This is a genomic window from Vibrio sp. Vb1980, assembly GCF_033338615.1.
Lineage (GTDB): Bacteria > Pseudomonadota > Gammaproteobacteria > Enterobacterales > Vibrionaceae > Vibrio > Vibrio alginolyticus.
The window spans coordinates 288,357-519,042 of the sequence record NZ_JAWOSZ010000002.1 but is presented as its reverse complement, the minus strand read 5'-3'; the positions used below and the strand labels follow the sequence as shown (position 1 = coordinate 519,042).

Below are 230,686 nucleotides of genomic sequence, written 5' to 3'. Positions count from 1 at the left end.
GCGACGATGATACTGCAAACAAGACCAATAACGTTGATTTAAGCCGCATCTTATATCCTTATGTCTATCTTTCTCTGAGCGAATTCTCTTTCGCACGTAATATAGGTTTTAACCAATAATTCAGTACTGTTTTTTCTCCTGTAAGAATGTCTACCACAACCTGCATTCCCGGGATGATCGTAAACTTATCATCAACCTTGAAAGTAACGTTGGCACGGTAGTAGGCATTGCCCTCTTCATTTTGAAGTGCATCGGCGCTTACGTAGGTCACTTCTCCTTCTAGGCCTCCGTAAATGACAAAGTCATAGGCAGACAACTTTACCGTTGCCGGCAGGCCAGGCCTTATAAAGGCGATATTCTGAGGAGAAATTCTCGCTTCAACGATTAACGTGCTATTACGAGGGACTATTTCTAAAATAGGCTCACCCGGCTTAACCACACCTCCGATGGTTCTGACAAAAACATCTTTGATGGTTCCATCGACCGGAGAAAGTAACTGCGTTCGATTCAACTGATCCGCAATCGCCTGACGACTTTCATTGAGCTGCGCTAGTTGCGTCACAACTTCATTGAGCTGCCCTTGTGCCTCTGCCCTAAAAGCAAGCGCAGTACCACGATAATCTGCGATGGATTCAGAATACACAGCCCTTTGCTTTTGGGCAGCAGCTTGTGAACTCGCGATGTCTCCTTTGAGCTTTATAACGTCTCTATTCAGTTTTAATAATTCCACTTCAGCCACCGCGCCACTAGAAACCACCTCTCTCAACATATCTCGCTCTTTCGAGACAATAACCAGACTGCTTTTTAGTGTTTGAATGGTATTCAAGGTATCTAGATAAGCTTGCGATTGTTGCTCAATTCGCAATTTAGCCTCCTCCAGCTCAGACTCCAGTTGGCTCAACCGCTCAAGATAGTTTGCTTTGGCATTCAGATAGGCAGAGTGGCCGGTCATCGAAATATCAAATGTCTGAGGCTCGATACTCACTTGTTGTTTCCAATCCAGTTGGAGGCTATTCACTTTTACCGTTTCTAATTCAATTTGAAGCCTCTGCTTTCTGGCGAGCAAAGATTCAACTTGTTCAGAGGTCTCCGAATAGGTCGACTTAAACCTTGTATCATCCAGAATAGCGATGGTTTGCCCCTTAGTGACGCTTTCACCAGGCATGACAAGTAACTCCTTTAGAATGCCTCCCTCTAAGCTCTGAATCGTCTGAACAGACAAAGTAGGAACAACCTTTCCTTCGCCGACAACCACTTCGTCTAACCTCGCCCACGAGGCCCAAATAATCACACTTAGCACTAACGCGGCAGACAACCAAATCAACGTTCTCGAACGGTTTGCTAAATGAGCATTACTCCAACGAACTGTGCTCATCATTGACCTCCTTCGCGTACAATTGATACTGCGCGTACTCTGTTCGTTTTCGCGTTAGACTGTTGTTTAGCAAAAATTTCTTGGGGCGCTCCTTCCCTCAAAATTGTGCCTTTATCAAGCACAACAATTCGATCACAAAGCGATAATAAGGAATGTTTATGAGAGCTAATAATCATCGTCGTCGAGTGCGGCAACGATTTAAGAGCATTAAACAATGCATTCTCAGCTGGCTGGTCTAAGGAACTGGTTGGCTCGTCTAAAATTAATGCTGCAGGGTTTCGATAAAAAGCTCTTGAAATCGCTACAGCTTGCCTTTGCCCCCCCGACAAATAACGCCCTCCTTCTCCGACTTGCGTTTCTAGACCATGAGGAAGGCGACTCATGTACTGGTTCAAACCCGATAATTCTATCGCACGGCGTAATCGTTCTTGATCAATAACATGATGTCCTAATACTATGTTTTCCATAATGCTGCCGTATATAAGATGCGAATCTTGGCCAACCCAACCCGTTTTCTCTCTTATCAATTCGGCGGACCAAAGCTGACTGTCAATGTCATCAAAATAAACGCTACCCTGTAAGGCACTGAGTTGATTGGTAATAATAGAAAGGAGTGTAGACTTTCCTGCTCCTGCACTACCAATAACGCCAACGCGTTCGCCTTGCTTGATAGTAAGATTAATATCTCTCAAACATGGCATATCAACATCTGGGTATTGGAAGCTCACGTTTTCTAAACGTATATTCCCTGTAAATTCGGCAGACGTAATGACCTGACTGCGTTGCGCCTCCTGAGGTAAAGACATGATAGAATTTAAGCCTTCAACCGCTGTTTTTGTCTGTTGATAGCGAAGTAACAGCATAGCTAACTGGTTAATCGCCCCTGCAGCACGACCGCTAAGCATGACAATAGCAATGAGCCCCCCCATGCTGAGCAATCCCTCAGAAATTCTGTACACGCCTGTTACAAGTAACATTACGGTAATTATCTGCTGGCTAGATTGAATGGAGTAAGCAACGATATTCGAATAGTTTCGTGATTGATTTTGCCAATCAGAAAGCATTGATACCGTTTGCTCCCAACGCTTTTGTGCTTCTCCCGTAGCGTTATTTTGCTTAATCTCTTTTAAAGAGGACAATGAATCAAACAAGTGAGCTTGTCGCTTCATGGATAGTGCAGCACTTTCCGTATGTGATTGTTCTATTTTTGCTTTTACCGCAAAGCCAAGGATCAGCAGGGTAAACATGACGGCAATAGGTATGAACATCATTGCCCCACCTAGCCAACCTATTAAGACTAAAAATAACAACGTAAATGGGAGATCAACTAAGGTCACAAGAGATGCAGAAGTAAAAAAATCGCGAACACTATCAAAATCTTGTAGTTGTCGAGCGAATGCACCGACTGATGCAGGACGGTGTTCAAGTTTCATCCCCATAACTTTAGAAAAAAGTATCGAAGAAAGCTTGTTATCGATGTACTTACCCGCGGTATCAGTGACAACTCCCCTTGCTTTACGCAATAGCCAATCAAAAATAATGATGACGGAGACACCAGTGACCAAAACCCATAATGTACTGAAAGCTTGATTAGGCACTACACGATCGTAAACGTTCATAGTGAAAAGCGGAATAACTAGCGCTAGCGTATTGATAAGGAAAGAGGCAATCAAAAGATCTCGATACCACGGAGACATTTCTTTCACTACGGCGAAAAGCCAATGTTCATTATAATCCGCTTGAATAGAACTTATCCGTTTGTCCAGCTCTGGACGCATAGAAACTTGCCATGCTTGAGGCTGGAATTGATTATGCAGCTCCTCGCTCGTGACGTATTGCGTTTCACCTTGATCTTCACTAAATAACGTGACTTGATAATCGCTGTTATGTCGCTCAGATATAATAGCGGGTTGTAACGTCTTCCTATTGATTACCACCAATGGAAAGCTCAACATTGCGGTGGATTTTAAATCGATTAATGTGAGTTCAAGATCGGCTCGCTCAGTGGCTCTGATGAATAAGTCACTATCCAATCTACCCTCAACAAGAGGTAATCCAGAAAGCACCTTTTTTGTATGGTGTCTAACCTCAAAATAACGCATCAACCAAGCTAACGATTGCCCCCAAGGATCGTTAGTCAGCTCACTTGATGAGGATGAGTGATGCTTCATGACATACCACCTACTAGCAAGTTGTTGTCATCAATCATCTTCTGTAAGACATTTTCTTCGGCTACGCCAGTCGAGTCACCTTTGTAAAGCTGATCGAGAGTGACGCCCTGCATAAGAATCTGTTGTTTTGTCCCCGTCTCTTCTGGTTTTATGTGAAGCGTTACGCCATCATCATTCTCTGTTAAATCGAGCTTATTATCGACTTCTGTTATCGAGGTAGCGGTGATTATCGGGGCGATGTCAATTGTGTCATTATCATCACCAATAACGGATATTTGGAAATCGTTGATCACATCGTACGAGGGCTTTAACTCGTTACCGAGCCCTGAACTGTCAAACTGGAATACATCGCTGCCACTTCCTCCAATAAGCAAATCATTAGCATCTGTCGCAAGTAATGTTTGGCCCCCTTCTTCCACTAAGGTAACATTGACTGTCTGAACAGCACCTTCTGCGACTGTAGCACCCAGTGTTGCAATCGGTTTTATCGACAACGTAAAATCACTTGCACCGCTAAACCCGCCAACGATGGAAAGATCAGCGACATCCTCTTGATCAACAGTATAAATGCCGTTCAATCTTTCACCATGACTCAACTCTAGATCTGTTGGTAATCCGCGAATCTCCACACTTCCAAACTCTTCGGGTGCAGGATTGACTAAATTCATGCTCAACCCCAAAGGAATACTCCCAGACGCTTCAGACACAATAGACTGATAATCGGCCGTTAGTGTTGGCTCATCAGCTTCAGGGGTAACAACAATGGTTAGATCGGTAGTTTGCACATCTCCAAAATCGGTTTCGAGTGTCTCTGACACTATCGCTTGATCAAACGTTCTAACATTGAGAGCAACATCCATCGTTCCAAATGCATCCTTCGGAATGAACTCCAAACCTGACACTTCATTTGCTCGCACTAATACCGTCGCCACGGCATTGCCCGTGTCATCGAAGGTAAAGGATGAGAATTGAGTTCCAATACGAATCCTACCTAAGCCTTCCAATGCAGAGGGTTCAGAGCTTGCTTTGATCAACATCGACACTTCTATATATTCGTTGCTATTTGTTTCAAAACCGCTCGCTAAAAAGTCAATCGAAATGGAATCACCTTCATCTCCAGTGAACGTGTTAGAGGTTGTATTCAACGATACATCATCGCCAATCGGTTTTACGCCGACGTTGAACTGAGAAGTGGTATAGTTATAGTCGTTTGATCCAGACTCTTGGGTAATAGCTTGCAGTGTTAATGAAATATCCCCACTAAAATCTAGTGGCGGTAGAAAGTAAACCTTATCAAGTTGTGCTTGAGTTAGCTGCCACTCCTTGCTCTCACCATCCGTTGAACCGTTATCAGGGAGTAATTCGAACGTCCCATTATTGTCCCAAACCAACACGGCTCCGTCTGGCACTCCTGTCATGACCAAAGACATCGACTCAGAACCATCTTGATCGATTAATGATGCAGATAAGTTTCCTAAATAAATATAATTATCTTCATTACCAACTACGTCTTCTGTTTCCAGAACCGCTTTATCAACCACTGGGGCAATGGTAACGGTAACTTCTGTTGATTTAGTTTGAGTATCTTTCGCACTGTCAGTACTTAAACAACTTCCCGTGACTTCATCAGTAATGTTTGCGTCAACGGAAATAACAAGCTCTCCACTGTAGTTTTCAGGTGGGATTAACTGAATTTCGTTTAGACGCGTAACATCTGTCACTACCCATGTTCCATCACCGTTGTCAATGAGTAGGCTCGGGTCCACGGCAGTAAACCGCGCATTCTCGTCAGACACCGATAAAGAAACCCAATTGACACTTTCAAGGCCAGTCGCTGCGTCACCTTCTCCAGTAATGGACTGCATTGGCCCTTCACTATCGCCCAATACAAGAGCAAGATTCAGGTTGGTTATAGTATCTTCTTGAACCGTAACTTGGCTTGGTGCTATCGCGATATCATCGACAACAGGAGAGATTTGTACCGTAATGGTCTGAGAGGTTGTTTTCGAGTCACCATCGCATGGGGCCGTTTCTGTCACTTCTAAATTGAAAGTAATGCAACCAGCAAAGTCCTCATCCACGCCAGTAAGCGTCAAGGAAGACAATCCAGCGCTAGAAATTGAATAACCCAACAGATTGCCCGCATTATCATAAGCAGGTATCACACCTTCGCCAGTAAGCTCGACTCCTTCAGGTAAAGAATCTGCGGCGACAAAGAAGGAAACTAAGTTACCATCACTACTCGCTACATCAGGGTTTAAAAACGCCCCAATTGAGACATCTTCACCTTCTTTACCTACAATATCCCCACTTTGAACGCTTCCTGGTTCACCAGGATCAGCACACTGGTCTCCATCTCCTTCATGGCCAGTAATTTGAATTTGGAACTGACCTGTGATGTATTGAGCATCCGTTCCATCTCGAACATACGCTAACACATTCACATCAAGTATCTCTGTATTAGATGGGCTATAAATCGATGCGCTAGCAAGCAAATCTTGAGCGGTTTCCAACACGCTATCACTTGTGATTCCTTCCATTGGAATCAGCCAGTTCCCATCGGCATCTTGAGAAGCACCATTCGGATGAGTAACAATGAGGTCTTGACCCTGCGGTATCTGTAAAACGATGTAATCGAGATACTCTGAACCATCAATATCCGCTTCTGTAAATGTAATGCCTCCACTCACGTCGACAGCAGACCCATCCGTACTTGTGAATACTTCAGTCGCGCCTTCTAAACGTGTTTTGTCAATATCTTCATTACCAATATCCACTTTGCCAGAAACCACGACGCTCAAAGAGCCATTGATTGCCTTTACATCAGTCTCCATCGTCGGAGACGTGTCTGTCACTTCGTACTGAACTTCCAGGCTAAATGTCCCACTTAGGTCTTCATTAGCTTTTACAGTGATTCGTCCACTGTTTAACAACTCAGATAATGTTGCCGAGCTACCATCAAGTAGTTCATTGAGTTCTAACGGTAAGTTACTTTCCTCTACTGCATTACCATCAAAGTAAAGCGTTAAGCCACCTGGAATGGATACAATGGTGTATCCTGTCAAGGACTCACTAGAATCTATATCTTGATTAACGACAGGCTCAAGATTTAGTGTGATGAAATTGTCCTCAATACCATTGCTTTGTAATTCTTGACCGTCAGTTTGATCAACAATAGGTGAGATTTCCATTTCCACTTTAAGAGGGGTTTCAGCAGAATCACCATCCGGCTCTGTTGAAACGACGATAACATCCATGCTCAGTGTTCCACTAAAATCTTGCTCTGTTTTGAGGTAAGTGTTTTCAAGAACAGCATTCGAGACCTGATAAACTGGCCCCGTTATTGGGTCCACGTAAGCAATTGGAAGAACAATAGGGTCACCATTTACATCTGTCAGTTGTGTTCCCAAAGGGATGTTCTGAAGCAAAATATTAATTTCTTCTGATAGATCGTCGTCTGATGTCTGGATGATAAAATCCAGTTGTATCAGGTTATCTTCGTCTAACGTAGAGAGATTACTAATTACTTTAGTCGCTTGATCATATTGCCAATTCCCCTGTCCACCATCTAGGACAATTGGTTCATCGACCACGCCTTTTAGCTTAATGTCAATGGTTGCAGATTGGCTCTCGGCGGTTTCATTAAGAGGTGCTAAGCCATCAATAGTCGACTCTATTGAAATGGCGGTTACTTGAAGGGATAGAGATTCAGTAAATGAGCTGATATCCGATTTTGGTTGAAGTAACGCCTCTGAATTGGCTAGAGCATTGGAGGTCACTAGGTAGGTATTAATACCGATAAGCGTAATCCCAGCTCCGACAGGCAATGTCCAACCATCTTGAACTTCTATGCGATAAGACAGAGACTCCGAGCCATCTGTGTCAGTGAGCCGCCCTAGGATGTACTCTTTTAAGTCAATCGCTTGGTCTTCAAGCCCCTGAATGTTTTTAACGGTCAGCGTAGGCACATCGGCATCTGGAGATATATCGATAACAACTTGCTCAGTGATCTCCGCTGTTTTATCTTGCTCATCGGCAAACACACTACCCGACTCAGTCGTTACTGCCGTCACATCAAAAGTAAATCTTCCGGCTAAGTTTTCGTTAGATGTGATTTCAATTTGATCTAACTCGGATTGGCTATACGCTTTCCCTTCCTCAATAGCACTTCCGTTAAGTGTTAATATAAGTCCATCTGGAATATTCGAAATTTGGTAGTGGAGCGTTTCAGAACCGTCTTGGTCAAACTTTTCAGCAACAATATTGAGTGAAAGTGATTCAGCGGAATCTTCAACACTTTGATAAGAAAAGTCCGAATCATTAGACCACTCTGGCAAATCTGCAACCGGTAAAACGTTAACATTTAACGTGTTATTGCCTTGTAATACAAAACCATCTGGTTCGACATCAGATACGATTAATGCAGACACTGCTAACGAAACTTTGATAGTGTTGCCCGACAGGTTTAGTGCTGGTTGATAAGTGAGATCACCATTTGGAACAGTGAATATACCCACCCCCATTAGCTCTGTACCAGAAAGACTAATAAATCCGTCATTATCATCATCTTCAAGGCGCGCTCCGTCTAAAAACAGAGCCCCTCCTTGTAGAGATTCAACAGAGATCCTTATCGCTTCAACACGCTCATTATTCTCCATATCCCCAGGAGAAACTCTAATCGGTAACGCGACTGGCGTAGGGTCTCCACTATTATTCGCGCCATTATCTTCTAACGTATCTACATTAACGGTTCGAATAAAGCCCCTAGCATCATCAAGAATTAATTGAGCTTCACTGCTTGCTTGGTCACCGTCTGCATCCGTCACAGTTATCGTTAGATCATCAAGCAAACCACCTACAGGCGTATTAACAATAAGCTCGGTAGTTAGCGTAAATGTCCCATCTTGAGAAATAGTCAGCGTTCCATATTTTAAGTTACCATCACTACTATTGATTAAATCGATGGTCCAAGCATCATTGCTAAATACCGAACTCGCCGTATCGTATGTTTCACCTGCATAGGTCAAACTTGAAATCAACGTGCCATCTGAACTGATTAAGTCGGCATTATTGCTAAACCAGTTTCCCGAAAACTCATCCCCCTCGGTAAGTTCAATTTCTATTGGTGAGCTTGTGTCTTCAGGGATATCATCCACTACACTAACGGTATATGTCTCAGCTTCAGACTGGTCGCCATCCTTATCAACGGCATAAATTGAAAAACTGAGTTCTAATGTGTTCTCGTCCGCTGGAACACCGTCAGGTTCATCGTGTTCAAGTGCACGGTATAGATCAAACTCGACAGTCCCATCGGTATTAAATCTAATTCTAAAGACGTCTTGCTCGCTTTCATCTCTTGCATATAACCAACCATTCGAGTCCGGTGAATCAAGCGAAACCAGGCTACCACTACTTGTTTTATAGCCGAGCGCATTGAACATATCGATATTCACGCTCACACTGGCGATAGAGTCTGAACCTTGTAATAGCGTAATGGATGGTGACGAGCCCTCGATGCCAGAATCAAGCGAATCATCATTCAGCCCGCTTTCATTGACTGTGATTCCCTCTGTAATTACTAGTTCCGGAAACAAGCCATCATAGACCTGTATGTTGGACTCCGTAGAGATCTCGCTTCCATCAGAATCTCTCGCCACGATGGGCATAGAGATCGACAATTGCGTCCCATCACCTAAAACATGGTCAAGCGAGTGATAAAGCTCTACAGTTACATTAACGGTAGACGTATCATTTGATGGCAAAGAGAAGTCACTAGGTAACGTGACCCTAAATATAACGTCTCCAGTGTCAGAAATTGCGTCAAAGCTTCCATCATTGTTATCGTACCAAGTGACAGCCTCTCCGTTATAAGTAACAGCATCACCAAGTGTAGTTTTGACAGTATCTCCATCATTTATGTCAACACCCAGATACACAATCGGATCGAATGACGACGTAACTATCACATCCGTATTCGCTATGGCTGAAACCCCATCAGGAGCAATGTTTGTATCGACAGGTGTTTCGGTTAACTCGACATTGCCACTATTGATTAACGCTTGTCCATTGTCGTTATCTATCACATTAATGTCTAAAACGACCGACGTGTTATCTTGGTCTGAGTCCATTGCAGTAACAACGAGAGGTACGTTTGGATCAGTATTTTCTTGTTGGTCGAGAGCCTGAAAAAGCTCAAAGGAGTAGGTAATGTCGCTATTTGCATCAATAGGTAATGAAGCACTGAGGGTAGCTTGAAAGATGGGAATCTGAGTTTGCCCATCTTCGTCAAGAATATAACCATCAAGTGTTTTGCCATCCGCAGAGACTTGATAAAGCACAACTTGTTCACCACTCGTCAACAAGGGTTGTTCAGAGACGATGAACGACAAAGATTCGAGGTAATCACTGCCAACCTCAACTTGAAAATTCCCTGAGCTCAACACACTTCCATTTGCGAGATCAGATTCTTTTACTTCTACCCCATTCAAATTATTTAAAGTTGGGTCTGCGCCATCCTTTAGAACATAGTCAATTTCATTCTCTACAAGCGGTGTGGCATCTATATCTACGCCACCAATGGTCAACGGGAAAGTGACCGTATCACTGCTATTGAATTGATCGATAGGGTGCTCAAGAGTAAGCGAAATTGAAGCTAATACATCGTTACCCGACTCAACGCCACTCAACGTTAACGTAAATACAGTGACACCATTCGCAAATGCTGTAATTTGCTTTCCACTGGAACTTAACGTGTAGCTAAGCTCATTATCAGAGACTGAGCTTGTAAGCCCTAATGCTTCTAACTTAGTAATAGATGACCCACCGAAATACAAACTACTCGGATCCGGGTTGTCAGATCCCGCGACAATATTGACAGTTCCTTCAGAGTTCAATATCGGGCCATCCAAAGGGACTTCTGTTACGTCTATAGTCGCATTGCCTACGTAACCTGCTTGTCCATCACTAATATCAATCGTCGCGTTAGCCAAGCCATAGTCTTGGGAGTCATCTGCAGCTAAATAGCTGAAAGAAACACTTTGCTCGACCGAATGATCTAGGTTTCGACCTGCATCAAACTGCCAAGAGCCATCAGAAAATACGGTTAATTCGCCTTTTTCTAAACTAAAACTTACGGATCCCCCCTCTAGAATTGACTTCTGCTCCCCGCCAGCCTCTACAAATTTCACATAAAGTGTTCCATCAAGATCAATATCATTTTCAAGTAGATTGCCCGTAATTGTTTGATCTTCTAAGACTGAGTATGTGTCATCTCTAATCACCGGATCAGAGTCATAAATAGTAATCGTTAACGGTGCCACAACCGTCTCTTGTGTACCGTCAGCATCACTTTGAATGCTTTCAACCAATACGTTAGTCACCAGCTCATCTTGACCTACACCATGATCAATCGCTTCATAAAAAGTAATTTGAACCGTACCATCATCATTGACTTCTGCTGAGAAAACTAATCGGTCGTCAGTCGATGTTCCTTGTAAGCTCAACCCATCTTCTGCAACAACAACGTTAATAGATTGACCGACCGATGTAAGCGCACTCAAACTTGGCTGCTCTGCATGCAGTGCTGGCACACCATTTTCTATGTTGATGGCTGCCGAGCTGCTTTGCTCACCAAAAAATCCAACGATGTTTTCAGAAAATACCGTTGAACCGGGTAGCACTATTGTTGGCATGGTATCGACCGCATGGTTGCCGGCGGTATCCAACACTTCAGCTTCAATGGTCCACGTGCTGTTTAGATTGAGAGTGTTTACGTCAATTCCAGTTACTGTCCACGAACCTGATGCATCAACAAGGCCAGTAAAATTCAGCGTGCTGTCTCCGTCACTTACCCGAATCGTCACTGCCAGACCTTGCTCTACACCATTGGTTGTCCCTCTCATTTCCGTGACTATACCCTCACGGAAATCATCAATGGCAAGACCACCGCTAATATAAAAATCCGTATCTATATCAATGGTGGGAGCTGTGGCATCTATGGTCGTAGCCTCATCCATTGCTTTCGCTTGGTTGCCCGCTACATCATTCACGGAGGCAGATACGGTTAACGCCCCATCGGCTAACGTGGATAAGTTCGCCCCTTCGACTTGCCACATACCATCAACGACAACGGCATTGAACGAGAGCATCACCCCTGAGCTGTCTTGAACCGTGACAGAAACCGTCTGACCATTTTCAACATCACTGACTTGCCCTGACAAAGTGACAGATTGGCGCTCTTCAATGTTTAAATAGCCGTCTCCGCCATCGTCAACGTCCACCGTCACACTTGCAAGCGTATCTTTGATGATGGTGTTTTCACTGGTTGCAGGGTTGCCCGCTATATCTATACTCTCAGCAACAACTGTGAGCGTACCTTCAGACAATCCAGAAAGGTCAACGTCGTCCAGAGACCAACTTCCACCAGTCACCACCGTTTCTAAGTTTATGACCGCTCCTAACGAGTCGGTTACCGTAACTTGGATACGCTGGCCATCTTCAATGTTTTCAATCGTCCCTTCGAGGCGAGTAGTCGCGATTTCGTACTGATTTAAATACTCATCCCCTCCACCATCAAAATTGACGTTCACCGTTGCAAGCGTATCTTTAATGGTCGTATCGACGGCGTTCAGGTTATTGCCATAAATGTCAGAAACCACAGAAGTCACCGTAAGCGGCCCTTCAGCAAGAGAAGACAGATCAACGCCTGATAGGGTATAAGCCTCATTCTCTACGGTCGTTGTAAGAGTAATGGAATTATTGAGGCTGTCGGTAATGGTGATAGTAACAAGCCACTCATCGCTTATCTTGAGTGCGTCACCTTGAATCGTGACACTAGGAACTTCAAACTGGTTTTCGTATCCATCACCGCCATCAAGAATATCTACTGTTAAAGAGGCATCATCGTTCAAACCTTCAATTGCCTCTAAGGTAATATCCAATGTTACGGAGGTGGTGTCACCGTCTGAATCTGTTGCATTAACTAACAATGGTATATCCAGGATTTGATCTTTTGACAGATCGAAAGAGCGATATAATTCAAAGGAATACTCTATTTCACTAGTCGACTCTAAAGGTAATGTGGATAATAGTTTCGATTGAAAAATATTTACTTCCACCCCACCTTCTAAGATATAGCCAGTAATTGTCGTACCGTCATCAGACAGACGGTAAAGCAACTCACTTTCACTACTCACTAATGTGGGCTGGTTTAATTCGCTAAATCGAAGAGAGTCAACATAATCACTCCCGATATCGAGTTGAAGGCTCCCAGTCTTAAAGATTGTCCCACTTTCTAGATTAATCTCCTCCATTGCAACAACAGTCAAGTTGCTCAACGTAGGATCAACACCATCTTTCAACACGAAATCAATTTCATTCTCTACAAGCGGTGTGGAGTCTAGATCTGTCCCTCCAATGGTCAACGGGAAAGTGACCGTATCACTACTATTGAATTGATCGATAGGATGATCAAGAGTAAGCGAAATTGAAGCTAGTACATCGTTACCCGACTCAATGCCACTCAATGTTAACGTAAATACAGTGACACCATTGGCAAATGCTGTGATTTGCTTCCCACTGGAACTTAACGTGTAGCTAAGCTCAGTATTAGAGACTGAGCTTGTAAGCCCTAATGCCTCTAACTTAGTAATGGATGCCTCACCAAAATACAAACTAGTCGGATCAGGGTTATCAGAGCCAGCAATCACATTAACACTGCCTTCGGTGGTTAATAATGCCGCTCCCAGAGGTACTTCTGCTGTTTTTATAGTAGCGCTACCTACATAACCCGCTTGGCCATCTATAATGTCGATGGTCGCGGTTGCTACACCGTAATCTTTTGAATCATCGGCTGCGAGATAATCAAAAACGAGACTTTGCTCAACCGTGTGATCTAAGTTGCGACTGGCATTCAACTGCCAAGAGCCATCTGAAAATACGGTTAATTCACCCTTCTCTAGACTAAAACTTACTGAGCCACCATCAGGGACAGACTGGATCTCTCCTCCGGCTCTGACATATCGAATGTACAAGTCACCATCAATATCAATGTCATTCTCCAGTACATTGCCAGAAATGACTTGGCCTTCGGTTACACTATATGACTCATTTTCGATCACTGGATCGGCATCAAGGATGGCGATTTCTAGGGGGGCCACAACCGTTTCTTGTGTACCGTCAGCATCACTTTGAGTGCTTCCAACCAATACGTTAGTCACTAGCTCATCTTGACCTACACCATGATCAATCGCTTCATAAAAAGTAATTTGAACCGTACCATCATCATTGACTTCTGCTGAGAAAACTAATCGGTCGTCAGTCGATGTTCCTTGTAAGCTCAACCCATCTTCTGCAACAACAACGTTAATAGATTGACCGACCGATGTAAGCGCACTCAAACTTGGCTGCTCTGCATGCAGTGCTGGCACACCATTTTCTATGTTGATGGCTGCCGAGCTGCTTTGCTCACCAAAAAATCCAACGATGTTTTCAGAAAATACCGTTGAACCGGGTAGCACTATTGTTGGCATGGTATCGACCGCATGGTTGCCGGCGGTATCCAACACTTCAGCTTCAATGGTCCACGTGCTGTTTAGATTGAGAGTGTTTACGTCAATTCCAGTTACTGTCCACGAACCTGATGCATCAACAAGGCCAGTAAAATTCAGCGTGCTGTCTCCGTCACTTACCCGAATCGTCACTGCCAGACCTTGCTCTACACCATTGGTTGTCCCTCTCATTTCCGTGACTATACCCTCACGGAAATCATCAATGGCAAGACCACCGCTAATATAAAAATCCGTATCTATATCAATGGTGGGAGCTGTGGCATCTATGGTCGTAGCCTCATCCATTGCTTTCGCTTGGTTGCCCGCTACATCATTCACGGAGGCAGATACGGTTAACGCCCCATCGGCTAACGTGGATAAGTTCGCCCCTTCGACTTGCCACATACCATCAACGACAACGGCATTGAACGAGAGCATCACCCCTGAGCTGTCTTGAACCGTGACAGAAACCGTCTGACCATTTTCAACATCACTGACTTGCCCTGACAAAGTGACAGATTGGCGCTCTTCAATGTTTAAATAGCCGTCTCCGCCATCGTCAACGTCCACCGTCACACTTGCAAGCGTATCTTTGATGATGGTGTTTTCACTGGTTGCAGGGTTGCCCGCTATATCTATACTCTCAGCAACAACTGTGAGCGTACCTTCAGACAATCCAGAAAGGTCAACGTCGTCCAGAGACCAACTTCCACCAGTCACCACCGTTTCTAAGTTTATGACCGCTCCTAACGAGTCGGTTACCGTAACTTGGATACGCTGGCCATCTTCAATGTTTTCAATCGTCCCTTCGAGGCGAGTAGTCGCGATTTCGTACTGATTTAAATACTCATCCCCTCCACCATCAAAATTGACGTTCACCGTTGCAAGCGTATCTTTAATGGTCGTATCGACGGCGTTCAGGTTATTGCCATAAATGTCAGAAACCACAGAAGTCACCGTAAGCGGCCCTTCAGCAAGAGAAGACAGATCAACGCCTGATAGGGTATAAGCCTCATTCTCTACGGTCGTTGTAAGAGTAATGGAATTATTGAGGCTGTCGGTAATGGTGATAGTAACAAGCCACTCATCGCTTATCTTGAGTGCGTCACCTTGAATCGTGACACTAGGAACTTCAAACTGGTTTTCGTATCCATCGCCGCCATCAAGAATATCCACCGTTAATATAGCATCGGGATTCAACCGCTCAGGAGCCTGAGTCTCAGAAGTTGGGTTTTCTCTTTCTTGCACTGCTGGCCTAGTAACATAGCCATTAGAAACGAGTTGCTCAGGTAAAACAGCGCGAATATAGGCAACAAAACTTAACCCACCAGAAGACTCACTAAAATCTCGAACGCTCTGATTAAAAGTGGATTCAATACCGTTTTGAGAAGCAATTAAAAGATCATTCGAACTCGATTCATCCTCACTTGTTGTATCTTCATTAAATGCAATATCGAGAATGTCAGTATTAAGAACAACCACCTCTACTTCTGGAACTAATTGTTCGTTAGGCAACATTTGGATCCAAGAACCGTCACTTAAAACCGCCCAAAGAACATTACCGATTTGAATGTAGAGTATTGGCTGCATAATTCGCCCCATATGAAACAACGAACTTTAAGTATGGTCGACGAATGTGACTGTTCAAATGAAACTAGAAAAAACATGGCCCTAAATGGCTCTAATGAGATATTGAACCAAAAACATACCTCATGTATGCGAGAAAGAGCCATTGGGGTAAACTACTTCTGGCGTAACCCATCCACTGGAAATTGATTGAAATTCCCCTTGCTACAATCGGGCTTATATCCAAATGGAGCAGGGAAAGGAATCGTATCGCAGCTTGTTGCAACGGAAGATTCAAACTTTACTCTCTTTCCTATCATGATAGGAAATAACCATGTGGCATTATTTCTTAAATCAAACTCCTCTTTAGGGTCATCAATCAAATTGTATATTTCAGGGATCTGTAATGGGCGCCCTTTCTCCGGCATGATATCTTGATCAATAAAGTGCATCTTGTAATTTTCCCACTTATAAGCGTAGGTTTCAGATCCATTGTTAACGATGAAACCATCTCGATTAGACTTTTCACTATCTCCCTTTAAAAAGGCCCACTGATCAATACTATCTATTGTTCTATCGCTTGGTAATTTGTATCCACCGACATGAGAAAGTGAGGCAAATAGATCCACAACATGGATAATTTCATCACTCACTCTGCCCGGTTTGATGTGGTTAGGCCAAGAGGCAATAAATGGTGTTCGGAGAGAGCCTTCAAGAGCCGTAAAGTACGCACCACGCCATGGTCCGCTAGAGCCTTGGTATGGCATATGCCACTCTGGACCGTTGTCAGAAAACCAAATCACTAGTGTATTGTCTTTAATTCCTGCTTTTTCTATTGCACCAATAACTTGCCCAGCTCGAAAATCTATCTCAGCTAACACATCTGAGTAATTTCCTTTGCCTGTTTTACCAATAAAATCAGGATGAGGTAGCGTCGGTAAATGTGGTTGAGTAAAAGTAATTACAGAGAAAAATGGCTTATTCTCTTTCACATTTCGATTTATAAAATCTGTGGCATGTTCAACTAGCTCACTGTCAATCGTTCTACGTGAGTCCAAATTATATTCTTTGACCCCTTTAGGATCCTGCCCTGCTCTAGCTGAAAGGATTTGAGGTTTAGGTAATATAGCTTTATAACCGGGTTGAGAGCTATATTCTGACTCATCCGTCGTATTTGCAATGCCATACCATTCATCAAAGCCTTGATCCGTTGGAAAGCGCCCTTTTTGGTCTCCCAAATGCCATTTCCCGTAAAGGCTCGTGTTATATCCTTGTTCCTTAAACTTCTCTGCAATGGTTATCTCCCAGTTCACCATACCGTAAGGCACTCCCCAAACAACCTTATCTGTCCCAGATCTAAGCGCTCGCCTCCCCGTCATGAATGAGGAGCGAGTTGGCGTGCATTGCGGTTCCACATTAAAATTAGTAAGGCGTACACCTTCTCTAGCAAGTTGATCTAAGTTTTTAGTTTCAACACCTCTGGTACTCCCATAGGAACTTAGTTCCCCCCACCCAAGGTTATCAACCAACATTACCACGACATTTGGTGTCTCTTCCGCAACCACTTCTAACGGGATACATAGAAACAGGATAGTTGCTAGTTTATTTTTCATAGTGTCGCCTTTCATTGAAATTCAATCCTGTAAGTGCGTCTTATCACACTTAAAACACACTAAAGTCTAGTCCATGTTAGTTAACATTTTTGAAAAACAGGGATTACTTGGAAGCAACAAAAAACCTCTACTATATTCAACTGACTACATTGTCTCATTTGGTGTCATCTCACTCGACTTCGCCATGATGAACACAATTAGTAACGTTATATAACGATAATGGATTCATTTATCGCGGAGGATTTTCATGCGAAACTCGATTAAAAAGGTAATGGCATTGGTCGGTACATTAGCTGCGTCCACAGCCTTTGCTGCCGATAAGCCCAACATCCTTGTGTTCTGGGGTGACGATGTAGGTGTATACAACATTAGTGCATATCACAATGGTATGATGGGAGGGAAGACTCCTAACATTGATAAAATCGCCAATGAAGGTGCCATTTTCACAGACGCTTACGCACAACAGAGTTGTACTGCCGGACGAGCCTCATTTATTCTGGGTCAACATCCGTTTCGTACCGGTCTATTGACTATTGGTATGCCCGGCGCAAAAGAGGGTATTCAATCGAAAGATCCTACTATCGCAGAGTTACTTAAAAATCACGGCTATGTGTCTGGTCAGTTTGGTAAAAACCACCTTGGTGATCAAGATGAGCACCTACCAACTAACCATGGGTTTGATGAGTTCTTTGGTAACCTATACCATTTAAACGCGGAAGAAGAGCCTGAGTCTGAGTTTTATCCAAAAGATCCAGAGTTTCGTAAAAAATTCGGACCTCGAGGCGTGTTGAAGGCGACTGCGGATGGCAAAATCGAGGACACAGGTCCCCTTACTCGTAAGCGTATGGAAAACGTAGACCGAGAGTTCATGGATGCTAGCTTGGCCTTTATGGAAAAAGCAGTAAAAGAAGACAAACCATTCTTTATTTGGCATAACTCAACCCGTATGCACGTCTGGACACATTTGAGTGAAGAATATCAAGGGAAGTCAGGTTACGGCTTATACGCCGATGGCATGATGGACCTAGATGATCAAGTAGGTGTCATGCTTGATAAACTTGAAGAGCTAGGCGTAGCAGATAACACCATTGTTGTTTTTAGTACTGATAATGGCGCTGAGAAATTTACCTGGCCAGATGGTGGTACTACACCGTTCAAGGGCGAAAAAGGTACGACTTGGGAAGGCGGATTCCGCGTTCCGATGATGGTACGCTGGCCTGGAAACATTAAACCAGGAACGGTTATCAACGATATCTTTTCACAAGAAGACTGGATGCCAACTCTACTCGCAGCTGTGGGCGAACCTGATGTGAAAGAAAAACTATTGAAGGGTCATAAAGCAGCGGGCAAAACCTTTAAAGCACATTTAGATGGCTACAACCAACTTGATCTGCTGACTGGTAAAGCTGATGAAGGCGCACGCAAAGAAATCTTTTACTTCGATGCTGGTGGTAATTTAAACGCCGTTCGTTATAAAGACTGGAAGATCCACTTCAGTATTATGGAGGGTGCCATTAATGAGGCATACCGCAAAACACCTAGTTGGCCTTTGATTGTAAACCTTCGTATGGATCCATTTGAGGTCGGTCCAGATGCAGCACTTTACGTCAGACATTTTTACGCTGATCAAATGTGGATGTTCGTTCCTGCTCAAGCTATCGTGCGTAAGTTCCTAGAGACATTTAAGGAGTTCCCTGCAACGAAAGGTAGCTCGTTAAGTATTGAAAAAGTGGTAGAAACAATGACACAGCAACCTAGAAACTAGACCCTAGGTATCGAAGCTATTGTGGAATTAACTAAGGCCTCAATTGTGAGGCCTTTTATTTCGTTGCAATTGTTTGGTTGCAGCAAGTTATGGTCAAACAAAGATTATCATTTAGTGCTCTCTTTAAACACTTGATTCCAATCTTGTTTCATATCGACAAATAGCCAACCTTGCTCTTCACCTACTTTAAACGATTTATCTAACTTACCAACATGCGAATCTTTATCATACGCCCATTCACGCTTGTCATCCGTGTGATGGATAATCGCAGAAAATCTTGGACCTGAACCTGCTTTCGTCCACTCTAACATCTGTAAATCACCATCAGAATTACCAAACGCCATTACCGGACGTTTGCCAATGAAGTTTTGAATCGTCACAGGCTTTACTGCTTTGTCATTGACAAAGTCTATTTCCGGCATGCGTTGGATGGTAGGTTTTCCATCAACACTTTGATATTCCGCCTTTAACGTCGTTCCCACGATGTTTTGCGTTGGAATGCCGTATACTTCCGGCGCCCAAACGCGCATAAATTCAATTCCGCCTCCAGAAACGATGTAGGTCTGATAGTCGTTCGCTCTTAAATAGTCGAGCAGTTCGAGCATAGGTTGATAGACCATTTCAGTGTATGGTCTACCCGTTGTTGGATGGACAGCCGTTTTCAACCATTCCTTAACTTCTTGATGAAACTGTTCAGTAGACATTCCAGAATGGGTTGCCATAACAAGCTTCATTACACCTTCGAGTCCTTGTTTACCAATCCCCTCCATGTCACCTTTTAATGCGGAAGCAAAGGGTTCGGTTGTCTTCCAATCAGGATGCTCAGAGGCCATTTCTTTTACTCTATCGATCGCAAAAAACAACTGTAGATAAACAGGCTTTTCTGCCCAAAGTGTTCCATCATTATCAAACGTCGCGATTCGTTGGCTTTCAGGAACATAGGAATCCGAACCTTGGGTCGTTGTTTTCGTAACAAACGCCATAATAGCTTGCTTAGCGTCAGTGTTGTTCCATGACGGAAGTGGATCTTGCATATCAGCAGCAACAGCGTAACTAGACAGAGCAAAACCTGTTGCTAAGACAATCGTCTTTAACTTTATAGCCATCTTAATTCCTTATATTGAGGTGCTAGGTGCGAATCCAATCAAAAGTATAGTTCAATTGAAACAGGCGCATATTGAACTGAAATATGCAACGGCCACCAAAAAGTGACAATGTCACCAATCTAGTCCACTATTTTATTAAAATAGAAACATGGAATTTAACGATTAGAGTTTAAATTCATTGGCTTCAACTGATGTAGGGGCACTTTTACGTCCCTTTTTCTGATTGAGCTCTTCAATAACATAGTCGGGAGCGACCTTCGTTAGCTCTGTTAAACAGTCATCCGTTTTAGGGTTGCCGTATCTAACATAGATGTCACACACGGCATACAATTGTTCTGGAGCACCGGATATCAAATACGCTTGCTCAAAAGCGTTGACAGACTTCTTCAAGTCTAACTCTTCTTGCAGAACACCATTTAAGTACCAAAAGTAACTGTTCGTCTTTGCCATCGTCGCAGCTTTGTCTATTTCAAACGCCGCTTCTTTCTTTTTGTCTAATCTAACCAAAGCGAGAGATTTAGAATAATGCAGCGAGGCATCTTCTGAATTTAGCTTGATACCCTCGTCAAGCACGTTGATAGCTTTTTGGTCTAACTGTTGCGCTCGGAAGTTGTCTGCGTAGCTTAACCAAACTTGAGGGTTGTTTGGCTCAAGCTTAGTTAACTCTGGGTATATCAGCGCCGCTTTATCCCAATCACGATGCCAACGGTAAACGTCTGCAAGTAATAACTTGGAAACATTATCGTTCTTACTGGACAAGTGTGCTGTCAGCTCTGAAACAGGCCCTTCAAGTGACTGCTGTTGCTCTGAACTCAAATTGGCGTAATCTCGAACGAGGTTAATCGCTGCTGTAATTCGCACCATGGCGGCGTCATCACTCAATAATGGTGAAATCAAACGCCAACGGTGCTCAATCATATATGGTTGTGCTCCCACGATCGCAGCTTCGCGAATACCTGCATCTTCATCCTGCAACCCACGCGCAACTGCAACCAATGCATTTTGGCTTGGATAGTTGGCTAACTCACGTAAAGCATCAATACGTTTTTCTGAAGACAACTTTTTATTTTGCGCATCATAAGACAGCTTTTCGACTCGTTGCGCCGGTGTCATTTGAGCTTCTTGTGGAGTGACAACCGTTGTCGGCGATACCTGGTCTGGGTCTAGCAATGTTGTTTCTTGTGCCACTGCTGTTTGACTCGCAGCAATGCCGATCGAGATCACGAGTAATGATTTAGAGAGCAGCTTAATTTTTTGCATTCAATAACCTATATTCTTTCATTTCCGGGCCTGTAGCAGGCGTAGTGACTATCTTAAAACTTCGTTTCAAACACAGTCTGTGTTTGAGTAGCTTGCTGGTGTAGAATCTGGTCACTGTATTTACCGTGAACCACTGGGTTACCTGTCGCTCGTAAGATGTACGCCATCGACTGATCAACATGGGTAAAAAACTTCTTCCAACCCGCGCAGAGATAATTAAGACCAGGCTCACCTTGCCTAGTACGGATAAAACGGTTTTTGGGACATTCTCCAAAACATGCAAATTGATAATCACATTGAAGGCACTGTTGGGGCAGCGTACGACTTTTAGCAAACCCAAATTTCTGCTGCTCAGAGCTATAAGCGAGCGTATCGAGCTTTTCGTGATGAATGTTTCCAACCTTATATTCTGGGTACACGTAATGATCACACGCAAACACATCACCATTAGGCTCCATTGCTAAGCCTTTCCCGCAGATTTCACCTAACGTACACAGTGGGTTTTTTCTGCCCATCCAGGTTTCGATGCTGGCTTCAAAGTACTGAACAAACACGTTGCCGATATCGTGTAAAACCCATTCATTGAAAATCGCGATCAGAAAATTTCCCCATGCTTCATCCGCAACGCAAAAAGGCTCAACAACGGCATCTTTATGACCTGGGATCAGCCGTTTATCTCCTTGCTTTAGTTGCTCGTTTGGCTCCCAAGTTTGAGGGGCGGTTGTTCTGAATGTTTTCTGCTCAACTATTGGAATAAACTGCATTTGAGGGGAGCGTACTTCATCTCGCAAGAATCGGTACACTTCAAGTGGGTTACGGCTGGTCAAGTTGTTAACACAAGTGAGCGTAGCAAACTTTACTTCGTGCTTATGTAATAGTTCAACCGCATTCATAACTTGCCGGAATGTGCCTCTACCAGCTCGGTTTGTTCGATAAGCGTTGTGCATCATTTCTGGGCCATCAATGCTTAAACCGACGAGAAAGTTGTTCGCCTTTAAAAACTCACACCATTCATCGTTAAGCAGTGTGCCATTAGTCTGGAGATCATTGGAGATCGTAATACCATCGGGACGGTATTTATTCTGTAGCTCAACAATTGTCTTGAAATAATCCAAACCTAGCATTGTCGGCTCACCACCCTGCCAAGAGAAAATGATTTCAGGTGTATTCTGTCCCGCTATATATTGACGGATATAGGTCTCTAGCGTTTCCTCATCCATGACTGGTGAGCAGCCTGGCTTGTACTCAAGTAAATCTTGTTTGCTTAGGTAATAACAATAGGTGCAATCGATATTGCACACTGCACCGATAGGTTTCGCCATGACATGTAATCGCTTGGATGCTTTCCCATTGAACTGCGGACCTTGAGTTATGTGCATTCATCACCTTCTTAGTTGCTAGCCTGTGCCCAACGACGTTAAGACTAATCATTAAGTTAATCGCCTAGTGTGATGATAATGTTCAATTATTCGTGGCGCTTGTTATAGTGTGTATAACTGTTTTTCATAGACTTGCCTGATAAAATTCTTTGATCATAAATGTTGATGGAGCTCCCCTATGAAGCATTCCAAAAGTAATACTCTTTACCTTGGTGCCGCTATTTCGATTTCGCTAATTATGACTGGATGTGCAACAACACAACCTAGCCCTCTTGCTCAAAAAATCGATCAAGATATGGTTCTTATTGAAGGCGGACAATTTACGATGGGCTCGGATAATCCATCAGCAAATAAATCCGAGCGCCCGGCCCGCACCGTTCGCGTGGAAGATTTCTATTTGGCAAAATTTGAGGTAACCCAAGAGTTATTCGAATCGGTTACAGGATCTTCTCTGAGCTATTTTAGAAACCCAAATACGCCCGTAAATAACATTAGCTGGCAACAAGCCAATTATTTTATAAAGAAATTGAATGAAAAAACGGGAGAGCACTATCGTTTACCCACCGAAGCAGAATGGGAGTTTGCAGCGAAAGGGGGGAATCTAAGTCAAGGATTCACTTACGCGGGGTCTGATGATATTAACGACGTTGCCTGGTATGCCAGTAACTCAAACAATAAAGCACACAAGGTAGGTCAGAAAAAACCGAATGAGCTTGGCTTATACGATATGACGGGTAATGTTGGTGAGTTTGTTATTGATGCCTTTGATGAAGGCTATTACAAATCGGCACCAAGTGATAATCCGGTAAACGCAAAAGATGAAAAAGAAAGCCTTGCACACAAGTCTGTACGAGGTGGTAGCTTTGCCTATGATGCTGACGAATCCGAAAACTATCGTCGCGATTTTGCTAGCCAGTCAGTCATCATGTCCGACATGGGGCTGAGATTAGCGAAAGACGCTGATTAAACTAAGTAAGAAAAAAAGTGGAGCGATAAAAGCTCCACTTTTGGTAATTAGCTCCTATTGACCCCAACAATAGAGGCTTTAAGCTGATCAATAGCTTGTTTAGGTGCATAGTGACTAAGCTCTTGTATGCACCTATCGAAAGCAAAAGCGACAGCACCTTTTTTATGATTTCTCGCTAGAACCTCGCATTGAGCAAACAAGTGTTGTGGATTGCCACCGACTTCAAATGCTGTATGCAACGCTTTACTTGCTTCTAGAACATCGCTTTTTTCTAAAGCTAGACCGTACACGTACCAATAATGCGCATTAGTTTCACCAACTTCTGCGGCGCGTCTAAGTAGCTTTTTCGCATCATCGGCTTTGCCTTGACGTAACAAAGAAAGACCTGCGCTGTATGGTAATGTGCTGGATTTAGGTTGAGCTTTCATCCCTTGTTGTAGCACCGTGATCGCAGCTTCTTCTTTACCTAGGTGGCGATACAAATCTGCTAGGTTAACGTAGCTATTTTCGAAATAGGGTTCGATGCTGATCGCTTGTTTATACAGCTCGGCCGCTTTGTCGATTTCACCTAAGCTGCGGTACACATTCGCCAAATTGGTTCTTCCGAAACCACGATCGGCATTAAACTCTTGAATTTCCATGTACTCTTCTAAAGGCGATTTAATGATATCTTTTTGTAAAGGGGTCATTTGTGCGTAGTTCGCTACCAGCACCGAGGCAGCTTCCGCTCTCACTGAAAGCACCGGGTCACCAAGCAATGGCTCTAGAATCCGCCACCGATCATGAAATTCATAACCAGACGAGCCTGAAATTGCCCCTAATCGAACCATTTCATTCTCATTCTTAACGGCCCTAGCCAAAGATACTGTTGTATTTTGGTCAGTATTGCCCCCCATTCTCTCTAGGGCTGAAGCACGAATAATGTCTTTTAACGACGAATCCTGAGCAGAGTATGCCAACGCATTTGCTGCTCCTTGATGACCAATTGAATCCGCATAAAATGCGACAGCAAAATGTTGCTGATTACGATACTTCGAATTCGGGTACCATTCTGCTATCTGTTCATCGGCCCATTGATTGCTTTTATCTTCATGGCATGACATGCAAACATTGGGCGTTCCAATATGTTTGCTCAAATCCGGTCGTGGAATATGCCAACTGTGGTCTCTACGAGGATCGACTTGCATGTAAGTCGTTTCTGGCATGTGACAAGTCGTACATTGCGATGCTTCAGATCCAGCCTTATGAAAGGTATGCTTTTCAGGTGTATATTCCGATGCAATATGGCATTGCGAACATACTGCCTCTTCTGGGATCGTTAACTCTGCCGTGTGTGGATCATGACAATTAGTGCACGTGACCCCCTTCTCCGCCATTTCAGATTGAAGAAACGAACCATAAACATAATCTTCGTCGTAAATCTGTCCATCATGATAGTAGAGTTCAGGTGTTATAAGACTTAAGCGATATTTATCAAAAAAGGAACCTTTAACATGATCACCTGTTTCATTTAACTGGGTTCGGCGACTATGGCATTGAGCGCATGTTTGCACTTGATTGGTTGCTTCAATTGATTTCGGCTGTAACGTACTATGGCCTTCCTCAAACACCCAATCCGACACTGCTTTAGACAAATTTCGATCAAAGCCATAATGGCTGTCATGCTCAAAAGAAGTGCCAGCATTTTTGTATTTCTTGGCCAGTTCTATGTGCTGACTAGCGGGACCATGGCATGCTTCGCATCCCACATTAATCTCTGACCATGAGCTGTTGTAAGTGTTTTTGTCAGCGTCGTAATTCTTCTTTAGGTTCGTTGAATGGCAATCAGCACACATGAAGTTCCAATTTTGCCCGGTATTGGTCCAATAGAATTCATCCGTTGTTGTCGTTTCTGGATAAAGATGAAACCAACGCTGTCCCCCTTCAACTTTAGCTCTTGTGTCCCAAGCAAAAGGAATAAGCTGCACGCGGCCATCTTCAAACTCGACCATGTACTGCTGTAATGGCTCCCAGCCAAATGTATAGCTGATCTTATAGTCATGCCATTGCCCGTCAGCACCTTGAATGTTGACCCAATATTCATCGCCTTTTCTAAAAAAGCGATTAGGCATTCCTTTGTGCATTACAACATGGTTATCAAAATCACCACGCACAGAAGTTGTACTTGCATGCTTCATGGCCATATCGTGATGTGACCCTTTCCAGGCCGCTACCTCGTTTTGGTGGCACTCTGCACAAGCTTGTGTGCCAGCATATTCTGGATTTAAGCCTGAGGGAATATTTGGTTTCTCTGTCAATAACTCTTGAGAAAAAGCCATAAAACTGAAGACAAGGTTAACTAGAAATAAAATGCAACACCGCTCTGCCCACTGACTCATAGATACCCTTATATTTATAATGTACAACGTAAGTCAATATAGACAATAAATCACTGGTTATACAAATAATTACAAGCAATACATAACAACGAGAGCATTGCTTTGGGCCGTAAAACAAGCGAGCATCCTATTGTTTTTCACTTCCACCCCCTCTTCTACTACTCATTTAAATAAGGCTCTTCAGTGATCTAAGTCTACTTTACGAATCTCTATAAACTAACAAAACAATCCTATTTATTCTTAATTAACAAATGGTTACAACCTAGCAATAACTTATAGTTATATCGAGTATAAGAGGATTTTTCTATATACATCATTAACTTATGCAGCAACTAAGCATAAGGCTCACTTGTGCTTATCTTTACTCTCAACAATCTGGAGTTTTTATGGCAAATCAATTGAGCAAAATCGCTGTAGGCGCAGGACTGTTAGCGGCGTCCAGTGCTGCTATGGCAGCCGACAAACCGAATATTCTGGCAATTTTTGGTGACGATATCGGCTACTGGAATATCAGCGCATACAACCAAGGTATGATGAGTTACAAAACGCCAAACATCGACCGTATCGCGAATGAAGGTGCGTTGTTCACAGATCACTACGGACAACAGTCTTGTACTGCTGGTCGCGCTGCCTTTATTACGGGTGAAGAGCCATTTCGTACGGGTTTGTTAACAATTGGTATGCCAGGCTCTGACCACGGCATACCTGATTGGGCGCCAACCATTGCAGACCTGTTAAAAGAACAAGGTTACATGACGGGTCAATTTGGTAAAAACCACTTAGGTGACCAAGATAAGCACTTACCGACAAAACACGGCTTTGACGAATTCTTCGGTAACTTATATCACCTAAACGCAGAAGAAGAGCCTGAAACTTATTACTACCCTAAAGACCCAGAGTTTCGTAAAAACTATGGCCCTCGTGGTGTCATTAAGTCTTATGCCGACGGTAAGATTGAAGACACTGGCCCGATGACACGAAAACGTATGGAGCACGCAGATGAAGAGTTCCTAGAGAGCTCTTTGGCATTTATGGAAAAAGCAGTTAAAGCGGATAAACCCTTCTTTATTTGGCATAACGCCACTCGTATGCACGTTTGGACTCGCTTGCAGGAAAAATACCAAGGTAAATCAGGTGTAAGCATTTATGCCGATGGTATGCTGGAACATGATGATCATGTAGGTGTTTTACTCGACAAGCTGGATGAGCTAGGTGTTGCAGACAACACTATCGTTATCTACTCAACGGACAACGGCGCAGAAACCATGACTTGGCCAGATGGTGGCGCAACACCATTCCATGGTGAAAAAGGTACAACTTGGGAAGGCGGTATGCGTGTTCCTCAACTGGTTCGTTGGCCAGGCGTAATTAAGCCAGGAACCAAGATCAATGAAATGATGGCACACCAAGACTGGTTGCCTACATTATTGGCAGCTGCTGGCGTACCTGATGTAAAAGAAAAACTGGCAGAAGGCTACAAAGCAAATGGCAAAGAATGGCGTGTGCATTTAGATGGTTACAACTTCATGCCATACTTTGAAGGTAAGGAAGAAAAAGGCCCTCGTGAGTCGCTGCTTTACTTTACGTCTAATGGTGAATTAAACGCTGTCCGCTGGAATGACTGGAAACTTCACTTTGCAACGCTTGAAGGGAACCTAAGTAACGCAGTTCGTTTTGCTCCGAACTGGCCTAAAATCATCCACCTACGTGCTGACCCATTCGAAAAAGGCCCAAGCGAATCACAAATGTACTTGCGTTGGATGGCTGACAACATGTGGCTATTTGTACCTGTACAAGACGTTGTGGGAGAGTTCTTTAAAACACTTCCAGAATACCCAATGCAACGTGGCACAGCGATGAACCCTGCTTCACTAAACTACGACTCTCTAAAAATGCAAGAGAAGCTGCAACAACTAGACAAAGTTGAACAAGAAATCAGCAAGTTTAAGTAAACTAAGTTAACGTCAGTTAATCAGTAACATAAGCCAGCAGACCATTCTGCTGGCTTATGTGTATCGCCACATAGGAACTTACTTAAATCGCCTGTTTAGCCTATACAAAGTGGGCATTATGAGTACAAACTGAAAAGTAAATTACCACCTTCTAAAGAAGGTGGCTTTGTGTGAGCCCCCTAAAAGGGGGCCTTTGTTTAGTCCAGCGCCAATTGCTGCTGCTCTACTCGCTCTTGCTTCTCTTGATGTCTTACATATCGGCGTATTATTTCTTCATTGATTCCAACACTATCGACAAAATAGCCTCTTTGCCAAAAGTGATTACCCCAAAGCCTGTTCTTCCTAAGGTGAGGAAACTTGCTAAATAGCTTTAAGGCTATTTTGCCTTTCAATACCCCCATCAACTTGGATATCGAAAGCTTTGGTGGGACCTTTACAACTAAATGTACGTGGTCAACTTGTACGTTTAGCTCTACGACTTCACATCCAAGTTGATTACAGTAAACATAAATACATCGATAAACTTCTTTACCTATATTGTTCTTCAAGATCCTAAATCGATACTTTGGCGTCCACACTATATGGTATTGACAACGCCAAAATACGTGGGAAGCTTGATTGTATCTACTCATGTTATTTGTCCTCTTTGACTTCTGGAAAAATCAAAGACGCATTTAGCATGAGTAGTTTTACAGGCAAAGCCGAAACGGATGATAACCACCTACTGAAGTAGGTGGTTTAGGGCTGAAAACAAAAAAAGGAGAGCTAACCTGCTCTCCTTTGTATTTTAACCGTGGATAAACTAAGCCACATTAACCGATTTAGCTAAACTGCTACTTTGGAAAAACTCATCATGCAATGCGCAAATCGCGTGCTGGTATTCCTTATCACCGACAACAAATTGAACATTTACATTTCTCAATGATGAGTGCAGTGCAACTGGCGTAACGCCATTATTCATCAATGCAAGCACACCTTTCGCCAACGTCTTATTGGTATCAATTTGAGAACCGATGGCTGAGATAAGCGCGACCATACGGCCTTTAATCGAGGCATTCGGATAACGTTTCTCGGCTTTATACAATACTTTGTTTAAGCTATCAGTACTGCCACCTAGATAGTAAGTAATAGAGTTAGCGTTCATCTCTTTACCAACCAAACTTACACGAGCATCGGAGATGATTTCCATCAATTCGTAACTAACGTTATCGGCTTTTCCTACCATTGCTTGGTCAAACAAATGCAGTGCAAATACTTTCTCTTTACCTGCGATGATCTCGACTTTGTCTTCTTCTGGGCGGTAGCTTGAAGAGATCAAAGTACCTTCGTGTTCAGGTTCGAATGTATTTTTAATCTGTAGCTCAATACCACTTTCACGTAAACCCGCAGCGGCATTTGGGTGAATCGCTTCCATGCCAAGGTTAGCAAGTTGGTCTGCTACGTCATAGTTTGTACTACCAATTGGTAATACTTTTTCAGGGCCAACAACGCGTGGGTCTGCTGAGCTCAAGTGGTACTCTTTGTGAATTACTGCTAAATCCGCTTTTGTTATTGCTGCAATTCGGCTAAATGTCATCTCACTATAACCTCGGTCATAAGTATGCATTAGGCCCTCTTTACAGTAAGCATAACCTGTCACGATTGGCAGTTCTTTTGATACATCGATATCAGCAAACGCGTCACTGATCGACTCATCAAGGCTTCTTGGCGCTTGATTATCCCAACCAGACAGGTCAACGAACTTAGCGTTAATACCCATATTTTTTAGTTTTAGTGCTGTGTTGTAAGCACTATGTGCCTCACCGATAGACGAGAGAAACTCTCGAATTTGAGGCAAGTACTGGCGCAACGAAAATTGACCGTACTGACAGGTTTCTAAAATATTCGCGATACAGTTTTTCGCTTCAGCAATGCGGGAGCGAATGAATTTATCCGCACGGATACGATTCATTGGGTCCGCAAAAATATTTTCATTGGTCAGCAACATACGGCTTTCAACGTACGCTAACGCTTCTTCCCATTTGTCGTCACGTTTCGCGATAAGCTGATAAACGCCTGGTTTACTGGTTTTTTTACACTCGAGCAGCGCATCGGTCATACCACCGTATGCAGATACGACAAAAATACGATTGTATGGCGTTTTGGGACGAAGAATAATATTGTCGAGAACAGCATCAAATGCTGTCATTGATGTACCGCCGATTTTTTCTACGGTAAATGTCATGATAAGCCTTTTTTGATTGGTAACTTTAAAAAGAAAAAAGAAGAGATAGTAAAGTGTGGGGTGGCAAAGCACCCCACCATCATCTTTTAGTCAACGAGAGGATAAACACCGTTTTCATCGTGCACTTCAGCGCCAGTAATCGGTGGGTTAAACACACACGCCATTACCATTTCTTTATTCTTATAAGCTCTCAAGTAGTGCTCATCGTGTTTATCAAGGATGTATAATGTACCTGGTTTGATTGGGTACGTTTCTCCACCTACAACTTCAATCTCACCTTCACCACTCATACAAAACACCGATTCAAGGTGGTTTTGATAGTGAATATGAGTTTCTGTATCTTCATAAATCGTTGTGATGTGGAAAGAGAAACCCATGTTGTCGTCTTTCAACAACATGCGGACACTTTCCCAGTTATCCGAAACAACACGTCGTTCGCTGTTGCGGCATTCATCTAGAGTTCTGACGATCATAATTAAAATCCTTATTAAGATGCTTGTTTGAAATGTTTCGCAGCGATAGTCTCTACTGCATTTTCAAAGATGCTTAGTCCTTGATCTAGCTCTGATTCGCTGATGGTTAGTGGACAGAAGAACTTCACAACTTCATCGTCTGGACCCGCTGTCTCTATCACCATTCCATTCTCGAAACAGTTTTTCGCAATTTCAGATGCCATATCACCATTGATACATTCAATACCAACCATCATGCCGCGGCCTTTTTTCTGCACAAACATTTGTGGAAAGCGACGAACACAACGGTCAATAACAGCACTTACCTTGTCTGAACACTGCTTGATGTGTGTTTCAAAATCATCGTTTGCCCAGTAAATTTCTAGTGCTTTTGCAGCAGTAATAAAGGCGTGATTATTGCCACGGAACGTACCGTTATGCTCGCCTGGCTTCCACTGGTCAAGCTCAGGCTTAAGTAATACGACAGCCATCGGCAAACCGTAACCACCGATCGACTTCGATAGCGTCACGATATCCGGTTGGATACCAGACGGCTCGAAACTAAAGAAAGTACCGGTACGTCCGCAACCTGCTTGAATGTCATCGACAATCACAAGAATGTCATTGGCTTTACAGATTTTGCTCAAACGTTGTAACCACTCGTTTGAAGCAGCATTTAAACCACCTTCACCCTGCACAGTTTCAAGAAGTACAGCGGCTGGTTTATCCATACCTGCAGAGTTATCATTTAGCATGGTTTCGAACAGCGCGAGACCATCTACGCCAGCGTAACCTTCAAATGGAATACGAGTGACGTTACTTAGACTAGAACCGTTACCTTGTCTGTGATGCTGGTTACCCGTTGCAGCCAGTGCGCCAGCAGTACAACCATGGAAACCGTTAGTAAACGCAACGACGCTGTCGCGGCCTTTTACTTTTTTAGCCAGCTTCAATGCCGCCTCAACAGCGTTAGTACCTGTTGGGCCCGTAAACTGAACCTTGTAATCCAAGTTTCTTGGTTTAAGGATGTAAGTATCCAACGCTTCCAGAAACGATGCTTTCGCTTCTGAGTGCATATCCAAACCGTGAGTAATACCGTCCATTTCAATGTACTCAAGCAACGCTTGTTTTAGTACTGGATTGTTATGGCCGTAATTTAGAGATCCCGCTCCAGCAAGGAAGTCTAAGTATCGTTCACCTTGTTCTGTTTCTAGCCAGCAGCCTTTCGCTTTACGAAAAACGACCGGGAAATTGTTTGAATATGAGCGTACGTTGGATTCCTGCTTTTTGAAAATATCCATGATGAGACCGTTTTTAATTCCTATTGTTTGAGGATTATTTGAGAGGAATGCGATACAAATATTCTGTATCGTGTTTGCCTTTAAAGTGGGCTTCTTCATCCAAAAATGTGCTTACTTGGCCAGAATTGCCGTTCATCGCATCTAACTTTTTGAACAGTGCCCAAGAGGCTTTATTATCTTCCGTGATGGTAGTTTCTACCGATTTAACACCGCCTAATTCCTCTCGGGTGAGAAGTTCTTTCAACATGCGGAATGCTAAACCATGACCTCTAAAGCGAGGTGAGACTGCAACTTGCCAGACAAATAAAACGTCTTGCTCGTCTGGTTTCTGATAACCGGAAATGAAACCTGCGATTTCGCCTTTTTGCTCAACCAAAATACTGGTTTTGCTGAAATGCGTAGACTGTAGGAAATTGCAATAAGATGAGTTCATGTCCAATGGAGGACAGTCTGCAATCAAGCTGTAAATGTCGTCACCATCAGAGATTTTAGGCTCACGAAAAATCCATTTTTTACTTGAGTCTTCTCCAATCTCTGGATAAAGGACCCAAGGTGCTGATGTGATCATGTGAAAATACATATCCTTTGAGGTCTAATTAAATTTCCTTTTTATTATGGGCATCCCTCGCGACTAAAAATCAAATAATCCGCCTTTTTATCGGTATTTTTGTTATCTAGATCACAAAAATAAACCTATTAACCAAAAGTTAAAATAGTTTGAGGTCTAATTTATTAAATAGTCACCCAAATACACAGTACAAAAAATAACCAGAATAAGACCGTTTTCCATGCTGTTCATTTCTCAGAGAAAAATAAAAAAAAAAAAAAAAGCGGCATGCTTTCGCATACCGCTTTTATCAATAATTTAACTGCTGATACTAGTTATTTTGATTTCTTAGAAACCGCCTTTGGACGAGGTTCATCCATCAAACCTTTTATCAAAGATACCGTTGCAACAAGCAAAACAATAGTAAATGGTAAACCAGTCGTCACCGCCATTGCTTGAGCAGCAGCTAGACCACCACCCAACATCAATGCAATCGCAACCAAACCTTCAAACGTACACCAGAACACGCGTTGTGGCGTTGGTGCATCGACCTTACCGCCCGCAGCAATAGTATCAATAACCAGTGATCCTGAGTCAGAAGAGGTAATGAAGAACACCACGACTAAGATAATGCCGACAAAAGATGTTATCTCAGCCAATGGCATAACATCTAACATGGCAAAAAGTTTTAAAGGTAGTTCTGCGTTAAACACCGCCTCGTAGCCATCATTAACGTATTGGCTAATTGCGTTACCGCCAAAAGCCGTCATCCATAACACACAAACTGAAGATGGGATAAGAATAACGCAAATAATAAACTCACGAACCGAACGACCGCGAGACACACGTGCGATGAACATACCCACAAATGGTGACCAAGAAATCCACCACGCCCAGTAAAACGCCGTCCAGCCTTGAGAGTAATTCACATCCTCTCGTCCAAATGGCATAGATAAGGCAGGGATATTAGCTACATAGGAAACGATGTTCTCGAAGAAACCAGTTAAAATCGCAATCGTCGGGCCAACAACAATAACAAATAGCAATAGCAGCGCTGCAAGACCCATGTTGATTTCAGATAAGATTTTCACGCCCTTATCGAGTCCAGCCACAACAGAGATTAAAGCGAGCGCAGTAATACCAATAATCAATATAACCTGCGTGGTATTGGTCATTGGGACATCAAACAGGAAGTTCAAACCCGTTGCGGCTTGAGACGCACCGTAGCCTAACGATGTTGCTAAACCAAAAACCGTCGCTACAACTGCAAGAATATCGATAATATGACCAGTCCAACCCCATACACGCTCACCAAACAAAGGGTAAAAAATTGAGCGCATGGTGAGTGGCAAACCTTTGTTAAATGAAAAGATAGCCAGCCCAAGAGCCAAGAGCGCGTATATTGACCACGGATGAAGTGCCCAGTGGTAAATCGTCGCAGCCATCCCTAATGCCGAAGCTGCAGTTGCATCGCCCTCTGCACCACCTAGCGGTGCCCAGTCAGTACGTACACCATTCTCAACGCTCACGCCACCAATCGCAGAACTAAAATGGGACATCGGTTCTGATACACCGAAGAATACGAGACCAATGCCCATACCCGCAGCAAATAGCATTGCCAACCATCCAGCATAGGAGTAATCCGGTGTTGCTTCAGTACCACCGATTCGTACACGGCCTAATGGTGTGAAGATCAATCCGACACAGACAATGACAAAAATATTACCTGAAGCGAGAAAAAACCAGTCTAAATTGTGCAACAAACCCGCTCGTAGGTCTGCAAAAAACGGCTCTACCTGTTCTCGGAATAATAGTGTTATCACAACAAACATGACGATTGCTAAGCCAGAAATTGCAAAAACACGGTTATGAATATCAAGGCCAAATGGGCCTACCTTTAGCGCAACGTTATCCTGACCAATTTGATAGTCAGTATCTATTGCGTTTACTTTTCCATCGGGGCGTTGAATGCCACCGTTATTATCGGTGCTCACGGATAATCTCCTTAAAAATACGTGACCAAGTTTAAATTACTTTCGTCGGAGTTCGAGTAATGAAACGTCTTCATCACTACCAAGCACATGTTCATAAAACATTGTTCTTATAAGCGGTTACTCAATCCGCCATCATAATCTTAAAGCCCCCTATCTCTCATTGCATTTTATTGTTTTCACCATAAATAACGCCTATTGCCAAACCGAAGATATTGGCATGTTTCGATTAAAGTGATACTGCAGTTGTGCTTGAAACAGCTCCGCAGTTGCTAACGCATCCGTCAGGGCATGGTGAGGTTGATAAGCAGGGAGGCCATATCTTTCACGAGCGTGCCCTAATCGTACAGAACCGGGTTTCTTGCCTTTCAACTTATTGATAAAACCTCTGCATTCACGGCGCTGTATCGCATACTCAATATCTAACGTATCAACAACAGGAAACTGTATCCCCTCTCCGATGCTATTTAGCAAGGCGTTATTAAAGAACTGCCTTTCAATGTTCTTATAGTGAACGAGAACCACTTTGCCTGACAACGCATCCAATATTTCACCCAAGATCTGAGACAGCTGCGGCGCGTTTTTAACCTCAGAGTCAGTGATACCGTGAATAATGACAGACTCGTGGTTTAACTCTCTGTTTGGGTTAACGACCCAATGAGCAGAGCCATTACATTGAACACGATCAATAGTAAACGGCACAAGTCCGATCGTGAGAATGACATCCTCTTCCGAGTTCAATCCTGTTGTCTCAAAGTCTACCGAGACAAATGGCACTTGTTCAATTGGTGTTTCCCCATTAACCATTGGTGTCGAATAATAGCGTTTGAGCCTCTGGTCTTTCGCTTCTTTAGCGAGTTGTTTGAACAACATTGACCACTCTGGCGTCTGGGATGTATCCAACAACGGCTGTTCTTTTTCTACTTTTTTTGAGAACCACATTATTTGCTACTTCTCTGGTATCGAAACTTAATGAAGTTCTGAGCGTTACTTAGAATTTGAAATGCTGCTTTTAAGTTTCGACGTTCAAATTCAGACATGTTCTCCGGCTCAATATTGTTGTCTGGCTCTTCTCCATTTTCTATATCAAGGGCTTGGTGACGAATTCGAACCATGTAGATTAGCTCCATCGCATCCCTTAAATCCAAACCTCGACCTTTCGGTAAAATGCCAGCATCATTAATGTCATCTAAACGGTCGAAAGAGTTTTGCGATCGCGAACCGATTGCCAGAGAATGCACCCGTATTAAATCGGCCAACGGAGCCGTCCCCCTTCGCTTCAAGTTAATCGAGTTGCGATGACGACCATCTTTCTCCATCACAAAGTCTTTGAAAAAGCCCAGTGGAGGCGTCCTACGTATTGCGTTATACGCCATACAAGCAAGAAAGCGGTTATTTCTTTTCGCTCGTCTCACAATAAAGCTGCTTAATTGCTCCGCCCATTTCACTCGCCCATGCACACCGAGGAGATCAAAAAAGATATTACTATTTAACAATCTCTCAGGGGTTGGATTGTCTATCCAGTTTCCAAAGCATTCTTCCCATTCTGCACGAGTTTTTCGCCATTCTGGGTTGGTAGCCATAATGTCTCCAGTACAATAAGCATAGCCGCATGCCGCTAAACCATCACAAACAAATTTAGCAAACTTTTCAAAGTACTCTCCGTGAATCTCAACGTCATAACTGTTATCGAGAATAAGCGCGTTATCTTGATCCGTTACAATTAGCTGCTCATCCCTCGCCATTGAACCCATTGCGACTAAACAATAAGGAATGGGCGCTGGGCCGAACTCTTGCTCAGCTAATTCAGCGAGGCGTTGTTTGAAACTACTGCCTATAACCGACATGGCTCGACCAATCATGTGCGCGTTGGCATCTTCATTGACCATTCTTACGAAACAGTCTTTTACTTGTTCAGAAACCTGCTTGAGATCCTCGACACTGGTTTGCTGAAAAATAGAGCTCACTAGCAATAGGCTGTTCTGAGATTCGTAACGAACGATGTCCGTCATGCCAATAATTCCTATCGGCTTTTTATCTTTTAAAATTGGTAAATGATGCACGTTGTAACGCAACATGGTTAACATGGCCTCAAACACATAGGCGTTATAATCCAATGAAACCACGTCATAACTCATGACCTCACTCACTGGAATATTGGTATCAATACCTTGAGCTAGTACGCGAATGCAAAGATCGCGATCAGTCAATATTCCAAGCAGCTGTTCATCATCTTCTTCTGTGAGCTCCTCTGTCGGGCGAATAATGAGCAGAGAGGTGACATTTTCCTCTGCCATTAGTATCGCAGCTTCCTGAATTGAAGCCGTTGCCTCCAGAGTTACTGGATCTCTTGCTAAGATTTTACGTGCCTTAGCGGTGGTAAAGTCATTGCTTTCGGAGCGGCTAGATATTGCGCTTCGCAAACGCGCGCTATCTTCCAGTTCCATGTAGTCCGCAAAGTTTTCAAACTCATCACAAAGTTCATTGAAGATGTTTTCCGGAATACAGTAAACGAGAGTGTCTTCTATCGCTTTGGCTGGCATACGTACGCGGTTGTTCATCAACAACCCCATCTGACCAAACAGTCCACCAGCATCAATCCTGTTGTAAAGTTCACCTTTACGTCGATAAATCTCTACCGCCCCACTTCTCACCATATACAAGTCGCGGATCGTATCTCCGAAGTTAAGAATTTTTGTTCCTTGCCGAAAGTATGCAACCTCGGCATTGAGAGCAATTTTTCTAAGCTGCTCTTCAGGTAGGTCATCAAAAGGTGGGTACTGGCTAATGAAATTGAGCACTTCTAACTGTTCGGCTTCCATTTTTTATTCCATACGTTGCCTAAACTACAGCGATAAATATCACCCTGAGTGAAATCAAGCAATAAATAAATCTAAGGATAACAGTACCTAACCGATTTCACAGGACCAAGCCTTAACCAAAAATTAGAGCTCTAACCTTTTTATATGTAGAGTTCTAAGCTATCACAGCTTATATCTATGCAAGCGAGTTGAGTTGAAATGTACAAAAAAATTCAAAATAAATTCAACCCTACGTCAGGGTAACGTTATGGCGGATAAAAACACATCACAAGCAATTGTTTTAAATATAAAAAATAAGAATTAAACATACCTTGCTCAACGAATTCTCTATGCACGGCAGAACTAGTTAACCAACCCCCTTTCGTTGAAAGTTGAACTAAAATTAATTAGAGTACAAATCGTTAAACAGTTATAAACACACGAAAAAGGACAGATAACATGGATCCCATACTGGAAGTTAAGGGACTGTATAAAGTGTTTGGAGAAGACCCAGATAGAGCCTTCTCGCTTATCGACAAAGGCGTCGATAAAGACGGTATTTTTGAACAGACAGGTTTAACAGTCGGCGTAAACGATGTATCTCTCACCATAAATGAAGGGGAAATTTTCGTAATCATGGGCCTTTCTGGCTCCGGGAAATCCACCCTTGTTCGACTTCTTAACCGGCTCATTGAGCCGACTAAAGGTAGTGTTTATCTCAAAGGAAGAGATATCGCCCACATCTCCGAGAATGAACTTCGAGAAGTTCGTCGTAATAATATCTCAATGGTGTTTCAAAGTTTCGCACTCATGCCACACATGACGGTGATTGAAAATGCCGCCTTTGGTTTAGAACTTGCCGGCATCGATGTTAATGAGCGTCAGAAAAGTGCCCTTTCCGCCTTAGAAAGAGTGGGTTTAGACCCTTATGCAGAATCTTTCCCTGACGAATTATCCGGTGGTATGAAACAGCGCGTTGGTTTAGCGAGAGCGTTAGCCTGTGATCCTGACATCCTATTAATGGACGAGGCGTTTTCCGCTTTAGACCCATTGATCCGTTCTGAGATGCAAGATGAGCTTATTCGTCTACAGAACGATGACAAACGCACAATTGTCTTCATTTCTCATGATTTGGATGAAGCAATGCGCATTGGCGACCGTATCGCCATCATGCAAAACGGTGAGGTTGTTCAGGTTGGTACACCTGATGAAATATTACACAGTCCAGCAAATGATTATGTCGAAGCGTTTTTCCGCGGCGTAAACATCGCAAGTGTCTTGACAGCAAAAGATATCGCGCGCAAGAAGCCAGCGGCTGTTTTTAAGAAATCGGAAAATGACGGTCCAGGCTCTGCGATGCAGATTCTGATGGATCACGACCGTGATTACGGTATTGTCGTCGATAAATCTAGCCGATATTCCGGCATCGTATCTCTTGATTCACTACGTTTGGCTCATAAAGAAAACCGTTCGTTAGCCAGTGCTCAATTACCGGATGAAGTTACTCTTCAGCCTGATCAGTCAATTAATGACATTTTGGGTCTGGTTGCTGGTGTTCCTTATGCCGTGCCTGTCGTAGATGAGAAAGCAACTTACTTTGGTGTCGTGACTAAATCACGTCTTCTACAAACACTAGATAAGGATTAACACGATGTCTTCAGAGCAAACTAACAATGATCCCTGGTCAAATACTGCTCCTGCGCAAGATGATCCTTGGTCGCAAGGTACAGAGGCCGCGCCAAGTAATGATTGGCTCAACTCAGAAACTGTAGAGCAAGCACCATTCGATATTATGAACCCATTCCAAGATGCGGTTTTACCCCTCGATAGCTGGGTAGAGTCCGGTTTGAACTGGCTGGTGGAACATGGTCGACCTGTTTTCCAAGCAATACGAGTTCCAATCGACTTTATTCTAACGTCGTTTGAAACTGCTTTGGTGTCTACACCTGCGCCTATAATGGTACTCATTTTATTTTTGCTAGCGTGGCAGTTTTCCAATGTAAAACTTGGTTTTTCTACTCTTGTATCCCTTGTTTTCATCGGCCTAATTGGTGCGTGGTCACAAGCGATGACAACGCTAGCACTGGTGTTAACCGCCGTTTTCTTCTGTTTGCTTATAGGGCTACCAATGGGGATATGGTTGGCAAGGAGCCAAACCGCTGCCAAATTTGTTAGGCCAATATTAGATGCAATGCAAACGACTCCCGCGTTCGTTTACCTTGTGCCAATTGTTATGTTGTTTGGTATTGGTAACGTTCCTGGCGTAGTAGTAACGATCATTTTCGCCCTGCCTCCCGTTGTGCGCCTGACTATTTTGGGTATTCAGCAAGTACCTGAAGAGCTTATCGAAGCTGGCCACTCTTTCGGGGCAAACAAAAAACAGATGCTTTATCGCATCCAGTTACCGTTGGCGTTACCAACCATCATGGCAGGTGTAAACCAAACCTTAATGCTGTCACTTTCTATGGTAGTGATTGCTTCAATGATTGCTGTTGGCGGCTTAGGCCAAATGGTACTTCGTGGTATTGGCCGACTTGATATGGGTCTTGCTGCCGTTGGTGGCTTAGGCATCGTTATTCTTGCGATTTTGTTAGACCGTATCACCCAGGTGTTAGGGGTTAATGCGGGCAACACTAAACTTCGCTGGTATCACACAGGTCCTGTTTCATACCTATTAAAACTGAAAACAAAGACGAACCAAGACGATCTAAAACTTAGGAGAAACATCAATGAATAATTCATGGAAGAAAGCGCTCTCTGTTGGAGCTCTAAGTACTATCGCATTTTCAACTTATGGTGTGGCAAGTGAACTACCGGGTGAAGGTGTCACTGTTCAGCCTGTTCAATCAACCGTTGCAGAAGAAACATTTCAAACGTTGATCGTAAACCGCGCACTTGAAGAGCTTGGTTACGATGTTAAACCGACCAAAGAAGTGGACTACAACGTAGGCTACACCTCTATTGCTAAAGGTGATGCTACTTTCTTAGCGGTTGGTTGGTTCCCTCTTCACGCCGATAAGTACACGATGTCTGGCGGTGATGATAAGTTCTTCCGTAAAGGCCAATACGTAAGTGGTGCTGCGCAAGGTTATTTGATCGATAAGAAAACCGCGGAAAAATATAACATCACGAACATTGGTCAGTTAAAAGATCCAAAATTGGCGAAGCTATTCGATGCAAACGGCGATGGCAAAGCGGACTTAACTGGCTGCAACCCAGGTTGGGGTTGTGAAATGGTTGTTGAACATCAGTTGGATGCTTTCAAACTTCGTGACACAGTAACACACAACCAAGGTAACTACGCGGCGATTATCGCTGATACAATCTCACGTTACAAAAAAGGCGATCCGATTCTTTACTACACTTGGACACCGTACTGGGTAAGTGGCGTTTTAGTTCCAGGGAAAGATGTTGTGTGGTTAGAAGTGCCATTCTCTTCACTTCCTGGTGAGCGTAAGGACATTGATACGACACTAGAGAACGGTAAGAACTACGGCTTCGAGATGAACTCTATGCGCATCGTTGCTAATAAAGAGTTTACAGAAAACAACCCTGCTGCTGCAAAGCTGTTTGAAATCATCAAACTAAATATCAATGATGTTAGTGCTCAGAATATGATGATGAGCCAAGGTAAGAACAGCTCAGCGGACATCGAGTCTCATGTAAATGGCTGGATCAAAGCGAACCAGAAAAAGTTCGACGCATGGGTCGAAGAAGCGAAGAAAGCCGCAATGTAATCATGCCTTTATCAACCTCTAGAGCCAGTTGGTGTTATCAACTGGCTCTTTTTTTACACAAACGCCCCTCCCCCTTACATAGACATACCAACACTTACACTACTCGACCATAAACCCACATTATAATTCACGTTTATTTCACGCTTGCTTTGCTAAAAACAACACAACATAACAATTAAACTATTCGAATAAATATGAAAAACTTATCAAGGAGCTCTGTGTGGGGGCCTTTGCAGCCAATTGCTGCCTTTTCTTTGTTTTCGCTTCTATTTCTGTCTATCTCAAGAGTTTTGCTAGCTTTTTGGCAGATTGACCGTATTGACTCTCTAAACGACTTAATTTACATCCTAGGTCAAGGTTTGCGCGTAGATATTGCAACGCTTTGCTGGTTATTTATTCTTCCAGCACTGTTTTCAACCTTCATGCCATTAACCGGTAAGATGGGAGAGTGTTGGAAGCGAATATTACGCATATGGATGGTTTTAGGGCTTTGGGTGCTTGTATACATGGAGCTCGCAACAGCGCCATTCATTCAGGAATACGACCTACGTCCAAACCGCCTGTTTGTGGAATACTTAATCTACCCAAAAGAAGTCTTGAGTATGCTCTGGACTGGCTACAAATTAGAACTGTTTATTGGTGCGTTAGGTACAGTTTTAACCATCACTTTAGGTTGGAAGTGGAGTAAGAAACTGACCGATAAGGCGCAGCAGGTCAACTGGAAATGGCGACCACTATTGGCACTTTTCGTTGTTCTTTTTGGGGTTGCAGGTGCTCGCTCATCTTTAGGTCACCGCCCGCTAAATCCTGCTATGGTCGCCTTTTCTAACGATCCACTGCTTAACGACTTAGCACTGAACTCATCTTACTCATTGTTGTTTGCGGTTAATAGCATGAAGTCAGAAAAGAGTGCTGAGCAGTTCTACGGAAAAATGGACACTCAAAAGATGTTGGAATTAGTTCGCACTTCATCAACAAAGTCCGACTTCACCCCTTCATTACTCCCAACCATGAACAGTAACCCCGCGACTTACCAGGGTAAACATAAAAACTTAGTGATTTTGCTACAAGAAAGCTTAGGCGCCCAATTTGTCGGTGATTTGGGCGGTTTGCCTCTAACACCAAACCTTGATGAACTCATGAAGGAAGGTTGGCAGTTCACACAAATGTACGCCACTGGTACTCGTTCTGTTCGTGGAATTGAAGCCGTAACCACGGGCTTTCCTCCATCTCCCTCTCGCGCTGTAGTGAAGCTGAGTAAAAGCCAAACGGGTTTCTTTACTATCGCGGACTTACTGAAAGCTCAAGGCTATCACACGCAATTTATTTACGGCGGTGAAGCCAACTTTGACAACATGAAAACTTTCTTCTTTGGTAACGGTTTTGATCAAATAGTAGAAGAAGACGATTATAACAACCCAAGCTTTGTTGGCTCTTGGGGTGTTAGTGATGAAGATCTATATAACAAAGCAAACGAAGAGTTTGAACGCCTTTCAAAAAGCGACAAACCTTTTTTTAGCTTAGTTTTTACGTCAAGTAATCATAGCCCTTATGAGTATCCAAAAGGCAAAATTGAGCCATACGATTCAGAATATATGACGCGTAACAACGCCGTTAAATATTCCGATTACGCTTTGGGCACTTTCTTTGAAAAGGCGAAAAAGTCATCTTATTGGGATGATACCATTTTCATTGTAATTGCAGATCATGATGCACGTGTTTCTGGCGCTAACCTTGTTCCAGTTAAGCACTTTCACATTCCAGCATTGATCCTTGGTAAAGGCATTCAACCACGTAAAGATGACCGCATAGCAAACAACATAGACATGCCGCCTACACTGTTATCTCTGATTGGGGTAGATGCTAAAACACCGATGATTGGTCGTGATTTAACGAAGCCACTGGCTCGCGAAGATGAACGCGCAATGATGCAATACGACAAAAACTTTGGTTATTTAACGCGCGACAATCTCGTTGTGCTTTCCCCTGGTGAAAAGATATCGACCCTGGCGTACGACTTTAAAGACCAAACCATGAAGCCGCTAGAGGTGGACGAATCTATTATCGAGCGTGCAAAAGCAAACGCATTATTTGCATCTAAAGCGTATCAAAACAACTGGTATTCTTCCAAACACACTCATTAATACCAATGATTCCGCTGATAAAAAGGAGCTAAACGGCTCCTTTTTCTTATTCTGTCACTTACCTTCGAGAATGTTCTACTGACAACTCCTGTCGTTCCTTTCCGTTAGATTGCCCCTACTATTTCTAATTGATTAAGGAACAAACCATGCTGACTATCAATTCATTCGTTCTCTACGTTGAGGACATCCACATAAGCCAAGTTTTTTATTCGAAACTGTTCGAACGCAAAGTCACGCAGTTGTCTCCAACCTTCGCCGCTATTCCACTGACCGAAGGCTTAACGTTGACACTCAAGCAAAGAGATAATCTTTCACCCTACAGCGGAATTAGAGGTGGTGGCACCGAGTTGTCTTTATCGGTGCCCAATAGTCATATGCTAGAGCGCATTTACAAGCGCTGGAAAGACCTAGGTGTTGAGTTTGTTCAACCACCAGCGACATCAGTGTATGGGTTAAATTTTATGGCTATCGATCCAGATAAGCATCGCATTCGTGTTTTCATAAATGAATAAAAATGCGTTAAAAATGCTTTTTACCCATTCCCAATGTGACTTCAATAAATTAGACTCAAGGAAACATCAAAAGCGGCGTAGTAATAAGAAGGAATGCCCATGAGCTCAAGTATGATCCTTAGCGAATCCCTAATCGAGAGCGGAAGAGATATCCCCCTCAAAGAACTGCTTTATGCAAAGCGCGTGCTGGATAACTACATGGCAGTAGCCAAAGAAAGTAGCCCGCTTGAGCTATTAACTGAGATGAAATCGGCAGCAAAGCAAGTAGAATACTTTACAACGACGAGTAACCCGTGTGAGGCTCGTAATGTCATCAGTCAGATGATTGATAAAATCGACACCGCGGAATCTTTTGATTCGTTCAAAGCATTAGCAGGTAAGCCATCTCAAGCACTCAATGAACTAATTGAAGATCGAGCTCAGCTGATTAAACACGAACGAGAGCTCCTGCTCGCCTCAGGCTATGACGCCTCACGAATCTAATATACGAGCAGCCTTAAAGTCATAGCTAACAACGAAAAAGGAGCTCTTAAAGAGCTCCTTTTGCTTTTCAAAAATCGGATACAAAAGACTTAAAGGCCGATATCTTCCGTTATTGCTTTGATTTGTTTGAGGTCCATTTTATAGACTTCAATCATTTGATCGACCTGACTTAGTCGTGAATTAGCTTCGTCATGTTTATCACACGCGTCCGACTTCACGTCCCAAGATTTGCCTTCTAAAAATACGTCACACTCTTTCTTGAGTTTCTCAATCTTAGGTAATAATTTCGACCGTTCTTTCTCGAGAGACTCTAATTCTTGCGAAATTTTTAGCTCTTTCTGGAATACTTCGCGGGACCGCTCAAACATAGTCGCTTGCATATCCGCTTGACGACTCAACTTCTCATTTTCTGACTTCGTCGTGTTGATCTTATCTGCCTGCTGCTTCAATTGAGACTCTAGTGACAAGTTAACCTTCTCGACCTCAGTCAATTGCTTTTGCAACTTCTTAAGTGCTTTCTGATGAGCTTCATCTTTCGCGGCGAGTAACTCACTAACTTGGTTTTGTATCTCTTGGTCAAGCGCCTCTTCACGCACTTTTACTTGAGATGCCAACTGGGTTTTATCTTGCGTTAGTGCTTGATACTTTTCTTCTAATACGTGGTAAGTCGATTCCCACTTGTTCGCAGTGACAACCGATCCAACAAGGCCACCAAATGCCAAGCCTAACACCGCAGCGATTGCGATATAGATATGCGTACGTTTGTCACGCTCTTCAATGACAACTACGTCGTCTTGCTCTTCCATTTTGTTCTGAGAACTCACCGTATACTACTCCAAGGACTCTTTTACTTTGCTAGCGGATCAATTCCGCAAACATAATTGATGCTGTATAAATCAGAAATGCGCCAATTAATGTTATAACGGTCGCTTTTTGGACTTTTTCATTGGTTCGATAACGAAACAGCACAAATGCTACTGCAATCAACACCGCAATGGCTAATAATCTGGTCATACCGCCTCCTTGTCCACTCATGAAAAACTGCCTAGGTCCGTAGACTGTTTCACAAAGATTCATTGTAACCCATTTATACGTACCATAAGGTCAACTTAGCGTAGATTTTAAAATAAGTGCTCCGATTTTAATCAATTTTGTGTCCTTAATTGAATAACTTATGTCGTAACGGTCGAAACACATTTATCGTTCTGAAGTGTTTTTGGGTTCCATTCCCTAACCCAATAAATTTTATTTATGCCGTGACTCGCACAAAAAGATTGGCAAACATACCTTCATGAAAATTGATGAGGTTATTTCATTGAAAATAAATTGACATAGGGTGTTGAAATGGACCAAAAACATGATAGAGTTCACACGTTAATGATGACCAGCATCATTAACTAACCTTTACTCATTTAATTGAGTAATTGTTCCGATGAAGACTGCAGGAGAGTGGTTATTAATCAAATTTTAACATTTGATTAGCATAACTCGCCGAAGAATTAACTATTTCAGGTGCTACCTAGGTAGCGGGGACTGTAGTTGGAGGAACCTCTGGAGAGAACCGTTAAATCGGTCGCCGAAGGAGCAAGTCTTGCACTCACGCAAGGTGAAACTCTCAGGCAAAAGGACAGAGGAGTGGAAAGTTACAACCTAACTATTTTGCTTGGCCTTCCCGCCTACAACCAATAGCTTAGTTCTTTTAGAGATCGTTGATCTCGTCCTTTCCCTCTTCTCCTTATTAGTTGTTTTATTAAGGGGAAATCATGAACAACCTACAATCTTTACTACAAACCATCGATAATTTTGTCTGGGGTCCACCGCTGCTTATTTTGCTAGTAGGTACAGGGGTTTACTTCACTTTTAGCCTTGGCTTGATCCAGTTTAAACACCTCCCAACAGCGCTAGCGATGGTATTCAGTAAAGATAAGTCATCTAATACTCAAGGTGACGTTTCTAGCTTTGCAGCTCTTTGTACTGCGCTCTCAGCAACAATTGGTACTGGTAACATTGTTGGTGTTGCCACAGCAATCAAACTCGGTGGACCAGGCGCTCTATTCTGGATGTGGCTCGCAGCCCTTTTCGGAATGGCGACTAAATACGCCGAATGTTTGTTGGCGGTTAAGTACCGAAGAGTCGATGATAAAGGCCAAATGATTGGTGGCCCAATGTATTACTTGCAATACGGTGTTGGCTCAAAAGCTCTCGCGATCATGTTTGCAGTGTTTGCTTTGGGTGTTGCTTGTTTTGGTATCGGTACGTTTCCACAAGTAAACGCGATTCTGGATGCAAGTGAGATATCTCTTGGTGTTAACCGTGAGCTATCTGCCTTTGTACTAACTCTTTTGGTTGCTTTCGTAACTTTGGGTGGCATCAAATCCATTGCTAACGTTGCAGGAAAAGTGGTTCCTACCATGGCTGTATTTTATGTGTTGGCGTGTTTAAGCGTGATCATCATGAATGCAGACCAATTGTTCAATGCCGTTGAATTAGTGCTGGTTTCAGCCTTTACATCAACAGCAGCGACTGGTGGTTTTCTAGGTGCAAGCATCATGTTGGCAATCCAATCAGGTATCGCTCGCGGTGTGTTCTCAAATGAATCTGGTTTGGGTAGCGCGCCTATGGCAGCAGCAGCAGCGAAGACAGACTCTTGTGTTAAACAAGGCCTAATTTCAATGACGGGTACCTTTTTCGATACCATCATTATTTGTACCATGACAGGCCTTGCTCTAATCCTGACCGGTGCATGGCAAAGTGACCTTGCAGGTGCCGCGATGACGACTCATGCTTTTGCGGTGGGTTTAAATGCAGATACATTTGGCCCTATGCTCGTCTCAATCGGTTTGATGTTCTTCGCTTTTACCACCATTCTTGGTTGGAACTACTACGGTGAGCGTTGCGTTGTGTTCCTGTTCGGAACTAAAGCTGTGCTTCCATACAAACTGATTTTCGTCGGCTTGGTGGCATCTGGTGCATTCCTTCACCTCGATATGATTTGGCTACTGGCTGATATCGTAAACGGTCTGATGGCAATTCCTAACCTAATTGGTTTGATCGCACTGCGTCACGTCGTACTGGCAGAAACCAAACTGTTCTTTAGCTCAACATCGCAATCAGGTGAAGTTGAAGCAGTGAAAGCTTAGTGAAACGGCAGGTTTGCGGTCACAAACTACCAGTCACAGAGAGCAAAACACATTAGAAATGGTAAAAACACATAGCCCGCTATTATTTAGCGGGCTTTATTTATCTTCGGTTAAATGGTTAATCTCTCAACCATTGATGCTCAACGTTTTCTCCACGTTCTTCAAAAAACTTCGCATTTTTTTGCTTGAATTGATCCGCTTTCAACTCTGATAGCGGCCAGTCTAAAAATGCTTCTGTTACAAACGAGTCGCCGACACCAACCTCAATCGATTCCAGATGTTTCCCGATGTAGCGATAAAAGTAGCCTTGCCCAAACGCATCGCACACCATAGGTACATGCCTAACACGTTGATGATTGACAGAGACCGAAGCCCAAGTTGTCGTTTTAGGTTCACAGGTTTGCTCTTTTACAACGTCAACCTCAAATTTATTGTCCATAGTTGTCGAAACAAAAACGACAATAGCGTCATGCAAATACACACGCCTGAGCAATAACTGTTTAGTGTCTTGAGTTCGCGTTTGTTGTATTCCATTAGCAAAAGGCTCGAAGTAGCCCCAGTGCCAAGACCAGATCATGCCGCGTTGCGCAAACTGTACTTGTGGCCACGTATGCCAAGCAACAGCGGCACCTATCCCCACAATAAATACAGCGAGTAGTATCAACAATCGATAAATATTACGCATTAAACGGGTTTTTCAATTAATAACTTCACACCAAGTGCGACTAATACTGCGCCCGTCGCGCCTTCCATCCACTTCATAAAGCTTGCATTCTTTAGTAGATTTTTAGCCGAGTTAAGCGCGCCAGCTAAACCACACTGCCAAACCATCGCAATAGCAAAGTGTACAGATGCCATCATCATTGATTGAAGCAAGGGTGAACCTTCTGGATTCACAAACTGTGGCAAGAAAGCCAAATAGAAGACCGCCGTTTTCGGGTTCAAGACGTTAGAAAGAAAGCCCTCTCTAAAAGAGCGCTTACCATTAAACACTTCGTGAATCTGCTCGGTCACGGTCAATCCATCTTTCGACGACATTAGCGCTTTTAAACTGCTCAAACCAAGCCAGATAAGATAAGCTGCGCCAATCATTTTTACGATTTGGAACAACTCTGCTGATTGCGCAAGAATCGCCGAGATACCAACCGCAGAAAAAAAAGCATGTACGAATAAGCCAAAGCAAATCCCTAGACTGGTTGTACATCCATCTTTTAGGCCCGATCGGCTAGTGTTACGGATAACAAGTGCAGTATCTAAACCTGGCGTTAACGTTAAAATCGTAATGGCAATAATAAATGCCTCGAAATTCAAAATATCCATATTATCGTGATAATTAATTGTCAATCCTTCATCAATACCGCCAATCCACAAGATTCGCAAGCTTCTTTTTTAAGAGAGCTATACAACTGGGTGAGTTTATGGACAATGGGTTGGAGTTAATTGTTAATTATTAGTAAATTAACGCAGGTTGCTTAGTGCAACACCATATGAAGGACCCGTTATCGGGTGTTTAGGGAAAGAACAAAAGAATAAGAGTAGTCACATGAACGCATTTACAAAACTCGTTGAACATTCCAAAAAAGTGGCAAATTTTGAGCATCTATCAGCCATCATAGATTGGGATCAAGCGGCGGTCATGCCACCTGGTGGCGCTGAAGCACGCTCGAATGCCACGGCAGAGCTCGATGTACATATCCATTCTTTAATGACTCAACCGCACTTGGGAGAGCTTTTCGCTCAGGCAGAAGAAGAGACGCTGTCTACAAAAGAAAAATCTATCCTAAGAGAAATGAAGCGTGGGTGGCAGCAAGCTAACTTACTACCAGAATCATTAGTTCAAGCTCAATCTCTTGCTGGCTCCAAATGTGAACATGCATGGCGTACGCAACGTGGAGAAAATGACTGGGCTGGTTTTGAAAAGAACTGGGCTGAAGTCGTAAAGCTATCGCAGGAAGAAGCGCAAATTAGAGCCGAAGCAAATGGCACGACTCCTTATGATGCCATGCTCGATGTTTATGAACCTGGCACAACGTCTGCGTCGTTAGACATTCTTTTTGCTGACGTGAAAACCTGGCTTCCTACTTTGATCGATGAAGCGCTTGAAAAACAACAATCAGACAACATCTTATTGCCAACTGCACACTACCCTGCGGAAAAGCAAAAAGCGCTCGGTTTGGAAGTCATGAAGCTACTTCAATTCGATTTTGAACACGGTCGACTTGATGAGAGTACCCACCCATTTTGTGGCGGTGTACCGACAGATGTGCGTATTACGACACGTTATAATGAAAACGAGTTTGTCCAATCATTGATGGGGATTGTCCACGAAACTGGCCATGCTCGATACGAGCAAGGGCTACCAAAAGATTTATCAGGAACACCCGCGGGAGAAGCTCGCTCTATGGGTATTCATGAATCACAATCACTCTTCTTTGAAATGCAAATAGGACGAAGCAGCGCGTTTATCGATCACCTCGCTCGACTGGCTTCTAACCATTTTTCTGGTAGTGAATTCGAAAAAGACAATTTAGCCAAAATTTACACTCGCGTAGAAAAAGGCTTTATTCGCGTAGATGCTGACGAACTAACATATCCTGCTCACGTTATCCTTCGATATGAAATTGAGCGAGATCTCATGAACGGCGTCATCAAACATACAGATGTACCAGAACTCTGGAACGAAAAGATGAAAGCGTACTTGGGGCTATCAACCGAAGGAAACTTCAAAAATGGCTGTATGCAAGATATCCATTGGACAGACGGAAGTTTTGGCTATTTCCCGTCCTACACGCTCGGTGCGATGTACGCTGCACAATTTATGGCAGCAATGAAACAAACCGTCGATGTAGATGCGGTTATTCGTTCTGGCGACTTAGCTCCGATATTCAATTGGCTCTCGGAAAACATCTGGAGTAAAGGTAGCTTATTCACCACTGATGAGTTGGTAAAACAAGCCACGGGTGAAACACTGAATGCTAAACACTTTCAAGCTCACCTAAAAGATCGCTACTTATAAAGCGAAAAGAATAGAAAGTAAAAGCCCAAGGTTCGTATGTTCCTTGGGCTTTTTGTAGGCTCTCTATGTGTTATGCCAAGCTAGGGATGAGCCTAGGCTTGTACAAACAGTCCTCACCCTCTGGTCTAGTTTTAAACCGACGATGAAGCCACATATACTGGCTCGGACTTGCCATGATTGATGTTTCAACTATTTGATTCACGAATGCGGCGGCACGTTGATGATCCTCTTTCGGGAAACCTTCGACGGGCGCACTAATGGTTAGGGTATAGTGTCCGTCTTTTCCTCTTACCATCGTAAAAGGCACAATGGCGCAATCTGTAGAATCAACCAACAAACTTGTACCTGTCGTAGTACAAGCATTTTTAACGGCAAATAACGGTGCAAATGTCGAGCGTCGGTTACCATAATCATGGTCCGGTGCATACCAAACCCGCTCACCCGTTTTAAGTGCTTCAAGCATGGCTTTGACGTTTTTACGATCAATCAGTGTACGATTAGAGCGAGAGCGTCCCTTATACTGAAAATAATCAAAGCACGGATTATTGTTTGGGCGATAAACACCGGTTCCAGACTTTTTAATGCCAAAAGCTCGAGCACCTAACTCTAGATTCATTGAGTGTACGGCCAACATTAATGCACCTTTGCCTGACTTCTCTAAAGCCTCTAGATGCTCCATGCCTTTTATCGTGACGTGTTTGTTTACCCGTTTATCTGACCAAAACCATGCCATCGCGGTCTCAAAAAGTGCGATGCCAGTATTGTCGATGTTGTCTTTTAGAATTGCTTCGCGTTGGCATTCTTCCATATGAGGGAAGCAAAGCTCAAGATTGCGTCTGATAGTAACTTGACGTTTTCTCATGATTCGCATAGCTAAACGACCAATGTTGCGTCCCAAAGCTAGTTGAACTTTAAAAGGAAGGAGGCTAAGTAAGTACATCACGCTAATGATAATTAACGTTCCCCAGTAACGAGGCAAAAGAAATTCGGCCTTGAATGCAGGCTTTTTGTATTTGTTCATGTAAGTATTGTCAGATGTGCCCATCTATAAGTGATAAAAACAATGATAATGGACTGCACTTTTATCATTGATAACGCTAATAACATAAATTAAAGCGCGCGGATTCTATGGTTCTTCGACACACTACACAATAAGAACTTTGCAGAAATATGTAGGGAATGAAAAAGCAGTAAAGATGAGTCGCCACGTTAACATCTATCGGAGTGATTTATCTACTGCCCTTTCCTAAAGTTTGAAGAAACATAACTTTGTATTTTCAATGCGCTAAATAATGCCTGTTTTTCAATCACATAATGCGACCGTGATGAATACAACAATAAGACGTCATATCAATACTCGCCATTAGCGATTGAATTTGTACTAAAAAGCCGCAGCAATTTCTCGCTGCGGCTTCTTATTCACTTAACAAGTAGAGTGGCGTTATTCGTGCCCTACTGTTTTGGATAATAAATTTACGATCAACACACCAGCGATGATAAACCCAATACCAACTAGGGCTGGTAAGTCTAGACGCTGTCCGTAAACAAAGTAACCAACCGTCGCAACCAAAACGATCCCAGCACCACTCCATATGGCATAAACAACCCCGACAGGCATTGTTTGCACTGTGACGGAAAGCAAGAAGAAAGCGATGCCGTAACCAATCAAAACGACTGTGCTCGGCATTACTTTCGTAAATTGCTCTGTTTTGGGAATATAAGAAGTGGCAATCACTTCACATACAATCGCTATCGACAGCGCCAACATTGGTGGCATAGAGACAAGCATTTTGAACATAAGGCATTAACGCTCAACAGAAATGTAACCGACAACATGTCCGGATAATTAGGCCGCGCATTATACCCAACTCATCTCACGATGGAATACCACTAACGATGTTTACACACCATCACTTTCGCTTACTTTTTGATGACCAGGTGAAAGGCTGACGTTTTGGTGCTGACGAGAAATTTCAAAGTAGATATGCATATCAATCGGCTCAGGTGTATTGAGTAGCATCTTACCTACTTCACGTTGGAAATGACCATAATTACCTAGCTCATCCGTTAGTTCTAGGAGCTCGTAAGAGGCTTCATCGGCAAACATTCCATACGCATACTGATAATGACTGATATCCTTGCTCTTATCATAACCCAGCTTTTGAAGAGCTTGATCAATCTCTTCCGGCGTATAAATGTCTTTATCACCAAACGAATGCAGTAGCACGCAAGGAACTTCTTGAGCTATGCTCTGAATCTTTGTCTTTCTCTTGAAAATACCGAACATAATGTCCTCCACTGACGATGTTTCCAAATATGCACATTAATGCAAAATGGTGAGCTGATTGTTTTTAGTATGGCTCATTAATTTGAGACTTCCTTAATACGAAGTCACCTTCACATATTAACGTGATCGCATAATTACCAGCAAATAGTACACACTGCGTTTCAAACCTATCTCATCAGAAACTCTGCTTTAGTCACAATTGTGTGACAACCCCGAGTACGGTTTACCATAATGTAAAGAGTAGATTGAAAAGTCGGATTTCGTATCGACATCTAAACTTAATTAAGTTAGCTTTAGAAGTATAGACGTCTAGATTGACTATACTTAGGGAGAGAAAGTCGTGCCAATTAGAATTCCAGATCAATTACCAGCTACCGATGTATTAAGGACAGAAAACATCTTCGTGATGAGTGAAACGCGTGCAGCGAGTCAGGAAATACGTCCTTTAAGAGTACTGATCCTTAATCTGATGCCAAAAAAAATAGAGACTGAAACTCAGTTTCTGCGTCTACTCTCAAACAGCCCACTACAGGTTAACGTCGAATTACTGCGCATTGATAACCGCCCGAGTAAAAATACGCCAACTGAACATTTAGACACGTTTTATCGCCAATTTGAAATGGTGCGAGATAAAAACTTCGATGGCATGATCATTACTGGGGCTCCATTAGGTTTGGTGCAATTTGAAGATGTCATTTATTGGGATCATCTCAAAACCATCATGGAGTGGGCAAAAGATCATGTGACATCCACTCTTTATGTTTGCTGGGCTGCGCAAGCAGGGTTAAAGCTACTCTACGATCTACCTAAAAAAACGCGTAAAGAAAAACTTTCAGGCGTGTATCATCATCAAATCCATCATCAATTTCACCCTATCTTACGCGGATTTGATGACACGTTTTTGGCTCCTCACTCGCGTTACGCAGATTTTTCGCCTCACTTTCTAGAAGAGCATACTGACTTAGACATTTTAGCGACATCGGATGTCGCAGGTGTGTACTTGGCCACCACAAAAGACAAACGCAATGTCTTTGTCACAGGACACCCTGAGTATGATTCTCACACCTTACATAATGAATATATCCGAGATTTAAGCGAAGGTATGGAGCCCGCTATTCCTGTCAACTATTACCCAAACAACAACCCAGATAACCCACCAATTGCAAGCTGGAGAAGCCATGGACACCTCCTCTTTTTAAACTGGCTGAACTACTGTGTTTATCAGCAAACACCGTACGACCTCGATCACTTCAGTGAAGATGCTTTCACTAAAGACGATTAGCTTCAAAATAAGCAAACAAAGCACTCATCATTACCGAAATGTAATATGTGAACCAAGCCGCCATATGGCGGCTTTTTCATAACAGTTTGCAAACCTGATCGCATAGTGTTTTTTCCTCAATAGGCTTTTGCTAAGTAATTCATATCATGCAGAAAGATTCAGGGATGTAGGGATAAAGAATGAAAACAGCAAAGCTCGGTGCACTAATATTATTGTCTCAGTTTGCACTCGTGGGTTGCGTGACGGTGAAAGAAGATGGAAGCCCTGTCGTTAAAGCCGATCCTGTGGCAATGGCAGAATCACGTATCGCACTTGGCTTAGGTTATTTAGACGGCGGTAACATGATTCGCGCGCACGATAACTTACAACAAGCCTTAAACCACGCACCTCAATACTATCGCGCGCAATTATCTATGGCTCACTACTACGAAACGGTTGGTGAAGATATTAAAGCCGAACAGATGTATAAACGCTCTCTACGCCAACACACTAAAAACGGAAATGTGCTCAATAACTACGGTACTTTTCTTTGCAAGCGAGGTGACTTCGAAAAAGCCGATCAGATGTTTAATCGAGCCATTGAGCAGCCTTATTACTACCTTATTCCAGCGAGCTATGAGAATGCAGCTTTTTGTGCGCTAAAATCACAAGATAAAGACAAAGCGAGATACTACTTTACTAGAGCTATCGATCATGATCCCCATAGACCAAAATCGATTTTGCAACTCGCTAAAATAGAAATTGATAGCGGTGATTATACTGAAGCTAGAATTCGATTAATGAGATTCAATCAAATGTATGGCGTGAAGAAGCCCTCTTTGCAACTCATGATTCAACTTGAACGTGCAGCAGGCAATGAAGCTCTCGAGAAAAAGTATCAAAAACAATTGGAAAAATTTTCTTAGTACAAAATAGCGATACATAAGGCGCATTAGCTCACAGCCAATACAGCGCTTGACCAAGAATCCAGTGAATTCAGACTCACGGTGATACATTCATTCTGTACATAAACGTCAAATTCGGTACTATTTGAACGGAATAAGTGACCAAGTCACATTATAAAAAGTGCGCACACAACGAAATTTGTACATCATACTGTTTTTAAGATTGATTTCGGCACATTGATAAATACTAAATATTACTGACATGCACCAGAAGGAAGTTGAAGCCGGATGAAACCTGCCTGCACTCTGTTATTACTCACTTTGCTGAGTTCACCTTTTGTCGTCAGTGCACAAGAAAATATTGAGAAAACATTCACATTTGGCATTGTGTCCAATAAAGCCCAAAGCAAAATCAAAAAAGCGACGCCCCTTACTCAGTATGTAACTGAAAATATGGCTGAATATGGTTACGCAAAAGGGGCGGTAAAGGTATTTAAAAATTATCGTCAGCTCGCGGTTGCGCTTGAAAATGGCACCGTTCAAATTGCAACGGCGACCCCCTTTAATGCGATGACCTTAGAAAAGCAGTCTAATAGCCAAGTCCTTGCTATACGATGGAAAAAAGGCCTGCAAAAATATCATACGGTGTTCTTTACTAATAAAGAGAGTGGCATTGAGTCACTTTCTGACCTGCGCGGAAAAACGCTTGTTTTCGAAAAGCGCACGTCTACCAGCAGCTATTACCTACCTGCGATTACATTGCTGAATCACGGAGAAAAACTGCAATACCTTCCCTCTCCTGATGACAAACCGGCCAAAGACAGCATTGGTTATTTATTCCTTGATGAGCAACTCGCTCAGTCAAATGAAATCAACCTATCTGTATGGGTATATAAACAGAGAGTTGCAGCAGGAGCATTCAGTAACTTCAACTGGAACAATCCCAAAGATTTGCCAGAGAACATGAAAGACAAACTAGCGATTTTTTCTCGTTCTGTTGAAATACCCAGGGATTTGATTCTCGCTTCTCCAAGCATGAGCCTAGAGCAACAGCGTAAAATCACGTCCATACTGCTTGATATGGATACAACTCACGAAGGCTCTCTCGCACTTAAAAAGTTTCAGAACACCAAAAAATTCAGCGCACTTACTCCAGAAATGCGAGCCTCCTTAAGTACAGTGCGCAAGTCAGTTCACTTGTTACCGAAGGTGGATTGATGTTTCAAAAGCTCTCACTCGAAACCAAATACATTTGCTCGACAATGTTCGTTGTCTTGTTTGTTGTGGTGATAAATCTTGCGTTATACATGCACGGTTACGATGCGTATTCAAATAGCTTAACTCAACAAATCACGAACAACTCTCAAGAAAAAACCGAATCTTACGTTAAGCAAAAAGGGTTGGTTTATGCAGAGCTATTATCAAAACAGCTTTTTGATCCACTCTATACAGACAATATCAGTCAAGCGTATGAGCAAATTAAGGCAACATTGAGCCAGCCAGATGTCTCGAAAATACATGTTGTTGACAATGAAGGGCTAATCTTTCACGACGGTACTACTCAGCTAAGGATGTTTGCCCAACCTCATTACCGCTCTCCTTTTATTTTGAAAGCAATAGAAGAATCCAGAACTCTCGTTTCCTTTTCCAAGCATCAGTTGGAGATCGCAGCGCCGATTCAGCAATCAAACATTACTCTTGGGGCGGTATATCTTGAGCTTAACTTGATACATCTACTGGAAGAGAAAGAACAGAACATTGAACAAGTCCAAGCGATTACCTCAAACGATAAACAGAAGATGTTTAACTTGCTGCTAACGATCAGTGGGATATCCGTTCTATTCGGTAGCATCATCGCTTATGCTTTGGGGCGGTCGTTAACTAAGCCACTCAAGCAACTAAAAGATCAATTTTCAGAGTCAAATACCCAAGCGCTGCCAGTCACCGACATACAAAGCAAAGATGAAGTGGGAGAACTTATTTCGGCGTACAACAAAATGTCAAACAAAGTGAACCGATACACCAGCCGAGTTGAGTTCATGGCATACCACGATATTCTGACTTCCCTGCCAAACCGAGAAAAGTTACTCATTGATATTCAAACGCAAATAACTGACCACAAATCTCCCTCACTTGCGGTTGTGTTTATTGACTTGGATGACTTTAAGCACATTAACGATAACTACGGACATAACATTGGGGATAAATTGCTAGGCCATCTTGCTTCAGAGCTTCAAGGCCGTTTGCCGAGTTATTTTAAGCCGCTTTACCGCCTTTCTACCATCGTAAGTCGAGTAGGTGCGGACGAATTTGTACTGGCCTTTCCGTGCTCGGACAATCATGAAGCTAGAGAAAAAGCGCACGCTATTCATCGCCAACTACTCTCTCCCTTTAGTTTGGAAGAGAACGATATTCAAATTACGGCAAGCCTCGGAGTTGCTGTGTATCCAGAATTTGGTTCAAACGCTGAGTCTCTTTTACAGCTTTCTTCTCTTGCGGCGCAGGAATCCAAAAGACGCGGTAAAGACATTATGACGATATACGATTCCACGTTTGATGAAACGATTAAACAACGTTTATACATAGAACGAGAACTGCGTCGTTCAGTACGTGATTTGTCTCAATTCGAGCTGTGGTATCAACCACAATTTGATCTAAAAACCTATCGCCTAATTGGGGTCGAAGCATTGGTTAGGTCGAATCATCCCGAGAAAGGTTATATCAGTCCAGAATCGTTTATCCCGATCGCAGAACAAAGTGATTTAATATTGGAGCTTGGAGAACATATCATTGAGACGGCAGTTGCTCAGCGGGCAATGTGGGCAGAACATTTCGGTACTGATTTTCACATCGCATTAAACTTGTCCCCAAGACAAATCTATCGCCAAGATTTAAGTCAATTATTTTCTAAGTATTTACAACGACATGATGTCGCCCCTCAAACCATTCATGTTGAAGTGACAGAGTCACTTTTTATTGATGATACAGAGAAAGCTCAATATGTGCTTAAAAAACTACAAAGTATCGGAGTGGAAGTTTGGCTAGATGACTTTGGCACAGGATATTCTGCCCTTGCCTACCTGCAACATATGGCTTTTGACGGGCTCAAGATTGATCGTTCATTTATCGCTCAAATCCGAAAAAGCGATCAAGACGATTCATTAGTTCGCGCGATTGTATCCATGGCTCACAACCTAAGAATGAAAGTAGTAGCCGAAGGCGTAGAAACTCAAACTCAACTCACACGAATGGAGTCTCTCCACTGTGACGTCGTACAAGGTTTTTTCTTAGGTAGACCTGTACCTGCCGAGGAATTGATTGCATTTGAATACCAACGAGGGAGTGGCGCTCAAAGCGTCAATCACTTTGCTTAGAACGCCGTTTTGTTAACTATTGCCGCTTAGCGCGTTAGTACTCGTAATGCAATATCGGTCACACTTCCCCCACCCATTAATATGAATTTTCTCTTAAAATCTAACATCTGAGATAAATAAACTACACTTTTCATATCAACTTCTTGGATATGGAAATGCGCGTGGTAGGAATCTTTTCTTGGAACAACCTGTCGGTAAAACAAAAGCTATTTGGGTTGGTTTTGCTGCCAATTTTATTGTTGCTTGTCCTCGCGGGTAAACATGTACAAAGCCTTTCTATCCAGGCTCAGGAACTACAAAAAGCACAGTTATTCTCTGTCTACATCGACCGCGTATCTTCGCTTTATCACCTACCGAATAACCCTGATGTAATAGATAAGCAACTAAAAACTCAGCAGATATCTCAATTGTTACGCGACACCGCTGCACCAGTATTCGGTGAAAACGCTGAGATACTAAACCAGTTGATAAGCTTTGAGGAAGCAACCCTCTCGATGCTCTCTTCGCAAAATCAAGAAGAAAAGTTAGATGCAGCAGAGTGGCGCGCTGATACGTTCAAAGAAATCCTCATGAGCTTAGACAAAGTCTATTTTAGAAATGTGAGTTATGAAACAAACACTCACCTTTCTTCTTTGATGCAACTTGAATGGTTGATGTTTTGGTCCACTGAAGAGCATAGATTAAGCGAATATTTGATTCGATCTTCAGAGGAAAATAACGAGTATGACCTCACAACACAGGCTTCTATCCAATCTTTAATCCAGAACCAACAACTATTTCTAGAGCGTTTTGTGACGCTAAATGCCAATCAACAACAAGTAGATCTGCTCATTGAGACGTTTACGGGTGAAGTCTTTATCAAAAGCCAAGAGTTTCGTGCTTATTTATTGCAACCAGCTCAACTCAAATCATTAACCCCGGATGAGATTGATGCGGGGTTATCTGCACTCAACAAACGCTTATCGTTATTACAAAGTGTTGACGACAAAATGGAACAACAGCTGAGTGATGATATATCAAAGACAATCAACACGACGACACAGCGCCGCTTTACCTTTATCGCAATGATGAGCCTTTTAACGCTGTTGGTCGTAAGTTTAACGCTAAGATTGGTGCGAAAAGTTACTGGAAACTTGAATCTAGTCCTCAAATTTCTCAGTAACGAAAGCAATGAACAAAGTAACACTGAAAATTCACCTCTTGCTCAACTAATAAAGGGTAAAGACGAGCTGAGTAAGTTTGCTCGAGAGGTAAAAAAGCTTAGTGATGAGCGGATGTTGTCCAGACTAAAGCTCACACAAGCTAAAGAAGATGCAGAACAAGCAAAAGATGATGCAATTAAGGCGAGTAAAGCCAAAAGTAGCTTTTTGGCCAACATGTCCCACGAGATCCGCACGCCGCTAAATGGCGTTATTGGCATCTCTGAAGTGTTATCCGATACTTCCCTGACTGCCACACAACGCGATTACGTCGACACGATTGAAACCTCCTCCCAACTGCTTTTGAGTTTAATTAATGACGTTCTAGACTTCTCAAAAATTGAATCTGGGATGTTGCTCATTAGCCCACATTCAACTTGTGTTCGAGAGTCTATCTATGACATTGCTTCTATCATTTCACCGAAAGCAAAGGAAAAAGGCATCGATGTGCAAGTCAACATTAGCCGTAACACGCCTTACCACGTAATGTTGGATGACCATCGTATACGCCAAGTTGTCATGAACTTCATGTCTAACGCGGTAAAATTTACCGAACAAGGCAGTGTAGAGCTATCGGTCATCACCCGCGAAATTAAAAATGGTGAAGCGGTCATCGAGTTTTCCGTTAAAGATTCTGGGATTGGTATTGATGCCCAGCAGCAAAAGAAAATATTTGCTCCATTTGCCCAAGAGGATAACTCTACTACCCGACAATTTGGGGGAACTGGACTTGGGCTTGCCATTAGCACGCAATTAGTTGAGCTAATGGGTGGAGAAATTCAACTTGAATCCGAGAAAGGTAAAGGCAGTCGCTTCTTCTTTGAACTAACTGCTCCTGTTGTGACGCAAGAGTTTAACGCTTATCACGCTCTGAATCACAACGATATATGGATTGTATGCAGCAGTACTCAACTAGAACAAAAACTGCGTAACGAGTTAAGTTTTTTCAACATCAATATAACGCAGTCAGTAGATACCTTAAGTGCGTTGCCAACGTGGATTGATAACGAGCGCGTTATCGTTATTCATGTAGAAGCATCACCAAATGCAGCGGCGATGCATATCGATGAGATAGAAAGCCTTTGTAAACGAAACATTCGTGTCTGCCTCATCAAGCACCTTCATAGCCCACAATTCGACTTTAGAAACAGTATCAGCGCCTTGGTCACTCAGCCACTACTAGGGCAGCGCTTAATTAAAGCACTTGAAAGTTGTGCGGCAAATTTCTCGCACGCACAACAAGAGAGCACTTCAGCGCAACATGTTAAATCTCTGCCGAAAATTTTGGTCGTTGATGACAATACGGTCAATCAAAAAATCGCGGGGCTACACGTCACAAAAGCTGGCTTCGACTTTGATGTCGCAGTAAACGGACAAGAAGCGGTTGAGAAATTTCAACAGAATCAGTACAGCCTAATTTTAATGGACTGCATGATGCCCGTAATGGATGGATTTGAAGCCACCCAAATAATTCGTCAAATAGAAGTAAAAGAAAAACGCGCTTTCAGAATTCCGATTATTGCTCTAACGGCAAGTGTGGTCGATGACGATATACAAAAATGCTTTGACGTTGGAATGGATGACTATGTGCCCAAACCGTTTAAAGCAGGGTTGCTTAAAGAGAAGTTAGATAAGGCAATTGGGTTACGTGTTTCCAACACGACGCATGCTGAACCACACCAAGAGAACACTACTCCCGATACAACTCATGAACTACCTGCAAGTTCTAAGCAACCAGAAGCAACGGTAACGCCTATTCGCTCCGAACGTATCTTGCTTGTCGAAGATAATAGAGTAAACCAGAAAGTGGCTTCTCTATTGCTATCTAAAGCAGGTTATCAATTCGAAGTCGCTGAAAACGGGCAAATTGCAGTCGAAATGTTCCAAAAAGATGGAAAGTTTGATGTTATTTTGATGGATTGCATGATGCCCATAATGGATGGGTTCGAAGCTTCTAGGCAAATTAGAGCTTATGAAGCGAGTAAAGGATTAGCTAAGACGCCCATTATCGCATTAACAGCAAGCGTCGTTGATGATGATATTCAACGCTGCTTTGATTCAGGAATGGATGCCTACGTACCAAAGCCTGTGCGCAAAGAAAAACTGTTGTATCAAATTGAACAAGCAATGTAGGTGGATTCTATGAGTAGAAATCATTCTCGCGTTGCTTTTCCTTTGCGTTACATAAAACGCTATCTGTTTATTCTGATTGCCCTTCTTTCATTAAATTGCCAAGCTCTCGCTGCAGAGAGCTACGCCGTTTTCTCATTTAATGACGAATTCTCTCCGCTCGCTGTCAATAAAGCGCGAAAGTTGTACAGAGGGAAGACGCAACTTTTACAAGGCCAGCGAATTGAACTCTCTGACTGGCCTGTGACATCAACAGAAAGAGCTGAGTTCTATCGTTATCTTCTCAACAAAAATTTAGCGCAAATGAACGCGCATTGGGCAAGCTTGTCTTTTTCAGGTAAAGCTAGACCGCCAAAAGTGATTGCACGCTCCAGCATTGATGACCTCATAGCATGGATGCAAGAGAAGCCGAATAGAATTGGTTATGCCCCAACATCGAGCGTCCCAAGTAATGCTCATGTTTTATGTGTGGTTAGCTCGGAGAATTGATATGAAAAAATATTTAACCATGTTATCGCTGAGTATCGCGACCTTTCCGAGCTCAGCCACGATTGAGCTAACAGAACAACTTTCTTTAAGTGGTTTTGGCTCTACGTCGTGGGCAAAATCCGATAACCCAACTACGGTACTAGTTAACCGCTTTATTGGCGATGAATCTTGTTTCGATTGCGATACCACTTTCGGCATGCAGCTCGATTATTTTCACAAGGCATTTCGGGCATCCGCACAAGTCGTAAAGCGCCCGCAAGACCATTGGAGCTCGCCTCAGCTCGAGTGGGCGTATTTGGCTTATACCTATAAAAACATAGAAATACGAGGAGGACGCTTAAGACTGCCACTGTTTTTGATGTCTGAGTACAACTATGTCGGCCACGCTTTTACCCAAGCCCGCCCACCGAATGAGGTATATGACAGCATTCTAGGTATCACGGCTTATAACGGCCTATCTGCACGCTGGATTCATGACCTCAATGAGCAAGTCGTACTTACCGCCATGCCGTTTGTCGGGTTTAAAGACAATAGTGACGTAACCATCAATGAACGTACTGAATTGGAAATTGAGTCAAACAACACTGCAGGGATGAACTTAACGCTAAGCGGAGAGAGTTATCGTTGGAATTTTTCCTACCTCCACGGCGATTATGATCAAACAACGACGCTCTCTAACATTGAGCAATCCACTCCCGGTGGCGGAACCACAATCATTGACCGTCTAGTTGAAACAGAAAAAAACAACACGATCGATCTGTTTTCTCTAGGGTTAAGATACGAGCTCGATAACATTGTGATTATGGCAGAAGGACAGACCAGCAATCTTTCCTCATCTTGGTACGCGACAACAAGTTATAATGTAAACAAGCTAACTCCTTATATTGTTTACGGTCAGCAGTTTAATAGTCGGGATAAAAAAAGTGGAGACAGTTTCTTACTCGGATTGAGATACGACCTAGATTACAACGTTTCCCTAAACGCAGAATGGCAAAGGTTCAACGCCTACAATAATAGCTCTGGCGCGTTTTCATCAGCCCCAAAGGATGACAGTGCGAGCCTTTATACGCTAATGCTCAACTTCGTTTTTTAATGTTTCTTACAGTACCAATTTCCACAACGCTAGGGGCTGTTGCATTAAGAAGGCTTTTTGCAACACGTAACTAAACGCTAAACGACTGGAAGGGGTAAAATCGAACAGTTCAGATAGGTAAGTGGCAATCCAAACACAGACAAAGGTTACTCTATTTCGGTTTGTTTTGATTGTCTTTTAACCGCTTTTCTTTGCGTCGCAGTGCCCGGAAAAACTTTGACTCTTCGTGGTACCAACCAAGGACACTAATTGGAAAGCCCACGAGCATCATAATAAAAACATCCGCAGGGAGTTGTTCCCAAATGTCGCTTAAAGAATGCAGCTCTCCAAAAATGAACAAACCGATGACTTTACCAAGCAGTAATGCACAACAAATCATAAAGAAGGACTTTAATATATAGTGCCATTTGCCTTTTTTACGCTCTTCTCTCCAATAAGCATATTTATATTGTCGGTCGTACATTCATCCCCCTAAAGTAAACTTGCCGTAAGTTTAAGTATCTCGATAGCGTAAAGTGCGTTGGCACCTCTTTAATCATAGTGCGTATCTAAAGTGAATGCTTGTCGTGGCAATAAGAAGGAGAGGTATTCTGTAGTAAGAGCTACATAATCTCTGAACGTTATATGTCTTGTGTCATTCGGATGATGCCTGATTTTGCTTATCGCTAGTGTTTTCTGAACACCCAAATCGGGCCGATGAGTAGAAACTGTAAATCCTCAAAAAACGACGGTTTTTTACCTTCAATCTTGTGACCGATAAATTGCAATATCCACAATACACCAAACAAGAGCATAGAAATATGCAGAACGGGCAACATCAATACCTCTAGAGACCAAATAAGGCCAATGCACGCTAATGTGTAGCCGATCATCATCATGAATACGCTCAGAGACAAACGAAAATAGAAAACCCAAGTGGGGATCACCGCTACCCAAACCCAATTAAGTTCGAAGCCTAATAATGAAATCTGGGGAATCGACCAAATAAGTCCAACCACAGAAAGGTAAATACCTGGAACTGCGATTGTGTGAATCTTTTGGTTGATAGGGTTTTGGTGACTCTCCCCGTATTCTTTTAGCCATTCAGATAATGCTCGCATATCATTCCCCTTTTCCACCTTCTTATTCTTATATAGCCCGAGGATGAAAAAGGTGCGAATTTTTCCGTAAAGGCTACGAGCAACGAGCGACAAAACAACAGAGGCCAGTGCGTTGCCGATTACTCACCAAGCAACGCTCGTTGTGCTTTCGGCAGCTTGGCAACGACAAGAGCATAAGAGCGTTCACACAAATCTTGAATCAACCCATCCTCGACATCACCGTTAAAATAAACCGTTATCCAATGACGCTTATTTAAGTGATAACCCGGGATAATGTCCGTAAACTGCGACGTTAAGACTTCTCCATCTTCTGGTTTTACTTTTACGCTGACATACTCCCGACCTTTTCTCTCTGCAATGATGGCAAACATCTTGCCTTTGATTTTGTAAACAAGCGCTTCAGGCCCAAATGGGAAATCGCTTTCTGCACACATGAAGGTACTTAAGTATTGTTCTAGTTCTTTGCTTTTCATATCCCCTGCCTCCTTCTGCGTTCTCATTCAAATTGTGGCAATAGCAATTTTAACGCCTGGTTAACCTGCTCTTTTTCATTGCCTTCTAAACCATGCAATAACGATTGCTGAACGTCTACATGCTCCAAAATTAGCTTGTCAATTAAGGTTAAGCCTTGCTCTGTTAGTTCAACGGTGACGCTACGTCGGTCTTCTTTGCTATGGGTTCTGGTAATAAACCCTTTCTTCTCTAGTTTATCTAAGCGATTAGTCATCGCACCCGAAGTGAGCATCATCGACTCTATTAACGCTGAGGGAGTAAGACAATATGGTGAACCAGCTCGACGCAGTGTCGCTAACACATCAAATTCACCCATTTTCAGGTCGTACTTCTTATGTAGCTCGGCGACCCTAGATTCCATGTGTTTTGCAATTCGCATTAGTCGACCCATTATTGCCATCGGTTCAGTGTCGAGGTCTGGCTTCTCCCTAGCCCACTGCTCTACCACTCTATCAATTGCATCCATTATTTCTCTCCAAACATCATATATTTTTTATTTTAACATAAAGATACTTTACAAAAAGCCACCTTGCCGATATCGTTACATTTAATTATCTCTACATAAAGATATTTAACATGAACATTTTACTTGCGATGATTCCTGCCTTTTTTTGGGGGACGACTTACGCTGTTACTCAGTTTACTCTACCGGACTGGCCTCCCGTTTTACTTGGCGCTCTAAGGGCACTGCCTGCGGGTCTTTTGTTGCTGGCAATAAAGCCCTCGTTTCCAAAAAGAAGTGAGTGGAAAGTGCTGCTTGTTTTAGGAACCATCAACATCGCTTGCTTCTTTGGTCTCATTTTTGTCATGGCGTTGACGCTTCCTTCTGCCATCTCTGGTGTTGGTATGGTTTCGGTCCCCGTTTTTGCGATGCTGTTTGGTTGGGCGGTCTACAAACGTCAGCCTAGTGGCATTCAAGCTATAAGCGGCGCAACTTTGATTGCTTTAGCTTGGTTCTTATTTGATCCTAGCTCTATTTCTCTCGAACCCGTGGGCTTACTTGCGATGATCTCCGCCATTATGTGCATCGTGATAGGAAGTAGCGTAACAAAGTCACTAGGTACAAAAATGCACTGGTGGACAGTGCTAACATGGCAGCTCATTTTGGGTGGCGTGATTATGTCTATCGCAACAAGTGTGCTGGCGATAAACAATCCAGAGCCATATGTTACGGTCGTTCAGGACGTATCCATGACGAATATTCTAGGGTTACTGTGGGTAATTATTCTGAACACCGCATTAGGGTATGGCATGTATGTATGGTTATTACAGCGGATGTCGGTCGTAGATTTTACCTTTGGCGGTATTGCAAACCCAGTCGCAGGCATTGTTTCGGGCCTACTGCTATTGGGGGAAACGTTCACTCCTCTGCAATACAGCTTAATGCTAGGAATGATCGTAATGTCATTACTACCTCAGCTCATTACGTCAATCAAAACGAAAAGAGCCGCACTCTCCTCCTAAGTAACGTTAATTCCTAACACTCTAGAAGTAATGAGAGTGTTAGGAATCCTCAAGTGTAACCCCATCAGCAGAAATCAGCGCTAACCTAGGCAACTGACACCTTTAAAACGGTACGTTTTGACATTATGGCTGTTAAGCGCTTGCAAGGTTAGTCAGGGGCTCTGGTTTAGCGTAAACATAACCTTGAATAAGGTAAATCGCATGCTGAGCCAGATATTCGACTTGAGCCTGGCTCTCTACACCTTCTGCAATCATCTCACATTCCGCTTTGTTCGCTGCAGACACAATTGAGTCCAGCACTTTCAATTTTTGGTCGTCAGATCCTATTGGATCAATGAACATCTTATCCACTTTTACACACCGGATGCCCAAATCTTGTAGGTAAGAAAAGCCACCATATCCGGTACCAAAATCGTCAATTTTGAACTTGTAGCCTTTATTCGTTAAATACAAAATCTCTTTTTTCGCGGCCTCAGTGTCTTTTACTGGTATTCTCTCGGTCAATTCAAAATGAATTCTATTAGAGATTGGCCAATTTAACTCCGACAGTAACTTCGTTAATACACCTGACTCTAAATGGGAGGAAACAATATTGATGCTGACCCACGTATGCTCGGGTAAGTCACTTAAGTCTTGTATGATTTTACGAATAAGCTGATTGGTCATCGGGATAATCAGGCCACTTTCTTCTGCAGCACCAATAAACATATTTGGTGGCACCATTCCATCACGCCGCGACCATCGAATCAGAGCTTCATATCCTACTGTCTTACCATCGCGACTATCGACAATCGCCTGGTAGTAAGGAATAAATTCTGCATTACTAATCCCATTTTCAATTAGACCTGTAATGGATTTTCTCAAGCTTTTACCTGATATGTATGAAAATGCAGTCACAAGACCAGCCAGCACACTTACAAGACCGCCCCACAAAAGTACTCTTTCCTGAGCATAATGTTTAAGTTTTTCACCGCTGTATATCTTTATGAGCATGTTGGCTTGAGAATCTCCTGAAAAGAAAAACTCTTTTGATAGTGCGTTTTCTTCTCCTGCAATATTCGCTTTGCCACGGCTTATCGTTAAATCACCAAATATTGGTTCATCATACTTAAACTCTACAAATAGGCAGTCTTTGCAAGGCGTTTTTATTACCTCGTTAACCCAACTGTTATCAAGTACCCAGAAGACTTCAACGTGTTCATTATCATAAATGACCATCCACTCTATTTGGTCATTCTGTTGCGGCAAAACAAGTGATGCGAAAAAGTTCTCATCCATCTGAAATCGTTCACTACTAGATGGGCGAGACACTTCACTACCAACCGTGGAACACGTTTTTCCGCCTTCTGTGGTCATCGCAATAAAACGAATGTAACGGTTATAAAAACGTGGGTCGCGTAAAGTTCTTACATCACTATCACTACAAGTAAAATCTAACTGAGCAATCTGCTTCACTATTGCTCCGTCCAAATAGGCAGACCTTTGATTTAAATAATCTACGTAAGCATCTATTTTCGACGCTTTTACCGAGTTGACGTAAAAGTTGGTTATCGAATGAAAGGCCACTACAAATATGGCGATGGGAACTAAGCCGAGTAAAATGGCATACCTTGTATTCTTTGTTATCAAAGTTCGTCCTGCTAATCTGACAAGCAACCTAAGTGGGATATGAATACTATCTCATTTTTATAGTCCAAAAAGTGAGGAATGACGCTCAATAAAATTATAGACTCAAGTGGCTTTCAGATGTCGGGATTTAGAATGCGAGCACCAAACCACATTCGAGGAGAACAAAGTAGCGACTAAGTGGAAAGTAAGAACGAGCCCAATTGTTAAGTCATCCGTAATAAAAGTGACGACTTGGAGCTTGAGCAATACTTTTTAGATAGGCAGCAGATACGCTAAAAAACAAAAAGGAAACGATTGATGCCAACCGCTTCCTTGATTTGTTATTGCTATTTAAAAGCGCGTGAATTACGCCACTTCAAGAATCACTTTTTCCAACTTATCTAAGCCTTCGTTCAGTACGTCAGATTCGATGGTCAGTGGAGGTAACAGACGAATCACGTTCGCTTTTACTCCACAAGAAAGCAGGATAAGGCCGTTTTCTTGCGCTTTAGAAATCACCGATTTGGTCATCTCTTGTAGCGGCTTACCTGATTCTGGGTCAGTAAATTCAATCGCCATCATCGCACCCGTAGTACGGATTTCACCAATAGCAGGCACAGATTGTTGCAGTTTGGTCATACGTGCATTGACCACTTCACCGATGCCCATCGCTTTAGCACACAAATCTTCTTCTTCGATGATTTTCAGCACTTCAAGACCAGCAACACAACCGAGTGGCGAGCCTGCATAAGTACCACCTAAACCACCAGGCAGTGCGGAGTCCATTACATCCGCTTTACCAACAACAGCTGAGATTGGGAAACCACCAGCAATGCCTTTCGCCATTGTCATTAGATCGGGTTCAATGCCTAGGTGCTCCGTCGCAAACATTTTACCGGTACGGGCAAAACCCGTTTGGATCTCATCCGCAATCAGCATGATACCGTGCTTGTCACACAGCTGACGCAAGCCTTGTGCAAACGCTTCAGGCGCTTTGTAGAAGCCGCCCTCACCTTGTACTGGCTCGAAGATGATCGCCGCAACACGTGATGGTTCAATATCACAAGCAAATAGATCGTCGATCGCTTGTAAGCTTTGCTCAACGCTGATGCCGTGAAACGCATTTGGGTAAGGCGCGTGGTAGATTTCGTTCGGGAAAGGACCAAAGCCCGCTTTGTACGGCGCAACTTTACCAGTTAACCCCATCGTCATGTTTGTGCGACCGTGAAAGCCGCCTTTAAACGCTATCACGCCGCTACGGCCTGTATGAGCGCGTGCCACTTTTACGGCATTTTCGACCGCCTCGGCGCCAGTGGTTAGAAAGATCGCTTTCTTCTTAGTCTCACCTGGTACAAGTTCTGTCAGCTTTTCAGCCAGCTCTACGAATGACGCGTATGGCGTAACCATCGCACACGTGTGTGAGAAATTGTCCAGCTGAGCTTTTACCGCTTCGCTAATGCGCTTGTGAGAATGCCCGGTGTTAGTTACCGCGATACCCGCTGCAAAGTCTATGTATTTGTTGCCTTCGATATCCCATACGTAAGCGTTTTCTGCTTTCTCTACGTAAAGTGGGTACAGTGCGCCCATGCCTTGAGCGATAACTTGGCTTCTTCTTTCGTGCAGTTGTTGGTTTGTCATTGTTTTGTCCTTAATTAGTTGCCGCCAAAGCAGAGATATTTCACGTCCATATATTCATCGATACCTTGTTTTGCTCCTTCGCGTCCGATGCCGGACTGCTTAACACCGCCGAAAGGAGCGACTTCAGTAGACATCATGCCTTCGTTAATGCCAACCATGCCGTATTCGAGCGCTTCTGCGATTTTCCAAACACGGTGGATGTTTTGGCTGTAGAAGTACGACGCAAGACCGTAAATGGTGTCGTTCGCCATTTCGACTAGTTGTTCGTCGCTGTCAAAACGAATCACTGGCGCGACAGGGCCAAAGATTTCCTCGGAAACAATCTTCATGTCGTGAGTAACGTCTTTGAGAACCACTGGCTGCATAAATAAACCATCGAGCTTTTTAAGTTCTGAAACCGGCTTCGCGCCTTGCTCGATAGCACCATCGATCAACGCTTGAATGCCTTGCTTCGCTAACTCGCTGATCACTGGACCAATGTTGACCCCCTCTTCCAATCCGTTACCAACTTTGAGCTGCTGAACCGCAGCGTCAAACTTAGCAACGAATTCGTCATACACTTTGCTGTGCACGTAGAAACGGTTAGCACAGACACATGTTTGACCAGCATTACGGAATTTAGAAGCGATTGCACCTGTCACGGCTGCATCGATATCAGCGTCATCAAACACAATAAACGGTGCATTACCACCCAGTTCCATTGATGTGCGTTTAATGTCCCCCGCACTTTGCTGCATCAGCACACTACCAACTTGGGTAGAGCCAGTGAAAGACAACTTACGAATCAACGGATGCGAAGTGAAAATAGCGCCTACCTGACGTGAATTTTCACCCAGAACCACTTGCAGCACATCGCGAGGGATACCCGCTTGATAGGCAAGCTCTGCGACCGCAAACGCAGACAGCGGCGTAGATTCAGATGGTTTTACGACAAAGCTACAACCGGCCGCTAAAGCTGGCCCTGCTTTGCGCGTGATCATCGCAATTGGGAAGTTCCAAGGCGTAATCGCACAGGCGACACCAATTGGCTGTTTGATGGTCACCAAACGCTTGTCCGCACTTGGCGCAGGAATCGTCTCACCGTAGGTACGTTTCGCTTCTTCAGCAAACCATTCGATAAAGCTCGCACCGTAAAGCACTTCACCTTGAGCTTCCGCTAGCGGCTTACCTTGCTCTAACGTCATCAAACGGCCAAGGTCGGCTTTGTTTTCTAACAGAAGTTGGAACCAACGATTGAGCATGCCAGCGCGCGTTTTTGCTGGCAGTGCCGCCCACTCTTTCTGCGCCACACTGGCACGTTCAATGCCATTTAAAATGTCGTTTTCGGTTGAGACTGGTGCGTACCCGAGGAGTTCTCCGGTCGCCGGATTAGTCACTGCAATGCCCTGTTGTGGATTCGCTACCATAAACGAAACAAGGCTTTGGTTTTGTATCTGTTGCATGGTCATTCCTTTTGACAACTCATCATCGCCGCTAAGCCAGCGGCGAGTTTATGTTTAAGCAGGGATCTGCTGCGTAATGCAGTGGATGTTCCCTCCGCCGAGTAGAACCTCTCTCGACGGTATCGCGATGATTTGGTATTCCGGCATCGCGTTTTGCAAAATATCGATCGCCATAGCGTCGATCTCTTCGTCCAGCATCGGCAAGAACACATGCTCGTTGACGATAAGAAAGTTGGCATAAGAGGCACTTAGGCGTTCGCCAGCTTGTCGACTCATTCCTGAACTGGCGTCAATGCCATTGGCTTCACGCTCGCTGTAATGCAACGGACCCGGTAATGGCAAACGGACAATTTCAATCTCGCGCCCTCTCGCATCGTGCTGAGATTTCAGTACTTGTTCCGCTTGACGAGATAACGCGTATTGCGGATCGCTTGGGTCATCGGTCCAACTTAGTACCACTTTACCCGGGGCGATAACGTGCATCAGGTTGTCGATATGGCCGTCTGTTTCGTCATTGAATAAACCATTTGGCAACCAAATGACTTTTTCGATACCGAGGTACGCCTTTAACTGCTCTTCGATTTGCGCTTTGCTCAACTGCGGATTACGTCCTGGGCTGAGTAAGCACTCCTCTGTGGTGTAAAGGGTGCCTTCACCATCGGTGTGAATCGCCCCACCTTCAAGTACAAACGGTGCGCGGTAATAATCAATACCGATGATGTCGCACACCGAGCCAGCGACAAGATCGTCCTGCTGCCAGTTGTCGTAAAGCCCGTTGTATTCACCGCCCCACGCGTTGAATTGCCAACTAATCCCACGGCGCTCGCCCGCTCGGTTAACAAGCACGGTCGGCCCGATGTCTCGCATCCACGCATCGTTAAATGGGATTTCCACCAAACGTACATCTGAGTGAAGCATTTGACGCGCTCGGTCAAAGTTGTGCGAGCACACCGCCACACACACTTTGGTCACTTCCGCGATTAAGTTCGCGATTCTGGCGAAGGTTTCTTGCGCGGGTAATGCGTCATCACGCCAATTGTCTTTCCTTTCTGGCCACGCTAGCCAAACTTCACTAACCGGCTGAAACTCAGCCGGAAAATAGAAGCCATCCTGCGCTGGTGTTGTCGATAACTTCATTTTAACGCCTCTTTAAACAGCTAGTTTGCCAACGCTGGTGTAAAGGTCTGGACGACGGTCGCGGAACAAGCCCCACGCGTGACGCGCTTTCGCTGTCGTAGCGAGGTCGATTTCTGCGTAAATGATGGTTTCACCTTCACGCGGTGCTTCGGCAATTTTTGCACCAGTGTGGTCAGTGATAAAAGAAGAGCCGTAGAACGTCGTCTCGATACCATCATCGACTTCAGTGCCCACTCGGTTTGACGCAATCACTGGAACGAGGTTTGCTGCCGAGTGACCTTGCATTGTACGTTGCCAGTGGTCACGTGAATCCAGTGTCGAATCTTGAGGCTCAGAACCGATTGCAGTTGGGTAAAAAATCGCTTCCGCGCCGTGCAGAGCCAAGCTGCGTGCAAGCTCTGGAAACCATTGGTCCCAGCAAATGCCAGCACCGAACTTACCGAACTTGGTTTGCCACACTTTGAAACCGGTATCGCCAGGGCTAAAGTAGTATTTCTCGCTGTAGCCCGGGCCGTCAGGAATGTGTGACTTGCGGTAGTTATCTAATACCGTGCCATCGGCATCTATCATCACTAGCGAGTTAAAAAACGTGTTGCCCGCTTTTTCAAAGTAGCTGACTGGAATAACCACGCCGAGCTCTTTAGCCAACGCACTCATCTCTTTAATAAGACGACAATTCTCCGTTTCTTCTGCAAGCTCGAAATACTTTGCTTCCTGTTTTTTGCAGAAGTAAGGCGCAGCGAACAGCTCTTGCGGAAGAATCACGTTCGCACCGTTTTGTGCTGCTTCACGAATCGCCTTTTTTGCTTTGGCTAAGTTATCTTCCAGATCCCAGCTTTTCGTCAGTTGAAGGGCTGCAAATTTCACTACTTTGCTCATTTGATATTCCTTATCTCTTAAATCGCCAGTTTGTCACGTAGGTTGTAGTAAGCCGCGCCCATTGCCGTAAACGGAATTTGGAAGTGGCGGCCCCCCGGGAAGGAGTAATGTTTCAGTGCAGCAAACGCGTCAAAGCGTTCTGCGTGTCCGGTCAGAGCTTCGGCCAGCAACTTACCTGCTAGGTGAGTACACGTTACACCGTGACCGCTGTAGCCTTGTAGGTAGTAAATGTTGTCTGCAAACGAGCCAAATTGCGGCATGCGTGAGTAAGTCAGCAAGAAGTTACCTGTCCAGGTGTAATCAATCTTGATGCCTTTCAATTGTGGGAAGACTTTTTCCATCTTCGGACGGATCAGTGCTTCGATGTTTTCTGGGTCACGTGCTCCGTAAACCACACCACCTCCGAACAACAAACGCTTGTCGGCGGTTAAGCGGAAGTAGTCAAGCAAGTAATTACAGTCCTCAACGCAGTAGTCACTAGTCAGCACTTGTTTTAGCTGCTCATCACTCAAAGGCTGAGTCGCCACCACTTGTGTGCCACACGGAATCGCTTTGTTGCTGATGTTTGGTGCCAAACCACCAAGGTAGGCGTTACCTGCCAGTACCACGTACTTGCTCTTCACGCTGCCTTTCGCCGTTTTCACTACTGGGTTAATACCTTTATCAATCGACACGACCGCCGACTGCTCAAAGATTTGACCACCTAGAGACGTAAACGCAGCAGCTTCACCCAATGCCAGTTTAAGCGGGTGAATGTGACCACCGCGCATATCCAGTAAGCCGCCAGTGTATACTTTAGTGCCTACCGCTTGTTCTACCTCTCCTGCGTCAAGCAGAGTCAGTTGGTCGTTGCCGTAACGCTCCCAGTTCTTCTTATGTTCTTCTAGCCCTTTGAGTTGTTTACTGTTCAGTGCCGTGAACAAGCCGCCTTGCTTGTAATCACAGTTGATGTCGTATTTGTCGATCAGGCCACGGATGATATCGCCGCCTTCAAAAATCATATCGCACAGAGCTTTGGCTTGGTTTTGGTCGTAACGGCTTTCAATCACGTCAACATCTCGGCTGTAGCTGTTAACGATTTGGCCACCGTTACGACCAGTTGCTCCAAAGCCCACTTTTGCGCTTTCTAGCACAACGACTTTAAAACCTTTTTCTGCAAGGTGTAGTGCAGAAGAAAGACCAGAAAATCCCGCACCGACTACACACACATCGCACTCGATGTCGTTTTGCAACTGTGGGTATTCCGGCATGTTTGGCACAGAGTGCGCGTAGAACGAATCCGTATGCTTGTTCATAGAACTATTCCTTTATTTATCGTAATCGTCAGCAGGCTTAAGGATGGAGGCGAATCCAAGTGGTTTTGGTTTCGGTGAATTTTTCAATCGCGTGGAGAGACTTGTCTCGACCATTTCCGCTCATTTTGAATCCGCCAAATGGGACCGTCATATCACCTTCGTTGTAGTTGTTGACCCAAACCGAGCCGGCTTGCAGTCGTTTTGCTACGCGATGAACGCGGTTGATATTGCTGCTCCAAAGTGCAGCACCTAAGCCGTACTTCGAATCGTTAGCGATCTCAATTGCTTGCGCTTCGTCTTTGAATGGAATGACACACAGCACCGGACCAAAAATTTCCTCCTGAGCGACACGCATCTTGTTGTCGACGTTGTCTAAAATGGTTGGGGAAACAAATGCACCTTGCCCATCGACATCGCCGCCACAACGTACGTTTGCACCTTCTGATTCACCTAACGAGATGTATTCCAACACTTTTGATTTATGATCTTGATCGATAAGCGCTCCCATGGATGAACTTGGGTCCATTGGGTCTTTTGGCGTGAACGCTTTCGACGCTTGAATAACTTTTTCTAAGAACTGATCTTTGATGCTTTCGTGAACAAGCAGGCGGGTTGCCGCGACGCACACCTCACCTTGGTTGTAGAAACACCCTGCGGCGGTTTCTGCTGCTGCGCGATCTAAATCATCACAATCTTCAAACACGATGTTCGCGTTCTTGCCGCCCGCTTCTGCAAACACGCGCTTTAGGTTGCTCTCACCCGATCTGACCATCAGTTGGCCTGCAATACGCGTCGAGCCTGTGAAGGCGATGCAGTCTACGTCTTGGTGTTTCGCCAGCGCGTCGCCAGCTTCATGACCAAAACCCGTAACGACTTGGAAAACGCCTGTTGGTAAGCCCGCTTGAGAAGCAAGTTGACCTAGAAATATCGCGGTGAGAGAAGATTTTTCTGACGGTTTTAGAATCACGCTGTTACCAGCGGCTAAAGCAGGACCAAGCTTCCAGCACGCAAGCCAAAGGGGGAAGTTCCACGGTACAACCGCAGCAACCACACCAATTGGTTGATGAGAAATAAAAGCGTGTACATCTTTTTCGGTTGGTGCAACTTCGCCGTATACTTTGTCGATTGCTTCTGCGTACCAGCGTAATGCACTCGCCGCGCCAGGAATATCGGTAGAGAAGCTGTGAGAGATAGGCTTACCGGTATCAAGCGTTTCTAGCAGAGCCAATTCTTCTTGGTTTTGATCAATCAAGTCAGCAAACTGTTTAAGCACTGCTTTGCGATGAGCTGGGCTGCTCTCGCTCCACTGACCGGATTGAAATGCTTGGCGAGCGTATGAAACCGCGAGATCAACATCTTCATTTTGGCAACGGGCGATTTCGGTGAATATCTCATCTGTTGCTGGGTTAACTACCGGGATGGTTTGCCCTGTTAAAGCGGCACTGTATTCACCGTTAATGTACGCCCTGTTTTCGATGTTTAGATTGTTTTTTAGTTCAATCCATTGCTCTTGGGTTTTCATACGCTCTCCTTGTGATCACACAAGGCAAGCCCCCACTAAAATGTGGTTGGCGTATGCGCACTTATCATTCGACAAGCCTTGTCTGTGTGATTTGTAAATCGATGGGGCTTCGTCGTATCAATAATGTACGACTCGCCCGCTGTTATGACATGAGATTGTCCTTTATATTCCAGAGTGATTTCACCCTCTAATACGGTGCCAATCTCTTCGCCTTCGTGTTTGATTTCTGCTGCACCAGTGGTTCCATAAGGTGCATATTCCTCGATCAAGAATCCGATGACTTGATCTTTGTCGCCATTCGTTACCAGTTTCATGGACACCGTCTCGCTCCCGATTTCCACAAGATCTGACGGTTTGATGACTACTTTCACTTCATCGTTCGAAGGTTGTTCAAAAGTGAAAAACTCTGATAACGATAAAGAAAATACATTAACGATTTTTTGTAGTGAGCTGACCGACGGGCTCACTTTGCCATTTTCAATGGATGAGATTGCACTGTGGGTAATACCAGCGCGCTCGGCTAGTTCCCTTTGTGACAATCCATGTTTTTTTCGTAACTGAACAATATTTTTACCAATCTCTTGATTGTCCATTCATACAGCTCCAAACGTTTAACGAGAGGTAGCCATCATAAATTCATTGAACAAAATTTGAGAGAAATGATTGGTTTTTGCTTCCCATTCTGGGTGCCACTGCACGCCAACGAAAAATTTTTGATTAGGAAGACTAAATGCTTCTACCAAGCCATCCGGGGCTTTAGCTTCTACTTGTAATAGAGGAGCAAGCTGATCGACGCCTTGGTTGTGTAGTGTGTTCACTTCAAAGAAGGTGGTATTTTCCCAATGATTTTGCACCAGCCATTGTTCAAATAAGCTCTGCTTTTGAACTAGCACAGCGTGTGCTGGCGCGTATTTTTGTTCGAAATCTTCAACAGGCGCTTCACGATGGTCATTGAAGCCGGAGTCATGAACGGCTGGGTTTAACGAGCCACCGAGTGCGACATTCATCTCTTGAAAGCCGCGGCAAATACCAAGGCACGGAATGTTTTGGTCAACCGCATGACGAATTAACGTGAATGAGAGCTCATCACGAGCTTCATCTTTGTAGCTCTCTTCGTGCGTTGCATTGTATCGATGTGGCGCAACGTTAGAGTGGCTGCCAGGAAAAAGAAAACCATCACATATGTCTAGGATGGTGGTTACGTCATCGCCCGACATGTCGGGAGCCAACATAATCGGTAGTCCTCCAAAATCCTTTATGGCGCGAAGGTAAAAGTCGTTGACCGCTTGTATCTGATAGCCACCCAACTCTTTAGCGCAGCTAACCACACCAATGATGGGTTTGTGTGTATCTGCCATGATATGTCCGTGTTCAATTTATTTAACACAAACCCTACAAACCATGTACAAAATTATCAACACAGATGACCATTATTATCGTCACAACGTGATCTGAAGCACTTTTTAGGCTTCAAAACTGAATATTTATGCTCATTATATTGAACAAAACAAAATCAACTGTTACAAAATAGTTAACAGAAAGACATAAAAACCAGCCGTTAAACATCAAAAACACAGTGTAAGTACATGTTTAAATTAAAAATAACCTAAAAAACAAACAACTCGCTCAGAGTGCTGTAATTTATTTGTTAATTTGGTTATTTCTAATTTCTACTCGTCAGGCTATTTGGAGAAGAAAATGGAATCGTATCTACAGGAAGTACAAAATTTTAAACAAAAATGGCCCGATATTGAATTTATCGATCTCATCTTTACCGATATAAATGCCACCCCAAGAGGAAAACGCATCCCGATAGATGCTCTAGAAAAACTGAATAAAGGTGTTGCCCTCCCCCTTTCGACCATCACCCTAGATACCAAAGGTAACGTCGTTGAAACGGCCGGGTTGGGAGAAGATCTCGGAGAGCCAGATAATCTCTGCTATCCAATCAGCGGCACCTTAATGCCGACGGCAAAAGAACAAGTTGGTCAGCTACTGCTTAGTATGATGGATGAAACCGGGCAGCACCCTAACCCACTGTTCATCCGAAACATTCTCGCTTCTATATTGCAAACACTGCATGCTAAAGACCAATATCCTTGTGTCGCGCTCGAGCTGGAGTTCTATTTAATAGACAAAACCCGCGGCGAAAATGGCGAACCATTAACGGCAATTAACCCCACGAAAAAAACTCGAGAAAAAGATACCGAGGTTTACGACCTTGATGGACTAGATGACTACGCTGATTTCTTGGCCGACCTTAATCGAATTGCATTAGAACAAGGTTTAAACACTTCCGGAGCCCTATCTGAATCGGCACCAGGGCAGTTCGAAATCAACTTCAACCATTCTAAAGATGTACTTCGAGCATGTGATGAAATCATCATCGCAAAACGCTTGATTCGCCAGGTCGCTCATCAGCACGGATTTGACGCCACATTTATGGCGAAACCTTTTAGTGAGCAAGCGGGTAATGGCATGCACATTCATCTCAGCTTGGTTGATACAGATGGTAACAACCACTTTAGCCAATCAGACGGTCAAGCGAGCGCCTTCTTCTATCAAACCATGGCAGCGATGCTGTCACAAACATCCGATGCCATGGCCCTAATCTGTCCTAACGTTAACTCTTACCGTCGCTTTGTTCCTGGCGCTTACGTCCCGACCAAAGCCGATTGGGGAGAAAACCACCGCGGTGTTGCGTTGCGTGTGCCTATCAGCGATAGCAAAAATCGCCGTATAGAGCATCGTATAGCAGGCGCTGACGTTAACCCATACATTCTCGCTGCAGTAGTACTTTCCGCAGTATTAGCGAGTGAAAGCTACACCAAAGATCAATGTCCACCGACTCTCAGTGATGATGCAATTGAGTTACCTCTGCGTATGTCAGAAGCTCTAGAGCGACTGGAGCACAGTGAGCTAGCTCAATACATCTCAAGAGATTTTATCGATTTGTATCTAGCTTGCAAACAGAGTGAACTCGCAGAATTTGAGCGAGCGATTACTCCATTGGAAATCGACTGGATGTTGCACTCGGCATAAACAAAGGAAATGAACTTTATGACTACGCAGACCAAGGCGCTGGATGCGCCTCTTAAAATCAACTCTCAACACATTATTGTTTCTTTAATCTCGGTTGCGACGTTTGTCTTTTTTACCACAATCGGTTTGAACCATGAGGAAGGCGAAGCCTACGGATGGATGAGTCTTTTACCAACGGCGTTGGTATTGGTCTTTGCGCTGACAACACACCGAACAGTGGAAGCCCTCTTTAGCGGCGCTATTGCCGGTGTTCTTCTGCTTAACCCAACTGAAGCGGTAGAACAGATTGTTGATATTTCCATGAGTGTAATGATGGATGAAACTATTGCTTGGATCATCCTCGTTTGTGGTTTGATGGGCGGCCTAATTGCTATTTTGGAGAAAGGCGGCAGTATCTTAAGCTTCTCCGACATGCTAGTCACGAAAGTAAAAAGCCGTAAGCAATCGATGCTGATGACCTTTGCTTTAGGTATTCTGATCTTTATCGACGATTATTTGAATGCGATTGCAATTTCTTCCTCAATGAAAAAAGTTACGGACGGCTACCAAATCTCGCGTGAAAAGCTCTCATATCTTGTGGATTCAACCGCCGCACCTATCTGTATCCTCGTACCGATTTCCACTTGGGCAATTTTCTTCAGTTCGTTGCTAGAAGCAAACGGAGTAGCAGAAGCGGGAGATGGTATCAAAGCATACATTGAAGCTATTCCATACATGGCTTACGGCTGGGTAACGCTGGTGATTGTTTTGCTGGTTGCAATGGAAAAGATCCCAGATCTAGGTGCGATGAAAAAGGCAGAAAAGCGTGCGAAGAATGGTCAAGTTCGTCCAGACGGTGCAACAGATGTCGACTTTGGTCCCGATGTATCTGCACATACCAACCCAACCATGGGCCTTGTCAACTTCTTGTTACCAATGATCGTACTTGTTGCCGCAAGTTGGTATTTTGGTATCGATCTACTTGCTGGTGTTTTCGTCGCGTTAATCTTTACTATTAGCTTTTACGGCGCACAAAAACTGATCTCGATGAACGACATGTTCGAAGCTGTTTATGATGGCATTAAAGTTATGCTACTGCCGCTTGCGACCGTTATTGGTGGTTTCATGTTGAAATCGGTCAACGACTCATTGGGCGTCACGCAGTATGTCATTGAGACCGTCAGCCCTTACCTGTCAGCGTCTTACTTCCCTGCGATTATCTTTATGATTACGGGCGCGTTGGTATTTGCAACGGCATCGTCTTGGGGAACGTTTGCAGTAGCGATGCCAATTGTTCTACCTTTGGGCGAACAGCTTGGTGTGCCTCTACACTTAACCGTTGCAGCGCTGCTTTCAGCATCAGCGGCAGGGAGCCACTCTTGTTTCTTTAGTGACTCAACCGTGTTATCTGCACAAGGTTCAGGCTGTACAGCAATGCAACACGCAACCACACAGTTTCCTTATGCGTTGATTGGTATTGTTGCAACCGCGATTTTCTTCTTCATCATCGGTTAGCCCCTTTATCTAATTGCAAAACCCTGCTCAAAAATAGCGGGGTTTTGTTCTATCAAGTCAAATGATCCTCTTAAAACTACTTTACGCCCGTTCAGTATAAAAATACTCAAAGATATACAACTGCACTCAATAAGGGTTTGGTAAACCTAATATTTTTGGTTTACGCTTAGCGAAGCGTTTATTGTGCAGCAAGGCAGCTTTTGAGTAACTAAAATGCCGCCTTAATACAGTGTTAACGGTTGGAGAGACATGAAAAAGTTAGCCCATGAGATATGGATATTTGATGGAGATCCCGTCCAATTTTTAGGACTCCCATACACCACTCGTATGACTATTGTTAGGCTTTCTGATGGTGGCCTTTGGATTCATAGTCCAATTAAGTTATCAAATTCGATTAGAGAGCAAATCAACAATCTAGGCCAAGTGAAATACTTAATCGCTCCTAATCATTTACACCACTTGTTCTTATCTGAATGGGTATTTGCCTATCCTAGCGCAGAAGTTTATGGCACAGATGAAGTCATTAAGAAGTGCCGTGATATACACTTTCACGCTTCACTTAACCAAGGCGGTAATGCTTGGAACTCTGAGGTTGAACAAGAACTATTTTCTGGCTCTCCATTAATGGAAGAGTGTGTGTTTTATCATCGACTTTCAAAGACCTTAATTGTTACTGACCTCGTCGAGAATTTTTCTGGCCAGGACTTTAACTACTGGCAGCGGTTTGTGGCTAAAGGGGCCGGTATTCTTGCTCCGAATGGAAAAATGCCTTTGGATTGGCGCCTAAGTTTTATGTTTAGCAAACAAGAGGCTCGAAAACACTTAAATAAATTGCTGTCTTGGAAACCTAATATATTGGTTATGGCTCACGGTGAAATCGTCCTTGATAATGCAGACGAGTTCTTACAGCGCTCTTTTAAGTGGCTAGTATGAGACAACATTGAAAACTCACACAACAGAATAGACAAGAAGCTATTTTAAAACATTAGGCCCTTTTAGCTTAGTCTTAGGGACGAATTTACAGCACTACACGTTATGTTTAACGATAAGCTCCCCTATTCCTCTTAATTGAGCATTATGCAGCAATTTAAAATTCCGTTAGAATTGCACTTCAAAAACTTCAATGCGAAGAATTCTGGACATTGATACGGACATAAGTTCAAGAGTTAACATAACGCAATAGCAATCTCTTACTAATTATTTTGCATCGAGACATTGGCATACTCCCGAAACAAACCCTTCTACTCTAAAGGTTTTGTTAATAACAGTTGCCATGCTTGTTAGTTATTCTCGTTGAACTCAGTATCTTGAAGTTGTTTGAATATATAAATTTAAAAAAAAGAGACATAAGATGCACAAAAAACTCATCATTCTAAGCTTGCCTATTCTATTAGCTGCATGTGCGGCACCAAAGTATACGGTAGAAACAATCTCGAAAGAAAATCAGAGCAAGGAAATCACCATCGTAAAAGACAACGCCACGCGAGATGTTTTCTTAGATTCGATGCAAGACTGGTGTTTGGATACCGCCCATAAATGCACAGTCGTAAGCGACGGCACGCCTCCTGTTAGCTCTGAGCTAACACTTACTTACGTATCACGCTGGAGCTGGGATTTTAGAACATTTATCGCTGATGCTCAGATCAAAGCCTACAAAAATAACGAAAAAGTAGGACAAGTTGAATTTAAAGCACCAAACAGCGCGAATCCAGATAAATGGGGTAAAGACAACAAACGAATCATTTCGATGATGGATCTGTTATTCGGTAAACAAACCGTGAGTGAGGCTCAATCCAAGATTAAGCTGGGCGAAATGTAATGAGCCGAACAATTGCCCATTTAACAAGCATCATATATTTGTAGAGAAAGATAGGAATGTTTAAGTGACTGAAGTCAAAACCATTGGGCTTTTCTTTATAACCGCCATTGCAGAAATATTAGGCTGCTACTTACCTTATCTCTGGTTAAAGGAAGATAAGTCAGTTTGGCTTTTGGTACCAGCAGCGCTATGCCTTGCTATGTTTGCTTGGCTTCTATCTTTACATCCTACCGCAACTGGCAGAGTTTATGCCGCTTACGGTGGTGTCTATATTTTTGTCGCAATTCTATGGTTGTGGTGTATCGACGGCGTTCGACCAACGCTCTGGGACATAGTGGGGGTTTCTGTCGCTATGCTTGGCATGTCAATCATCATGTTTTCACCCAGAGCATCCTAAACGTAACCGAGGGAAACCCTTACGCTTAGTATTTTGGCTATGTGCTAGATTTATTGATTAATAACATTATGACGTAATTGCTACATAGCCAAAGTACGCTTGGGCTTCACCCCAAGACAGCGCTATTTATAGGAGATACTAATGAACCATGCAGTGAAGGCAAGATTTGATGAGTATCCAAAACATGTGCGTATTCGGATAGAAGAGCTACGAAATATCGTCTTAACTATCGCTTCTGAATTAAAACTGGGGGAAGTTGAAGAATCTCTAAAATGGGGAGAGCCAAGCTACAGTGTGAAAACAGGTAGCCCGGTAAGGATGGATTGGAAACAGAAAACGCCTAGTCGTTATTATCTGTTCTTTAATTGCCAAACTAAGCTCGTCGACACATTCCGCGAACTGTATAGTGACTCACTTGAGTTTCAGGGTAATCGAGCAATAATTCTATCTTTATCAGCACCTTTGCCAGAAGCTTCAATCAAGACCTGTTTAGAATTAGCATTAACCTATCAAAAGCGAAAGAACTTACCTCTTTTAGGTATGTAAGATCGCTTAATAAAACTATTTACGGCCGATTAACCATATTCAACTACTCTACCTTTGTATCCTTTTTAATGCTTCCGCAGTAAAGTTTTAGATTAAGTGGTCACGTTAATAGCGCCGTAACCAAACTAGTAATATCGAAATAAAGAAGAGTTTATGAAATCAAAAATCTTGTTCTTACTTATGCTTGGAGCTCATTTCAATGCTTTTTCAGCGACGAACTATCAAGTCAATGTGGTAGTAACAGAGCCTCAATCAACATTCATTTTTCCGACTTTTGAAATATCCTCTAAAGGAAAAAGCAAAACCAGTTTTGTCGACGGCTGCACGTACTTAGGGACCCTTTCAGAACCGAGCAAAAATAGTATACAGCTTGAAGCTACCATGTCATGCAACCAAGATGGCTCTACGTCAAGGATGGAAATGCCGGTATTTGTGCTCAACTCCGAGGGTCAAAGCGCGAGTTATGATCTTGTAGAAAACGGGATCGTGATGTGGAAATATTCTGTAGAAGTTAAGCCGTCACTTAAAAAGTGATATATCAGAAATACTAAAGTAACAATCAGCACTATTAACCGCCGTTTAAGTGTAATAGGTATATTCTTTACGACTTAATGACGTTACTTGTTGCCGCAAGTCTCCAACTCATGTACAAAGCAGCCCTAATTTTAATAGGAGCTAAGTGGCATGAATTTAATTGTACGTCAGGTAACTTTAGGTGATGCTGAAGGCATTACAAACGTCCTCAACCCCATCATTATTGAAGGTTTATACACTGTATTAGATACGCCTTTCACACCTGAAGAAGAAAAAGAGTTCATTACTCATTTCCCAGAACGGGGCGTGTTTACAGTCGCTTTATCCGAAAATAGCTCACAAGTCATAGGTTTCCAAAATATCGAGCCATTTGCACAATATACAAAAGCTTTTGACCATGTTGGCATAATTGGTACGTTTGTTAGTGACGGTGCTCGTGGCCAAGGTGTGTCTAAACAGCTTTTCAAATCGACATTCGAAGTAGCCAAACAAAAGGGTTACGAAAAACTATTTGCGTACGTTCGCGGCGATAATGAGCGAGCGTTATCAGCCTATCTCAAACAAGGCTTCGAAATCGTAGGGACCGCGAAGAAGCATGCAAAAGTTCGTGGGAAATACGTAGACGAAGTCCTCATTGAGAAGTTTTTGTAGGTGTTAAGTCGCTAAACACTAAGCACGCATATAAGAACATTTGAACCAAGACTCAATTTCCGTCGTAGAAATCTCTTTTCTAAAATAGGTTATTTGAAATGAAACTGACCTCGGAAACTGAGTCAAGAATAATAGAAATGGCATGGGAAGACCGCACCCCATTTGAGGCTATCGAATTTCAATTTGGTTTGAATGAATCCGACGTGATTCAGTTTATGCGTAGCCGGCTCAAATCAAGTAGCTTTAAATTGTGGCGTAAAAGGGTTTCGGGGCGCAATACAAAACACAACAAGCTACGAAACTCAGACATCATTAGAGGTTATTGCCCAACTCAATATAAGCCGCGATAGCGAACTGCACTTGGCATAAATTTTTATTACGAATCGCAACATTTATCGCCCTACCTTTGAACCAACTTCATGATTGGAGGGGAATAGTCACCACTTAATTCAACCTAGGTGTTTCAGGGCGATAATAAATTCAATGGGAGTCATCTTAACGTCCTCAGTCGCCATCAAACTAATGATTCCACAGAAAAGATTGATACAAAACGCCCACTAAAAGTAACTCAGATTAAGGCGTCATTTAATCCGTGTATCAATCTCTTTTACCTTCTGTTTAGGCACTAGAATCACTAACCTTCTATTTTATCTTTGAAGGCACAGATAAAAAGCTGCATGATTAAAAAGGAAAAATAGCGGATAACGGTTTAACAAGCACTCGGAGCTTGGAGGCAATTTTGAACAAATTACTTATGATGTTTGCGTTGGTTTCTTTACCTTGCTTGGCTTCTGATGATGTTGAAGATCCCTGCAAAGTAAAAGGCGGGGGCGTTATGGCTGGTTATCAGTGTGTAGAAAAGAAGATGGAATCTGCAGATAAAGAGCTTAACGAAAGTTACAAGGAAGCAATCGCTAGAATAGGTGAGGAAGAAAAAGCACTAAGGAAAACATGGTCTCAGACCGAACTGGTAGAGCCATTTCGAAAGGCCCAAAGAGCTTGGCTAAAATACAGAGACGCCGAATGTGAATTTACGGGCCTGTCTTCCACACCCTCACCCTGGCAAGGTGTCCAGATTGAAGAGTGTAAGTTAAGAATGACGTTAGAACGCGTCGAGTACTTCAATGGAGTATACGTAGGCTAAACGGATTACATCTAACAAAGCACTTCAATAAGATTCGCAACTCTTGGCAATTTCAGTTTAAATGTACTCGGTGTTTAAGATGCAAACGTTCAGGTTGAGTGGTCGCTCCGCTTACTACTTAACCCTGCGTTGTGCGTAAAGCTAATATGGGTGTGAAATAATTATGGAAAAAGACGATTTAGTTGGGCTAGTAGTTAAGTATTTCGAGAAAATAGATGCCGGTGATCCTAGCTATCTGGATCTATTCTCAGAGGATGTTGATTTTTTCTTTCCTAAATTTGGGCAAGCGAAAGGAAAGAGTGCCTTAGTGGAGTTTGGCAATAGGATTGGTAGCTCGTTGATTAGTATCTGGCACGACATAGACGGCTTTCAAATAACGACTGCTGGAAACAAGGTCATTGTTGAAGGACAGGAAGGCGGCGTAATGAGTGATGGTACCTCTTGGCCGGACAACAAAGTTTCCACAGGGCGTTTTTGTAGTGTATTTGAGTTTGAAGGAAAAATGATAAGTCGTATGTTTGTGTACGTAGACCCTGACTTCCCGAGTCGAGATTTTGAGAGAATTTCCGTGCTGTCAGGCGAGAGCAACGTGCGACAAACTGTTCAAGCCTGAATACTACCGCTACCGCATAGCATCTTTGTTATGCGGTAGTATTCGTAGTTAAGGTGTGTTAAGGGCTTTGATATCGCTTTACTCACACCTTATCAGTGCGTTAGCTATATTCCCTTACTGATAGAAATGCTACTTTCTTCAATCGTCCTGTATTATGATAATGAAAAAGATTGCACTAATTTTAAAATTAAAATGAACCAAAAATTTTTTCTAAAACTACTCCCTGTCCCTTTTCTTCTAACCGGTTGCCAGTCTACGCAAAGCCAGCTTCAGCCTATACCTGAAAACGTATTATCAAACCTATCGACTCAATGGGCAGTGGTAGAGGCCTGTTTTCACTCCGATGCTTATAGCTTAGAGCAATCCGTAAACTATCGAGAGGCCATTAACTATTCTTTTTCTACTTGGCTAGTCGATCAGTCCGATATCGATCAGTCTGTAAATGAAGCTCGTGTAGCGTTATCAGAATATCAGTCTCAGAATGATGGTTTAGGAACAACATGTAAGGATTGGCACCTACCCTTAGAATCTGGATTGCGAGAAGTTAACAATCACAAGAATCAAGTGGCGATAAACCAGCAGCGAGCACATGAAATACATAAAGCAAACGCTTCTAAACCTGTGACCTATTCAACACCAGCATCTACTTCGACTAGTAATGTTGTTCACTGTTACAAATTGGAAGACGTTAGCTTGGATAAGAACATTCAAACGTTTAATGGAATGATATGCCCTATAGGCTGGCTTAAATATTATGGCTATTAATGCATTTGATTAATAAAGCCCTTAAGAATGAACTCAAAGTTTAATTTTTAGTTCAAGGTTGGGTTTCGTGTTTACAATGTTATGTTTCCAGTTGGATTACCGTATTCGAATAGATTGACGAAGTTAATCAATATATGTGTATTGATGCTTACTTTTTATCGAGTTATCTTTGTTTGATAGCCATTAAAACGAGTAAGGAAACAAAGTGACTGTGTTAACAAAAGGCATACACCACGTAGGTTTAACCGTATCTAACCTAGAAGCAAGCGCGAAGTTTTTCACTGAACAATTAGGTTGGAGTGAAGTAAAAAGAAATCCAGACTACCCGGCAATATTTGTGAGTGATGGGCATATCATGCTTACACTATGGGCGGCTAAGGCTGATGCCGCCACTCCATTTGACAGAAAAACGAATATTGGTTTGCATCACTTAGCTTTACTGGTAGAGACTGAGAAGCAACTCTATGAGTTGCGTGATCAATTTATGGCGTCGGGAATCGAAATTGAGTTTGGTCCCGAGCTTGTTAAAACAGGACCCGCAAAACATTTAATGTGTTACGACCCAAGTGGTATTAGGGTTGAGTTTTTCTGGGCGGGCTCATAAAACAAACATAACAAAGTTTTATAATAGGGATTTGGTACACATGGCATTGTTAGTTTGCACCGCCTTTGGTGTTTAAGGTGCTCAGCAGAAGCTTGTGTATTGAATGCCCTCCCCTCCTACTACACATTTTGCGACTTACGAGTAAGTCCAAAAGGATAAATGTTATGTATAAAATCGGCGTTGTTTTATTTGATGATTTCACGGATGTCGATTTCTTTCTTATGTATGACTTGCTAGGTCGCACAACCGACAGTTGGACAGTAAGTATACTTGGAACTAAATCTGAACATCATTCCCACCTCGGTATGAAAGTTAAAACAGACGGACACCTTTCTGAGGTGACGAATCAAGATGTCGTTCTTATTACAAGCGGCAAACGGGGTATTCCAGCCGCTTTAAAAGATGCTGAATTTATGTCAGCGTTGAATCTTGATCCAAATAGGCAGCTAATAGGTTCGATTTGTGCGGGATCATTCATCCTCCATGAACTCGGTTTACTAAAAGGCAAGCGATTAACAACAAACCCAGATGCAAAGGCTGTTCTACAAAGTATGGGAGGAGATGTTCAGGATCTGCCTCTCGTGATAGACGGTAATGTAGCGACGGCCGGTGGCTGTCTTTCACTGATGTATCTAATTGGTTGGTTAACAGAGCGGCTATTTGACTCAAACAAACGAAAAGCTATACAAAATCAATTGATACCTGCTGGGCAATTAGAGCTGTTTGAAGAACTCATTGCCACAACTATTCAATCAGCAGAGTTAGCAAGCTCGGATAACAAGGCGTTAAGTAATCATTCATAACATGTGGTGTTTTACATTACGTTCGTTTTAGTGTTTAGGGTAAGTCACACATCAGTCTTGTGTGACTTACCCTTGAAGATAACGCCACTTGGGAAATTAACTTACAGGGAGTAAATCAATTGGTAAAAATGTACGGTTCTGAAGAGACAAGAGCGTTTTGCTGTAATTGTAAAGAAGTAACGCTACATCGGTACGAAAGCTTCTCTAAAGCGCAGGAAAAGACCGAGAAAAAAGCTAAAGGTTTCTTCTCTGGTCTATTTGCAGCAATAATTAGCTCATTAATGGAAGGCGAAGCGACTGGTGACTACAAATGTACAATATGCGGCACTAATCTTCACACGCCAGATAATTTAGATTAGTAGTCAGTGTCTCTAAAGCCACAGCAAGTGGCACGCAACATAATTTATAGACGGCTCTAGTGGGTTTGAAGCGTATGCACCTTATGCTTTGCATTTAGGGTCTTGAGGTTGTGTTGCGGATCAGGTAGTGCACTTTTATCTCTGACAAGGGGCTAACGCAGAGCAAAAACAAGGGACAAGAAAAGAAGTAGTTTTACTTGAGTATCAATGAATTACAGACAAAAAAAAGCCCACCAAAAGGTGGGCTTTTCTAAAATTTGGTGGGTCCGGGCGAACTCGAATCGCCGACCCCTACCATGTCAAGGTAGTACTCTAACCAACTGAGCTACGGACCCAAATTTTTACGTTCCTAACCATTCAATTCAGAATGGTGCGTCCGAGTGGACTCGAACCACCGACCCCCGCCATGTCAAGGCGATACTCTAACCAGCTGAGCTACGGACGCATTTCTCTGGAACGACGAGGATATTAGCTATAAGCGAACGACGGTGCAAGCACAAATTTGCCAACTTTGAACCGTTTGGCGAAAATGTAAACTCAACACGCGTTTTCAGATGATTTTATCGACAAGGACTGAGCCCGTAGGGTTTAAAAGTGTGATCTATATAACTTTTATTATCTCACTTAATTGTCGTAAGGCACTTCACTGAGCATCCAAATCTGTAAGGTTTGCGATACATTGGGGCAAGTACCAAACAAAATCTGATATTTAGGTTTAAATGGATCGCCGATATAGGTTGTACGGATCAACTCTCCTGTTTTGACATCCACTTGAGTGCTCACCCTGCCTTTGAAGTTTTGAAATATGACAAACTGCTCACTGTGGTAAACCATTTGCTCTCGGTAAAACAAGAAATGATCTTGGGGTGTCTCTGTCAATTCACACTCCAGTGGTTTCAAATTAGGTATCGCACTAACATTCGATGCGATGAACAACGCCGATAAAATCCATCCGTATCGCATATGGCTGCCCTATTCTGCCCTCTTTTTCAAAGTATGGGCCCTGCCTTGATGACTGATACAAAAAAGGCTTTGATCATCTCTAATCAAAGCCCCTTGTTTCTGCTGGTTAATTGTCGTGTTTAGTCGTCCGCCTCAAACACAACGTTATAATTTTCGGTGTATGTACAATTCGGCTGACGGCTACAAGTAAAGAAACGTCTCCCTTTGAACTCACCTTGGCTTGCGGTTTTAATGATCATCGGACTGCCGCATTTTTTACAAAAACGCACTTCTTTATCGGGCTCAATCAAATCAATGTGTGCCGCAAGCAAACGACGTAATCGCCCAACTTGATAACTGTGCTTTATCGAGGCGCCAATTAAAGGCAGGTTGGCCGTCTTACAAACATGAATCAATAACTTTTGTCTTTCTATCTTACCCTTGTTTAGCTCCTGCCCATTATCCAATTCAACGATAACGCGCGGCTCTAGTGTCCTTGGGTCACAAATAACGTAATCAAAATAGCTTCGAGATATACGATTGTTCGCGACAAAAAACTGCTTCTTATTTTTGATTTCTTTTGGCGTAACCAAACTGGACATGTTTACTTTCGCGAATACTACGGCATGCTCCCCGACCGCCGTTCTTAACGCATTATAGAACGCACCCTCTTGACCTCTGAGCAGAGGGCCTTTCGAGCGATAAGGATAATCACGCGTGTCATCGTGCTTAATCACGTACTTTTGAATAACAAAGAAGAATAAAACCAGAAGAACAACAATGATAAAAATGTTGGTCATAAATAAAGTGCATCCAAAACAACTCGTTGCTCAAAGCGTAAATGGAAATGTTATGCAGAGCAACAAAACCTCGCAATTTTGAGGCGCCACGACGATAGCGAGAAACAGAAAATTTTGCTCACCAATAAAAACGAGCCAATCACACACTTGGATTGGCTCGTTTAAATTTTGTTAATACATTATGTATGCTAAGAATCAACTATTAGCGTCTGGCTGATTCTCTGGCATCGCATCAATAAAAGCTGGTAGTTGATTGCATGACTGCACAACAGCGTTAATGGTTGGATAAAGAGAGGTATCTACACCAAAGCGTTGTGCGTTATAAAATTGTGGTACCAGACAAATATCGACAATAGATGGCGAGCTTGTCAGGCTAAACTTGCAATCACCATTTAGTTTACGATGCTTCTGAAGTTTCTCTTCTAATGCTGTAAAACCTTTGTGGATCCAGTGATGAATCCAAGCGACTTTGCGCTCTGGCTCGCAAGCTAACTCCCCCTCTAAATACTGTAGAACTCTTAAGTTATTCAGGGGATGAATCTCCATTGCAATATCCTGAGCCAAAGCTAGCGCTTGGTATCGAAGCGGCGTTTGCTCGGGGATCACAGTGACATCCGGGTAGTGTTCTTCTAAGTATTGAATGATCGCCAGTGACTGGGTTAACTGAACCTCCCCATCCACCAGCAAAGGAACCAGTTCAGAAGCGTTTAACTCATGGTACTCGTCACTGTGTTGTTCGCCACCATTGCGCACCAAGTGTACCGATTTTGAATCATACGATAACTCTTTAAGATTCAAGCAAATACGCACACGATACGCCGCCGATGATCGCCAGTATCCGTATAAAATCATGCTATCGCTCATATCGTCTCCCAACCAGCATTGTTAGTGCTTGAGATATTGGCTAACTTGTTGGTCAATCGAGCCGAATATGTTGTTGCCATCCGCATCGAACATTTCCAATCTGATTGAATCTCCAAACGACATGAAGTTAGTCGACGGCTTACCATCACGAATGGTTTCAATCATGCGAACTTCCGCGATACATGAATAACCAACACCACCCTCCTCAATCGAAGTGCCATGTTCGGTGCCTTGCTTATTAGATACCGTGCCAGAACCTATAATTGCCCCAGCAGATAGCGGGCGCGTTTTAGTCGCATGAACAATTAAGTCTGCAAAATCAAACGTCATATCGATACCCGCATTTGGGCGACCAAACGGCTTGTGGTTGTAGGTCGAGACCAATGGTAAATGCACTTTGTTTTCGTACCACGCTTCGCCGAGTTCGTCAGGTGTTACTGCCACAGGAGAAAACGCAGAAGAAGGTTTAGATTGGAAAAAACCAAACCCTTTAGCTAATTCTGCGGGAATTAGCCCACGCAGTGAGACATCATTCACCAGCATGATCAAACGAATCGACTCCTGAGCCTCTGCAACACTCGCGCCCATTGGTACGTCACCAGTTACCACAGCCACTTCACCTTCGAAATCAATACCCCATTCATCACTCGCAAACTCGATGTTGTCACAAGGACCAATAAAGGCATCAGAGCCTCCTTGGTACATCAACGGATCCGTCCAAAAACTCTCTGGCATTTCAGCGCCGCGAGCTTTTCGAACCAACTCAACGTGGTTTACGTAAGCACTGCCATCAGCCCACTGATAAGCGCGAGGAAGCGGCGACTCGCAGTAGTGCGCTTCAAACTCTTCATACCCTGCAACCGTGCCATTGTTCAGTGCAACGTATAGCTCTTCCAGTTGTGGTGCTAGCGTATCCCAGTTATCAAGCGCCACCTGCATCGTCGGAGCTAAGTTCATGGGGTGGAAAATTTCTGTCGCAGGTACGCAGCGCGTTAAGTCTTTGCTCACGACCATCAACAAACCGTCACGAGTGCCATTTTTCTTGGTTGCTAATTTCATCCTTGCCTCTTACTTCTCTTGCCAGCTATAGACGTATTCTTTGTTTTCTACTTTTTCCAGCTCATCCGCAAACTGAAGTGCGTGACGCGTATCGATCATGACCGCAACTTCGTCGGTAAAAGTCTTCTTGTGCTCTCGCCCTGCTTTGAATGCTTTCGGGTGAGGACCATGCGTAAATCCTGCTGGATGGAATGTCACCATGCCTGCTTCAATGTTGTCACGGCTGAAGAAATCACCTGCATGGTAGAACAAGACTTCGTCATAATCGTCATTGTTGTGGTAGAACGGTACTTTGAGCGCTCCAGGATCACTTTCAATTGGACGAGGAACGAAGGTACACACCACAAATCCTGCTCCTACAAATGTAGTATGTGCAGAAGGCGGTAAATGGTAACGATGTGACATAAGTGGACGAATATCACGCCAGTTCACTTTTACTACCGCCAAATCACCATGCCAGCCAATCGCATCCAGCGGGTTGAATGGGTAAGTGATAACACTGACTTTATCGTGGCGTTTCACCTGAACCTGTGTTTGATTCTCAGAATATTGAGCACGGAACTGATCGTTGATCGACGGCGTTTCTAAAACCGCCGGATCAAACACCGCGTGGTTTCCAACCATGCCTTTTTCGGGCAATGTATAAGCCGCATCGGTGTTTTCAATCATCAGAATGAACATCGGCTCGCTTGGTTCTAAACGCCAGCTCGTTGAGCGCGGGATCATGACATAATCCCCTTCGCTCACTTTCAAATGACCATAATCACAGTAGAGATCTGCCGTACCTTGGTGGATGAATAGCAGTTCGTCGCCATCTGCATTTCTCACCAAGAAGTCCATTTTTTCATCCATACGCCAAACACGAACTTTACAATTCGCGTTGTGTAATAGATGCGGGACTGCCCAAGGGGTAATATGGCTGGCTTTTTCGACTAGATTAAAATCAAACGCTCGTGGACGTAGCTCGCCCTCCCACTCAGACCACCCCGTTGGGGCATGTTGATGATGAAAATGTGTTGCGGGGCCGAAGAAGCCACTTCGACCTGCCTCACGTTCATAAATTGCCTCTTCCGGGAAGTCAGCATGTGCTTGTTTAGAGTACACTCCCTCCCGGTGAGGGAATGTGATCCATTTATGCATCGCTCAATACTCCTCGGCGAATTTGGTCTTCTTCTATCGATTCAAACAACGCTTTGAAGTTACCCTCGCCAAAGCCTTCATTGCCTTTACGTTGGATGATTTCGAAGAACACAGGGCCGATAACGGTTTGAGTAAAGATCTGTAGCAAGATGCCATCTTTCGTTGGTGCACCATCAATAAGAATCTGCAAATCACGAAGCTTGCTTACATCTTCACCGTGGCCTTCAACACGCTGATCGACTTTCTCGTAATAAGTATCTGGCGTTGGCATAAAGTCCATGCCTCGCTCACGCAAGGTTTTGACCGTTTCGTAGATGTCGTCAGTGGTCAATGCGATGTGTTGAATACCTTCGCCATTGTATTCACGGATAAACTCTTCAATCTGTGATTTATCATCTGACGACTCATTGATAGGAATTCGGATTTTGCCGCAAGGTGCGGTCATCGCACGGCTGACAAGACCAGTCAACTTACCTTCGATATCGAAATAACGAATTTCGCGGAAGTTACCAATGCGCTCATAGAAACCAGACCAGACATCCATGTTGCCTTGCTTAACGTTGTGCGTTAAGTGGTCGATTTCGTAAAGACCAACATTCGCTTTTGATAAACGTTCATCAGCATCATCATAAAAACGAAAATCGACATCATAAATACTCTGCTTTCCATAACGGTCGACAAAATAAAGCAAGCTTTCACCGATGCCATAAATAGCAGGAATGCTTAGCTCCATCGGCCCAATTTCCGTTTTATATTCTTTACCGCCTTTCTCTAACGCATGCGCCAGAGCAACGGTGGCGTCTTTCACACGAAATGCCATGCCACAAACCGACGGACCGTGAACTTTGGCGAATCCCTCAGCTTGGCTATGCGGCTGCGCATTCACAATAAAGCTAATGTCACCTTGTCGATATAACCACGCTTCTTTTGAGCGATGCTTTGCAATCTCCGCAAAACCTAACGATATAAACAGATCTTTAAGCTGTTGAATGCCTTTGTTGTCAGCAGCAGTATATTCAACAAACTCAAATCCGTCTGTTCCTAGTGGGTTATATGCATCAACCATGACTTTCTCCTTGTCTCAGTAGCTTTTGTTTGGACTTATTTTTCTAACTTGGCGCAGGTCTTGAGAAATTGGAATACGTGGGGAGAAATCTTTATCTTGGCGATTTTTACGCATAATTGTAAAATATATGTTACATACAGAGAACGCATCGAACCCACTTTCGTAAACATCAAACAAACTGCTTATTTTCAATATATTAGATTGATATTTTCGGCTTTACGCCACCACACAAAATGTAAACAAGTTGTTACTTTGGCATTTTATCTTGGCAACGTAGCTCAAAAAGCAAAAGGGGATGGAAAGTCTATTGCACCCTATCTCTATCCGATTTATTCATTTGATCCTGCAAAACATCAAAAGTAATGTTTCGTGACGCTTCATACAGTTCGAAAGGCTCATTGGTCAGAATCGTGTCATGGATACCCCTTTATTGATTCACCTCAGTTTTATTCAAAAGTAACTGTGCCATAAGTGGTGCTCTGTTCCCTATCGAGCCGAGCCACAAGGCTTCACGCTCGATCAGAAAAAGAGACATCTAATGACACACATCAATCAAGAACGCTTAGTTGAACACTTTTGCCAACTAGTACGTATCGACAGCGAATCAAAAAACGAAAAACAAATTGCAGAAACACTGGCAGAACAGCTAGGCGAGCTAGGCTTTACCGTACGCAAACTTCCAGTACCTGAGCACATTTCTAACGGTTTTAACGTGTACGCCCGTTTAGACGGCAAAAAAGACGGCTCTATTCTAATGAGCTGTCATATGGATACGGTCACTCCAGGTATTGGCATTGAGCCAATCATCGAAGACGGCGTTATCCGTTCAAAAGGCAATACGATTCTTGGTGGCGATGATAAATCTGGTATTGCTGCCATCATGGAAGCCGTTCGTTGTATTCAAGCGGAAAACCGTGAGCACAAAACGTTAGAACTTGCTTTCACCGTGTATGAAGAAGGCGGTTTATTCGGTTCACAATACTTCGATATGTCACACGTCACTTCAACGGAAGCAATCGTGTTAGATACGGGTGGCCCTATTGGCACCATTGTGACCGCAGCCCCAGGCCAGCAAAAGATCATGGCAAAAATCAAAGGTCGACCAGCACACGCAGGGCTTGCGCCAGAAGAAGGCATCAGTGCGATCATGGTGGCGGCTGATGCTATCAACCAAATGAAGCTACTTCGCATCGACGAAGAAACGACAGCCAACATCGGTGTAGTGAATGGCGGTCAGGCCACAAACATTGTTATGCCTGAATTAAAAATCGTGGCAGAAGCCCGCTCCCTGAATGGCGATAAACTAGATGCTCAGGTCAATCATATGATCTCAACATTAGAGTCTGTCTGTGAAAAACACGGTGCAGAAGTCGAAATTGAATCTAGCCGAGCCTACGACGCTTTTGTTATTGAAGAAAACCACCCACACGTAAACGCTATAAAAGCAGCGTTTTCAGAGTTGGGAATTGACGCCTTCACAAAAGGCACTGGCGGCGGTAGCGATGCCAACAACTTTAACAAGAAAGGTCTCACAACGGTCAACCTTTCAACTGGCATGGCAAAAGTACACACGACAGAAGAGTTTATCGCGGTAAGTGATATGGTCAAAATCACTGAGTTCGTGAAACATTTCCTAGTCAGTTAACGTCGTGCCTTTTGAAGAGCAGACTGACTATCTTCCCCTTCTAGCCTGTGCTTGAAGGGGATTTTAATTTGTATCGAAGCAAAATTACTTCCCGTCATGCCAACTTGATATCAGATCTTCAAAGAAATTCCCCTAGCTCACTTTTTGAGACCAGACAGCTCAACACCTGACACCCTGTTACAGTAATGTTAAAACTCGATTGTGTAGACAATTTATACAATATACATTTTTGGCATCTTTCAGGATGAAAAGAGTGAGACAAGGATGAAATTACCTAAGTTGCTTTTATTAGCGTCGATGATGAGTCCAATACTGGCAACATCAAGCTATGCCGCACCGTATCCCGCAGGTGTGACCCTCGATGAGATACAAGAAATTACGCTAAACAATGGAGCTGAAGTTACTTCTATTGACCCAGCCAAGCAAGCCGCAGAGCCCGCTTTTAATCTCGGTCGAGACCTGTTTGAAGGTCTGGTCATTCAAGATAAGCAAGGTAAAACCATTCCTGGTGTTGCTGAGTCTTGGTCAGTCAATGACAACAATACGGTTTATACCTTCCACTTACGTGATGCAAAATGGTCAAATGGCGAAACGGTCACTGCACAAGATTTTGTCTACAGCTGGCAACGCTTACTGAATCCAAGCACTGCTTCACCCTACGCTTGGTTTGCGGCCATTCCAAATATCGAAAACTCGCAAGCGATTATGAAGGGCGAAGCCGAACCCGAGTCCTTGGGCGTGAAGGCGCTGGATGAAAAAACATTCCAGGTAACACTCGAAGAGCCTATTCCCTTCTTTACGAAACTATTAAGTCATCCAGTGCTTGCCCCCGTTCACAAAGCGACCGTTGAAAAACATGGCAACCGTTGGACCCAGCCTGAGCATATCGTTACAAATGGTGCGTTTACTGTCTCTGAATGGAAAGTTAACGAAAAACTGGTGATGGTTAAAAACCCACATTACTGGGACGCAAGCAATGTAGTGCTGGAAAAAGTCACCTGGCTACCAATTGGTGATGCAAACGTAGTGCTAAACCGCTACCTAGCCGGTGAGATAGACCAAGCGGTTTCCATTCCTGCCGCTCAGAAGAAAAAGTTAATTCAACAACGCCCACAAGAAGTGGCAAGCACCAGTGCGTCTCTTGGCTCCACATTCTATTACCTCAACACTCAACAAGGACCAACAAAAGACGTGCGGGTCCGTAAAGCCCTCTCATATGCCATTGACCGTCAACTGTTAACGAGTGCTATCTTGAGAAACGGTGGGGTTCCAATGTATACCCTTGTGCCACCTCAAACAGATGGTTTTAAATCTCACACTCCTGAGTTCGCAACTTGGAACCGTCATAAACGTATCGAAAAAGCGCAGCAATTACTGTCAGAAGCTGGATACGATAAAAGCAATCCGCTTAAGTTGACGTTTACCGTACCAACTTTCTCGATGGACGTAAAAATGGCAACCACCATGGCAGGCATGTGGAAAAGCCGATTGGGTGCGCAAGTCACGATAAAACAGCTAGAACCGAAAGTGTTCTACGCACTTAAAGAGCCGACCGACATTACTCGCGGCGGCTGGACGGCCGACTACAATGAAGCCTCTACGTGGTTAGATATCTTTGTTTCTAGTGGCGAGTACAACGATTCTCGTTATAACAACCCGCAATACGACGAGTTAATGGCTCGATCAAAGACCATGAGCAACCCATCAGAACTGTATCTACAAGCAGAAAGCATGCTGATTGAAGACATGGCCATTATTCCTATTTATCGTCCGGGTAACGATCAATACCTCATCAAGCCTTATGTGGGCGGCTACGAACTGACAAACCCTGAGTCGTCGTACTACCGCAAGAATGTCTATGTGAAAGCCCACTAAAAGCATGTTTTCGGTCTGAGTCGGCAAGTTCAATGTTTACTTGTCGTTCCTCATATCTCTCGGTGGAGAAGGCAACCTGAGCTCAGGCCATTTTTTTATTCATAACCGTTCGAAGTGATTTCGGACGACCAAAGGATGATGGATCATGATTTGGTACATTGTTAAGCGATTAGCTATCGCTATCCCCACGCTTCTATTCATCGCACTCGTATCATTTTGGCTGATGCACATTGCACCAGGGGGGCCATTTGATATGGAACGGCCTATGCCAGAGGTGGTACGTGCGAATATCGAAGCAAAATTCCATTTGGACCAGCCCTTCCTTACTCAGTTTTGGATTTACATTGGTAATTTCATACAAGGAGATCTCGGTCCGAGCTTCGTTTATCAAGACTTCAGTGTTACACAGCTCGTCGCACAATCATGGCCAGTTTCAGCAGTATTAGGCGTACTCTCCTTTTGCATTTCCGTTCCACTTGGCATGTTGCTTGGCACCATTGCGGCATTGAACCGAAATAGCCGCCTAGATTACGGCCTGATGACACTTTCGATGACTGGAGTTGTGGTTCCGGCTTTCGTGCTTGCTCCAGTTTTAGTCATGATCTTCGCTATTCAGCTCGGCTGGTTCCCTGCTGGTGGTTGGGAAGGAGGAAAGCTGGCTTTTCTTGTTCTTCCCGTGCTCAGCCTGGCGATTGGCTCCATTGCGAGTATTGCACGCGTCATGCGTGGCGCAATGATTGAAACGCTCAACCAACCATACATTCGAACGGCAAAAGCCAAAGGTTTGTCCACAACCTACATTTTATTCCATCACGCTTTGCGACCATCCCTGATTCCCGTCGTTGCGATGCTCGGCCCTGCGTTTGTGTCTGTCGTGACAGGCTCGGTAATTATCGACATTTTCTTTGGTACAGGTGGCATGGGACAACACTTTGTGTCTGGGGCTCTCAACCGCGACTACGGCCTAGTAATGGGCATTACTCTGATTGTCGCTTCACTCACTATCTTCTTTAACCTTGTGGTCGACTTGCTATATACGATTATCGACCCTCGTATACGCGTTTAGGAGTCCGGCATGTTAACGATCAAAAAACTGGATACACAAGCTCTTCAAGATCAAGTCGTCGACAATATTGAAGCCGTCGAAGGTCGCAGTCTTTGGCAGGATGCATGGACTCGATTTCGTAAAAACAGAGCCGCGATGACATCAGTGTATGTTTTGGCGTTCATTACCTTATGCATCACCTTCGGCCCCTCTCTTGCCGCTTTTGGCCATGATGAAATTGACTGGGAAGTGCTCATCGATCCATACGAGCTAGGGAAACCTTCACTGAGCAGTGGCCATTACTTTGGTACCGATGATCTCGGGCAAGATGTCTTCGCTCGCACGATGCAAGGTGGCAGGCTCTCTATTTTGGTAGGTTTTGTTGGCGCCTTAGTCGCCGTTGTTATTGGTACGATTTGGGGAAGTATTTCCGGCTATCTTGGCGGCGTTGTCGATAGCGTAATGATGCGCATTATTGAGGTGCTCGATTCGGTGCCATTTATGTTTATGGTTATCCTGTTTGTTACCCTTTTTGGCAACAACATCTACCTGATTTTTATCGTGATCGGAATGGTATCTTGGCTGGGCATTGCCCGTGTTGTACGTGGTGTCACCTTCGGTCTAAAAAAGCGAGAGTTCATCGAAGCCGCACACTCTATTGGGGTTTCTAAATTGACAATTGTCCGACGCCATGTTCTGCCTAATGTGCTTGGGATCGTGATGGTTTATTCCTCCTTAATGGTACCAGGATTCATTATGTTCGAATCGTTTTTGAGCTTCTTAGGGCTTGGTGTTCAACCACCAGACACGAGCTGGGGAATCCTAATTTCCGAAGGCGCAAAAACGATTGACGTTGCATTGTGGATGCTGCTTTTTCCCTCTCTGTTTTTAGTTGCCACCCTCTTTTGTTTTAACTTCATCGGCGATGGCTTGCGTGATGCTCTTGACCCGAAAGACCGATAAGGACAAACCCATGCTATCTATTGAAAACATGAACGTGCGCTTCGATACGCCAGATGGGCAAGTGCAAGCGGTCAGTAATCTCTCCTACTCGATTAAAGCGGGCGAAACTCTTGGGATTGTTGGGGAATCAGGTTCGGGAAAAAGCCAGTCTGTTTTCGCATTAATGGGGTTAACCGCGGATAACGGCGCCGTGTCTGGAAGCGCAATGTTCCACGGTGATGATTTACTCGCGATGTCTAAAAAGCAGCTCAACCGCATCCGTGCAGAGAAAATCGGAATGATCTTTCAAGATCCGATGACGTCACTCAACCCATTTATGAAAATTGGCAAACAGCTTTGTGAAGTTCTCATGATTCATAAAGGAATGAGCCGAAAACAAGCAAAAATGGAGTCGATTCACATGTTGGATGCGGTGCGTATTCCCTCTCCCGAAACTAGGATGAATCAATACCCTCACGAATTATCTGGCGGAATGCGTCAGCGAATCATGATAGCGATGGCCTTGTTGTGTAAGCCCGAGTTGTTAATTGCAGACGAACCAACCACCGCGTTAGATGTAACCGTTCAAGCTCAAATTTTGACGCTATTACGAGACTTACAACAAGAGTTCAATACGGCTATTTTACTGATCACTCACGATATGGGCGTCGTCGCCGAGATGTGTGATCGCGTATTGGTCATGTATGGTGGTCAAAAAATGGAGCAATCAGATACCGAGACATTGTTCGCTCAACCTGCGCACCCCTACACTCAAGGCCTGCTAAAGGCGATTCCTTCCATCACTGAAGATATGCCGCGTTTACCAACCATCCCAGGTAACCCACCAAGTGCGTTGATTAACCATCAAGGGTGTCCGTTTAAAGAGCGGTGCGAGCATCGAGAGACGCGTTGCCAATACGAAACCCCACGGTTTTCTCCATTAAACACGAGCCAGTCCATTGCCTGTCACGTTAAAGCACCCAGTGTTATCACTCCCATTCAAATAAAAGCTTAAGGAGGCGTTATGAATAAAAAAGAAGTCCTCATGTCTGCTCGTGATTTAAACGTCCACTTTCCTGTTTCACGTCATCTTATTCCAAGTCGACGTAAAATCGTGAAAGCGGTCAATGGTATCGACTTAGATGTTTACCGAGGTGAGACACTTGGCATTGTGGGGGAATCAGGCTGCGGAAAATCAACACTTGCTCGCGCCTTACTTCGCTTAATTGAACCTACACATGGCGAGTTGACTTGGAAAGGTCAAGACATGCTCGGGTTTAGTAAAAAAGAGCTTTCCTCTCGACGCAGAGAATTTCAGATGGTGTTTCAAGACCCATCCGCTTGTTTGAATCCGAGGTTAACCATCTCAGAATGCATCGCCGAACCACTGCTCACCCACGAGCCAAAGCTTAAACGGGCAGAGGTAGAAAAGCGTGTCATCGCTATGATGGATAAAGTGGGTCTCTTGGCGAGCCAGCGAAACCGCTATCCACATGAATTTTCCGGAGGTCAATGCCAGCGTGTGGGCATTGCCAGAGCATTAATTCTCAATCCAGATTTGGTCGTGTGTGATGAACCCGTTAGTGCACTAGATGTCTCCATACAAGCTCAGGTCATCAATCTTCTAGATGATCTTAAACAAGAAATGGGGTTAACACTGGTGATGATTGCGCATGACTTAAGCGTGGTGCGCCATATCAGCGACCGCGTTATGGTGATGTATCTTGGTAAACCTATGGAAGTAGGACGTTACGATCAAGTATTTGATGATGCTCAACACCCCTACACCAAAGCACTGTTATCTGCTGTCCCGATAGCTAATCCGCAATTAGCACGTGACCGTGAAATACAACTATTGCCCGGCGATCTTCCTTCTCCACTTAACCCACCGAGCGGTTGCGTTTTTCGTACTCGATGCCCAGAAGCAACAGAAGTATGCGGGCAACAGAACCCAATAAAAACAGGCTCGGAGCAGCATCATATCTATTGCTCAAATATGACTTTAGGAACCATTTAATGAACAATACTAACTCAGTAAACCAACGCCTTACGTTATTGCGTGAGGCAATGTCCTTTCACAACGTGTCTGCATATATCGTGACCAACAATGACCCACATAACAGTGAATACTCAGCGGATCATTGGTTAGCGCGAAGCTGGATTTCAGGTTTTACCGGCTCAGCAGGCGATGTCGTCATTACCCAACAAGGTGGTGGCCTGTGGACTGATGGTCGTTACTATATTCAAGCTGAAGAACAGTTACACGGCACAGGACTTGAACTGTTTAAAGCCAAACAACCAGAAACGCCGACAGTTGCCAAATGGCTGGCTACCACGCTACCAGAAAACAGTATTATCGCGGTTGACGGGCGCGCCATCAGTTACGCTTTTTATCAAGGCCTCAAACAAACCTTTGAAGCGAAAAACATTAAGATCATTCTCGACCTGGATTTACTCACACCGATTTGGCTTGAAAGACCACCTCGCCCAAGTGCACCCGTATTCGAGCACCCCACCGCTTTTGCTGGCGTTGACACTGAAAATAAGTTAGCGAGAATCCGTTCTTGGTTAACCGAGAACCAAGTAGATAGCTTATTAGTGTCAACGCTAGATGATGTCATGTGGACAATGAATATTCGAGGTGGTGATACGAATTACTGCCCAGTTTCTGAAGCCTATCTAGTCGTAGAGCAATCACTTGCGACACTGTTTATTGATAAAGCCAAACTGCCTCAAGACGTTGAAAGAGCGCTGACCGATCAGAGTGTACACATTCGCCATTACAACTACGTAAGTCAGTATTTGAATCAGCAATGTGAGGGATTATCGCTCGCTTTTAACCCGACCCACACAGACAGCTTATTGGTGAGTTCGATTGAAGGGAATGTGAATCTAAAGCCAATGGCTTGCCCTGTAACGGCAATGAAGGCCATAAAAAATGCGACCGAGCTAACTAGCCTAGAACAGGCATTAACAGATGATGGTGTGGCAATCGTAAGGTTTATGAACTGGCTCGAAGAGCAAGTTCCAAGCGGACTCGTTACAGAATTGTCTGCTGAGGCACAACTGAATCACTATCGCCGTCAAACCCGACATTATGTGAGTGACAGTTTCCGCACTATCGCAGGCTTCGCAGCTCACGGGGCAAAAATGCATTATGCCGCCGATGAAGAAAGCAATGCGGCAGTCAATGAAAGCAACTTCTTTCTCGTCGATTCTGGTGGCCAATACCTTGGCGGGACAACAGACATCACCCGTACTTTCCACTTCGGGTCACCGACCATTAAGCAGCGCAAAGATTATACCTTGGTGCTCAAAGCGGTCATCCGACTGACTCAGACTCGATTCATGAAAGGCTCTACGGGTGCCAATCTTGATATCATGGCGCGTGGCGTCTTATGGCAACATGGTATTGATTACAATTGCGGCACTGGACACGGCGTGGGCATTTGCTTGAATGTTCACGAAGGCCCACAAAATTTCTCGCAAAGCCACCACGAGGTTGAACTAAAACCGGGTATGGTCATTACTAATGAGCCAGGCGTTTATCGCGAAGGTGAGTACGGGGTAAGAATAGAGAACATTCTTAAAGTTGTAGAAGTAGAACAAAATGAGTTCGGCACGTTTTACGGTTTTGAGACCATCACTCTTGCTCCAATTGCGACCAACGCCCTTGATTTATCAATGCTAGATCAAGCAGAGCTAGACTGGCTCAATCATTACCATTCACGAGTCTATCAAGCACTTAGCCCTTTTCTTGATACGCAAGATAAAAACTGGCTTCAAAGCACAACCCAACTTATTGAGAAATAGGATATCAGCAAGCTTTATAACGTTTTCATTTTCATCTCAAACTCCTTGTTTGCCAGCCTTCGGGCTGGTTTTTTTATAGAGATAACGGCGTGAAAAACAAAAACGCCCCGCAATGTTAGCGAGGCGATCAATTAAATTAAAATGATGCAGTTAAAATGCCCTACTGACGACACTTCTGAGCATCAAAATCAACGACGATGGCGGCATTCTCAAAGTCACCAGAGACTTTAACGTAGCCCCAGTAGTTACTCTGATTTGACAACGTAATACACTCTCCATTACCAATATTATCTGACCACCCGTGAAGATTAGCACCATCCGGCCAACCAGAGTTACTGTATTCAAGCTTTAGGTTGCCCATACCGTTCCCCGTCGTTATCGCCAGATTTGAGCTCTCATTCACCGCTGGCACGCTCAGCCAAATGGTTTGTTGATTTGCCAAGCAAACAGGCTCTCCTGCTGTTAGGCGCCCACCGCTTACTTTACTTTGCACCGCGCAGTCTTGTGGCAATGTGTCATTACCGCCCAACGTTGAGATAACAACACTATGAGTGGCGGTTGCCGTCAAGCCTTCACTGTCTGTCACACTTAGACTGACCGAATACTCCCCTTCACTCCCATATTGGTGCGTCGGCTTGGTTTGTGTACTTGTCGAGCCATCACCGAAGTCCCATAAGACGCTGACGATCTTCCCGTTTGGGTCTGTACTGTTTTCACTGCTAAATGTAATGCTTTCACCGACTTTCCCCTTGTTGTTTGCGGTTATGACTGCATTAGGTGCACCATTTGAGACAAGGGCTTGCTGCCACTGCTCAAACTCACTTTGATATAAATTCGCCCATTGGGTGATCGTTGCTTTGTAATTGCTCCAATTCCCTTGGCGTGTTTCCACCAGCATTTGGTTTACGTCATCTTTATGATTTTCAAACATAAAACGTACAGCTAAGTACCCCCAACGATAAATTCGATCGACATCAAACCCATCATAAGTAGTCTCGAAAATCTCACTTAAGGTATATGTCGAGCCGTCTAAAATCGTCTCAAGTGCTGCTTGGTTGTCATTTTCTTGAGCGACATACTCTGCAATGCCTTCACTCCACCACACTATTTTTTCAGTTGGATGACTAAACCCTCCATAGAGATCAAATCGACCATCTAAGTAATGCACGTATTCGTGCTCTAAGTTCCAGACAAAGTGATCCGCGTTCGCATAAGAGGCTTCATAAGCAATAAAGTTGGGAATATTCCCCGGCTGGGAAGGATCGCCTTCCAAGTACATACCGCCATTGTCAGTACTAATATCGAAAATTGGCCCTGCGTACTTACCATAATCGGTGCTTGAATCGAAGATATTGACTTGGAGCTGAGTATTGTGGTCATCTTTTACTGGCTGTTCACCAGTTTCTAATGACTGATGAAAGTAACCCTCTTCGTAACCCATTTTAGAACATGCGGCCGCGTGTTGCTCTTGCGTCATATTCTGAGACAAAATTCGGATTGTCGAGCTACAAGTATAAGTTTGCGATAGCACCAAGCCTTTTAGCTCAGTTTCGAAATTACAAATTCCGAACTCACTACAATCTGCGTAATATGAGGCGGTGTCCGCCGCCGCAAGCCAAACCGCGTCACCCCGACCATACATTTCATACTGTTCAAAGATTCGACTCAGCTGACTCTTCACAACAGAACTCGCGTTACCCGTATACTTGGTCAGACGCCCGAGCTCTCGCCCCGCATTCGCGGCCATAAACTCATCTTCAGCACCGATTGATGACGCCCTTAGAGCGAAATCGCCTAAAGCTTTGGCAAGGGCTGTTTGGTTACCAATTACTTGCACAAATTGCTCGTTCCACTGCCCACCAAACAAAATAGTGAAAACACCATTAACCGCATTGCGCATATACCAGTGCTGGGCGTATTGATCATTCCAACGAGTAAGCCACTGGGTCACTTGTGGTAAGTACGCGTGCTGCAAGCCCGCACTATCCATAGTGATGATGACTTCACTAAGCACTTTGCCGTGACGATCGCTGTTCTCGTAGAAGTTTGCGTTGTTAACAAACGCATCCACTGATTCTTTCACCGCTGGAGTAACCCATTCAATAAATGAGATGTTGTTATTGTAAAACTCGGCGTAATAACCCGCGCGCAAGTATAAGAACAACGTTTCTAGTTCATCGCTCCCGCCACCTGTATACCCCTCCGCCAATGTCGTAGTACGCTTCGCAATGTTGTACATATGATCGGAACTAAATACCGACTCTTGAATCCGACTTTCAGCAGAGAATAGCTGGTTCACACACGTCGCGCCCTGACTTAAAATTTCGCCGATCAATTGGTTGCTGCTTTCGGTAACCAATGCTTCCAAATCACAAGCAGTGCTCGACTCATCAAGGCTTTCAAGTGACTGTACTCGAGTTGCCTTGGAGGGCTGAATAGGGAGAGTTGCGGTTGGTTGGTATTCAACTTGATTGGATTCAACACCGTGTGTATGAGCCGAATGTGCATGTTGCTCTGTAACTTGAGAAACTGGCTCGCTTAACGCAAATACGCCAGTGCTGGTTAATGTTGTCGCAATCGCGACACTCAAAGTCTTCAGTTCCATCTAATTTCTTCTATATTGAGTTTTCCTTAGATGCATTACGTCTTTTGCATCGCCACTGCCCTTATTACTGCAAGAGCATCTCCATATAATCTACTCGCAAGACAAGATGAAACATTTTGTTAACAACTAAACGTAGCGGTGTCAGTTTTTGGTACTAGAAGGAACACGGAGTGAGCTTCTAAAATTCGTATTTGTTAAAAAATAGAGATGAGCTAGAGAAGAAACGTGTAGTTAAACGGGTATACCCAGCACGTTAAATGGCTAGGTATACTCCAAAGCGGGTCGGTAAAAATTCGCGAATCAAAGCCCCTTCAGAAGGAATCGGGCAATGGGGGAATACTTTGTAGGTTCTAGGCTGCTTTGTGGTCGAAGAGTGCGGTAATTTGCTCTTTTAACGCGTGCAAAAATTCGGTATTTGGTGTGTTTTCAAGGTACATTTCATACTCTTTAGAGTTATAAAAGTACTCATGTGCAGATGCGTTAAGGATCTTACTAAAAGATAGTGTTTCCAACTCGTCTTCAAGGGAACGACTGCTCAGTTCACCATATCCTAAACCGCTATCCTCAGCGAATTGGGACTCAATGTTGCTGACATATAAAGCACAATCCTTAATACAGAACTCGACATTACTTATACGTTGCTCGATGTCTTTGAGCTGATCACTGTTCCATTTAGACTTCTCTTGCTCAAGCTTATCAATAAGCCCACTTTCACGAAGCCTTGAATTGTTATCTTTAATTCTTAGTAGCTCATCAAGCACTTTATTAAACTCAGTTTCAGCTCTAAGTCTTAAGATTTCCAAATCCTTGGAGAACAGCTTTGCTTTAAGTTCACTCGCTTGGTACAAGCCAGAGATAGCAGCATTTCTTTTAACTCCAAACATAAAAACCCACCCAAAAGATACTTATTAAAAAGTAGCACACAAAAAGCCAGATAGAAGACGCAAGGTTTTCGTCATTAGGCTACATTCTACGAACGACACTCGATTGTAGCGCAATAAACAGAATTTTCATCACCATGAAACACATACTATTTGAATGAAAATCACACAGTTACTTTGATAAAAGTATTTATTTCAGAAAGAGTAAGACGTAAGTATGTGATGATGTATATTGACGCTTCAAAACAAAAACGCCCACACTCTACTACCCAAGTCAAACACTAATGTCAGAAACTGGACAAATCACTCACTATTTACAGTAATAAGAAGTCACTGTTTCATTGAAAATCAAAGTGTCAACATAAAGATGGGAAGTAACCGAATCATAGACGGCATCGCTGATGAAACGTTAGAATGCCACTACTTTAATAATCTTCCATAATATTTATGACCGACGCTGATATTGAGCTACAACACCTTTGGTTAGAAGTGCAAGCCGAACGCTGGCAAAACCTGCCACGCTTTTTATTCAGTTACTACTGCTACAAGCACAACCTTGTCAGTAAAACCAACAAAGTTTGCTGGGAGACGGCACGTGCAAGACTGCCCGCTTCAACATCAATAAAAGAGCGAAAAAAGGCGGTGGTTGAACCGTTAGTCCCTGAGGAAGCCGTGGTTGGGTTATTGAAAGCCATCAGCAAAGATGGGGAAATGACATTTGACGTGATGGGAACCACACTTGATACGTTTTTGCATTATGTTGTGATTAGCAAGGAAGAAAAAGCGCGACTTAAATCAAACATGCCAGCTAGTTGGTATCAGCAATCAAACAAGTCGCCTTTGGCACGTTTCGAGCAAGCTGGCATTAAGCTACCAGAGTGATATGTCAGTCATCGCTGAAGATACACAAAAAAGACAAGCGCCTACAATGAGGCGCATTTGGTCAAAAATTGAGGTGCCCCTAAACAAAAGTGCAAAGTGACCAACAAAGAAAAAGTTTGGTTACTCTTGAATGCCTCGAATGCGTACATTACGTCTACGCAAAACTTCTAATGTCACGAGCAAACACACCGACATAAAAATCAACAACGTAGCGACCGCCAATATGGTCGGACTAATTTGCTCTCGAATTCCTGACCACATCTGCCTCGGAACGGTTTTTTGTTCTGCCCCAGTCAGGAATAACGCCACCACAACCTCGTCGAACGAAGTGCCAAAAGCAAACAAGCCGCCAGATATCATCCCTGGACGAATCAGAGGAAAGGTAATGTGTCTGAAAGTATAAACAGGGTTTGCTCCTAAGCTAGCCGCCGCTTTTACCAAGCTATGGTCAAAGCCGCTTAACGTCGCAGTAACGGTAATGACGACAAAAGGCGTACCTAAAGCAGCGTGTGCCAAAATGACGCCTAGATAAGTTTGTGACAAGCCAAGGCGCGTGTAGAAAAAGTACATCGCAGCAGCAGAGATAATGACTGGTACGATCATGGGTGAGATCAACAGCGCCATAATCGTATTGCGAAAAGGCAAATTACTACTGGCTAAACCCAACGCCGCCAGAGTTCCTAGCCCTGTTGCAACGAGTGTCGCCACAAAAGCAATAAACGTGCTGTTTTTCAGCGCCAACAGCCACTGTTCACTAGTAAACATTTCTTGATACCAGCGAGTAGAATACGCTTCCGAATCAAGGTTTAACATCCCCTCGGTAAAAGTAAAGTAAGGCGTTGCATTAAACGATAACGGGATGATGGTCAGAATTGGAGCGATTAAAAAGAACAGCACCACCCCACAAAAAGCTAAGTAACCTGCGTAAGCAACTCGCTCTACTTTTGATGCATAGTTTGGTAATGCCATGGTTATCCCCCTACCTTAAGGTTGTTAATGCCAACCACACGGTTGAACATATAAAACAGAACCAGTACAACGAACAAAAGCAGTCCACCCAATGCGCCAGCCATCCCCCAGTTCAGTGATGTCTGCATATGATAGGCAATCATATTGGAGATCATCTGTCCGCTTCTTCCACCAACCAAAGCGGGCGTAATGTAGAAACCAATAGAAAGAATGAAAGTAAGCAAAGCCCCCGCACCTATCCCCGGTAACGTAAGCGGCATATAAACTTTGATGAACGCAATGAAAGGCGTCGCGCCTAGAGAACGAGCGGCACGGAAATAAGTTGGGCTAATTCCTTTCATTACGCTATACAGAGGCAGGATCATAAACGGCAACAGAATGTGAACCATAGACACCACCGTTCCGAAGGTATTGTGAATCATCTGAATTCGCTCAGAAGTAAAACCCGACCAAATAAGGAGATCATTAATGACCCCTTGGTTTTGCAGCAGAACAATCCAAGACGTGGTTCTGACTAACAATGATGTCCAAAATGGCAGCAGCACAATAATTAAAAGTAAGTTCGCGCGCTTATCAGGTAAATTGGCAAGCAGGTAAGCAACGGGGTACGCCATCACCAAACAAATTAAGGTGATTGAAATAGACATCCAAAAAGTTTTAAAGAAAAGGTCGACGTATATTTGGCGTTTTTCTGGTTGGGGCTCAATGTCTCCAAACTCATTCACTTGCAAGTCTAGCGCTGCAAGATAGTGACTGAATGTTAATGCGCCACTAAGATTCTTAAACGCCGCCCAATATTTAGGATTAGTCCATCGCTTATCCAGCTTAGCCAACTGTGTCACCGAGCTCGGCAGCGACGTCAAACGAGACAACTTTCTGCCGGTTTTCATGAGTAAACTACGCATACCAGACTCTTCAATATTCATCCGGTTGGCTATTTTCGGCAGCTCTTTGCTTTGATAAAGCGCAAGTACTTCAACAGAGAATGCCTCAATGACTTCTTGATGAGGCTGACCTTGATAATCCCAACTTTCTAAGGCTTGAATAGTTTGTGGTAGTGACAGGGATATTTCTCGGTTATCCACGCTTCTAAAAAGCATGTCGAGGATAGGAAAAGCAAACGTAAGCAGAATAAAACACACCAATGGCGTTGTGAGCATAATGGAGCGAAGCTTTTTTCGGCGCTCCGCCTTTTGCAGCTGCGCTTTCAGATTGGTTTCTTGCTCATGAACTTGGCGTTCGATCTCCAATACAGAATCTAATGCGGTTAGCTCTCGACTCATGCTGCTACCTCGCTACTTTGAGTTTGTGTCCCATCAAGAGCATGGCAATCGTCACTTTGCCAACCAATACGACAAATGGAGCCAGGCGTTAACTGCAAGTGTTTACGATTATCGTTAGGTACTTTAACGATGAAGTGGCCAACGCTCTCTACTTCGACGACCAAACGATAATGATCACCGTGATAAATCAATTCTCGTAGGACGCCTGAGACTTGGTTCTCACAAGACGCTTTCTCTGGTTGAATAACAATCTTTTCTGGTCGAATGGAAAGCGTTGTTCTCTGCCCTTGCTCAGAGACTCTGACAGGTTTCGCAGTAAATAGCTCTTTCCCAACGAGCACTTGGCAATACTTTCCGTTCCACTCTTTGACTAAACCTAAGAGTTGGTTGTTTTCTCCAATAAACTGCGCAACAAACGTATTACTCGGAGATTCATAAAGCTCGGTTGGTGTCGCGAGTTGTTGCACTTCGCCGTGATTAAAAACCGCAATACGGTCGGACATAGTGAGAGCTTCGTCTTGATCGTGCGTCACATACAAAATGGTAATGCCAAGCTTTTCATGCAAATGTTTAATTTCCATCTGCATTTGCTCGCGCAGCTGCTTATCTAATGCGCCTAGTGGTTCATCCATCAACACGAGTTTAGGCTCAAACACTAATGCTCGCGCTAACGCGACACGCTGTTGTTGACCACCTGATAACTGCTTTGGGTATCGAGTCGCAACATGCTCAAGCTCGACCATTTCTAATACACTCTGAACTTTGCTTTGAATCGTGTCACTGTCGAGTTTTCGCACCTTTAAAGGAAACGCAAGATTCTCAGCAATGGTCATATGTGGGAACAACGCATAGTTTTGAAACACCATACCAATATCGCGCTTGTGCGGCGCGAGATGATTGACAGGAACGCCATCAATATAAATGTCTCCACCGGTCGCAGTTTCAAAGCCTGCTAGCATCATCAAGCAAGTGGTCTTGCCCGATCCTGACGGCCCCAACATAGTAACGAACTCTCCAGGAGCAATATCTAAGTTGAAGTCTTTCACCACCAAATTCGTGCCATCGTAGGTTTTCTTAACGTGTTGAAAGCTGACATAGTCCTTGTTTTCCGTGCTCATGACTTCCCTCTTCTCATTTTTTGAATATTACGAATGAGTAGAGCGTCAGATAACGCTCTACTAAACAGCACAATTACAGATTGTATTTGGATAGGTCTAAGCGGGTTTCTAACGCATGTTCAACCATTTGAATGACTTGTTGACGCTCTTCACCTTGTAAGAGTTGGCGTGGCGCACGAACTTGTTCAGAGCCACGTCCGCAGACTTGCTCGGCCAATTTTATGCACTGAACCAGCGTAGGAATGGTGTCTAAACGCAGTAGGGGTAAGAACCAACGGTAGATCTCTAACGCTTCAGCATAACGACCTTGGCTTGCCAGTTTATAAATCGCAACGGACTCTTCTGGGAATGCGTTGGTTAAACCAGAAATCCAGCCGGTCGCACCTAGCATCAATGATTCAAGAGCGATGTCATCAACACCACTGAACACGGTAAAGCGGTCATCAAATTTATTGTAAAGCTCGGTGATACGACGAGTATCAGTGGTCGACTCTTTGATAGCTACAATACTTTCAAACTCAGCCAGTTTCGCCATGATGTCGAGGTTTACATCGACACCATAAGCAACCGGGTTGTTGTAAATCATGATTGGCATTTCTGGCGTTGCTTCTGCTATCGTGCGGTAATATTCGAACGTTTCGCTCTCAGACGTGCGGTAAACCATGGCAGGCATCACCATACAACCATCGATACCAATTTTGTACGCATCCTGCATGTAATCAACAGCTGCTGTGGTAATAGACTCTGCTGTACCAGCAATCAAAGGCACACGGCCATTTACGACTTCTTTTGCCGCTTGCAAGACCTGGCGTTTCTCCTCCGGGTACAACGCACAGTTCTCACCGACAGTACCCAAGCAGATAATGCCATTCACACCATCTTTAATTTGGTTATCTATAACAGTTTGCGTTGCGTCTAAGTCGATTGACTGATCTTGACGAAATTGCGTACTGACCGCCGGATAAACACCTTTCCAATCAATTTTCATGAACTACTTTCCTTATATGTATATTGTATGCAATTTAAATGAACGAGCAAAAATGCTCAGGCATGGCTATCTATGCCATTTTCTAACAACACCGCCTTTACAGCGGCCAAATCAGCCAAAGCACTGCCAACTGATTTGTATAAAGTAATGACCTCATCGTTTTGACGTCCTGAGATTTGTTGGGCGCAAAGCTGCGGTAATTCCCCTTTGATATCGTCTGACGTGAATACGCCCTCTTGAATTGGAATGAGAAGATCGCCCGCTTCGGCTAATACATTAATACGGCTATCAACATACACCTGTGCTCGTTGCACTGCTTTAGAGTCGCATTCACGCTTGTCCAAGTCATGATTACCGACCAAATCAATATGGGTGCCCGGCTGCACGTCTGCGCCATTAAACAAAGGCTCTGCTGATGCAGTAATACAGCTGATGATGTCAACGTGTTTGATAACGTGGTCCACTTTTTCTACGACTGAAACGCGAAACCGACGCTCATCAGGAAGCGACTGATACTCTGAAGATGACACAATGTCATCTACCGTCGCCTCGGCTTTATCTGAGTTACGCCCCCAAATATAAACCTGCTTAAGTGGGCGAACCGCAGCGTATGCCCACGCAAAATAAGGCGCAAGATTGCCCGTTCCGCAGATCAACAGACGATCAGCATCAGGACGCGCCAAATAGTCCGCTGCCAACGCAGAAGCTGCGGCGGTGCGCCAAAACGTTAAAACTTTACCGTCCACGAGTGCGAGCGGCTCACCATCGTTTCGTCTAAAAACAAGCAGCTTAGATGCAAGCGTATCTTTGCCTTGCTCAGGGTTATGCGGGAAATACGTAAAGGCTTTCACCGCAATCAACTCCTGGTTCCAAGCTGGAAGTAGCGCAAACGCCTCGTATTCTCCCTCTTCTAAGGGCATGACTCGGCGTTGAGGTACTGTTGCTGGCCGCGAGTACATTTCACGCATCGTTTCAATAAGAGACTTCATTGTTAAACATTGCGCGACTTGCTGTGCTTCGATGACTTTCATCATTTCTCCGAAAACATAAATACAGTTGAGGAAAGTACGGAACCTCGCTTATGGATGAAAACTCGACCCCATACACAAATTAACGCCTAGTTAAGCAGCCAGGTATTGAACTCTTCATTGAGTTCATCCGCGTAGTCTGACCACCATTCATCGTTAATCAGGAAGGCGGTTTGGAAGTTTTGAGGTGCGGTAGGAAGGTTCGCTAAAATGTCTGGGTTCACCTCCGCCGAAGACGACTTACGCGTAGGCCCATAGGCAACGTACTTAGCTTGATCAGCTAATGGTTTTGTTCCTGAAGAAAAAGCAATGAAGTCCAATGCAAGCTTTGTGTTCTCACTCCCTTTAGGTATCGCCCATCCATTCATGTAACCCATTTGACGGTCCCATATAATCCGAAATGGTTGACCTTCATCCTTACGGGCATTGTGGATTCGGCCGTTAAACGCCGAGGCGATCACCACTTCTTTGTCTGCAAGCATTTGAGGTGGCTGGGCACCTGTTGTCCACCACAGCACTTCTGATTTGATCGTATCCAACTTAGCAAAAGCACGCTCACGCCCCGCTTCGGTTTCGAGCAGGCTGTAGACCTCTTCTGGCTTTACACCATCAGCCAATAGTGCCCACTCAAGATTACCCTGAGGCTGTTTTTGCAATGCACGTCGACCTGGAAAAGTTTTTAGGTCAAAGAGATCGGTCAACTTGCTAGGCAAAGCCTTACCTTTAAACGCGTCTTCGTTCACCGCTAATACAGTGGACACTACGATGGTATTGATTGCGCACTCGTGAATCGCACCATCAATAAAATCCTCTTGTGCTGGTGTTCCATCTGCGCCCGGAGGCAAAATACTTGGGTTCACTGGTTCTAGTAACCCTTCGGCGCAACCACGAACAATGTCTGGCTTGTCGAGAGAAACCAAATCCCAGCGCACGTTGTTCGCTTCCACCTGTGCTTTAATTTCGGCTAATCCGCCGCTGAAATCCTCGGATACGATCTCGACACCTGTTTTTTTAATGAAAGGCTTGTGATATGCCTCCACTTGGCTCTTGGTGAATGCACCACCCCAAGACACGACCGTCAATTTGTCTTCAGCATAAGCAGAGGTCCCCAACAGCATTCCTGAAATCAACAGCGCCAATGGTGCTTTGGTCATTCGTGACATGTTTTACTCCTTTTGGTTGTTTTTCTGGAGGCATCCGAGTACGGCTGTTGGACACCATTTTTGTTAAAATTAAGTTAACATTAGCATTTAATATATTTTATACAATATTTAATATTAAATTTTTTCAGGCGAATCGTTGTAATGAAAAAGGTGAAAGATCAATCGATGTCGGCTTTCCTTCGATAAGCTCTAAAAGGAGATCTGCCGTAATCGCCGCTTGAGTTAATCCAAGGTGTTGGTGGCCAAATGCCAGTAATACATTTCCATCCCAAATGCTATCAATAACCGGTAACGAGTCGACTGTTGAAGGCCGATTCCCCATCCACTTTTCTCCTTGCTTGAGTGGATGTAACCTCGATTCAAACATCTCATCACCTAACTGAAAAAGCATTTCTGAACGTTTCATATTGGGTGGTGACTCTACATCGGCATACTCAACAGTGCCTGCCAAGCGTAGCCCGCCAGACATCGGAGTCATGATGAATTTTCTATCGGCAGAGCTAATAGGAAATGGCAATACATCACGCTTGTCATCCACCATTAGGTGATAACCACGCTCGGCTTGAATAGGCACTTTGACTCCGGTTAGCTGCCGTATCAAAGGCTTAGAATGTACACCAGCGGCAACAATGATTCGGTCAAATGAATACGTTTGAGACTCAACCAGCACCTCGCCATTTTTCGCCAACGCAGATACACCTTTTTGTAAAACCATACCGCCAAGAACTTCAAAAGCTTCACTTAGCTCAACACAGAGCTGATAAGGGTCTAGCGTATGACCTGTATCGGGAAAAAAGACGCCGACAAAAACCTTATGGCTGAGATCAGGTATCCTCTCTCGAATCGCCTCTTGTGTCCAAACTTGATACGCCACACCGTTTTTAGCCAGTGAGTTAAGCGTACTTTGGTAGTCTTTAAACAGTTTCTCGTTTTCAAAAGTGAGCAATGAACCATTCATTTTTATTAGATGCGCTTTTCCGATTGAATCAAGCATGCCACGCCAACTTGCCACTGACCGCTCGTTAAGAGTTTTAATCGCGTTTTTTGCCTGCTCCGCGGCTGATGGCTTTGTTTGTAATAGAAAACGAATCATCCACCCGATAGTGCTTGGAATATCTTGCCAACGGATCGAAACCGGACTTTTGGGATCTAGCAGCATTTTAGGTAATTGTGAAAGCAGCGCTGGCGTTGCAAGAGGGAAGATTTGCTCAGTCGCGATATGGCCTGCATTTCCCTTAGAGCATCCATTCCCCACGCCATTGGGATCAAAAATCGTGACTTGATAACCTTGCTGCTGCAACTTCAATCCAATTGATAAGCCGATAATCCCCGCACCTATCACGGCGATCCTTTCCTTTTTGGTTTCATCCTTGACCAACATAAATATGCTCCGAGTCACACTTGAAAACGTAGATTGTATACAATATATTTTACATTACGTTAACATCACCATTGTTTAATTCAACCATTTTTTCAGCAAGGAGCGAAAAATGAGACAAGGAACTTTTTTCTGTATTGATGCCCACACCTGCGGCAACCCAGTTAGGCTGGTCGCAGGCGGTGTGCCTCCACTCGAAGGCAATACCATGAGCGAAAAGCGCCAATACTTTCTTGAGCATTATGATTGGATTCGTCAGGCACTCATGTTTGAGCCTCGCGGACACTCAATGATGTCGGGGTCAGTTGTCTTGCCTCCTTGCAGCGATAACGCAGACGCTTCAATTCTGTTTATTGAAACCAGTGGCTGCTTACCAATGTGTGGCCACGGCACCATTGGAACCGTCACTACCGCTATCGAGAATCGCCTTATCACTCCCAAAAAAGAAGGCCGTTTGATACTTGATGTCCCAGCAGGACAAATCGAAGTGCACTACCAAACAAAAGGTGACAAGGTCACGTCGGTGAAGATATTTAACGTACCAGCTTACCTTGCCCACCAAGACGTAACCGTGAACATAGAGGGCTTAGGTGAGCTCACTGTCGATGTTGCTTATGGCGGAAACTATTACGTAATCGTCGATCCTCAAGAAAACTACGCCGGACTTGAACACTACTCTCCAGATGAAATTTTGATGCTTTCTCCAAAAGTTCGCGAAGCGGTATCTCGAGCGGTTGAGTGCGTACATCCAGAAGATCCGACAGTGTGCGGTGTTTCTCACGTGCTATGGACCGGAGAGCCCACTCAAGAAAACGCCACCGCTCGAAATGCTGTGTTTTACGGCGACAAAGCGTTGGATCGCTCGCCATGTGGTACGGGTACTAGTGCACGCATGGCGCAATGGCATGCAAGAGGCAAACTCAATCAAGGAGAAGACTTTGTTCACGAAAGTATCATCGGCAGCCTATTTCAAGGACGTATAGAAGGCATTACCGAAGTGAATGGCAAAGCCGCTATTTTGCCAAGTATTGAAGGATGGGCACAAGTATACGGTCACAACACAATATGGGTAGACGATGAAGATCCATATGCGTACGGATTTGAAGTGAAGTAATAAGGATAGTAAGGAAGAATGATGAACCCACAAGAACCAACCACTTTTTACGCAGTCAACGCCTTTACTGGTGAGCCTCTACCTATTGCGTTTCCGGTACATGGAGAGCAAGAAGTTAATCAAGCCGCCTCAGCCGCCCAAAGCGTTGCGCGTGAGTTTCGCCAACTAAGCAATGCAAAGCGAGCGAGCTTACTTTGCTCTATCGCCTCGGAATTGGAAGTGAAGAGTGAAGAAATCGTTGCTCGTGCTCATTTAGAAACAGCCCTTACCGAAGCACGTTTAAGCGGTGAAATAGGACGTACCGCGAGCCAATTAAGACTATTTGCCGAGGTTGTGAGATCGGGTAATCACCATAAAGCAATTTTCGATACGCCAAACCCAAACCGTCAACCAATGCCAAAACCAGATATTCGCCGTCAACAAATCGCAATTGGCCCTGTCGCCGTGTTTGGTGCGTCTAATTTTCCGCTCGCATTTTCTACGGCAGGTGGTGATACGGCTTCGGCACTGGCAGCTGGCTGTCCTGTGATTGTAAAAGGCCATACCGCCCACCCTGGCACCAGTCAACTTGTTGCAGAGTGTATTGAGGCTGCACTTGAGAAAGAGTGCTTACCGCAAGCCATCTTCACGCTATTGCAAGGCAACAAACGCGCACTTGGCCAAGCACTCGTTACCCATCCAAAAATTAAAGGGGTTGGGTTTACAGGTTCCGTCGGTGGTGGCCGTGCGCTGTTCAATCTAGCTCAGCAAAGACCAGAGCCAATCCCCTTCTATGGTGAACTAGGGGCGATTAATCCAACATTTATTCTCCCTTCAGCCATACGAGCAAACGCCTCATTGGCTGAAGAGTTTGTGGCTTCTATGACTTTGGGCTGTGGACAATTTTGTACAAAACCAGGCGTTGTATTTGTCTTGAATAGCCCAGAAACGCAAGCCTTTATCGAAATCGCTCAAGGGTTAATTCGACAACAATCAACGGCCACTTTGCTAACGCAAGGAATCCGAGAAACGTATGAATCCGAAGTGGATAAGCGAGCTTCCGAAACAGGCATTAACGTAACTCGTTCTGAACAAGCAGAAGTGACCAATGTCGCACCAGCACTGTTCGTGACGGACAGTAAAAACTGGCGTAAAAACCCGCAATGGGAAGAAGAAATATTCGGTCCTCAATCGTTGATCGTAATCTGTGAAGATTTCGATGACATGTTGAAACTGAGTGATTCACTGACTGGCTCGCTCACCGCAACCCTTCACGCTACCGCTGAAGACGAAGAACAAGCCAAGCAACTGCTTCCAAGTTTGGAAGAAATCGCCGGACGCCTTGTATTCAACGGTTGGCCAACTGGCGTCGAGGTTGGTTACGCTATGGTTCATGGTGGACCATATCCGGCTTCAACCAATTCTGCCTCAACATCTGTCGGGGCAGAGGCTATTCATCGTTGGTTGCGTCCCGTCGCTTATCAAGCTTTACCAGAATCTTTATTGCCGGATTCATTAAAAGCGTCGAACCCACTGGGTATTCAACGCGCCATAGATGGCAGTGTGTCCCAATAAAATCACCAAATGGCTCAAAAAGGCATCAACTGATGCCTTTTATTTCACTCTACTTCTCAAAACCTTCTTTCCTAGTTGGTTTGTGCCAGAAAAACAATAAACTACTAAAGTAAAATGGATTGGATACAATATTAATTTTACGGGAGACTTCAATGTCACAGAAACCTGTTTTTAAAACGCGTACTCAGCTCGTTGAGGAAGCAATTCGAACTCAGATCTTGAAGGGCGAATTAAAAACTGGTCAACCTTTACGTCAAGATGCGTTAGCAAAAGAGTTTAATGTTAGCCGAATTCCTGTGCGTGAAGCGTTAGTTCAATTGGAAGCACAAGGACTCGTTAGCTTTGAACCTCACAAAGGTGCGACGGTCACTGAGCTATCTCCAGAGAAAATCAATGAGCTATTTGAACTGCGCGCTGTCGTGGAATGCCACATTTTAGAGCGTGCGATTCAAAATATGACAGACGCTGACCTTGAACGCGCGCGCGAAGTTCGCGAACGTTTCGAGTCAGTAGTGAACAGTGGCGACGAAGTAGAAGAATGGAGCAACTACAACTACGAGTTCCACAAAGCCCTATATGCGCCAGCCAACATGCCTGAAACTATGGACGTCATTTACAACCTGAACACAAAGTGTGACCGATACATACGCATGCAGCTATTGTTTACTACAGGCATTAAAAAGGCAGAAGAAGAGCACTTAAACTTGTTTGAAATGTGCCAAAATCGCGATATCGAAGGCGCTAAGTATCTACTGAAAAAGCACATTCTAGAAGCAGGCACAGCGATTCGAAACCTGCTGCTTGAAAGGCAAAATATCAACCAGTAAATGGAATAACGAATAAGGTGATATTCAAGGATGAATGTTGGACCAAAGTTTTTACTTGCAGCGCTACGACAAAAGATTAAAGAAGAAGGGCTTTGCTACAATTCCTTGTCAGAGAAAAGTGGCATCCCTTTATCTAGTATTAAACGCCACCTACATAATCCAGCTTTAGGTTTGGATAAAGTACTTATTTATCTGAACTACCTGAATACCGATCTCGTCGAACTCGCAACCTTAGCCAACGAGCTTCAGCACCAAAACGAGCAAATGCTAACAGATGAAGAGAGCGCCCTTTTCGTTGAGCATCCTTATTTACTTGATTTTATTTATATGCTGACTTCTCGTGATATTAAACCGCAAGAGATAGCCCAAACTTACGGACTTTCTGATACAAGCTTACGATTCTATTTGCGTATCGCGGAAATTCTAGGATATGTCGAAAACTTCGGAGACGGCTTGTTTTACCGTTCTGGTCGTCGATTTATTATGGAAGAAGGTACGGCATTAGACACCTTATTCAAAGAGCGATTTCAACAAGATTCGCTTTCTCATGATATCAACCCAGGCGTATGTATAGGTCGCATTAGGCTCACCGAAGAGCAGAAAGTGCAAATAGAGGACGAGCTTTGTAATAAATTAGCGAAACTTAACGCAGTTAACACTTCCAACAATGAAGGTGAACTAACAAATATATTAATGCGCTGCACTCCCGGTGCTCAGATATTTTTCGCTGATGATTTACCTAACATTGACGGAAGCTTATTAAAGCACGTCGCTCAACTCACTAAATTAAGTTAAAGCATCAGATAAATAAATCAAACACCCCCGAGATAACATCATATATCCCTACCAAACTATTGATTCAAAGCGTTTCCTGAATCTAATTCTGATTTTTTATTTAGCAAGCGTCGCTTAGTCAACTAAGAACTTGTCTTAATTTCACACTTATTAATTGTCTTGTTAGCTCTTTTGAAATAGACAGAAAACTTAAGTAATGACTAATTTAGCTTAAGTATAAAAGACAACTTTTTTACGTTATTTACCTCACACTATTTAACTATAAATTTGCAGACGAACAAATTAAATTAATACATTCACCTAGCTAATAAAAACAAAAGCAAAACACATAATTATAATTCTATTATTTATAAGGACATAGAAAAGTGAAATTTAAGTATTCTTTAGCAACGGCAGTCACTCTCGCATTATTACAAGGCTGTGGCGGTGGTGGCGGTGATAGCTCATCACCTACTCCGTCCACTAGCAGTGCAAACGGTCCAACGTGGAAAGTTCATGATTTTAGCCAACCGTCGAAAACGTTTATCAACCAATGTGAAACGCCCCGCGTCGGACTGGACCCATATGACAACTATGCCGCCTATCCAGATAAATTGGGCTCTGCATTACACGAAAAACTCTTTTTAAGAGCTTTTACTAACGAAACGTATCTATGGTATGACGAGGTTCCTGATAATAATCCAGCAAACTACAAAACTGTTACTGATTACTTCAATACGCTGGTCACCTCTGCTACTACCGCGACGGGTAAACCAAAAGATCGCTTCCATTTTACCGTCCCTTATGAGGATGATATGAAATCATCGCAATCCGGTTTAGTTGCTGGATTTGGTTTTAACTGGGCATTCCTACGTGGCGTACAACCTCGAGACGTTCGTATTTCCTACACTGAAGAAGCCTCGCCAGCTGATAGAAGCGGCATTGCTCGTGGTGATAAGCTTCTGAAAATCAATAATATTGATGTGGTTAACACCGGTAGTCAGTCCGACATTGATTTTATTAATAAAACGCTCTTTAACCCTGACATCAATCAAGATTACACCTTCACATTTGAGAGTGTTGGCGGTCTAGAGAAAACCGTGACGCTTACCGCCTCTGATGTCATGACCTCTCCAGTTAAAAATGCCAAAGTGATTACACAAAATGGTATGCGGATCGGCTATCTGCAATACAACTCCTTTGAACCAAGCGCTCAAGCCCCGCTTATTGAGGCGTTCAGTACGCTCTCAGCAGAGAATGTTGACGAGATCGTCGTTGATTTACGTTACAACGGCGGTGGCTTAGTCCTTCAGTCCTCGCAAGTAGGCTACATGCTAAGCGGTGCTGGTCAGAACCGAGTCTTCAGTGAGTTGATTCATAATGACAAAGTGATGCGTACCATTAAAGATGGGGATAACATCTATCGCTTTACGAATCTAGCAATAGACTGGGCAGCACAGAAATATTCGGACCAAGTGCTTCCGACACTGAACAAAAAGCGCGTATATGTACTGACTTCAGGAGGCACGGCTTCCTCAAGTGAACTGTTGATCAACGCTTTGCGCGGCATTGATGTGGAGGTTATCCAAATAGGCTCAACAACCACAGGTAAACCGTATGGGTTCTCACCAGAACAAAACTGCGGCACTATGTACTACACTATTCAGTTCAAGTCGGCGAACGAGAAAAAATTTGGCGACTTCGCTGATGGTTTTATTCCTACTCCAAAGAGCCAAATCAATACCGAGTTAGGCTTAAACAACAGAGTGGAAGGTTGCTGGGTCAATGACGACCTAACAAAACCATTAGGCGATCCGTCTGAAGGTATGCTTTCTGCGGCACTAAACTACATGGAAACTGGAACCTGTCCGCCAGTCTCCTCTTCAAGTTTCAACGCCATGCCGCGTAACATTTCATCTCCGGAGTTAAGCGATCTTCGCTCTCCGCTACGAACAGAGGCAATTCATGTTGAGATCAACTAACTTTTTACGAATACTGATTCGGGTTGCGCTTTTCTTAGGCACTTCGATTTCTTTGATAGGATGCCAAGCTATGTCACAAGAACCCGTTGAAGCATTGAGTAAAAAGAACTCTCCGGAAACAGTCATAGAGATTCAAAACGCGATCGCAGAAATCCAAGGGACACCAGCACCTAGAATCGCAAATAACGTATTTGAATCCTCACCGCATGTGTTGATTGAAAAAGGACGAGTAAAAGGGAAAAACAATCAACTGTTGGATGGCAGCTATACGGATCTTCCAGACCAATATACGTTGCAGATCAGAGGTGAAACCTGTGGCTTGTACTATGCCAAAACAGATACTTTTGTCTCTCTCAGTTCACTAGATTGTGAGCCCATCATTAAGTTTTAGATCTCCCAAAATAGAAGCCCGCTGATATCAGCGGGCTTTCTACTTTATTGTTCAGTGTGAAACGGTCAACGTTACTTTAGTTCAATCCATGCTTTGCGCTGTTGCTTATCCATGTATGACCAAGCTACAAAGCGGCTCACTTTCTGCCCTTGACTCATTTCAACCACACGAATGGCCTTCACACCCAATTTTTCAAGCTGCTTGCGCATCGGGCGAACGTTGTCTTTTTTGGATATAAGTGTCGTAAACCACAAGACCTGTGCGGCAAAAGCTTGGCTTTCATTCGCCATTTTTCGGATAAACGCCGCTTCTCCGCCTTCACACCACAATTCAGCGTTTTGACCGCCAAAATTCAACGCAGGTTTACTTGTCTTTACTTGTGCGGTTTGAGGTTTTAGCCCTTTCTTACGCTGGTTTGCTTTTAGATTATCGATTTTACGCTGGCTGCCCATAGCGGCATCTTCCGCCGAACGGTGGAATGGCGGATTACATGTCGTCACATCATAACGATCATTCGGTTGAATGATACCTCGATAAATATTGGCATCATTGTATTGCTGTATCAGTGCAATTTTTCCCGTCAAAACACGATTGTGCTCTACGATCGTTTGAGCCGATTGGATGGATTTTGGATCGACATCGCTGCCCGTATAGTGCCAACCGTATTTTGTTACACCAACAATCGGATAAATACAGTTTGCTCCCACGCCGATGTCCAACGCTTTCACTTTTTGGTGCGCGTACTGACCTTTTACTTCACTATCAAGTAGTTCTGCCACTCGGTGAATGTAATCAGCGCGGCCCGGAATCGGTGGGCAAAGGTAGGTGTCGGGAATGTCCCAGAACTCGACACCATAATACGCAGCAAGCAATGCTTTATTGAGCATTTTAACCGCGTTAGGATCAGAGAAGTTTATGGAATCTTCCCCTTTCGGATTTTTGATAACGAATGGCTTTAACTGTGGTTCACTTTCCACGAGTTTTTTAAAATCGTAACGACCTCGATGAACATTACGCTCATGCAAACCATTCTTCGCTATTTTTATGAACTCGACTTCGCTCTTTCCTGCAGGCTGAGGGGATTTGCGCGCAACTTTGTCTTTAACACGCTGCGGCTTGTCTTTATTCGCGTCTTTCTTCTGACCCGCCATTGAAGCCTTTGGCTTTGCTTGCTTCGCGTTGTGATTATTGTTCTTCATTCAAATTCGCTTTTAAATCGAGGTAAATCATAAACAAACGAGCATCAAATTCGAGTTGGTGATACTCAGGCTCCATATAGCAACATAACTGATAGAACGCCTTGTCGTGGTTTTTCTCACGAGTATGTGCCAACTCATGTACCACCAGCATTCTTAATAGTGGCTCGGGCGCATCTTTAAATACATTGGCAATGCGAATCTCGTTTTTCGACTTCAGCTTACCGCCATGGTTTCTACTGATTACACTGTGCAAACCAAGCGCGTTGTTTACCGCGTGAATTTTCTTATCGTAGACAACTTTACTGATTGGCGCGGCTTTCTTCATGTAGCGGTTTTTGATTGCCATGGCGTACTCATAGAGCGCCCTTTCGCTTTTGATTTGGTGCCTATCGGGATAGCGCTTTTCGAACCAAGGAACAAACTTGCCACTCGTTATCAATGAGCTCACCTGCTCTACAATGTTTTGTGGGTAGCCTTGAATGTATCGAAGTGACGGATGCATAGAATTAACGTCTGTTATGACAAAATAAAGGCGCTCAATATACCTGAGATAAAGGACAGTTTCACCTTAGCTTTCGCCTTTCATTTATTGTGAAAGGCCGTTAAACTTCGCCTCCCAATGATAATGGAGAGAAACTCAATGAAACGTGTCGTTCTTTACGTCAAAGACAAATGCCCTCACTGCAAAGATGCTCAACGTTATCTGGATTCGAAAAATATTAACTATCGTTTGTGCAATGCTAAGATGCAACGCGGTCGCAAAGAACTTGATGCGCTTGGTGCTCGTTCAGTGCCAGTTTTAAAAATTGGTGATCGGGTAATGATTGGCTGGAACCCAAAGAACTTCGAGAAGATGTACAAAGGCGACTAGTGCTCGGACGATGAACTTGCGCTGCGTTTAAACGTAGCGCTTGATAAAGTCGATAAACGTTCGATCTGCTATTGATAAGTACCCCTGCTTGCGCCAAGCAAGTGCCAGATCCAGCGTCACTGGTGGTTCAAACGGTAAGCCAACAACGCCCGACTCATGTTGAGTCACCAATTCCAGTAACGCGGTAATCGCAAACTCTTGTTTTACAATACTCAAAATCAAAGGCAGTAAGTTGGTCTCGAATGATGACTTCATGGTAAACCCATGCTCCTCACTCACCTGATCCAAAAATTCACGGTGAAAATAGCCATGCTGAAACATAACCAAATCGTGTTCAAAGAACTCATCAAAAGTAAGAGCGTGTCGCTGGGCTAACTCATGCTCATGTGAAACAACTGCGACCATTTGGCTAGTAAACAAATGGTCAGTTTCTAGGTCATCAGGCACGTTATCACAACTGATCACACCGATATCGAGTTGACCATTGAGCAGCATACGACGAATCGATTGAGTCCCAGCTTCGACCAAGGTCAATTTTAACTCCGGGAACTGGCTTTTAAACGCCATCACAATTCGTGGAAAGAAATAACTGCCCATCATTGATGGCGTCCCGAGCCTTACTTCGCCTTTCGCTAAGCCTTTCAACTCATCAATCGCGAGCTGCGCGTCGTGCAACTGTTGAATCACCCGCTTGGCATGTATAAGTAGCGTTTCGCCCTCTTTCGTTAAGCTGATTTTTTTATCATCACGGCGAAATAGGGTAACGCCCAAAGACTGCTCAAACTTTTTGATAGAAATGCTTAATGCGGGCTGGGCAATATGCAGGGCTTTCGCCGCATGGGTAATATTTCCATGTTCAGCGACCGCCAGAAAATGTTTAAGTTGTTTCGATTCCATTAGATCATAAATATATGGTGTCCATATTTTTAATATATTTTTTTAATTTATAACGAACTGATAGATTGATCACAGTCTCTCCATTTGCTCACATTAGGCAGGATTCATGGTCAGTTTTGGCACACCGGAATACAAACGCATTACGCTCTCGCTAGCGCTTGGTTCCTTCTTGGTTTTTTCAAATTTATACCTACTACAGCCAATGCTGCCCACTTTTGCCCAAATTTTCACGATCTCAGAAACGCAAGTGAACTGGTTATTTGCGGCCTCAACACTCGCTCTCTCTTTTAGCCTCGTTCCGATGGCTGTGTTGTCAGAATCAGTGGGACGAAAGCCAGTCATGATGGCTGGTCTGTTTTCGATTCCTACCCTTTCCGCTTTGATGCTGTTTGGTGACTCATTTCTGTTTTTGGTGGTATGTCGAGCACTGATCGGTGTCGCGCTCGCAGCTTTTGCTGCGGTCGCCGTGGCTTACATGGCAGAAGAGCTCGACAAGCACGCTTTCTCGATGGCAATTGGAACGTACATTGCGGCTAACTCATTAGGCGGTATTGCAGGGCGTATTAGCGGCGGCTTATTGGCGGACAATTTCAGTGTTGATGTCGCCATTGAAGTTATGATGGTGTTCACTCTTCTTGGTGTCATTGGCGTTCACTATTTATTACCAACACAGCGCAACTTCACCCCGTCATCAAGCAGCTTGCGCCATCAAAATCGTGCGCTTATTGGTCATTTTAAAAACCAACGCGTGTGGTTCGCGATGCTGATAGGAGGACTCAACTTTGCTTTGTTCGTCAACCTTTACTCCGTCATGGGTTTCCGTCTGGTGAGTGAACCTCACAATGTGCCCGTCGGGTTGGCCTCACTGATCTTTATTTGTTACTTGGGAGGGACTTTCTCCTCTCGTTGCGCAGGCCACTGGAGTAAACGTTATTCATCAATCCTCGGTATGTTCTTAGGCGCGATAGTAAGCATGACGGGGATGTGGATTGCGGCGGTTGAAAGCTTGACTGCAATGCTATTTGGGTTGTTGCTGATAAGTTTTGGTGCCTTCTTTACTCATACCCTCGCCTACGGTTGGGTCGGTCAGAACGCCACTCGCGCCAAAGCCACCGCGACAGCGCTCTACTTAGTACACTACTACGTAGGCGGTAGCTTAGGAGGATTCTTACTTCTTTATTGTTGGCAGCATGATGGTTGGTCGAGTGTTCTTATGGGGGGAAGCGCCGTCTACCTAGCGATGTTTGCTGCGATTGCTTATTTGAAACACATTGCCGAAAGAAAGCACACTGACCAAACACCTGACGCTGCGAGTTTAAAGAGTAGCTAAGGTACGCTCACTTGCGTAATACCTCTCTGGTTACTTGGATAACCAACTCTGCTATGCTTGCGCTACTTTAATAAAAAACCAGAAAGTCGTATGTCAACGCGTTCAACACAAAACACAGATATCGAAGCGATCACTCAACAGGTCGATCAATGGCTCAACGATGTAGTAATCGGTCTCAACCTTTGTCCGTTTGCTGCCAAGCCGCAACGTAATAAACAAATCAAAATCTTTGTTAGTGAAGCGACTCAAGAAGAAACGCTTCTTGAAGATATTTTATTGCAACTGATTGAGCTGAGTAACACAGAGCCCGAACAACTTGAGACCACGTTGGTTGTGGTTCCCAACATGCTACAAGATTTCTGGGACTACAACTTTTGCATAGATTGGGTTGAAGGATTAATTAAGCAGCAAAACTGGGAAGGTATTTTCCAAGTAGCGACTTTCCATCCTGATTACTGTTTTGGCGGCGCAAAGCCTGAAGACGACGAAAACCTGACCAATCGTTCTCCTTACCCGATCTTCCATTTGATTCGCGAAGAGAGTATGGAAAAGGTACTAAAACACTATCCTGATCCTGAATCCATTCCCGATACAAACATCGCTCGTGTTTCCTCCCTCTCAGAGGAAGAACGTAAAAAGCTGTTCCCTTACCTATTTCGTTAAGCACCACCATTCCCAAAGGCAGATTTATCACCAGTTAGATGCAATGCCCTTGGGGTTCAAAGTGCGGTTTGGTATCATTGCCGCTTCAATCGATTCAATGGAAATTAGAATGCAACTGTCAAAGCTAACCCAAGAGATTTTTGATCACTTATACCGTGATATCACCGAGTTCCGTAGTACGTTCGACTTACCAGTCGCAGACGCTGCAAGCCTTGATACGCAAGCAGACACACTACACACCTCTTTGGCGATCGAAGAGCTAACAGAGCTAGCAGAAGCAGATTGTAAAACTGAGCAAGCAGATGCCATCGTAGACAGCGTGTATGTATTAATGGGCCGTCTCGTTCATCTTGGCCACAGCAAAGTAGAAGACAACCTAGCGATCAGCTACTTAATTGATCTTCTATTAAACGTTGCAGTAAACCGTGGTATTGAATTTATTCCTTGCTGGGATGAAGTGCACTCAAGCAACATGAGCAAAGTATGCCGTAACGAGCAAGAGTACTCAGAAACAGAAGCATTCTACGCAGAACAAGGCATCAAGTTGATGGCGGTGCAGAAAGGTGAATACATCATCGCGAAATGCGCCGAAGATTTCGTATCGGAAGGTAAAACCATTCGTAAAGGCAAAGTACTCAAATCTGTTTACTACCGCCCAGCAGATCTAAAACCGCTAACTCAGTAAGCGTTGAGTTTGGCTTTCTCGATTAAAAAAACGACCTCAAGTAGGTCGTTTTTTTATTGTCCCTAAATACTAATCAAAGATTAAATAAGGTTGCTCATCTACGATGACCTTTTTGACTTGAGTATTGAACACTTCCCCGAGAGCTTCTTCCGTTAGCACAGTATCGGCACTTCCTGATGAGTGCAGCACACCGTTGTTAAGCAGCAATACTTTATCTGCGTGCTTTAATGTGCGATTGAGATCGTGATTAGCAACCAATACTCCAATTCCCTGCGCCGCCATAGCGTTAATCAATTGATAGAGCAGACCCTCTTGCGCAATATCTAACGGTGCTGCTGGCTCATCCAAAATTAAAAACTGCGAAAAAGGATTAATGGTACGCCACACCTGCAAACATACACCTGCTAATCGGACACGCTGCCACTCACCACCGGATAATGTTTGAATACTGCGATGAAGCTTATCTTGCAGTTGTACCAGCTCCACCACCATATTGACGGCATCACGCACTTTGATATCCGCAATCTCAGCACCACTTGGCAGAGATAAAGCGAGATACTGAAACACATCAACATTAAACGCTGGGCGCGATTGCTGACACAAATAACCTCGAACATGAGCTTGCTCTGACAACGGTAAAGTAAGCAAGTTTTTGTTGCCAACGTACACTTCACCACTCATACCGTCTCGGTGACTTAACGTACCAGAAATCGCAGCCAATAAAGTACTCTTACCGGAACCATTAGGCCCAACGATATGTACGATTTCGCCAGCTTTGCATTCAAAAGAAAGAGGCAATAATCGACTACCAACCGACATATGTTTAACGTGCATCATGACTCTTCACCAGCATCCAGATGAAAATAGGTGCGCCAATCGATGTTGTCATGACACCTAAAGGTAACTCTGCGGAGTCCAATAACAGTCTTGCGCCGATGTCAGCAAATACAAGCAACGCAGCACCAGATATTGCAGAAAGTGGCAATAAATAACGGTTTTCCGTACCAAAAGCCAAACGCAACAAGTGCGGCACCACCAAACCAACAAAACTGATGATGCCACCCAAAGCGACTGAACTACCCACCAAAACAGAAATGGCGAGGATTAATTTCCAACGCATTTGATGCACATCGACACCCAATTGGGTCGCATGAATCTCACCCAGCATCAATTTATCAAGCGACTTGCCTTTACAACATAACCAGATAAGCACCGGTAACATCACCAAAGTAACGGTATGTTGATACCAACTTGCACCGCCAATACTGCCCATTAACCAATACATCAGTTGGCGTAAACTGAGATCATCACTAAAGTAAAATGCCCACGTCACAATCGCGCTCGATAAAATACCCAATGCGACCCCAACCAAAAGCAATCGAGCCGTCGTCAGGTGCATTGCCCTTGCTATCGCCACCAAAACAAACGTGAATACCATCGAGCCAGCAATCGCTGCCAACATAAAAACAATCGGGGTAGGAAGAACAGGTGACGCGAACATGATTAAGACCATTGCTAAGCTTGCGCCACCAGAGATACCAAGCACGCCAGGTTCAGCCAACACGTTCCCAAGCAACACTTGTAACGTCGCGCCAGATACCGCTAACGCAGCACCAATAATTGCCGCAGACACTAACCTCGGTAAACGCAAGTCCACCAATAACTTCTGTTCAAATGCAGATAAGGATTGAAAAGGAGAAAGAAAAATTTCTCCGACCATCAAGTGAATGGCAGAGAGTACAGCGAGCACGATCGACATAACCATCAGGTTACGTTGCCAGCGTCGCTCCTTGTTCAGGATAAGTTGTTGAAAATCCATAGCAGCCGATACAAACAAACGAGGCTTAACCTTACAGTTAAGCCTCGGTAAATTGCAATTAACTTCTCAAAGCAATGTTGGATTAATCGTAAACCAACTCACCCTCTTCAAAACGGGTTTTCACTTCACAAACCATCAGAGCTGCGCGTTGACCTATTGCGACGTGGCGATTCGGGAAGACAATCGCTTCGTTTTCATTCTTCGCCATTAATGGTTTGTCGCCATCATGACCAAACACTTCGCCGTGAACAAATGAGGTGAAGTTTTCAACATTGTCGTCGAACATAAAGTCAAAGTCTTCGTTCAAACGAACGATTGTGCGACTTACGCGATACTTAATGCATGGTTTTGGTAGGTGTTCTGGCTTCGTTTCCGCAATCAAATTACGTAAAGACAAATCAAACGCGGTCAGTTTATCGAGGTCATTTTCACCAATACGAGCCACGCGTCCAAGCTCCATCGTGAGAGCCTGCGCACCAAAGTTCTCGGCACTGTACCAGCTAAACGTACTCGATGGTGAGTTTGACAGGAGCACTGCTTCAATGTGTGCACTGTCCAAGAAATCGATCAATGCCTTGCTGCGCACAGGATGACGAGTCTTAGGACTTACTGCAAACGTATAGTGCTTCGAGCCTCTAATCGCGCAGTGTAAATCAAGGTGCCAGCGTGTTGTCGGGTCGGTATCCTGATAAAAATCTCGAACAAGCAGCTTAAGCGTATCGGCGATAACAAGCTCTTTTGTCTGTTTGTGTTCTTTTTCGTCAAACAGACGGTTGAGGTTTTCTTCGAGGAATCGCGTGTGCGCCAGAGTGGATTCTGGGTGAGCGATAATGAACAGACAACGGGTATCGACCGTCTGGAACCCAGATTCTATGTCTTGAATAATGGAATCCACCAGCTCCATCGGTGCGGTTTCATCTCCGTGAACCCCACAAGAGATGATGATGTTCTTCGTATCCTGAGTATAATTCGCAGGGATTACTTCTAATACACCACGCTGATAGAGTTTAAGTTTTACACCGTTAGAAAGCACCTGCTCCGCTGGTGCAACATCAATATGAACATCTAACGTGTCAGTTAAAAACGATTGGCGAAAGAGAGACTTCGTCATGCGTTACTCCTTAATAGCACGGCGGATATGTTAATAAATTGTACAAAGGATTTTTGTTGCTGCGATCTCACTTATGAGTAGAAATCACTATTTCCCTCGAAAATCCGATGCCTTTTCGCGCCAGGCACTCAAATCAAGCATTGAGGCGTTTAATTTTCAAACAATTACAAAGTGTTAGGGCTGTGAACTTTACCACAGCCCTGATTAAGATCATTATGATTTGATCAAATTTTTGTAGCTATAAAGCAGATTATGCATCAACACTGCGAAAAACTTAGCCGCGCTGTGCGAGCAAACGCTCAAACTCATCGACTTTTTCACGCACTAGCTCAACACTCTGCTGCCAAAACGTTGGCTGGGTTAAATCCATCGACAGGTGCTTTTCGACGACATCTTCCGCCATCATGCAGCCTGTATCGCGCAGCAAATTGATGTAATCGGTGTAAAACGCTTCGCCTTTGGTTTCTCGCTGTGCATAGATACCCTTGCTAAACAAGAAACCAAATAGGTATGGGTAGTTATAAAAGCTCACGCTATCAATAGAAAAGTGCAGCTTGCTTGCCCAGAAGTACGGATCCGGTTCGCTCATTACGTCGCCATACCATTCTTTCCAAGTTTCTGACATCAACTCACAGAATTCATCTGCGGTTAACTCTCCATCCTGGCGGCGTTCATAAAACGATTTTTCAAACTCGTAGCGAACCGGAATGTTGATCATTAAAGCTAGCGCAGATGACAACTCTTCCCACAACATCTCGAGCTTTTCATCAACGCTCTCAGCTTTCGAAATCAAATGATCACGAACGATGTTTTCTGCAAAGATAGAGGCGGTTTCTGCTAACGTCATTGGGTAGTAAGTTTGGCAAAGTGGCAAATCACGAATAACCCAGTTATGGAACGCATGGCCAAGTTCATGTGCCAGAGTCATAAGGTCTGAACGGCTGCCACTCCAAGTCATAAACACAAGTGGTGTTCGCGTTGCTGGCAGTTTGGTGCAGTATGCGCCAAGACGCTTGTTAGCATTTGGCGCGGCATCAATCCAACCATTTTGTACCATCAAACGGACAAATTCCGACATCTCAGAGTTTACTGTTTCAAATGCTTCACAAATAACCTCAATCGCTTCATCAAAGTCGTAGACCTTCGCTTCACCGCTCAAGGCGGGCATAGCTGCCAGATGATTCCAAGGTTTCATCTCATCCAGACCATGTACTTGCGCCATCAATAAACCCGCTTTCTGACCAATAGCTCGACTGTCTTTGGCTACGGTCATCATCGCATTTAAAGTTTCAGCTTGGATTCGGCTACCATGCAAACTCGGCTCTAGGAAGTGAACTTCACGCTTCGTAGAACGCTTTTTGTTTTCAGTTAAGCGCCATCCTGCTAATGCATTCAAAATCGCAGCGAATGATTCTTGGTGCGTTTGCATTGCATCTTGTACGCCTCGCCACGCGGCTTCTTGACGCTCGAATTCAGAACCATAAAGAATGCTTGCCGCTTGAGAAAACCCAAGCTCTTCACTATTACCATCTGTGTACTCAAGCTTCACTTTCAATGAGCCAGTCAGGTTATCGTATAGGTTACCCCAAGCCGATTTGCCATCCACACTCATCGCAGCCAGTAACTGTTCTTCTGCGTTGCTAAGGCGAGTATCCGCCAACTTTCTAGAATTCAAGATAGAAAAAGCTTGCCCACTGATATCAGGATTCTCATGGTCTAACACGCGCAAGATAAACTCTTCGTCGGCATACGTTAGTGTCAAATCAAAGGGACTGAACGCTTGGGAAAGCTCCGAAAAGATGCGGGTCATTTTACCAAGTAACGATTTCGCTTCGGCGTTTGTTGCATCAACAGAAGCATAACAACTCGCAAAATTTGCAACTGTACCCGCTAAACGACTCGCGGCTTCATTGGTTAAAATCGCATTTTGCATGATCTCTACGTTGCCACAATCTGCTGATTGTTTATTCAAAAGATCAATACATTGTTCCACAAGAGCAATATCGTCTTGAATTCGTGGGTCAGAAAGGTCGTTATAAACGATGGACAAATCCCAACTCGGCGTTGTCATTTCTATATTTCCTTTTTATGTAACTGAGTCAATTTTCGCTTCCTGCACCTAGCAGATGGGCTTCCACTGACATCTTCCGTGACTATGCCCGTAAGCAATATCGTTCTGGGCATTTTAATATTTATAAATTAACGAGTTAAAAGAGGTACGCCAATCGAACGCACCGAGGCGTAAATTTGCTCATCTATGGTAATTGTTACATGCGTGACAGAAGCGTTTCCTATCGACAACGTCGAATACCACTTTGGGTTACGCCAATCTAACTCCAATACATGAGCAAGAATCATACGAATGACGCCACCATGCGTGACGATAAGGAGATTGTCATTGATATCGTTGATGATTTGAGACCAAACGCGACATATGCGCTCAGAAAATGTGCTTAAGCTCTCAGCATTCGGCAACGTATGTTGTGCTGGCGATTGCCAAAAAGCATCTAGCTTTTTCCACTGCTCAGTGAGCAGATCAAAAGGCATACCATCAAAATCACCAAATGCCATCTCTTGTAAAGATTCATCCGTCATTACTGGTAATAATTGCTGTTCAGCAATGATGTTTGCCAGTTCTTGACAGCGTGAAAGTGGAGAAGAAATTATTCCACCCACACCTCGTCCACTCTCAGCCCAAGCCCGAGCAATACTCTCTTGATCAGCAGGCGTAACTTTTACATCTGTTTGGCCATGGAGTCCTGGTGGAGCGTCTACTTTTCCATGACGCACAAGATAGATATTGAGTGTTTTCATTTTGTTCCATCCTACTCTTTAAGAACCAACGGCAAACCAGCAGCAACCAAGGTAACGCGATGGCAAACACTGGCTAGTTTTTGATTCATCCGTCCTGCATTATCCACAAAATAACGACTAACCGCCCCCAAAGGTACAATGCCCATTCCAACCTCGTTAGAGACGAATATTAACGTCGCATCTGAGCCACGCACCACCTGTATAAGCTTTTCAATTTCTGCTTCTAGCTTCTCATTGGAACATTCATCACCTAACTCAAATATCCAATTGTTGAGCCACAAGGTTAAACAATCGACCAATACAACATCGGTGGTAGAGAAATTTGTCAGTAACTCAGATAAATGAAGGGGGCATTCATGCTCTTGCCACTCGCCCCCGCGTTGCTTTTGATGATGCGCTATTCGCTCTCGCATTTCTTGGTCAAATGGCAGCGCGGTTGCAACATAGTGTAATGATCGATGAGAAGCGATCGATAATTGCTTAGCTGTTTTTTCTGCCAAATGCGACTTCCCAGAGCGCGCGCCACCGAGTATCAATTGCTTCATGAGGAGTGATACAACCCAATCATAGTGAGATAAATAAGCAGTTCCGACAACTGTTGCGCTGCGCCAAGGCAATCCCCCGTAAAGCCGCCAATTCTCTTGGTTAACCAACGTTTGAACATCAAACGAAATACCACGAGAACAAGCGATATCAAGATCGCATCCGCGATACCAAGCACAAGCAATGTTACGCCACCAGTAAACAACAAAATGGAGACTTCTAGAGAAGACTGGCGACTTGCTAGCGGTTTACTTTTCGACGTATCACTGTCACTAACATAAGGCATGTCATAAATAAGCGTCGCAGCTAGTGCTCGGCTTACGGTGTAAGCGACGACAATGACCAACCAAAAGTGCGGCAAGTTAGCCAGTTCACTCCAAAAAACATACTTAGCCAATAACGCCATAATGAGAGTGGCGGCACCATAAGTGCCAATACGACTGTCTTTCATAATAGAGAGGCGTCGCTCTACGGTCATGCCACCGCCAATGCCATCCGCCATATCGGTCAAGCCGTCTTCGTGAAAAGCCCCAGTTAACAATAAGCTAAACACCATCGTTAATACTATGGCAACCGACTCTGGGAAAAAAATTGAGGTGAGCGAGAATACCAAAGCGCAAAGTGCTCCAAGCACGAGACCAACTAACGCGAAGTAACGGCCTGCCTGATTCATGCGTTCTTCACTGTAAGGCAACGCTTGGGGCACGGGTAAGCGGCTAAAAAAACTGGTAGCTAATAGAAATAACTCCCACTGGTATCTTAACGATGACGGCATGACTTTCTCAGAATTATCAGGGACTGACACTAAACTGTAACTCCTGCACTCTCAAAGCTCGCCATTTTGTTGTAAAACTGGGCAGCAGCTTTTAACAAGGGTAAGGCAAGAGCGGCTCCTGTTCCCTCCCCTAGCCGTAAACCAAGGTCGAGCAGAGGTTCTGCTTTAAGATGTTCCAATACAAATTTATGTCCATTTTCTTCAGAGCGATGGGCAAACAACATGTATTCACGCGTTTCTTCGTCTAACAACGTCGCAATATAAGCCGCTACCGATACGATAAAACCATCCACTAAAACTGGAGTTTTAAGCCGCTTGGCTTCTAAAAAAGCGCCCACCATTTGTACGATTTCAAAGCCCCCAACCTGTGCGAGAATCGCTTTGGTATCAAGACCTCGACATCGGTTTACCCCCTGTGCTACCAGTTTATATTTGCGGCTCAACTGCTGTTGATTGATTCCGGTGCCAACGCCAACACAATAATCAATATCTAATGCGCTCAGCGCCGATAACAGTGCTGAGGCCGAACTGGTATTACCGATGCCCATCTCGCCGAACATCAAGAGGTTTGAACCATGCAAAATGGTATGCTCAGCAATCTTCGCACCATATTCTAAACCTAACGCCACTTGTTCTGGGGACATCGCTGATTGTTTAGAAAAATTAGCCGTACCGTTACCCAACCGTTGTTCAACCAAGTTGGGATGGGATTTAAATTCTGGAACCAGCACATCGATAGGAGCCAACATGCCGCAATCTATTACTTTGAGTTGAATGCCATTAATGTCGCAAAAACAGTTGATGGCTGCGCCGCCAGCGAGAAAGTTAGCCACCATTTGCTGAGTGACTTCGCTTGGCGCAATGCTCACGCCCTCCTCTGCAACGCCGTGATCTCCAGCAAATACCAGCATGCTTGGTTTGCAGATAGCGATGGAATCAACTGGCTGAGGTTTATCCTGGCTTTGAATAAGAGCTAACTGCAGTGCCACCTTTTCCAATAAGCCTAAAGAACCGACGGGTTTGGTTTTGTTATCTATGCGTGCTTGTATCTCCGCAGCAAAAGAGTCATCCATTTTTTACGTTCCTTTGATGTTGCCTGGGTGAGAGGTGTTCTGTTGTTCAAGAGGTCTTGTTCAGCGACAGTTTTTGCGCGCCCACTATTGTATACACTTGCATCCAATTGGGGCAGCGCTAATCAAGTTTATCTCAGGATAGTCTGCCGAGTTCGCAGAGCGTCTCACCTTTCTTGCACGAGATTATAAGTAACTCGTTGAAATCCGCTACAATAGCTTAGACTATGTTCCCATATAGGAGAAAAGATATGGATAACAACACCTGCGCAATCATCGCCGGTGCAACTGGCTTAGTAGGCTCTAAAGTCATTGCAAACCTCATAAATCAATCAGGTGTTGGAACATTATATTATCTTTCTCGCCGCCCACTCGATGGCGTCCTGGATGTGGACAATAAGCTTATTCCTCTCATTGATGCAGACCTTTCTATCCACCAATGGGATGAGAACCAACCAACACCAACCATCGGCTTTATCTGTTTAGGCACGACCCTTAAGCAAGCTGGTAGTAAGGATAATTTGCGTAGAGTAGATGTTGATCTGGTGTGTAAAGTCGCCCAACAGATGAAAACAATCGGAGTCAAACGCCTTGCGGTTGTTTCTAGCCTCGGTGCAAATAGTAAATCGCCATCCCATTACTTAGCTTGTAAAGGACAAATGGAACAACGAATCGAAGCTATGGATTTTGAGGAAATCGTATTTGTTCGCCCAGGCCCGCTTGTTGGTCAACGTCAAAACCCAAGAATGGACGAGAAGTTAGTACAAACTCTGTTTAAGGTAATTCGCCCACTTATGCTTGGCAAATTGTCCAACTTTTTACCTATTCGAGCAGAAGATGTCGCTAAAGCGATGATTTATCAACTTTTCAGTTATCAAGAAGACTCGGTGGTTTACTTACAAAGGAAAGAAATGCGTGACTTACTGCATCACTACGAATAACCATTTTGTACAATTAACGTGCTAATTCACACTCTCACGCGACTTAGATCTCGTTTTTATATTCATTTTAGATCTAGCTAATACCCGTTTGTCATTTTTAAAGTTATATCACGAGCGTTATCTTACGCTCCATAAATAAATCCGTATAAAACCCCGTATAAAAAACAACCGCCACTTAGGTTGGTTGATAAGGTCAAATTATGAATTTTGCAGTGATAGCCTCTCTAGCCGTCTTTGTTGGAATATTGTTCTTTCTATTTAATCAGCAACAAAAGAAACACACTCTTTCACGTCTCGTTTTGATCGGTCTTGTTACCGGTTCTCTTTTTGGTCTTGCTTTGCAACTCATTCACGGTGAAGGCAACAGCGCGATTGCTCAAACACTTGAATGGGTAGGCATTGTAGGCAGTGGCTACGTTGGTCTACTGAAAATGGTCATCATGCCACTAGTATTGGTATCGATGATCTCTGCAGTTGTTAAATTGGAGAAAGGTGGCTCTTTAGGTAAAATTTCTGGCCTGACCATCTCTGTTCTTCTAGTAACGACTGCAATTGCTGCACTTATCGGTATCTTGGTGACAACGACATTTGGCCTTTCAGCAGAAGGGTTAACTGAAGGTGCGCGTGAAACCGCTCGTATCGCCGTTTTAGAAAGCCGTGCCGGTACAGTAAGTGACCTAACTATTCCTCAAATGCTAGTTAGTTTCATTCCAACCAACCCATTTGCTGATCTAACAGGTGCTCGCTCGACATCGATTATCGCTGTAGTGATTTTCGGCGTGTTAACTGGTATCGCCGCTCGTAAAGTGATGATGGAAAAAGCAGAGTTGGAATCACCGATTCGTACTTTCGTAGAAGCTGCTCAATCTATCGTTATGCGATTAGTGAAGATGATCATGGCGCTAACGCCATACGGCATCGCAGCACTGATGGCAAAAGTGGTAGCGACATCAAGCGCAGGCGACATCCTAAACCTACTTGGCTTTATTGTGGCGTCTTATGTTGCTATCGCACTGATGTTTGTTGTTCATGGCGTATTAGTCTCTTTTGTCGGCGTTAGCCCTGCGGAATACTTTAAGAAAATCTGGCCTGTACTGACCTTCGCGTTTACATCTCGTAGCTCAGCAGCAACAATTCCACTAAACGTAGAAGCGCAAATCACCAAGCTTAACGTACCACCAGCGATTGCAAACCTATCAGCATCGTTTGGTGCCACTATCGGCCAAAACGGCTGTGCGGGTATCTATCCTGCAATGCTTGCAGTGATGGTAGCTCCGACAATGGGCATCAACCCACTTGATCTGCACTTTATCCTGTCATTGATTGCGATTATCACCATCAGCTCATTTGGTATTGCAGGTGTCGGCGGCGGTGCGACGTTTGCAGCCTTGATTGTTCTTCCTGCAATGGGCTTACCTGTGACCATCGCGGCACTGCTTATCTCTATTGAACCACTGATTGACATGGCACGTACCGCACTAAACGTTTCAGGTTCAATGACTGCGGGTACAATTGCTAGCCGAGTGCTGAAGTCACCAGAAAGTGAAGCAACATTGGAAGAAACACGAGCATAGAACTCAAATTCCTTCCAAAGCGATAAAACGTAAAATATCAAGCCGATGGTTCGCCATCGGCTTTTTTCATTTTCAAAAATTCAACTTGCATCTTTCGTTGCTAGTCAAGGCGTTGAATGGTCTAATACTGTCATCGGTTTTGTAAACGGTAAGCAGAATGCACCAAGATAATCAGCCCACTTTTTTCTTCTTTGATTATGAGACATGGGGAACCAACCCCGCGAAAGATCGCCCAAGCCAGTTTGCTGGTGTTCGTACAGATGAAAACTTTAATATCATCGGCGAGCCTTTAGTCATGTACTGTCAACCACCGGCTGATTATCTTCCGTCTCCTGAAGCTGCACTTATTACTGGTATTACTCCGCAAAAAACGGCTCAAGAAGGCCTTTCTGAGCCAGAGTTTATCGCTAAGATTCACGCTGAACTCGCGAGACCAAATACCACCAGTTTAGGCTACAACAGCATTCGCTTTGATGACGAAGTGACCCGTTATACTTGTTATCGCAACTTTATCGATCCATACGCATGGAGTTGGCAAAACGGTAACTCACGTTGGGATTTACTCGATGTACTACGCGCGTGCCATGCCCTTCGCCCAGAAGGCGTAGAATGGCCAGAAAACGAAGATGGCTTCACTAGCTTTAAATTAGAACATTTGTCCGTGGCTAACGGCATAGAACATAGTAACGCGCACGATGCCATGGCAGATGTGGTTGCGACTATCGAAATGGCAAAGAAAGTAAAAGCAGCGCAACCAAAATTGTTTGATTACTTTTTTTCTATGCGCCAAAAGCGCAAGCTCAATGATTTAGTCGACATCGTCAACATGACACCGTTGATGCACGTTTCAGGCATGCTAGGGCGCGAATGCCAGTACACTAGCTGGATTGTGCCTGTTGCTTGGCATCCAACCAATAATAACGCCGTTATCACCATCGATTTAGCGAAAGACCCTCAACCTATTCTTGAGCTATCCGCAGAAGAGCTGCACGAAAGACTCTACACGAAGCGCGAAGATCTTGGTGAATTGCTACCAGTGCCAGTTAAACTAGTTCATTTGAACAAATGCCCTATTCTCGCCCCTGCAAAAACGTTAACGGCTGAAAATGCAGAGTCTATTGGCATTGATCGCCAACAATGTCTCGCCAATCTCGCTTTGTTGCGCCAACATCCTGAAATTAGAGAAAAGCTGATTAGCCTCTTTTCAGTCGAGCGCAAATTCGATAAAAGTGATGACGTCGATACACAACTTTACGACGGGTTCTTTTCTCCAGCCGATCGCGCAGCTATGGATATCATTCGCGAAACCGATCCGAATAATCTTGCTGCATTAGACATTGAATTTGATGACAAGCGCATTAAACCTCTATTGTTCCGCTATCGTGCGCGTAACTTCCCAGGCACATTAGACGAGCAAGAACAAAGACGCTGGGCACTACACTGTCGAGAAGTGTTTGAAAGCCAAATTGAAGAGTACATGCTGAATTTAGAAAACTTAGTTCACGAACATGAAAGTGACGAAAAGAAGATTGCGATATTAAAATCCGTGTACCGTTATGTAGAGAGCTTAGCTTCCTAACTCCTCCTAATACAAGCGCACCTTATGGTGTGCTTGTTGTTTATATACTGTCAAAATGATTAAAGAACGATTCTTACAACTGATCCAACTGCTCATTTCAATCTTCCTCATCATGGGAGCACTTGGCATCGGAATTACCATTCAAAAGTTCACTGGCGTTTCCGTTCCAGGAAGTGTCATCGGTATGCTCGTACTGTTTTTCTCCATGACTCTTGGGCTTGTAAAAGTCGACTGGGTCAAACCGGGCGCCACACTATTTATCCGCTATATGATCTTATTGTTCGTTCCTATTAGCGTCGGATTAATGCAGCATTTCGATATGCTACTCGCTAATGCCCTCCCTATCATTGCTAGCGCAGTTGGAGGCTCACTCATTGTACTAGTCAGCCTCGCTTGGCTGCTGGACTACTTGCTAAAGGAGAAGCACTGATATGTGGTTAGTTGTTACCATTGCGGTTTTTCTTGTCGCGCGCCAAATTGCAATCAAAGTGAATAATCCTCTAGCAAATCCTTTGCTGATCAGTATTGCAGTGCTCATTCCTTTGCTTACTTACTTAAATGTACCGTTTGAAACGTATTATGCGGATAACGAAGGGATCAGTTTTTTACTTCAACCAGCTGTAGTTGCTCTGGCTTACCCGTTATATGAACAACTACCACAGATTAAAGCAAACTGGCGAATCATCACTTTTGCTTGCACAGTAGGCAGTGTGATGTCGATGATGACAACCACCTTGATCGCAGTCGCTTTCAAAGCAGATATCAGTTTAATCGCAAGTCTAGTGGGTAAATCCGTCACTACGCCAATAGCAATGGAAATTTCGAGTCACCTCGGTGGTGAAGCTGCCGTTGCGGCGATCTTGGTTCTGATTGTTGGTTTATTGGGCGCGATTTTGGCATACCCAATTTACAACTTAATTGGAATTAAACACCCGATTGCACGTGGTCTGACAATGGGTACAGTCTCTCATGCCTTAGGCACCGCTACTTGTGCAGAGAAACAGCCCATAGATGCCGCGTTCTCATCACTCGCATTGGTTTTATGTGGGATCATAACTTCTATTTTGGCTCCAAGTTTTTTTGCTTTGGCGGTCTGGCTATATCAATAGTTAAGCGCTCTCGGTCTGCCCTCCTTCCGGCAGGCCGTAGCCTTTCCGTTTCTTACTTATCCCTTTTCAAAACCCTATCTTATCTATCAAACTCACCCAGTAATATCGTGAAGGGACTTGACTGAGATATACATTCATAGCATTAGCATTCTAGCTGCTACCACTCGCTCTAGATTACGTAAGTATAAAGTAGCATAGCGGTAAAAGTCGCGTTGGTAACATACTCCTGCTCCTTGGTCATATGAATATATACTGATATGGTTAATTGTGAGACGGAGATAACGCTTCACACCTGTGCAATCGAATACATGTGTGAGCTCACTCTAATTATGTAACAGAATTATCAATTGCATTATTTATCGTGATCTAACGCACGGAACATTTCTATCTTTCACATAGAATAACTGTCCATGCAATAACAAGGATTCAACATGAAAAGTCGCATTGAACAGGCGCTAGCAGGCGCTCCAGAAGCACTTTCCAAACAACTTGCTCCTATCATCCAAGCTGATGATTTTGATGCTACGCTTTCAGTTCAACAATTTGAGCAGTTGCTTTCAGCTACCGGTCTATCAGACAAAGAGCTTCGTGTTGCGCTACTTCCTTTTGCCGCAGCGTACTCCTATGCTCCCCTTTCTGACTTTTATGTCGGCGCTATCGTTCGTGGTCTTTCAGGTCGCCTTTACTTCGGTGCCAACATGGAATTCTTTGGTGTACAGTTGGGTCAAACGGTTCACGCAGAGCAGTCTGCGATTAGCCATGCTTGGATGAAAGGCGAACGTGGTGTTAAGGATATCACTATCAACTTCAGCCCATGTGGTCACTGCCGCCAGTTCATGAATGAGTTATCTACCGCAAACGAGCTTAAAATCCAGCTCCCAGAACGCGAAGAAAAGTCACTTCATGAATACCTGCCTGAAGCCTTTGGACCAAACGATCTCGGTATCGAGTCCGGCTTAATGGCAGAAGTTAAACACCAATTCTCATGTGATGATGAAGACGCACTCATCCAAAGTGCAGTTGAAGCGATGAACATGAGCCACTCTCCATACACCAACAACTTGAGTGGTTTAGCATTAGAGATGACTAGCGGCCGTGTATTCCAAGGCGCTTATGCAGAAAATGCAGCGTTTAATCCTAGCTTGCCACCGCTACAAGTTGCGCTAATCCAAGTTTTACTTGCGGGTGAAACCTTTGACAGCATCAAAACCGCTGCATTGGTAGAAAACTCTGAAGGTAAGATCAGTCACTTAGCCGATACGCAATCAACGTTGGAAGCGTTGAATCCAGATATTCCGCTTAGTTTTGTCAACGTATAAACGACAAATTCAACAAAAAGCTCTACAACATGTAGAGCTTTTTTATTACCTAAAAACCAAAAGCAAACGTTTGCTTTGTCATAAAACTTCAGTATGATCTCCTGCAATTTCTGTCTCATCACTCTATTTTGTAAGGGAACACTATGTTTGGCACTGCAACTAGCGCAAATGCTACCCGTGTATTACTTTTAGGCTCTGGCGAACTCGGTAAAGAAGTCGCCATTGAATGCCAGAGACTTGGTTTAGAAGTGATTGCTTGTGATCGCTATGCCAATGCTCCAGCGATGCAAGTCGCTCACCGTAGTTATGTTATCGACATGTTAGATGGGAACGCCTTAGAAGAAGTTATTACGAAGGAACAACCTACTTACGTCGTACCAGAAATTGAAGCCATCGAAACCGGCAAACTGGTAGAGCTTGAAGAAAAAGGACTGAATGTTGTTCCAACCGCTAAGGCAACCAGGCTAACAATGAATCGTGAAGGTATCCGACGTTTGGCAGCAGAAGAACTGGAATTGACGACTTCACCTTATCGTTTTGCAGATAACTTTGAAGACTTCAAAGCCGCGGTTGAGCATGTGGGTATTCCGTGCGTGGTGAAGCCTGTGATGAGCTCTTCAGGTAAAGGGCAAAGTGTTATCAAGACCGAAGACGACGTTACAAAAGCATGGGATTACGCTCAGGAAGGCGGGCGTACGGGTGCAGGTCGCGTTATCGTGGAAGGTTTTATCGACTTCGATTACGAAATCACTTTATTGACCATCAGAGCCGTTGACGGTGTGCATTTCTGTGCTCCAATTGGTCATCGTCAGGAAGATGGCGACTACCGCGAATCATGGCAACCGCAAACTATGTCAGAAAACGCAGTAAAAGCAGCTGAATACACGGCTGAGAAAGTGGTAAACGCGCTCGGTGGCTACGGCATCTTTGGTGTAGAGCTATTTGTTAAAGGCGATAAAGTCATTTTCAATGAGGTCTCTCCTCGCCCTCACGATACGGGTATGGTTACAATGATTTCACAGGAAATGTCTGAGTTTGCTCTCCACGTGCGCGCGTTTACCGGAATGCCAATTAATAATATTGTGCAATATGGCCCATCTGCGTCTGCTGTTATTCTTGGACAAGGGACTTCCACAAACATTCGCTTTGAAAACCTAAGCAAAGCTTTAGCTCAACCTCAAACACAAATTCGTCTATTCGGTAAGCCAGAAATCGATGGTCGCCGCCGTTTAGGTGTTGTCCTTACGCGACGAAAAACCACCGAAGAAGCCGTTCAAGATGCTGTTGAAAGTGCTTCAAAAGTGAATATCATTTATTAAATACGAACCACTCATACAAAAATAGCGCAGCTCAAATTGCTGCGCTATTTCGTGTTCCAAACCGAAGAGAGCCTATTCACTCTCGATTAAGTACACTTCTTCAGAGAAGCGACTTAAGCCTTTTTTCGCAATTTTAGGATGATTCTCGTCAGCTTCATCTACGTTCAAACAAGTAACTTTGTAACCTGAAAATAACTGCTCAATCTCTTCGACCGGCACGCTAAATGGAGGCCCCGCCATCTCTTCTTGAGGATAGTTGAGTGTAACAAGCAAAATACGACCGCCTGGGTTCAAAAGTTGCTTGAGACGCTCTACATACTCCTCTCGCATATCTTGCGGTAAAGCAACCAACGCGGCGCGATCATAAATGATATCGGCTTGAGATACTGGTGCAGTGAAAAAGTCCCCAGTATAAATAGAGAGCTCATCAAATTGATAAAGCTCGTGCATGCCATTAATAGGCGTTACCGTTGGCGTGTAAAAATGTTCAGCAAAAAAGGCACGCACAGCAATATGGCTTAGCTCAACGCCTTCAACCGAATCATGCTTCATCGCTAGCCAAATCAAGTCTTCTGACTTTCCACATAAAGGAACTAACACTTTATCTTCACGCTTTGGATTAGTGTGTTTCCAATATACTGGTAATAGCGGGTTTACATCTTCCAAGTGAAATCCGATCTGATTGCTGGCCCATTTGTTATGCCAAAATTCTTGGTCTCTCATTTTACTTTCTACTTGTCGGCTGTTTTCATTTTGAGAGGTAAGACTAACGTTTTTTTTCAATTTGTCTATGCCGTTCATCTTTGGTTAATACTGCGGTGATAGGATGTAATCGGTCTCATAGGAGACGCGCCTTTATCTGATAATCAGAATAAAGAAAAGAGAAATGGTGATCTAACGCACGATTCTACTTCAAGATAAAACTGAAACCTTGGAATCTTTCGTAATGGCCCCATTTATAAGTTAGTACCTGATTTGCCGAACTTAGCGACCTTTATGTTCCCTATTTTCTAAGTACAAGCAAGTTAAGGAGAGTGAATGAGCTTATTTCTTCGTACTACAGCATTGATGCTTTTGGTACTTAGCCGTGCACCGGCATTTGCCGCACTTCCAATTACCCCTGCGCCTAATGGCGAACAAAATCGTTCAACCAGCCAAAACGAAGTTTGTTCGAAACTTTTTAAACACAGCCTTAGCGGTTTATATGGCATTCAGTCAATCGACACCACACCAACTCAGCCATATTCTGACTTCGACATTCTTTACAGCAAAGCTCACCAAGCGCAATTTGAACTTGAAACTATCTGTAAAAGTACCGCACTTCTTAATGACGCTCAGCCATACTTCGCAGGCGTGAAATCCAAACAACGAGCAGAAGAAAAGATAGCTTTAGAATTAGGTGGGAAAGTTGAACGTATTACTGACCTAGCACGTGCAACGATTGTAGCTGAAGACGTCGCGAGCTTAGTCTCCATTTATGAAACTTTAGAGCGTGAAACAACTATTGTGAAAGTAAAAAATCGATTCAAAAAACCTGGCCCTTCAGGATATAGAGACTTGAACTTGCTCGTTCGTTTACCAAAAACAAACCTAGTAGCCGAAGTTCAACTGCACTTGAAAGCAATCGCAGATGTAAAAAGCGGTCCCGAACACGACCTATACGAAAAAATCCAGAAACTAGAACGTCAAGCGATGTTGGAAAAACGTGAGCTAAGCGAAATAGAGCTTGCCTCTATTCGCAACATGCGTACACAGTCTAAGAACTTGTACCAACAAGCATGGCAACCATACTTAACAACGCATCTAGAAGCGGCGTAACCGATATCATTAAGCGTCTCTCATAAACAGAAAAACCACCGCATTGCGGTGGTTTTCATTTGTATGCACACGAATTTTACGCAAAAAAAAGACCACGCCTTAGCGTGATCCATTTATTCGGCTTACTGTACTTTCTTCAGGTTTTCTACACGAGCTTTTAACTTCTGACCCGGGCGAAAAGTCACTACACGTCGAGCAGTAATTGGAATATCTTCACCAGTTTTCGGGTTACGACCAGGTCGTTCATTCTTGTCACGAAGATCAAAGTTACCAAAACCTGACAGTTTTACCTGTTCGCCACTTTCCAGTGCCTTACGAATCTCTTCAAAGAACACTTCCACCGTTTCCTTGGCGTCCCGCTTACTAAATCCTAATTTATCAAACAGGTTTTCTGCCAGTTCGGCTTTTGTGAGCGCCATAAAACTTTCCTCAAAGCTATGTTAAACAATGCTACGTTAGTGTAGCGCCAGAGCAGTTTTACCCTACCAATTCAACAACATATCGGGGTTACATCAGGAAGTGTATGACAAGCTTATGATTTTCGCCAACTTTTTTCTTGGCGAACAAAAGGAATAGCACTACGTAAATTATTGTTAAACGCCAGAAATTTGATATTTTTGTTTTTGTTTCATCTTTATCAGGAAAAACATCCAGATTATAAAACTAAAAGTAGTTTAAATATCAACATTAAACACTATTTAATAAAAATATCAGATATTGGTTATTTAACAGACACTTGACATAGAACTTGTCGTAAATTCAGTGATTTGTATGTAACTCGATACGTAACAATTAGATTAAAAGGTATGACCACCTGTACTTTGCAACTGTGCTTAGAAAGCTTGATTAAACCCACGCTTCTCGCTGTTTAACGATGACGCCATATATAAAGATTGATAATGTGGAAGTTCGTGTATTTCCTCATTAGCTTCTTACACTGCTTCTAGGCGACCATGATTAATCAAATCATAAATATTCTTTTCCCTGTTTTTGCTCTTGTCGGAGTTGGCTATTTGGTCGGTCGTTACATCAAGCCTGACTTTCGCCCAATAAACCGCATTAATATTGAGGTATTTACGCCAGCACTGGTATTTTCGTCACTCGTTAGCATGCCGCTCGATTCAAATCAGGGGCCGCTTCTTTTGGCGGCAATTGTCGCGGTTTTAATTCCCGCACTACTCATGATCCCGGTATGTCGATGGACGTCACTCTCGTTTAAAACCTGGGCGCCACCACATATGTTTCGCAATAGCGGAAATCTAGCTATTCCTTTGTTTACCTATACGTTTGGAGAAATTGCGCTGTCGTCAGCAGTGCTTTTATTTGTCGTGTCAGCATGCTTGCATATCAGCTTAGGCGTAATGCTGCTTAGTCATGGCAACCCTTTTAAGCAAATAGTCAAGATGCCAATCTTTTTAGCAGCGTCGTTGGCTCTGTTTCTCAACGTGTCAAATGTGGGTGCATGGGCGCCTTTATACGAAGCCACGGCTCTACTTGGGCAAGCGGCCGTACCCGTGATGCTTTTATCTCTGGGGGCACAAATGTGTCATTTAAGGTTGGACGGTTTAAAGATTGGTGTGTTGTGTACCGTGCAGTCACTGGCAACTGGTGCTGTCGCTTTTGCACTTATTTATTGGTTAATTCCCCTTCCAACGATGCAATTGCAAATGATGGTGCTCTTCACAATGCTGCCGCCAGCCGTCATGAATTACCTATTTGCGGAAAGGCTGAATATAGAACCCATGAAAGTGGCGTCAATGGTACTATTTGGCAACTTTTTCAGCATTCTTACGCTACCTCTTCTGCTTAGCTATACCCTCTCACTCGCTGCCTAACCGCCAACAAGCTATCGTTAGCGTGTATTAGCTGAAAAACAATACGTTCCTAATCTCGGGTAAGGGCCATCCCTAGTTTGGTCTAGTATTTTAAAGTAATGAGGGATGGTGCGAGCAGTAAGGAACTTGAACAACGATAAGGTAATCCTAAAAATAAAAAACCCTGCCAAACTGGCAGGGTTTTCATTTCTTAAGAAGATACGTTACGCGAGATTAGTCACGCAGAGACGCACCAAACTTCTCAGAAACGTGAGCAACGATAGCGTCAACCGCACCAGCGATATCTGCATCTTCAAGCGTACGCTCAAGTGACTGTAGAGTCAGAGCGATTGCTAGGCTCTTCTTACCATCTTCAACGCCTTTACCTACGTAAACGTCGAACAGTTTCGCATCTTTAAGGAACTCGCCACCTTGCTCTAGACAAGCGTTAACAATGTCACCAGATGCAACAGCTTCATCCACTACTACCGCGATATCACGACGGTTTGAAGGGAATTTAGAAAGTGCTACCGCTTCTGGGATCACTTTGCTGTTAATTGCAGACCATTCGATTTCGAATACGATAGTACGACCATTTAGACCGAACTTACGCTCAAGCTCAGGGTGAACGGTACCGATCACGCCCACTTCTTTGCCATCTACGATGATTGCCGCAGATTGACCTGGGTGAAGTGCTGGGTTAGCTTTTTTGCTTTCAGGTGACAGTGCAGCGAAAGAGTACGCTTTTTCGTTCGCAGATAGCTCTAGAATCGCTTCTAGATCGCCCTTAAGGTCGAAGAAATCAACCGTGTTAGTTTCGATATCCCAATGTTCTTCACCGCGAGTACCAGCAATAACACCTGCAAGCATAGGCTCTTGGCGCATGCCGTTTTCTGCAGTTTCACATGGGATGAAACGTAGGCCGTATTCGAATAGACGAACGCGTGGCTGTTGACGCTTCTGGTTGTGAACAACCGTGTTCAGCAGACCTTGGATAAGACCAAGACGCATTGCTGACATGTCTGCAGAAATTGGGTTTGGAAGCACTAGAGGCTCAACACCAGGTACAACTAGCTTTTGTTGCTCAGGCTCAACGAAGCTGTATGTAATTGCTTCGTGGTAACCACGGTCAACAAGAAGATCACGAACGCGTTTCAGTGGAAGATCCGCTTCAACGTGGTTGTGCATCTTAAGTGCTGCTGCTGGGTGTTGGTTAGGAATGTTGTCATAACCGTAGATACGGCCAACTTCTTCAATCAGGTCTTGCTCGATAGCGATATCGAAACGCCATGTTGGCGCTACTGCCATCCAACCTTCTTCTGAAGCTTCAACAGTCAAACCTAGACGCTCTAGGATTTCTACTACGTCGCTATCTGCAATGTGGTGACCTAGCAGGTTGTCTAGCTTAGTACGACGTAGAGCAACTTTGTTTGGCTTAGGTAGGTCTGCTTCAGACTCTACTGCAACAACAGGTGCTACTTCACCGCCACAAATTTCAACAAGAAGCTGTGTTGCACGCTCCATTGCGCTCACTTGTAGTGCGTAATCCACACCACGCTCGAAACGCATTGAAGAGTCAGTGTGCAGACCGTAGCTGCGTGCGCGACCACGGATGTGGTCAGGTGCAAAGAATGCACACTCTAGTAGAACGTCTTTCGTCTCAGTTGTTACACCAGACTCTTCACCACCAAAGATACCTGCGATTGCAAGTGCTTTGTTGTGATCAGCAACTACTAGTGTATCTGCGTTTAGTTCTGCTTCGTTGCCGTCAAGAAGCGTTAGCTTCTCACCTTGCTCTGCCATACGAACTACGATGCCACCTTCGATCTTCGCTAGATCGAATGCGTGCATTGGTTGGCCTTGCTCTAGAAGAACGTAGTTAGTGATGTCTACTACAGGGTCGATAGAGCGAATACCACAACGACGCAGTTTCTCTTGCATCCATAGTGGCGTTTCAGCTTGAACGTTTACGTTCTTAATAACACGACCTAGGTAACGAGGACACGCAGCTGGCGCTTTCACTTCGATAGACACTTTATCGTCGATTGAAGGGGCAACTGCTTCTACTGATGGCTCAGTCACGTCAGCACGGTTTAGTACGCCAACTTCACGAGCTAGACCACGAATGCTGAAACAGTCAGCGCGGTTTGCTGTTAGATCTACGTCTACTGTTACGTCGTCTAGACCTAGGAATTCACGGAAATCAGTACCGATTACAGCGTCTTCTGCTAGTTCCATGATGCCGTCTGACTCAACGTCGATACCTAGTTCAGTGAACGAACAAAGCATGCCGTGAGATGGCTGGCCACGTAGTTTCGCTTTTTTGATTTTGAAATCACCTGGAAGAACAGCACCAACTGTTGCTACTGCTACTTTCAGACCTTGGCGACAGTTAGGTGCGCCACAAACAATGTCTAGAAGCTCTTCTTCACCCACGTCAACTTTAGTTACGCGCAGTTTGTCTGCATCTGGGTGTTGACCACATTCAACAACGTGACCGACTTTAACGCCAGTAAAAGAACCTGCAACAGGAAGAACGTCGTCTACCTCTAGACCGGCCATTGTAATTTGGTGAGTTAGCTCGTCAGTAGTAACCGCAGGGTTTACCCACTCACGAAGCCATGATTCGCTGAATTTCATGTTGATGAACCCTCTGGATTACTTGAACTGTTTTAGGAAACGAAGATCGTTCTCGAAGAACGCACGTAGGTCGTTCACGCCGTAACGAAGCATTGTTAGACGCTCAACACCCATACCGAATGCGAAACCAGAGTATTTTTCAGGATCGATACCTACGCTACGTAGCACGTTCGGGTGAACCATACCGCAGCCTAGTACTTCTAACCATTTACCGTTTTTGCCTTTCACGTCTACTTCAGCTGAAGGCTCAGTGAATGGGAAGTAAGATGGACGGAAACGTACTTCTACTTCTTCTTCGAAGAAGTTACATAGGAAATCGTGCAGGATGCCTTTCAGCTGAGCAAAGTTTACGTTCTCATCAACCAGCATGCCTTCCACTTGGTGGAACATTGGCGTGTGCGTTTGGTCGTAGTCGTTACGGTATACACGGCCTGGTGCGATGAAACGGAATGGTGGTTTACCATTTTCCATCGTACGGATCTGTACGCCTGACGTATGAGTACGAAGCATCAAGTCTGGGTTGAAGAAGAAAGTATCGTGGTCAGTACGCGCTGGGTGATCAGCTGCGATGTTTAGCGCATCGAAGTTGTGGAATGCATCTTCGATCTCTGGTCCAGCCTCGGTGTTAAAACCAAGTTCGCCAAAGAACTTCTCAATACGCTCTACAGTACGAGTTACTGGGTGTAAACCACCGTTTTCAATACGACGACCTGGTAGTGTTACGTCGATTGTTTCTGCTGCTAGTTTTGCTTCAAGCTCAGCACGTTGTAGTGCATCTTTACGAGCTGCGATAGCTTGCTGAACTACGCCTTTCGCTTTATTGATCTCTTGACCAGCTTCACGGCGTTCTTCTGGTGGTAGTTTGCCTAGGCTTTGAAGTTGAGCAGTTAGCTCACCTTTTTTACCCAGATACTGAACACGCACTTCATCAAGTGCGACTAGCGATTCGGCAGCTTCAATTGCAGTGCTCGCGCTAGCAATGATCTCTTCTAGATGTTGCATCGTTTCCTCATCTACCTGTAGGTAGTGTCCATAAGGGAGTGATTGGTTTTTTGATAGCTGTACATAGTAGCCAAACCGGGCACCAATGCCAAATTGAATTACGAAAAGAAGAGGTTATTGAATAAAAAGAGCACAAAAACGTCAAAAATGTCATCTTTAGTTAATCTGCCGTTTAGTTGTGCCCTTTTGTTTTAGAAATAGTATTGAATAGATAGCTCGATAAAATCGTCATCTCTAGCGAAGTAGAGCAAATCATTTGGTGTTTCATTTTTAAACAACCAAGCATCAATTTGCCACTTAACGTGATTCGATATTCGGCTCGATGCTTCTAACTTAGCATTGTAAACATTAGCGTTATCTAAATCCTTCGTGATTCCCATCAATACTTCCGTTCCGTCCTCATCATTGAGCGCCCAACGAATACCTGCAAACACATCATTTTGACCGATAGTTTGTGCGTTGTTCCCACGACTGTCATAGAGGTACTCACCAATAACTCCCACATCCCAAACCGTGTCAAATGCACCGACGAAGGTATACTCAAAACCCGTCACAAGACCGACATGATTATCAGCGCTATCTCGATAAACACTTTCTAGTTTCCATAACCAATCGCCAACAATTCCTTGCACATCCAGACCGACATGACTCATCAGAGCGTAGTAAGGCTTTAATTCTCCGTACTCTAAACGAAAGTAAGGATCCCGGTTTGTTCCATATAAATAGCTTAGGCCTACGTCCCAATCGCCAAGCATTTTCGAATATCGAAAAGCCACATCTACGTGCTTCTCTTCTCTGCTTGATTCATAGATAGCATCATCAGAGACAACGGGTTCGGTTCGCAAGCGGCCTTCTGTACCCGCAAACGTTCGTTCCCTAAAGTAAGGTAACAACATTGCGTGGACGGTGCCCCAGTCTTTGAAAGAGGTAAAATGTAACATCGGCTGACCGAGTTTATCTTCACCATCGACGGCTTCAATGGCATCTGTTTGGTTTACTACATCAACTAAATGGGCTGATTCAGTCACTCCCCAAAAGACCTTACTAATCCCAACTCGAAGCTCATAATCATCCCAATAAGTCAGATAAAGTGCCTCTCGTATGTCGCCATGACTTCGCTCATCGTCTAGACCATCCAGACGATAGAAAGGTGTGAAAGTAAAGTTTGCATCACCATTTTGCATCTCCCAGTAAAATTCTGGCTGCAAAACCAATGACGTTTGCGCTTTGCTCTGACCCTGAGAGCCCGTTTTAAAAAACTGACGATGCTCAATATTGACTTGTCCTGCGAGCTCGACGGCAGTCAGAGGCATCGAGTAAAAAAAGGCTGCTGCACTAAGCAACAACCCAGCATTTAATCGCTTCATTTTTCCTCCACTACCTCACTCGCTTCAACACATTCTTATGAAAGTCATTGTCTTGTAATCCAGTGTTAAAACGCATTTCGCTAGTCGTTAGCTCAGTACTTTTTCCTGTTTGATGGTTTGTCATCGCCATAGTGTGCGCTCGCCAATATTGGTTGAGATATTGCTTGTAATCGGAAAAAGAAAGCGTTTTTAACAAAGAGCCTTTGCGGTCGTAAAACTCAACTTTAAGTGGACGATAATGCGCTTTATCTAACCACACCGTTTGCTTGGTATAACCTGAGTTCTTATCGGTCGGAATTTGCTCTACAACGAAAGCATCTTGCCCGTTTATGCTGTCATCTTTTAGGTAGTTGAAACGGTATTTTTCAATCTCAAAGGAACTGAGATCCTCATACGCGAATTCACTGCCCATAAAAGGACCTGATTTGTTACGCGAGGAAATACGTTTCACACGTTTCAGTGCAGGAAGGTAAAGCCATTGGTCATCGGCACCCACCGTATGAGAATGGTTGAGAAACGCGGTGCCTTTTACATCTCTCGGTTCATCAAATATCGTGAGCCCTTTGTCACCATCGTCATCAACTTCGAGTGATTGTAAGCGCATTAAACGTGTGCTGCTTTCTCCTTGCGCGTTTCGCAGAATCATTTGCATCGTAGCAACAGAATCCCCCCACCCTTCATCACGGGCTTTGCGCTCTTGGGCAATTTCTAGTCCTTTGGCTTCATCCGCCAACACCGCATGACTCATAATAAGCGAGACAGAAAGTACTGATACTTTTACGGCATTTTTTACTAAATTCATGTTCAATCCTTTTATTTCGTTATGACTGAGTAACAGTCTTGGTTTGAGAGTCAATTGATTTAAGCTTATTTCGGCGCTCCACCTCGTCGTAAACGCCTTTGTCAAACAACATCAGTAGAGTCGGTAGGAAGATGAAATCCACAACAAGGGCAATAAAGATGACAATGGCACTCAGCTGTCCCATATCGGCATTTAAACGGAAGCTCGACATCGCCAGAACAGAGAAACCAGCAACAAGCACGACCGTCGTAATCCAGAGTGCGCGCCCCACGGTACGAAAGGCGTAGCGAACCGCTTGCTCCGCACTGTGGCCATCTTTACGAGCGTGTTGATATTTAGAAAGAAAGTGAACGGCGTCATCGACAACAACACCAAGCGTTAATGTCACAACGACAGACAATCCCAAGTTAATCTCGCCAGAAACCAGCGCCCAAATACCAAAACCAATAAGCGCAGGAGCAATATTCGGGACAAGACTAATTAAGCCAAGCTTGAACGAACGCAAGGCAAAGATCAGTAATGCAGAGATTAAGACAAGAGTAATGGGCAAGGTTGACAGCATGCTGACCATATTCGTTTCACCAATATGCGCAAACATCAGTGAAGGACTAGACGCAACAACATCATATTGAGGCGCGTTTTCGTTAAACCATTGGTAAATGCGATTTTCCAAATCAACAAGCTCGACGCTGCCCAAGTTCTCCACGGTGAGAACCATCTTGATCGACGACTTATCTACATTGATTTGGTTGTTCAAATCTAAACCATACGGTAGTGACATTTCATAAAGCAGCAGATATTGAGCCGCTAATTCTCTGTCTTGAGGGAGCGAGTAATAAGCCTGATCATCTCCATGCATGTTCTTGTTTAGGCGCTTATAAACATCGCTCAAGGTCGCAACATGGTCCGTTTCTGGCTGCAACCTTAGCCAGTCAGTAAATTTACCCACGGAATTGAGAAAATTAGGATCGGCAATGCCCTGCGATTCGTTGGTTTTTATCGCGATACTGATGTTCGCCATGCCACTGATTCGCTCTTCCATAAAATCAGCCGCTCGGCGAAATTCATTGCTATGGCCAAAGTACTCGACGGATTCATCATTGACTTTGTTCAGTGGAATCAAGCTCGCACTCGCGACAATAACAAGCACCGACAACGGCAATAAAGCATGTCGCTTTGACACCACGAAATCTCCTAAATGATCCATAAAGTGCTTTCTTTCATCAGAAGTATCCGACTTCACCGTAACCGGAAGGATATTAAGCAAGGCGGGAAGTAACGTGATGGAAAGGAAACAAGCAACCATGACGCCAAGGGCTGATAGGTTGCCGAAATCTCTCAGGATTGGAGAATCCGACATATTCATCATTAAAAAGCCGATCGCGGTGGTAATGGAGGTAATCAAGATAGGCATGAAATTGAGCGCAATACTTCGCTCAATAGAGTGGGCTTTACTAAAGCCGTTTTGCATAGACTGACGCATTGTCGCGATGATGTGTACACAGTCTGCGACGGCAAGCGTCATCACCAAGGTAGGCACATTAACAGTCGCCGTGCTTAAGAACATACCAGCCCATCCTGACAAGCCCATTGTAACCATAACCGAGCCGATAATAACGATGAGCGTCGCGATGACGCTAAGCAATGAGCGCAACATGATGGTCAGAAACACCAATATCACTAGTAACATAGTAGGCACTAATGTTGCGCTATCATCTTGGGCTGCGGTCATAAACGCGTAGTTCATTGCAATAATACCAGCCTTGTGGAATTCGGTGTCTGGGTACACTTGCTGATAACGCTCAATCATTCCGTTTATGTAAGCAACCACCTCTTGTACTTCAGCAGTTTTATCTATTTCAGGGAGTTGGACCGTAATGTTTACGACCGTGACATCTCCTTTTTCAGAAATCAGTGAACTTTTCAAAACCGGCTCACTCAACGCAATACTTTTGACTTTCTCTATTCGTTGAGGTGTCAATTCATATTCGCTATACAGTAAGTCTTCGACAAGAAGATCATCTTCAAACGCTTCGGTATGCTGGTAGTTGGCGAGGGAATCAACGCGGGTGGAGTATGGAACTTGCCACGCCTCGTCAGTGATCTGCTGAATAAGAGATAATGTGCTAGGAGTAAAAACAGTGCCGCTCTTTGGCGCTATAACCAAAGCAAGACTGTCAGAATTTGCAAAGGTGGTTTGAATTTCATCAAACGCAAGTAACTGCTCATTTGTTCCATCAAAGAAGATGTCGTAATCTCCTCTAAAGTAAAGATTTTTTCCTCCAATGGTTGCTATGACAATCAATAAAACGGTAGCAAGCATCACCAATACACTGTAATTCGTTGGTAGCTTACCCCACCCTGAACGGGCGTATTGTTGAACGTTGTGATGTGGCATCACACTCTCCTTTTGTGACGTTTCGTCAAATTTAAAAACTAAAAAAACAGCAAATGCTGTAAATAACCAGACAAACTCGACATGCAAACTTTAGATCGAATGAATTTGGCTACATAAGTCAGTTTTTAGTAACTTCCTATGCTTCTCGTGATCATTGGCTGAACGCCAACCTTCGAGATTTAATGACGATTCGTCACAATAGTGCGATAAAAAAGCCAACCATAACGTCAGATTGGCCTTTCCAGTTTATTAGCGATTCACTGACTCTAAATAAGCAAGCTCTTCACTAAATAACTCCTGCTCCACTCGACGCCAGGTTTTACGGTAGTCCCATTCTGTAGATAAAGGCGACCAACCTAAACCATCAAGTAACATATTCGCGTTGTGCAGTACTGAGAATGGGTCTTGAATTCGCTGAATACATCGACTGTTCGATGCATTTTGCGCCAAAGCGTTTGAACCGAATGCAATAGACCAGTTGGCGAATACAATAGCATCAGAACCAATTGCGGGAGAAAACTTAAGATCACCACATTCTACCGCATTGTTCACCAGCGCATCAGCACCATCTATTACTTGTTCTTCCAAGTTATTCAGTTCATTCACACGTTTAGGCGAAGCCTTCTCTAGAACCCAAGGCGTCTTTGCAACAATCGCACAAGTTGATAGTACTGGCTCCATACGAGCGTAAATACGATAACCTACATGCATCGCAATGATTTTTTCTCTGGTATTGCCATTAAATTTGGCGGTACGTTCGAAAAATATTGCTTCGCTTTTCAGCGAATGAATACAAAGCGCAAGAATCACATCTTCTTTGCTGCAAAAATGATTGTAGATCGTCCCTTTAGAATAAGGGCTTGACGCTGTAAGCTTGTCCATCGTTAAGTTGGCAAAGCCTTGCTCTTGAACTAAAGACTTAGCCAATTGAATAAGCTCTATCTCACGATCAGCAATCGCCTGTTGCTTTTTTGTTAGCCCTGAAGACACACGACATCCGTCTTGCTTGCTATATTTTTTACAGCGAAAGTTAAACATAATCCTTTGATCCGTATACCAACACACTCCCAATAATTGTAACACGATTCTTTAATACAGGAACGCAACTAAAGTTGACGAACCGTCATAAATGACACTTCGTCATAATAGATCAAAAAACAAACATTTCAAGTATGAATTTATAATTAGAAGATAAATAGCTACCAATTATGCATACCCAAGTAGCTACAGGATGCTTGGTTCAACGAGAATGGTTTCTTTGTAGAGGAAGCGAGAGAGGCTTTGGGAGGAACAACGAAGGAAGTCAGCATGTTAAAAATAACGAAAGTAGATGCTGAACAGGTATTATTCGAAATAAGCCCAACACACTTTAAGTCTGAATTAAGAGCAAACACCGCTGAATGCCCTACTTACAAAGTATTTGCTGTCTTAGGCTTTTTCTTTTGCAACGCCCTTTCAGAAACTCTCTTCAAAAAAGGCTCAAAATCTATATAGATAGGCTTGGCTTATCACCTGCAGCTGCGATGGCATAACGAATATCATCAATAAATCGCCCCTCTGTCTCAATAATGCCGTCAGAGAATGTGACTGGCTGATGTGGCCCAGCAAGTAGAACAATATTAGTAAAATCAGAGACATTAAAGTTCTCTGCTACAACATTTTTGGAATGAAAATCAATGACGGTCTTTGCAACTTGATCTTCCAGTAACAAAAGCTGTTCTTCAGTAATTTTCATACGCGCCAAAGCAACGCGAACACACTTATCGTGGGTAGTCGTCTGCTCTTTTATGATTTCGGTATATTTGTCGTTGAGCTTGGAGTTCTCTGCATAGCTATAATATAAAGGTCCGTGCAGCGTTATATTTTTATCTTCATCAACGTAAACGAGATCCAACAACTCTAATGCTTTTAAGTAATCAGACATGCTCTGCTCAGACAAGTCATACTTTTTCTTTAAAATAGAATAACCATCTTTACCTCGTAGCATTCTCAATTCACGATAAAAGTCGTAAAGGTGAGGGAATTGAAAGAATACCTCATCCTGCGTACGACTAAAGTAATCCTCGTCTTCACCTTGCAATTGATTTGCGAGCTTTTGTAGTTCATCTAACGTGCAATCAACCGCTCTACAATATTCCAGCAACTTATCTAAAGCGAGATTCGTGCTTGTAAGATGTCTCTTAAAGGTAGATAGTGGCATACCCATTTTCTCAGATAGCTCTCGATATGTTAGCCCTTTTGTTTTAATCGCTTGGCGTAATGCGGCTAGCAAGTATTCGGGAGTCAGATCTCTCATCTACAATTCCTTTTGGCAATGTTACAGCTGTATAGTATTTGTAACAATTTAGAACCGCTTGGCAAGGTATAAGTTCATATTTTTATAAGAAAAACATGAATTAATATACTGAAAGGAGAATTCATACAACAAATGAAAAATTCAATATGAATTCAATTTCATTATAGGTATAAAATAATATGCAAAATAAAAGTAAAGCAATCACTCTAAATTATCATGATTAATTTTAATAGTAACGTAAAGTTGAGAATATAAATCTATTCGCTCTGCAAAAATCTAGAATAATTAACCTAAAAGGAACAGAACGGTAAATGCATAATAATTCACCGCTCTCTATTAGCATTTTTGCAATGCTATTCAAGTAGACTAGTCCGCTAGTTTCACTGCAGTACCAAATGCCAAAATTTCCGAAGAACCATCTACGATTGAGCTTGTGGTAAATCGAATCCCTACAATTGCATCGGCACCTTTAGATTCAGCGTCCGCCACCATGCGCTGTATAGCAATATCACGCGCGTCGGTCATCATTTCCGTGTAACCACGAATTTCGCCGCCAACAATGCTCTTGATACCCGCCATGAGGTCACGGCCAATATGCTTTGATTGAACAACATTACCAGTTACAACCCCTCTGATTTCAGAGATCTGCTTGCCAGGAATGCTTTCGGTCGTTGTGTAGATCATTTTTAATCCCTTATAAACGTAAAAATTTATACCCAAGCTACCTTATAACTAACATAAGATGCTAACCAATAAATTGAGAAGACTGATAAACAATACTCTAAATAGCCAAGCTAAAAGTCATTTGGGTATAAATTTTAGCAATAAAAAAGGAGAGCTAATGCTCTCCTTCTCTTAATCCTAAACTGCTAATTAAAGAGCAGCTTTCGCTTTTTCAACTAGAACTGCAAATGCAGCTTTGTCGAATACTGCGATGTCCGCAAGGATCTTACGGTCGATCTCGATAGATGCTTTCTTAAGACCGTTGATGAAACGGCTGTAAGATAGACCATTTTGACGAGATGCCGCATTGATACGTGCAATCCATAGTTGACGGAATTGACGTTTCTTAGCGCGACGGTCACGGTAAGCGTATTGACCAGCTTTAGTAACTGCTTGGAAAGCTACGCGGTAAACACGTGAACGCGCACCGTAGTAACCTTTAGCTTGTTTTAGAACTTTCTTATGACGTGCACGAGCTTGTACACCACGTTTTACGCGAGGCATTATGCTTCTCCTAAACTAAACGATTGATAACTAAAAAGAATTAAGCGTATGGCAACATACGGATTACTGCAGCCACTTCACATTTTGGAAGGATTGCATTTGGACGTAGTTGACGCTTGTTCTTAGTAGTACGCTTAGTCAGGATGTGACGTTTTGTAGCGTGCTTGTACTTAATACCACCAGCAGTTTTCTTAAAACGCTTAGCAGCACCTTTGTTGGTTTTCATCTTAGGCATGATGAATAACTCCGCATTGAGTAGGTTTAATAAACAACGTAATTAGGGCGAACAAAACCCAGCCATATACCTTTATATAAAGGAAAGCGGCTAGGTTTTAATTACTTGATGAGCCGTTAATTACTTCTTTTTAGGGGCTAGCACCATGATCATCTGGCGACCTTCAATCTTCTTAGGGAAAGATTCAACTACAGCAATTTCTGCAGTATCTTCCTTAAGACGATTTAGAACGTCAACACCGATGTCTTGGTGTGCCATCTCTCGGCCACGGAAGCGAATTGTTACTTTCACTTTGTTGCCTTCTTCAAGGAAACGCGTCAGGTTGCGTAGTTTTACCTGATAGTCTCCAATATCAGTTCCAGGACGGAATTTTACTTCCTTGATCTGGACCTGCTTTTGCTTCTTCTTCTGCTCTTTAGCAGTTTTGCTCTTCTCGAAGAGGAACTTACCATAGTCCATCACACGACAAACAGGTGGCTCGGCGTTAGGACTGATCTCAACGAGATCCATACCAGCTTCTTCAGCAGCTGCAATGGCTTCTTGAATCGATACAACACCAACTGATTCACCGTCAGCGCCTGTTAGTCGAACTTCACGAATACCACGAATTTCACCGTTGATACGGTGCGGGTTTTGTTTTACCGGCTGTTGGCCACGTCTTCCGCCTTTAATAGCTTATTCCTCCAGATTGAGCTTACGGCTAGAGATCTCGTCTTGGATGTATGCAATAAAATCATCCACTTTAAATTTACCAAGATCTTTACCTTTACGAGTACGCACTGCAATTTCGCCAGCTTCCATTTCTTGGTCACCAACAACAAGCATATACGGTACACGCTTCAAAGTATGTTCGCGGATTTTAAAGCCAATCTTCTCATTTCTCAAGTCCGCTTTAGCTCTAATTCCACTTTTTTGTAGTTTTTGTACTATTTCTTGAACATAACCTGACTGTTTATCAGTAATGTTCATAAGAACTGCTTGTTCTGGCGCCAACCAAGTTGGGAAGAAACCAGCATATTCTTCGATAAGGATACCGATGAAGCGCTCTAGTGAACCTAGAATCGCACGGTGAATCATTACCGGTACAAGACGTTCATTGTTTTCACCTACATAAGTTGCACCTAAGCGACCTGGTAGGTTGAAGTCTAGCTGGACAGTACCACACTGCCACGCACGGTCTAGACAATCGTATAGTGTGAATTCAATCTTAGGACCGTAGAACGCACCCTCGCCTTCTTGAATTTCGTATGGGATATCCATCGATTCAAGAGACTGCTTCAATGCTTCTTCAGATTGATCCCAGATTTCATCTGAACCTACACGTTTCTCTGGACGAGTAGACAGTTTCACTACGATGTTGTCGAAACCAAATGTTTGGTACGTATCGTACACCATCTTGATACAGTTTGTTACTTCTTCTTGGATTTGGCTCTCAGTACAGAAAATGTGAGCGTCATCCTGAGTAAAGCCACGTACACGCATAATACCGTGTAGTGCACCAGATGGTTCGTTACGGTGACATGAGCCAAACTCAGCCATACGTAGCGGTAGGTCGCGGTACGATTTTAGACCTTGGTTGAAGATCTGTACGTGACCTGGACAGTTCATTGGCTTAATTGCGTATTCACGGTTCTCAGAAGAAGTTGTGAACATTGCATCAGCGTATTTATCCCAGTGACCTGAGCGTTCCCAAAGAACACGGTCCATCATAAGTGGACCTTTCACTTCTTGGTAACCGTACTCATCTAGCTTAGCGCGGATGAATACTTCTAGATCACGGAAGATAGACCAACCATTGTGATGCCAGAACACCATACCCGGTGCTTCTTGCTGCATGTGGAATAGGTCTAGTTGCTTACCAATCTTACGGTGATCACGCTTCGCCGCTTCTTCTAGGCGAGTTAGGTGCGCTTTCAGTGCTTTCTTGTCGTGGAAAGCCGTACCGTAGATACGTTGAAGCATTTTGTTGTCGCTGTTACCACGCCAGTAAGCACCTGCAACATTCAGCAAAGTGAAGTGTTGACAGAAGCTCATATTAGGAACGTGAGGACCACGACACATGTCGATGTATTCTTCATGGTGGTAAAGGCCTGGACGATCATCGCGAGATACGTTTTCGTCTAGGATTTCAACTTTGTATGGTTCGCCACGTGATTCAAACGTATCACGCGCTTCCTGCCAGCTTACTTTTTTCTTAACCACTTCGTACTTGGTTTTCGCTAGCTCTTTCATACGCTTTTCAATCTTTTCAAGATCTTCTTGCGTTAGAGATTCGTCTAGGTCGATATCGTAGTAGAAGCCATTGTCGATGGTTGGACCGATCGCCATTTTAGCTTGAGGATAAAGCTGCTTAAGAGCGTGACCAAGAAGGTGAGCACAAGAGTGACGAACGATTTCTAGACCGTCTACTTCATCTTTAACTGTGATGATTTCAAGGCTTGCGTCTTCTTCAATTAGATCACACGCATCAACGCGGTTACCGTTTACACGACCAGCGATAGTTGCTTTTGCAAGACCAGGACCGATCGATTGCGCAACTTCCATAGTAGAAACTGGGTTGTCAAATTGACGCTGACTGCCGTCAGGAAGAGTAATAATAGGCATGCTATGTCCTTTACAGTGGTGTTGCACACCAAGCAACACATGTTATTCAAATTAGAAGCTATTTGTTGAAAATAGTTGAGAGTCAATAAAGGCCTCTCGGTAACACGAATACCGGACCGTTATCGAAAATGGGATTGTACCTAGCTCACATTTAGAATGCAAAGCGCGATTTTGTTTTGTCATAAGAACTTAACCGCAGACCCGTCACGACAATCTGATCATGCTTTTTAAGAGACCGCATAACTTGTAAACGGAATTGCCCCCCAATGAACTTACACAACAAATTACAATATCGCCTATTACGTTTGAACCGATACAAAGCTTAACACGCTTGGCGAGAGCTCAACGTGCGATTTAGGTATATAGTTGTTTTATAGAGTAGTTTGTATGTAGGTATTCATCATGGTCTATTTCAAATCGCGCTTTATGGTACTTCTAAGCACCTCGATATGTTCTTTGCAAGCCTTCGCATCAAATGACTTATATGGCCCGCTGCGTTCTTACGCACAATCCCCAATGCAAGTGGTTAGTCACACCAACATACTGCGTTCAGGGCATAGTCTGCCCTATGGTTTTGTCGAAGCCTATGGTTCAGGAACCGTGGCAAGTGTTTGGGCTCATACTGATGAATACGCACTGGATTATTACCACAATCAAATCGAATTAGGCAGCAAATGGCAAGTCAGCAACCGTTGGCAGTTGGAGCTCAACTATCGATGGGTCTTTGCCGCTGACAACCATTTAGATGGACTGACGAAAAGCTTCCATAAACTTTTCGGTATCGGACAAAATGGGCGGGATAAAGTAGACAGAGATCGTTTTTACATTTCAATGCCGCAATATGATGTGCTTGAAGATGATTTCGAAGGACAAACACTGGCCAATAACCTATCTACTTACTTACAGTATCAAGTGTTCCAAAATGAACATCACGGCCTATCGATTGGCGGCAGTTTGTATTTTAACGATGTGGCTCACGGCACTTTTCAAGGTAGCAGTTTCGAGCAAGGCTTCCAATTAAACTACAGCTACTTAAGTGATGCTCATGCATTTTATTCGATGATTGGCATGACTTTTCGCTCGGATGACCGTGCCTTGCTCGATCTGCCCTATCGACATAATACGATTGCCATTGCGGGTGGGTACCGTTATGCCTTAGAAGATAACCATCACCTGATGTTGGAATATCATTGGTATCAAGGGTCAACAGAAGGACCCACAGAGTTTGCTGATGCCTCTAATGAACTGGTATTGGGCTATCGATATCTAATGGAAAATTCAGCGCTTGAGTTTTTAGCCGTAGAGAACGCAAGAAACATGGATAACAGTACCGATATCGCTTTCACAATAGGATATCGGTACATATTTTCATCAAGGTGATGAGAGCTATAGATTTAGCGTTGGTGCAACTGCGGCTGCGACTTGAGCATCGGTTGCATTGATCGGCAACGTAAACGAGCGATATTGGTCACCAGCCAAGCTGAGCGAACGGTCAATCTCTGCCAAACAATGCATGACCTGCCCTTCCAGAATAAAAGAGAGCTCAATTTCTTTTGATGAGATAAAGCCGCTGTTACGGAACTCTAGCTCTTGATAAATACCAGAGCGAGAGGCAAACGAGCCACCGCGCAAAAAGCCTTTTTCAACATCGGCTTTAACCATAGTGAAGCCAGCTTGCTCGATCGCTTGAATAACCCGAGATGCTACTGGTAGTGGTTTCACTTCAATATAATCACGGTCACGCGGATCAATTGCAAAATCAATATCTAACGTCGTCTCGACCCAAACATGACATTGATTCTTAAGTGCGCTAACCGCAGTAATTGGCGTTTCATCATGCAATTTTAGCTCAAACGGAACCTGCTTTTCTTCATTAGGTCGAATCACAAAAGGGTCAACTGCTTTCAATTGATCAATAGTGAAGGTTTGGTAACTTACGCTATCATCCACTTCGACTTTCATTTCCGTGTTCAATTTAATCGTAATAGCATCAATTTGTTGTTCGACGTCTCCGCCTTTGATATGAACATGCCCTTTCAGCGTCGCTCCTTGAAACACGCTCATTTCGTCCAAAATGGTATCTACTTTTGCAGAGCCGATCCCCAGTGATGCTTTCAATTTTTTAAACATACTTTTCCTTTTTTAGCGATTTTTCTTCTAATAATCGTTTGTTTACACAATTGTTTTCTGCTGTGCAAGCAATAGACCACAAGAAAATGTTTGAATTCAATCATCAATCCAAATAATGCTCAGCAGCAAGAGTCATTCAGCTCTGCAATAGGATTGCTCGGTCACTAAGCGGTACATTCGTCGAGAAATGTTTGCAATTTGTACCTAAATTAAGCAGTATTTGTATAGTCAAATAAAGGGAGATCATTATGTCTGCACCACTCTACATTCAAATTAAACAATTTATCCTGGATAAAATTGATGCTGGAGAGTGGGTAGTTGGTCATCGCATCGCCACCGAGATTGAGCTTACCGAGCAATTTGGTGTCAGTAGAATGACAGTGAACAAAGCAATTCGGGATTTAGTTAATGAGGGCCGATTACAACGTCGCCCACGCTTAGGCACGTTCGTGTGTGATCCTGGTGAAAAGTCAGAATCTCCCCTGCTAGACATTCGAAACATTGCCGAAGAAGTCAGCGATAGAGGGCGAAAGTATGGCAGTAAAGTGCTCAAACAGATTGCCATAAAAGCAGATGACAACATTGCGACAAAACTCGGCGTTATGCTAGGCACGACAGTGTTTTACAGTGAAATTATTCACTATGAAGACCAAACGCCGATTCAATTGGAGCTCCGCTGGGTGAATAGCCAATATGCCCCGAGTTATTTAAATCAAGACTTCACACAAATCACTCCAAATCAATACCTGTCAGATAATTGCCCACTCAGCGCGATAGAACATACTGTAGAGGCAATTGTGCCTGAAAGCCGTATTAAGCAAGACTTAAAAATGCAAGCCAATGAACCTTGCCTTCTCTTGAATCGCAGAACGTGGAGCCAAGATAAGTTAGTCAGTACCGCCCTACTTTATCACCCTGGTAACAAATATAAGCTGAGCTCAAAAGTGCTCATTTAAGGACAAGATTTGTCCTCTAGATCTACGTTTCGATCACATTTTAGCAACATCAATCTTGTCAGTGTTCTTATTTTGCTCTATTTATTTGTATATACATTTAATGATACAAATAAACACAGGGACACAAACATGGATTTGCTGATTGAAAACGCACGTCTAGTTACCATGCAATCGGGAGAGTGCGGATACCTTCCAACGCCTCCAGCGCGCATTGGTATTCAATCTGGAAAAATCGTTGCGATCAGTACTTGTGCCATTGGTGAAGACGCACCGCAAACCGAGTCTCTGCTGTCTGCCCAACATTACGCTCAGAGTATCGACCTTCAAGGCAAGTTAGTTCTGCCAGGTTTGATCGACTGCCACACTCATCTTATTTACGCGGGCAATCGTGCCAACGAATTTGAAATGCGCTTAAACGGCGTGCCATATCAAGAAATTTCCAAACAAGGCGGTGGGATACTTTCAACGGTGCATGCGACGCGTTCAGCAACCGAAGCGCAATTAGTTGAGTTAGCGTTGCCACGTTTAGACGGGCTACTCGCGAGCGGCGTCACTTCTGTCGAAGTGAAATCAGGCTACGGATTGACACTGAATGATGAAATAAAAATGCTCCGTGCAGCCAAAATGCTTGAACAAGAGCGCAAAGTTAAAATCACCACTACACTTCTCGCCGCTCACGCCATTCCGCCAGAGTTCCAAGGTCGTGCAGATGATTATATTGAGCACATTTGTCAGGACATAATCCCTGTTGTCGCAAAGGAAGAATTAGCTACGAGTGTCGATGTTTTTTGTGAATCGATTGGTTTCAATCTTGAACAAACAGAAAAAGTGTTTGTAGCTGCAAAACGCCACGGCTTAAAGGTTAAAGGGCATACTGAGCAACTTTCTAATCTCGGTGGTACAGCCCTCACTGCACAATACAACGGTCTGTCAGCGGATCACATCGAGTTTTTAGATGAGCAAGGTGTTAAAGCACTTGCTCGATCAAACACCGTCGCCACTCTATTGCCTGGCGCTTTTTATTTTCTAAGAGAAACTCAGTTACCACCGATTGAGTTGTTGAGAGAGCATAACGTGCCGATGGCAATTGCTACGGACGTCAACCCAGGTACATCACCATTTTCTGATCTCACACTCATGCTGAATATGGCGTGCACGCTATTTCGCCTTACACCGCAAGAAGCTCTGCGTGGTGTAACGCAACATGCAGCCAAAGCTCTGGGTTATCAAAACTTACGTGGCGAAATCAAAGTAGGGTTTGATGCGGACTTCTCTATCTGGGATATCGAAAGCCCTGCGGATTTAAGCTATCAAGTCGGAGCAAAACGTCTGGTAGGTCGTATAGTAAATGGTGAATACATTTCACACGGAGGCCAATAATATGTCTCAATTCGACCTACACTCTCCCCTATTTCATTGGCAAGGCCGTCATGATGCCGAGGACGGCAAGCTTGGTCAGCGAATTCATCACGTTGTTCAACGCCAAAAAGCAGATGAGTTGAGTGCCGTTGCGCATGGCGTCTCATTACTCGGTTTTGCTACCGACGCTGGCGTTGCGAGAAACAAAGGACGCATTGGCGCGAAAAAAGCGCCAGACTTAATCCGACGAGCACTCGCTAATTTAGCATGGCACCAAGACGCCCCACTATATGACTTAGGTACTGTGGTGTGTGAAGACGACTTACTGGAAGAGAGCCAAGCTCTATGTGCAGCAACCATTTCAAGCGCACTGCCCCATACGCCAGTCATCGTGCTAGGTGGTGGGCATGAGATTGCGTGGGCCTCGTTTTCCGGCTTAGCGGAATATTTTAAAGCGCACCATCCAGAGAAGAAGCCTAAAATCGGCATTATTAATTTCGATGCGCATTTCGATTTGCGCGCATTTGAGAGCAACCTCACCGACATAAGACCAAGCTCTGGCACCCCCTTCAACCAAATTCATCATTTTTGCCAACGCAACGATTGGGACTTTCATTACGCTTGTATTGGTGTAAGCCGCAGTAGCAACACTAAAGCGCTATTTGAAAAAGCAGATGCGTTAAATGTTTGGTATGTAGAGGACAATCAGCTCTGCTACCTAAACCACAGTTATCACTTAACTCAGCTTCAGCATTTTATTGACGACTGTGACTACCTCTATTTGACCATTGATCTGGATGTATTTCCTGCCGCAACCGCACCTGGAGTCAGCGCACCAGCAGCTCGGGGAGTGAGTTACGACACTATTGCACCCTTTTTAGATCGAATTCTTCATTACAAAAATAAGTTAATGCTGGCTGATATCGCCGAATACAACCCAAATTATGACGTCGATAGTCAAACAGCACGATTAGCTGCCCGTTTGTGTTGGGATATCGCCAACGCAATGGCGGAAAAACAGCACAAACCATAATGCATCCCAGATGCCACTGATTATTACGACCAAGCAAGTACTTGGTCATCACGAGAAACTAAAGGAGTCTGAAATGACACAGCGCCAGGGACAAGATCCACGACTTGATACAAGCAGAACAATTCGTGCACCTCACGGAGATAAACTGCGCGCAAAATCTTGGCTAACCGAAGCCCCTCTTCGTATGCTGATGAACAACCTTGATCCTGATGTTGCAGAACATCCACATTCACTGGTTGTATATGGCGGCATTGGCCGAGCAGCGCGAAACTGGGAATGTTACGACAAGATTGTTGAAGTACTTGAAAGACTCGAAGATGACCAAACGCTTTTAGTTCAATCAGGCAAGCCTGTTGGTGTTTTCCCTACTCATAAAAATGCTCCACGCGTGCTTATCGCAAACTCAAACCTTGTTCCGCATTGGGCAAACTGGGAACACTTCAACGAGCTCGATAAACAAGGCTTGATGATGTACGGCCAAATGACCGCTGGCAGCTGGATATACATTGGCTCGCAAGGTATCGTACAAGGCACATACGAAACGTTCGTATCTGTTGCAAAAAAACACTTTGACGGTGAAGCAAAGGGCCGTTGGATTCTAACAGGTGGTCTTGGTGGCATGGGTGGTGCTCAACCTCTCGCTGGTACAATGGCGGGCTTCTCCATGATTGCAGTAGAGTGTGATGAATCACGTATCGATTACCGCCTACGTACAGGCTATGTCGATAAGAAAGCGACTTCTTTAGATGAAGCGCTAGCTATCATTAAAGAGTCAGACACACCAGTATCGGTTGGTCTACTAGGTAATGCAGCAGACGTTTTCTCTGAGCTGGTAGAACGTAATATCACGCCTGATGTCGTAACAGACCAAACGTCTGCACACGACCCGCTCAATGGCTATTTACCACAAGGCTGGAGCATGTCTCACGCAGCAGAAATGCGTTTGCAAGATGAAGCAATGGTCGTAAAAGCAGCGAAAAAATCCATGGCTGTGCAAGTTCAAGCGATGTTAGAGCTGCAAAATCGCGGCGCCGCAACACTCGACTACGGTAACAACATCCGCCAGATGGCCTTGGAAGAAGGCGTAGAAAACGCATTCGATTTTCCTGGCTTCGTTCCAGCCTACATTCGTCCTCTATTCTGTGAAGGTATCGGTCCTTTCCGTTGGGCTGCTCTCTCTGGCGATCCTGAGGACATTTATAAAACCGACCAAAAAGTAAAAGAGCTAATTCCAGATAATCCGCACTTACATAACTGGCTAGATATGGCTCGCGAACGCATCCAGTTCCAAGGTTTACCTGCGCGTATTTGCTGGGTTGGTCTTAAAGATCGTGAGCGTCTTGGTCAAGCATTCAACGAAATGGTGAAAAATGGCGAACTTAAAGCGCCCGTTGTCATTGGTCGAGATCACTTAGATTCTGGCTCTGTAGCAAGCCCGAACCGTGAAACCGAAGGTATGATGGACGGTTCTGACGCCGTATCAGACTGGCCATTATTAAACGCGCTACTCAACACGGCGGGCGGCGCAACTTGGGTTTCACTACACCACGGTGGTGGCGTAGGTATGGGCTTCTCGCAACACTCAGGTATGGTTATCTGCTGTGACGGCAGTGAAGATGCCTCACAACGTATTGCCCGCGTGCTGCATAACGACCCAGCAACAGGCGTGATGCGTCATGCTGATGCGGGATACGATATCGCTAAACAATGTGCAGCAGAGCAAGGGCTAGATTTGCCAATGCTCAACGAAGAACTGAAGAAGCTCAAGTAAGGATGAAAGAGATGTTAAATTTAACGCTAAAGCCAGGTCATATTAGCTTAAACGAACTACGCCAAGTGAGCCGTTCACCAGTCAACCTTACTTTGGATCCTGAAGCCATTCCGGCCATTGAAGAAAGCACACAGGTCGTAGACCGAGTCATCGCGGAAGATAGAACGGTTTACGGAATTAACACTGGTTTTGGGCTATTGGCTAACACACGAATAGCACCAGAAGATTTAGAAACACTGCAACGCAGTATCGTTCTTTCTCATGCGGCAGGTATCGGTGAGTTTATGTCAGATGAAACGGTTCGTCTGATGATGGTATTAAAAATCAATAGTCTGTCTCGTGGCTTTTCTGGGATTCGCCTAAAAGTCATTAATATGCTGACCGACCTAGTCAACGCACAAGTTTACCCTTGCGTACCTAAAAAGGGCTCTGTTGGCGCATCAGGTGACTTAGCTCCTCTAGCCCATATGAGCACTGTATTACTGGGAGAAGGACAAGCTCGCCACAACGGTAAAATCATTTCCGGGCAAGAAGCATTAAAAATCGCAGGTCTAGAGCCTATCACTCTGGCGCCAAAAGAAGGCTTAGCGCTACTAAATGGGACTCAGGCATCCACAGCGTTCGCATTGGAAGGCCTGTTTATCGCGGAAGACCTTTTCGCGTCAGCAACCGTTTGTGGTGCAATGTCTGTTGAAGCCGCTCTCGGCAGCCGACGTCCATTCGATCCGCGCATTCACCGTGTACGTGGTCATCGCAGCCAAATGGACGCAGCACTCGCATACCGTCATTTGTTAGACACATCGAGTGAAATAGGTGATTCGCACACTAACTGTGAAAAAGTACAAGACCCGTATTCTTTGCGCTGTCAGCCTCAAGTGATGGGCGCGTGTTTACAGCAAATCCGCAATGCGGCGGAAGTATTACAAGTAGAAGCGAACTCCGTATCAGATAATCCGTTGGTGTTTGCTGAAGATGGTGACATCATCTCTGGCGGTAACTTCCATGCGGAGCCTGTTGCAATGGCAGCCGACAACCTAGCACTTGCGATTGCCGAGATCGGCAGCTTGTCTGAACGTCGTATGGCATTACTTATCGATAGCGCGCTATCAAAACTGCCACCTTTCTTAGTCGACAATGGTGGTGTGAACTCTGGTTTCATGATTGCTCAGGTTACCTCTGCTGCGTTAGCAAGTGAAAACAAAACACTCGCTCACCCAGCGTCAGTAGACAGCTTGCCAACATCTGCAAACCAAGAAGATCACGTGTCAATGGCAACATTCGCGGCTCGCAGATTGAAAGAAATGGGCGAAAACACTCGCGGTATTCTGGCTGTCGAATACCTCTCAGCAGCACAAGGCCTAGACTTTAGAGCGCCAAACAAGTCCTCTGAGCGTATTGAGATTGCGAAACAAATGTTGCGTGAAAAAGTATCGTTCTACGATAAAGATCGCTACTTTGCGCCGGACATTGAACAGGCAAACACTCTGCTTAAGCTGGCTATCCACAACACGCTCATGCCAGAGAGCTTGTTACCAAGTATTCAATAATTAAGCATAACTGGCATTTCATCGAATAAACAGATGATGACTTGAAGGCTCTACGTTCTGCGTGGAGCCTTTTTACATACGATTAAACATGTTGATGGCACTGTTTATGAACGCCTGTCTACTTTGATGGCTATACTTTAAAAGATAGGCGAGCGAAAAGGTCGTTGTTTATTGTTTTCACAAATAAAAGCGTTGCTAAAGTATGCGTTTTTAACGGTTTATCCGCCGAAATAGTGTCTTATTGTTAGGATACGGTGAAGTTTTCACTGGATGGACCATTGCTACGCAGATATTCGCATATAATCCCACACAGTTTTGGTTACTACGTAAAAATTATGTTTCTAACACCTTATTTTTCAAACACTAATCACCAGTTTCAGTTCACTCGCGAACAAGCAAGCCACTTTGCAAAACGTGTCGCAGGTGACTACAACCCAATTCATGATGAAGACAACAAACGCTTTTGTGTCCCTGGGGATTTACTTTTCGCAGTGCTCCTTAGTAAAGAAGGCGTTAGCCAAAAGATGCGTTTTAACTTCTCTGGCATGGTAAACGATGGTGTAGCACTTCATATTGAAAATAAGTGTGACAAAGAAAGCGCTGTTGTTGACGAGGCAGGTAAAGAATACTTACACATGTCCCGTGAAGGTGAAACTAACCACGATCCGGCATTTATTGAGCATGTAGTGACAAATTACGTGCAATTTTCTGGTATGAACTTCCCTCACATCATGGTTCCTCTTATGGAAGAGAAGCAAATGATGATCAACTGCCAGCGTCCATTAGTTATTTATGAAAGCATGGAAGTCGAATTTTCACGCTTAGACCTTACGCATCCAGAGGTGGATTTCACTGGCGCAACATTCGACGTAGAAGGAAAACGAGGTGTAGTCACCTTAAACTTTGCGTTTAAAGAAGACGGTGAAGTCGTTGGTAAAGGTATTAAGCGCATGGTTGCAAGTGGCTTGAAGCCATATGACCAAGAAGCGGTTGATGACCTTGTACGCCGCTTTAATGAACGTAAGGATGCATTCCTAGCAAAGTTCGTTAAGGCAGCCTAGTAGACTGCCCTATCAGAAGCGCACAAAAAACGTGTTTACTAAAAGAAAGCCCAACGTCGACCGTTGGGCTTTCTTTTTATGTCTCATCCAAACAAAACTAAACGCAATGCTTAGAGCCAACGACGAACATGGTTTTTATAATCCACATACTCTTCACCAAACAATCGCTCTAAAACGCGTTCCTCAGGCTTGATTTGAAACCGATTCATATAACTGACAAATATCACGCCACAAAGCACCACACTCAAGTGCTGCCACCACAAACCAGTTGCTATGATTAGAAGCAATAATGCCATGTACATAGGGTTGCGTGAAAAGGCAAACACACCAGTTCTTACAACAGAAGATGCCGCTTCAGGTTTTACTGGGTTCACTGTGGTTTTTACTTTGCGAAATTCATACACGCCAGCAATGCCCATGTAGCCAGACAACAAAGTTAATACACCTACTACAAATTCAACAAAGGGTACTCGAATGTTCATGCTCGGCGTCAAAACTTTAAGTCCGTACATCAAAAGTATGACTAGCAAAAACACCACAACAGGTGGGACTTTGAGTTCAAGTTTTCTCAAGATTCATATCCTTTGAAAGGGTCTAAATACGGTTTCTAAAAAGCCCAGTAAAACTGGGCTTGATCTAGTCCGATTACAACAAAGTTAACAATGCCTGAACGGGATGCTTGGGCTTCGTTCCTTCAAAGCGTTTCACTTGGCTGCGGCAAGAATAGCCTGTAATCAAACATCTCTCGTTATCCAACTTATCTAAGCTCGGCTTCCAGCTTAAATTGTAAATGTCTTTCGACATCGACAACTTATCAACCTCATGACCAAACGTACCCGCCATACCACAACAACCAACAGGTACCGTATTCAAAACTGCACCAAAGTGAGCAAAAATAGCGCCCCACTCTTTTTCCGCATTTGGCATTTTGGTTTTCTCAGTACAGTGCGCAAACAGATACCAAGGTTCCTGCGCCTTATGCTCTCCGCTTTCAAACGCTTCTAATCTTGGGTAAAGCCATTCGTGGGCCGTCAGTACATCGAAATCACCTCGCTTACTGCCAAGCACTTCAGCGTATTCATCTCGATAACACAGCACCAATGCAGGGTCGACACCAACTAATGGGATATCCAAATCCGCTACCATCGCCAAGAACTTCGCTGTGTCGGCTGCTGTGCCCTTAAACTGACGTAAAAACCCTTTAATGTGTTGTGCTTTACCATTCGGCTTAAACGGCAGAAGTACCGGATGCATACCCAGCTTTTTCAATAACTTAACGAAGTCTTCAACGACATCAGCGTCGTAGTAGCTAGTGAATGGGTCTTGAACAATTAAAACATGCTTGCTCTTTTCAGACGAAGACAAACCACTGAGCGCTTGCAGATCATAAGGCGTTGTCAGCGACTCTACTCGTTGTTTCAAGGTGGGTACTGATAACAACGGCGCATCGACATACCCGACCGTAGATGCCGTTAAACTTTTCACCCACGACTGCTTCAAAACACCATTTACGACACCTGGCGCTTTTGCCATCATCGGCAGCATAGTCTCAATGTTGGCAACCAGATAGTCTTTTGCAGGACGTTGATAACGAGAGTGATAGATGTTTAAAAAGCGTGAGCGAAAGCTCGGAACATCGACTTTAATCGGACACTGACTCGCACACGCTTTACACGCCAAACAACCATTCATCGCTTCATACACTTCGTGAGAGAAGTCATACTCGTGACGACGATTGATAGAATGACGTACGCGGTCAATCATGGTTTTGATTGATGTTTTGTTTTCTAGTGTTTGCTTTTCTAAGTCAAGGATATCAATGCCTTGCTCTGTGAGCTGACGCAACCACTCGCGAACCAAACCCGCACGACCTTTCGGTGAATGACGACGATCGGCTGTTACTTTCATCGATGGACACATTGGCGAGCTAGTATCGTAGTTAAAACACAAACCGTTACCGTTACATTCCATCGCTTGTTTAAAGCTGTCACGTACTTGAACGTCAATCTGACGGTCATAGTAACCACGTTTGGTATCGGTAACTTTTACTAACTCTGCATCACTATCAAGCGGCGTACAGATTTTGCCCGGGTTCATTTTGTTGTGTGGATCGAATGCCGCCTTCACACGTCTCAGCTCAGTAAACAACTCATCACCGAAAAACTCAGGGCCATATTCTGAACGGAAACCTTTGCCGTGTTCACCCCACATCAAACCGCCGTATTTCGCCACCAGCTTAACCACTTCATCAGAAACTTCGTGCATCAATGCTTCTTGGTGCGGGTCACACAAATCCAACGCAGGACGTACGTGAAGCACCCCGGCATCGACGTGACCAAACATGCCGTAATTCAGAGACTTGCTGTCTAACAGCTCTCGAAACTCTACAATGAAGTCCGCCAGATTTTCTGGTGGCACACAGGTATCTTCAGCAAATGCGACCGGTTTAGCGCGGCCTTTTGCTGCGCCTAACAAACCCACCGCTTTTTTACGCATGTTGTAAATACGCCCGATACTCGCTACATCGTTACAGACTTGGTAACCGATGATGCCCGCTTCTTCTGTTTCCAGCATGGTATCGAGCTTGGCGGTCAGCGATGCAACCTGCGCTGCAACTTCTTCTTCGTCCTGACCTGCATATTCCACCATATTGATGCCAAGCATCTCTTTATTTGGAACATCGGTAAGCAAATCACTCACGGTGTGCCAGACGATATCTTGCTTCGCGAGATTAAGCACTTTCGAGTCAACGGTTTCTACAGACAGCGCTTTCGCTTCGACCATCAACGGTGCATTACGCAGTGCAGAATCAAAGCTGTTGTATTTAACGTTAACCAAAGTACGCGCTTTCGGAATTGGCGTCAGGTTAAGCTTCGCTTCGGTAATGAATGCCAATGAACCTTCAGCGCCGCACAGTACTCGTGTGATATCGAAACGGTCACCTTCTTCATTCAAGGCATTTTTTAAATCGTAGCCCGTTAAAAAGCGGTTAAGAGGAGGAAACTTATCTACGATCTGCTGGCGTTTTTCACGACATACGGATTCCGTTACACGTAGCGCCTTGGCAGCAAACTCGTCTTCTTTTGGGTAGCCGTTGGACAGGTCTGATTCTAAAACTGAGCCATCAGCAAACACCGCTTGTAGCGACAAAACATGATCGGATGTTTTTCCGTATTTCAGAGAACCTTGACCAGAAGCATCGGTGTTGACCATGCCGCCAATCGTTGCACGGTTACTGGTAGATAAGTCTGGAGAGAAGAAGTAGCCATAAGGGCGAACTGCGTCATTTAACTGGTCTTTCACTACACCAGTTTGTACACGAACCCAGCCTTCTTTCTCATTAATCTCAAGCACTTTGTTCATGTGGCGAGACATATCCACCACAATACCTTTGGTTAGCGACTGACCATTGGTCCCCGTGCCGCCACCACGAGGTGAAAAGGTAATTCGTTCGTACTTTTCTTTATTGCTCAGTTTCCCGAGGAGAGAAACATCTTCTGTCGTTTTGGGATGAACGACAGACTGAGGAAGTTGCTGGTAAACACTGTTGTCAGTGGCAACCGCTAGTCGACTTGAATATTGGCTTTCGATATCACCAGTGAATCCGGCGTGCTCAAGCTCTTTCAGAAAACTAAGAACAAGAGGATCGACATCAGTTTGCGAGTGTAATCTTGGTAACATTTGCTTCCTGCCCCTACGACGCTGATCCGATCAGCTGCGGGTTGTGTAATTATTTGCTCACTTCTCATACAAATTGGCGCTAAGCGAAAAAAACACCACAAAAGAGTTAGTGAAGTAATATTCTTTGAATTTCGTCACTTTACAACATTTAAAAAGACGAGCAAATCAGAATCTCGATACAATAATTAAACTTATGCTTTATTTTTTCACGCTTGATGCCTTACATTGGGGAACGAATCGCGTTTCTAGATGAGTTTTCAGAATGAAAAAAAATAAAATTGTGACCACTGAAGATATCCTTCTCAAACTTTGCCAGTCTGTTTCTGGCGTACTTACTTCGGCGACATCTTCTCAAGTAAATTATTCAGCAATGGTGCAAAAAATCCACAAGACTAGCCTCAAACCAGATTTTGGCTGTTTTGTTCTGTTTGATGGCGGATTTACCGGGCTAGTTGTGATTAATTTTACGGCAAAAGCCGCACTGGAGATCTACACCAACTACATGCGTAATATGGGCATGCCAGAAGAAGAACTGGCAATATCTCATACTTCTGACGAGGTAGGCGATGTTCTGGGTGAACTCATGAATCAACTGGTCGGAGACTTCACTAATAAAATTCGTAAAGACCTGCAAACGAACATCACACAAAACCAACCAAAAATGCTGGCGCTGAATAAGCAAGTTATCTTACAAGTTGATACCAACCTTGACCGCCCTCAAGCGCGCAGAGTGACGTTCTCCACCGAAAACAACAATATTTTCTATCTCGAGCTAGCAATGGATAAAACTGAGTTCATCCAACTGGAAGAGTTTGAAGTTGCTGAAGACGAAAACCCAGACGACATTTTAGAGGCAACACGTAAACAGTTGGCTGAGAAAGAATCTAAATCGTCGGGATCAAACGATGATGCCGATGACTTGCTCAACCAGCTCGGGTTGTAATTCTAACGAATCTTAATGAAGAATAGCTTCTTAGACACAAGTACGACTTCATACTGATTACGACGAACTAAAACGCCAGCCTCGCTTAATGCGAGGCTTCTTTTTATGTGCAGAAATTATCTTCAGTCCCACCTTGTATTTCGTTTTTATGTCAAAAAAGGTAATATGTCTGACTTCATAAATTTTCTGCTTTCGTTACTGGTTGTCGATGGATAAACAAAAAGCTCTGAAAAAAATCGCCAAGTGCTTAGAACTGGGCAATTCCGCTAATGTTAATGAGGCTGCCAATGCTATCAAAATGGCACATCGCCTCATGCTTAAATATGGTCTCGATAAAGACGATATTGAGTTCATCAGAATGGGAAAAACACAATCTTCTCATCTGCTACCAGCGAACATCAGTTCTACCATATTGCGAGTGATTCGCGGCATTAACACAAAATTCGGTGTCGAAGCAGTATTGTTGAATCACAAAGGGCTCAAACGTGTCGAATTTATCGGTGAAGCAGATCGCGCTATTTTTGCTGCATTTGCTTTCGATATTGTTTATCGCGAGATGAACGAAAGTACCGGACAATTCCGAAACAGCTTTGCTGGCACCGGCACCTCTTCTCAGGAAGTGACTCGCCGTGTGAACTCATTTGTATCTGGCTGGGTGGAAGGCGCGATTGAAAAATTGCCAATTATTTCTCCAGATGAAGAGTCGGCCAATAAAATTAATGACTATATTGATAAAGAATTCCAAAACATTGACCGCGAAACGTTCAAGAAGCAATTGAAAGAAGCGATGAAAAACCTAACTGAAGACTACGAAGTGGGCTTAAAGAAAGGTAGAAAGGTTTCAGTTAACCGTGGAGTGGGCGGCGAACAAGCACGCAAAATGTTGGGCGATTCATCGAAATAGCCAGAATAGTAAAGGATTCACATAAGCAGCAATGACTTCGATGTCTATCGGGCTTACTTTGAGAGCTTTGGCAGTATTGATAGGAATTTTCTTACAGAAACTCTTATCAATCTTACTTTCTCATAACAAATATTAATGCTTGTTTATTCATAATTCGCATCCCATTATGAGGCATGGTTTCGCCTCAGTTTTATACGGAGATTTTCCCTTGAAAAAGATGCCTATTGCACTAGCACTAGCTCTAGTGCTAGCTCTTACTGGCTGTCAAGCCACTCAACGCCAAAATGCAACAACGGGTGAATACGAAACTAACTCCACCACGCAAGGCGCGCTTATTGGTGCGATCGCTGGCGCAGCAATCGGCCTAGCAACGGGTGATGATGCTAAAGAACGTCGTCAGCATGCACTCATTGGTGCAGCCGCAGGCGGAGCGACTGGCGCTGGCGTTGGTTACTACTTTGACCAACAAGAAGCGGAATTACGTCGCGCTTTGCTAAACTCTGGCGTACAAGTTCAGCGTGTTGGTGAAAATCAGCTTTTACTGCGTATGGAAAACGGTATCGGCTTCTCTTCAAGCTCTTACCAGCTTGATGCTAGTATCCATAATACTCTACGCGGTGTTGCTCGCATCCTAGTTGAGTACCCAGATACCAGTCTCGTTATTGACGGTTACACGGATAGCACAGGTAGTGAGTCATACAACCAAACGTTGTCAGAGCGCCGTGCAGAGTCCGTACGTCAATTCCTAGTATCTCAAAACGTTGCACCTGGTCGTGCAATTGCACGCGGCTACGGCGAACGTAACCCAATTTGCTCAAACCAAACTTCTGAAGGTCGTGCGTGCAACCGTCGTGTTGAAATCCAGATCTTGCCACTGAAGTAATTTGGTTGCACCATAACGGTAATAATAAAAAATTACCGGAGCAGGCCTAACCATTATCGTTAGGCCTGACATATTGATGTCTGTCAAAACGTCTGCCCTACTCTGCTTATTTAGCCTCAGCTTTTCTGGTTACTCGCTTGCCTCTCAAGCTCCAAATGACCCCATCGAACAATACGAGTACGCACAACAATTATTGGCATCAAACGAAGCTGAAGCCTCACCAGAAACGCGCTACTGGCTAGAGCAATCCGCCAACCAAGGTTACCTCCCTGCACAAAAACAGCTCGCGAACGACTTTGCTAAAGGGATCAATGGTGAAAAAAATGAAACACAAGCGTTATATTGGCTAACCTCTATCGCACTCAATGACCCAACCGATCGTGGCTTTCTTCTCGCCGATTTTATTCAGCGCAATCCAGATAAGGTCACAACTTCTCAATTGACTGAAGCCTTGTATCAAATGGCTTCTCAGCATAATCCAGCAGCAGAACAAGCTTATAATCAACTATTAGAGCAGCGCTTCAACCAACTGCGAGCTAAACAAGTCTCGCAAATAAAGTCGCTCGATAAAAAGGCTGAGCAAGCACAGGAAGAGAAAAGCACAGTTGCAAACCCCAAAGTAGAACACTCGCAGTTTTTATGGCTGATCTGGCTAGCGGCGATACTCATCATCAGCGGCTTAAGTTTTCTCGTAATCAAGAAACTTAAGCAGAATAGAAAAGCGCTTGAAGCCAAAGAGGAAAGCCAAAATCAACGAATGGCGAAAAAAATAAAAGAGCTAGAGTTTACGAACAAGCAACTGAAACGCCAGCTAGAGAAAGTATTCAAAGAATTTAAGAAATCCAAAACCCAGGCAGAGAACCATAAGCTAAGCGTCGCGTGTGCTATGTTTGGCTACACACCACAACACATCCCTGATTTACAAGCAATCAAGCTACGCTATAGACAGCTATCAAAGCTTTATCATCCTGACACAAGAGGCAGTGAAGAAGAAATGAAGCGACTCAATCATGCCTTTAAGCTCGTCTCACAAAATGTTACAAAACAGTAAAAATAGGTCAGGATACTTTGGCTAGCATGCTTTTAGACCTATATAATCAAGCGCCGCAATCGATCTCCCTCTCAAACAAATTAACAGACATTTAACTTAAGTCGCGCTTTTATGCCATAATGCCCGGCGCAAAATAACACCTAACGACTCAAATTAATCTAGGTGGGGAGAAAATCAATGTTCACTGAAGAAGGCACCTGTGATTGGTGTAAAAAACCTAGCCTTGTAACTCGTCACGATTATTTAGATGGCAAGCACCACTACTCATGTAAAGCTTGCTACGATATGGCGAAAATCGACGTGCGCCTATTTAACCTAGGCGAATTACAAATGCGCGAACGCTTGCAACAAGCGAGCTAAGCAAGACGGAATCAACGGAACTGATTTTCAAAGGCGCCTTTTAAGGCGCTTTTTTGATCGGCCAAGCCCTATTTCCAATCTCTATCTCGTATTCCCTCCTATCTTACATAGCACGTCGCATCGGTTATCAGCCCTCTCCCACTGTATACAAACCATTGTCCGTGAAAAACACCTGTATATACAGTAGTAAACCCCTGTATGTCTCTCGTCCAACTTTCTACTCACCTCACATTTTTAAATTGATGTTAGACATATCAGAAATGAAAAATAAACAAATAAATTCAATTACTTAAAATAAAATCCTTTTATTTCCTTCTCAAAAAACCGCAAATAACTTTTGAGAAACTTGTTGATCAGGTCGCCAAAACAAACTACTGTATAGGCATACAGCATGTATAAAGGAACAGTAAGATGCAGTTACAAAGTCAATCTCATACATACTCTCGCTACAACGTATTGGCACAAGCAACTAAGCCCATGGCCGTTTCGGATCAGCTTCTATCTAAGCTGGCTGTTTTATCGCAGCAGAAACAATGGATTTTGTTTACAGCAGACTGCCCTCGTCCAGACTTTGAACAACTCACTGCTTCTAATATTTGCTGTAAAAACATCATTCAGATGAAGCCGTCTCAACAGCTTTCTGAAGTGGAAATCGTGATTAAAGCTATTCAGTCTGGTAACGCTAGCGCTGTCGTCGCATCGAACAAGATTGCCCTAATGAATCAATCAATGCTTCGCGATATTGCTCAACGTTATCAGTGTGAAGTCTTTTTCGTCGAAGGCAGAGTTAATAAGTACCACTAACAAGATCGACGTTATCCATCCTGCATCTCGCCTCCTTTTTAAGGGGGCATTTTTTTGTATTAAAGAAAACAGGCAAACGTTTGCTTTTTCTCTGGCGAGTTAAAATAGTTCTGGTATGATGCCCACATTCGATTTATTCAGCGCCCACATTTTGCTGAATATCTTCTCTTTCTGACGTTTGATTAAGATGATAGGAATGTCGCAATGAGCCTTGCTAATCAAGTACTTGCCGTCAATGACGACCTGCCAATTCGCACCCATAAACCCGTTCATAGTGGAAAAGTTCGTTCAGTTTACTGGTTAACTGATGAAGACAGCGCCCGACTGATCAAAGAAAAAGGATACAATGTCGCGCCAGATGCGCCTTTGGCTATCATGGTGATTAGCGACCGAATCTCTGCGTTCGATTGTATTTGGCATGCTGAAGGTGGTCTTAATGGTGTCCCGGGTAAAGGGGCTGCGCTTAATGCGATTTCTAATCACTGGTTCAAACTGTTCAAAGAAAATGGCTTAGCAGATAGCCATATTCTAGACATTCCTCACCCTTTTGTTTGGATTGTACAAAAAGCCAAACCGGTAAAAATCGAAGCCATCTGCCGCAAATACATCACGGGTTCGATGTGGCGCGCTTACGCAAATGGCGAGCGCGAGTTTTGTGGAATCCAACTTCCTGAAGGGTTAGAAAAAGACAAAGCACTGCCAGAGTTGCTAATGACCCCATCCACAAAAGGCATTCTAAAAGGCATTCCCGGTGTGCCAGAAGCGGATGACGTTAATATTACTCGTCAAGATATCGTAGACAACTACGAAGCATTTAACTTCTCAAGTGCGGACGATATCGCACTCTACGAAAAACTGCTGAAAGAAGGCTTTAACGTTATCAGCCAAGCATTAGAAGCAATTGACCAAATCTTTGTCGATACCAAATTCGAATTTGGTTATGTTCATGATGCTGCTGGCAATGAAAAGCTGATTTACATGGATGAAGTGGGTACACCAGACTCGTCTCGTATATGGGATGCTAAAGAGTACCAAGCAGGTCACATCGTAGAGAACTCAAAAGAAGGTTTCCGCCAGTTCCTACTTAACCACTTCCCTGACCCAGATATCTTGCTAAACAAAGAACGTATGCCTGAGCGCGAAGCTCTCGCTCGTGATAATGCTTTGCCCGTCGAATCTTTGATGGCGATTTCGAGCACTTACATTGGTATTGCCGAGAAGATTACAGGCAAGCCGATTCATTTGAGTGAGAATCCGAAAGCGGAAATCATCGAGGTTCTGAGCAAAGAATACGGATTGATTGACTAGCACTGTCGCTAGATTAGCTAAACGCTTTCCAATAAAAAGTCCGCAATAGCCTGCGGACTTTTTTCGTATTAGGCTCATTTTAGCCGATATTTAACGTAGTACCATCAGTTGTGGAGGCTGACTTGGTCGTCACCTGATATGTTTTGTCTTTAATCGTTGATACGAAATACCAGGTCGACTCTGCCTTGTCGGGCGTAAAAGTAACGCGCATAAAGCCACGCTGTTTGATGTCTGCCCACTGTAATTCTGACACTAAGTGCGGCAGCGTGTATTCCATTTGAGCGATCGCGACAGGGTCTAACGCGAGGTAGGCCTCTAACCCAGGGGAACTCACAGAGCTAGTCGCAAACTCTACCCCGATAGGATGCTTAGATACGTCTTTAAGCTCACTTGCCCATGCATTGTGCGTATCTCCTGCCAAACAGACAAAGTTACCACTGCTGGCTTTGGCCAGTTGATAAACGTTCTCTCGCTCAACGTAGTAACCATCCCATGCATCTAGGTTATATGGCAAAGCAATGGTATCTAAACTTGGGTCAGAGAGATAACCCGTAATCGCAGAGTTTACCGCTAATAACGCCTCTGTTTTTTGTTCTTCAGTGGCAGTAAACAATTGAAACATCGCGGTCATAACCGAACTTGGCAACTCCATACGAGACATTAACACTTGTTGCCCTAGCACATTCCAAGTTGCGTCGTGCGTACTGAACGCATCCATCAGCCAAGCGAGTTGGTCACCGCCTAACAGCTCTCGGTCTTGACTGCGCGACTGAGCAACTAAACCGCCAATAGCTTCCATCGTTGGTGAGCTGAGCGAGAAATAATCCAACGGTTTATCACGCCCCACAAGTCGCGTGTCGAGCATCATCAAATTGACTAAACTTCCAAACGAAAACTGACGGTAAATCAGCATGTTTGAGAAAGTGTTTTCACGAACGGGCAACCATTCTGTCCACGCGGCAGCCGCAGCTGCACGACGATCATTAAAGCTGCCTTCCTCTTCTTGATGGTTTTCCGCACCATTTTTCCAACTATCATTTGCAAGCTCATGGTCATCCCAGACTGCAATCATTGGTAGGCTCGCATGTAACGCTTGCAGATCAGCATCTTGGCGATATTGCGCATACCGTTTTCGGTAATCATCTAAGGTAATGCATTCAGTGCCTTTGCTTGGCTCTCGCACTAGTGCCTCAGCATCTTCACTAGCGTAGCCACCAGCCCCATACTCATAAATGTAATCACCGAGATGAAGTACCACATCAAACGGTTCTTGCTCATGTTGATTTAAGATCTCTCGATACACATGGAAATAACCAGCAGGATAGTTTGCACAAGAAACAACGGCCATGGATGCCTTTTCTACACCACCCTCTGGTAATGTTTGAGTTTGCCCGACTTCGCTAGTGACATCTCCAACCATGAATCGATAGTAATAGTGAGAATTTGCGTTGAGGTTTTGAACATCAACTTTTACCGTAAAATCTCGGCTCGTATCTGTAGCGAAAGTGCCACTTTGTACGATATCAGTAAAATTTTCATTAGAAGAAACTTGCCAGCTTACATCTGCGTAGCTTGCTGAGGTCGTAACTCGAGTCCAAATGATTACTTGTGTTTGAGTAGGATCTCCACTCGCCACCCCGTGCTCAAAGGTAACCGCAACAGATTCACTAGCATCGCTACCACAACCCACCAGCCCGGTAACAATCGCCGTTGAAGAGGCAGCTTTCATAAAGTCTCGACGAGACAAAGACATATTGACTTCCTTTCTTATTGTGTTTGTTTTTATGCCCAAATGACGTGGTGACTCAATCATCCTTGTGTGCCAATAAGGGACGTTAATTCGAACTTACAGTACCAACCACTTAGTCGGTAATTTGTCCTAAAAACACAAAGTTAGAAGCTAGTTATGACAATTGCATTTCCAAACGTTACATTTTTGTTAATTTAAGTGCAAATACTCTATATTCATCACACTTCCAAGACCTGTGACAAAAACCTCAAAATAAAAAAGCGACCTACTTTGAGGTCGCTTTTCATTGCACTATTGTTAAGTAGTACATCGATGAAGTGGAAATACTCAGCCTAAAACTTGATGTTAAGAACATCTTGTTCTGACGTATCCACCTTCAACTGACTGCGAGATTCTATGTACTCGATTTGCTGAACATCGAGCGAATATGGCATAACGACTCGCAATTCATTGATCCCTTCATGTTTAGCTAACTGGGTTAAGCGGACCAAATTGGATTCATCACTTTTACGAGAAGACATCGATTTTAATGCGGCATCCCACAACCGATCTTCAGGCTTGCTCAATTCCGCAATGTTCTGTTTCCACATCAAACCGAAAATAGGCGCGATGGTGGCAAATGCCTCTAAGAAGGTCCATTTTTTACTACCTGTCGCCCCTAAAAAGCTAGTGTAGTCGAATTCAATGCACGTCTTTCCTTGTTGATCCATTCTATGCCCCCGACACTCGAAAATGAGATATACCAAATATCGTTCAACTGTTTTGATATAGCAATGGGATATAAAACATTCGTCTTTTATGCCCTAATTTACATACAAAAGGAAATATTAAAACCAGCTTTGTAACAACTGATGTACAGCTTCGCCATATATAAGCATTCAATTGATTAATATTTCAATTAAGAAACTAAAAACAACACGTAAGTAACGATATCAATATGAAATCATTATAGATTCACCAAGAAAATATCAATTCTTGTCACAACGTCATCCCCCGACCTACTTTACATCAATCACTCGACTGGCCTTTTTATACTGTATCTTCCAACCAGCCCAACGTGGCAGCTCCCAACGCTTCGGGTCTCCCTTACGGTTTCCCTCTCGATAAACGACCTGTACCAGCTTACGAGACGCGTAATACTCGACATCTAGTTGGAGTTCTGGCAGCGAAAGTTCTAAAGGGTACTGCTCCGTGAAATCGTCGTATTCCCATTCTGGAACACCGTTAAATTTTAAGTCTTCTGGTTCAAACAACGCCATATCATCGGTGTTTTCAACGCCTAATGTTTCCAACTGATCCTTTAACCAGCTAGAAAATGTCAAGGAGGCCAAGTCGTTAACCTCTTCTCCTTCGGCATTAAGGCCCAATGCGTTGTAGAGTTTCCAGTGTTGGATTTGCTGTTTTCTTTGAGAAGCAAAACCTGGTAACAGTGTCTCGTCTTCTATCATTTCGACAATAGACTGAACAGCAACATCACCTTTTAACGCTTGATGTTCAGTACAGATTGTTCGCCCGGCGTAGACCAGGTGCATTGTTGCTCTTGGGGTCTCCTCTTCATAATTCGTCTCACCTTGTTGCCACTCCCCAAATTCAAGTTCGCGTAATAATGTCAGCGGGATAGGCATCATAACCGATGCGAGGTTCAGTGTTTGCTTAACGCCTCGTCCTGGCACGCTATGGCTATCTAGCACGATTGCCGCTTCTTCTTTGTCAGGAAAGCGGCTGTTACGCCCAACCAGCATCTCGACTACGCCATTTCCTAGAGCATCCCTTCGACGAGCTCGTCGGACAAACACAAGCTCAGGGTGCAATGAGGCGATGGAGAAAAAGAGCGCTTCACGTTTATATCGAGAGGCAACGTCAAGTTCCGGTAATTCAAATACTTCTCGCATTTGTTTCGCTAAACCTTGTGCCTCTTCGAGTGCGCTGGCATCAATGACAATGCCCGGAAGTCGCTCCCCTCGAACCAAACGGATAAGCAAAGAGGCATCACACCCGTATGGTTCCTCTTGAGACAGAAGCTCAGCGACTTCACCACTTTGTCGCTGATAGAGCTGCGCAGTCACAGATAAGGCGGCAGCCAAATCAATCATTGCTTCCTTCTCTGGCTTCGCTTGAATTCTGGTAACGAGATCGGCAAACAGTGCATCAATAGGTAGTGGGTATACTTTTCTACCGTGCTGCGTGACATTGCCATCCTCATCAATCGCTTCCATAGATAACAACGTCGAATGAGATGCCTCTAGCGACTTTGGGGGAATTGAGTCGAGAAAATCGAGTGTTGAGAGACGGTACCCACAACAAGCCGCTGCCAGCATGGGCTCGACGAGCTCTTCTCTGTGTAATTCTGGAGGTGTCACCAACTCTAAAGGCGCGTGCTCACCATATAGACGAATACAAGCCCCTTCGGTAACGCGACCTGCTCGCCCCATTCGCTGCGCGGCACTGGCCTTAGAAATGTTGGTTAATGTCAGTGCTGTACGTCCATTTCGTTGTACAGTTCTGCGCTCTAAACCACTATCGATTACCACACGGATATTAGGAATGGTCAGAGAGGTTTCCGCGACGTTGGTTGCCAATACGACTTTCCGTTGCTTTTGTACCGTCAGCGCACGATGTCGTTCTTCATCACTGACCGAGGCATGAAGTTTAACCACCATGACATCACTGCTGCTTTGTAGGATCTGCGCGCATTGGGCGATCTCTTTACGTCCTGGGAGAAAAACAAGAATATCGCCATCTTCATCTTCCAGTGCTTCTTTTACCGCTCCGACAACTTCCTGTTCATATCCCTTTTTGTTCGGTAAATAGCGGCTGTCTGTAGAACGATGTGTCACCGTGACTGGAAAGCAACGTCCCTCCGAACGCAGACGCTTAGCATTCAGGTAACGAGCAAGCTTTTCGCCTTCTAAGGTAGCGGAAGTGACGATCAATCGATGTTGATTTTCTTGCTTCAAAATGGCGGTTAATAGATCAATATCCCAGCGTCGCTCGTGAAATTCGTCCACTATCACGATATCAAAGTCTGCTAGCTTGTTTTCCGAAAACCAACGCAGTGCAACCCCCGGAGTGACAAATACAACTTCGGTTTTTTCATCAAAATAGGCATGAAGCTTGATCGCGTAACCGACTTTGCGACCTATTGGCTCTCCAGATTGCTCCGCAAGAAATTCAGCCAGCGAGGTACAAGCAATTCGACGTGGTTCAATAACCAGAACGCGTCCGTGTTTTGCCGCCCACATGGGCAAGCGGGTAGATTTACCCGACCCGGTTTCGGCTTCCACCACAAGATGGTTAAGGCTTACATGATGGTCAAACTCGGCTTGCAGGCTGTCGATAGGTAGTTGAAACATAGAAATTGGATTTGATTTGATGATGCAAAACATTATACCCAAGTAAAAAAATCCTGCTTTAGGTATCTCTAAACAACCAATATTGCCGATATTTTCGTCGGTATCTGAATTTTTTTGCGACATTACATTGATGTGCATCAACGCATGTTTACAACTAAATAGTGAACCCGTTAAAATTTGGTGCGCATCCTTCAACCCTACATAAGGCACCCAATGAACAACGATAAACGCCCACTATATATTCCATATGCGGGTCCGGCTCTTTTAGCAACCCCTCTTTTGAACAAAGGCAGTGCATTCTCTGCTGAAGAACGTAGTTCATTCAACTTAGAAGGTCTGCTTCCAGAGTCGACCGAAACTATCCAAGAGCAGGTGGAACGTGCCTACCAGCAATACAAAAGTTTCGAAAGCGATATGGATAAACACATTTATCTGCGTAATATCCAAGACACCAACGAAACATTGTATTACCGCCTAGTGCAAAATCACATTTCTGAGATGATGCCTATCATCTACACGCCGACTGTTGGCGCAGCATGTGAAAACTTCTCTAACATTTACCGTCGTGGTCGTGGTCTGTTCATTTCATACCCGAACCGTGACCGTATTGACGACTTGCTGAACAACGCAGCAAACCACAACGTTAAAGTGATTGTTGTGACAGATGGCGAACGTATCCTTGGCTTGGGTGACCAAGGTATCGGCGGCATGGGTATTCCTATCGGTAAACTGTCACTATATACCGCGTGTGGCGGTATCAGCCCTGCTTATACGCTACCAATCGTGCTTGATGTGGGTACCAATAACCCGCAACGCTTAGCTGATCCGATGTACATGGGTTGGCGTCATCCTCGTATTACGGGTGCAGAATACGATGCATTTGTAGAAGAGTTTATCCAAGCGGTACAGCGCCGTTGGCCTGATGCTTTGATCCAGTTCGAAGACTTTGCTCAGAAAAATGCGATGCCTCTTCTAGAGCGTTACAAAGACCGCGTGTGTTGTTTCAATGATGATATTCAGGGTACCGCTGCTGTTACTGTTGGCTCTCTACTTGCAGCTTGTAAAGCAGCAGGAACTCAGCTTTCTAAACAACGTATTACCTTCCTAGGCGCAGGGTCTGCTGGTTGTGGTATCGCAGAAGCGATCATCGCACAAATGGTATCGGAAGGAATTTCTGACGAGCAAGCTCGCTCACAAGTTTACATGGTTGACCGTTGGGGTCTGTTACAAGAAGGCATGCCTAACCTTCTTGATTTCCAACAACGCTTGGTGCAAAAGCATACCAATACGAAAGAGTGGGAAAATGAAGGAAATGGCTTCTCACTACTCGATGTAATGCGTAACGCCAAGCCAACGGTACTAATTGGTGTTTCTGGTGCTCCTGGCCTATTTAGCCAAGAAGTCATCGAAGAAATGCATAAACACTGTAAGCGTCCGATTGTCTTCCCACTGTCGAACCCAACAAGCCGCGTGGAAGCGACACCGAACGACATCATTCGTTGGACAAATGGTGAAGCACTGGTTGCAACAGGTAGCCCATTTGAGCCAGTGGTTCATGAAGGTCGCACTTACCCTATTGCACAATGTAACAACAGCTACATCTTCCCAGGCATTGGCCTTGGTGTACTTGCTGTCAATGCAAAACGTGTCACTGACGAGATGCTAATGGAATCAAGTCGCGCGCTAGCAACATGTTCTCCTCTAGCAATCAATGGTCGTGGTGCACTACTTCCACCACTGGAAGAGATCCACTTAGTGTCGAAAAAAATCGCATTTGCCGTTGGTAAAAAGGCAATTGAACAAGGTGTCGCATTAGAAATTACTGATGAAGCATTGAACGTGGCAATTGAACAGTCGTTCTGGCAACCTGTTTACCGCCGCTACAAACGCACTGCGTTCTAAGCTTGAGACAATTCGTTTAATAATTAGCCCCTACCATGTAGGGGCTTTTATTTTTTTATCATCCTAACCAGATTTTGGCATAAATGGGCTTCTCTCTTTTTGTTTCTATCAGATATGATGAGAACTACATTTTTAGTTAAGGATATAAAACGTTTTGTTGTTTTCTCGCATAAGATCAAAGTGGAAGCTGAAATTTTCCTGGAAGCGATTTGCTTTGATTTTGTCGATCTCTGCACTTAGTCTGCTTGTTTCTGTTATAGCCATCGACCGGTGGGTGGTTTTACAAGCCAAAGAGAGCATTTTCACTGAATACGAGCAAATCCCTCAACATGAGGTTGCCGTAGTTCTTGGTACCAGTAAATACATCGGAAAGATCCTCAACACTTACTACACTCATCGCATTAATGCGGCGATTGAGCTTTACAACCAAGGCAAAGTAAAACAGTTTTTATTGAGTGGTGATAACGCCCACCGTTCATACAACGAACCGTGGACAATGAAACGCGACTTACTTAAAGCAGGCGTGCCTGAAGAAGTGATTCACCTTGATTATGCTGGCTTTCGTACCTTAGATTCGATTGTACGAGCAAAAAAAATTTTTGCTTCGGAGCGATTTCTGATTGTGACTCAGCGCTTTCACTGTGAACGCGCACTGTTCATCGCTGATGCTTACAGCATTGATGCACAGTGTCTCGCGGTAGCAGGGCCGACGGCCAATAAGCAAAAAACATCGATGCGTGTTCGAGAACTGCTAGCCCGTGTGAAAGCGTTTTTAGACCTGTACATTATCAATACGCAGCCTAAGTTTCTTGGCCCTCAAGAACCTATCGTCGCAGTAAAAGAGCCAAATAAAGCAGCTAACGAGCCTCTTCAAGTCCCCGTCGAATAGAGGAATAACGTGGCTCACAAGCCTAGTAACATTTCTATAAAACAAATGGGTAGTTTTCTACCCATTTCCAATTCTCAACATCACACTTTCTAATTTGCTCTACGATTCAGGCAAAACTCTTTTTCGCATTCAAAGTAACATTTCATCAATAAATAACTACAAGTCAGTTACTTTGCCATAAAAAAACCGACAAAAGGCAATGCAAAAGGAGCACTACCCATGACCGCACTCGCTGTGACATTGAAGAATTGGTTCTTCACTCGCAACAGCATGATTTTGAACGCGAATATCCTATTGTTCATTATCTTGTTTAATACCTTACCCTTTGAACCACAAGTAGTAACCGGCCTGAGCATCTTAGTTTTTGTTGCTATTCTGTGGCTAACCGAAGCGATTCACGTCAGCATTACTGCGCTGCTCATACCACTACTTGCGGTATTTTTGGGTGTGTTCAACACTCAAGCCGCACTGAATAACTTTTCCAACTCCATCATTTTTCTATTTTTGGGTGGTTTTGCACTAGCTGCGGCTCTACATAAACAAAAGTTAGATCAAGCGATTGCAGATAAAGTACTATTGCTGGCAAGAGGAAAAATGTCTGTCGCTGTATTCATGCTATTTGGTGTGAGTGCTGGCCTGTCAATGTGGATTTCAAACACCGCCACCGCCGCGATGATGTTACCGCTTGTGCTGGGTGTGATGACAAAGCTAGACGCCAAGAAAAACCACAACACCTTTTTGTTTGTTCTACTCGGTATCGCTTACAGTGCTTCAATTGGTGGTATTGCAACACTGGTTGGTAGCCCACCAAACGCAATTGCAGCCGCTGAAGTTGGCCTAAGCTTCACTGAATGGATGAAGTTTGGTGTACCTATTTCCCTAGTATTAATGCCAATCGCTATCCTCGTATTGTACACGATGACTAAGCCTGACCTTAGCCACAAGTTTGACCTTGACCATCAACCAGTCGAATGGACAAACGGCAAAATGATTACGTTGGCGATTTTCTTACTGACCGTAACTTTGTGGATATTCAGTAAGCCTATTAACGCTATGCTGGGTGGCTTCGCGAAGTTCGATACTCTTGTAGCTATTGGCGCCATCCTTCTACTTGGTGCTTCTCGCGCCGTCGAGTGGAAAGATATTGAGAAAACAACCGACTGGGGTGTGTTAATCCTATTTGGTGGTGGTATCTGTCTGAGTAACGTCCTAAAAGCAACCGGAACAAGCGTATTTTTGGCTCATAGCTTGTCAGGCTTCCTTGAGCAAGCCGGTATTCTCTTAACGATTCTTGCAGTGGTTGCTTTTGTTGTCTTCTTGACTGAGTTTGCGAGTAACACCGCCAGTGCTGCGCTACTTGTCCCTGTATTTGCGACCATTGCAGAAGCCTTAGGCATGTCTCCGGTTATTCTTTCTGCACTGATTGCCGTCGCTGCATCTTGTGCATTTATGTTACCAGTTGCAACACCTCCAAACGCGATTGTGTTCGGTACGGGTCATATCAAGCAAAAAGAAATGATGCGAATTGGTTTCGTATTAAACATTGCGTGTATTGCTGCACTAACGCTTTTCGCTTGGTTGTTCTGGTAAAAATAGCAAGTTCGATTAGCACTACACTGCTGCTCACGGTAATCGTATCGATAACCCAAACTTCCCCCCTAAGTGGTGTTCAGCAGTTTCCCTCTTGGTGGCCAGTTGGCCACCTTTTTTCTTTCCTTTCAGTGAACGGCTATCAGGCTTGCTTCTTTTCGCAAGCAAGTAAACCATAATGAGCTTCCACTCGGTTGCGGCCATTGCGCTTCGCCTGATACAACACTTCGTCAGCTCTCGCCATGGTTTCTGAGACGCGTTCATTCTGCATTTGGGCAACGCCAATACTGCAAGTTAATGAATCACCGTGCACCCACAAATGATCCTCCACATTTTTGCGAATCATTTCTGCCTTCTCTAACGCTTGTTCAATATTGGTATCAGGGCAAAATACGACAAACTCTTCGCCGCCCCAACGAACGAGTCGATCGTCTGAGTAAATAGAAGTCGCTACCACCATGACAAATTCGCGCAATATGTCATCCCCCATTTGGTGCCCAAATTTGTCGTTCACCTTTTTAAACTTATCCAAGTCCAAATAGAGAATACTGAAGGTGTTATGCCCCCAGCGAACCTGACGAGATTGTTGTTCCAGCCAGTGTTGCACAGCATATCGGTTCATCGCGCCCGTCAAAGCATCTCGATGCGCTAACTCTGCAAACTCATAGTTTTGAGCTCGCAAAGTATCATTCACCTTTTCCAAATGACGGTGACGCTTTTGCGCTTTTTCATAAGCCACTCTATTTTTTCGCAACTCATGCAGTGAAAAAGCCAGTCCAAGCGCCATCCAAGAGAGTAATAATGCATACAACAATGTTTCTTGCGCAAGGTAAGCGCCTTCAAACTCAATTTTATCAATCACAATTCTATGTTTACCAAGTGCCGCACCAGACCCAGTTGCAATATCAATACGTGTGATGTTTGAAAATTCAGGTGCAGAGTGCTCAATCGCGACTCCGTTATCTGCTAACCACCAGGTCATCACCTGAAGATTTTTAATCGGAATTTCGACAATATCGCTCGAACCCGACGGAGAAAACTGCATGCCATTATATTTAATGGTGTACTCGTCGTCCGGCTTGGAATACTCAGAATTATAATTGCGAAGATACAAACGTAGGTCGTGGCTAGGGTTAGCCCCTATTCCTGCCTCTTCATATCGCACCTTCAATCGAATCGTATGGTAGTTGGAAAGGTCAATACCCTGTGTTGGCGTTGCTGAATCGGTATAAACCGAGATTCCGCAGTAAGGCCAAGCATACGAGCTCTGCTTTAGTTCACAGCTAAGAACTAGGCTTTGCCGATCGTATGTGATATCAGCCTCACTCACACCTCCTTCACTGGCATCTTTAGTTGCATAGATATTGAAATGCTCAGGTGTAATGGTCAGCTTTCGCGTATCGCCAAGCACACTATAAAGGGCAACCAAACTGATAGTGCAAATAGAAAGAGCAAAGATAAAGTTATGGATCCACTTCATGGGCAAGTGACCTGCTGAGATTATATGCAATACGTGAGGTTCAATAATTTCAAAAAATGAAATCAAGGTGATTTATCAAGAAATAAAATCACTTTCTCATTCAATTCTTAGTTTCGACACATAGTAACGGATTTTGAACCGTTATCACGTTTTAAAATTTCTAAAAAGTGCAGCTCAACTTCTATTTGCGAAGCATTTCACAGCCATAATTTTTAGAAAATAAAACACGATGCATAATAATTTAGTGCAAGACATTTACTTTAAAGCTCCTGTCAACCCTGCATCTCTTCTCCACTTCAGTATATACTGTGCAAAAACACAATAATGAGTAATGTCATGTCATTAATTGCAACTGGCACGCTAAACAAAATGCGTGCTTCTCTGGACGGTGCCGTCAACTACCGTCTTCCTGTCGGTGAGGAAGAAATCGACTTAACTCCGTTTCTGGGTAAAACGCTCACACTGACTCACACTGGCAATATTTTTTGTTGCTCATGTGGAAAGAAAACGAAAAAGAGTTATTCGCAAGGCCACTGTTTTGTATGCATGAAAAAGCTAGCAAGCTGCGACATGTGTATCATGAAGCCAGAGACCTGCCACTACGATCAAGGGACTTGTCGCGAACCACAATGGGGTGAAGAGAATTGCATGGTGGATCACTTTGTCTACCTGTCCAACACATCCAGCTTAAAAGTTGGTATTACTCGTCATACTCAAATCCCGACTCGTTGGATTGACCAAGGCGCGACTCAGGGCTTGCCAATTTTTAAAGTAAAAACTCGCCATATCTCCGGTTTAATTGAAGTTGAACTGGCGAAACATATCGCAGACAAGACCAATTGGCGCACACTGCTTAAAGGTGACGGTGAACCTATGGCATTGCAGGACCGTTTTGCTGAGCTATTGCCTTTAGTCGAAGAGAAAATTGCCGAGATAAAACAGCAATTCGGCGAAGATGCCATTGAAGTATTAAACGAAAGCATTACCGACCTTAGCTACCCGGTACAACAGCACCCAACGAAGATCACTTCGCATAACTTCGATAAAAACCCGGTTGTTACTGGCACTTTGCAAGGCATCAAAGGTCAATACCTCATCTTTGATACTGGCGTTATTAATGTAAGAAAATTCACTTCCTATGAAGTTGAAGTTAGTGAGTAATCGCTTGTAAAACGCGTTGATTCAAATAAAAACGAAAAAAGCTCGAGTTTGACTCGAGCTTTTGTTTTTCTATTAGGAAGAAATCGTTAGTTATGCGTCAAGGATGCTTTCTAGCACATCGAATAACATATCGACTTCTTCTATTGTGTTGTAATGCATACAACCAATTCGCACTACACCACCCGATTCTTCTAAACCAAGTTGACGAACTAAGCCCAACGCATAAAAGTGACCATTCCATACACAAATGTTATGTTCACCCAGTGTTTTCGCGATGAATTCTGGAGAATATCGGTCAAACGTTAGCGCAAAAGTTGGCGTGCGGAGTTGGCTATCTTCCTTTGCGATACCGAATAGATTGACACCATCTAATGCATTCAAACGCTGTAAGAAACGCTCACTCAAGCGCTGCTCATGTTGTTCATACAGTTGGTAACTTTGCTCCAACCGTTGGCGAAGAGGTAAACCGACTTCACCAAATTGAGCCAGATACTCAACCGCAGAAACGACACCAGCAAGACCTTCAAAACTTTGCGTTCCTGTTTCAAATCGACCTGGACCTATATTAGTGGCAGGCTCGACTTTGTAAGGGCGAATACTGTGGAGCCACTGATCGGCTATGTAAGCAATACCAACGTGCGGTCCGAAAAACTTGTAAGCTGAGCAAGCTAAAAAGTCACAACCTAACGCTTGAACATCAACCAAATGATGAGGCGCATAATGGACGGCATCCACATAAACTTGTGCCCCAACATTGTGCGCCATGCTGACTACTTGCTGTACATCCACAATAGAGCCCGTCGTGTTCGATGCATAAGTCACAGCGACAAGGCGCGTTTTATCAGAAAGAAGGCGGCTTAAATGCTCCATATCCAGCGTACAATCTTCTTCGTTGATACGAACTTGATGAACCGTAACGCCTTTATCTTCTGCCGCTTGCTGCCAGCTGGATACATTTGAATAGTGATCCAAAGCGGAAACAATGATCTCATCTCCTACTTGCCAATCTCGACTAATCGCGCGACTAAGCTGAAAGGTTAGTGAGGTCATATTGGCACCGAAGACAATATTGCCAGATGAAGGGGCATTAAGTAGAGCCTGAGCCGACTCACGCGCATTTTGCATTACGTCAACGGTCACTTGGCTAGAAAAATAATGCCCGCCTAAGTTAGCGTTGAAACGACCTAAATACCCTACCATGCTGTCTAGTACTAATTGAGGCACTTGTGAGCCACCTGGACCATCAAAAAACGTCACGGGCTTGTCGTTGTGGTATTGAGCCAACGCCGGAAATTGCTCTCTGATCTGATTAAGATTGAAGTTCATTACGCTTATCCGTAGCCGTGAGTACAAATACATCCATATGGCCCGCTTCGTCATCAATAACAGAGCGGATTGGGCACGCGTTATGCCACAGCTTGCTATCAGCCAAGATTGCGACCTCTCCGGTTTCTAGCACTTTACGGAAAAATGGGGCTTGGTTATGGCTGCTGTACAGCATGATGTCGCCACCGATGATGTTATGGCGTCCCACACCAACCATTGCAATGTGATCAAAACCGTCTTGGTGCACACCTTCAGGTGCTACTTGGGTTTCTTCTTCCAGTGCCCTGATACGGATTTGGTGAATTTCTATTTCTTGACCGTTTGGCAGATGATTCGCATTGACAAACAATTCACACATTTCTCGAAATCCATCGCTGGTAAGAATATCCTTCTCAATTGGCTCGAATTGTCTTACAACATCACCTTGAAATCGGTTGATATCAGAGGATTGAACAAAGCTATTTTTATTTAAGTCGATGACTTTGCCGTTATCAAAACCAACCACAGAATAACGTCGTAGTCGATACTGACCATCTGCATGTTCGGTACGAGGCAGTTCTTCAAACGATGGGGAAAGCTGCTCAATTGCTGCCATGCTGAGCTGTGTTAAATGTAGAGTATTCTCACGTGAATGTAACATCATTTGCTCCTTTAATGAGGCACATTAATTAACATTTAATTTACACACTAGGTTACGCAAATATTCTGCAATTACCAGCTTTTAACGTTGATAGCTTCAACAAAACGACAAAAACAACATAACAAACCAAATTAAACCACAAAAACAGAGTCATGTTTCAGTTTTACGCTTTGACAATATTTGAAACTAGACTTCTCTACTACGAATAGAATTTTATGCTAGAAGTCAACGTTCTCTATCAATATTTAGTGGGTTCTAATCTATAACCAATTATTCGATCACAATCGTTGTTTATGCTTTTAAAGCACTAAGAATTTCCATACAATCGAGGGAAATGTTACGCCCTTTTTGGAGCCATAATGAGCGACGTAAAACACTGTAAATTATTAATTCTTGGTTCTGGTCCTGCAGGATACACAGCTGCCGTCTACGCAGCGCGTGCAAACTTAAACCCTGTGCTTGTGACGGGAATGCAACAAGGTGGTCAGCTAACCACCACAACTGAAGTTGAAAACTGGCCAGGCGATGCTGAGGGACTGACAGGTCCAGCATTGATGGATCGCATGAAAGAACACGCCGAGCGTTTCGAAACTGAAATCGTATTTGATCACATCAATGAAGTAGAGCTATCACAACGCCCATTTCGTTTAAAAGGCGACTCAGGTGAGTACACTTGTGATGCCTTAATCATATCTACCGGCGCATCAGCAAAATACCTTGGCCTTGAGTCTGAAGAAGCATTTAAAGGTCGCGGCGTTTCTGCTTGTGCAACCTGTGACGGTTTCTTCTACCGTAATCAGAAAGTTGCAGTTGTGGGCGGTGGTAACACGGCTGTTGAAGAAGCGCTATACCTTTCTAACATTGCGTCAGAAGTTCACCTGATCCACCGCCGCGATTCATTCCGCGCAGAGAAGATCCTTGTGAAACGTCTGATGGATAAAGTTGAAAGCGGTAATATCGTTCTTCATACCGATCGCACTCTCGATGAAGTACTGGGAGACGATATGGGCGTAACGGGCGTCCGCATTAAAGACGTGAACAGCGGTGCGACAGAAGATATCGATGTAATGGGTGCATTCATCGCAATTGGCCACCAGCCAAACACACAAATCTTTGAAGGCCAAGTAGACATGAAAGATGGCTACATCATCGTTCAATCAGGTCTTGAAGGCAACGCAACACAAACTAGTATCGAAGGTGTATTTGCAGCTGGCGACGTAATGGACCACAACTACCGTCAAGCGATCACCTCTGCAGGTACAGGTTGTATGGCTGCATTAGATGCTGAACGTTTCTTAGACTCACTTGGTGACAAATAACTTTTCACATTTGTGTCATATCCTTAAAGCCCAGCGGTATTCCCGCTGGGTTTTCTTTTGTATACTACCGCCTCATTAAAACAATTATCATTAAGCCTTCACGATGGATAAGAAAAAGCAAAGCAGCTTGAATAAGTGGCTGAAGCAACAAAGTAAGTTAGCCAAGCGCTGGCTTATGATTGCGATAGGCCTAGGCGTACTTTCAAGCGTGTTTTTATTGGCTCAAGCAGCCCTGCTCGCCTCCATTCTGCACCAGTTAATCATTGACCAAGTCGACAAAGCCGACCTCATTTGGCATTTTGTTGGGCTCGGTGGCACGGTTATCGGTCGAGCTGCTTGTACCTGGGGTCGAGAGCTTGCCGGTTACCGTTGCGGGGAGCAAATTCGAGTTTATATTCGCCAACTCATTTTAGATAAAGTTCATAAACTTGGGCCAGCTTACATCAAAGGCAAACCTGCTGGCAGTTGGGCAACGCTCATCTTAGAGCAGGTAGAAGATATGCAAGATTTCTTCTCACGCTACTTGCCTCAAATGTCATTATCGGTACTAGTGCCTTTCATCATTTTGGTTGTCGTATTCCCAGTAAACTGGGCAGCAGGCTTGATCTTCCTGGTCACTGCACCACTAGTGCCTATTTTCATGGCACTGGTTGGGATGAAAGCCGCAGAAGCAAACCGTAAAAACTTTAAAGCAATGCAGCGTTTGTCGGGTCACTTTTATGACCGCTTGCAAGCAATGACGACCATTCGCTTATTCGATAGAACAAAATCTGAAACTGAAACTCTTAAGGGTGCTTCGGAAGTCTTTCGTACTCGTACCATGGACGTTCTGAAAATCGCGTTTCTGTCTTCTGCGGTGTTAGAGTTTTTCACTTCTATTTCTATCGCAATTACCGCTGTCTACTTTGGCTTTAGTTATATCGGGGAGCTCGATTTCGGCTACTACGGCGCAGGTGTTACGCTCTTTGCTGGTTTGTTCATTCTGATTCTTGCTCCAGAGTTTTATCAGCCATTACGTGATTTGGGCACGTTCTATCATGCGAAACAGCAAGCGGTTGGCGCAGCAGAAAGCATTGTCGAGTTTCTGGATTTGGAAGTCGATCAAATCAAAGATGGTACCCAAGCGTTAGATAAAAACAGCCCTATCCATATTGAAGCGGACCAGTTAACCATTTTTAGTCCGGAAGGTAAGCAGCTCGCAGGTCCCCTATCCTTCTCTCTTGAAGCCAACAAAAGTACAGCGTTGGTTGGACCAAGTGGCGCAGGTAAAACAAGTTTGGTAAACACAATCCTCGGTTTCATGCCTTATCAAGGTAGCTTAAAAATTAATGGCTGCGAATTGTCGCAACTGGATCTAGCCACATGGCGAGAGGCAGTAAGCTGGATTGGTCAAAACCCGATGCTATTACACGGTAGCATTCGAGATAACATCACACTAGGTAAGCAAAATATTCAGGATGCAGACGTACATTCTGTGTTGAATGACTCTCACGCTGCTGAATTTGTTGAAATGCATGGGTTGGATTATCCGATATCTGATCGTTCTGGTGGTTTATCTGTCGGCCAAGCGCAGCGTTTAGCACTGGCTCGCGCCATGCTACAAAATGGTCGTTTTTGGTTATTAGATGAACCAACCGCAAGCTTAGATGCTCGCAGTGAAAAACTCGTGATGGAAGGCATTAACAAGTATGCGCATGCCACAACGAATTTGATGATTACTCACCAACTTGCGCCTTTACAAAACGTATCGCAAATTCTTGTTATGCAGGACGGCCAGATTGTTCAACGTGGTGATTACGCCACACTGTCGACAGAAGATGGCTTATTTAAAGACATGTTGGAAGCGAACCTCGCACAACGTGAAACAGACAAGGGGAACTTAGATGCGTGATTTACTCCCTTATCTAAAACTCTATAAAAAACACTGGTTTGGTCTTTCGCTAGGTATGCTACTGGCATTTCTGACCTTAGCGGCGTCTATTGGCTTATTAACGCTATCAGGTTGGTTTATTTCAGCCGCAGCGGTGGCAGGCTTGACGGTTGCTCGTGAGACCTTCAACTACATGTTACCAGGTGCCGGGGTACGCGGCGCTGCAATGGCTCGAACCGCAGGTCGATGGGGAGAACGTGTCGTTAGCCACAATGCAACGTTCAAGCTGCTTACCGATCTACGCATCTTCTTCTTTAAGAAACTTGCACCACTGATTCCGGGTCGTGTTTCTACGATGCGTGATGCCGATCTGCTCAACCGCTTAGTAGCGGACGTAGATGCGATGGATCACGTTTACCTTCGACTTATCAGCCCTGTCGTGATTGGTGTTTTTGGCATATTGAGTTTAACGGCTGTCCTGGCGTTCTTTGATTGGCATCTCGCCCTACTGCTTGGCTCGATTCTTACCGTCATGTTGTTTGTATGGCCAGTACTGTTCTATAAACTGGGTAAAAACAATGGCGAGAATCTCACTCATCATAAAGCGCAATTGCGAGTGGCGACACTGGACTGGCTTCAAGGCTACAGTGAACTGAGTATCTTTGGAGCAGAAGAACGTTATCGTAATCTCATTCTAGAGAAGCAGAAGCAGTTGCTGTCTAACCAATTTGTGAACGCGAATTTAACGGGCATGGCTTCAGGCCTGCTTATGCTGGTGAACGGCATTACACTGGTTGTGATGCTTTGGTTTGCTGCAGACGGCGTAGGTGGTCGTGCTCCTGATCCTTGGATTGCGCTGTTCGCGTTTGCAACCATGGCTAGCTTTGAGATTCTGATGCCTATCGCGGGCGCATTCCAGTATCTCGGTCAAACGTTGACTTCTGCTCGTCGTTTAAATGAAGTAATTTTGGCTGAACCTGACGTCGTCTTCCCTGAGCAGTCGAAACATAAAGACACAACGTTAGACATTGAATTCGACAACATAGATTTTACTTACCCTGACGGTCAGCAAAAGGTGCTGAAAGACTTGTCACTCTCACTACCGTTGGGCACTAAAACTGCAATTGTAGGTCAAACAGGTTCAGGTAAATCAACACTGATTCAGCTTCTTTGCCGCTACTGGGATGTTAACCAAGGTGAAGTTCGAATCGGTGGTACAAAACTGCAAGATTGGAGCGAGTCGGACCTGCGAGCAGCAATGACTGTGGTCAGTCAACGCGTAGATGTACTAAACGGGACACTACGTGACAACTTACTCATGGCCGCTCCGGATGCAAGTGATGAGCAACTGTCTACTATTTTACAAAAAGTCGAACTTGGCGGACTTCTTGAAGAGCCGGGGTTAGACGCTTGGTTAGGCGACGGCGGTCGTCAGTTATCTGGTGGTGAGAAACGTCGAATCGGTATTGCTCGAGCATTGCTACGTGATGCCCCAATCCTACTCTTAGATGAACCGACTGAAGGCCTCGATAAGCGTACGGAACAAAAAGTGATGGCGCTTTTCAATGAACACTTTGCTAATAAGACAGTAGTATTCATTACACACCGACTGATAGAGCTAGAAAGTATGGATAGCATCTGTTTGATGGAACAAGGTGAGATCATCGAACAAGGCGACCATCCAACGCTACTCGCTCAAAAAGGTCGTTACTACCAGCTATTACAATCTCTATAATTCGATTTTCAGTGACGAGAAGGGCTCATCAAACGATGAGCCCTTTTGTTATTCCTGTATTATTAGTTACCTAATTAAGCACGTATACAGTGCTGATTTACCGACCAGATTTTTTGAGATAAGCCGCCATTTCATCTTCCGGAACCATGCCCCCACCTGTTGCCCAAACAAGATGTGTTGCGTTTTTGAGTTTTTCTTCGTCAAATTTCATTCGAGACTGATAAGCATGGTTATTCGAGACGTGCACTGCCCCAATCATACCGGCTAATGCAGAAGGCTCTAGATTAATACCTTCCAGTTCACTTAACTCACCCAAGTGGTGATACATACGAGCGTCATCAATGGTGTAAAAACCATCAAGTAGCCTTTCCATCGCTCTTCCGACAAATCCCGAGGCACGCCCGACTGCCAAACCATCAGCGGCGGTGATGTTATCGATACCCAAATCTTGTACCGAAATATCGTCATGCAAGCCTGTATGTACGCCCAACAGCATGCACGGTGAGTGCGTTGGCTCTGCGAAAATACAGTGGACATGCTCGCCAAATGCTACCTTCAAGCCAAATGCCACCCCACCAGGCCCGCCGCCAACACCACAAGGAAGATAAACAAACAATGGATGATGCTCATCAACCACGATTCCCAAGTCATCAAATTGCTGCTTAAGACGCTCACCCGCAACAGAGTAACCTAGAAACAGCGTCCGTGAGTTTTCATCATCGATAAAGAAACAGTTGGGATCTTTTTCTGCCTCTTTACGACCTTGCGCGACAGCAATACCATAATCTTCCTGGTGCTCTACGACATTAACACCATGTGACCGGAGCTTATTTTTCTTCCATTCCCGCGCATCCGCAGACATGTGGACTGAAACTGAAAAACCCAACTTCGCACTCATGATGCCGATGGACATACCAAGATTGCCGGTTGAGCCAACCGCAATACTGTACGGCTTAAAAAACTGCCGAAACTCATTGCTGAACAATTTGCTGTAATCATCGCTTTCACAGAGCAAGCCGGCTTCAAACGCCAACTTTTCTGCATGAGTGAGCACTTCATAAATACCACCTCTCGCTTTGATCGAACCAGAAATTGGCAAATGACTGTCTTTTTTGAGCATTAAACGGCCCAATATTGGCGTGTCGTATTGCTGCTCCAAACGCACTTTCATATTGGGAATATCCACCACTGCGGACTCAATAACGCCACGCGACGTTTCCGTTTCGGGAAACGCTTTCATCAAATAAGGCGCAAATCGTGTTAGCCGTTCACTCGCCGCTTGAATATCTTTTTCATCTAACCCGACATGAGGTAAGCCTTCCTCCAAGGAAGTGATATGGGGGTTGAACCAACAAACCTCTTCAAGATCAATAAGTGCAGCCAAGAGTGGGAACTGCTTAGTCAGCGCTTCAATATTTGCCTTGGTCATTTTACCTTCCTGGAATGATGTGAGTTGAGATAAACAAAAGCGCCGCAATAGCGACGCTTTGGAGAACAACTATCAGTTTGAGCTTACGCGTAGTTTTTCTCAAACTCTTGCATGAAGTCTACTAACGCTTGAACACCTTCTAGCGGCATTGCGTTATAAATGGATGCTCGCATACCACCAACTGCTCGGTGACCTTTTAGCGCTTTCAGCCCTTTAGAGTCTGCTAGCTCAAGGAAGGTTGCATCCAGTTCAGGCTTAGCAAGTTGAAATGGCACGTTCATCAAAGAACGGTTTGCTGAGTGCACGCCATTACGGTAGAAATCAGACTGATCGATGTAATCATACAGTAGCGCGGCTTTAGCGCGGTTCACTTGCTCAATTGCTTTTACTCCACCCTGTGCCTTCAGCCATTTGAAAACAAGACCAGACAAGTACCATGCAAATGTTGGTGGCGTGTTGAACATTGATTCTTTTTCTGCCAAAACAGTGTAATCCAAAATACTTGGTAGTACCTGCTTCGCCATACCTAATAAATCATCGCGCACGATAGCAATAGCAATGCCGGAAGGACCAATATTTTTCTGAGCGCCCGCGTAAATCACACCGTATTTAGACACATCGATTTCACGAGAAAGAATTGTCGAAGACATGTCAGCAACAATCGGTTTGTCGGTGATAGGAAGATCGTTAATCTCAATACCATCAATGGTCTCATTTGGACAGAAGTGAACGTAAGCCGCTTCTGGAGCAATTTTCCATTCACTTGCAGGTAGAACCGCGACTTTCCCGTTGATTTCTGTTTTTGCATCAAACACGTCTGGTTCGCAGTATTTTTTCGCTTCAGCTACGGCGCTTTCAGCCCAATAACCACCATCGATGTAAGTTGCCATATCGGCATCACCAAGTAAGTTTAGAGGAACAGCAGAAAACTGAGCACGAGCACCACCTTGGCAGAACAGCACTTTATAGTTGTCCGGAATATTCAGAAGATCACGTAAATCCTGCTCGGCTTCTTCTGCAACTTTGATGAACTCTTTGCTTCGGTGGCTGATTTCCATGACCGAAGTACCAAGGCCTTGCCAATCGATTAGTTCCTGTTGTGCTTGCTGCATAACTGCTTTAGGCAGACCTGCTGGTCCTGCACTGAAGTTAAATACGTTGTCCGTATTTTGTTCCATGATGCTCATTGCTCCTGCTATGTAAATATTACGAAATTAATATCACGTTTTTGCAGTGATAAAAACAAGAAAAGAGGTCTTACGACCTCTTTTTAAAGACTAAGCGTTGAATTGGAACAAATTCGCAACAACACGAATTACTGTTGCTGCATCAAAGCAGGCATAAGTAGAGCCACCAATGGGAACTCATGCCCATTTTCGAACTTCAATTTGCCTTCACCAATTTCTGCTTTTAATTGATAACCGCCCTCTACTTTTTCGATCAACTCCATAATAAGGAGCTCATCAATCCCTTCTTGAATAAATGGGTAATGCGTTACTAATTCATCAGAGAAGTAAGTGCTAAGTTCACCAGTAGTGGCCGTCACCAACTTCATTGGATCTTGAGTAATATGCTTAGTACCTTCAGGGATGGATAGTTGCCACTCGTTGTGGAACTTGCCGTCACCGAACGCGAGTGAAAGCTCGTTCACGGATAAATCAAAACCTTTGCTAAACAGCGTATCGACATGCGGCAATAAATTCGCAATTTCCTGCTCATCTAACATAGGAGAGCTTTGATAGATAGACATAATTTGATCAAAAGACTGGCTATCCACATCTGCAATTGAGAAATCCAACTTAAAGTTATCGACATCCGTCCCATCAGTTAAACGTAGTTTCTTAGCATCTAGGTTTAATTGACTGTTCAGCTTATCACCAGACTCACTCATCGTAGTGTTACCACGGTAGCTCGCATTTTCAATCAAAAAGACAGGCGTCAAGTTCGCATCAACCACATCCAGCTTCTCTAGAGAGAAAGACTGCTCGCCTAACCAGTAGCCTTTTGCTTGCTTTCCTTTACCTTGCCCTGTCAATGCATTCAGATGAAGCTCTTCACCGTTTTCAAAATCCACTTGAACAGAAGGAACGGAAACTTGGTAATTGAGATCACCCAATACCGTCACATCACCTGTTACTTTTGCAGGGCTTGTAGAAACAGAAACACCTTGCGCTTCGTTACGATAATGCCAACTGTCTAGGTCGAGGATAAATGCTGTATTGCCATTTAGTTGAGTCTGGCTATGCATCGTGAGAGGCAAAAAGTCATTGTCCACCAATTTTGAATCTGCTGTTAGGCTTGTTAGACCGTGGCTAACATCACTGGTTACGTCAAACGTCGTTGGCATACCATCACGCTCTAACTGCGTTTTAAGCTCAGGATCAACAACTGAATAACGAGTCAGCACGACTGAAGACAAATAGCCACGCTGATACTCGACCACTTCGCCTTTAATCATTTCATCATTCATATTGGTAATACCATCTTCAATGATGGACTGACCAATTTGTCCGACAGCCAATGGCCAACACAGTGCTAATGAGATAGCACCACCAATGGCGCCGATTTTTTTAAGATTTTGCATAACGTCACTTATTAGATATTTTCGGTCAGTCTACCCCAAACCACCTGTGGAGAAAACATTGAGACAAATCAGACTATTGATGCTTATTCTAGTCCATTAATCAGGAATCATACTTGGCTCCCACTCATCATGTCCTTTTATTGTTAAAGTTTGCGTGGCGAAGTTTTAACCGGAGCTAAAACATCTGTGAATCGTTATGCTGTGTTGTGTCTCGACAACAACCCAATCAGTGCTGAACAGTTTCGATTGGAGCTGTCTGCCTTCTCAAGTAAGTTTGATATATTTTCTGTCGAATCGATAGAAGAGGCTCAAAGCGCTTTAGAGTATCTAGAAGAAAGAGAACAGACTGTTGCTTTAGTTATAGCGAGCCATCACGCTCATTTTAACGGCGTGGATTTTCTTATTGGTTTAGACCGGATGCCACATACCGAGCAAGCAAGAAAAATTCTTATTAGCTGCTCGTCTGATATAGAGGCAATTCTCACTGCCGTTAATGAGGGCAGGCTCGACCACTGCCTCACTAAACCTTTGCCAGATCACGTCTTATTTAACACAGTGCAAAAAGAGCTGACCCAATTTATATTGCGAAACGGTAAAGAAGACCTGCTAAGTTACAGTCAGATATTGGATCATCACAGCTTGTTGCGAGCGCACATCAATAACCAGATGAGCCATTATCAAGCCGGATTCTTACACGACTACCACTCGATGTCTGATGCCGAGTTAGCCGAGCAAGTGATCTCCGCTCTCCAGCAATTTTTTAAAGATAATGACGAAACAAGAGCGTGCCGTACATACTCACCTGAACACTTATTAACCGTGGAAGGCGAGCCAAATTGCTTTTTGTGGTTTATCACCGAAGGTGAAGTGGCTCTGTACAAGCGCGATGAGCAAGGCATGCAGCGAGAGGTTGTACGCCATAACAAAGGGAATATTGTCGGAGGCATGTCGTTTGTTACTGGGGAATGTTCTTTCTCGACAGCTCTAACACTAACCAAAACAGAAGTTATCAAACTCGATCGCAACGTATTCAATAAAGTGATGCAAAGCGACTCAAACTTACTGCCTCTTTTTACAAACTTGCTTTTACGCCACTTCAACCGCCGATTGCAAAGAAGCATCAACACCAAACTGCAACTTCAAAAAACGCTCGAATCTTTAGAATCAGCCCACCAGCAGCTCATTGAAAGAGAAAAAATGGCGATGCTTGGTCAATTGGTTGCGGGAGTGGCCCACGAACTAAACAATCCAGTAGCCGCGATATTGAGGGGCGTAGAGAATTTAACGCATACGCTAGAACGATTACTTAACGATGCGCCAAGTTCCGATATACAAACCAAAGGCATTGAATTACTGAGCAAAGCGCAAACCTCAAAACCCGCTTCAACCGCCGAGCTCAGATCACGCGTAAAAGCGCTTAGCCATACTCTTCCAGACCGAGCGTTGGCAAAGAAAGTGGTGAGCCTTGGTTTAGAATCCGATCACGAGCTACTTACCCAACTAACGAGAAAGCAGCAAACGTCTTATCATGCTCTCAATACACTAGAGCAATACCACAAAGCAGGTTCTACACTTCGCTCAATTAATGTCTGTGCAGCACGAATTGCTGATATGGTAAAAAGCCTGAAAGGATATGCTCGGTCAGATGATGAGACCCTGCACTATGCCGATATTCATGAGGGCATTGAAGACACCTTGGTGATTTTCGAGAACAAATTAAAAATGCACCAAGTTTCAACCGACTATGCAAACTTGCCTTCCATCCTTTGTCAACCGATCGCACTCCAACAGGTGTGGACGAACTTGGTCTCTAACGCCATTGACGCATTTCCAGAGAAAGGTGTGTTAAACATACAAACACGCCTTGTAGAAAAAGAGCACACACATTATGCCGTTATCTCATTTGAAGATAATGGATGTGGCATTCCTGAATCGCAAAGAGACGCCATTTTCGAGCTGAACTTCACCACAAAAAAAGAAGGTAATTTTGGCTTAGGCATCGGGCTGTCCATCTGCCAGCAAATCGTAACAGCACACAGAGGGTGGATTGACGTCGAATCAGAGATCGGCCAGTTCACACGAATGACCGTCTGGTTACCAGTCATCGAAGAAGGAGATGAAACATGACCAAGTATCTAATTTTATGTGTCGATGACGAACGAGAAGTCTTGGATAGCGTGCTCCAAGATCTTGCTCCCTTCGAGGAGAACTTTGTCGTCGAAGGAGCGGAATCGGTGACTGAAGCTCGGCAAGTGATTGAGGAGATGGCGGAAGAAGAAGTTCAGCTTGCGCTCATTTTATGTGACCACATTATGCCGGAACAAACTGGGATCAGCTTCTTAATCGAACTCAGTCAAAATGGTGACACAAAAGCAGCGCGCAAAGTTTTACTCACAGGACAAGCTGGTTTGGAAGACACCGTAGAAGCCGTAAATAACGCGAGTCTCGATTATTACATTGCCAAACCTTGGAAAGGTGAAGCATTGAGAAAAGCAATCGTGTCTCAGCTTACCGCGTTTGTGATTGAGAATGATGATAACCTGCTATCCTGGACTCAAATCCTTGATTCTGAGGCAATCCTCAACGCCATGGCAGAAAGAAGAGCAAGCTTTGGCGAGTAATAAAGTGTTTGGTTCTAACTTGAACTCAACGATGCTCATTGCACCACCTAACCTCGCATAGTCGAATGAGGTTAGAAAAACATCGTTACTTGTCCGAGTGAAATTCTCGGACACTACGTATATGGCGTAGTTTTTGCTTAAACCAAGGAACTATTAAGTTAATTGACAAAACATCGACACATTTTTGTTGGTCGTGGACCTTCCTTTTTATTATGATGTCGGACAAATCAGATTACGGTTCAAGTGGTTGCTTGAATCCATGGAAATAATGAACAAGGTTTATCGTTAGTTATGCGTAAAACACTATTAGCCGCTGCCTTACTAGTGGCATCAAGCCATGCCCTAGCTGCAAACGATCGCAATGCGCCAGCAACTATGAGCAACTTTAGCTACGACTATTTCGAAGCACGTATTGGCGCAAGTCCTGTGACATTTGGTGCTGGATTCAGCAAATCAATTCACCCGAACGCGCATGTTATTGCTCGTATTGACTCTGAGTTTGAAAGTGATTTTGACTCAGCTGCAGGCTTTGGCTTCCATTCTCCGCTAAACAACTGGGCAGATCTTACTGGTGAAATGCTAATGCGCGTTGTGCAACCTTCGAATGAGAGCAGCACAGATGTTGGTATGGAGCTTAACTTAGGTGTTCGCCAATGGTTGGGCCCTCAATTAGAAGTAGGCGGCAAAGTCGGCTACGTTTCTATCGATAACGATGACGATTGGACTGGCTCTGCCTACGCTCGATTCCACTCAACAGAGCTTTTCTCTTTGGGTGCTGAAGCACGTATCAACGATTTTTACGGTGATCAGGTAATGTTCACTACGCGTTTTAAGTTTTAAGATTTGTGCTATAAGAAAAGAGCAAATTAAAAAAACAAAAACCGAGGTCTCTGCCTCGGTTTTTTTGTCTAATTTAATGACTAACTCAATGAAGTGGTAAAAAACTTCAACGTCCTTTTTCCGCTTTTCACACTTGCCTTTACGACCCGCTAACTCCATCGAAACGAGTCAATCATTGTGCGATCAGCTTCGCTTAGTCACACAGTGCCAATAACTGTTTTTTACGCGGCTCTTGGATCAGTTTCCAATGTACGCCATCAGTTGCACCAGCAAATTTCCACAGTAGCTTTACATCAACATCATTACCGTAAGCCGTTTTAACTTTGTTGAAGACTTTTACAGGTCCAAGTTCTAAAAAGGTTTCTACGTCATCAACACCGGCTTTCTTGACCATACGTTCAAGGGTTAGTTGCATGTTGGGTAAGTCTCTTAAGCGTCTACTGGCAGAGGACTTTTGATATTTCCGTTCCTTAATTGAGTATTCAATTGATTTCTGTACCAGTTCATCAAGCCCTACATATCCGGATTCGAATAAATCGGTTACATCATAATAATTTACGGTTGCCGTCGTCTGTTTTTTGACGTGCTTATACTTCTCACAGCTCAGTTGAGTAAACACTTCATCTAGCCCATTACCACCACGTAAGTAGCAGCAATCATTGCTGACAAGCGCAAACATAGCATCATCGGTGAATAAACCAATACCACCGAACATAGAACGTTTTTGGTACTCACTGAAGGTGCGTACATATTTAAAAAAAGCTTGGTCTGTCATGTCCATTGACCTCTTTAATCTGAATAAATTACCCCGATTAGCGATGTCACCAGATAAACAGCAGCTTATAGCGAATTATAAATGTCGATTTGTTGGCGATATTTTTGTGAGTTGTGCTCACCAACTTGCTTAATCATACTTAACGTTGAAAAATAAGTTAGGACATAGGTCACATATAAAAAAGTATAAATTCTGCATACGTGATTAGTTTCACACTTATTGTTTGTGTGGTGATATTTTTTTGACGCATAGCATGCCTAAAACACGCCATCATTATGATCTCGCTGGCAATTACGGGCACATAATACGCATTTAATTGATAAAGAATACGCTGTAAGGGTACACTGTACGAAAGATCTCAAGTACAGCGTCACAATGGAACATTTATCATTTTTTTGGCTGCCAAATAATAAAGATAAGCTTATAAACGCACTGGAATCCGAGTTTGCTCAGCTGGTAGAACAGTCCATCTCCACGGGTAAGATTTCGTTACCTCCTATTCCTGATGTCGTGCTTAAAATTCAGCAGTTATGTGTCGAAGAACACACCACGATTGCCGATGTTGCTAACTGTTTATTGGAAGATCCCGGATTAGCAGCGGTCGTTTTACGAGTCGCTAACTCTGTGATTTTCAATCGCAGAAATATCACCTGCAACGACTTAACTACAGCGGTATCTCGTCTCGGAATACTTCGTGTACGTGATATTGTTACCGCACAAGCGATCGAGCAACTTAAACACTCAGTTAATCTCACTAAAGAATGCAATGCCATCTTGGTGAAGAGTGCGGCGATATCTCGTGAGCTCGGTGCCGTCATGGTGATGTTGGTTCAATCGTTTCGTAGCCACGAGCCAGGCACTTATGGTCATCTAGAGCAAGAAAAGGCGTTATTGGTCGGTCTATTAGCCGATATAGGATTATTTTGTCTAATTAATGAGTACCACTTGTACTTAGATAGGGGCAATTACTTAGACCCAGATATTGCATTGCAGATCTTCCAAACACGTTGTTCTGCCACAAGTAAACTGGTGCTTGAGCGTTGGGGGTTTGACAACGACTTCAGAGAAGTATCCTCAAACGAAAAATACGAATTAACGCGACCAGAAGTGAGTTATCTCGACATCGCTAGAATTGCGCATCATTTATTGATGTTCCGCAATCACGATGAACGCATTGACGAACACGAAGTTGAATTCAACTTAACTGGTGCAGAAGTCTTGTATGAACTTAGTAACATGAGTGATACTGACTTCAATGATCAAATCCGTGCTGTACTCAATGCTAGCGGTTTGTAATTTATCGCTTTCTGATAATATCTTATCCGTGATAAAACGATTCGCTCAAGGCTGAGCTGTGTGTGGTGAAATGTCTTTAATTTCAACCGATAGATAATTTGATTTATGCGTGTTGATGTTATCTCAAAAAGGAATCATTGAGCTTTATGTTTTCAGGGATGCTATTTATTTTCGCTCCGCTTGTGGTGGGGTATCTAATTCCTATATCTCGATCTTCGTTATTGGAGAAGATCAATCAGTCAACGTCCTACCTTATTTACGTCATTTTGTCGTTGATGGGTCTTAGTTTGGCGGCGCTCGATAATTTAAGCAGCAACTTACAAAGTATTCTCCTCTATGCGAGTACGTTTTTTTTGTGTCTAAGTGCCTGCAACCTGTTGGCTCTGCCTATTATTGATAAAATTATTCCACTCCAGACCAATCAGAATCAAAAGAAGCTACCGTTATCTTCGATGGCTTTAGAGTCTGTTAAGCTTATCGTGGTCGTTGGCGGAGGGTTAGTGGTTGGCCTGCTGTTACCCATTGATTTGAGTTGGGTAGATACAGCAAGCGAATGGATACTCTTTCTACTTCTATTTTTTATTGGTATTCAGCTGCGCAATAGTGGGCTTACTCTGCGTCAAATCCTATTAAATAAACAAGGAATGGCCATTGCAGCCGTGGTCATCGCAACATGTATGCTTGGTGGCGTTCTTGCAGCGGTGCTTTTGGATCTTCCTCTTTATCAAGCACTCGCAATGGCTTCAGGTTTTGGCTGGTATTCACTCGCAGGTATTTTAATGGGTGACGCTTTTGGTCCGGTATTTGGTGGCGCGTCGTTCTTGATTGAATTGATGAGAGAGCTAGTCGCACTGGTTGCCATTCCTCTCTTTATTCGTAGCTATCCGTGCACCGCAATTGGTTATGCCGGTGCAACAGCAATGGACTTCACCCTACCCGTTATTCAAACCACCGGTGGTGTGCGTTGTGTTCCTGTTGCTATCGTTAGCGGCTTTATTTTGAGTTTATTGGTACCAGTTATGATGCTTTTCTTTGTATCACTTGCTAGCTAGATCTCAGGTTTTCGCTTTAACATCCATTACAATACGGCAAAAATTTAAATACCCAGTTAACGTCAAAGTGGTCAATATTTTTTGGCAAGCCCCCTCTTTCTTTTCGTCATTCAGCTCAACGATTTGTCACGACCAAATAGAAAGAAGGGAGAAACATCAACTGATGTGCATTGCGTTAATAAAGGGATAACAACCAGAAGGAAGAAGAATGAAACGCTTTGTCGTTGCAGCGCTCCTCGCTACAAGCTCAACTTTTACGCTTGCCGCAGATCAACAATGTCTTGCTAGCAAATACGATGGCTACGTCGATGCCTCACTACAGTGGTATCAAGATCTTGTTGATTTGACGGTTACCCAATATCCAGATCTGAAAGAAGTTAGCCAATGGTTCTTGGATGGACGTAAACATCACTTTGAATTAAACCGCGAAGCGGTTCACTACTTTCTAGAGAACGACCCTAGCCGCGTTGCGACGGAACAGCCAATCGAAGCATGGTTAAAACTAGAGCAACATGACGTTAAGCAGTTAGCGACCCGAAGCGATAAGTTAGGTGAAGTTGCAAAACAGACATTTAGCGACCGTCAATCAACTAATCATCCAAAAAACTACGAGCTTCGTTCAGCATTCGCTGATCTGCTTAGTCATCCCCAACAAATTGATACCGCACTTAATAAGTACAATCAGTCAATAGAAAAGATTGAAAAGCAGAAATGTGACTAAGATTGCTCGCATTAGTCGTTGATTAGCATTCGATAACATCAGAGTGTTTTAACGTACTCAATCTAGAATTTTTTAATGTGAATATCGTCACCTTCACCTAAAATTTTCATTTCTACAACTTGGGTTTCAACAATTAAAACGGGACTTTGCGCCCGTTTTAGTTTAGATTGTGCCGCTCGCATTACCAAAATAACTACAAAGATTCTTTGCTATGGTTAAGGAACAAAAAACCGCTGATGTTAGCTTTGAGAGCTTGCTAAAGATCTTCACTGTCCCAGAAGGTCCGGACTCAACGTTAACTAAAATTGACGAGAGCCTCTCGCGAAATCTAAATCAATTTCTTCGTGAACACATCGTGGCAGAAGAAAAGCCTTTACGCGAAATCGAAAAAGACTTTTCTTCTGCTCAGATTCCTGAGCAGCCAGAGTTCGTGTCAGATCATACAGAGCACTTACTCGACACTTTGGTGTCGCACTCAGTTCACACATCTTCACCAAGCTTCATTGGTCATATGACATCGGCACTGCCTTATTTCTTGATGCCACTGTCAAAGATCATGATCGCCTTAAACCAAAACCTGGTAAAAATAGAGACTTCCAAAGCCTTTACGCCACTTGAGCGTCAAGTTTTGGGTATGCTGCATCGCTTGATATATGGTCAGAATGATACTTTTTACAATCAGTGGATGCACAGTGCAAACCACTCATTAGGCGCATTTTGTTCCGGCGGCACCATTGCCAATATCACTGCGCTTTGGGTAGCACGTAACAAAGCGTTAAGAGCCAATGGCTCATTTAAAGGCGTGGAAAAGGAAGGCCTTTTTAAAGCCATGAAGCACTATGGCTATGATGGCTTAGCGGTGCTAGTGTCTGAGCGTGGTCACTACTCCCTTAAGAAAGCAGCCGATGTATTAGGGCTAGGCCAAGAGGGCTTGGTTGCGGTTAAAACCGATGCCAACAACCGTATTATTGTCGACGACCTTAAAGCGAAAATTGTTGAGCTCGAAAAACAAAACATCAAACCTATTGCTGTTATTGGTGTGGCTGGCACAACAGAGACAGGTAATGTTGATCCATTGCCTGAAATCGCTGAAGTCTGCCAAGCCCACGGCTGTCACTTCCATGTGGATGCCGCATGGGGTGGCGCAACACTTATGTCTAACCATCACCGTCATCTTCTTAAAGGTGTGGAAATGGCAGACTCAGTAACTATTGATGCACACAAGCAGCTCTATATCCCGATGGGCGCTGGTATGGTTCTGTTCAAAGACCCTGACGCAATGAAATCCATAGAGCATCACGCTCAATATATATTGCGCAAAGGTTCAAAAGACCTAGGCAGCCATACACTAGAAGGCTCACGTTCGGGCATGGCGATGTTGGTCTACGCCGCAATGCACATCATAAGTCGCCCAGGTTACGAGCTTCTGATTGACCAAAGCATTGAAAAAGCTCGATACTTTGCGGATTTAATCAAACAGCAAGATGATTTCGAGTTAGTTTCTGAACCAGAGCTTTGTCTGCTCACATACCGTTATTTGCCGCCATTCATCCGTGAAGCATTAGCACAAGCAGAAGGCTCACAAAAAGAACAACTGAATGAGCTGATCAATGAGTTAACACAGTTTATTCAAAAGCGTCAGCGCGAAACGGGCAAATCGTTCGTTTCACGTACAAGACTGAACCCAGACCAATGGCAACGCATGAATACGATAGTGTTTCGAGTGGTTTTGGCAAATCCACTGACCACAAAAGAAATTTTGAGCTCAGTGCTTGATGAACAACGCGAAATCGCCAAGCAAGCACCAAATTTGATGAAAAGAATTCAACAGCTGGTTGTTGATATTCAATCGTCTTAACGGCCAGATCGAGTTACATCAATTTGAAATTTTTTTTCGTTTTGATGTAACTCAAACATCATTATCGTGCGACTAGCGCAACAAAACTTCGTTTACACATCCAATTCTGTAGTTTTTACAACATTTTGTTTGAGGCCTGTCAAATTCTCACTAAATAGTACCCGTTATTGGTTTAGACTGATTGAAGATCAGGTTTATACTGATTCTATGGCGCTGGTTGTTTTCGTTAACGCCCCACTCTACTCCGGAATCTTCGTGTTTCCTTTCGTTAGCAGAGCCAGCGAGTTGTTCTCTATACCCTCGTGAACACTATGAATACATTAGAAAAAATTCAAAAAAACCTGGAGAATTTCAGTAAGTCAGAGCGCAAAGTTGCGGAAGTAATTATGGCGTCTCCACAAACTGCAATTCATTCAAGCATTGCAACGCTGGCTAAAATGGCCGACGTTAGTGAGCCCACTGTAAACCGCTTCTGTCGTCGTCTGGACACCAAGGGCTTTCCAGATTTTAAGCTTCACTTGGCACAGAGCCTAGCCAACGGCACCCCTTACGTTAACCGTAATGTGGAAGAAGACGATGGCCCAGACGCGTACACCCATAAGATTTTCGAATCGACGATGGCGTGTTTAGATGTCGCGAAAAATAGCCTAGATCCAATGCAAGTGAACCGTGCGGTCGATTTGCTAACGCAAGCGAAGCGCATTTCATTCTTTGGCCTTGGTGCATCATCTTCTGTTGCCCGAGACGCACAAAACAAGTTTATTCGCTTTAATATTCCAATTACTTGTTTTGAAGATATTGTTATGCAGCGCATGAGTTGTATCAACTGCAGTGATAATGATGTTGTGGTTCTTATTTCTCATACCGGTCGAACAAAGAGTCAGGTAGAAATAGCGAACCTTGCTCGTGAAAATGGCGCAACGGTTATTGCGATTACAGCGAAGGATTCTCCTCTAGAAAAGGCAAGCTCGCTGGCCATCACGCTCGATATTCCAGAAGATACCGACGTTTACATGCCAATGGCAAGCCGAGTTGTACAAATGACAGTGATTGATGTGCTAGCAACTGGCTTCACTCTTCGCCGTGGTACAGGTTTCCGTGAGAACCTAAAACGCGTAAAAGATGCGTTGAAAGACAGTCGCTATGACAAATTAAGCCAGTACTAAGCACTAAAGCTTAGTCAATACTTTATCTAGGGGAGCTCAAGGCTCCCCTTTTGTTTTAATGCTGCTAAGGGAGCAATCACCCTAAGTCGTTGACACTCGATAAGTCCGTTCTTGATTCCAGTACTTCAACAGAACTGACATGTTGTGCACTCTCAGCTGCGCACTCTCCACTACAATCACAGACTTGCTGCAATATGTAAATCAAACGTTCCTGATTCAGGGGTAAAGGATTCCCTTTGATTGCCATTGACTTAAGCGCATCGTTCGCCACTTGCTCAAAAGAGGTTTGGCATACTCCAAATTGAGCCAGTAGCGGTAACGCTAACTTATCTAGCACCATATTGACCCAAAGAATTCCATCGTGTTCGTTAGCGTTTACTCGCTCGGTGACTAATTGGGCCAGCTTGCGATAACGACTTATCACATCATTCCTACCCGCGAGTTTAGCGGCGTTAATGTTCTCCTGCATCACGTGCGGAGCTAAGCGAGCCGTAATAACGCTATGGGGGGCGTCTAACTTGCCTCCTAACGCCGATGCTAACCCATGAGCGGCACCTAATTTGGCATTAGTAATCGCCATACCACCAAGCAATGCAGCGAACGATAAATCAGAGCGCGCCTTATGATTATCTTGCTTACAAGCGGCAATCACTGAACGGCTTAAACGACGTAGCCCCTCTTCGCAGACCATATCAGTAAGAGGGTTTGGCTCACCACACACATACGCTTCCATTAAATGAGTGAACGCATCCATTGCGCCACGTCCAGATGTGTATTGGTCGGTCCCGTAAGTAAGTGTCGGGTCTACAATGGCAACGTCTGCGAGCATATCAGGGCTTCGAAGACTCACTTTCACTTTATCTTGTCCAGATTTCAGCACAGCATTTCTGGTCACTTCTGAACCGGTGCTTGCTGTCGTAGGAATTGCAATAAAATGAAGAGGCTTTGCTTTTAAAGGGACGCTTCTTCCTACCACTTCTACGTAATCGTAAACATTGCCTTGATTGGGAATAATGGCAGCTAAGGCTTTGCCCATATCGATGACGCTGCCACCACCTATCGCAACCACCATATCAGGTTGGAATTTTCTACCTAGCACTGCGGTCTCTTCTACCATCGTGATGTATGGTTCACCAACGATAGCTACGTGCTGGTAACGCATATTTTGAGCTTTAAGATATTGGATAATGGGGGCGGCTCGTTGGGTATCCTGCCCAGTGACCAGCAAAACACTGTAGCCAAATTGGTTAATAACGGATAATGAAGATTGAAGTGCACCTTCACCAAATATAATCCTTGTTGCAGTCATAAACTGAAACATACACACCCTCCCAAAAGAATATACCCAAATAACCTCTCGCCCTCTGATTTAACACTTATGTTAGAGTTGAAGTTATTTGCGTATAGCCAAAATAGATTGCTATTTTTTTAAACAAAAAAAATTGACCAATTCCACCTTGCCATCATTAACCCTTTAGAATGTATGTTTTTTATGCGTCACTTCACATACTTCAGAGCCGTAAAATAAGAACACGCGTTTAGTTTTTATTCGATAGATTTCACCTATAGAACCAAGAGATAATTGCCGCTTTATTTCCGTATCTGGATCGGGCATAGTTACTCCAACAAAAGAAAGCGCACTCAGCCGCTATGTTTTGTACGCTTTCAAAAAAGAATAGATTTAGGAGAAATAAGATTATGTTCGTTGTTATCTTTGGTCGCCCTGCATGTCCTTTCTGTGTTCGTGCAAAAGAGCACGCAGAAACGCTAAAAGCAAAACGTGATGACTTCAACTACCGTTACGTTGATATTCACGCTGAAGGTATTTCTAAAGCAGATCTTGAGAAAACAGTTGGTAAACCAGTTGAAACCGTTCCTCAGATCTTTATCGACCAAGAGCACATCGGTGGCTGCGACGAGTTCGAAGCATACGCGAAAGAGCACCTAGGTCTATTTGACGAGTAATAAAGACTGTTTTCAGAAAAGCCGCTTCATGCGGCTTTTTTATTATTTTTCAGCTGGTTATTACGTTAAGTCAACTAATGGTAAAACCTAAAAAAATTCACTTATCTTTTTGCTATATTTAGTTACAATTCACAGTTCTTAATCTTTTTTGGCACACACTCTACCGAGCCACACAGTGAACATAGACGTCGTATACCTTCTCGAGCAAAACCCTATCCTTCTAATCTTCGTCGTATTAGCCATTGGCCTTGCCATCGGAAAAATTCGATTTGGCAAATTACAATTAGGCAACTCTATTGGCGTTCTTATTACCTCTTTGGTAATGGGCCACCTTGGTTTCTCATTTAATGCAGAAGCTTTAACCATTGGCTTTATGCTGTTTATCTACTGCGTTGGCATTGAAGCTGGACCAAACTTTTTTGGTATATTCTTCAGAGATGGTAAGCATTATTTTATTTTAAGCATGACTGTTCTCGTGTCTGCGGTCAGCTTAACGTATGGCTTGAGTCACTATTTCGGCCTCGATTTTGGCTTATCCGCCGGTATGATGGCAGGCGCATTGACCGCAACGCCAGTACTGGTTGGTGCACAAGATGCTCTTAACTCTGGCCTTGCGACTATACCGCGGAATATGGAATTTTCTCTGGTATTAGAAAATCTATCCGTAGGCTACGCGATGGCTTATCTGGTCGGCTTAATTAGCATGATCATGTTTGCTAAATTGTTGCCAAAACTGCAAAAACAAAACCTTTCTGATTCCGCGCAGCAAATCGCACAAGAGCGTGGCCTTGGAAATTCAAGCCAGAGAAAAGTGTATTTACCCATTATTCGAGCTTACCGAGTGGGCCCAGAGCTAATTGACTGGACTGATGGTAAAAACTTGCGAGAACTGGGTATTTATCGTCAAACTGGCTGTTACATTGAACGAATCCGTCGCAATGGTATTCTCGCCCACCCAGATGGTGATGCTATCTTGCAAGAGGGAGATGAAATTGCACTGGTTGGCTTCCCTGACAGCCATGCTCGCTTAGACCCTAGCTTCCGTAATGGTAAAGAAGTATTCGACCGTAACTTGCTTGATTTGCGCATCGTTGAAGAAGAAATCGTCGTAAAAAGTGACGCTATCGCTGGTAAGCGTTTATCGGATTTGAATTTGTCTGAGTTTGGCTGTTTCTTAAACCGCGTAGTTCGCGCTCAGATTGAAATGCCTATGGACTTAGACATTGTGCTCGCTAAAGGGGACGTCCTTCAAGTGAGCGGCGAGAAAAGCCGAGTACATGGACTGGCGGAAAAAATCGGTTTCATCTCGATCCACAGTCAAATGGCCGATTTGCTCGCTTTTTGTAGCTTCTTTATTTTGGGTATTCTGTTTGGCCTCATCACAATGACGTTCGGTCAGGTGTCTTTCAGTTTGGGTAATGCGGTGGGTCTTCTGTTGTCCGGTATTACGCTTGGTTTCTTACGAGCAAATCACCCTACTTTCGGTTATGTCCCACAAGGGGCGCTGAATATGGTCAAAGATCTAGGGTTAATGTTCTTTATGGTGGGAATTGGTCTAAGTGCAGGTGGAAAGATGTTCGAGCACCTAACGCAAGTAGGACCAAAAGTCATTGGTTTGGCATTTATTGTCAGTGTTGTGCCTGTAGTTCTGGCTTACTTAGTTGGCGCACACGTACTCAAGATGAACCGTGCCCTGCTCTTCGGTGCCATTATTGGCGCCCGTACTTGCGCTCCAGCTATGGATGTCGTTAACGACTACGCTAAGTCCACCATCCCAGCCCTTGGTTATGCGGGTACCTATGCGATTGCGAATATTTTAATGACGCTAGCTGGTACGATACTGATAATACTAAGTTAATACTCACTTTGGCTATGAAATACAAAAAGGCGCTCAATGAGCGCCTTTTGTTTATTGGTTATCTAGTCTGTGATTAGATTTGAATGAAGTCTGCTTCAACTGCTGGATTCACATCCGCTTCGTAATCTACGCCTTCAACGCCGAAACCAAATAGTTTCAAGAACTCTTCTTTGTACTCAACGTAGTCAGTCAGCTCTTTTAGGTTCTCAGTCGTAATTTGAGGCCATAGCTCACGACAGTGCTGCTGAATGTCGTCACGAAGTTCCCAGTCATCCAGACGTAGGCGGTTCATCTCATCAACTTCTGCCGCGCTACCGTCTTCTTTGTATAAACGTTGGCTGAACATACGGTAGATTTGTTCCATACAGCCTTCGTGTACACCTTCTTCGCGCATTTTCTTGAATACCATTGCGATGTACAGTGGCATAACAGGAATTGCAGAACTCGCCTGAGTTACAACAGATTTAAGTACCGCAACATTGGCACTGCCGCCTGTTGCTGCTAACTTGTCGTTTAGCGCTTTCGCTGCACGGTCTAGGTCCATTTTTGCTTTACCTAGTGCACCATCCCAATAAATTGGCCAAGTTAGCTCAGTACCAATGTAGCTGTACGCGACGGTCTTACAACCTTCAGCAAGAACACCAGCATCAGACAACGCATTGATCCAAAGTTCCCAATCTTCACCGCCCATTACCGTGACAGTGTCTTTGATTTCTTCTTCTGTTGCAGGCTCAACGCTAGCTTCGATGATCACATCTTTGTTGGTATCAACAGCCGTTGATGTGTAAGTTTCACCGATAGGTTTAAGAGATGAACGAACTAATTCACCAGTTTCTGGCATTTTACGTACTGGAGATGCCAGTGAGTAAACCACCATATCGATTTGACCTAAGTCTTCTTTGATCAGCTCGATAGTTTTCTGTTTCGCTTCATTTGAGAAAGCGTCGCCGTTTAAGCTTTTTGCGTACAGACCTTCTTCACGCGCTAGCTTTTCAAAAGCAGCTGCATTGTAAAAACCTGCTGTACCTGGTTTCTTCTCAGTACCTTCTTTTTCGAAGAAAACACCGATAGTTGATGCACCGCCACCAAATGCCGCAGCGATACGAGAAGATAGACCGTAGCCACTTGATGCACCAACAACAAGAACACGCTTAGGTGCGTTTTTGATTGGACCTTGCGCTTTGGTGTACGCAATTTGTTCTTTTACGTTAGCTTCACAACCAACAGGGTGCGTTGTAGTACAGATAAATCCACGAATTCTAGGTTTGATGATCATATTCAACTTCCTTTAAAAAACCTTGTTAGGATAAAAGTTTCGTTGGGATTTCGCATCTAATTTCTGTAAAAATGCTCTTAAAAGGCAAGTGGTTGGAGCACTATCCCACCATCCACTCCCCAAGAATACAAAAAAGCACCTCATTGAGGTGCTTTTCTTAACATTAGTTGTCTATTATGCCGCCGGATTCAACTGCGACTTTTTTGGGCTATGAGTTCGCACTTCAGAAAAGTCATGACTAAAGTGGTCAACTTGAATCGCCTTGTAGCGCAATTTATCTGCAGCCATGATTTGATCAATTTCTTGTTCAGTTAACACGCCTGCTTCAAATGCTTGCTGCAAACGATCATGTAGCAGACCTTTACGAGCCACTTTACCATCCTTCGCAGCCTTCATAAGTTTACGCTCCAAAGGTTTAATGTCGTACATTGCAAGGAATGCATTCTCCATTAAGCCTACGCTGTCATCCTCTGATTTTCCGATGTAGCACAGATGCGTGAGGCGATCACGTTGCGCGCCTGGCGTCATCATCGCTTCAGCCAAATTCACACACAGCTCATCACTTGGCTTATTGAAATGATTACCAAGCGGGAACAATAGCCCCTTAAGTACACCGCCAACGTATTTCACAGGGAAGTTGGTGTAAGCCTCATTTAATGACTTAGAAGCGTTATACAAACAGTGTTGAACAGCGTAATGAACGAAGTCTAGATCGCCTTGTTGACGGCCTTCATCTTCATACTTTTTCAAGGCAGCAGATGCCATGTATAGATAGCTTAATCCATCACCCAAACGTGCGGAGATCATTTCTTTACGCTTCAAGTCTCCACCTAAGGTTAACATCGCAAAGTCTGCACTTACTGCAAGTGCACGACTGAGACGAGTAATGTCTTTGTAGTATTGCTGCGTTGGGCCACTCATGTGCGCGTTAACAAATCGAGAACCAGTTAGTGCTGCACCAAATGCACCGAATGTATTACCGAGCGCGTGCTTGATGTGTTTAAAGAGTAAGTTGTCAAATTCTTTCGCACCTTGTTCAGAATCTGGATTCGCCGCAGCTTCCATTTCTTTTAGAACATATGGGTGACATCGAGTCGCACCTTGACCAAAAATCATCAGGTTACGAGTCAGAATATTCGCGCCTTCAACGGTAATAGCAACCGGGATACCAAGGTAATGTTTAGCAAGATAGTTCATTGGGCCATCTTGAATCGCACGACCCGCATGGATATCAAACGAATCATTTAGAATGGTACGCGCGATTTCCGTCATGTGGTACTTGGCAATCGCGGTTACAATCCCAGGTTTTTCTTTCATATCGAGAGAAGTCGTCGTTAGCGTACGCGTCGCTTCTAGTAGGTAAGTAAGACCACCAATGCGCCCCATCGCTTCTGCGACGCCTTCAAACTTACCGATCGACATTCCAAACTGTTTACGCACGTAAGCATAAGCACCTGTTGTACGTGTAGTAAGGTGACCAATCGCAGTGCCAAGCGCTGGGAGAGAGATACCACGCCCCGCAGAAAGACACTCAACCAGCATACGCCAACCTTTACCTGCGTAATCAGCGCCACCGATCAACCAGTCCATAGGGATGAAGACATCTTCACCACGAGTTGGACCATTCATGAACGCAGACCCCAGAGGATCATGGCGCTCGCCTATCTCGACACCTTCATGGTCAGCGGGAATCAACGCACATGTAATGCCAACCTCTTTCTTGTCTCCAAGTAGCCCTTCAGGATCTTGCAGTTTAAATGCTAACCCGAGCACTGTCGCAACTGGCGCAAGCGTGATGTAGCGTTTATTCCAACTAACTCGCACGCCAAGCACTTCTTTGCCTTCATGGGTGCCGTAACAAACCACGCCTTGATCAGGTATGCCACCTGCATCAGAACCCGCTTCAGGGCCAGTTAGGGCGAAACAAGGGATGTCTGTACCATCAGCTAAACGAGGCAACCAGTAATCTTTTTGCTCTTGCGTACCATAGTGCGATAGCAGCTCACCAGGACCAAGAGAGTTTGGTACCATTACCGATACCGCGGTACTGATACTTCGAGTCGCAATACGAGAAACAATGGTTGAGTTCGCCAAAGCGGAAAATTCACGACCACCATATGCTTTCGAGATGATCAAAGAGAAAAATCGCTCTTTACGTAGGTACTCCCATACTTCAGGCGGTAAATCCCTGTCTTCTTTGACAATCTTCTGGTCATCAAGCATTTCTAGCAGGGTTTCAAGCTCATTATCCATAAATGACTGCTCTTCTGCCGTCAGTGTAGGCGTTGGATAATGATGCAATGTTGTGAAGTTTGGCTTGCCTGAGAATAGTTCGGCATCCCACCATACACTACCCGCTTCCATCGCCTCTTTCTCGGTGCTAGACAGAGGTGGCAATACTTTTTTGAACACTTTAAAAGCCGGGTCACTAATCCATTTTCTTCGTAGAGAGCTCATAGTTCAGATCCTTTTGTTCACGTAACCGCTCGGGGTATAATCTTATTATTGGTTTAACTTTCTTATTTGTCTTATGCCAACTGCTTTGCTGACATTCCTGCTGACAAATATGGAATCAGTAAATCGACGACAGATTTCACATCGACTTCCTTTTCAAACTTACTTTCTGCCAGCTCCGAAAGAGCTTGGCTTGAAGCCATCGTAAATACACAGGTTCCTAACGTGAAGTGCAGTCGCCAAAACAACTGTTCTTCACATAGTTCCGGGTTCGCCTTCATTATCGAGAAAGTGAAAAGGTTCAGTACCTCTTCGTATCTGGTGGTAATGAACCAGCGTAGATGACCTTGAACGTCTGTATAACCGCGGCCAATTAACAACATAAATAGCGCAGTACCATTTGGGCGTACATCATTTAATGTACGTAAAGGTAATCGCAATGACTCAAAGACATCGTCCATGTTGTAGCTATCGCGCGTATTTAGCTCAATTAATGAAGTCTTAATGCTCGGCATTAGTGCTTCTAAATACCTATCTAAAACCGCTCTAACCAGCGTTTTTTTATCGCCAAAGTGATAGTTTACCGATGCTAAGTTAACGTTAGCTTTACCTGTTATCGTTCTTAGCGAAGTATCATTAAAGCCATGTTCAGCAAAGAGTCCTTCTGCGACATCGAGTATTTTTTCTTTTGTTGATGTTCTCGGGGCCATTTTAATCACTCGTATTAAACAACTGTTTGAAAATATACTCCCGAAACTTAAGATTAACAAATGATTAACATCACACTTTAACCAATTGGTCTGACCAGACAGTAAAAGGTGTGATCTAATCTTTTGAAATTCAATCGAATACTCCAGTGAAGCTTGTCAGAAGAAAACGATCAAGTTTCTCAGACCAGCGCAATTGAAACGCTAACAATAGCGTTGGCGGCTCGGAGTGAGCGAAGAGAGTATGAAATACATCTTCGGTTCTAGGGGAGATAAAATGAGAAACACAGAAGTTAGTAACTTCGCCAATTTGGTAATCCATCTCGATTTTTCTATTACTTTCGGATGTGTAAGAAGCTAGAAAGCATTAAGTAGAAATTTTTTGAAAAAAAATGGAACTGTTTGGAAAAGTCTCGGTCTGAATATACGTAACAGTTAGGGCATTTGAAGTTTCACTGGCCGTCAAACTTGTTTCCATCTAATTGTTACGTTGCTGCTTTTTTCTTATTAACTCCTATGTTTGTATCCGCCCAGTCAAATTTTCGGCTGGGCTTTTTTTCGCCTATAGATTTACCAAACGCCCCTTTCGATGATTTGCCCCGACTCCATAAGCTAGACCTTAGTTGGTCACAAAAGTAACCACCCTGAAGTAGTTGATGTGCCGATCTGCAGACATAAAAAAGCCTCCCGAATGGGAGGCTTTACTAAACAGTGTGTATCTTACGCTTGCGCTTTCTTAGGCAAAGAAAAGTGCAGTAACGCGTAGCCAAGTAACGCGGCTGTCGTCGAGCCCATTAAGATACCTAGTCGAGCATAGGTATCAAACTCAGGGCTTACATTTCCAAACGCTAAAGAGGAAATGAATATAGACATTGTAAAACCGATACCACACAACACAGAGACCGCAAAGATATGCTTGAAGTTAATGCCTTCCGGTAACTTAGCTACACCCATTTTCACAGCTGCCCAACTAAAAGTGAAGATACCTAGAGGCTTACCAACCAGTAGCCCCAAAGCAATACCTAATGGCAGCATTGAAGTTAGGCCTGACATCGATACGCCTTCTAGCGAAATCCCCGCATTTGCAAATGCGAATAGAGGTAAGATACCAAATGCCACGTATGGATGAAGTGCGTGCTCCATGTGCTTAAGTGGGGAATGTTCGCCCTGTTTACCCTTAAGAGGAATAGCAAAGCCGATCACTACGCCTGCAAGTGTTGCGTGAACACCAGATTTAAGTACCGCAAACCATAAGATCGCGCCGACTATCATGTATGGCGTCAGTTTCGTTACTTCCTTCGCATTCAACATGAACAGGACACCAGTCATGATGAAGCCAACAAGCAGCGCCATGCTAGAAAGATCACCTGTGTAAAACAGTGCAATAATAACAACCACGCCTAAATCGTCGATGATAGCGAGAGCTAACAAAAACACTTTAAGGCTTACTGGTACGCGCTTACCTAGTAGCGCCATGATACCTAGAGCAAATGCAATATCCGTCGCAGCTGGAATGGCCCAGCCAGAAACCGCCTCTGGGTCGTTAGCATTAAACGCAACGTAAATAAGAGCAGGGGCTAACATACCACCAACCGCTGCAATCGCAGGGAAAATTGCGGTTTCTTTTGATTTTAGCGCTCCTTCAAGTAGCTCTCGCTTCACTTCAAGGCCAATAAGTAAGAAGAAAACAGCCATTAGGCCGTCATTAATCCAGTGAGAAACTGACATACCGAATACATAAGTATGCAGTACAGATTGATAAGTTTCGCCCAGCGGTGAGTTAGCAATGGTCATCGCAATTGCCGCTGCAATTACGAGAAGAATACCACCTGCTGATTCCATTTTGAAAAAGTCACGAATGACATCGTTCATGGTTTCGTCCTTATATTTATTATCTTAATAAACGATTAACAAAGAGTGATAAGAGTGTATAGCTGTCGAAAACTTTAGAATAATCGCTTCTTCAGAGTATAAACTTCGGTTTTTTCGATGTTAAGTTTACTATACATCGTATTTTCCAACATGACACTCAATTTTGATCGGAGATCGTATTTGTACTTGTCGCACCAAATATTTATCAAGATGATGAGAAAATCAGCATAACACGGCTTGTACCATCATGATAACCCCGTACTTTTGAGAAAAAGCTAGGAAGCTTCGCGCACCAAAAAACCACCCGTAGGGGGTGGTTTTCTTCACAACTCAATAGCCTGTCAGCTGCATAAAGCCCCAAGCCTCATTGGAGCCGGAAGCTAAAGTAGGCCCTTCCCAGTAAGGTATTACAAAGGGTAGCCACATATCTGACTTGATAATGCGGGTAGTCAAATTAATTTGATGCTTCGGAATATTGATAATCCACTGCAAAGGTAACCTTCTTCCATTGGATAAACTGGTCACTTGCATTGGTTTAATACTGATATCATCGTCTGAGAGGTTGATGACTTTACCTGAGCGTGTCGACAACGTGCCAAATACGTGCGGTGTTTGCCCATGGTGACGATAACGGCTAACAGTTAATGCTCGACCATCATCTAAATTGAAAACAAACCAATCCCAGCCTTGTTGCCCCTCACCAATTAAGCCGCTGCCCCATTCTTTTTGCGCCCATGCAGAACCCGTCACTGAGAATCGCTTACCATTTAAGCTTAAGCTGCCTTTTACTTTTAAAAATGGAGCACTGAAGCTAAAAGAAGCAACAGATTGCAACGCATGTTTAACTTGGAAGCCTTTGTCTCCATTCACCACAAAGGGGCCGCTTGTCATGGTATTGAGCTCAAGTCCAAACGTATCAGTATTCACATTCAAGTTGCCCGGGAAAGGCGTCGCACCGAGTGATCGCCAAGTCCAATTATCAATCCATAACCTGAAAGGACGATTGATCATACCAGCTTGGCCTATCCCACCTCTAGCTACCCGTTGCTCTTTCCATACATGCGAGCCATGACTGACGACAACATGTGAAATGTACAATTGAGGGTTCTGCCAACCGCTGGTTTCTCGCTCGTCCGTCGCAACCCTGAAATAGCTCCATTGAACATTGTAGATCTTGCCTTGCTCATCTTTTAGCTTCGCAAAGTAGTGCCACCATTCATGCTGATACTCGGGATGAAAGCGAAAGTCTGAGGGTAAAGAGACATGCTCATTAGGTAGTACAGGCTCGAAAATCGTTTGATTTTCACGCGTTAAGATAGAATCAAGTTCGCTTTCTCGTGTTGCTGTCGCCTCTAACCAAAAAGTTGAGTAAAAAGCAGCCCCAGTCAGAAAAGCGAACGTAACAACAATGAGCGTTGAAACCAACAAGCGTTTTTTAGAGCCCATTTTTTTCATTACAACGCGTCCCTTAATGACTTCATCGGTGTACTTTTGATCATTCTAATAACTGGCAATGCGCCAGCAACCATGATGGCAAGCATCGCCCAAGCAATGGTTTGAGCATACTCCCATGGAATCGTTTGAAGCTCTAGAGACCAGCCAAATGATTGCTTAATGATAATATCAACGATCAAATGTGCGAGCGCCAAGCCGAGCGGCACTGCAATAATCGCAGAAATGGCTCCGAAGACGAATAGCTGCAAACCACCTAATACGACAAGTTCTTTTCCGGACACACCCATGCACCTTAATAAGGAAAAATGCCGCTGCCGTGAAAGTTCTCCTGCCAACGTCGCAAAGAATAAACCAAACACGGCAATAATCAGCGTGATATTGCCCAAGGTTCCTGCTATAGCAAAGGTATGATCAAACACTCTCATTGCTTGGCTATAAATATTACCGTTATCAAACACACGATCTTGCGGAAGACGGAATACATTCTCTAAGCGATTTTTCAGCCCTTCTCCATTGACGTTATCTTTTAATACTACGCCAAGACCAACATTACCCGTACCTGCAAATGCATACAGCCAATTCCGGTGCGACATCATCACCTGGTTATATGGGTTTCCATAATCGTAGTAAACGCCTACGACTTGCCAATCACCACCAAGCGGTTCTTGCAAGTTAATGAAATCGCCAGGGCGGATATCCAGCTTCAAGGCCATCGACTCACTGACCATTAAGCTCTTGGTAGCGTGCAGTTGATACCAGTAATTTGGGACACCTAACTTGACGGTAAGTGAGTCTAACTCACCTTCAGAAGAGCCCGTACTCACAACTTGCAGAGCACCATGCTCGGTCGGCATATCTTTTTCCCAGCGCCACCAAACCGAGTTCACCTCTGGCTGATTCTGGAGCCATGCGCTCATCCTAGCGGCTGAATTGTTGGTCGGATAGATGTACACATCAGCCGCTAATCGCTGATTTAGCCACTTATCGGTTGTATCTCGAAAGCTTCCGACCATTGTTTCTACACCAATGTTTGCCGCCAGCGCTAACATAAACGCCATCGTAGCCACACCGCGATAGCTCATGCTGGCTGCTGCATCAGCAAAAAACCAACGGACACGAACCCATCGCATGGTATAAGAAAAACTTTGGAACATATGCCACATAATAAATGGCATAAACAACGCCACACTAACCAACATCAGCGCAATAATAGCAAAACCGGTTTCTTGTGTTTTCGGCGCCTGATATACCGCTATTGCAGCGACACAAAACGCACATGCCGCAAGCGCCTGCCAAGAGAACTCTCTTCCAGCAAATCGCATTAGCGACAGTCGAGAAGAAAGGCGGATTGGTTGTGACTTCAGCAAACGGATTAATGGCCACAGACACGATATCAACGCACCCATCGCTGCCATGATTAGACTGTATAAGCTAGATTGCCATGACCATCCTATGGTTAAGCCTACGTTGGCATCATACAAATCACTCAGGCTCGAAGACACTGCTGGGATAAGTTCATTCGCTAAGATCAAGCCAAAAAAGTTACCACACGCCCACGCAATAAAGACGAGCAAAGACAACTCTAGCAATAAGGCTTGCGCTAACTGTGTTCCGTTAACACCAGTCTGTCTCAAAATACCTACCAAACGTTGTCGCTGGATGAAAGACAGAGACATCGCTTGATAAAAAATAAACAACCCGACCAAAAACGACAGCATTCCCATCGCGGTGAGATTCATATGGAATGCGTTAGTTAGCGACTCAAGCTCTGTACGCGTATTCCTAACGAGCGTCATTCCGTTTGGCAGCATGTTTTTCAGTGCTATTAGCTTTTCCTCTGGCATTTCACCACAAGAAATCGCAGACAAACCTGAGCTCCGCTTGAGCATACGCAACAACGATATATCAGTAACCAGCCGAGTACCCGAAAGCATCTTGTCCTTATCTACTTGAATAGGCCCAAGACGGCTTCCGTCATTCATCTCAATGAAGTCCCCATCCTGCCAACTCATGTAAGCGGCCAAATCTTGACTAACAAGAATAGGATAAGGAGGCTTCATTAGTGATAAAACAGGCATCTCACCTAGCGATTTTCCTTGTTGTAGTGGGATCATCGCGACAGGATCTATCCCCACCAACATCAGGCTCATATCGGTCTTGGCATCTAGATGAAGCACGTCAAACGGTGCACATTGGTTGAACCCAGCTCGACGTAACTGAATATAGAAACCTTGAGGAATTTTATTGGCAGAGTGCTTCGTTCGGATTCGGTATGGCAAAGGATTGGAGAAAAGCTTTTCCCCAGTAGCATAACTTTGTTTTGCATGCTGGTTGATAGAAGTAACACCAACAAGGAGGGACACGCCTAAAGTTAATCCCAGCCAGACAAGAATAATTTGTAGAGGGTAACGACGGTAATGACCGAGTAGTGCCTTAACTACGGGCCATAACATGTAGCTGCCCTCCTTGAAGTCGAATCTTTCCTTCCATATGGGCGGCCACTTTTTCACTGTGCGTCACTAACAGCAAAGTACACTCCAGTTGGCGAGCGAGGCTCGTTAGTAAGCGCATTACTGCTTCTGCGTTTCGCTCGTCTAGGCTACCAGTTGGCTCATCAGCAAGCAGGATTTTTGGCTCCATATAGAGTGCACGAGCAATCGCCGCACGTTGTTGCTGACCACCAGACGCCTCTTCCGGATAACGTCCTAGCAATGGCATTAAGTCCAAAGCAGAAAGAATTTGACGCCACAACTCTTTATCTTCCGGCAGACCTTTTAACTGACGACAAAAACGAATATTGTCGGCAATATTAAGTGTAGGAAGCAGGTTGAATTGTTGGAAGATATTCCCAATATTGTTACGGCGATAAAGGGTTCTTAAATGCTCCGGTGCTTCATGCATAGCAAAATTTGGAAACTGCACTTCACCAGAGTCGGCAGTATCTAATCCGGCGATTAAATTCAGCAGAGTACTTTTACCCGAACCACTTTCTCCCATCAGAGCAACTTGGTCGCCTTGCTGCAATGTTAATTCTGCCCCTTGTAATACAGGGTGAAACTCTCCCCCGTCTACATAGCCTTTACATAGGTCTGACAGTTTTAACATTGATTATGCCGCTCGGATGGTGTTTAAAAATTGGGATCAGAATCTACACTAAAATCCTGTTAGTAGAAAGTATTTTGAATGCTTGATCACACTATGGAAGTACAAATGCAACTCGATTCACTTTCTGTTGCTAATTTTGTTGACGTTTTGAGCAGATTTTTGCAGCCAAAATAAACTCTGTTCCTCCTTACTGGCCAATCAGGTTTTTCATCCATTTTCGGCTAACCATTCTTGGCAAGCAAATCACCCACTTCACAACTTCTTCTGTCAAAAAGAGTAAGTAAACCCATTGTGGGTCCCAATTGAGATAAATCGCTGCAAATGCTGCGAGTGGAATCCCGATCACCCACTGCGCCAAGATGT

General features: G+C 44.0%; 192 protein-coding genes, 2 tRNA genes and 1 riboswitch (2 of these 195 only partly in view). Of the genes, 93 read left to right on the top strand and 101 right to left on the bottom strand.

Annotated elements, in window-relative coordinates:
- From R7F64_RS05505 to R7F64_RS05485, 5 genes are all read right to left on the bottom strand, one after another.
- Positions 1 to 49, bottom strand: partial view of a TolC family outer membrane protein gene (locus R7F64_RS05505; RefSeq protein ID WP_318071509.1) — the 5' end (the start) only. It extends 1,265 nt beyond the left edge of the window; only the first 49 of its 1,314 coding nucleotides appear in the window; it begins with the start codon at positions 47 to 49; its stop codon lies beyond the left edge, outside the window.
- 15 nt (positions 50 to 64) lie between these two features.
- Positions 65 to 1,378 carry an HlyD family type I secretion periplasmic adaptor subunit gene (locus R7F64_RS05500; protein ID WP_047102180.1) on the bottom strand — a complete coding sequence of 438 codons (1,314 nt, stop codon included), beginning with the start codon at positions 1,376 to 1,378 and terminating at the stop codon, positions 65 to 67.
- A complete protein-coding gene (locus tag R7F64_RS05495) occupies positions 1,375 to 3,546 on the bottom strand; it encodes a type I secretion system permease/ATPase (protein WP_318071508.1) in 2,172 nt (723 codons plus the stop codon). The genes R7F64_RS05500 and R7F64_RS05495 overlap by 4 nt, the downstream gene beginning before the upstream one ends.
- Positions 3,543 to 15,683 (bottom strand): Ig-like domain-containing protein, encoded by a 12,141-nt coding sequence (locus tag R7F64_RS05490; RefSeq protein ID WP_318071507.1) that lies wholly within the window; start codon positions 15,681 to 15,683, stop codon positions 3,543 to 3,545. The genes R7F64_RS05495 and R7F64_RS05490 overlap by 4 nt, the downstream gene beginning before the upstream one ends.
- Positions 15,684 to 15,835: 152 nt before the next feature.
- On the bottom strand, positions 15,836 to 17,272 hold the full coding sequence (locus R7F64_RS05485) for an arylsulfatase (protein WP_225455402.1): 1,437 nt from the start codon (positions 17,270 to 17,272) through the stop codon (positions 15,836 to 15,838).
- Positions 17,273 to 17,519: 247 nt separating this feature from the next.
- Between R7F64_RS05485 and R7F64_RS05480 the strand changes: the two genes are divergently transcribed.
- Positions 17,520 to 19,037, top strand: coding sequence for an arylsulfatase (locus R7F64_RS05480; protein ID WP_005377761.1), 1,518 nt, complete (start codon positions 17,520 to 17,522; stop codon positions 19,035 to 19,037).
- Between the two features lie 107 nt (positions 19,038 to 19,144).
- Here the strand turns inward: R7F64_RS05480 and R7F64_RS05475 are convergent, their stop codons facing one another.
- The 3 genes from R7F64_RS05475 to R7F64_RS05465 form a co-directional block, all read right to left on the bottom strand.
- Positions 19,145 to 20,143: an HAD family hydrolase gene (locus R7F64_RS05475; RefSeq protein ID WP_005385672.1), complete on the bottom strand. Its 999-nt coding sequence runs from the start codon at positions 20,141 to 20,143 to the stop codon at positions 19,145 to 19,147.
- Between the two features lie 162 nt (positions 20,144 to 20,305).
- On the bottom strand, positions 20,306 to 21,403 hold the full coding sequence (locus tag R7F64_RS05470) for a hypothetical protein (RefSeq protein ID WP_065274487.1): 1,098 nt from the start codon (positions 21,401 to 21,403) through the stop codon (positions 20,306 to 20,308).
- Positions 21,404 to 21,456: 53 nt separating this feature from the next.
- On the bottom strand, positions 21,457 to 22,782 hold the full coding sequence (locus tag R7F64_RS05465) for an anaerobic sulfatase maturase (RefSeq protein WP_171344720.1): 1,326 nt from the start codon (positions 22,780 to 22,782) through the stop codon (positions 21,457 to 21,459).
- A 238-nt stretch (positions 22,783 to 23,020) separates the two neighbouring features.
- On the opposite strand from R7F64_RS05465, the gene R7F64_RS05460 reads away from it, so the two are divergent.
- Positions 23,021 to 23,749 (top strand): formylglycine-generating enzyme family protein, encoded by a 729-nt coding sequence (locus R7F64_RS05460; RefSeq protein ID WP_372034459.1) that lies wholly within the window; start codon positions 23,021 to 23,023, stop codon positions 23,747 to 23,749.
- Between the two features lie 47 nt (positions 23,750 to 23,796).
- On the opposite strand, the gene R7F64_RS05455 is transcribed toward R7F64_RS05460, so the two are convergent.
- Complete coding sequence (locus tag R7F64_RS05455) at positions 23,797 to 26,127, bottom strand: tetratricopeptide repeat protein (RefSeq protein WP_318071506.1); 2,331 nt, start codon at positions 26,125 to 26,127, stop codon at positions 23,797 to 23,799.
- A gap of 386 nt (positions 26,128 to 26,513) precedes the next feature.
- On the opposite strand from R7F64_RS05455, the gene R7F64_RS05450 reads away from it, so the two are divergent.
- Entirely contained in the window at positions 26,514 to 28,079 is a 1,566-nt protein-coding gene (locus R7F64_RS05450; protein ID WP_005377767.1) for an arylsulfatase, read from the top strand.
- A 197-nt stretch (positions 28,080 to 28,276) separates the two neighbouring features.
- Here R7F64_RS05450 and tnpA read toward each other — a convergent pair whose 3' ends face one another.
- The 8 genes from tnpA to R7F64_RS05410 form a co-directional block, all read right to left on the bottom strand.
- Positions 28,277 to 28,711: an IS200/IS605 family transposase gene (tnpA, locus tag R7F64_RS05445; protein ID WP_017633711.1), complete on the bottom strand. Its 435-nt coding sequence runs from the start codon at positions 28,709 to 28,711 to the stop codon at positions 28,277 to 28,279.
- Between the two features lie 170 nt (positions 28,712 to 28,881).
- Positions 28,882 to 30,303, bottom strand: coding sequence for an aspartate kinase (locus tag R7F64_RS05440; protein WP_005377768.1), 1,422 nt, complete (start codon positions 30,301 to 30,303; stop codon positions 28,882 to 28,884).
- Positions 30,304 to 30,389: 86 nt separating this feature from the next.
- On the bottom strand, positions 30,390 to 30,776 hold the full coding sequence (locus R7F64_RS05435; RefSeq protein ID WP_005377769.1) for an ectoine synthase: 387 nt from the start codon (positions 30,774 to 30,776) through the stop codon (positions 30,390 to 30,392).
- 14 nt (positions 30,777 to 30,790) lie between these two features.
- Positions 30,791 to 32,056 carry a diaminobutyrate--2-oxoglutarate transaminase gene (gene ectB, locus R7F64_RS05430; protein WP_017820939.1) on the bottom strand — a complete coding sequence of 422 codons (1,266 nt, stop codon included), beginning with the start codon at positions 32,054 to 32,056 and terminating at the stop codon, positions 30,791 to 30,793.
- A gap of 34 nt (positions 32,057 to 32,090) precedes the next feature.
- Positions 32,091 to 32,624, bottom strand: a complete 534-nt coding sequence (gene ectA, locus R7F64_RS05425) for a diaminobutyrate acetyltransferase (protein ID WP_005393379.1) — start codon at positions 32,622 to 32,624, stop codon at positions 32,091 to 32,093.
- A 314-nt stretch (positions 32,625 to 32,938) separates the two neighbouring features.
- Positions 32,939 to 34,597: a BCCT family transporter gene (locus tag R7F64_RS05420; protein WP_005377772.1), complete on the bottom strand. Its 1,659-nt coding sequence runs from the start codon at positions 34,595 to 34,597 to the stop codon at positions 32,939 to 32,941.
- A 192-nt stretch (positions 34,598 to 34,789) separates the two neighbouring features.
- Positions 34,790 to 35,536, bottom strand: coding sequence for a 3'-5' exonuclease (locus R7F64_RS05415; RefSeq protein WP_005377774.1), 747 nt, complete (start codon positions 35,534 to 35,536; stop codon positions 34,790 to 34,792).
- A complete protein-coding gene (locus R7F64_RS05410; protein WP_005377775.1) occupies positions 35,536 to 37,416 on the bottom strand; it encodes a DUF294 nucleotidyltransferase-like domain-containing protein in 1,881 nt (626 codons plus the stop codon). Before R7F64_RS05410 ends, R7F64_RS05415 begins: the two co-directional genes overlap by 1 nt.
- A gap of 438 nt (positions 37,417 to 37,854) precedes the next feature.
- Between R7F64_RS05410 and proV the strand changes: the two genes are divergently transcribed.
- The 6 genes from proV to R7F64_RS05380 all read left to right on the top strand — a co-directional run bounded on the left by proV (position 37,855) and on the right by R7F64_RS05380 (position 44,271).
- Positions 37,855 to 39,042, top strand: coding sequence for a glycine betaine/L-proline ABC transporter ATP-binding protein ProV (gene proV / locus R7F64_RS05405; protein WP_318071505.1), 1,188 nt, complete (start codon positions 37,855 to 37,857; stop codon positions 39,040 to 39,042).
- 4 nt (positions 39,043 to 39,046) lie between these two features.
- A complete protein-coding gene (gene proW, locus R7F64_RS05400) occupies positions 39,047 to 40,132 on the top strand; it encodes a glycine betaine/L-proline ABC transporter permease ProW (protein WP_005377778.1) in 1,086 nt (361 codons plus the stop codon).
- Positions 40,125 to 41,132: a glycine betaine/L-proline ABC transporter substrate-binding protein ProX gene (proX, locus tag R7F64_RS05395; RefSeq protein ID WP_005385703.1), complete on the top strand. Its 1,008-nt coding sequence runs from the start codon at positions 40,125 to 40,127 to the stop codon at positions 41,130 to 41,132. The genes proW and proX overlap by 8 nt, the downstream gene beginning before the upstream one ends.
- Positions 41,133 to 41,326: 194 nt before the next feature.
- Entirely contained in the window at positions 41,327 to 43,276 is a 1,950-nt protein-coding gene (locus R7F64_RS05390; protein WP_054577882.1) for an LTA synthase family protein, read from the top strand.
- Positions 43,277 to 43,422: 146 nt separating this feature from the next.
- Positions 43,423 to 43,788, top strand: a complete 366-nt coding sequence (locus tag R7F64_RS05385) for a VOC family protein (RefSeq protein ID WP_005377781.1) — start codon at positions 43,423 to 43,425, stop codon at positions 43,786 to 43,788.
- A gap of 99 nt (positions 43,789 to 43,887) precedes the next feature.
- Positions 43,888 to 44,271 (top strand): hypothetical protein, encoded by a 384-nt coding sequence (locus R7F64_RS05380; protein ID WP_054576467.1) that lies wholly within the window; start codon positions 43,888 to 43,890, stop codon positions 44,269 to 44,271.
- A gap of 89 nt (positions 44,272 to 44,360) precedes the next feature.
- Here the strand turns inward: R7F64_RS05380 and R7F64_RS05375 are convergent, their stop codons facing one another.
- Together R7F64_RS05375 and R7F64_RS05370 are read right to left on the bottom strand one after the other, a co-directional pair.
- Positions 44,361 to 45,095, bottom strand: coding sequence for a chromosome segregation ATPase (locus R7F64_RS05375; protein WP_017820934.1), 735 nt, complete (start codon positions 45,093 to 45,095; stop codon positions 44,361 to 44,363).
- 31 nt (positions 45,096 to 45,126) lie between these two features.
- Entirely contained in the window at positions 45,127 to 45,285 is a 159-nt protein-coding gene (locus R7F64_RS05370) for a hypothetical protein (RefSeq protein ID WP_005377784.1), read from the bottom strand.
- A 527-nt stretch (positions 45,286 to 45,812) separates the two neighbouring features.
- A riboswitch (glycine riboswitch) is annotated at positions 45,813 to 45,912 on the top strand.
- A gap of 122 nt (positions 45,913 to 46,034) precedes the next feature.
- Here R7F64_RS05370 and R7F64_RS05365 point away from each other — a divergent pair.
- Positions 46,035 to 47,411: an alanine/glycine:cation symporter family protein gene (locus R7F64_RS05365; RefSeq protein WP_005377785.1), complete on the top strand. Its 1,377-nt coding sequence runs from the start codon at positions 46,035 to 46,037 to the stop codon at positions 47,409 to 47,411.
- Between the two features lie 118 nt (positions 47,412 to 47,529).
- On the opposite strand, the gene R7F64_RS05360 is transcribed toward R7F64_RS05365, so the two are convergent.
- Both R7F64_RS05360 and R7F64_RS05355 read right to left on the bottom strand, forming a co-directional pair.
- Complete coding sequence (locus tag R7F64_RS05360) at positions 47,530 to 48,096, bottom strand: hypothetical protein (protein ID WP_005385713.1); 567 nt, start codon at positions 48,094 to 48,096, stop codon at positions 47,530 to 47,532.
- A complete protein-coding gene (locus R7F64_RS05355) occupies positions 48,096 to 48,731 on the bottom strand; it encodes a LysE family translocator (RefSeq protein WP_017820932.1) in 636 nt (211 codons plus the stop codon). The genes R7F64_RS05360 and R7F64_RS05355 overlap by 1 nt, the downstream gene beginning before the upstream one ends.
- Before the next feature lie 223 nt (positions 48,732 to 48,954).
- Here R7F64_RS05355 and R7F64_RS05350 point away from each other — a divergent pair, with 223 nt between their 5' ends.
- On the top strand, positions 48,955 to 50,427 hold the full coding sequence (locus R7F64_RS05350) for a carboxypeptidase M32 (protein ID WP_005377788.1): 1,473 nt from the start codon (positions 48,955 to 48,957) through the stop codon (positions 50,425 to 50,427).
- A 70-nt stretch (positions 50,428 to 50,497) separates the two neighbouring features.
- On the opposite strand, the gene R7F64_RS05345 is transcribed toward R7F64_RS05350, so the two are convergent.
- The 3 genes from R7F64_RS05345 to R7F64_RS05335 all read right to left on the bottom strand — a co-directional run bounded on the left by R7F64_RS05345 (position 50,498) and on the right by R7F64_RS05335 (position 52,714).
- Positions 50,498 to 51,448, bottom strand: coding sequence for an LpxL/LpxP family Kdo(2)-lipid IV(A) lauroyl/palmitoleoyl acyltransferase (locus R7F64_RS05345; protein WP_054576479.1), 951 nt, complete (start codon positions 51,446 to 51,448; stop codon positions 50,498 to 50,500).
- A 420-nt stretch (positions 51,449 to 51,868) separates the two neighbouring features.
- On the bottom strand, positions 51,869 to 52,204 hold the full coding sequence (locus tag R7F64_RS05340; protein WP_069593657.1) for a DMT family transporter: 336 nt from the start codon (positions 52,202 to 52,204) through the stop codon (positions 51,869 to 51,871).
- A gap of 123 nt (positions 52,205 to 52,327) precedes the next feature.
- Positions 52,328 to 52,714: a DUF6559 family protein gene (locus R7F64_RS05335; RefSeq protein WP_005377791.1), complete on the bottom strand. Its 387-nt coding sequence runs from the start codon at positions 52,712 to 52,714 to the stop codon at positions 52,328 to 52,330.
- 340 nt (positions 52,715 to 53,054) lie between these two features.
- Here R7F64_RS05335 and metA point away from each other — a divergent pair, with 340 nt between their 5' ends.
- The 7 genes from metA to R7F64_RS05300 all read left to right on the top strand — a co-directional run bounded on the left by metA (position 53,055) and on the right by R7F64_RS05300 (position 63,165).
- Entirely contained in the window at positions 53,055 to 53,996 is a 942-nt protein-coding gene (gene metA / locus R7F64_RS05330) for a homoserine O-acetyltransferase MetA (protein WP_005377792.1), read from the top strand.
- A 179-nt stretch (positions 53,997 to 54,175) separates the two neighbouring features.
- Positions 54,176 to 54,901 (top strand): type IV pilus biogenesis/stability protein PilW, encoded by a 726-nt coding sequence (gene pilW, locus R7F64_RS05325; RefSeq protein WP_017820928.1) that lies wholly within the window; start codon positions 54,176 to 54,178, stop codon positions 54,899 to 54,901.
- Between the two features lie 267 nt (positions 54,902 to 55,168).
- Positions 55,169 to 56,098, top strand: coding sequence for a phosphate/phosphite/phosphonate ABC transporter substrate-binding protein (locus tag R7F64_RS05320; protein WP_054577884.1), 930 nt, complete (start codon positions 55,169 to 55,171; stop codon positions 56,096 to 56,098).
- Positions 56,098 to 58,254: an EAL domain-containing protein gene (locus R7F64_RS05315; RefSeq protein ID WP_318071504.1), complete on the top strand. Its 2,157-nt coding sequence runs from the start codon at positions 56,098 to 56,100 to the stop codon at positions 58,252 to 58,254. Before R7F64_RS05320 ends, R7F64_RS05315 begins: the two co-directional genes overlap by 1 nt.
- Before the next feature lie 155 nt (positions 58,255 to 58,409).
- Positions 58,410 to 61,586 carry a response regulator gene (locus tag R7F64_RS05310; RefSeq protein WP_081008261.1) on the top strand — a complete coding sequence of 1,059 codons (3,177 nt, stop codon included), beginning with the start codon at positions 58,410 to 58,412 and terminating at the stop codon, positions 61,584 to 61,586.
- A gap of 9 nt (positions 61,587 to 61,595) precedes the next feature.
- A complete protein-coding gene (locus R7F64_RS05305) occupies positions 61,596 to 62,072 on the top strand; it encodes a hypothetical protein (protein WP_318071503.1) in 477 nt (158 codons plus the stop codon).
- 1 nt (position 62,073) lies between these two features.
- Entirely contained in the window at positions 62,074 to 63,165 is a 1,092-nt protein-coding gene (locus R7F64_RS05300) for a hypothetical protein (protein ID WP_054577886.1), read from the top strand.
- A gap of 151 nt (positions 63,166 to 63,316) precedes the next feature.
- On the opposite strand, the gene R7F64_RS05295 is transcribed toward R7F64_RS05300, so the two are convergent.
- The 4 genes from R7F64_RS05295 to R7F64_RS05280 form a co-directional block, all read right to left on the bottom strand.
- Positions 63,317 to 63,628 (bottom strand): hypothetical protein, encoded by a 312-nt coding sequence (locus tag R7F64_RS05295; RefSeq protein ID WP_054577887.1) that lies wholly within the window; start codon positions 63,626 to 63,628, stop codon positions 63,317 to 63,319.
- Between the two features lie 202 nt (positions 63,629 to 63,830).
- Positions 63,831 to 64,265, bottom strand: a complete 435-nt coding sequence (locus tag R7F64_RS05290; RefSeq protein ID WP_005377800.1) for a DUF962 domain-containing protein — start codon at positions 64,263 to 64,265, stop codon at positions 63,831 to 63,833.
- A gap of 119 nt (positions 64,266 to 64,384) precedes the next feature.
- Positions 64,385 to 64,738, bottom strand: coding sequence for an MmcQ/YjbR family DNA-binding protein (locus R7F64_RS05285; protein WP_054577888.1), 354 nt, complete (start codon positions 64,736 to 64,738; stop codon positions 64,385 to 64,387).
- 23 nt (positions 64,739 to 64,761) lie between these two features.
- Positions 64,762 to 65,244: a MarR family winged helix-turn-helix transcriptional regulator gene (locus R7F64_RS05280; RefSeq protein ID WP_017633984.1), complete on the bottom strand. Its 483-nt coding sequence runs from the start codon at positions 65,242 to 65,244 to the stop codon at positions 64,762 to 64,764.
- A 110-nt stretch (positions 65,245 to 65,354) separates the two neighbouring features.
- Between R7F64_RS05280 and R7F64_RS05275 the strand changes: the two genes are divergently transcribed.
- Positions 65,355 to 66,242, top strand: a complete 888-nt coding sequence (locus R7F64_RS05275; RefSeq protein WP_064353868.1) for a DMT family transporter — start codon at positions 65,355 to 65,357, stop codon at positions 66,240 to 66,242.
- Positions 66,243 to 66,374: 132 nt separating this feature from the next.
- On the opposite strand, the gene R7F64_RS05270 is transcribed toward R7F64_RS05275, so the two are convergent.
- The 9 genes from R7F64_RS05270 to R7F64_RS05230 form a co-directional block, all read right to left on the bottom strand.
- On the bottom strand, positions 66,375 to 67,697 hold the full coding sequence (locus R7F64_RS05270) for an EAL domain-containing protein (protein ID WP_318071502.1): 1,323 nt from the start codon (positions 67,695 to 67,697) through the stop codon (positions 66,375 to 66,377).
- 519 nt (positions 67,698 to 68,216) lie between these two features.
- Positions 68,217 to 69,488 carry a 4-aminobutyrate--2-oxoglutarate transaminase gene (gene gabT, locus R7F64_RS05265; protein WP_318071501.1) on the bottom strand — a complete coding sequence of 424 codons (1,272 nt, stop codon included), beginning with the start codon at positions 69,486 to 69,488 and terminating at the stop codon, positions 68,217 to 68,219.
- Between the two features lie 14 nt (positions 69,489 to 69,502).
- On the bottom strand, positions 69,503 to 70,930 hold the full coding sequence (locus R7F64_RS05260) for an NAD-dependent succinate-semialdehyde dehydrogenase (protein WP_318071500.1): 1,428 nt from the start codon (positions 70,928 to 70,930) through the stop codon (positions 69,503 to 69,505).
- A 54-nt stretch (positions 70,931 to 70,984) separates the two neighbouring features.
- A complete protein-coding gene (aguA, locus tag R7F64_RS05255; RefSeq protein WP_318071499.1) occupies positions 70,985 to 72,067 on the bottom strand; it encodes an agmatine deiminase in 1,083 nt (360 codons plus the stop codon).
- Between the two features lie 12 nt (positions 72,068 to 72,079).
- Positions 72,080 to 72,946, bottom strand: a complete 867-nt coding sequence (gene aguB / locus R7F64_RS05250) for an N-carbamoylputrescine amidase (RefSeq protein WP_206970055.1) — start codon at positions 72,944 to 72,946, stop codon at positions 72,080 to 72,082.
- 17 nt (positions 72,947 to 72,963) lie between these two features.
- Entirely contained in the window at positions 72,964 to 74,241 is a 1,278-nt protein-coding gene (locus R7F64_RS05245) for an NAD(P)/FAD-dependent oxidoreductase (protein ID WP_005377810.1), read from the bottom strand.
- Between the two features lie 37 nt (positions 74,242 to 74,278).
- Positions 74,279 to 75,763: an aldehyde dehydrogenase gene (locus R7F64_RS05240; RefSeq protein WP_005377812.1), complete on the bottom strand. Its 1,485-nt coding sequence runs from the start codon at positions 75,761 to 75,763 to the stop codon at positions 74,279 to 74,281.
- Positions 75,764 to 75,798: 35 nt separating this feature from the next.
- Positions 75,799 to 76,356, bottom strand: coding sequence for an HTH-type transcriptional regulator PuuR (gene puuR / locus R7F64_RS05235; protein ID WP_005377813.1), 558 nt, complete (start codon positions 76,354 to 76,356; stop codon positions 75,799 to 75,801).
- Between the two features lie 18 nt (positions 76,357 to 76,374).
- Positions 76,375 to 77,121 carry a gamma-glutamyl-gamma-aminobutyrate hydrolase family protein gene (locus R7F64_RS05230; RefSeq protein ID WP_005377814.1) on the bottom strand — a complete coding sequence of 249 codons (747 nt, stop codon included), beginning with the start codon at positions 77,119 to 77,121 and terminating at the stop codon, positions 76,375 to 76,377.
- A 340-nt stretch (positions 77,122 to 77,461) separates the two neighbouring features.
- Between R7F64_RS05230 and R7F64_RS05225 the strand changes: the two genes are divergently transcribed.
- The 15 genes from R7F64_RS05225 to R7F64_RS05155 all read left to right on the top strand — a co-directional run bounded on the left by R7F64_RS05225 (position 77,462) and on the right by R7F64_RS05155 (position 88,534).
- Entirely contained in the window at positions 77,462 to 78,805 is a 1,344-nt protein-coding gene (locus tag R7F64_RS05225) for a glutamine synthetase family protein (RefSeq protein WP_005377815.1), read from the top strand.
- 18 nt (positions 78,806 to 78,823) lie between these two features.
- On the top strand, positions 78,824 to 80,299 hold the full coding sequence (locus tag R7F64_RS05220) for a Na+/H+ antiporter NhaC family protein (protein WP_005377816.1): 1,476 nt from the start codon (positions 78,824 to 78,826) through the stop codon (positions 80,297 to 80,299).
- A gap of 249 nt (positions 80,300 to 80,548) precedes the next feature.
- A complete protein-coding gene (locus tag R7F64_RS05215) occupies positions 80,549 to 81,232 on the top strand; it encodes a DUF4336 domain-containing protein (RefSeq protein ID WP_205460928.1) in 684 nt (227 codons plus the stop codon).
- Between the two features lie 418 nt (positions 81,233 to 81,650).
- Complete coding sequence (locus R7F64_RS05210; protein WP_005385757.1) at positions 81,651 to 82,118, top strand: Sbal_3080 family lipoprotein; 468 nt, start codon at positions 81,651 to 81,653, stop codon at positions 82,116 to 82,118.
- Positions 82,119 to 82,182: 64 nt separating this feature from the next.
- Entirely contained in the window at positions 82,183 to 82,515 is a 333-nt protein-coding gene (locus tag R7F64_RS05205; RefSeq protein ID WP_005377819.1) for a YnfA family protein, read from the top strand.
- Between the two features lie 141 nt (positions 82,516 to 82,656).
- Complete coding sequence (locus R7F64_RS05200; protein WP_017633973.1) at positions 82,657 to 83,061, top strand: DUF1801 domain-containing protein; 405 nt, start codon at positions 82,657 to 82,659, stop codon at positions 83,059 to 83,061.
- Positions 83,062 to 83,214: 153 nt separating this feature from the next.
- Complete coding sequence (locus R7F64_RS05195) at positions 83,215 to 83,595, top strand: hypothetical protein (protein ID WP_138939935.1); 381 nt, start codon at positions 83,215 to 83,217, stop codon at positions 83,593 to 83,595.
- 150 nt (positions 83,596 to 83,745) lie between these two features.
- Entirely contained in the window at positions 83,746 to 84,246 is a 501-nt protein-coding gene (locus R7F64_RS05190) for a GNAT family N-acetyltransferase (protein ID WP_053306918.1), read from the top strand.
- A gap of 98 nt (positions 84,247 to 84,344) precedes the next feature.
- Positions 84,345 to 84,596, top strand: coding sequence for a TIGR03643 family protein (locus R7F64_RS05185; protein WP_005377824.1), 252 nt, complete (start codon positions 84,345 to 84,347; stop codon positions 84,594 to 84,596).
- A gap of 404 nt (positions 84,597 to 85,000) precedes the next feature.
- Positions 85,001 to 85,390: a lysozyme inhibitor LprI family protein gene (locus tag R7F64_RS05180; protein WP_065274430.1), complete on the top strand. Its 390-nt coding sequence runs from the start codon at positions 85,001 to 85,003 to the stop codon at positions 85,388 to 85,390.
- Positions 85,391 to 85,553: 163 nt separating this feature from the next.
- Positions 85,554 to 86,003 (top strand): nuclear transport factor 2 family protein, encoded by a 450-nt coding sequence (locus tag R7F64_RS05175; RefSeq protein WP_005377826.1) that lies wholly within the window; start codon positions 85,554 to 85,556, stop codon positions 86,001 to 86,003.
- Positions 86,004 to 86,129: 126 nt separating this feature from the next.
- Positions 86,130 to 86,768, top strand: a complete 639-nt coding sequence (locus tag R7F64_RS05170) for a hypothetical protein (RefSeq protein ID WP_213915746.1) — start codon at positions 86,130 to 86,132, stop codon at positions 86,766 to 86,768.
- Positions 86,769 to 86,973: 205 nt separating this feature from the next.
- Positions 86,974 to 87,372 carry a VOC family protein gene (locus R7F64_RS05165; protein WP_031780991.1) on the top strand — a complete coding sequence of 133 codons (399 nt, stop codon included), beginning with the start codon at positions 86,974 to 86,976 and terminating at the stop codon, positions 87,370 to 87,372.
- A 164-nt stretch (positions 87,373 to 87,536) separates the two neighbouring features.
- Positions 87,537 to 88,175, top strand: coding sequence for a DJ-1/PfpI family protein (locus R7F64_RS05160; protein WP_318071498.1), 639 nt, complete (start codon positions 87,537 to 87,539; stop codon positions 88,173 to 88,175).
- A 128-nt stretch (positions 88,176 to 88,303) separates the two neighbouring features.
- The gene (locus tag R7F64_RS05155) at positions 88,304 to 88,534 is read left to right on the top strand and encodes a hypothetical protein (protein ID WP_017820907.1); all 231 of its coding nucleotides are present in this window, start codon (positions 88,304 to 88,306) and stop codon (positions 88,532 to 88,534) included.
- 258 nt (positions 88,535 to 88,792) lie between these two features.
- Here the strand turns inward: R7F64_RS05155 and R7F64_RS05150 are convergent.
- The 8 genes from R7F64_RS05150 to hppD all read right to left on the bottom strand — a co-directional run bounded on the left by R7F64_RS05150 (position 88,793) and on the right by hppD (position 94,405).
- Positions 88,793 to 88,869: transfer RNA gene (locus tag R7F64_RS05150), tRNA-Val, on the bottom strand.
- A gap of 33 nt (positions 88,870 to 88,902) precedes the next feature.
- Positions 88,903 to 88,979, bottom strand: a tRNA-Val gene (locus tag R7F64_RS05145).
- Positions 88,980 to 89,158: 179 nt separating this feature from the next.
- Positions 89,159 to 89,497: a hypothetical protein gene (locus R7F64_RS05140; protein ID WP_213899314.1), complete on the bottom strand. Its 339-nt coding sequence runs from the start codon at positions 89,495 to 89,497 to the stop codon at positions 89,159 to 89,161.
- A gap of 119 nt (positions 89,498 to 89,616) precedes the next feature.
- On the bottom strand, positions 89,617 to 90,276 hold the full coding sequence (locus tag R7F64_RS05135) for a DUF2726 domain-containing protein (RefSeq protein WP_053303141.1): 660 nt from the start codon (positions 90,274 to 90,276) through the stop codon (positions 89,617 to 89,619).
- Positions 90,277 to 90,471: 195 nt separating this feature from the next.
- Complete coding sequence (gene maiA / locus R7F64_RS05130; protein ID WP_005377832.1) at positions 90,472 to 91,140, bottom strand: maleylacetoacetate isomerase; 669 nt, start codon at positions 91,138 to 91,140, stop codon at positions 90,472 to 90,474.
- Between the two features lie 21 nt (positions 91,141 to 91,161).
- Positions 91,162 to 92,199 (bottom strand): fumarylacetoacetate hydrolase family protein, encoded by a 1,038-nt coding sequence (locus R7F64_RS05125; protein WP_005388946.1) that lies wholly within the window; start codon positions 92,197 to 92,199, stop codon positions 91,162 to 91,164.
- Positions 92,200 to 92,208: 9 nt separating this feature from the next.
- Positions 92,209 to 93,339, bottom strand: coding sequence for a homogentisate 1,2-dioxygenase (locus tag R7F64_RS05120; RefSeq protein WP_318071497.1), 1,131 nt, complete (start codon positions 93,337 to 93,339; stop codon positions 92,209 to 92,211).
- Positions 93,332 to 94,405: a 4-hydroxyphenylpyruvate dioxygenase gene (gene hppD, locus R7F64_RS05115; RefSeq protein ID WP_005388950.1), complete on the bottom strand. Its 1,074-nt coding sequence runs from the start codon at positions 94,403 to 94,405 to the stop codon at positions 93,332 to 93,334. The genes R7F64_RS05120 and hppD overlap by 8 nt, the downstream gene beginning before the upstream one ends.
- 538 nt (positions 94,406 to 94,943) lie before the next feature.
- Between hppD and R7F64_RS05110 the strand changes: the two genes are divergently transcribed.
- The 7 genes from R7F64_RS05110 to R7F64_RS05080 all read left to right on the top strand — a co-directional run bounded on the left by R7F64_RS05110 (position 94,944) and on the right by R7F64_RS05080 (position 103,725).
- Positions 94,944 to 96,050 carry a M20/M25/M40 family metallo-hydrolase gene (locus tag R7F64_RS05110; RefSeq protein WP_213880153.1) on the top strand — a complete coding sequence of 369 codons (1,107 nt, stop codon included), beginning with the start codon at positions 94,944 to 94,946 and terminating at the stop codon, positions 96,048 to 96,050.
- A 264-nt stretch (positions 96,051 to 96,314) separates the two neighbouring features.
- Entirely contained in the window at positions 96,315 to 97,925 is a 1,611-nt protein-coding gene (locus R7F64_RS05105) for a peptide ABC transporter substrate-binding protein (RefSeq protein WP_213876501.1), read from the top strand.
- Between the two features lie 145 nt (positions 97,926 to 98,070).
- On the top strand, positions 98,071 to 98,991 hold the full coding sequence (gene oppB / locus R7F64_RS05100) for an oligopeptide ABC transporter permease OppB (protein ID WP_005377838.1): 921 nt from the start codon (positions 98,071 to 98,073) through the stop codon (positions 98,989 to 98,991).
- Positions 98,992 to 99,000: 9 nt separating this feature from the next.
- Positions 99,001 to 99,933 carry an ABC transporter permease subunit gene (locus R7F64_RS05095; protein WP_005377839.1) on the top strand — a complete coding sequence of 311 codons (933 nt, stop codon included), beginning with the start codon at positions 99,001 to 99,003 and terminating at the stop codon, positions 99,931 to 99,933.
- 10 nt (positions 99,934 to 99,943) lie between these two features.
- Positions 99,944 to 100,927 carry an oligopeptide/dipeptide ABC transporter ATP-binding protein gene (locus tag R7F64_RS05090; protein WP_318071496.1) on the top strand — a complete coding sequence of 328 codons (984 nt, stop codon included), beginning with the start codon at positions 99,944 to 99,946 and terminating at the stop codon, positions 100,925 to 100,927.
- A 9-nt stretch (positions 100,928 to 100,936) separates the two neighbouring features.
- Positions 100,937 to 101,929: an ABC transporter ATP-binding protein gene (locus R7F64_RS05085; RefSeq protein ID WP_017633963.1), complete on the top strand. Its 993-nt coding sequence runs from the start codon at positions 100,937 to 100,939 to the stop codon at positions 101,927 to 101,929.
- Entirely contained in the window at positions 101,929 to 103,725 is a 1,797-nt protein-coding gene (locus R7F64_RS05080; protein ID WP_318071495.1) for an aminopeptidase P family protein, read from the top strand. The genes R7F64_RS05085 and R7F64_RS05080 overlap by 1 nt, the downstream gene beginning before the upstream one ends.
- Positions 103,726 to 103,885: 160 nt before the next feature.
- On the opposite strand, the gene R7F64_RS05075 is transcribed toward R7F64_RS05080, so the two are convergent.
- Both R7F64_RS05075 and R7F64_RS05070 read right to left on the bottom strand, forming a co-directional pair.
- Positions 103,886 to 106,330, bottom strand: coding sequence for a collagenase (locus R7F64_RS05075; protein WP_318071494.1), 2,445 nt, complete (start codon positions 106,328 to 106,330; stop codon positions 103,886 to 103,888).
- A 350-nt stretch (positions 106,331 to 106,680) separates the two neighbouring features.
- Entirely contained in the window at positions 106,681 to 107,214 is a 534-nt protein-coding gene (locus tag R7F64_RS05070; RefSeq protein WP_054574080.1) for a hypothetical protein, read from the bottom strand.
- 444 nt (positions 107,215 to 107,658) lie between these two features.
- On the opposite strand from R7F64_RS05070, the gene R7F64_RS05065 reads away from it, so the two are divergent.
- On the top strand, positions 107,659 to 108,093 hold the full coding sequence (locus R7F64_RS05065) for a hypothetical protein (protein WP_017820898.1): 435 nt from the start codon (positions 107,659 to 107,661) through the stop codon (positions 108,091 to 108,093).
- A gap of 120 nt (positions 108,094 to 108,213) precedes the next feature.
- Here R7F64_RS05065 and R7F64_RS05060 read toward each other — a convergent pair whose 3' ends face one another.
- The 7 genes from R7F64_RS05060 to R7F64_RS05030 form a co-directional block, all read right to left on the bottom strand.
- A complete protein-coding gene (locus R7F64_RS05060) occupies positions 108,214 to 109,062 on the bottom strand; it encodes an ABC transporter permease (RefSeq protein ID WP_213968899.1) in 849 nt (282 codons plus the stop codon).
- Between the two features lie 2 nt (positions 109,063 to 109,064).
- Positions 109,065 to 110,345, bottom strand: a complete 1,281-nt coding sequence (locus R7F64_RS05055) for an ABC transporter permease (protein WP_213876515.1) — start codon at positions 110,343 to 110,345, stop codon at positions 109,065 to 109,067.
- Positions 110,342 to 111,463, bottom strand: coding sequence for an ABC transporter ATP-binding protein (locus tag R7F64_RS05050; protein WP_104974198.1), 1,122 nt, complete (start codon positions 111,461 to 111,463; stop codon positions 110,342 to 110,344). Before R7F64_RS05050 ends, R7F64_RS05055 begins: the two co-directional genes overlap by 4 nt.
- Positions 111,464 to 111,536: 73 nt before the next feature.
- Positions 111,537 to 112,451 (bottom strand): dihydrodipicolinate synthase family protein, encoded by a 915-nt coding sequence (locus R7F64_RS05045; RefSeq protein ID WP_213876519.1) that lies wholly within the window; start codon positions 112,449 to 112,451, stop codon positions 111,537 to 111,539.
- Between the two features lie 56 nt (positions 112,452 to 112,507).
- Positions 112,508 to 113,482: an ornithine cyclodeaminase family protein gene (locus R7F64_RS05040; protein ID WP_318071542.1), complete on the bottom strand. Its 975-nt coding sequence runs from the start codon at positions 113,480 to 113,482 to the stop codon at positions 112,508 to 112,510.
- Between the two features lie 86 nt (positions 113,483 to 113,568).
- On the bottom strand, positions 113,569 to 114,642 hold the full coding sequence (locus tag R7F64_RS05035; RefSeq protein ID WP_054576452.1) for a polyamine ABC transporter substrate-binding protein: 1,074 nt from the start codon (positions 114,640 to 114,642) through the stop codon (positions 113,569 to 113,571).
- A gap of 124 nt (positions 114,643 to 114,766) precedes the next feature.
- A complete protein-coding gene (locus R7F64_RS05030) occupies positions 114,767 to 116,023 on the bottom strand; it encodes an NAD(P)/FAD-dependent oxidoreductase (protein ID WP_170890586.1) in 1,257 nt (418 codons plus the stop codon).
- A 109-nt stretch (positions 116,024 to 116,132) separates the two neighbouring features.
- On the opposite strand from R7F64_RS05030, the gene R7F64_RS05025 reads away from it, so the two are divergent.
- The 6 genes from R7F64_RS05025 to R7F64_RS05000 all read left to right on the top strand — a co-directional run bounded on the left by R7F64_RS05025 (position 116,133) and on the right by R7F64_RS05000 (position 122,662).
- Positions 116,133 to 117,134 (top strand): 4-hydroxyproline epimerase, encoded by a 1,002-nt coding sequence (locus tag R7F64_RS05025; protein ID WP_054576450.1) that lies wholly within the window; start codon positions 116,133 to 116,135, stop codon positions 117,132 to 117,134.
- A 21-nt stretch (positions 117,135 to 117,155) separates the two neighbouring features.
- Positions 117,156 to 118,688, top strand: coding sequence for an aldehyde dehydrogenase (NADP(+)) (locus tag R7F64_RS05020; RefSeq protein WP_318071541.1), 1,533 nt, complete (start codon positions 117,156 to 117,158; stop codon positions 118,686 to 118,688).
- A gap of 152 nt (positions 118,689 to 118,840) precedes the next feature.
- Positions 118,841 to 119,515 carry a GntR family transcriptional regulator gene (locus R7F64_RS05015; RefSeq protein WP_318071493.1) on the top strand — a complete coding sequence of 225 codons (675 nt, stop codon included), beginning with the start codon at positions 118,841 to 118,843 and terminating at the stop codon, positions 119,513 to 119,515.
- A gap of 30 nt (positions 119,516 to 119,545) precedes the next feature.
- On the top strand, positions 119,546 to 120,310 hold the full coding sequence (locus R7F64_RS05010) for a transcriptional regulator (protein WP_206959169.1): 765 nt from the start codon (positions 119,546 to 119,548) through the stop codon (positions 120,308 to 120,310).
- A 365-nt stretch (positions 120,311 to 120,675) separates the two neighbouring features.
- Positions 120,676 to 122,271 (top strand): S41 family peptidase, encoded by a 1,596-nt coding sequence (locus tag R7F64_RS05005; RefSeq protein ID WP_054577907.1) that lies wholly within the window; start codon positions 120,676 to 120,678, stop codon positions 122,269 to 122,271.
- 70 nt (positions 122,272 to 122,341) lie between these two features.
- Positions 122,342 to 122,662, top strand: coding sequence for a hypothetical protein (locus tag R7F64_RS05000; RefSeq protein WP_025766761.1), 321 nt, complete (start codon positions 122,342 to 122,344; stop codon positions 122,660 to 122,662).
- Between the two features lie 71 nt (positions 122,663 to 122,733).
- Here the strand turns inward: R7F64_RS05000 and rlmF are convergent, their stop codons facing one another.
- Positions 122,734 to 123,861 carry a 23S rRNA (adenine(1618)-N(6))-methyltransferase RlmF gene (gene rlmF / locus R7F64_RS04995; protein WP_104975263.1) on the bottom strand — a complete coding sequence of 376 codons (1,128 nt, stop codon included), beginning with the start codon at positions 123,859 to 123,861 and terminating at the stop codon, positions 122,734 to 122,736.
- Positions 123,848 to 124,363, bottom strand: coding sequence for a M48 family metallopeptidase (locus tag R7F64_RS04990; protein WP_138939949.1), 516 nt, complete (start codon positions 124,361 to 124,363; stop codon positions 123,848 to 123,850). Before R7F64_RS04990 ends, rlmF begins: the two co-directional genes overlap by 14 nt.
- Before the next feature lie 138 nt (positions 124,364 to 124,501).
- Between R7F64_RS04990 and R7F64_RS04985 the strand changes: the two genes are divergently transcribed.
- Entirely contained in the window at positions 124,502 to 124,732 is a 231-nt protein-coding gene (locus tag R7F64_RS04985) for a glutaredoxin family protein (RefSeq protein WP_005377871.1), read from the top strand.
- Positions 124,733 to 124,759: 27 nt separating this feature from the next.
- On the opposite strand, the gene R7F64_RS04980 is transcribed toward R7F64_RS04985, so the two are convergent.
- A complete protein-coding gene (locus tag R7F64_RS04980) occupies positions 124,760 to 125,629 on the bottom strand; it encodes a LysR family transcriptional regulator (RefSeq protein ID WP_151514714.1) in 870 nt (289 codons plus the stop codon).
- A gap of 106 nt (positions 125,630 to 125,735) precedes the next feature.
- Between R7F64_RS04980 and R7F64_RS04975 the strand changes: the two genes are divergently transcribed.
- The 3 genes from R7F64_RS04975 (at position 125,736) to R7F64_RS04965 (ending at position 128,307) form a co-directional block, all read left to right on the top strand.
- Positions 125,736 to 126,959: an MFS transporter gene (locus R7F64_RS04975; RefSeq protein WP_170890582.1), complete on the top strand. Its 1,224-nt coding sequence runs from the start codon at positions 125,736 to 125,738 to the stop codon at positions 126,957 to 126,959.
- A gap of 90 nt (positions 126,960 to 127,049) precedes the next feature.
- On the top strand, positions 127,050 to 127,622 hold the full coding sequence (locus R7F64_RS04970) for a DUF1415 domain-containing protein (RefSeq protein ID WP_005377874.1): 573 nt from the start codon (positions 127,050 to 127,052) through the stop codon (positions 127,620 to 127,622).
- A gap of 109 nt (positions 127,623 to 127,731) precedes the next feature.
- Positions 127,732 to 128,307, top strand: coding sequence for a nucleoside triphosphate pyrophosphohydrolase family protein (locus R7F64_RS04965; RefSeq protein ID WP_005377875.1), 576 nt, complete (start codon positions 127,732 to 127,734; stop codon positions 128,305 to 128,307).
- Between the two features lie 69 nt (positions 128,308 to 128,376).
- Here the strand turns inward: R7F64_RS04965 and btuD are convergent, their stop codons facing one another.
- The 8 genes from btuD to cobT form a co-directional block, all read right to left on the bottom strand.
- Positions 128,377 to 129,144, bottom strand: coding sequence for a vitamin B12 ABC transporter ATP-binding protein BtuD (btuD, locus tag R7F64_RS04960; protein WP_017820884.1), 768 nt, complete (start codon positions 129,142 to 129,144; stop codon positions 128,377 to 128,379).
- The gene (gene btuC / locus R7F64_RS04955) at positions 129,131 to 130,126 is read right to left on the bottom strand and encodes a vitamin B12 ABC transporter permease BtuC (RefSeq protein WP_042521936.1); all 996 of its coding nucleotides are present in this window, start codon (positions 130,124 to 130,126) and stop codon (positions 129,131 to 129,133) included. Before btuC ends, btuD begins: the two co-directional genes overlap by 14 nt.
- An 82-nt stretch (positions 130,127 to 130,208) precedes the next feature.
- Positions 130,209 to 131,237 (bottom strand): succinylglutamate desuccinylase, encoded by a 1,029-nt coding sequence (locus R7F64_RS04950; RefSeq protein ID WP_005377878.1) that lies wholly within the window; start codon positions 131,235 to 131,237, stop codon positions 130,209 to 130,211.
- Between the two features lie 274 nt (positions 131,238 to 131,511).
- The gene (locus R7F64_RS04945; RefSeq protein ID WP_137281905.1) at positions 131,512 to 133,308 is read right to left on the bottom strand and encodes a M3 family oligoendopeptidase; all 1,797 of its coding nucleotides are present in this window, start codon (positions 133,306 to 133,308) and stop codon (positions 131,512 to 131,514) included.
- A gap of 128 nt (positions 133,309 to 133,436) precedes the next feature.
- Complete coding sequence (gene cobC, locus R7F64_RS04940) at positions 133,437 to 134,051, bottom strand: alpha-ribazole phosphatase (RefSeq protein ID WP_115385893.1); 615 nt, start codon at positions 134,049 to 134,051, stop codon at positions 133,437 to 133,439.
- 11 nt (positions 134,052 to 134,062) lie between these two features.
- The gene (gene cobU, locus R7F64_RS04935; RefSeq protein ID WP_137281904.1) at positions 134,063 to 134,596 is read right to left on the bottom strand and encodes a bifunctional adenosylcobinamide kinase/adenosylcobinamide-phosphate guanylyltransferase; all 534 of its coding nucleotides are present in this window, start codon (positions 134,594 to 134,596) and stop codon (positions 134,063 to 134,065) included.
- The gene (locus R7F64_RS04930; RefSeq protein WP_176311286.1) at positions 134,593 to 135,369 is read right to left on the bottom strand and encodes an adenosylcobinamide-GDP ribazoletransferase; all 777 of its coding nucleotides are present in this window, start codon (positions 135,367 to 135,369) and stop codon (positions 134,593 to 134,595) included. The genes cobU and R7F64_RS04930 overlap by 4 nt, the downstream gene beginning before the upstream one ends.
- 29 nt (positions 135,370 to 135,398) lie before the next feature.
- Positions 135,399 to 136,442 carry a nicotinate-nucleotide--dimethylbenzimidazole phosphoribosyltransferase gene (gene cobT, locus R7F64_RS04925; RefSeq protein WP_149191865.1) on the bottom strand — a complete coding sequence of 348 codons (1,044 nt, stop codon included), beginning with the start codon at positions 136,440 to 136,442 and terminating at the stop codon, positions 135,399 to 135,401.
- A 248-nt stretch (positions 136,443 to 136,690) separates the two neighbouring features.
- Here cobT and R7F64_RS04920 point away from each other — a divergent pair, with 248 nt between their 5' ends.
- From R7F64_RS04920 to purT, 7 genes are all read left to right on the top strand, one after another.
- Positions 136,691 to 137,380: an NAD(P)H-binding protein gene (locus R7F64_RS04920; RefSeq protein ID WP_053350419.1), complete on the top strand. Its 690-nt coding sequence runs from the start codon at positions 136,691 to 136,693 to the stop codon at positions 137,378 to 137,380.
- Positions 137,381 to 137,580: 200 nt separating this feature from the next.
- A complete protein-coding gene (locus tag R7F64_RS04915) occupies positions 137,581 to 138,954 on the top strand; it encodes an L-cystine transporter (RefSeq protein ID WP_005377885.1) in 1,374 nt (457 codons plus the stop codon).
- Positions 138,955 to 139,111: 157 nt separating this feature from the next.
- Positions 139,112 to 140,533, top strand: a complete 1,422-nt coding sequence (sbcB, locus tag R7F64_RS04910; RefSeq protein ID WP_318071492.1) for an exodeoxyribonuclease I — start codon at positions 139,112 to 139,114, stop codon at positions 140,531 to 140,533.
- Positions 140,534 to 140,588: 55 nt separating this feature from the next.
- Positions 140,589 to 140,963: a CidA/LrgA family protein gene (locus R7F64_RS04905; protein WP_005397786.1), complete on the top strand. Its 375-nt coding sequence runs from the start codon at positions 140,589 to 140,591 to the stop codon at positions 140,961 to 140,963.
- 1 nt (position 140,964) lies between these two features.
- Complete coding sequence (locus R7F64_RS04900; RefSeq protein ID WP_005377888.1) at positions 140,965 to 141,642, top strand: LrgB family protein; 678 nt, start codon at positions 140,965 to 140,967, stop codon at positions 141,640 to 141,642.
- Positions 141,643 to 142,073: 431 nt separating this feature from the next.
- Positions 142,074 to 142,961 carry a cytidine deaminase gene (gene cdd / locus R7F64_RS04895; RefSeq protein ID WP_258475586.1) on the top strand — a complete coding sequence of 296 codons (888 nt, stop codon included), beginning with the start codon at positions 142,074 to 142,076 and terminating at the stop codon, positions 142,959 to 142,961.
- Positions 142,962 to 143,104: 143 nt separating this feature from the next.
- Entirely contained in the window at positions 143,105 to 144,280 is a 1,176-nt protein-coding gene (purT, locus tag R7F64_RS04890) for a formate-dependent phosphoribosylglycinamide formyltransferase (protein ID WP_318071491.1), read from the top strand.
- Positions 144,281 to 144,352: 72 nt separating this feature from the next.
- On the opposite strand, the gene R7F64_RS04885 is transcribed toward purT, so the two are convergent.
- Complete coding sequence (locus R7F64_RS04885; protein WP_031778984.1) at positions 144,353 to 145,003, bottom strand: thiopurine S-methyltransferase; 651 nt, start codon at positions 145,001 to 145,003, stop codon at positions 144,353 to 144,355.
- Between the two features lie 315 nt (positions 145,004 to 145,318).
- On the opposite strand from R7F64_RS04885, the gene R7F64_RS04880 reads away from it, so the two are divergent.
- Positions 145,319 to 146,098 carry a phosphoribosylglycinamide formyltransferase gene (locus R7F64_RS04880; protein WP_053350422.1) on the top strand — a complete coding sequence of 260 codons (780 nt, stop codon included), beginning with the start codon at positions 145,319 to 145,321 and terminating at the stop codon, positions 146,096 to 146,098.
- Positions 146,099 to 146,220: 122 nt separating this feature from the next.
- On the opposite strand, the gene ihfA is transcribed toward R7F64_RS04880, so the two are convergent.
- On the bottom strand, positions 146,221 to 146,517 hold the full coding sequence (gene ihfA, locus R7F64_RS04875) for an integration host factor subunit alpha (protein ID WP_005377899.1): 297 nt from the start codon (positions 146,515 to 146,517) through the stop codon (positions 146,221 to 146,223).
- Between the two features lie 534 nt (positions 146,518 to 147,051).
- Between ihfA and R7F64_RS04870 the strand changes: the two genes are divergently transcribed.
- Positions 147,052 to 147,933, top strand: coding sequence for an AEC family transporter (locus R7F64_RS04870; protein WP_005377901.1), 882 nt, complete (start codon positions 147,052 to 147,054; stop codon positions 147,931 to 147,933).
- Positions 147,934 to 148,146: 213 nt separating this feature from the next.
- On the opposite strand, the gene pheT is transcribed toward R7F64_RS04870, so the two are convergent.
- The 6 genes from pheT to R7F64_RS04840 all read right to left on the bottom strand — a co-directional run bounded on the left by pheT (position 148,147) and on the right by R7F64_RS04840 (position 157,159).
- Positions 148,147 to 150,552, bottom strand: a complete 2,406-nt coding sequence (gene pheT / locus R7F64_RS04865; RefSeq protein ID WP_149191888.1) for a phenylalanine--tRNA ligase subunit beta — start codon at positions 150,550 to 150,552, stop codon at positions 148,147 to 148,149.
- A gap of 18 nt (positions 150,553 to 150,570) precedes the next feature.
- The gene (gene pheS / locus R7F64_RS04860; RefSeq protein ID WP_005385470.1) at positions 150,571 to 151,554 is read right to left on the bottom strand and encodes a phenylalanine--tRNA ligase subunit alpha; all 984 of its coding nucleotides are present in this window, start codon (positions 151,552 to 151,554) and stop codon (positions 150,571 to 150,573) included.
- A 191-nt stretch (positions 151,555 to 151,745) separates the two neighbouring features.
- Positions 151,746 to 152,921 carry a hypothetical protein gene (locus tag R7F64_RS04855; protein WP_086046656.1) on the bottom strand — a complete coding sequence of 392 codons (1,176 nt, stop codon included), beginning with the start codon at positions 152,919 to 152,921 and terminating at the stop codon, positions 151,746 to 151,748.
- 10 nt (positions 152,922 to 152,931) lie between these two features.
- On the bottom strand, positions 152,932 to 153,723 hold the full coding sequence (locus tag R7F64_RS04850) for an outer membrane lipoprotein-sorting protein (protein WP_238854746.1): 792 nt from the start codon (positions 153,721 to 153,723) through the stop codon (positions 152,932 to 152,934).
- A gap of 19 nt (positions 153,724 to 153,742) precedes the next feature.
- Complete coding sequence (locus R7F64_RS04845) at positions 153,743 to 156,121, bottom strand: efflux RND transporter permease subunit (protein WP_318071490.1); 2,379 nt, start codon at positions 156,119 to 156,121, stop codon at positions 153,743 to 153,745.
- 249 nt (positions 156,122 to 156,370) lie between these two features.
- A complete protein-coding gene (locus R7F64_RS04840; RefSeq protein WP_005377913.1) occupies positions 156,371 to 157,159 on the bottom strand; it encodes a TetR/AcrR family transcriptional regulator in 789 nt (262 codons plus the stop codon).
- Positions 157,160 to 157,429: 270 nt separating this feature from the next.
- Here R7F64_RS04840 and R7F64_RS04835 point away from each other — a divergent pair, with 270 nt between their 5' ends.
- On the top strand, positions 157,430 to 157,615 hold the full coding sequence (locus R7F64_RS04835; RefSeq protein WP_031780965.1) for a hypothetical protein: 186 nt from the start codon (positions 157,430 to 157,432) through the stop codon (positions 157,613 to 157,615).
- Here the strand turns inward: R7F64_RS04835 and R7F64_RS04830 are convergent.
- The 6 genes from R7F64_RS04830 to thrS all read right to left on the bottom strand — a co-directional run bounded on the left by R7F64_RS04830 (position 157,608) and on the right by thrS (position 162,483).
- Complete coding sequence (locus R7F64_RS04830; protein WP_005385480.1) at positions 157,608 to 158,417, bottom strand: helix-turn-helix domain-containing protein; 810 nt, start codon at positions 158,415 to 158,417, stop codon at positions 157,608 to 157,610. The genes R7F64_RS04835 and R7F64_RS04830 overlap by 8 nt on opposite strands.
- Positions 158,418 to 158,783: 366 nt before the next feature.
- Positions 158,784 to 159,101 carry a heavy metal-binding domain-containing protein gene (locus R7F64_RS04825; RefSeq protein WP_005377919.1) on the bottom strand — a complete coding sequence of 106 codons (318 nt, stop codon included), beginning with the start codon at positions 159,099 to 159,101 and terminating at the stop codon, positions 158,784 to 158,786.
- Between the two features lie 189 nt (positions 159,102 to 159,290).
- Positions 159,291 to 159,644 (bottom strand): 50S ribosomal protein L20, encoded by a 354-nt coding sequence (rplT, locus tag R7F64_RS04820; RefSeq protein ID WP_004727974.1) that lies wholly within the window; start codon positions 159,642 to 159,644, stop codon positions 159,291 to 159,293.
- 40 nt (positions 159,645 to 159,684) lie between these two features.
- Positions 159,685 to 159,879 (bottom strand): 50S ribosomal protein L35, encoded by a 195-nt coding sequence (gene rpmI, locus R7F64_RS04815; RefSeq protein WP_005377932.1) that lies wholly within the window; start codon positions 159,877 to 159,879, stop codon positions 159,685 to 159,687.
- A gap of 120 nt (positions 159,880 to 159,999) precedes the next feature.
- Positions 160,000 to 160,551 (bottom strand): translation initiation factor IF-3, encoded by a 552-nt coding sequence (gene infC, locus R7F64_RS04810; protein WP_080276913.1) that lies wholly within the window; start codon positions 160,549 to 160,551, stop codon positions 160,000 to 160,002.
- A 3-nt stretch (positions 160,552 to 160,554) separates the two neighbouring features.
- Positions 160,555 to 162,483 carry a threonine--tRNA ligase gene (thrS, locus tag R7F64_RS04805; RefSeq protein WP_005395892.1) on the bottom strand — a complete coding sequence of 643 codons (1,929 nt, stop codon included), beginning with the start codon at positions 162,481 to 162,483 and terminating at the stop codon, positions 160,555 to 160,557.
- Positions 162,484 to 162,885: 402 nt separating this feature from the next.
- Here thrS and R7F64_RS04800 point away from each other — a divergent pair, with 402 nt between their 5' ends.
- On the top strand, positions 162,886 to 163,863 hold the full coding sequence (locus R7F64_RS04800; protein WP_053303168.1) for a DUF3187 family protein: 978 nt from the start codon (positions 162,886 to 162,888) through the stop codon (positions 163,861 to 163,863).
- Between the two features lie 6 nt (positions 163,864 to 163,869).
- On the opposite strand, the gene R7F64_RS04795 is transcribed toward R7F64_RS04800, so the two are convergent.
- The gene (locus R7F64_RS04795) at positions 163,870 to 164,613 is read right to left on the bottom strand and encodes a sporulation protein (protein WP_047100715.1); all 744 of its coding nucleotides are present in this window, start codon (positions 164,611 to 164,613) and stop codon (positions 163,870 to 163,872) included.
- Between the two features lie 248 nt (positions 164,614 to 164,861).
- On the opposite strand from R7F64_RS04795, the gene hutC reads away from it, so the two are divergent.
- The 6 genes from hutC (at position 164,862) to R7F64_RS04765 (ending at position 172,340) form a co-directional block, all read left to right on the top strand.
- The gene (hutC, locus tag R7F64_RS04790; protein WP_005385493.1) at positions 164,862 to 165,569 is read left to right on the top strand and encodes a histidine utilization repressor; all 708 of its coding nucleotides are present in this window, start codon (positions 164,862 to 164,864) and stop codon (positions 165,567 to 165,569) included.
- 129 nt (positions 165,570 to 165,698) lie between these two features.
- Entirely contained in the window at positions 165,699 to 166,949 is a 1,251-nt protein-coding gene (hutI, locus tag R7F64_RS04785; RefSeq protein WP_047100716.1) for an imidazolonepropionase, read from the top strand.
- A 1-nt stretch (position 166,950) separates the two neighbouring features.
- A complete protein-coding gene (hutG, locus tag R7F64_RS04780; RefSeq protein WP_053350426.1) occupies positions 166,951 to 167,961 on the top strand; it encodes a formimidoylglutamase in 1,011 nt (336 codons plus the stop codon).
- A 73-nt stretch (positions 167,962 to 168,034) separates the two neighbouring features.
- Positions 168,035 to 169,732 carry a urocanate hydratase gene (hutU, locus tag R7F64_RS04775; protein ID WP_054578031.1) on the top strand — a complete coding sequence of 566 codons (1,698 nt, stop codon included), beginning with the start codon at positions 168,035 to 168,037 and terminating at the stop codon, positions 169,730 to 169,732.
- Between the two features lie 11 nt (positions 169,733 to 169,743).
- Positions 169,744 to 171,279, top strand: a complete 1,536-nt coding sequence (gene hutH / locus R7F64_RS04770; RefSeq protein ID WP_064368094.1) for a histidine ammonia-lyase — start codon at positions 169,744 to 169,746, stop codon at positions 171,277 to 171,279.
- A 335-nt stretch (positions 171,280 to 171,614) separates the two neighbouring features.
- The gene (locus tag R7F64_RS04765) at positions 171,615 to 172,340 is read left to right on the top strand and encodes a DUF3581 domain-containing protein (RefSeq protein WP_017821813.1); all 726 of its coding nucleotides are present in this window, start codon (positions 171,615 to 171,617) and stop codon (positions 172,338 to 172,340) included.
- A 110-nt stretch (positions 172,341 to 172,450) separates the two neighbouring features.
- Here the strand turns inward: R7F64_RS04765 and R7F64_RS04760 are convergent, their stop codons facing one another.
- Together R7F64_RS04760 and R7F64_RS04755 are read right to left on the bottom strand one after the other, a co-directional pair.
- Positions 172,451 to 172,912, bottom strand: a complete 462-nt coding sequence (locus R7F64_RS04760; protein ID WP_054576439.1) for a methyltransferase family protein — start codon at positions 172,910 to 172,912, stop codon at positions 172,451 to 172,453.
- 73 nt (positions 172,913 to 172,985) lie between these two features.
- On the bottom strand, positions 172,986 to 176,021 hold the full coding sequence (locus R7F64_RS04755; protein ID WP_318071489.1) for an FAD-binding and (Fe-S)-binding domain-containing protein: 3,036 nt from the start codon (positions 176,019 to 176,021) through the stop codon (positions 172,986 to 172,988).
- A 262-nt stretch (positions 176,022 to 176,283) separates the two neighbouring features.
- Here R7F64_RS04755 and R7F64_RS04750 point away from each other — a divergent pair, with 262 nt between their 5' ends.
- The 7 genes from R7F64_RS04750 (at position 176,284) to R7F64_RS04720 (ending at position 182,274) form a co-directional block, all read left to right on the top strand.
- On the top strand, positions 176,284 to 176,964 hold the full coding sequence (locus R7F64_RS04750; RefSeq protein ID WP_005388843.1) for a DUF3334 family protein: 681 nt from the start codon (positions 176,284 to 176,286) through the stop codon (positions 176,962 to 176,964).
- 208 nt (positions 176,965 to 177,172) lie between these two features.
- Positions 177,173 to 177,868 (top strand): DUF2786 domain-containing protein, encoded by a 696-nt coding sequence (locus R7F64_RS04745; protein WP_005377954.1) that lies wholly within the window; start codon positions 177,173 to 177,175, stop codon positions 177,866 to 177,868.
- A 217-nt stretch (positions 177,869 to 178,085) separates the two neighbouring features.
- Positions 178,086 to 178,751, top strand: coding sequence for an OmpA family protein (locus tag R7F64_RS04740; RefSeq protein ID WP_318071540.1), 666 nt, complete (start codon positions 178,086 to 178,088; stop codon positions 178,749 to 178,751).
- A gap of 76 nt (positions 178,752 to 178,827) precedes the next feature.
- Positions 178,828 to 179,802 (top strand): molecular chaperone DnaJ, encoded by a 975-nt coding sequence (locus R7F64_RS04735; RefSeq protein WP_017634859.1) that lies wholly within the window; start codon positions 178,828 to 178,830, stop codon positions 179,800 to 179,802.
- A 177-nt stretch (positions 179,803 to 179,979) separates the two neighbouring features.
- Positions 179,980 to 180,162, top strand: a complete 183-nt coding sequence (locus R7F64_RS04730; RefSeq protein ID WP_182016170.1) for a hypothetical protein — start codon at positions 179,980 to 179,982, stop codon at positions 180,160 to 180,162.
- A gap of 411 nt (positions 180,163 to 180,573) precedes the next feature.
- Positions 180,574 to 180,966 (top strand): SulA-like leucine-rich domain-containing protein, encoded by a 393-nt coding sequence (locus R7F64_RS04725; RefSeq protein WP_130546007.1) that lies wholly within the window; start codon positions 180,574 to 180,576, stop codon positions 180,964 to 180,966.
- 204 nt (positions 180,967 to 181,170) lie between these two features.
- Entirely contained in the window at positions 181,171 to 182,274 is a 1,104-nt protein-coding gene (locus tag R7F64_RS04720) for a phosphoribosylaminoimidazolesuccinocarboxamide synthase (protein ID WP_182039659.1), read from the top strand.
- Between the two features lie 79 nt (positions 182,275 to 182,353).
- On the opposite strand, the gene R7F64_RS04715 is transcribed toward R7F64_RS04720, so the two are convergent.
- The 3 genes from R7F64_RS04715 to R7F64_RS04705 form a co-directional block, all read right to left on the bottom strand.
- A complete protein-coding gene (locus R7F64_RS04715; RefSeq protein WP_182039658.1) occupies positions 182,354 to 184,027 on the bottom strand; it encodes an alkaline phosphatase D family protein in 1,674 nt (557 codons plus the stop codon).
- A 329-nt stretch (positions 184,028 to 184,356) separates the two neighbouring features.
- Positions 184,357 to 184,734 carry a hypothetical protein gene (locus tag R7F64_RS04710; RefSeq protein WP_005377965.1) on the bottom strand — a complete coding sequence of 126 codons (378 nt, stop codon included), beginning with the start codon at positions 184,732 to 184,734 and terminating at the stop codon, positions 184,357 to 184,359.
- A 288-nt stretch (positions 184,735 to 185,022) separates the two neighbouring features.
- A complete protein-coding gene (locus R7F64_RS04705; protein WP_230238183.1) occupies positions 185,023 to 187,377 on the bottom strand; it encodes a helicase-related protein in 2,355 nt (784 codons plus the stop codon).
- A gap of 213 nt (positions 187,378 to 187,590) precedes the next feature.
- On the opposite strand from R7F64_RS04705, the gene R7F64_RS04700 reads away from it, so the two are divergent.
- The 3 genes from R7F64_RS04700 to R7F64_RS04690 all read left to right on the top strand — a co-directional run bounded on the left by R7F64_RS04700 (position 187,591) and on the right by R7F64_RS04690 (position 191,758).
- Positions 187,591 to 189,279, top strand: coding sequence for an NAD-dependent malic enzyme (locus R7F64_RS04700; protein ID WP_005377977.1), 1,689 nt, complete (start codon positions 187,591 to 187,593; stop codon positions 189,277 to 189,279).
- A gap of 154 nt (positions 189,280 to 189,433) precedes the next feature.
- Positions 189,434 to 190,168 carry a vancomycin high temperature exclusion protein gene (locus R7F64_RS04695; protein WP_005388862.1) on the top strand — a complete coding sequence of 245 codons (735 nt, stop codon included), beginning with the start codon at positions 189,434 to 189,436 and terminating at the stop codon, positions 190,166 to 190,168.
- Positions 190,169 to 190,387: 219 nt separating this feature from the next.
- Complete coding sequence (locus R7F64_RS04690) at positions 190,388 to 191,758, top strand: SLC13 family permease (protein WP_017634863.1); 1,371 nt, start codon at positions 190,388 to 190,390, stop codon at positions 191,756 to 191,758.
- Between the two features lie 142 nt (positions 191,759 to 191,900).
- On the opposite strand, the gene R7F64_RS04685 is transcribed toward R7F64_RS04690, so the two are convergent.
- A complete protein-coding gene (locus tag R7F64_RS04685) occupies positions 191,901 to 193,238 on the bottom strand; it encodes a GGDEF domain-containing protein (protein WP_167415147.1) in 1,338 nt (445 codons plus the stop codon).
- A 336-nt stretch (positions 193,239 to 193,574) separates the two neighbouring features.
- Here R7F64_RS04685 and R7F64_RS04680 point away from each other — a divergent pair, with 336 nt between their 5' ends.
- Positions 193,575 to 194,399, top strand: coding sequence for a DUF2797 domain-containing protein (locus R7F64_RS04680; protein WP_005377984.1), 825 nt, complete (start codon positions 193,575 to 193,577; stop codon positions 194,397 to 194,399).
- 90 nt (positions 194,400 to 194,489) lie between these two features.
- Here the strand turns inward: R7F64_RS04680 and R7F64_RS04675 are convergent, their stop codons facing one another.
- Together R7F64_RS04675 and R7F64_RS04670 are read right to left on the bottom strand one after the other, a co-directional pair.
- Entirely contained in the window at positions 194,490 to 195,725 is a 1,236-nt protein-coding gene (locus R7F64_RS04675; RefSeq protein WP_065274399.1) for a cysteine desulfurase-like protein, read from the bottom strand.
- Positions 195,709 to 196,365 carry a 2OG-Fe dioxygenase family protein gene (locus R7F64_RS04670; RefSeq protein ID WP_005377989.1) on the bottom strand — a complete coding sequence of 219 codons (657 nt, stop codon included), beginning with the start codon at positions 196,363 to 196,365 and terminating at the stop codon, positions 195,709 to 195,711. The genes R7F64_RS04675 and R7F64_RS04670 overlap by 17 nt, the downstream gene beginning before the upstream one ends.
- Before the next feature lie 359 nt (positions 196,366 to 196,724).
- Between R7F64_RS04670 and trxB the strand changes: the two genes are divergently transcribed.
- The 3 genes from trxB to cydC all read left to right on the top strand — a co-directional run bounded on the left by trxB (position 196,725) and on the right by cydC (position 201,289).
- On the top strand, positions 196,725 to 197,684 hold the full coding sequence (gene trxB, locus R7F64_RS04665) for a thioredoxin-disulfide reductase (RefSeq protein ID WP_005377991.1): 960 nt from the start codon (positions 196,725 to 196,727) through the stop codon (positions 197,682 to 197,684).
- Positions 197,685 to 197,787: 103 nt separating this feature from the next.
- Entirely contained in the window at positions 197,788 to 199,575 is a 1,788-nt protein-coding gene (cydD, locus tag R7F64_RS04660; RefSeq protein WP_047100725.1) for a heme ABC transporter permease/ATP-binding protein CydD, read from the top strand.
- On the top strand, positions 199,568 to 201,289 hold the full coding sequence (cydC, locus tag R7F64_RS04655) for a heme ABC transporter ATP-binding protein/permease CydC (RefSeq protein WP_047100726.1): 1,722 nt from the start codon (positions 199,568 to 199,570) through the stop codon (positions 201,287 to 201,289). Before cydD ends, cydC begins: the two co-directional genes overlap by 8 nt.
- 97 nt (positions 201,290 to 201,386) lie before the next feature.
- On the opposite strand, the gene R7F64_RS04650 is transcribed toward cydC, so the two are convergent.
- From R7F64_RS04650 to R7F64_RS04640, 3 genes are all read right to left on the bottom strand, one after another.
- Entirely contained in the window at positions 201,387 to 202,718 is a 1,332-nt protein-coding gene (locus R7F64_RS04650; protein ID WP_042521984.1) for a D-serine ammonia-lyase, read from the bottom strand.
- Between the two features lie 83 nt (positions 202,719 to 202,801).
- Positions 202,802 to 203,896 carry a 3-phosphoserine/phosphohydroxythreonine transaminase gene (gene serC, locus R7F64_RS04645; protein WP_318071488.1) on the bottom strand — a complete coding sequence of 365 codons (1,095 nt, stop codon included), beginning with the start codon at positions 203,894 to 203,896 and terminating at the stop codon, positions 202,802 to 202,804.
- Positions 203,897 to 204,033: 137 nt separating this feature from the next.
- The gene (locus R7F64_RS04640; protein WP_042521988.1) at positions 204,034 to 205,302 is read right to left on the bottom strand and encodes a DUF945 family protein; all 1,269 of its coding nucleotides are present in this window, start codon (positions 205,300 to 205,302) and stop codon (positions 204,034 to 204,036) included.
- 186 nt (positions 205,303 to 205,488) lie between these two features.
- On the opposite strand from R7F64_RS04640, the gene R7F64_RS04635 reads away from it, so the two are divergent.
- The 3 genes from R7F64_RS04635 to R7F64_RS04625 all read left to right on the top strand — a co-directional run bounded on the left by R7F64_RS04635 (position 205,489) and on the right by R7F64_RS04625 (position 208,763).
- Positions 205,489 to 207,429, top strand: coding sequence for an ATP-binding protein (locus R7F64_RS04635; protein ID WP_318071487.1), 1,941 nt, complete (start codon positions 205,489 to 205,491; stop codon positions 207,427 to 207,429).
- Positions 207,426 to 207,923, top strand: a complete 498-nt coding sequence (locus R7F64_RS04630) for a response regulator (RefSeq protein ID WP_005378005.1) — start codon at positions 207,426 to 207,428, stop codon at positions 207,921 to 207,923. Before R7F64_RS04635 ends, R7F64_RS04630 begins: the two co-directional genes overlap by 4 nt.
- Before the next feature lie 291 nt (positions 207,924 to 208,214).
- Positions 208,215 to 208,763 (top strand): hypothetical protein, encoded by a 549-nt coding sequence (locus R7F64_RS04625; protein WP_005378006.1) that lies wholly within the window; start codon positions 208,215 to 208,217, stop codon positions 208,761 to 208,763.
- 193 nt (positions 208,764 to 208,956) lie between these two features.
- Here R7F64_RS04625 and R7F64_RS04620 read toward each other — a convergent pair whose 3' ends face one another.
- Entirely contained in the window at positions 208,957 to 209,544 is a 588-nt protein-coding gene (locus R7F64_RS04620; protein WP_005378007.1) for a TfoX/Sxy family DNA transformation protein, read from the bottom strand.
- 369 nt (positions 209,545 to 209,913) lie between these two features.
- Between R7F64_RS04620 and R7F64_RS04615 the strand changes: the two genes are divergently transcribed.
- From R7F64_RS04615 to R7F64_RS04595, 5 genes are all read left to right on the top strand, one after another.
- On the top strand, positions 209,914 to 210,834 hold the full coding sequence (locus tag R7F64_RS04615; protein ID WP_025766846.1) for an HDOD domain-containing protein: 921 nt from the start codon (positions 209,914 to 209,916) through the stop codon (positions 210,832 to 210,834).
- Between the two features lie 146 nt (positions 210,835 to 210,980).
- Complete coding sequence (locus R7F64_RS04610) at positions 210,981 to 211,886, top strand: lysine exporter LysO family protein (RefSeq protein ID WP_005378011.1); 906 nt, start codon at positions 210,981 to 210,983, stop codon at positions 211,884 to 211,886.
- Positions 211,887 to 212,094: 208 nt separating this feature from the next.
- Positions 212,095 to 212,607 carry a hypothetical protein gene (locus R7F64_RS04605; protein ID WP_017634875.1) on the top strand — a complete coding sequence of 171 codons (513 nt, stop codon included), beginning with the start codon at positions 212,095 to 212,097 and terminating at the stop codon, positions 212,605 to 212,607.
- Between the two features lie 211 nt (positions 212,608 to 212,818).
- Positions 212,819 to 214,465: a pyridoxal-dependent aspartate 1-decarboxylase PanP gene (gene panP, locus R7F64_RS04600; RefSeq protein WP_047100728.1), complete on the top strand. Its 1,647-nt coding sequence runs from the start codon at positions 212,819 to 212,821 to the stop codon at positions 214,463 to 214,465.
- A gap of 311 nt (positions 214,466 to 214,776) precedes the next feature.
- Positions 214,777 to 215,631: a MurR/RpiR family transcriptional regulator gene (locus tag R7F64_RS04595; RefSeq protein WP_005378021.1), complete on the top strand. Its 855-nt coding sequence runs from the start codon at positions 214,777 to 214,779 to the stop codon at positions 215,629 to 215,631.
- 76 nt (positions 215,632 to 215,707) lie between these two features.
- Here R7F64_RS04595 and R7F64_RS04590 read toward each other — a convergent pair whose 3' ends face one another.
- A complete protein-coding gene (locus R7F64_RS04590; protein ID WP_005388646.1) occupies positions 215,708 to 216,952 on the bottom strand; it encodes an iron-containing alcohol dehydrogenase in 1,245 nt (414 codons plus the stop codon).
- A gap of 377 nt (positions 216,953 to 217,329) precedes the next feature.
- Here R7F64_RS04590 and R7F64_RS04585 point away from each other — a divergent pair, with 377 nt between their 5' ends.
- On the top strand, positions 217,330 to 217,596 hold the full coding sequence (locus R7F64_RS04585; RefSeq protein WP_005378026.1) for a GrxA family glutaredoxin: 267 nt from the start codon (positions 217,330 to 217,332) through the stop codon (positions 217,594 to 217,596).
- Between the two features lie 175 nt (positions 217,597 to 217,771).
- On the top strand, positions 217,772 to 219,454 hold the full coding sequence (locus R7F64_RS04580) for an aspartate:alanine antiporter (protein WP_005378028.1): 1,683 nt from the start codon (positions 217,772 to 217,774) through the stop codon (positions 219,452 to 219,454).
- Between the two features lie 73 nt (positions 219,455 to 219,527).
- Here the strand turns inward: R7F64_RS04580 and fabV are convergent, their stop codons facing one another.
- The 8 genes from fabV to R7F64_RS04540 all read right to left on the bottom strand — a co-directional run.
- A complete protein-coding gene (gene fabV / locus R7F64_RS04575) occupies positions 219,528 to 220,730 on the bottom strand; it encodes an enoyl-ACP reductase FabV (RefSeq protein WP_005388648.1) in 1,203 nt (400 codons plus the stop codon).
- Between the two features lie 174 nt (positions 220,731 to 220,904).
- Entirely contained in the window at positions 220,905 to 223,187 is a 2,283-nt protein-coding gene (locus R7F64_RS04570) for an acyl-CoA dehydrogenase (protein ID WP_017634878.1), read from the bottom strand.
- 71 nt (positions 223,188 to 223,258) lie between these two features.
- Positions 223,259 to 223,894, bottom strand: a complete 636-nt coding sequence (locus tag R7F64_RS04565) for a TetR/AcrR family transcriptional regulator (RefSeq protein ID WP_005378033.1) — start codon at positions 223,892 to 223,894, stop codon at positions 223,259 to 223,261.
- Positions 223,895 to 224,611: 717 nt separating this feature from the next.
- Positions 224,612 to 225,763, bottom strand: coding sequence for a Na+/H+ antiporter NhaA (nhaA, locus tag R7F64_RS04560; protein ID WP_005378034.1), 1,152 nt, complete (start codon positions 225,761 to 225,763; stop codon positions 224,612 to 224,614).
- Positions 225,764 to 226,093: 330 nt separating this feature from the next.
- A complete protein-coding gene (locus R7F64_RS04555; RefSeq protein WP_042521997.1) occupies positions 226,094 to 227,218 on the bottom strand; it encodes a lipocalin-like domain-containing protein in 1,125 nt (374 codons plus the stop codon).
- Entirely contained in the window at positions 227,218 to 229,671 is a 2,454-nt protein-coding gene (locus R7F64_RS04550; protein WP_005378038.1) for an ABC transporter permease, read from the bottom strand. The genes R7F64_RS04555 and R7F64_RS04550 overlap by 1 nt, the downstream gene beginning before the upstream one ends.
- Positions 229,652 to 230,323 carry an ABC transporter ATP-binding protein gene (locus tag R7F64_RS04545; protein WP_005378040.1) on the bottom strand — a complete coding sequence of 224 codons (672 nt, stop codon included), beginning with the start codon at positions 230,321 to 230,323 and terminating at the stop codon, positions 229,652 to 229,654. The genes R7F64_RS04550 and R7F64_RS04545 overlap by 20 nt, the downstream gene beginning before the upstream one ends.
- Positions 230,324 to 230,510: 187 nt before the next feature.
- Positions 230,511 to 230,686, bottom strand: partial view of an MATE family efflux transporter gene (locus R7F64_RS04540; RefSeq protein ID WP_172563313.1) — the 3' end only. 1,201 nt of this gene lie beyond the right edge of the window; 176 of the gene's 1,377 nt are visible here — the last part of the coding sequence; the start codon falls outside the window, past its right edge — the gene reads right to left on this strand; the stop codon is at positions 230,511 to 230,513.

Coding starts and splice junctions, on each gene's coding strand:
- R7F64_RS04685 (WP_167415147.1), bottom strand. CDS start 193,238: ATGAAGTGGATCCATAACTTTATCTTTGCTCTTTCTATTTGCACTATC.
- puuR (WP_005377813.1), bottom strand. CDS start 76,356: ATGGACAATCAAGAGATTGGTAAAAATATTGTTCAGTTACGAAAAAAA.
- hutC (WP_005385493.1), top strand. CDS start 164,862: ATGTCTGCACCACTCTACATTCAAATTAAACAATTTATCCTGGATAAA.
- proV (WP_318071505.1), top strand. CDS start 37,855: ATGGATCCCATACTGGAAGTTAAGGGACTGTATAAAGTGTTTGGAGAA.
- R7F64_RS05080 (WP_318071495.1), top strand. CDS start 101,929: ATGAACAATACTAACTCAGTAAACCAACGCCTTACGTTATTGCGTGAG.
- R7F64_RS04855 (WP_086046656.1), bottom strand. CDS start 152,921: ATGAAGCGATTAAATGCTGGGTTGTTGCTTAGTGCAGCAGCCTTTTTT.
- R7F64_RS05215 (WP_205460928.1), top strand. CDS start 80,549: ATGAAAAAGTTAGCCCATGAGATATGGATATTTGATGGAGATCCCGTC.
- R7F64_RS04840 (WP_005377913.1), bottom strand. CDS start 157,159: ATGTTTAACTTTCGCTGTAAAAAATATAGCAAGCAAGACGGATGTCGT.
- R7F64_RS05240 (WP_005377812.1), bottom strand. CDS start 75,763: ATGAAAACCCAAGAGCAATGGATTGAACTAAAAAACAATCTAAACATC.
- sbcB (WP_318071492.1), top strand. CDS start 139,112: ATGCACCAAGATAATCAGCCCACTTTTTTCTTCTTTGATTATGAGACA.
- R7F64_RS04630 (WP_005378005.1), top strand. CDS start 207,426: ATGACCAAGTATCTAATTTTATGTGTCGATGACGAACGAGAAGTCTTG.
- R7F64_RS05180 (WP_065274430.1), top strand. CDS start 85,001: ATGATGTTTGCGTTGGTTTCTTTACCTTGCTTGGCTTCTGATGATGTT.
- btuD (WP_017820884.1), bottom strand. CDS start 129,144: ATGATGCACGTTAAACATATGTCGGTTGGTAGTCGATTATTGCCTCTT.
- R7F64_RS04905 (WP_005397786.1), top strand. CDS start 140,589: ATGATTAAAGAACGATTCTTACAACTGATCCAACTGCTCATTTCAATC.
- R7F64_RS04845 (WP_318071490.1), bottom strand. CDS start 156,121: ATGCCACATCACAACGTTCAACAATACGCCCGTTCAGGGTGGGGTAAG.
- hutI (WP_047100716.1), top strand. CDS start 165,699: ATGGATTTGCTGATTGAAAACGCACGTCTAGTTACCATGCAATCGGGA.
- R7F64_RS05380 (WP_054576467.1), top strand. CDS start 43,888: ATGAGCTCAAGTATGATCCTTAGCGAATCCCTAATCGAGAGCGGAAGA.
- R7F64_RS05290 (WP_005377800.1), bottom strand. CDS start 64,265: ATGCGAGCATTATCTGAATGGCTAAAAGAATACGGGGAGAGTCACCAA.
- R7F64_RS04610 (WP_005378011.1), top strand. CDS start 210,981: ATGTTTTCAGGGATGCTATTTATTTTCGCTCCGCTTGTGGTGGGGTAT.
- cydC (WP_047100726.1), top strand. CDS start 199,568: ATGCGTGATTTACTCCCTTATCTAAAACTCTATAAAAAACACTGGTTT.
- R7F64_RS04720 (WP_182039659.1), top strand. CDS start 181,171: ATGAGCCTTGCTAATCAAGTACTTGCCGTCAATGACGACCTGCCAATT.
- cobU (WP_137281904.1), bottom strand. CDS start 134,596: ATGAAGCAATTGATACTCGGTGGCGCGCGCTCTGGGAAGTCGCATTTG.
- R7F64_RS05440 (WP_005377768.1), bottom strand. CDS start 30,303: ATGACATTTACCGTAGAAAAAATCGGCGGTACATCAATGACAGCATTT.
- R7F64_RS05390 (WP_054577882.1), top strand. CDS start 41,327: ATGAAAAACTTATCAAGGAGCTCTGTGTGGGGGCCTTTGCAGCCAATT.
- R7F64_RS04835 (WP_031780965.1), top strand. CDS start 157,430: ATGTTAAAAATAACGAAAGTAGATGCTGAACAGGTATTATTCGAAATA.
- R7F64_RS05085 (WP_017633963.1), top strand. CDS start 100,937: ATGAATAAAAAAGAAGTCCTCATGTCTGCTCGTGATTTAAACGTCCAC.
- R7F64_RS04710 (WP_005377965.1), bottom strand. CDS start 184,734: ATGGATCAACAAGGAAAGACGTGCATTGAATTCGACTACACTAGCTTT.
- R7F64_RS04670 (WP_005377989.1), bottom strand. CDS start 196,365: ATGTTACATTCACGTGAGAATACTCTACATTTAACACAGCTCAGCATG.
- R7F64_RS05315 (WP_318071504.1), top strand. CDS start 56,098: ATGTTTCAAAAGCTCTCACTCGAAACCAAATACATTTGCTCGACAATG.
- R7F64_RS04800 (WP_053303168.1), top strand. CDS start 162,886: ATGGTCTATTTCAAATCGCGCTTTATGGTACTTCTAAGCACCTCGATA.
- R7F64_RS05020 (WP_318071541.1), top strand. CDS start 117,156: ATGAACCCACAAGAACCAACCACTTTTTACGCAGTCAACGCCTTTACT.
- serC (WP_318071488.1), bottom strand. CDS start 203,896: ATGGAACAAAATACGGACAACGTATTTAACTTCAGTGCAGGACCAGCA.
- R7F64_RS04725 (WP_130546007.1), top strand. CDS start 180,574: ATGCAGTTACAAAGTCAATCTCATACATACTCTCGCTACAACGTATTG.
- R7F64_RS04700 (WP_005377977.1), top strand. CDS start 187,591: ATGAACAACGATAAACGCCCACTATATATTCCATATGCGGGTCCGGCT.
- R7F64_RS04690 (WP_017634863.1), top strand. CDS start 190,388: ATGACCGCACTCGCTGTGACATTGAAGAATTGGTTCTTCACTCGCAAC.
- R7F64_RS04730 (WP_182016170.1), top strand. CDS start 179,980: ATGTTCACTGAAGAAGGCACCTGTGATTGGTGTAAAAAACCTAGCCTT.
- R7F64_RS04680 (WP_005377984.1), top strand. CDS start 193,575: ATGTCATTAATTGCAACTGGCACGCTAAACAAAATGCGTGCTTCTCTG.
- R7F64_RS05230 (WP_005377814.1), bottom strand. CDS start 77,121: ATGGCAGATACACACAAACCCATCATTGGTGTGGTTAGCTGCGCTAAA.
- R7F64_RS05190 (WP_053306918.1), top strand. CDS start 83,746: ATGAATTTAATTGTACGTCAGGTAACTTTAGGTGATGCTGAAGGCATT.
- R7F64_RS05485 (WP_225455402.1), bottom strand. CDS start 17,272: ATGAAAAATAAACTAGCAACTATCCTGTTTCTATGTATCCCGTTAGAA.
- hutH (WP_064368094.1), top strand. CDS start 169,744: ATGTTAAATTTAACGCTAAAGCCAGGTCATATTAGCTTAAACGAACTA.
- R7F64_RS04715 (WP_182039658.1), bottom strand. CDS start 184,027: ATGTCTTTGTCTCGTCGAGACTTTATGAAAGCTGCCTCTTCAACGGCG.
- trxB (WP_005377991.1), top strand. CDS start 196,725: ATGAGCGACGTAAAACACTGTAAATTATTAATTCTTGGTTCTGGTCCT.
- R7F64_RS05075 (WP_318071494.1), bottom strand. CDS start 106,330: ATGGAACTGAAGACTTTGAGTGTCGCGATTGCGACAACATTAACCAGC.
- R7F64_RS04900 (WP_005377888.1), top strand. CDS start 140,965: ATGTGGTTAGTTGTTACCATTGCGGTTTTTCTTGTCGCGCGCCAAATT.
- R7F64_RS05225 (WP_005377815.1), top strand. CDS start 77,462: ATGGAATCGTATCTACAGGAAGTACAAAATTTTAAACAAAAATGGCCC.
- R7F64_RS05280 (WP_017633984.1), bottom strand. CDS start 65,244: ATGGATGCAATTGATAGAGTGGTAGAGCAGTGGGCTAGGGAGAAGCCA.
- R7F64_RS05335 (WP_005377791.1), bottom strand. CDS start 52,714: ATGTTCGGTATTTTCAAGAGAAAGACAAAGATTCAGAGCATAGCTCAA.
- aguB (WP_206970055.1), bottom strand. CDS start 72,946: ATGAGCAAAGTAGTGAAATTTGCAGCCCTTCAACTGACGAAAAGCTGG.
- R7F64_RS05175 (WP_005377826.1), top strand. CDS start 85,554: ATGGAAAAAGACGATTTAGTTGGGCTAGTAGTTAAGTATTTCGAGAAA.
- pheS (WP_005385470.1), bottom strand. CDS start 151,554: ATGCAACATCTAGAAGAGATCATTGCTAGCGCGAGCACTGCAATTGAA.
- R7F64_RS04705 (WP_230238183.1), bottom strand. CDS start 187,377: ATGTTTCAACTACCTATCGACAGCCTGCAAGCCGAGTTTGACCATCAT.
- proW (WP_005377778.1), top strand. CDS start 39,047: ATGTCTTCAGAGCAAACTAACAATGATCCCTGGTCAAATACTGCTCCT.
- R7F64_RS05140 (WP_213899314.1), bottom strand. CDS start 89,497: ATGCGATACGGATGGATTTTATCGGCGTTGTTCATCGCATCGAATGTT.
- R7F64_RS05025 (WP_054576450.1), top strand. CDS start 116,133: ATGAGACAAGGAACTTTTTTCTGTATTGATGCCCACACCTGCGGCAAC.
- R7F64_RS05435 (WP_005377769.1), bottom strand. CDS start 30,776: ATGATCGTCAGAACTCTAGATGAATGCCGCAACAGCGAACGACGTGTT.
- rpmI (WP_005377932.1), bottom strand. CDS start 159,879: ATGCCTAAGATGAAAACCAACAAAGGTGCTGCTAAGCGTTTTAAGAAA.
- R7F64_RS05090 (WP_318071496.1), top strand. CDS start 99,944: ATGCTATCTATTGAAAACATGAACGTGCGCTTCGATACGCCAGATGGG.
- oppB (WP_005377838.1), top strand. CDS start 98,071: ATGATTTGGTACATTGTTAAGCGATTAGCTATCGCTATCCCCACGCTT.
- R7F64_RS05245 (WP_005377810.1), bottom strand. CDS start 74,241: ATGAACAAGCATACGGATTCGTTCTACGCGCACTCTGTGCCAAACATG.
- aguA (WP_318071499.1), bottom strand. CDS start 72,067: ATGAAGTTATCGACAACACCAGCGCAGGATGGCTTCTATTTTCCGGCT.
- R7F64_RS05305 (WP_318071503.1), top strand. CDS start 61,596: ATGAGTAGAAATCATTCTCGCGTTGCTTTTCCTTTGCGTTACATAAAA.
- panP (WP_047100728.1), top strand. CDS start 212,819: ATGGTTAAGGAACAAAAAACCGCTGATGTTAGCTTTGAGAGCTTGCTA.
- R7F64_RS05455 (WP_318071506.1), bottom strand. CDS start 26,127: ATGAGTCAGTGGGCAGAGCGGTGTTGCATTTTATTTCTAGTTAACCTT.
- R7F64_RS05310 (WP_081008261.1), top strand. CDS start 58,410: ATGCGCGTGGTAGGAATCTTTTCTTGGAACAACCTGTCGGTAAAACAA.
- R7F64_RS04980 (WP_151514714.1), bottom strand. CDS start 125,629: ATGGAATCGAAACAACTTAAACATTTTCTGGCGGTCGCTGAACATGGA.
- R7F64_RS04625 (WP_005378006.1), top strand. CDS start 208,215: ATGCGTAAAACACTATTAGCCGCTGCCTTACTAGTGGCATCAAGCCAT.
- R7F64_RS05410 (WP_005377775.1), bottom strand. CDS start 37,416: ATGGAAGCCGAACAGTTAGAAGTGCTCAATTTCATTAGCCAGTACCCA.
- R7F64_RS05320 (WP_054577884.1), top strand. CDS start 55,169: ATGAAACCTGCCTGCACTCTGTTATTACTCACTTTGCTGAGTTCACCT.
- R7F64_RS04590 (WP_005388646.1), bottom strand. CDS start 216,952: ATGTTTCAGTTTATGACTGCAACAAGGATTATATTTGGTGAAGGTGCA.
- R7F64_RS04920 (WP_053350419.1), top strand. CDS start 136,691: ATGGATAACAACACCTGCGCAATCATCGCCGGTGCAACTGGCTTAGTA.
- R7F64_RS05125 (WP_005388946.1), bottom strand. CDS start 92,199: ATGAAATTAGCAACCAAGAAAAATGGCACTCGTGACGGTTTGTTGATG.
- ectB (WP_017820939.1), bottom strand. CDS start 32,056: ATGGATATTTTCAAAAAGCAGGAATCCAACGTACGCTCATATTCAAAC.
- R7F64_RS05340 (WP_069593657.1), bottom strand. CDS start 52,204: ATGCCACCAATGTTGGCGCTGTCGATAGCGATTGTATGTGAAGTGATT.
- R7F64_RS05495 (WP_318071508.1), bottom strand. CDS start 3,546: ATGAAGCATCACTCATCCTCATCAAGTGAGCTGACTAACGATCCTTGG.
- R7F64_RS05415 (WP_005377774.1), bottom strand. CDS start 35,536: ATGTGGTTCTCAAAAAAAGTAGAAAAAGAACAGCCGTTGTTGGATACA.
- rplT (WP_004727974.1), bottom strand. CDS start 159,644: ATGCCTCGCGTAAAACGTGGTGTACAAGCTCGTGCACGTCATAAGAAA.
- pheT (WP_149191888.1), bottom strand. CDS start 150,552: ATGAAATTCAGCGAATCATGGCTTCGTGAGTGGGTAAACCCTGCGGTT.
- cdd (WP_258475586.1), top strand. CDS start 142,074: ATGAAAAGTCGCATTGAACAGGCGCTAGCAGGCGCTCCAGAAGCACTT.
- fabV (WP_005388648.1), bottom strand. CDS start 220,730: ATGATCATCAAACCTAGAATTCGTGGATTTATCTGTACTACAACGCAC.
- R7F64_RS05300 (WP_054577886.1), top strand. CDS start 62,074: ATGAAAAAATATTTAACCATGTTATCGCTGAGTATCGCGACCTTTCCG.
- cydD (WP_047100725.1), top strand. CDS start 197,788: ATGGATAAGAAAAAGCAAAGCAGCTTGAATAAGTGGCTGAAGCAACAA.
- cobC (WP_115385893.1), bottom strand. CDS start 134,051: ATGAAAACACTCAATATCTATCTTGTGCGTCATGGAAAAGTAGACGCT.
- R7F64_RS05105 (WP_213876501.1), top strand. CDS start 96,315: ATGAAATTACCTAAGTTGCTTTTATTAGCGTCGATGATGAGTCCAATA.
- R7F64_RS04735 (WP_017634859.1), top strand. CDS start 178,828: ATGTCTGTCAAAACGTCTGCCCTACTCTGCTTATTTAGCCTCAGCTTT.
- R7F64_RS05095 (WP_005377839.1), top strand. CDS start 99,001: ATGTTAACGATCAAAAAACTGGATACACAAGCTCTTCAAGATCAAGTC.
- R7F64_RS04965 (WP_005377875.1), top strand. CDS start 127,732: ATGCAACTGTCAAAGCTAACCCAAGAGATTTTTGATCACTTATACCGT.
- R7F64_RS04650 (WP_042521984.1), bottom strand. CDS start 202,718: ATGACCAAGGCAAATATTGAAGCGCTGACTAAGCAGTTCCCACTCTTG.
- R7F64_RS05460 (WP_372034459.1), top strand. CDS start 23,021: ATGACTGGATGTGCAACAACACAACCTAGCCCTCTTGCTCAAAAAATC.
- R7F64_RS04585 (WP_005378026.1), top strand. CDS start 217,330: ATGTTCGTTGTTATCTTTGGTCGCCCTGCATGTCCTTTCTGTGTTCGT.
- tnpA (WP_017633711.1), bottom strand. CDS start 28,711: ATGAGTAGATACAATCAAGCTTCCCACGTATTTTGGCGTTGTCAATAC.
- nhaA (WP_005378034.1), bottom strand. CDS start 225,763: ATGAACGATGTCATTCGTGACTTTTTCAAAATGGAATCAGCAGGTGGT.
- R7F64_RS05060 (WP_213968899.1), bottom strand. CDS start 109,062: ATGGCATTACCAAACTATGCATCAAAAGTAGAGCGAGTTGCTTACGCA.
- R7F64_RS04555 (WP_042521997.1), bottom strand. CDS start 227,218: ATGAAAAAAATGGGCTCTAAAAAACGCTTGTTGGTTTCAACGCTCATT.
- R7F64_RS05135 (WP_053303141.1), bottom strand. CDS start 90,276: ATGACCAACATTTTTATCATTGTTGTTCTTCTGGTTTTATTCTTCTTT.
- R7F64_RS05015 (WP_318071493.1), top strand. CDS start 118,841: ATGTCACAGAAACCTGTTTTTAAAACGCGTACTCAGCTCGTTGAGGAA.
- R7F64_RS04930 (WP_176311286.1), bottom strand. CDS start 135,369: ATGCCGTCATCGTTAAGATACCAGTGGGAGTTATTTCTATTAGCTACC.
- cobT (WP_149191865.1), bottom strand. CDS start 136,442: ATGGATGACTCTTTTGCTGCGGAGATACAAGCACGCATAGATAACAAA.
- R7F64_RS05170 (WP_213915746.1), top strand. CDS start 86,130: ATGCTACTTTCTTCAATCGTCCTGTATTATGATAATGAAAAAGATTGC.
- R7F64_RS04885 (WP_031778984.1), bottom strand. CDS start 145,003: ATGAGAGACCAAGAATTTTGGCATAACAAATGGGCCAGCAATCAGATC.
- R7F64_RS04915 (WP_005377885.1), top strand. CDS start 137,581: ATGAATTTTGCAGTGATAGCCTCTCTAGCCGTCTTTGTTGGAATATTG.
- R7F64_RS04740 (WP_318071540.1), top strand. CDS start 178,086: ATGCCTATTGCACTAGCACTAGCTCTAGTGCTAGCTCTTACTGGCTGT.
- R7F64_RS04615 (WP_025766846.1), top strand. CDS start 209,914: ATGGAACATTTATCATTTTTTTGGCTGCCAAATAATAAAGATAAGCTT.
- R7F64_RS04990 (WP_138939949.1), bottom strand. CDS start 124,363: ATGCATCCGTCACTTCGATACATTCAAGGCTACCCACAAAACATTGTA.
- R7F64_RS05480 (WP_005377761.1), top strand. CDS start 17,520: ATGCGAAACTCGATTAAAAAGGTAATGGCATTGGTCGGTACATTAGCT.
- R7F64_RS04950 (WP_005377878.1), bottom strand. CDS start 131,237: ATGACGAAGTCTCTCTTTCGCCAATCGTTTTTAACTGACACGTTAGAT.
- R7F64_RS04975 (WP_170890582.1), top strand. CDS start 125,736: ATGGTCAGTTTTGGCACACCGGAATACAAACGCATTACGCTCTCGCTA.
- R7F64_RS05035 (WP_054576452.1), bottom strand. CDS start 114,642: ATGTCACGAATGACCAAAGCACCATTGGCGCTGTTGATTTCAGGAATG.
- R7F64_RS05120 (WP_318071497.1), bottom strand. CDS start 93,339: ATGCATAAATGGATCACATTCCCTCACCGGGAGGGAGTGTACTCTAAA.
- R7F64_RS04755 (WP_318071489.1), bottom strand. CDS start 176,021: ATGTTACCAAGATTACACTCGCAAACTGATGTCGATCCTCTTGTTCTT.
- R7F64_RS05210 (WP_005385757.1), top strand. CDS start 81,651: ATGCACAAAAAACTCATCATTCTAAGCTTGCCTATTCTATTAGCTGCA.
- maiA (WP_005377832.1), bottom strand. CDS start 91,140: ATGAGCGATAGCATGATTTTATACGGATACTGGCGATCATCGGCGGCG.
- R7F64_RS04745 (WP_005377954.1), top strand. CDS start 177,173: ATGGATAAACAAAAAGCTCTGAAAAAAATCGCCAAGTGCTTAGAACTG.
- hutU (WP_054578031.1), top strand. CDS start 168,035: ATGACACAGCGCCAGGGACAAGATCCACGACTTGATACAAGCAGAACA.
- R7F64_RS05010 (WP_206959169.1), top strand. CDS start 119,546: ATGAATGTTGGACCAAAGTTTTTACTTGCAGCGCTACGACAAAAGATT.
- R7F64_RS05030 (WP_170890586.1), bottom strand. CDS start 116,023: ATGTTGGTCAAGGATGAAACCAAAAAGGAAAGGATCGCCGTGATAGGT.
- R7F64_RS05055 (WP_213876515.1), bottom strand. CDS start 110,345: ATGAGTCGAGAGCTAACCGCATTAGATTCTGTATTGGAGATCGAACGC.
- R7F64_RS05490 (WP_318071507.1), bottom strand. CDS start 15,683: ATGCAGCCAATACTCTACATTCAAATCGGTAATGTTCTTTGGGCGGTT.
- R7F64_RS05220 (WP_005377816.1), top strand. CDS start 78,824: ATGACTACGCAGACCAAGGCGCTGGATGCGCCTCTTAAAATCAACTCT.
- R7F64_RS05050 (WP_104974198.1), bottom strand. CDS start 111,463: ATGAGCACGGAAAACAAGGACTATGTCAGCTTTCAACACGTTAAGAAA.
- R7F64_RS05000 (WP_025766761.1), top strand. CDS start 122,342: ATGTCACAAGAACCCGTTGAAGCATTGAGTAAAAAGAACTCTCCGGAA.
- R7F64_RS04570 (WP_017634878.1), bottom strand. CDS start 223,187: ATGAGCTCTCTACGAAGAAAATGGATTAGTGACCCGGCTTTTAAAGTG.
- R7F64_RS04830 (WP_005385480.1), bottom strand. CDS start 158,417: ATGAGAGATCTGACTCCCGAATACTTGCTAGCCGCATTACGCCAAGCG.
- R7F64_RS04675 (WP_065274399.1), bottom strand. CDS start 195,725: ATGAACTTCAATCTTAATCAGATCAGAGAGCAATTTCCGGCGTTGGCT.
- R7F64_RS05500 (WP_047102180.1), bottom strand. CDS start 1,378: ATGATGAGCACAGTTCGTTGGAGTAATGCTCATTTAGCAAACCGTTCG.
- R7F64_RS04750 (WP_005388843.1), top strand. CDS start 176,284: ATGAAAAAAAATAAAATTGTGACCACTGAAGATATCCTTCTCAAACTT.
- hppD (WP_005388950.1), bottom strand. CDS start 94,405: ATGGTTGATGCATATAACCCACTAGGAACAGACGGATTTGAGTTTGTT.
- R7F64_RS05345 (WP_054576479.1), bottom strand. CDS start 51,448: ATGAACAAATACAAAAAGCCTGCATTCAAGGCCGAATTTCTTTTGCCT.
- R7F64_RS05360 (WP_005385713.1), bottom strand. CDS start 48,096: ATGCGTAATATTTATCGATTGTTGATACTACTCGCTGTATTTATTGTG.
- R7F64_RS04870 (WP_005377901.1), top strand. CDS start 147,052: ATGATTAATCAAATCATAAATATTCTTTTCCCTGTTTTTGCTCTTGTC.
- purT (WP_318071491.1), top strand. CDS start 143,105: ATGTTTGGCACTGCAACTAGCGCAAATGCTACCCGTGTATTACTTTTA.
- R7F64_RS05045 (WP_213876519.1), bottom strand. CDS start 112,451: ATGAAAATTGATTGGAAAGGTGTTTATCCGGCGGTCAGTACGCAATTT.
- R7F64_RS04795 (WP_047100715.1), bottom strand. CDS start 164,613: ATGTTTAAAAAATTGAAAGCATCACTGGGGATCGGCTCTGCAAAAGTA.
- R7F64_RS05475 (WP_005385672.1), bottom strand. CDS start 20,143: ATGGCTATAAAGTTAAAGACGATTGTCTTAGCAACAGGTTTTGCTCTG.
- R7F64_RS05070 (WP_054574080.1), bottom strand. CDS start 107,214: ATGTTTGGAGTTAAAAGAAATGCTGCTATCTCTGGCTTGTACCAAGCG.
- R7F64_RS05285 (WP_054577888.1), bottom strand. CDS start 64,738: ATGAAAAGCAAAGAACTAGAACAATACTTAAGTACCTTCATGTGTGCA.
- R7F64_RS05365 (WP_005377785.1), top strand. CDS start 46,035: ATGAACAACCTACAATCTTTACTACAAACCATCGATAATTTTGTCTGG.
- R7F64_RS05350 (WP_005377788.1), top strand. CDS start 48,955: ATGAACGCATTTACAAAACTCGTTGAACATTCCAAAAAAGTGGCAAAT.
- proX (WP_005385703.1), top strand. CDS start 40,125: ATGAATAATTCATGGAAGAAAGCGCTCTCTGTTGGAGCTCTAAGTACT.
- R7F64_RS05470 (WP_065274487.1), bottom strand. CDS start 21,403: ATGCAAAAAATTAAGCTGCTCTCTAAATCATTACTCGTGATCTCGATC.
- R7F64_RS05155 (WP_017820907.1), top strand. CDS start 88,304: ATGTACGGTTCTGAAGAGACAAGAGCGTTTTGCTGTAATTGTAAAGAA.
- R7F64_RS05355 (WP_017820932.1), bottom strand. CDS start 48,731: ATGGATATTTTGAATTTCGAGGCATTTATTATTGCCATTACGATTTTA.
- R7F64_RS04945 (WP_137281905.1), bottom strand. CDS start 133,308: ATGACAACGCCGAGTTGGGATTTGTCCATCGTTTATAACGACCTTTCT.
- R7F64_RS04565 (WP_005378033.1), bottom strand. CDS start 223,894: ATGGCCCCGAGAACATCAACAAAAGAAAAAATACTCGATGTCGCAGAA.
- hutG (WP_053350426.1), top strand. CDS start 166,951: ATGTCTCAATTCGACCTACACTCTCCCCTATTTCATTGGCAAGGCCGT.
- R7F64_RS04545 (WP_005378040.1), bottom strand. CDS start 230,323: ATGTTAAAACTGTCAGACCTATGTAAAGGCTATGTAGACGGGGGAGAG.
- pilW (WP_017820928.1), top strand. CDS start 54,176: ATGAAAACAGCAAAGCTCGGTGCACTAATATTATTGTCTCAGTTTGCA.
- ectA (WP_005393379.1), bottom strand. CDS start 32,624: ATGATCACATCAGCACCTTGGGTCCTTTATCCAGAGATTGGAGAAGAC.
- R7F64_RS05040 (WP_318071542.1), bottom strand. CDS start 113,482: ATGAAAGTCATCGAAGCACAGCAAGTCGCGCAATGTTTAACAATGAAG.
- R7F64_RS05200 (WP_017633973.1), top strand. CDS start 82,657: ATGAACCATGCAGTGAAGGCAAGATTTGATGAGTATCCAAAACATGTG.
- R7F64_RS05260 (WP_318071500.1), bottom strand. CDS start 70,930: ATGCAACAGATACAAAACCAAAGCCTTGTTTCGTTTATGGTAGCGAAT.
- R7F64_RS05465 (WP_171344720.1), bottom strand. CDS start 22,782: ATGCACATAACTCAAGGTCCGCAGTTCAATGGGAAAGCATCCAAGCGA.
- thrS (WP_005395892.1), bottom strand. CDS start 162,483: ATGCCTATTATTACTCTTCCTGACGGCAGTCAGCGTCAATTTGACAAC.
- R7F64_RS04605 (WP_017634875.1), top strand. CDS start 212,095: ATGAAACGCTTTGTCGTTGCAGCGCTCCTCGCTACAAGCTCAACTTTT.
- R7F64_RS04765 (WP_017821813.1), top strand. CDS start 171,615: ATGTTTCTAACACCTTATTTTTCAAACACTAATCACCAGTTTCAGTTC.
- R7F64_RS05370 (WP_005377784.1), bottom strand. CDS start 45,285: ATGACCAGATTATTAGCCATTGCGGTGTTGATTGCAGTAGCATTTGTG.
- R7F64_RS05185 (WP_005377824.1), top strand. CDS start 84,345: ATGAAACTGACCTCGGAAACTGAGTCAAGAATAATAGAAATGGCATGG.
- ihfA (WP_005377899.1), bottom strand. CDS start 146,517: ATGGCGCTCACAAAAGCCGAACTGGCAGAAAACCTGTTTGATAAATTA.
- R7F64_RS04850 (WP_238854746.1), bottom strand. CDS start 153,723: ATGAATTTAGTAAAAAATGCCGTAAAAGTATCAGTACTTTCTGTCTCG.
- R7F64_RS04985 (WP_005377871.1), top strand. CDS start 124,502: ATGAAACGTGTCGTTCTTTACGTCAAAGACAAATGCCCTCACTGCAAA.
- R7F64_RS04620 (WP_005378007.1), bottom strand. CDS start 209,544: ATGGACATGACAGACCAAGCTTTTTTTAAATATGTACGCACCTTCAGT.
- R7F64_RS05295 (WP_054577887.1), bottom strand. CDS start 63,628: ATGTACGACCGACAATATAAATATGCTTATTGGAGAGAAGAGCGTAAA.
- R7F64_RS04550 (WP_005378038.1), bottom strand. CDS start 229,671: ATGTTATGGCCCGTAGTTAAGGCACTACTCGGTCATTACCGTCGTTAC.
- R7F64_RS05065 (WP_017820898.1), top strand. CDS start 107,659: ATGACCGACGCTGATATTGAGCTACAACACCTTTGGTTAGAAGTGCAA.
- R7F64_RS04640 (WP_042521988.1), bottom strand. CDS start 205,302: ATGCAAAATCTTAAAAAAATCGGCGCCATTGGTGGTGCTATCTCATTA.
- R7F64_RS04880 (WP_053350422.1), top strand. CDS start 145,319: ATGAGCTTATTTCTTCGTACTACAGCATTGATGCTTTTGGTACTTAGC.
- R7F64_RS05110 (WP_213880153.1), top strand. CDS start 94,944: ATGACACACATCAATCAAGAACGCTTAGTTGAACACTTTTGCCAACTA.
- rlmF (WP_104975263.1), bottom strand. CDS start 123,861: ATGAAGAACAATAATCACAACGCGAAGCAAGCAAAGCCAAAGGCTTCA.
- R7F64_RS04595 (WP_005378021.1), top strand. CDS start 214,777: ATGAATACATTAGAAAAAATTCAAAAAAACCTGGAGAATTTCAGTAAG.
- R7F64_RS05160 (WP_318071498.1), top strand. CDS start 87,537: ATGTATAAAATCGGCGTTGTTTTATTTGATGATTTCACGGATGTCGAT.
- R7F64_RS04825 (WP_005377919.1), bottom strand. CDS start 159,101: ATGATCTACACAACGACCGAAAGCATTCCTGGCAAGCAGATCTCTGAA.
- gabT (WP_318071501.1), bottom strand. CDS start 69,488: ATGACAAACCAACAACTGCACGAAAGAAGAAGCCAAGTTATCGCTCAA.
- R7F64_RS05450 (WP_005377767.1), top strand. CDS start 26,514: ATGGCAAATCAATTGAGCAAAATCGCTGTAGGCGCAGGACTGTTAGCG.
- R7F64_RS05275 (WP_064353868.1), top strand. CDS start 65,355: ATGAACATTTTACTTGCGATGATTCCTGCCTTTTTTTGGGGGACGACT.
- R7F64_RS04970 (WP_005377874.1), top strand. CDS start 127,050: ATGTCAACGCGTTCAACACAAAACACAGATATCGAAGCGATCACTCAA.
- btuC (WP_042521936.1), bottom strand. CDS start 130,126: ATGGATTTTCAACAACTTATCCTGAACAAGGAGCGACGCTGGCAACGT.
- R7F64_RS05195 (WP_138939935.1), top strand. CDS start 83,215: ATGAAATCAAAAATCTTGTTCTTACTTATGCTTGGAGCTCATTTCAAT.
- R7F64_RS05385 (WP_005377781.1), top strand. CDS start 43,423: ATGCTGACTATCAATTCATTCGTTCTCTACGTTGAGGACATCCACATA.